Below are 223,459 nucleotides of genomic sequence, written 5' to 3'. Positions count from 1 at the left end.
ACAACGCTGAGGCCCGCAAAAGGCTGGACGATCTGGAAGGTGCGGGCGATGCCGGCCTGGGCCCGCAGATGCGCGGGCTGCGCCGTGATGTCCTGGCCTGCGAAGAGAATGCGGCCTTCGCTGGCCTTCTCGAAGCCGGCGATGACGGCAAACAGGGTGGTCTTGCCGGCGCCGTTGGGGCCGATCAGCCCGGTGATCGAGCCGGCAGCGACCTTGAGGCTTGCGGCATTGACCGCGACGAGCCCGCCGAAGCGCTTGGTAATGGTCTCGACGGCGAGCATCAGGCGGCTCCTTCCGTCTTGGTGACGGTCATCTTGGCGTCGGTCGTCTTGGACGCGGTCGTTTTGGGCGTGGACGTCTCGGGCGTGACCTGGCTGCGGCCCAATCGCTTCAGCAGCCCCATCATGCCGTCGGGCGCGAAGGCGATCGCGGCGACCAGCAGCGCGCCATAGATCACGAGATCGATGCCGGGGATGCCGCCGGCGAAGAGTTTCGTCAGTTCGCCCAGGCCATGCAGCGTCACCGCGCCGACGATCGGCCCCAGCGGCGTGCCGATGCCGCCGATGATCGGGGCGATCAGCGCCTCGACCGAGATCCAGGAGCCATAGGCGATGCTGGCGTCGAGATAGAGGTAATATTGCACATAAAGCGCGCCGGCCGCGCCGGTGATGCCGGCCGAGAGCGTGATCGCCTTGAGCTTCACGGCAAGCGTGTCGACGCCGAGGGCGCGCGCCGCGTCCTCGTTCTCGCGCACGGCCGCAAACCAGGCGCCGAGGCGCGAGCGGGTGATTGCCGTCGTCAGCAGCAAGGTAAAGCCGACGAGCGCGAGCGCGATCCAGACGAAGGCGGCGCGGCTGGCGAACTGGAAGTTCTCGGGCCGGATATCGAGCTTGATCAGCGTGCCGGCCGCCCCGCCGGTGAAGGCCGAGGCATTGGCGAGGATGCGGAAGACCTCGGCGAAGGCGAGCGTCACCAGGGCGAAATAGGAGCCGCGCAGCCCCGAGCGGAAGCTGAGATAGCCGATGATCCAGCCGACCAGCGCCGCGATCGCGATGGCGGCGGTGAAGGCTGCCCAGGCATTGACGCCATAGCGCGCCTGCAGGAGTGCGGCCGCATAGGCGCCGCTGCCGAAGAAGGCGGCGTGGCCGAAGGAGAATTGGCCGCAGAGCCCGCCGAGCAGATTCCAGCCCTGGGCCGCCAGCGCGATGATCAGCGTGAAGACGATGAAGTTCAGCACCGTGTTGGCGGTGACGAAGACCGGGATCAGCGCTGCCAGCAGGAGCAGGACGAGCGCGGGGGCGAAGGCGCGCGAACTGCTCATGCGCGCGCTCCGAACAGGCCGGTGGGCCGCACCAGCAGCACCAGGATGAAGATCAGGAAGATGCCGATCTGGCCCAGGCTCTCGCCGAAGAACAAGCCGCACAGGCTCTCGACCACGCCGATGAAGAGGGCGCCCAGGAGCGCACCGGGGATCGAGCCCATGCCGCCGAGCACGACGATGGTGAAGGCGACCAGCACGAAGGCGTTTCCCGCGCGAGGCGTGACATAGAAGGTCGGCATCAAGAGGCAGGCGGCGATCGCCACGCAGGCCGCGCCCAGGCCGAAGGTGACGGCGTAGATATGGGCGACGTCGATGCCGGCCAAAGCCGCCCCGGTCTTCTCGCGGGCAACGGCGCGAATCGCCTTGCCGGTATCGGTGCGGGTGAGCAGCAGGCCGAGCAGCAGCGCGACCAGCAATGCCACGCCGAAGGCGAGCACGCGTGGCAGCGCCAGGAAGGTGAAGCCGAGATCGATCGAGGAGAAGGCGTAGGGCACGTCGATCGAGCGCGTATCGGAGCGGAAGATCGCGAGCATGGCGTTCTCGATCAGGATCGAGAGGCCCAGCGTCACCAGCAAGATGTTGCGGTCTTCGCCATGGCTTGCCGGGCCGATGATGAAGCGCTGCACGCCGTAGCCCAGCCCGAAGAACAGCGGCGTGACGATGAAGAGCGCGATGTAGGGATCGAGCCTGAAGACGGTGTGCGCGACATAGACGGCGAACATAGCCGCCGTCAGCGTCGCGCCATGGGCGAAATTGATGATGTGCAGCACGCCATAGACCAGCGTCAGGCCCAGCGCGATCAGCGCATAGACCGAGCCGGTCATCAGGCCGTTCAGCACGGCTGCGAGGATGATGTCTGGTGCGAACATGCTGCGCTCTTCCTTCTCCCCTTGGGGGAGAAGGTGTCGCCAAAGGCGACGGATGAGGGAAGGAATGACGAAGGTGAGATTCGGTAGCGTTCAGGCGCTGCCCTTCCCTCATCCGTCTCCGCTACGCGGAGTCACCTTCTCCCCATCAAAGTCGGCTGTTGCCGACTTTGACACTTTGGGTTGCCCATCTCGGGCAAGCCCGAGATGGGAGGGGAGAAGGATAGCCGCGTATGTCACGCCGGCACGGGGAAGATCGGCTTCGCGTCGGCGAAATCTGTCGGGAAGATCACCTTGATGTCGGCGCCCTGGACCTGGGTGTTCACCGGCGCGCCACCCTCGTTCTGGCCGTTGACGAACTTGGTCGGGCCATAGGGCATGATGTGACCGGCGAAGGTCGAGGCCATGAGCGCCTCGGTCAGCTTGGCCTTGTCGCCGGAGCCCGCCCTCTCCAGCGCGTCGGCGAGGAGCTGGACGCAGGAATAGTTGAGCGGGATGTTGTAGGTCCAGAACTTGCCGGAGGCTTCGACCTGCTTGCGCAGCGCCTCGGCGACAGGCTTGCGCGGATCGTGCCAGTGGTTGCAGTCCATCACGAACTGGGCGGCGTCCTGGAATTCCTTGACGAAGCGGAAATTCGAGGCCGCGCCGTTGAGCACGGCGTAGATGCCCTTCGGCTTGATGCGCTGCTGCTGCATGGTGCGGGCGAGCAGGGCGAATTCACCGTAATAGCTCGAGGGAATGACGAGATCGGGGTTCTTGGCGCGGATCTGGAGCGCGACGTTCGACATATCGCGCGACGGCGTCGGATGGGCGATCGTGTCCAGCACCTCGAAGCCGCGCTTGGGCAGTTCGGCCTGCATCAGCTTGGCCATGCCCGAGCCGAAGAGCCCGTCCTCATGCACCAGCACGACGGTCTTCGCCGGCTTGCCGGCGGCGTCGTTGAGCTTGGAGAGATTGTCGAGCGCGGTCTTGGTCACCGTGCCGAAGCCGGGGCCGAAGCGGAAGGTGTTCTTCAGGCCCCGCGTGACGATCGAATCGGCGACGCCGACATCGACGATATAGGGCAGGTCGTAGCGCGCGGCGGCCTGGGAGGCGGCAAGGCAGATCGGCGAGGCGAAGCCGCCGACGATCGCGACCACGCCCTCGGCCTGCATGCGTTCGACTTCGGCCGTGCCGCCTTCAGGCGTCGAGCGGGCGTCGCCGAAGACCATCTGGAGTTTCGCGCCGCCCATCGACTTGATGCCGCCGGCCTCATTGATCGCCTTGATCGCGGCCTCCGCGCCGATCTGGCCCTGCTGGCCGTCATAAGCGAGCGCGCCGGTGACGGGCTGCAGGATGCCGACCTTGATGGCGGGGGCCTGTGCGCGCAGCAGCCCGGGCATGGCGATGGTCGCCGCTCCGCCGATCGCCGCCGTCGTCAAAAGCGTGCGGCGGGAAAGCTCGGTTGTCCTGGTCATCTCACGTTCTCCTCTGTTTTGTTTGCGGTGCGTCTGGCCCGGTCTCGCGCCGGGCTTGTCTCGAGCGATCAACCGGCCTGGGCCGGCACTGGCGACCAGCGCCTCTCGCCAGCCTCGCCGGCGCGGTGGAGTTCCATCTGGAAGGAGTAGCGGTCGGGCCGATAGAGCGCGTGCAGATACTCGACGCCGCTGCCGTCCGGCCCGAGGACGACGCGCGTCAGGGACAGGAGCGGCGAGCCGATCTCGAGGCCGAGCGCCTCGGCGACATCAGGGCCGGCCAGGGTCGCACTGATTGCCTGGCTGGCGCGCTCGACCAATGCGCCCGAGCGCTCGAGCAGCGTCAGCAGCGGCACGGTCGCGAGGTCCGCTTCCGAATAGGTCAGGCCGATGCGCTCGGGCACATGCGTCGTCAGATAGGAGAAGGGCTGGCCGTCGATCAGGCGGACGCGGACCGAGCGCTGGGTGCGCTCGCCCGGGCCAAGCGCGAGCGCCTGGGCTACCGCCTCGGGCGGCTGGACATAGGAGAAGGCGAGCAGGCGCACGCCGGTGCGGCGGCCCATCTCGACCAGATGGGTCAGCATGTTCGAGAAATCCGCGACGATCGGCCGGGGCGCCTCGGGCTCGCGCACGAAGGTGCCGGCGCCGACGCGGCGGTCGATCAGGCCGTCCGTCGCGAGGCTGTCGAGCGCGCGGCGAATGGTGACGCGTGAGACGCCATGCTGCAGCGCCAGGGCCGGCTCGCTCGCCAGGCGGGTGCCGGGCGAAATCTCGCCGCTGGCGATGCGTTCACGCAGCAGCAGATAGATGCGTCGCGCCTTGAGAGGTTCGAGCGAAGCGTCCACGCGGGGCCTTTCGATGACGAATGATCTGACTGTCTATCAGAACAACTACCTGTATAGCGTATAGGACAACTCGCTTGCGTCAAGCGTCGTGTGGTCTCTATGATCAGCTGGGAAAGGGTAGGCCCGATGACAGCCGCAACCATGACCGCCGGAACGCCTGGGAGCGGAAGCAAGTCCGGGGCCGGACCGCGCACGCTGTTCGACAAGCTCTGGGACGCACATGTCGTCGTCGAGCGGCCGTCAGGCGATGCGCTGATCTGGATCGACCGGCATTTCGTGCATGAGGGTTCGTTTCACGCCTTTGCGCAAGTCGCGGGCCGCGATGGGATCGTCGTCGAGCCCGGTCTGACCTTCGGCATCGCCGACCATTACGTGCCGACGCGTGGCCGCGACCACATCGCCAACTCCGAGATCGCCCGGATGATCGACGATCTGGCGGCGAATACAGCGCGCCATGGCGTTGAGCTCTTCGGGCTGAACGATCCGCGCCAGGGCATCGTCCATGTCGTCGGGCCCGAGCAAGGGCTGACCTTGCCGGGGCTGACCATGGTCTGCGGCGACAGTCATACCTCGACCCATGGCGCCTTCGGGGCCTATGCCTTCGGCATCGGCGCCTCGGAGGTCGCGCATGTGCTGATGACGCAGACGCTCTGGCAGAAGAAGCCCAGGCGCATGCGCATCAGCATCGACGGCACGCCCGCTCCGGGCGTGGGGGCGAAGGACTTCATCCTCAGCATCATCGCGAAGATCGGCGCGGACGGGGCGCGGGGCTATGCCATCGAATATGGCGGCGAGGCGGTGCGGGCGCTCTCGATGGCGGGCCGCATGACCATGTGCAACATGTCGATCGAGGCGGGCGCACGCTGCGGGCTGATCGCGCCCGACGAGACGACCTTCCGCTGGATCGCCGGCAGGCCCTATGCGCCCAAGGGAGCGGCGCTGGAGGCAGCCATCGCCGCGTGGCGTCAACTGCCGAGCGATGCGGGTGCCGTCTTCGATCGCGAGATCACGATCGATGCGGGTGCGATCGCACCCATCGTCACCTGGGGGACGAGCCCGGAGGATGCGCTTCCGATTGGCGCCAGCGTGCCCGATCCGGCCGCGCTCGCCGATGAGGGCCGCGCCGCCGCCATGCGCGATGCGCTCGCCTATATGGGGTTGCGGCCGGGGCAGAAGCTGAGCGAGATCGTGGTCGACCGCGTCTTCATCGGTTCCTGCACCAATGCCCGCATCGAGGATCTGCGCGCGGCGGCAAGCGTGCTTGCGGGCCGCAAGGCGCGCGTGCCGGGGTTGGTCTCGCCGGGCTCGAGCCAGGTGAAGCGGCAGGCCGAGGAGGAGGGGCTCGACCGCATCTTCATCGCGGCCGGGCTCGAATGGGTCGAATCCGGCTGCTCGATGTGCGTCGGCATGAACGGCGACAGCGTGTCCTCCGGCGAGCGTTGCGCCTCGACGACGAACCGCAATTTCCGCGGCCGGCAAGGGCCGGGCGCCCGTACCCATCTGATGTCGCCGGCCATGGTCGCCGCTGCGGCGGTGACCGGGCATCTCACCGATGTCCGGCCGATGCTGGAGGGGCGGTCGTGAAGCCGTTGACCCATGTCGCCGGGCCTGCTTGCCCGCTCGGCCTCGCCGGCGTCGATACCGACCAATTGATCCCGGCCCGCTTCATGAAGCGCCCGCGTTCGGAGGGCTATGGCGGCTTTCTGCTGCATGATCTGCGCCGCGACGATGCCGGGGTCGAGAAGCCCGATTTTCCGCTGAACCGTCCGGTTTGGCGCGGGGCTGAGATCATGGTGGCGCGGCGTAATTTCGGCTCGGGCTCGTCGCGAGAGGCGGCGGTCTATGCGCTGGCCGATCATGGCGTCCGCGTCGTGCTGGCGCCGACCTTCGGCGACATCTTCGCGTCCAACGCGGTCAAGAACGGGCTTTTGCCGGCGGTGCTCGACGAGGCCGACATCGAGGATCTGCTGGCGGCCCTGACCGCGACGCCGGATCTGCCGGTCAGCGTCGATCTGGCGGAGCAGACGGTTGCCTGGGGCAATCGCGCGGTCACGTTCGCGATTGACCCGGTCTGGCGCGAGCAGTTGCTCAATGGCTGGGACGATATCGACGTGACGCGGTCTTGTGCCGGCGAGATCGCGCGGTTCCGTGCGGCTGACGACGACCGCAGGCCGTGGGCGCGGCCGGCTGGAGCCTGACGCGAGTTTGCCTGCCCCAATCAGGCCGCCGAAAGTGTACGTTCTCTCAAGACGGCGACGGGCGGAAAGCTCACGCAGTCAGCGGTGTCGAAAACGACCTCGAACGGGGAGATCGGGCGGCTGACAAATGCGAGTGCCTCATCCCGGAGTTCGGTTTTCACCTGGGTGGCAAGCGTGCAATGCGGCACCCAGGCATCCGGCCGTTAGTGCGGCCGGCACAGAGTTGAAATGATTCGCTGCGGTTCGATATTGTCATAGATCGCCAAGGTGATATGCGGCGGATAGGACAGGCTGCGCATCGAAGGCGGGTCCTCGAAACGCGCTGCCTGTTCCCACGAAGCCTCTATCCTGGCCGCTGTGTCATTTGCGGCTTTGACACTGATCGCGATCGGCATCAGGCCCTGACTTCATCGAAATTGAGCCAGCATCCTAGCCGACCGCGCCATCAGAACAACGCGGTAGGCGCGAATTGCGCGACGGCCATCAGGGCGACGCCGAGCAGTCCAAGTCCCACTCCGGTAAAGGCCAGCAGGGTGAGGCCGGTGATGATCGCCGCCGACGAGACGACGATGGCGATCTGGAACAGCCCCGAGACCACGTCGTATTTGTCGTCGCGGGCCGAGGAGATGTCGCGCTGGGCTTCTGCCGCCTTGGCGCGCGCCATGAGCTCCTTGCGGCCGTCATTGGTTTCGGGCTCGGATTCATAGCGGGCGACGGTCGCCTTCCAGGATTCGATGCGCTTGCCCATGCGGTCGCGCGCGGCGGGGTCGGTGACCCCGGCCAGCTCGACCTCCATCGCCTCGGCAGCCGTGCGCAAGGTCGTGCCCCGGATCGTCTTGGCCTGGAAGAAGGCCCAGAGATTGGACGCCTCGACATTCTTCGCGAGCGCGTCCTGTTCGGCGTTCTTGCCGCCGATCTCGGAGAAGGCGAGCAGCAGGGCGAGAATGGCGATCAGCAAGCCGATGCGCTTGTTGCCGCTGTCGGTGAAGTCGGGCGCTGCTGACATGGACTGATTCTCTCCCCTAGAAATTGCAGGGCGGGAATGACCGTGTTGCATGACGAATTCAAGTCGGGAATTTGCGAGCGTCGCTTGCTCAGCGCCCGGCGCGGGGATGGGCGGCGTCATAGGCCGCCATCAATCGCGTCGAGTCGATGCGAGTGTAGATCTGCGTCGTCGAGAGCGAGGCGTGGCCGAGCAGCTCCTGGATGGCGCGCAGATCGCCGCCGCGACCCAGCAGATGGGTCGCGAAGGAGTGTCGCAGGGAATGCGGCGTCGCCGAGGACGGCAGACCGAGTGCGCCGCGCAAGCCCTCGACCGCAAGCTGGATGATGCGGGGCGAGAGTGGGCCGCCTTTGACGCCGAGGAAGAGCGGACCATCCGGCGGCAAGCGCCAGGGGCAAAGCGCGATATATTCGGCGATGGCCGTCACCACGGCTGGCAGAACAGGGACCATGCGGGTCTTTTGGCCCTTGCCGATCACTGTCAGGGTGTCACCGGCACTCGTCGGCGCCTGGGCGCGGGTCAGCGACAGGGCCTCCGAAATGCGCAGGCCGCAGCCATAGAGCAGCGCCAGCACGGCGGCATCTCGCGCCAGCACCCAGGCCTCGCGCTCCTCGCCGGCGCGGATGTCGACCTGGGTCACGGCCTTGGCGGCGCGGGCGTCGAGCGGGCGCGGCAGCGATTTGCCGATGCGCGGCCCGCGCGTCGCGGCGAAGGCTGCGGCTTTCAGCTTGCCGGTGCGCTCGCCGAAACGGGCGAAGGAGCGCAGGCTCGCGAGCTGGCGCATCAATGTGCGGTTGCCGACATTCTCGCGCCGACGCTGGCCGAGGAAGGCGCGCAGGTCGAAGGGTTTCAGCGCCGCGATATCGGCCAGCGAGGCCGGACCGCCGAGATGGCCTTCCAGAAAGGCGGAGAACTGGCCGAGATCGCGGCCATAGGCTTCGAGCGTCTTGGGCGAGAGCCGGCGCTCATTTGCCAGATGGGCGAGCCAATCGCGGCGCAGGGTGTCGAAATCGGTCAAGGCTCGGGACTCCCGTCATGGTCGGGCTTGTCCCGACCATCCACGTCTTTGAACCGCGCCTTTTCCGTCGAGGGAGGCAAGACGTGGATGCTCGCCACAAGGGCGAGCATGACGCAGTGGTTCGGCTGAGCATGACGCCCCTGCCTTAACAGGTCGCGAATCGATGCTAGACACGCGGCCATGAATGATGAGCCAGAGAGTGGGGAAGGCGGCGGCACGGTCGACGTGCTGATCCCGCTCGGGCTCGACCAGGCCTATAGCTATGCGGTGCCGAACGGGCTCGTGCTCAAGCCCGGCGATGTCGTGCATGTCCCACTCGGCCCGCGCGAGACCGTGGGCGTGGTCTGGAGCCAGGGCTCAGGCCGCGGCGGCAATCTCAAGCGGGTGACGGGGCGGGTCGACATGCCGCCGCTCGATCCCGCCCTGATGAAGCTGGTCGACTGGGTCGCCTGGTACACGCTCGCCCCCAAGGGCTCGGTGCTGGCGCTGGTGCTGCGCCGGCAGCCCGACGATACGCCGGAGCGGCCCAAGCTCGGCGTCAGACTTGTCGGCGCGCCGCCCGCCCGCATGACGCCGGCCCGCGCCCGCGCCATCGCCGCCGCCGAGGGCGGTCTGCTGACGGGCAAGTCGGCGCTGGCGGAGGCAGCCTCTGTCAGCATGGCGGTGATCGACTCATTGGTCGATGCCGGCACCTTCAGCGTCGAGGCGCTGCCGCGCGACGCGATCGCGGCGATGCCCGATCCCGATCACGCGCAACCGGTTCTGTCGGAGGGGCAGGCGGCGGCGGCCAAAGAGCTCGTGGCGTCGGTTCAGACTGCTGCTTTCGGCGTGACCCTACTCGAGGGGGTCACCGGCTCGGGCAAGACCGAGGTCTATTTCGAGGCGGTGGCGCAGGCGATCCGGCAGGGCCGCCAGAGCCTGATCCTGATGCCGGAGATCGCGCTGACGGCGCAGTTCATCGACCGTTTTGAGGCGCGCTTCGGGGTCAGGCCCGGGCTTTGGCATTCGGCCGTGACGGGCCGCAAGCGCGAGCGGTTGCAGGCGGCGATCGCGAGCGGCGAGGCCAGGGTGGTGGCAGGTGCGCGTTCAGCCCTGTTCCTGCCCTATCGCGATCTCGGCCTGATCGTCGTCGATGAGGAGCATGAGGCCGCCTATAAGCAAGAAGACGGCGTCAGCTATCATGCCCGCGACATGGCCGTGGTGCGCGGGCGCATCGAGAACGCGCCCGTCATCCTGACCTCGGCGACGCCCTCGCTCGAGACGCGCGTCAATGCCGAGCGCGGGCGCTACACGCATCTCAAGCTGCCCGAGCGCTTCGGCGGACGCGAATTGCCGACGCTGGGGCTGGTCGATCTGCGCCAGGACAAGCCCGAGCGCGGGCGCTGGATCTCGGGTGCTTTGATCAAGGCGATCAGCGACAATCTGGAGGCCAAGGAGCAGTCGCTGCTCTTCCTCAACCGGCGCGGCTATGCCCCGCTGACGCTGTGCCGCGATTGCGGCCACCGCTTCCAATGCCCGAACTGCTCAGCCTGGCTGGTCGACCATCGCTTCCGGCGGGCGCTGGTCTGCCATCATTGTGGCCATGTCGAGCGCCGGCCGCATGAATGCCCGGCCTGCCATGCGGCTGAGAGCCTCTCGGCCTGCGGGCCGGGCGTCGAGCGCTTGGCCGAGGAGGTCGCGACGCTGTTCCCGCAGGCGCGGGGGATCGTGCTGTCCAGCGATTTTCCAGGGGGCACCGAGCGCTTGAAACAGGAGCTGATGGCGGTCGCGTCGGGCGAATTCGACATCGTCATCGGCACGCAGCTCGTCGCCAAGGGCCACAATTTTCCGGGCATGACCCTGGTCGGCGTGGTCGATGCCGATCTCGGCCTGACCTCGGGCGATCCGCGCGCGGCCGAGCGGACCTTCCAGGTGCTGCGGCAGGTGACCGGCCGAGCGGGGCGCGGCGAAAGGCCTGGGCGCGCCCTGCTGCAGACGCATGATCCCGGGCACCCCGTGCTGAAGGCGCTGATCTCGGGCGATCCGGAGCGGTTCTACGCCGCCGAGACGGCGTCACGCGAGGCGGCCGGCCTGCCGCCTTTCGGGCGGCTCGCCGGGCTGATCGTATCGGCGAACACCGCCGCCGAGGCGGAGGGGCATGCACGTGCGCTGGCGCGTTGCGCCGATGCGCCCGACGGTGTCTCGGTGCTGGGGCCGGCGGAGGCGCCGCTCGCGGTGCTGCGCGGGCGCCATCGCGTGCGATTGATCGTCAAGACGACGCGCGAGGTCAATCTGCAGGACTATCTGCGCGCCTGGCTCAAGCGCGGGCCGAAGCCGAAAGGCTCGGTCAGGGTTGCGGTCGATGTCGATCCGCAGAGCTTTTTGTGAGGCGCAACAGCAATGCTCTCGGCTTTTAGAAACGAATGCGACGTGATCTCAGGGCGGCAGCCTCACCGCAACGGCGCGATGTTGAGGATGAGGTCGCCGAAGTTGGGCACACCGCCTGTCACCGTGCGCAGATAGAGCTTGTCGCCGATCTTGAAGAAAACCCAGGCGCGCGAGGAGGCGTCCTCCATCGTCACATAGAGGGTGTTGCCGTAGCGGACCTCCCATTTGCCCCGCGTCGGCTTCTTGCCGCCCGATTCGTAGAAGCCGACATGGAGCGGGCCGGAGATGGTGTAGTCGTGGTTCTTGTGGAGCGAGATCACGGTCTTGTCGCGGAAGGTCAGCCGCCTGCCGCCGACCGTCTCGTCATTCAATTGCATGTAGCGGATCTCCGCTCCACCCTGGGCGAAGGCCGCTGGCGGCGCGAGCAGCCAGGCTGCGGCAAATGCGCCGACCAGGATATGAAGGCCCGTGACGAGCCCGAGACCGATCCTGTTCCGCGCCATCTCGATCTCCGTATCCCGGCTTGTGCCGATGCTTCGGCCGGCAGCGGGCGAGCGGGATCGATCCAGCCCGTGTCGGGGTCCGATGTATTCGATCGTCCGACGAAGTTAGAGCATGGCGTCGAAAAGTGGAAACCGGTTCTCGGTGGGCGGCGGGCTCCAACTCAGCGGCGAGAGCCGATGGATGGTTGATCGCGGGGAGGCGAAAGCCCGCCCGGCGCCATCCCCAGATTGAGACCGAACTGTGGCGTTCTTCGGGTTGCGCACCCCCGGATCGCATGCTAGTGCACCGCCGCATTCTCGGTGTTAAGTGCGCTTGCCAGCGCGCATTTCGCCTGATCGATACATCGCAGCGCCAGGACGATGCACTCCGCCCTCGCAGGGGGTCGCCGGTGTGGTCCTTTGAACGAGAGACGTGACGCGTGGCTGAAGGCGGATCGCAGGATCGAGTACTGGTTTCGGGCGTCGCCGGGCGCTACGCCACGGCGCTCTTCGAGCTGGCGAGCGAGGCCAATGCCATCGACGCCGTTTCCGCCGACCTTTCCAGCTTCAGCGCGATGCTGGCCGAGAGCGCCGATCTGCGCCGGCTGGTCGAGAGCCCGGCCTTCTCGGCCGAGGATCAGGTCGCCGCGATCAAGGCTATCCTCGCCAAGGCAGGCATCTCCGGCATCGCCGGGAACTTCATCGGGCTGGTCGCCAGCAAGCGCCGCCTGTTCACGCTGCCGGGCATGATCCAGGGCTATCGCAACCTCGTCGCCGAGGCCAAGGGCATCGTCAGCGCCGAGGTCACGCTCGCTGAACAGCCCACGGCCAAGCGTGTCGAAGAAATCCGGTCCGCCCTCAAGGGCGTCGCCGGCAAGGATGTCGATGTCGCGATCAAGATCGATCCGACGCTGATCGGCGGGCTCATCGTCAAGATGGATTCCCGCATGGTCGACGCCTCGCTGAAAACCAAACTCAATTCAATTCGTCTTGCCATGAAAGAGGTCGGCTGATGGAAATCCGCCCCGCTGAAATCTCCGCGATCCTGAAGGCCCAGATTTCTAACTTTGGGTCCGAAGCCTCCGTCACCGAGGTCGGCCAGGTTCTCTCCGTCGGCGACGGCATCGCCCGCGTCTACGGCCTCGACAAGGTCCAGGCCGGTGAGATGGTCGAGTTCGAGAGCGGCGTGCGCGGCATGGCGCTCAACCTCGAGAGCGACAATGTCGGCGTCGTGATCTTCGGTTCCGACCGCGAGATCAAGGAAGGCCAGACGGTCAAGCGCACCGGCGCGATCGTGGACGTGCCGGTCGGCAAGGAGCTGCTCGGCCGCGTCGTCGACGCGCTCGGCAACCCGATCGACGGCAAGGGCCCGATCAAGGCCAAGGCCCGCGCCCGCGTCGACGTCAAGGCGCCCGGCATCATCCCGCGCAAGTCGGTGCATGAGCCGATGGCGACCGGCCTCAAGGCGATCGACGCCCTGATCCCGATCGGCCGCGGCCAGCGCGAACTGATCATCGGCGACCGCCAGACCGGCAAGACCGCCGTGGCGCTCGACACGATCCTGAACCAGAAGGCCAACAACGAAGGCACGGATGAGAGCCAGAAGCTCTACTGCGTCTATGTCGCCATCGGCCAGAAGCGCTCCACCGTCGCCCAGTTCGTGAAGGTGCTCGAAGAGCGCGGCGCGCTGGAATATTCGATCGTCGTCGCCGCGACCGCGTCCGACGCTGCCCCGATGCAGTTCCTGGCGCCCTTCGCCGGCTGCGCCATGGGCGAGTATTTCCGCGACAACGGCATGCATGCCGTCATCATCTATGACGATCTGTCGAAGCAGGCCGTCGCCTACCGCCAGATGTCGCTCTTGCTGCGCCGCCCGCCGGGCCGCGAAGCCTATCCCGGCGACGTGTTCTATCTCCACTCCCGCCTGCTCGAGCGCGCCGCCAAGATGGGCGATGCTGCCGGCAATGGTTCGCTGACGGCGCTGCCGGTTATCGAGACGCAGGCCAACGACGTCTCGGCCTATATCCCGACCAATGTGATCTCGATCACCGACGGCCAGATCTTCCTCGAGACCGACCTGTTCTACCAGGGCATCCGCCCGGCCGTGAACGTCGGCCTTTCGGTGTCGCGCGTCGGTTCGGCCGCGCAGACCAAGGCGACCAAGAAGGTTGCCGGCAAGATCAAGGGCGAGCTCGCGCAGTATCGCGAGATGGCCGCCTTCGCGCAGTTCGGTTCCGATCTCGACGCGGTCACCCAGCGCCTGCTCAACCGCGGCGCCCGCCTGACCGAGCTCCTGAAGCAGGCACAGTTTTCGCCGCTGAAGATGGAAGAGCAGACGGTCGTGATCTATGCCGGCGTCAACGGCTATCTCGACCCGCTTCCGGTCAACAAGGTCCGTGCCTTCGAGGACGGGCTGCTGGCGCTGGTGCGCGGCAAGCATGCCGACCTGCTGACTGAGATCGGCAAGACCAAGGATCTTTCGGACGCGAATGCCGCGAAGCTGAAGGATCTCGTCACGGACTACGCCAAGTCGTTCGCCTGAGGCCGCGCGGGGCGCTCAGCGCTCCGCCAATATGAGGATCGTCGATGCCTTCCTTGAAGGATCTACGAAACCGCATCGCCTCAGTGAAGGCGACGCAGAAGATCACCAAGGCCATGCAGATGGTCGCGGCTGCGAAGCTGCGCCGGGCGCAGGCTGCGGCGGAAGCAGCGCGTCCCTATGCCGAGCGCATGGAGACGGTGCTGGCCAATCTGGCCTCGGGCATCTCGGGTTCGAGCGCGCCGAAGCTGATCGCCGGCACGGGCGCCGACAAGGTGCATCTGCTGGTGGTCTGCACGGCCGAGCGCGGATTGTGCGGCGCGTTCAACTCCTCGATCGCGCGTCTGGCGCGCGACAAGGCGAATGCGCTCAAGGCCGAAGGCAAGACGGTCAAGATCATCTGCGTCGGCAAGAAGGGCCATGACGTCCTGAAGCGCCAGTTCGAGAAGGACATCATCGAGCTGATCGACCTGCGCGCCTTCAAGCAGGTCGGCTTCGTCAATGCCGAGGCTATCGCCCAGAACATCCTGGCGCGTTTCGCCGAGGGCGAGTTCGACGTCGCGACGCTGTTCTTCTCGAAGTTCAAATCGGTGATCTCGCAGATCCCGACGGCGCAGCGCATCATTCCCGCTGAAATTCCGGCCGGCACGAAGACGACCGAGGCCGTCTACGACTACGAGCCCGATGAGGCTGAGATCCTGGAGACGCTGTTGCCGCGCAACCTCACGGTGCAGGTGCTGCGCGCGATCCTGGAGAACGCGGCCTCCGAGCAGGGCGCGCGCATGTCGGCGATGGATTCCGCCACGCGCAATGCCGGCGAAATGATCAAGAAGCAGACGCAGCTCTACAACCGCTCGCGTCAGGCGATGATCACCAAGGAACTGATCGAAATCATCTCCGGCGCGGAAGCGCTCTAAACGTCTAGCAATTAGGCTGGCATGCCGGCCACCTGACACGCTGTACCCGAGGTTCGAAACCATGGCCAAAGCCGCTACCAAGAAGACCGTCGCCGCAGAGAAGCCTGCCAACACCGGCACCGGACGCATCGTGCAGGTCATCGGCGCCGTCGTCGACGTGCAGTTCGACGGTGAGTTGCCGGAGATCCTGAACGCGCTCGAGACCGACAATCTCGGCAACCGCCTCGTGCTCGAAGTCGCCCAGCATCTCGGCGAGAACACGGTCCGCACCATCGCGATGGACTCCTCCGAAGGTCTGGTTCGCGGCCAGTCGGTCACGGACACCGGCTCCCCGATCATGGTTCCGGTCGGCGACGAGTGCCTCGGCCGCATCATGAACGTCATCGGCGAGCCGGTCGACGAGGCTGGCCCGATCAAGACCAGCAGCCGGCGCGGCATCCACCAGCCGGCCCCAAGCTATGCCGAGCAGGCGACCGACGCGCAGATCCTCGTCACCGGCATCAAGGTCGTCGACCTCTTGGCGCCTTACGCCAAGGGCGGCAAGATCGGCCTGTTCGGCGGCGCCGGCGTCGGCAAGACCGTGCTGATCATGGAGCTGATCAACAATGTCGCGAAGGCCCATGGCGGCTACTCTGTGTTCGCCGGCGTCGGCGAGCGCACCCGCGAGGGTAACGATCTCTATCACGAGATGATCGAGTCCGGCGTGAACAAGAAGGGCGGCGGCGAGGGCTCGAAGTGCGCGCTCGTCTACGGCCAGATGAACGAGCCCCCGGGTGCGCGCATGCGCGTCGCCCTGTCGGGCCTGACCGTTGCGGAAGATTTCCGCGACAAGGGCCAGGACGTGCTCTTCTTCGTCGATAACATCTTCCGCTTCACGCAGGCGGGCTCGGAAGTGTCGGCGCTGCTCGGCCGCATCCCGTCAGCAGTGGGTTACCAGCCGACTCTCGCGACCGACATGGGCAACCTGCAGGAGCGCATCACCACCACCAATAAGGGCTCGATCACCTCGGTGCAGGCGATCTACGTCCCGGCCGACGACTTGACCGACCCGGCGCCCGCGGCCTCCTTCGCTCACCTTGACGCCACGACCGTGCTGTCGCGTTCGATCGCGGAAAAGGGCATCTATCCGGCGGTCGACCCGCTCGACTCGACCTCGCGCATGCTCTCGGCCGCGATCGTCGGCGAAGAGCATTACGCCATCGCCCGCCAGGTCCAGCAGATCCTCCAGCGCTACAAGGCGCTGCAGGACATCATCGCGATCCTGGGCATGGACGAACTCTCGGAAGAGGACAAGATCTCGGTCGCCCGCGCCCGCAAGATCGAGCGCTTCCTGTCGCAGCCCTTCTTCGTCGCCGAAATTTTCACCGGCTCGCCGGGTAAGCTGGTTGCGCTCGAGGACACGATCAAGGGCTTCAAGGGCCTGGTCGAGGGCAAGTACGACCACCTGCCGGAGGCGGCCTTCTACATGGTCGGCTCGATCGACGAAGCCATCGAGAAGGCGCAGCGCCTGGCCGCCGAAGCGGCGTAAGGGGCGAATGGCGAATAGGGAGTAGCGAATGGAAATCGGCGGAAAGGCTCTGTAGCTGAAAGCTACTCGCCATTCGCCATTCGCCATTCGCGAGGAAAAACATGGCACAGACCTTCAAGTTCGAACTCGTCTCGCCTGAGCGCATCCTGTTCTCGGGCGATGTCGTCAGCGTCATCATCCCGTCCGTCGAGGGTGAAATCACCGTGCTCGCAGGCCATGCGCCGCTGGTTGCCACGCTGAAGGCGGGCATCGTCTTCACCCAGACCGATGGCAGCAACGGCAAGGAATTCTTCGTCAATGGCGGCCTCGTCGAGGTCAACCATGCCGCGACGACGATCCTGGCCGAGCAGGCGAACTTCATCGAGGACGTCGATACCGCCGTTCTCGACAAGGAGATCCTGACCGCTGAGACCAAGCTCGCCGGCACGCATGACGAAGACGAGCGCAAGCGCCTCCACGACGTTCTGGTGCAGCTGCGCGAGTTCAAGCACGTCTTCGAGGGCCGCAAGGCGGCGTAGGCACCAGCCTTTACATCAGAGACTGTCAAAAGGCCGCGCGAGCGGCCTTTTTCATGCGTAGCTGATGAACTCCAGCAGCGAGCCGTCAGGATCGCGGAAATAGACGCTGGTTCCCGGGCCGCCGCGGCCGAAGCGCGGAACCGGGCCGAGCTCGATCGCGACCGTCCGCGTCTCCAGATGCGCGATCGCGTCGGCGATCGGCCCCGCCCAGGTGAAGCAGAGATCGCTGCCGCCAGGCGGCACCGGCAGGCGCGCGACCGGGACCGGGTTCAGGCCCGGTCCATGGCAGTTCAATTGCGCTGCGCCGACGCGATAGACGAAGCCTGCGCCGTTGGGGAGGATCTCGGCTCCGATCACGTCGCGGTAGAAGGCATTCGAGCGCTCCCAGTCGGAGACGTGAATGACGCAATGGTCGAAGCTGATCAGGCTCATCGCAGTCTCCTGGGCAGTCAGGGTGATGTCGAGACACTAGGCGCGGCAAAATGATGGGGCGCGGCGACGTGCGAGAAGGCTTGCACGACACGCTCATAGACCGGGCGCTTGAACGGCACGATGCGCGCCGGCATCTCAGCAAGCGGTATCCAGGCCCACTCGCTGAACTCGGCCGGCTCGTCGCCATTGGGGCGGGTGATGTCGATCTCGCTGTCTTGCCCTTTGAGGCGGAAGGCGACCCAGCGCTGTCGCTGGCCCTTGAAGGCGCAGAGCTTATGCGCCGGGCCGTCATAGGGCGGGAAGTCGTAAGTCCACCAATCCTGCGTCACCGCAAGGACCGTGGCGCTCGTCACGCCTGTTTCCTCAGTGAGCTCGCGGCGCGCTGCCGCGACGATGTCCTCGTCGGGATCGATGCCGCCTTGCGGCATCTGCCAGTCGAAACCAGGCTGCACGATCTCCGGGCCGGCGCTGTGCGAGCGGCCGGCGAAGACGAGGCCGTCGGCATTGAACAGGGCGATGCCGACATTGGAGCGATAAGGGAGGTCCATCCGGCGAGCTTAAGACACCGCGTCGAGGAGTGAAACGGGCCTCCTGGTTCGGCCGGGTGAGCGAGAATCTCAGTCGGCGCGGGCCGAGAGAACACAGGAAAGCAGCCCTGGGAAACGGCGCTCGATGTCCTCCCGACGCAATGCGTTCATCCGTGTCGCGCCCTCGTTACGCGTCCGGATCAGCCCGGCTTCGCGCAGGACGCGGAAATGATGGGAGACGCTGGATTTCGGACGATCGCCTTCGAGCGCCTGGCAGCTCGCTTCGCCTTCGGCTGCCAGTCTGCAGACGATCTCCAGCCGAAACGGATCGCTCAACGCGTGAAAGACGTCCTCGATCGCGATCTCTTCCGAAGCAGGCAGGCGGGCATGTCGCATGATCATGAGCCTATCACAGGGTTTTGATGTTGCCAAATTTCGAAAAATATCGAACTATCGAATAATCAAACCCCCTTAGCGCGGAGCCGCTCAATGCCCGGTCTTTTCGACCCCTTCAGCCTGAAGAACGTCACCCTTCGCAACCGCATCGTGACCTCGCCGATGTGCCAGTATTCGGCGCAGGACGGCGTCGCCAATGAATGGCACCGCGCCCATCTCGCCGGGCTGGCGCGAGGCGGTGCCGGCCTCGTCGTCATCGAAGCCACCGGTGTCTCGCCGGAGGGGCGGATCACGCCTGCCTGTCTTGGGCTGTGGAACGACACGCAGGCCGAAGCGCTGGCGCCGATCGTCGCCGAGATGCGCAAGGCCGGTGCGGTCGCCGGCATCCAGATCGGCCATGCCGGCCGCAAGGCCAGCGCCAACCTTCCCTGGGAAGGCGACGACCATATCCCGGCAGGCGACCCAAGCGGCTGGGAGACGATCGCGCCGTCCGCCGTCGCTCAGGGCGGCGGCCTCGGGCGTGTGCCGCGGGCAATGACGCTGGCTGATATCGAGCGCGTGCGCGGCGATTTCGTCGCGGCGGCGGAGCGGGCCCGCGATATCGGCATCCAGTGGCTGAAGCTGCATTTCGCCCATGGCTATCTGGCGCAGAGCTTCCTGTCGCGCCACGCCAACAAGCGCGACGACGCCTATGGCGGCAGCTTCGAGAACCGCGCCCGCTTCCTGATCGAGACGCTTGTGGCGGTCCGCAAGGTCTGGCCGGAGGATCGCCCGCTCTCGGCCCGGCTCGGCGTGATCGAGTATGACGGGCAGGACGAGGAGACGCTGGTCGAGGCCATTGAACTGGTGAAGCGCCTCAAGGCCGAGGGGCTCGACTTCATCGATGTCAGCATCGGCTTCTCGACCAACGAGGCCAAGATTCCGTGGGGGCCGGCCTTCCTGGCGCCCGTTGCCGAGCGTGTGCGGCGCGAGAGCGGCCTTCCGGCCTCGACGAGCTGGTACATCAGCCAGCCCGAGCAGGCCGATGCGCTGGTGCGCGAGGGCAAGGTCGATCTCGTCACGCTCGGCCGGCCGCTGCTGGCCGACCCGCACTGGCCCTATGCGGCGGCAAAGGCGCTGGGCATCGAGGATGCAGCCTGGAAGACGCTGCCGGCGCCCTACGCCCACTGGCTGTCGCGCTACCGCGCGGCGTGATGCAAGGAAGTGATGCAAGAGGGGCCTATGGCCCCTCCTGTCACTCCCCCATGGCGATCAGGCTGGCATTGCCGCCGGCGGCGGCCGTGTTCACCGTCACGGTCTGCTCGGTGGCAAAGCGCATCAGGTAGTTCGGCCCGCCGGCCTTGGGGCCGGTGCCCGAGAGGCCATGACCGCCGAAGGGTTGCGCGCCGACGACCGCGCCGATGATGTTGCGGTTGACGTAGATGTTGCCGGTCGAGAGGCGGCTGACGACCTCCTCGACGGTGGTTTCGATGCGTGAATGCACGCCCAGCGTCAGGCCGTAGCCGGTCGCCTCGATCGCTTCGATGACCTTGTCGAGCTGACCCGATTTCCAGCGCACGACATGCAGGATTGGGCCGAAATGCTCGCGATCGAGCTCCGCGATGCTGTTCAGCGCGACGACATGGGGGGCGACGAAAGTGCCGCCCAGCGCGGGCGCGTCGCCGGCCCAGACGATGCGGCCGAGCTTGCGCATCGCCTCGACATGGCTATCGAGCCGCTGCTTGGCAGCGGCGTCGATGACCGGGCCGATATGGGTCTCGATCCGGCGCGGATCGCCGAGCTTCAATTCGCCGCCGGCGCCGGTGATCATCTCGACCATCTTGTCGGCGACGTCCTCCTGCACCACGAGCAGGCGCAGGGCCGAGCAGCGCTGGCCGGCAGAACGGAAGGCCGACATCACGACGTCGTCGGCAACCTGCTCGGCCAGTGCCGTCGCATCGACGATCATGGCGTTGAGCCCACCGGTCTCGGCGATGAGCGGGACGATCGGCCCGTCCTTGGCGGCAAGCGCGCGGTTGATGGCGCGGGCGGTGGCGGTCGAGCCGGTGAAGGCGACACCGGCCACCGCGGGATGCGCGACCAGCGCCGCGCCGAGCGCGCCGTCGCCAGGGGTCAGGTGCAAAGCCGAAACAGGCACGCCGGCCTCGTGCAGCAGGCGCACGGTCACAGTGGCGATCAGGGGTGTCTGCGGGGCGGGCTTGGCGACGACGCTGTTGCCGGCGACGAGCGCGGCGGCGACTTGCCCGGCGAAGATGGCGAGCGGGAAGTTCCACGGCGCGATGCACAGGAACGGGCCGCGCCCGCGCAGGATCAGGCGGTTCTCCTCGCCGGTCGGGCCGGGGAGGGCGGTCGGCATGGCGAATTTGGCCTCGGCCTCGGCGGCATAATAGCGGCAGAAATCGACCGCCTCGCGAACCTCGGAGATGGCGTCGTCCAGCGTCTTGCCGGCCTCGGCCTGGAGCAAGGCGAGCAGCAGGCCGCGCTTTGCCTCCATCAGGTCGGCGGCCTTGCGCAAAGCTGCGGCGCGTGTGCGGGCGGGCGTGCGGTTCCAGTCATCGAAGCCGGCCTTGGCGGCGAGCATGGCGCGGCCGGCCAAGGCGGCGTCGGCTTCCGCGACGGTGCCGATTGCCTTGCCGTCAATGGGGGAGAGAACCGGGCGGGGTGTACCGCCCACAGCCTTGCCGTCGATGATCGGGCTGGCGTCCGGGAAGGGCTTGGCGGTGGCTGCCGCGATCTCGGCGAGCAGGGCGTCCAGGCTCTCGGCATGGCCGAGCTCCACGCCGGCCGAGTTCTTCCGCGACGGGCCGTAGAGGTCGGCCGGCAATGGGATGCGGCGATGCCGGGCGGCGCCCGCATTGCCGATCAGGTCGGCGGGCGGCACCAGCAATTGCGCGACAGGCACGTCAGGGTCGCCGGAGACGCTGACGAAGGAGGAGTTGGCGCCGTTCTCGAGCAGGCGGCGCACGAGATAAGCGAGCAGATCCTGATGGCCGCCGACCGGGGCGTAGGTGCGGCAGGCATAGCCCGCCTTGTCCGCCAGCAGCTTCTCATAAAGCGCCTCGCCCATGCCGTGCAGGCGCTGGAACTCAAAATTCTCGGCGTCACCTGCCATCTCGGCGACGCTCGCGACCGTCAGCGCGTTATGCGTCGCGAATTGCGGGATGATGCGCGGCCGCAGGCGCAGCAACTGCGCGGCGCAGGCTTCGTAATTCAGGTCGGTCATCGCCTTGCGGGTGAAGACGGGATAGTCGGCGAGACCGCGCTCCTGGGCGCGCTTCAACTCGGTGTCCCAATAGGCGCCCTTGACGAGGCGCACCATCATGCGACGGCCATGGGCCTCGGCCAGCGCCGCGATATGGTCGATCACGGCCGAGGCACGCTTCTGATAGGCCTGGATGGCGAGGCCGAAGCCGTCCCAGCCGGCGAGCGAGGCATCGGCCACCACGGCGTCGATGACGTCGAGCGAGAGTTCGAGCCGGTCGGCCTCCTCGGCATCGATGGTGAAGTTGAGATCGTAGGATTTGGCCTGCTGCGCGAGCTTGATCACCTTGGGCGTCAGCTCGGCCAGCACGCGCTCGTGATTGGTCGCGTCATAGCGCGGATGCAGCGCCGAGAGCTTGACCGAGATGCCCGGCCGGTTCGGCAGCGGCTCATTGCCGGCGGAGCGGCCGATGGCGTCGATCGCGGCGCTGTAGGAGGCGAGGTAACGGTCGGCGTCGGCTTGCGTGCGTGCGCCTTCGCCCAGCATGTCGAAGGAATAGCGATAGAGCTTGCCGGTCTTGGAACCGGCGCGCTTCAGCGCCTCCTCGATGGTCTGGCCGAGCACGAAATGGTTGCCCATCACACGCATGGCCTGACGCGTCGCGGTGCGCACCGTCGGCACGCCGAGGCGCTTGGCGAGGCTGCCGATAATACCCGTCGGCGTTTCGCCGGGCTGGATGACGCGCGCGGTGATACCGAGCGCCCAGGCCGAAGCCGAGACCAGGAAGGCGTCCGATTTCGACTCGTGATTGGCGAAGTCGCCCTGGCCGAGCTTGTCCTCGATCAGCCGGTCGGCGGTCGCCGCGTCGGGCACACGCAGCAGCGCCTCTGCCAGCACCATCAGGGCCAGCCCCTCCTTGGTCGAAAGCGAATATTCGCGCAGCAACTCCTCGATGCCGCCCAATCCGACCTTGCGGGTGCGGATCGCCTCGATCAGTTCGGTGGCGCGAGCGTCGATGCGTGCCTTGGCGGCAGGCTCGCGCCGGGCCCCAGTCAGCAGCGTCGCGGCGGTCGCGCCATCGTCTTCCGCATAGGGAACGCGGAAAGCGGACAGGGCTGGCGCTTCGACGAAACGCGGGGCGGCGGTGGCCATGAAACGGCTCCAGATGAGCGAGGCGGGATGATCTGAAGGATCGGGCCTCTTGGGCCGCATATCAATTGGCTATTTTCCGGTATTATCCGTATTAATATTGGCTCATAGCTTCTGTTATAGAGAATAATCCCGTGCTGGATCGCACCGACCGTCGTATCCTCTCCCTCCTGCAATCCGATGGCCGCATTGCCGGCGTCGAGCTGGCCGAAAAGGTCGGCCTCTCGCCGACGGCGGTGGGCGAACGGCTCAAGCGCCTGTCGCGCGAGGGCTACATCACCGGTTATCGCGCGACGCTCGATCCGCTGAAGCTCGGGCTCAACCTGCTGGTCTTCGTCGAGGTCTATCTCGACAAGACGACGCCCGATGCGTTTGAGCGCTTCGCAGCCGCCGTGAAGCGTGCACCCGAGGTGCTGGAGTGCCACATGGTCGCGGGCGGCTTCGACTATCTGGTCAAGACGCGCGTCGCCGACATGAATGCCTATCGCCGCTTTCTCGGCGAGGTTCTGCTGGCGCTGCCGGCGGTACGCGAGACGCGCACCTATGCGGTGATGGAAGAGGTCAAGACCGATGGGGCGCTGCCCTTGTGAGATCATTGCGCCGGCGGCGTACGGATGGCTCTTTATTGGTACAATGTGCCTGCCGAGATGACGCTTAGCGCTTGACCTGCCGCACTGCTCCTCCAGTCTGAAACAATTGCGACCGGCACGGCCCTTGCTGGACGGTCCTGAAATCAAGACTTCAATCTCGCCCCTTCGGAGATCACGATGTTCAAGGTTCTGCACGCTGCCGCCGGATCGCTGCCGCTGCGGCGGTTCGCCCGCCTGGCGGCTGCCGGCGCGCTCGTCACGACAGCCTTCCTTGCCGGGTTGCATGGCGCGAATGCCCAGACGGCGGTGCGCTTCACGCTGGACTGGCGTTTTGAGGGGCCGGCGGCGCTGTTCCTGATGGCGCAGGAGAAGGGTTATTTCAAAGCCGAGGGGCTCGACGTCACGATCGACACCGGCAATGGCTCACGCGAGGCAATCCCGCGCGTGGCGTCCGGCACCTATGATGCTGGGTTTGGCGATGTGAACTCGCTGATCCGTTTCCGCGACGAGAATCCATCGGTCGATCTCAAAGCCGTCATGATGGTCTATGACAGGCCGCCCTTCTCGATCGTCGGCCGCAAGAGCCGCGGCGTCACGGCCGATGTGAAGAGCCTGGAGGGCAAGAAGTTCGGCGCTCCGGCGGCCGACGCCGCCTTCGCGCAATGGCCGATCTTCAAGACCGTCAACAAGCTCGACGACAGCAAGATGCGGCTGGAGAATGTCGGCTTCCCCGTGCGCGAGCCGATGCTGGCCTCGGGCGAGGTCGACGCCGTGTTCGGCTTCGCCAACTCCTCCTATATCAACCTGAAATCGCGCGGCGTGCCGGTCGACGACATCGTCGTCATGCTGATGGCCGATTACGGCGTCGAGCTCTATGGCAATGCCATCATGGTCTCGCCCAAGTTCATGGCCGAGAAGCCGGAAGCCGTGCGCGGTCTGCTGCGGGCCATCACTAGGAGCGTCAAGGAGACGCTCGCCAATCCCGATCTCGGGGCGCAACTGGTGATCAAGCGCAACGACGTCGCCAAGGTCGAGGTCGAGCTCGAGCGTCTCAAGATGACGCTGGAGCAGAATGTGGTGACGCCTTGGGTCAAGGCGAATGGGTTTGGCGGCATCGACAAGGCCCGCTGGGAGCGCGCCGTCGAGCAGATCGGCCTGACTTTCACCTTCAAGGACAAGGCGAAGGCGGGCGATGCCTTCGTGGACAGCTTCCTGCCAGCTTCGGTGGAGCGTGTGTTCTGAGCGCTTTCGTCGAGCTCCACGATGTCACCCATGTCTATGGCGGCGGCGTGGGCGCACCCGCCGTCGAAGGGCTGTCGCTCAGGGTCAGGGAAGGCGAGTTCGCCGCGATCGTGGGACCATCGGGTTGCGGCAAGTCGACGCTGATGAAGCTCGCCACCGGCTTGCAGCGGCCGAAATCCGGCGCGGTGATCGTCGCCGGCAAGGAGGTTGTCGAGCCGATCAAGATCACCGGCATGGCCTTCCAGAACCCGGTGATGCTGCCCTGGCGCACGACGCTGGAGAACCTGCTGCTGCCGCTTGAGATCGTCCAGCCGCACCGCTCTCGTCTGCGCGCCAACAAGGCCGAATACGTCGCTCGCGCCGAGATGCTGCTGGAGACGGTCGGCCTCAAGGGCATGGGCTCCAAATTCCCCTGGCAGCTCTCGGGCGGCATGCAGCAGCGCGCCTCGCTCTGCCGCTCGCTGATCCATGAGCCGAAGCTCTTGATGCTGGACGAGCCGTTCGGGGCGCTCGACGCCTTCACCCGCGAGGAGCTCTGGTGCGTGATCCGCGATCTGCACGCGCAGCGCGGCGTCACGGTGATCCTGGTCACGCATGACCTGCGCGAGGCGGTGTTCCTGGCCGACAGGGTGTTCTGCATGTCGGCGCGGCCGGGCCGGATCATCGCCGAGCGCGAGATCGGCTTTGCCCGCCCGCGCGACCTCGACATCACCTACACGCCGGACTTCGCCGGGATCGTGCAGGAACTGCGCGGCCATATCCGCGAGGCGAGGGCAGCGGCGTGACTGGTCAAGCCATTCCGTCATTGCGAGCGAAGCGAAGCAATCCAGAAGGGCTTGCTCGACGTCCCCCTGGATTGCTTCGCTGCGCTCGCAATGACGGGGAAGCATCTGCATGACCCGCTCGACCTGGCTCAGGCTCGCGCCCTATCTGTTCACGCTGGCCTTCTTCGCGATCTGGGAGATTGCCTGCCGCGTCTTCGCCATCTCGGCTTTCATCCTGCCGCCACCCTCGTCGGTCTGGGCGGCGCTCGTCCAGTACCAGAAGCCGCTCTACACCAACGCCTTCCACACGCTCTGGATGACGTCGCTGGGCTTTGCCCTGTCGATCGTGTTCGGGCTGGCGCTGGGGCTTCTCGTCGGCTCGTCGAAGCTGATCTATGCCGGGCTGAACCCGCTTCTGGTCGGCTTCAACTCGATCCCGAAGGTCGCGGTCGTGCCGATCCTGGTGATCTGGTTCGGCGTCGGCTGGCTGCCGCCGGTGCTGACCGCCTTCGTGATCTCGTTCTTCCCGATCGTGGTCAATGTCGCGACGGGGCTCGCCACGATCGAGCCCGAGACCGAGGATGTGCTGAAGGCGCTCGGCGCGAGCCGGCTCGACATCATGACCAAGGTCGGCATCCCGCGCTCGCTGCCCTATCTGTTCGGGGCGCTGAAGGTCTCGATCACGCTCGCCTATGTCGGCTCGGTGATCGGCGAGCAGAACGCTTCGAATCTCGGCCTCGGCAATCTGATCACGCGCGCCTCGGCCGATTTCAATGTGCCGCTGATCTTCGCCGCGCTGATCGTGCTCGCGGTGCTCGGCGTGTTCCTGGTCGCTATCGTCGATGTGGTCGAGAGCCGCATGACCGGCTGGGCCAAGCGCTCGCAGATGGGCAATGGCTGAGCGGTTGCTGACCGACCCCTCGTTATTGCGAGCACCCGGGTCTTGCCTTCGGCAAGCCCGAGTACAGGCTCCGCGAAGCAATCCAGGGGGCATCGAGCGGGTGGCCTGGATTTGCTTCGCTGCGCTCGCATTGACGGTTAGGTGACAGGCGCGATCGTGCTGCCTATCGTGCCGCGCTTTTTCAACTGGACCTCCAATTTTGATCCTACCCGATCTGCGCGATTATGACGGCTTGCGTGCGGCCTTCCGCTGGCGCATCCCCGCCCGTTACAACATCGCCGTCGACATCTGCGACCGCTGGGCGGAGGCCGAGCCGCAGCGCACGGCGATCATCGAGGTCTCGCAGGATTGGCGCGTGAGCCCGGTCAGCTTCGGGCATCTGCGCGAGCAGTCGAACCGGCTCGCCAATGCGCTAAGGTCGCGCGGTGTCGAGCGGGGCGACCGGATCGCGATCCTGCTGCCGCAGGGGCGCAGCGTGCTGATCGCGCATCTCGCCGCCTACAAACTCGGCGCCATCGCGGTGCCGCTGGCAGCCTTGTTCGGGGTCGATGCGCTGGCCTACCGGCTGGGCGATGCTGCCGCCAAGGTCCTGATCACGGATGCGGCCGGGCTCACCAAGGTCGGGCAGATCGCCGAGCCGCTGCCCGAACTCGGCCTGGTGATCTCGACCGACGGCGCGCGGGGCGCGGCGCAGGATTGGGGAAACCTGCTGGCGCAGGCGAGCCCGGATTTCACAGCCGTCGATACCGGTCCAGACGACCCGGCCCTGATGATCTACACCTCCGGCACCACCGGCAATCCCAAGGGCGCGCTGCATGGCCATCGGGTTCTGCCGGGCCATCTGCCGGGTGTGCAGATGCCGCATGAGTTCCTGCCCCAACCGGGCGACCTTGCCTGGACCCCGGCCGATTGGGCCTGGGCCGGCGGCTTGCTCAACATGCTGCTGCCCAGCTTGCATTTCGGCGTCGCCGTCGTGGCGCGGCCGGTAACGCGCTTCGAGCCGGAGGAGGCTTATCGCCTGATCGCCGATCTCGGCATTCGCAACGCCTTCGTGCCGCCGACCGCGCTCAGGATGCTGCGCAGCGTCGACAGGCCGCGCGAGCGCTTCGCGCTCAAGCTGCGCACGATCGCTTCGGCCGGGGAGGCGCTGGGCGCCGAGACCCTGGCCTGGGGGCGCGAGGCGCTGGGGCTGACCGTCAACGAGGCCTATGGCCAGACCGAGTGCAATCTCGTGCTCGCCTCCTGCGCTGCGATCGGCGTCAGCCGGCCGGGCAGCATCGGCAAGGCGGTGCCGGGCCATAAGGTCGCCATCATCCGTCCCGACGGCTCCATCTGCGCGGCTGATGAGGAGGGCCAGATCGCCGTGCGTCGGCCTGATCCAGTGATGTTCCTGGGTTATTGGCGCAGGCCCGAGGCGACGGCGCAAAAATTCATCGGCGACTGGATGACGACCGGCGATCAGGGCGTTCAGGATGCGCAAGGCTATGTCCGCTTCATCGGCCGCGACGACGACGTCATCACCTCGTCGGGCTATCGCATCGGGCCGGGCGAGATCGAGGATTGCCTGCTGAAGCATGAGGCGGTGTCGCTTGCGGCCGTCGTCGGCAAGCCTGACGCGCTCAGGACCGAGATCGTCAAGGCCTTCATCGTGTTGAAAGCCGGCCGCGAGCCGTCCGAGGCGCTCGCCGCCGAGCTTCAGGCCTTCGTGCGCAAGCGGCTCTCCGCGCATGAATATCCGCGCGAGATCGCGTTTCGCGATGAGTTGCCGCTCACCACCACCGGCAAGATCATCCGGCGGCTCTTGCGGGCGGAAGCCTGAGGCCGCGCCGCAGCGCCGCGCGCGCCCGGCCGGCGAGATCGCGCGGCTTGCCTGTGGCCCGGGGCGAGAGCCGTATTTCGCCAAAACCGACGGCGTCCGGCCCGCTGGCTGGCGGCACCGGCTGCAGGATCGTCCGGTCCGGCGCCGCCTGCCGCATCAATGCGAGCAGGACTTGCCCGGGGAAGAAGGGCGCTTCGCCCTCGTCTCGCGCGGCCATGTAGAGCCAACCGTCTTTTGCCCGCCCGATGACCAGCGCACCGGCGATCGGCCGCCCGTCCAGCGTCAGCAGGGCGACACGGGATTGCCGGCAACGGGCAAGCGCCCGCGTCATGGCGCGCAGGAAGCCGACCTCGCGAGTGTCTTGCAAGACCGCCTTGCCGGCGCGGCCTTTCGGGCCGGAAGCCTCCATCGCCAGCAGGATCTCGATCGCGTCACGCAGTTCCGTGCGCGATCTGGCCTCGACCAGTTCGAGTTTGCCGCGCCGCGCCAGGGCGTGCTGCATCGCCTCGATGTCGTTGGGCGTCGGCACGCCGTATCGTGGCCGGATCGGCGGGTTCGCAGGGCTCAGGGTCGTGTTCAGCCTGAGCGCTTCGGCCGCGCGCCGGATCGGCGCGATCAGGGGGCTTGCCATGTCGATCTGGCGCAGGACGAGCCCGCGCCCCTCCAGCACCCAGCCCCGGCGCAGGCTTAGCATGGCCGCGAGGACGGCTTGCGCCTGCGCGGCGTCGAGCAATGGCGCGCCGTTGAAGATGCGCGGGTCGGAGAACCCGATCAGCTCGTCGGGCACGAATAACCGGTTGCGCGGAAAGCAGGGGATCAGGCCAAGAAGGCGTCGCTGCGGGGTGCCGGCTGCGCCCTGCCAGGCGAGCAGCACCGCGACGTTGCGGAAGGCGATGAGGTGTTGCGCTGCCGCGAGCGCGAAATCCGGTTCGAAGAACAGATTGGGCTCGATCGCGCGCGCGGCGAGCTCCGTCCAGGCCTGCCGGATCTCGCCGCAGGCGGAGAGCAGGCGGATCTCGGTCGTGATGGCTGCGATTTGCGGGCGGCTCGGCGCGGGTGCGGCATGGGCTGTGAGGCCGCCCGGAACAATGCCCTTCAAAGCGATGATCTGATTCATCCGATCCTGCCCGCCGCTGTGCTGGATCGTCCTGGCGCGGGCTTGTGCCGGATCGGCACGGCGCGGCGTTGGGAGCAATCCCCGGTCGGGAGGACTTCAAGAATGGGGCCGTAAGGCTCCTGCCTCAGGCCGTGACATTATGGCCGGGGGCTGCAGCTCTGGCGCGGGATGTCTGCCCGAGAAAGGCGGCCCAGAGCCGCTCCACCACGCTGGGGTCGATATCCCTGACGATGAGCACAAGTCGGGAGCGGTGGTCGGCGTCCGGCCAGGCCTCGAGCAGGAGCGGCGGGTGCAGGATCTGCTGGACGGCATGGACCAGCAGGGGCTGCCCGGGCTGCTCGGCGAGGTTCACCAGCCCCTTCAATCGCAGCAGCTTGGGGCCATGCGTCGAGCGCAGCAGGGTCCAGAACAGATCGAAGGTCGCCTGTGCGATCGGCGTATCGGCTGTGAGCGCGAAGGCGCGGATGCTGGCATCGTGCCGGTTCACGTCGTGATGCTCATGCCCGTGATGATGGTCGTGGCCGTGTCCGTGATGGTCGTCATGAGCATGGCCGTCATGAGCATGGTCCTGGCCATGATGGTGATCGGCCTTGCCGAGAGCCTCATCGGCGAGCCATTGCCGTAGCATCTGCGGGCGTTCGGCGAGGTCGTAGAGCCCGGAACCGACGAGAGCTTGCGCCGCTGCATCCGGCTTCAGCAAGGTGATGCCCGGGTTGAGCGCGGCCAGCCTGTCGCGCAGTGGAGCGAGTTCGGCCTCATTGGGGGCGAGGTCGGCCTTGGTCAGGATGAGGCGGTCGGCCGCGACGACCTGCTTCACCGCTTCCTCATGGGCGTCGAGCGTCGCCATACCATTGACGGCGTCGACCAGCGTCACCACGCCGTCGAGCTTGAAGCGCATGGCGAGATAGGGGTGGTTGATCAGCACGTTCAGGATCGGCGCGGGGTCGGCGAGGCCTGTCGTCTCGATCACCACACGCTGGAACGGCGCGATCCGGCCATTGTCCCGGCGGCGCAGCAGATCCTCCAGCGTGACGATGAGATCGTCGCGGATCGTGCAGCAGAGGCAGCCGGAGGCGAGCAGGATCATGTTCTCCTCGACGCCCTCGATCATCAGGTGATCGAGGGCGACCTCGCCGAATTCATTGACGATGACGACGGTCTCGGCGAGCGCTGGGTCCTTGAGCAGGCGGTTCAGCAGCGTCGTCTTGCCGGCGCCGAGGAAGCCGGTCAGCAGGGTCAGCGGGATCGGGGCGGGTCTGGTCTCGGGGCCGGTCATGCGTCTGGGCTTCTGGCTTCAGGCCGGCGCCAGGAGGCGTCGATTTTGTTCTAGTATTACATTAGCCATGATCGCGGCCACGACAAGGGCGCCGCCGGCATATTGCAAGGCGCCGAGGCGTTCGCCGAGCATGAGGGCTGCGACCGCGACGGCAAAGACCGGCTCGGCGCAGAAGGCGAGGCCGGCATTCCCGGGAGCGACGCGCATCAGGGCCAGGACCTGGAGCAGGAAGCCGATCAGGTAGCCGCCCATCGTCACCGCGACCGCGCCGGGCGCGAGCGCCAGCGCGCCGGGCGGCAGGAATCCGCCCGTCAGGACAAGGATGCCGGCGGCGATCGGCATGATCATCAGATGTGACCAGAACAGGCGGGGTAGCAGTGGGGTCGTGGGGCTGGCATTGGCAGCGAAGAACTGCGTCGCGGCGAGCACGCTTGCCGCCAGCGCGAGCATGAGCCCGCGCGGGTCGAGGCCGTGGAGGTCCGGCCCGAGCACCATCGCAACCCCGGCAAAGGCGAGCACCGCCACCGCCAGTCGGTCCGGGCTGAAGCGGGCCGGGGTGAGCAGGGGCTCGGCCAGGATGATCAGGATCGGGAAGGTGTAGAAGACGACGGCGGCGACGCTGACCGGCACGAAGGCGACCGAGGAGAGATAGGCGCAGCCGACCCCCGCGCTGGCGAAGCCGAACAAGGCCAGGGCCCGGCGCTCGCCGCGTGGCACGGCGAGCGAGGCGCGCCAGAGCAGGGCGGCCAAGCTTGCGAGCGCCAGCATCAGGAAGACGCGGTAGAATACCAGCAGCGGCCCGCTGAGGCCGGCTTGTCCTGCGATCTGGGCGCTGACGATATTGGTGCCGTACGCGGCCGCCGAGCCGAGGGCGAAGAGGAACCCGTGCTGCCTGGCGGCGCGGTCGCGATCGGCGGTCAAGGCCTGTGGCTCAGGCGTCGTCGTTCGGCTTGGGCTTGGGCGCAGGCGTAGCCTTGGTCTTCGCCGGCGGCTTGGCGGGCTGGAGCTTGGCTGCGGCCGCGCTGGGCTTGGCCTTCTCCGTCTCGCTCTTGGGCTCCGTCTTGGGATCGGTCTTGCTGTCGGCCTTGGATTTGGCGAGCAGGGGCTTGGCCGGCGGGCGGGCTGCGGGCTTGATGCCGGAAGCTGCACCGGGGCGCAGGCTCGAGGCCGTTGCCTTGCCCGGCTGCACGGCGCCCTGGAGCTTCAGAGGTCCGGCCTGGAAGGCATCGGCCGGCGGTTGCGCCGCGCCACCTGTCGGCGCGAAGGCGGTGGTCGCTCCCGGGATGCCGCCATTGCTGGAGGCTGTGCGGGGCCGTGAGTCGCTGAACAGGCCCGGCGTGCCGCCGCCGAACAGGCTGGCGGCGACAGGCTTGTCGGGTGCGATCACCGGTGCCGCGCCGCGCGCGAACTGGCTGTCGGGCCGGCCCGTGGCATTGGCCGCCAGCGGGGCGGAAGCCGAGCCCGCCGTGCGGCCGAAGGCGACGGGAACGGGCGTGGTCTCGGCGCGCGGACCCAGCACGATGCGGCCCGACGGCGCGCGCGACAGCATGGCGCCGGTCGCGCGCGGCTGCGGGCTCATGGCCAGGAAACGGTCGCCGGCGCCATCGGCGTTGCCGCCGACCCCGCCCGCCATCGTCAGAGCGGAGATCGGCCCGGAAACGTCGACATCGTCGGCGAGCGCAGCTCCGCCGCCCTTGCGGCGGACATCGTCACAGATATTGGGGGCACGGGTTCCGCTGGCGGGAAGGGAGGCAACGTCGTAGCCGAGGCCGCCCCATTTGCCGAAACCTTCATCCAGCAGCTGCGCGGCCTTCACGGTGCGCTCGGCGCCCGAGAGTGCGCCCAGCACGACTGCGATCAAGGTGCGGCCGCCACGTGTCGCGGTCGCGACCACATTGAAGCCCGAGGCGCAGACGAAGCCGGTCTTCATGCCGTTGATACCGGAATAGCGGCCGACGAGCCCGTTGGTGTTGTTCAGCACCTGCTTGCCGAGCTGGACCGAGGGCGTGTTCCAGTAGTCTGAGTAATCCGGGAATTCGCGCATCAGCGCCATGGCGAGGATTGCGAGATCACGCGCGCTGACCTGCTGCTCGGGGCTGTGCCAGCCATTGGGATTGGTGAAACGGGTGTCGCGCATGCCCAGCCGCGCGGCTTCCGCATTCATCATGCCGACAAAGGTCTCGACATTGCCGCCGACGCCCTCGGCAATGACATAGGCGATGTCGTTGGCCGATTTGACCAGCATGATGCGCAAGGCGTTGTCGAGCGTGATCTCCTGCCCGGCCTTGATATAGACTTTGACGCGCGGCTGGCCGGCGGCAAGCTTCGAGACCGGGATCGCGGTCTCCAGGCTGAGCCGCCGCTCGCGCACCGCCTTCAGGGCGAGATAGGTCGTCATCATCTTCGTCGTCGAAGCCGGGTGCCAGGCCTGGCTCGGATTCTCGGCGGAGAGAACCGCGCCGCTGGAGGCGTCGATCACGAGGCTGGTGCCGGCCGCTGCGGGGCCGGCGAGAAGGCCAAAGGCGAGGACGGCGGCAAAGCGGGATGAGATCATCGTGCGGTCTTGAACCTGTGGGGACGCGGAGACGGAGACTGGCGGGTTCAACGCGACGCGTGCGGCATTTTCGAGACGGCGGAGGTTTTCGTCCGTCCGCAGACGCATACCTACCCGGAGCGGAGCGATTTGCCTAGTCGCGGCCTGGGGTCCAAAAGGCCTGCAACCTCGTGATGGATTACGCCGCGTGAGCCTCGCCCTTCTCTGGATTCCCGCGACGATCGCGGCCTCGCTCCTGCAGACCGCGCGCAATCTGACGCAGCGTTCCCTGACCGACATCATCGGCGTCGTGGGTGCAACGCAGGTGCGCTTCCTGTTCGGCCTGCCCTTTGCGCTGCTGTTTCTGGTCCTGGTCTGCCTCGTCGCGGCCCGGCTGCCGCCGGGGATCGACGGCAAGGTGCTTGCCTTCGCGCTCGGCGGCGCGCTGGCGCAGATCGCCGCGACCGCGCTGATGCTGGCGGCAATGCGCACGCATTCCTTCGCCGTGACGACCGCCTACACCAAGACTGAGCCCGTGCAGGTGGCGATCTTCGGGGCGCTGCTGCTGGGCGATCCGCTCGGCTGGGGAAAATTCGCGGCGATCATTGTCGCGACGATCGGCGTCATCGTCGTATCCTGGAAGCCCGGCCAGAAGCTGACCGCGGCGGGCATGCGCCCGGCTGTGCTCGGCATCGGGTCGGGAGCCTTCTTCGCACTCTCGGCCATCGGCTTTCGTGGCGCGATCCAGGCTTTGCCGGAGGGCGGCTTCTTCATCCGCGCCACGACGATCCTGGCGCTTGGCCTGACGCTCCAGACCGTGCTGCTGACGCTCTACATGCTGGTCGCGAACCGCCCGGCCCTGGTTCTGAGCCTGCGCAACTGGCGCCGCTCGCTCTCGGCCGGCTTTCTGGGCGCTGCCGCCTCGCAATGCTGGTTCATCGGCTTCTCGCTGACCAGCGCCGCCAATGTGCGCACGCTTGCGCTGATCGAGGTGCCGCTGGCGCAGATCGCCTCGCGCCGCATCTTCGCGGAAGGCACGAGCCGGCGCGAGCTGGTGGGAATGGCGCTGATCGTTCTCGGCGTTGGCGCGTTGCTGCTGCTGGCGATCTCCTGACGTCTTCGTTCCGATTTCGATCGGCAAAGAGACGGAAAGACCCATCTCAAGGTCCGCATCGTGGCCCCTCTTTCCGCGCACGGTAGAAATGCGCTTCTGCCGGCTTGCAGGGTGCGCTTGCGAAGCGCACTTAGACTGAAAAGCTGGTCTTTAAGGAGAGAACGTCATGAGCGCTGCGATCGTCGGCTGGGCCCACACGCCGTTCGGCAAGCAGGATGCCGAGACCATTGAAAGCCTGATCGTGCGGGTCGCCACCGACGCGCTGGTCGATGCCGGGATCACGGCCGACCAGGTCGATGAGATCGTGCTCGGGCACTACAATGCCGGGTTCTCGGCGCAGGATTTCACCGCCTCGCTCGTGCTGCAGGCGGATCCGGCGCTGCGCTTCAAGCCGACCACCCGCGTCGAGAACGCCTGCGCCACCGGTTCGGCCGCGGTGCATCAGGGCGTGCGCGCGATCAAGGCGGGTGATGCCAAGATCGTGCTCGTCGTCGGTGTCGAGCAAATGACCAAGACGCCCTCCGCCGATATCGGCAGGTTCCTGCTCAAGGCCTCCTATCTCAAGGAGGAGGGCGAGACGACCGGCGGTTTTGCCGGCGTCTTCGGCCAGATCGCGGCCGCCTATTTCCAGCGCCATGGCGACCAGTCGGACGCGCTGGCGATGATCGCGGCCAAGAACCACAAGAACGGCGTCGACAACCCCTATGCGCAGATGCGCAAGGATCTGGGCTACGCCTTCTGTCGCGAGGAAAGCGAGAAGAACCCTTACGTCGCCGGTCCCCTGAAGCGCACGGACTGTTCGCTGGTCTCTGACGGCGCGGCAGCGATCGTGCTGGCCGACGAGGAGACTGCGATGGGCATGCGCCGCGCCGTCGGTTTCCGCGGCATGGCCCATGTCCAGGACTTCCTGCCGCTGTCGCGGCGCGACATCCTGAAGTTCGACGGCTGTACCGTGGCCTGGAAGCAGGCGCTGGCGCAGGCCGGCGTCACGCTCGACGATCTCTCCTTCGTCGAGACGCATGACTGCTTCACCATTGCCGAACTCATCGAATACGAAGCGATGGGCCTGACCCGGCAAGGCGACGGCGCGCGCGCGATCAAGGAAGGCTGGACCCAGAAGGACGGCAAGCTGCCGGTCAATGTCTCCGGCGGTCTCAAGGCCAAGGGCCATCCGATCGGCGCGACCGGCGTCTCGATGCATGTGCTGAGCTCGATGCAGCTCGTCGGCGAGGCGCCGGAGGGCATGCAGGTGCATGACGCCAAGCTCGGCGGCATCTTCAACATGGGCGGGGCGGCGGTCGCCAACTACGTCTCGGTGCTCGAGCGGATCAAGTGACGCGGCCGAGACACTTGTTCGAGCCGTGACCGTCTTCCTCGCGCTGCTGCCGGCCTATTTCCTCTCGATCTTTTACCGGTCGTTCCTGAGCGTCATCGCCAACCCGGTGATGGCGGATCTGGGGATAGGGCCGCGCGAACTCGGCTTTCTCGGCGCGGCCTGGTTCATCGCCTTCGCCGTCTCGCAATTCCCCATCGGCTGGGCGCTCGACCGGCTTGGACCGCGGCGAACGGTCTCGGTCGCGATGGCGGTTGGCTCGGTCGGCGCGGTGCTCTTTGCCATGGCGAGCAATGCCCTGGCGGGGACGTTCGCCATGGCGCTGATCGGCATCGGCTGCGCGCCGATCTTCATGGCCTCGCTGTTCCTGTTCGCACGGACGGCGGAGCCGGCGCGCTTCGCCTTCCTGACTTCGGTGCTGATCGGCCTCGGCTCGCTCGGCAATATCCTCGCGGCCGGGCCGCTGGCGCTGGCTTCGGCGCATTATGGCTGGCGGACGGCGATGCTGGTGATGGCGGCATGCTTCCTGGTTGCGACGCTGCTGGCCGCCATGCTGCTGCGCGATCCGCCACGGGCGGAAAGCGCTTCCGGCAAGGCTGAGGGCCTGGTCGAGGGGCTCGCCAGTATCCTGCGATTGCGGCCGCTCTGGCTGCTCGCGCCGATCACCCTGATCGGCTACGCCATCGTGGCGACAGCGCGGGGCTTGTGGATCGCTCCCTTCATGGGCGACGTCCATGGCTTCGACGCCATCACCGCCGGCAATGCCGCGACCGCGATGGCGCTCGCGATGGTCGGCGGCGCCTTCCTTTATGGCGGGCTCGAAAAATTTGTCGGGCGGGTCAAGCCGCTGGTGCTCTGGGGCACGGTCGCGACGGCGGTCGCCTTCGCCTTGCTGGCGCTGACAGGGGGCTCCTCGGCTGCGCTGGCCGTGGTGCTGTTCTCGGCGATCGGAGCTGTCGGCTTCACCTATGCTGTCCTGATGGCGCATGCGCGCATCTTCTTCCCGGCTCACCTGCTCGGGCGCGGCATGACGGCGGTGAATTTCCTGTTCATCTCGGGCGCGGCGTTGCTCCAGTCCGGCTCGGGCTGGTTCATCGCGACCCAGCGCGCCTCAGGCTTCGACGCGGCCACGACCTTCGCCAACCTGCATTGGGGGTTTGCGGCGCTGCTGCTGGGAGCGGCGGTGGTCTATGCGTTCACCCCGGAGCGGGCGGAGAGCTGAGAGCTCCCAAGCCGGCGCGGGTTTGTGTGAGAGATGGCGAGGTATTACCTTCCGGATGGTTAGTAATACAGAGGCTGCCATGGCAACGACTGTCACAAGCAAGGGCCAGGTCACGATCCCGAAGCCGGTGCGCGATCGGCTCGGTATCGTTCCGGGAAGCGCTGTCGATTTCCGGATGGAGACTGACGGCAAAATCACGCTTCGGAAGGTCGACGGAGCGGAGCCGAAGAGCCGGTTCGAAGCTCTTCGTGGGATAGCCGGGCCTGGTCCCAGCACCGACGAACTCATGGCGATGTTGCGTGGCGACGACTGAGTGACGCTCGTCGACAGCAATATCCTGTTCGATCCCTTCACCGACGACCCGCGATGGGCGGGCTGGTCAGCTAATCAACTCGACCGTTTGGCGCTTGCTGGAGGGCTCGCCATCAACGATGTCATCTATTCGGAGCTGTCGGTCCGTTTTGAGACGGTCGATGCGGTTGACGAGGCGTTGAGTTACGCTCGGGTGGAGTTGCTGCAGATGCCGCGCGGCGCCTTGTTTCTCGCGGGGAAGGCCTATCGCCGCTACCGTTCCTCAGGTGGAACACGCACTGGCGTTCTGTCTGATTTTTTCATCGGTGCGCACGCTGCTGCAGCGCAACTACCGCTCCTCACCCGCGACCCGACGCGCTATCGAAGCTATTTTCCGTCGATCAGGCTGATCACGCCCTGAAAGCGCGGCCAGAGGGCGGTGTCACGCCTCGCCGGGACCGCGAGCCACGATCGCCAACGCATGCACGCCATCCGCCAGCTCCTGCGCCAGCGCGGCGTTGACTAGGCGGTGACGCTCCAACCGGCTCTTGCCGGAAAAGGCTTCCGACACGATATCAACCCTGAAATGCGTCTCGCCGCCTTCGCGCCAACCACCATGGCCCTGATGCTGGTGCGATTCATCGATCACCTTCAAGCGCTGCGGCGACAAGGCGCTTTCCAGCTTCTTGGTAATCCGTTCAGCCATTGCGGTCATGATCGCGACATTCTTCCGGTCGTCATAGGAGGGATCGGCTGGTGCATGTTGCGCCGCACTTGCCGGTTCCGATTGCGCGTCTCATAACCATTCGAGCATGAACTTCAACTCACGCCTTTTCGACCGTATCAGGATCGGCCCTTCCGAGGCGGAAGCGGTCGAGGAATCCGATGCGCCCCGCTGCGACCACGCCGGCTGTTCCCGGGTGGGCGAATTCCGCGCGCCCCAAGGGCGTGGCCGCGAGGGCAAGTTCTTCCTGTTCTGCATGGAGCATGTGAAGGCCTACAACGCGACCTATAATTATTTCGCCGGCATGGATGACGAGGCGCTGGCCGCCTACGCGAAGCAGGAGGAGATCGGCCATCGGCCGACCTGGAAGCTCGGCGTCAACTCCAAGGCGGCGCGGATGGCGCAGCGCGGGCGCGTGGCCGGTGGTGGCGAGGCCGATGTACAGGACGGCTTCAACATCTTCGGCTCCCGGCGCGCCCAGGAGGCGGCCAATCCGGAGCCGCGCGTCGGAGTTGTCGCCAGGAAGGCGCTCGAGGCTCTCAATCTCGACATCACGGCCGATTCCGCCGCGATCAAGGCGCGCTACAAGGAACTGGTGAAGCGCTTCCACCCCGACGCCAATGGCGGCGACCGTTCGCGCGAAGGCACGCTCCAGGAGATCCTGAAGGCATATCAGCAGCTGAAGACGGTGGGGATGGTGTGACCTGTCATTCCGGGGCGGCCCGAAGGGCCGAACCCGGAACCCACGACCGGGCGCGCCCTTTGCTCCAGCGTCATTCTCGCCCTTGTGGCGAGAATCCACGTCTTTTGAACACAGAATTCGCCGAGGGAAGGCGTGGATGGTCGGCACAAGGCCGACCATGACGGGTTTTCCGTCTCGCCCGGTCGTGGGTTCCGGGTTCGTGCCTTTGGCACGCCCCGGAATGACAAGCGGGCTACCGCCCCTTCGCCGCCAGCCCCGCCACATCCGCGATGATGCCGTCCAGGGCGAAATCCTTCGGCGTGTAGACCGCAGCCACCCCCATATTGCGCAGGGCGTTCTCGTCATCGGGCGGGATGATGCCGCCGACCACGACGGGAGTGGTCATGCCCGCGACGCGCAGGCGCGCCGTGACGTCACGCACCAACGGCAGATGCGAGCCCGAGAGGATCGACAGGCCGATGATGTCGGCGTCGGTTTCCTGGGCCTGCGCCACGATCTCCTCGGGCGTCTGGCGGATGCCGCCATAGCTCACCGCCATGCCAGCATCCCGGGCCCGCACGGAGATCTGCTCGGCGCCGTTGGAATGGCCGTCGAGCCCCGGCTTGCCGACGAGGAAGCGCGGCGGGCGGCCGAGCTTTTCAGTGGCGCGGGCGACCGCTGCCTTGACCGTGGCCAGGCCCGCATCGTCGCCGAGCTTGGTCGTGTCCACCCCTGTCGGGGCGCGGTACTCGCCAAAGATCTCGCGCAGGGTCTGGGCCCATTCACCGGTGGTGACGCCGGCCTTGGCGCAGGCGATCGAGGCCGGCATGACATTACGCGTTTCCTTCGCCGCGGAGGCCAGTTCCGCCAACGCGGTTTCCGCAGCCTTCGCATCGCGGGCCGAGCGCCAGGCCTTGAGCCGGCCGACCGCCTCCAATTCAACCGAATCCGGCACGGTCACGACATTGCCTTCGCCGGCCGAGAGCGGAGAGGGCTCGCTATTGGTGAATTTGTTGACGCCGATGACGATCTGCTCGCCACGCTCGATCGCCTCGATCCGGCGGGCGCCGTTCTCGACCAGCGCCTGCTTCATATAGCCGGTCTCGATCGCCGCCAGCGCGCCGCCCATATCGGCGATCTTGGCCAGCTCCTCGAGGGCTGCAGCCTTGAGATCGGCGACCTTGGCGTCGATCACCGTGGAGCCGTCGAAGATGTCGCCGAATTCGAGCAGATCGGTCTCATAGGCCAGCACCTGCTGCATGCGCAACGACCATTGCTGGTCGAAGGGGCGCGGCAATCCCAACGCCTCGTTCCAGGCCGGGAGCTGAACGGCCCGGGCGCGCGCCTTCTTGGAGAGCGTCACAGCCAGCATCTCGATCAGGATGCGATAGACATTGTTTTCGGGCTGGGGCTCGGTCAGGCCCAGCGAGTTGACCTGCACGCCATAGCGGAAGCGACGCATCGCCTCATCCGCGACGCCATAGCGGCCAAGCGTGATCTCGTCCCAGAGTTCGACGAAAGCCCGCATCTTGCAGAGTTCGGTGACGAAGCGCATGCCGGCATTGACGAAGAAGGAGATGCGCCCGACGACCTCGGGGAACTCCTCGGCCGAGACCTCGGGCCGCGCCCGGATCGAATCCAGCAGCGCGATCGCGGTCGCCAGCGCAAAGGAGAGCTCCTGCACCGGCGAGGCGCCGGCCTCCTGCAAATGATAGGAGCAGACATTGGTCGGGTTCCATTTCGGCAATTCGCGGGCCGTGAACACGACGATGTCGGTGGTGAGCGCCATCGAGGGGCGCGGCGGGAAGACATAGGTGCCGCGCGAGAGGTATTCCTTGACGAGGTCGTTCTGGGTCGTGCCCTGCAGCGCGTTGCGGGCTGCGCCCTGCTCGTCGGCCACCGCGATATAGAGCGAGAGCAGCCAGGCCGCCGTCGCATTGATCGTCATCGAGGTGTTCATCTGGGCGAGCGGGATATCGGCGAAGAGCGCCCGCATGTCGCCGAGATGGCTGATCGGCACGCCGACCTTGCCGACCTCGCCGCGCGCCAGCACATGGTCGGGGTCGTAGCCGGTCTGCGTCGGCAGGTCGAAGGCGACGGAGAGGCCGGTCTGCCCCTTGGCGAGGTTGTTGCGATAGAGCCTGTTGGATTCCGATGCGTCGGAATGGCCCGCATAGGTGCGGAAGATCCAGGGCTTGTCGCGCGGCGTGGGCTTGTCGCGCGGGGTGGGCTTGTCGCGCTGTGCCGTCTGCCGGCCGTCGGGCTTCGTCGCGGTCATGGCGTTTCCCCGTATTGCAGAGCAATCTGAATGTTGCACTGCGGCGAAGATAGCGCCAGAGCCGCGGCGATGTCCCCCTCGACGTTAGGCTGACGAAAACACGGTGCGAGCGCGTCCGGTTTTCATGGAAACGCGCAATCTCCCGGTGTCCTGCCCAAAATCCGCGCCGGCCAGAGGTCGAGCGCTCATCGCGGCGAAAGACCGCCCTTGATCTCGGAGGATGATGGCAGAAGCGCCGCCAGGCGCCGGTCGACCTTGGGAGGAGCGGCGAAGGCGCGCTTGAGCTTGGGCAGATCGAGATCGAGCGGCCGGTCCGGCGGCAGCCGCACATTCTTGACCAGCATCACCGCGGGGGTATCGAGCGCGAGTGTTTTGGGCGCTGGTGTCTCGAACGCAGGCGTCTTGGGCGCCAATGTTTTGGGCGCGAAGGCAAGCGGTGCGGATGCGAAGGAGGTGGAGGTGACGGGCGAAGCCGTTGCAACAGGCGCGGGCACGGAGGCCTCCGCCACCTGGAACGCTGGCTCCTCGATGCGCCGGCGCTCGGGCCGCTCGCCCTTCACATAGAAGGCGTTGCCGCCGGCGACCGTCATGTAGTGCATATTGGTGTAGCCGAAGCGCAGCCCGGCCGTGTGGAAATGCTTGGCCGGTCCGATCGTCTCATTGCGGCGGCCGTTGAGGATGTCCTCGGCGATGGCCTCGATCTTCGGCAGGTTTTTTTCCGTCATCGGGCGCGTCAGGACGCCGGAGGCGAACTGGCGCGGAGCTCCGACCACGCCGCAGATCGTCTCAGGGTATTTGGGCGCCTCGACCCGGTTCATCACGACCGTACCGACGCCGAGCAGGCCCGCCTCGCTCGACCGGTTCGATTCGAAATACATCGCACGAACCAGACAGTCCTTTTCCCGAGGGTCGGCCTTCGCCAGGGCGACGGCGCGCTTGCGCGCGGCGGCGGGTTCCTTCGTTGCCGGTGCGGAGACCGCGGCCGTCTGGACGGGCGAGACGCTGCAGGCGCCCAGAGCCGGCGCTAGCAGCGAAATCAGAAGCGGGATCGATCTACTGCCGCGGCGGGCAACTCCGTGGGAACGGAGACCATGTGCAGCGATCACGATCCGCTTCATGCGGCAACTCCTGGGTTCGGGATCCTGAATTGCCGTGGGCGGCGCACCGAGATCACGGGCAAGGAAACCCATAACCCTTAACAGAAAGTTAATCCGGAAAGGAAGGGCAGAGGCGGTAAAGCGAGCTCCGGGCGCGCTCTCTTCCAGCGAAGATCTTGCTAAGATATTAGTATCAAACGAAAAATTTTAACGCTCGAAGCGACGGGATTTCGTCCGTGGCGTCGCGAATTCCGCGCTGGAAAGGCGAGACATTCCGGCCGGAGCCAAGCGCAGAGCCGGCTTCCATGGAGCGCTTCATCGGAAACGCTTAGAGCCTTGCGCGAAAAACGGGGCACCGGTTTTCCGTGGGAGCAATGCTCTTGGGGGGTGATTTTAGCCTGAACCACACCGTCATTGCGAGCGCAGCGAAGCAATCCAGGGCGGCAGAGCTCTACGTCGCCTGGATTGCTTCGCTGCGCTCGCAAGGACGGCCCGGATGTATCGAAACCCAGCTCGGCATCGATCGCAGATCGAGGCCTGGATAACGGCATGGCTCTTCTGACAACCGGCCGGTCCCCCGAGTGCTTCTCAACCCCCGAGCGCTTTTCGACCAGAGCCGATCGCCGTTGCGGGCCGGTCGCGCGCGCTCCCTGCAATGACGAGCGCTTCAATTCCCTGCGCGGGGCAGGCGGGGCAGGGGCATGAAGGCGACGCCCTCCTCCTGCAGCATCCTGGCGTCGTCGGGTGTCGCCTCGCCATAGATGGCGCGGCCGTCGCTCTCGCCGTGATGGATCTTGATCGCCTCCTCGGCGAAGCGCTTGCCGACATTCTCGGCGTTCTCGGCAACATGCTTGTGCAGGGCCACAAGCATCTCCCGGAAGGCGATCTCCTTCTCGCCCATCAGGGCGACCGGAGCCGGCGCGGCGGGGGCCTCAGTCGTGGCTGCATCCGGTCCGGTCTCGGCCGGAGCGGCCCGCTCGCGATCGGTACGCGCGACATTGGGCGCCATGATCGCGCGCTCGACCTTCGGGCTGCCGCAGAAGGGGCAGGTCACCAGCCCGCGCCGAGCCTGATCCTCGAAGCTCGCCGAGGTCGAGAACCAGCTCTCGAATTCGTGGGCGTTGTCGCAGATGAGGGCGTAGCGGATCATGTCAGTGCGAGGGACCGGTGCTGAATTGCACCCTCAGCAGGTAATCCCTTACGAGCCCTTTGCAAGCAGCCTCTCTTGGCGAGCAGCCTCTCCTGGTAAGCGGCCCTGCTGTGCCTCACGCCGCCAGCAGCTTGTCGAGCTCGCCGCGCGCATCGAGCGCATACAGATCATCGCAGCCGCCGACATGGCTGGCGCCGATGAAGATCTGCGGCACCGAGGTGCGCCCGCGCGCCTTGACCGTCATCGCCTGGCGCAGCTCCGGCTTGCCGTCGACATCGATTTCCTCGAAGGCGACGCCCTTCTTGCTCAGCAGCGCTTTCGCCTCCTGGCAATAGGGGCACCAGGAGGTGGTGTAGATCGTGACGGGCGGCATGGAATGACCTTCGTGGATAGTGCGCTGCACCCTATTTAGTGCATCGGCCCGAAAAGTGGAGTCCGGTGGGAAGAAGCCGATGCAAAATCAAAGAGCTACAGCATCGGACCGAATACGATATTCGGTCCGATGCTGTAGTGGCGCTCACGCGTCCGTCACCACCCGGGCGAAGGTCAGTACATCGACCTGGGCCGCGCCGGCGCGCAGCAGGGCGCGGGCCGAGGCGTTGACAGTCGAGCCCGTGGTCAAGACATCGTCGATCAGCAGGATGCGGCGGCCTTCGAGCCGCGGCCGCGCGGCGAGAGGGACCTTGAATGCGCCCTGCAGATTATCAGTGCGCTGTGCCCGCGTCAGCCCGACCTGCTGCCTTGTGCGCTTGACCCGCGCCAGCAGGCCAGGCGCGAGCGGGACCCGGCTCTGCCCCGCGACGACACGAGCCAGCGCCGCGGCCTGGTTGAAGCGGCGGCTCCAGAGTCGGGTGCGATGCAGCGGCACCGGCACGATCATCTCGGCCTCCCCCAGCAATTCGCGCCCGGCCTGCGTCATCATCCGGCCCAGGGTCAGCGCCAGTTCGAGCCGGTCGTCATATTTCAGCCTGTGCACCAGTTCGCGCGCGGCGCCGTCGAAACGGCAGACCGCGCGCGCTCTACGGAAGACCGGCGGATCGGCGATCGCGGCCGGCGAGAGCAGGCCCTCGCCGAGATCGACCGCGAAGGGCGTGCCGAGGCGCTCGCAGAAGGGGCGCTCGATGAAGCCGATGCCGGCCCAGCAGGCGGGGCAGAGCGCTTGCGCCTCGCCCGTCGCGGCATGGCAGGCGATGCAGCTCGGCGGGTAGACGATGCCCAGCGCGGCGTTGAGCCCGGCGCGCAGCGCATGGCGGCCTCCGACAAGAAGGCGGGCGCGCAATCCCGGTCTCCCCGGCGAGGGCTGGGTGGCGTCGATCGTCTCCAAACAGACCTCCGCGGAGGAAATCCTATCAGTGATGGCGGAGGCGCTTCCCACGCCCCTGCCATTCCACTGTGTCATGCCTATCTGAGCCTTGTCGAATGCCGATGCCGCCGGGCGCGGGCGCGCTGTGGCATGCTCGACAGCTCTTTGTCTGAACGCGTTTTCTTCACGCGAACCGGTGTCCACTTCGCTCGAAAACGCTCTTGTCAATCATGCGGCGCCAGCCGCGATCCGAAGGATCACTCCGATGAGCCAATCCAGCTCTGCCGAATCTGCCTCGTTGAAGCCTGCTCTATTCACGCCGCTTCGCCTCGGCGACATCGAACTCAGGAACCGCGTCGTCATGGCGCCGTTGACGCGCAATCGCGCGACGCGCGGCAATGACGCCCCCAATGATCTGAATGTCGAATATTACCGCCAGCGCGCCGGCGCCGGGCTGATCATCACCGAGGGCACGCAGGTTTCGCAGCAGGGCCAGGGCTATGTCTGGACGCCTGGCCTCTACAGCGACGCGCAGATCGCCGGCTGGAAGGCCGTGACCGACGCCGTCCACGCTGAAGGCGGTAAGATCATCGCCCAGCTCTGGCATGTCGGCCGGGTCAGCCATGTCTCGCTGCAGCCGGGCGGCCAGGCTCCGGTCAGCCCGTCGCCGATCCAGGCCAAGACCAAGACCTATATCGAAAGCGGCTTCACCGAGGTCTCGACCCCGCGCGAACTGGCGCCGGCGGAGATCCCCGCGATCATCGGCGAGTTCGTCACGGCCGCCGAGAACGCCAAGGCCGCCGGCTTCGACGGCGTCGAACTGCACGGCGCCCATGGCTATCTGATCGACCAGTTCCTGCGCGACGATTCCAACAAGCGCAGCGATGCCTATGGCGGCTCGATCGAGAACCGCGTGCGCTTCGCGCTCGAGGCTGTCGCCGCCGTGTCGAAGGTGTTCGGCAAGGGCCGCGTCGGCATCCGCATCTCGCCGGTGAGCCCGGCCAATGACGCGCGCGATTCCGATCCGCAGGCGCTGTTCACCTATCTGGTGACGAAGCTCAGCGAACAGGGCATCGCTTTCATCCATGTCGTCGAGGGCGCGACACGCGAGGCGCGCGACTATCTGCCCCTCGACTATGGCGCGCTGCGGCGTGCCTTCAAGGGCGGCTATATCGCCAATAACGGCTTCAACCGCGAGCTCGCCATCGAGACGGTCGAAAAGGGCGAGGCCGACGCCATCGCCTTCGGCCGGCTCTTCATCGCCAATCCCGATCTGGTCGCGCGATTGGAGCGCAACGCCCAGCTGAACGAACCCGATCTCGCAACCTTCTATGGCGGCGATGCGAAGGGCTATACCGACTATCCCGCCTTGGCCGACAAGGCGGCCTGAGCCGCGGGGCGCGATCTCAATTGGCTCCGCGGCGACGGTCATGAGCCGTCGCCGCGAATTCCTTGCGGGCTTTGCGCAAAAAGCAGTTGCAGAGCGGCCGCAGCCCGATTACACAGCAGCCCTTGCCGCGCTGCTCCCATCGTCTAGCGGTTAGGACGTCGCCCTCTCACGGCGAAAACTGGGGTTCGATTCCCCATGGGAGCGCCATCGGCGCCAAAATCACCTGTTTTAAAAGGCTTTTCTCTTCATCTTGCCTCACCGGCAATTTGGGCGGGACAATCCTGGTGGCTTTCTGAAGCTTTGCCATGGCGGTGTGCGCCATTTGTGGCTTACGCGCGGCCCTAGCCATGTCGCGGTGCTATACCAACGTTCCGCAGCCCCGCGATCGCGGATGGTAGGGCGCTGGTGGCCGTGCTACCGCGCCCCCTCAGCGATGGGGGACGTGAATGAGTTTGATAAAAGCATTTCAGATCGAAGTGACCTCGGCGACTCAGACCTTGAAGCAGGTCTTCTTTGTCGAAGCGGACTCGGAAGAAGCTGCAGTCCTGGCCCTGACTGCCCATTCGGGCTTGCTGCCAAATCCGGTCTTCAAGTTGCAGCGGCGCCTGAGCGATTCAGAACTTGATCTGCACCAGATCGGCCCTGGCACAATCAGTCAGTGGATTTAGGCTAGAGCATTTCCGCGTTTCTCCGAATCGCGGAAATTCTCTATCCCCTTGTTTTATCGCATTTTCTTCACGCGAACCGGTGTCCACTTCGCTCGAAAATGCTCTAGCTGCGGTGTGGGGGATCGAGCTTGCCGCCGGCCAGAGCCGGCCGCGGCCTGTAGTGCCGGGCCAACAGCACCGCTGACGCAGCCTCTGGCGCAGCCGACCCGTTGCCACCATCTACCGTCCGAGGGCGCCAGCGCGTCCGTAGGCGGGTGTGTGCGATGTGTGAGGGACTCTCCGATTCTGAACTGCAACGGCTCGGGCAGTTGATCTATCTTGAGATGGCCAAGCAGCTCGGTCGCGATGCGCGCAGCATGATCGACGCTGATCACGATCTCCGCGCAGTTGTTGTCGACGGGTCTGTCGACCTGGTTAAGGTCGCGGCCGTGGTGGCCAAGCGCTGCTGTGTGAGTTTGCCGGACGTTGAGATTGTCACGGACGTGGCGCCGGTCGCGAGCCCGTGTGACGGTCGCTCAAGAGCAGCGTGAGCCGCGCGAACACCGGCGTCATAGCCGGATCGATCCCGGCGCTGTGCACCATGTCGCTGAGCCGCTCGTCCCGCCTGAGCCATCCGATCCCACGTCTCTCGGGGGGAAGCGCCCTATTCTCCTTTTCCAGATTGCTGGCCCTGTTCTCGAAGCCGGCAGACGGCGTGTGCGGAGCATTGGCCGCGATGTCCGAGATCTGCGCGATTTGCGCGTCGGGCAGCGTGAGCGACGTTGAGCTCGTCGCATCTGGCGTTTTCGAGCGAAGTGGACTCCGGTTCGCGTGAAGAAAACGCGTTGAAACAAGGAGCTAGGGCTATTGAACGATCCAATTGGATCGGAAACGGCTCTTGATCTGGAATCAGAGAGCCTCGCCAGTGACGGCGGGCCGGACCGGCTTCAAGGCCGGTGTGCTCTTGCTGGCTTCTCCGTAGCCGCGGCCGTAATATGCCTCCAGCCTGACCTGCACGAGATTCCACAAGCTCGTCAGCGCGAGATAATAGACCGCGGCCACCAGATAGAGTTCCAGCACCTCGAACTTCTGCTGCATCAGCATCTGGCTGCGCCGCATCAGCTCCTCCATCGAGATGATCGAGGCCAGTGAGGTTGCCTTGAGCAGGCCGTTCAGCGAATTACCCAGGGGCGGGATGATCAGGCGCAGCACCTGCGGCAGCAGCACGAGGCGCAATGTGTGCCAGCGCGACAGGCCGAGCGCCTTGGCCGCCTCCCTTTGCCCCCTGGCGATGCCGTTGAAGCCGCCGCGGATCGTTTCCGAGAGATAGGCCGCCTCATTGAGGCTGAGCGAGAGTAGGGCCGACATCAGGACACCGAAACGGATGCCGATCTGCGGCAGCGCGGTGTAGATGATGACGAGCTGCACCAGGAGCGGCGTGCCCCGGAAGACCCAGACATAAAACGCCGCCGGCGCCGAGAAGATGCGGCGCGGCGACATGCGCGCCAGCGCGACCACGAGGCCGAGCACGAGCCCGATGATCATGGTGGTGACGGTCAGGCCGATCGTCACCAGGACGCCTTCGAGCAGATAGGCGTTGGTGAGGTAGGACAGGAAAGCGTGGACGTCGAACATCTTCCCGCCCCTCTCCGGTTCAGTTGGTCGGGCCGTCGCCGCGGATGGCGAAGCTCGCCGCGGCAAGCTTGGTCATGCCGAACTTCTCGAACAGCTTGTCGTAGGCGCCCTCGGTGCGGATCGCGGTGAGCGCCTCAGCGACTGCCTGCGCCACCTTCTTGTCGCGGAAGGCGAAGGTGATGTCGGTGCCGGCGACATCCTTCAGCCAGATCTTGGCGATGCCGCGCTGCACGAGGGCGTTGGCGGTCTCGTTGATGTTGATCGCGGCCTCGAGCTGCCCGGCGCGGAGCGCGGCCGAGGTCTCGGTGACGGTCGAGAATGTCCGGAAATCGATCGGCTTCAGACCCTTGGCGACCATCTCGGCATTGAACTCGCGCGACTTGCGCTCCTGGTAGGTCGCCGTCTCCACACCGACGACGCGCCCGGCGAGATCCTCGAACTTCTCGAGCTTCAGGCTCGATTTGGGGTCGGTGTAGATGCTGAGCGCCTGCTGGGCGTAAGGCACCATGAACAGGATCTTCGAGCGCTCCTCGGTCCAGAACAGGCCGGTGTTGATCGTGTCGAAGCGGCTGGCGCGCAGGCCCGGGATCATCGGCGGGAAATCCATCCGGACGAAGACCGGCTCAAGGCAGATGCGCTTGGCGATCTCCTTGGCGAGCTCGACGTTCAGGCCCTGCAATTCGCCCTTCTCGTCGACGAATTGCTGCGGCGGCAAGGTCGGGTTGATCGCCATCTGCCATTTGCCGGCCTCGATCAGGCTGGCGGCCGGCACCTTGGACGTGCAGCTCTGGGCGTCGGCGCCGCCCGCCAGGCAGACGAAGACGGCGAGGGCGGAAAGGGTCTTGAAAAGGCGCATCGCGTGGTCTCCCGTGCAGAAGAATGAGTGGCTGAGCAGGCGTTTCCCCGGTCTTTTCTTGGTTCGGTCGTCATGGGCCAGCGTCTGTCATTGGCCTCGTCAGTCTTGGGCCCGCGTCGGCGGATCAGTCCTCCGCCTGCCGCGTCAGGATCAGCGAGACGTGGCGGGCTTCCGTCACCACCTCGTCGCGCTGGTTGATCAGGTCGAGCGCCTCGACGACGATGCCGCGGCCGGGATTGTGGGTCGGGCGTTTCTCGACGAAGCGGAAGCGCACGCGCAGGCTGTCGCCGGCGACGACCGGCGCCTTGAAGCGGACCGCGTCCCAGCCGAGCGAGGCGACGGAGGTTTCCTCATAGAGCCTGAGCTCCGACTTCAGCCCCTCCATCAGCGACAGGCCGTAGAGCCCATGCGCGATCACGGCAGGGAAGCCGCGCGAGCGGGCATAGCCCTCATCCAGATGCAGCGGATGATGATCGTGCGTGACGTCGGCGAAGGCGGCGATGTCGGCGGGCGTGACGCTGTGCGTCGCACTCTCGAACTGCGCGCCCAGTTCGATATCCTCGTAGTAGAGATTGGTCGTCGCGGTCGCGCTCATCGCATCCCCTTCAGGCGACCTTGCGCGTGCGCGCCGGCAGTTCGAGGAAGCTGCGGCCAATCCCCATCGGGCCCGGCCGGAAGATGCGCGCATCCATTTCGCGAAGATCCGGGCTGATCCTGGGTCGGAAGCCCATATGCGCCAGCACGTCCTCATCGAGCCGGGCGCCAGGCGCGATCTCGGTCAGCGTCACCGCGCCCTGTTCGAGCTGGAACACCGCCCGCTCGGTGACATAGGAGACCTGCTGCCCGCGCTCGGCGGCGAGCGCCGCGCTGAAGCTGATCTGCCCGACCTGCGGCACGAATTTGCGGAAGGCGCCGTCGCGGCGGATCGAAAGGCGGTTGTTCTCGACGCCGATATCGAGCTTGCCGCCGGTCATGGTGCCGTTGAAAACCAGCCGCTTCGCGTTCTGGGTGATGTCGATGAAGCCGCCGGAGCCGTCGCGGCGGTCGCCGAAGCGCGTGACGTTGACGTTGCCGGCCTCGTCCACCTCGGCGAAGGAGAGAAAAGCGCAGGTCAGCCCGCCGCCATCGTAGAAATCGAACTGATAGGCCTGGTCGAGGATGGCGCGCGGATTGATCGCCGTGCCGAACTCACGCGCATGGCCCGGCACGCCGCCGACGACGCCAGACTCCACCGTCAGCGTGATCAGATCCTCGATGCCTTCCTCGGCCGCGACGTTCGGGATCATCGCCGAGATGCCGACGCCGAGATTGACGACGTCGCGCGGGCGCAATTCGAAGGCGGCGCGGCGGGCGACCACACGCCGCTCGGTGAGCGGATCGGGCGCGATCATGGCGACGGGCACCCGCGTTTCGCCGCAGCGGGCGGGATCGTATTGCGTGCCATAGGTCTGCATCTGCTCGGGCTCGAGCACGACATGATCGACGAGGAAGCCCGGGATCTTGACCATTTGCGGATGGAGCGAGCCGCGCTTCACGATGCGCTTGACCTGGCAGATCACCGTGCCGCCGGCATTGTGCACGGCCTGCGCGATGGACAGGTCCTCGCGCGTCGTGCCCTCGTGCTCCATGCTGACATAGCCGTCCTCATCCGCCGAGGTGCCGCGAATGATGGCGAAGCTCGGCGGGCCGGGCACGCGGTAGAGCAGCCATTCCTGCCCCTGCAGTTCCAGCAGCTCGACCAGCGGCAGGGTGGTGCGCGCATTCATGCGCCCGCCATCCTGGCGCGGGTCCATATAGGTCTTGAGGCCGACATGGGTGAGGACGCCGGGATGCTTGGCCGCCATGGCGCGGCAGAGCTGGCTCATCACGCCCTGGGGGAAGTTGTAGGCGTCGATCAGCTCGTCGCGCACCAGGCGCATGAACGGAACCTGCAGCCCGAAATTGCCGCCGATGACGCGCGCGATCATGCCCTCATGCGCGAGATGGCAGAGGCCCTTCTCGGTGACGGCGCCGACGCCGGTGATATTGATCAGCGTCAGCCCATGGGGACCCGCGCCATCAAGGAAGCGCGCTTCGAGCGCGGCAAGGATCGCCTCTGCCGCGCCGGTGCCGCCATTGCCGCCGACGATCAGCGTGTCGGCATCGCGGACGAGGCCCGCCGCCTGCTCGGCCGTGATGATGCTCAGCGTCATGCAGCCTCCTTCTCGACCTGCCGGGCGATGATGAGGCGCTGGATCTGGTTGGTGCCCTCATAGATCTGGGCGAGGCGGACGTCGCGGAACAGCCGCTCGATGCGGTATTCGCGCGAATAGCCGTTGCCGCCATGGATCTGGAGCGCGTTTGAGACGTGCTTCATCGCCATGTCGGTGGTGAAGAGCTTGGCCTGCGCCGCTTCCTTGGCGATCGGCTGGCCGACATCATGCAGGCGCGCGGCATGGTGGATCAGCAGGCGCGCCGCGGCGATGTCGGTAGCCATGTCGGCGAGCATGAACTGCACCGCCTGGAAGCCGATGATCGCCTGCCCGAACTGCCGGCGGGATTTGGCATAGGCGGTGGCGTCCTCGAAGGCGGCCTGCGCCATGCCGAGCGCCATCGAGGCCATCATCAATCGGCTGAAGTTGAAGTTGCTCATCGCCATCTTGAAGGCCTGGTTCTCCGGCCCCATCAGGCTGTCGGCCGGCAGGCGCACATCGGCGAAGGCGATCTGGCAGTCTTCCAGGCCGTGCATGCCCAGAAGCTCTTCGTTCCTGCCGCGCGCGATCCCCGGCAACGCGCCGTCGACGAGCAGGCAGGAGATCGCCTTGTGCCCGGTCTCGGAGCCGGTTCGTGCGAAGACCATGATCCGGTCGGCGACCCCGCCCAGCGTCACCCAGGCCTTGGTGCCGTTGAGCAGCCAGCCATTACCGTCGCGGCTGGCGGTCGTCTTGATGCCGGCGACATCGGAGCCATGGTCGGGCTCGGTGACGGCGGTGGCGGGGATGATCTCGCCGCTGAGGATCTGCGGGATCAGCGCCTTATGCGCCTCCGTGCCGTGCTGGTCGAAGAACAGCACCGCCTCGACGGGGATCGCGAAGGCGTTTGCGACGGCGCCGGAACAGCGCGCCAGCTCCTCCATGGCGATGCAGGCCGCGATGGAGTCCAGCCCCGCCCCGCCGGCGCCCTCGCGCAGGCAGATGCCGAACAGGCCGAGATCGGCCATGCCCTTGTAGAGCGCGCGATCGAAGCGGTCGTCGCGGTCGATCGCGGCGGCGCGCGGCAGAATCTCGGCTTCCGCGAAGCGGCGCGCCGTCTCGCGCAGGGCCTTCTGGTCGTCCGTGTAGAAGCGGTCCATCGCTACGCGTCCTTCGTATCGCTGGCGAGCCTGGAATCGTGGGCGACCTCGTCCTTCTCGCGGTCGAGGAAGTAGACGGCGACATCCGCGCCCGGCACGCCATAAGCGGCGCAGACACCCTGCGTCAGCGCCACGGCGGCGGCTCGGCGCTGCGCTTCGCTGCGGCGATAGGCGTGGACCTTGAGCAGGATGCGCTGACTGGTTTGTGCCGAGCCCATCTCGCCGGCATGGGCATAGTCACCGGGGGCAACCGGTAGGAAGAACAGCGTGATCGTCTCAGGCCCGACACCGAAGGCCGAGATCAACCCTTCGGTCACCGATTTCGCCAGCGCCGCCTTGCCGGTGGGCGATACGGGCGGAGCGAGGACTTCGATATAGGGCATCGGTCAGGCCTCGCTGGCTTGAGGAGCGAGAGATCGGCAGGAATCGCGCTTCACCAACCGGGCGCCGACGCGGTATTCGCGCGCGCCCTCTGCGTTGTGACCATTGCCGGCGTTGTGACCATTGCGGGCCTCGATGCGATGCAGCAGCCGGTCGACCGCGAGGTTGGCGAGGTCGCGCGCGCCGTTGTCGACGACGCTGATCGCGGGACGGTGCCACTCGAACCAGGGCGTATCCTCGTAGCAGAGCAGCGACAGATCGTCGGGAATCGAGAGGCGGCGCTCGGCCGTCACACGCAGCACCCCCAGTGCCGATTCATGGTTTGCGACGAACAGCGCGGTCGGCGGCGTGGCGAGGTCGAGGAGCTTGCGGCAAGCCACTGCCCCGGTCTCAGGCTCATAGCGCCCGGCATGGATCAGGGCTTCGTCCACGGCAATATCGGCCTCGCGCAGCGCCCGGATATAGCCCGACAGGCGTTCGCGGCCGGAGGTCGTGTCTTGCCGTCCGACGATGAGGCCGATGCGTCGGTGCCCGAGGCCGATCAGGTAGCGCGTGCCGGCATAGGCGCCCTGCGGGTCATCCGCGAGCACGGTCTCCAGTTCCGCCTCGTCGTCGCGGCGCACCACGCAGACGACCGGGATATCGCCAGCCTCCAGCTGTGCGAGGCGAGCGCCGTTGCGGCCGGTCGGCACCACGATCAGCCCGTCGACGCGATGGTCGGCGAGCGTGCCCAGCATGTCGCTCTCCTGCTGTGGATCGTCTCCGGCGATGCAGAGCAGCATCTGGTAGCCCAGCGCCTTCAGCCGCGCTTGCACCACTTCCGCCATGACCTGGAACGAGGCGTTGGCGAGATTGTGGATCAGCAGGCCGACGAGACGCGACTGCCCGGTCTTCAGGCCGCGCGCGATCGTGTTCGGCCGGTAGCCGAGCTCCCCGGCGATGCGCAGCAGGCGCTGTTGCGTGCGCTCGCTCGCCAGCCCGCCGCCGCCCAGCGCCCGGGACGCGGTGCTGACCGAAACGCGGGCCGCCTCTGCCACATCTTTGAGCGTGACGCTCATGAGCCCTGCCGTTAAATTGGAAACGATTGCAGAACGCTATTGCCGCGATATGCGCTGTGCAAGCCCAAATAATGGATTGTTGGCGCCTATTGCGGCATCACACTCCGCAAACGTTTCCAGTCTTCCTTGCGAGAGGAGCACCGCATGGACCTCAAAGGCATCGGGGGCATCTGGCCCGCTTCCTTGACGCCCTTCGACAGGGCCGGCACGATCGATGACGCCGCCCTGCACGCCCATGTCGCGGAGCTTGCCGGCACGAACGGCGTCCGCGCCGTCGTGGTCAACGGCCACGCGGGCGAGACCGCCTCGCTGACGCGCGCGGAACGTGCTCATGTCATCGGCGCGGCGAAGACTGCGACAGGCGGCAAGGCCGGGGTCGTGGCCGGCATCGTCGCCGATGATACGCGGGGCGCCGTTGCGCTGGCGCGCGACGCGGCACAAGCGGGCGCCGATGCGCTGTTGCTGTTTCCCCCAGCCCTGTTCGCCCAGGGCGCCAATGCCCGCCCCGAGATGGCCTCGCGTTTCGTGGCGGAGGTCGCTCAAGCGGCCGGTTTGCCGATCGTGCTGTTCCAGCTTTCGCTGACCTCGGGCCTCGGCTTCTCGCATGAGGTCCTGCTGCGCCTCTGCCGCGAGAACGAGAGCATCATCGCGATCAAGGAGGGCAGCGACACGCCCCAGGCCTATGAGGACAATCTGGCGGCGCTGCGCGCGCTCGACCGCCAGGTCACGGTGCTGACGACCAATAATAGCTGGCTGATGGCCTCGCTGGCCTATGGCGGCGACGGCATCCTCTCGGGCATCGGCAGTGTCGCCTCGCCGATCCTCGCCGAGATCTTCGAGGCGATGGCGCGCGGCGATCTCGATGCGGCGCGCCGCGCCAATGCTCGCCTGCGGCCGCTGTGCCGCGCCTTCTACCGCGCGCCCCATCTCGACGCCCACAACCGGATGAAGACCGCGCTGCACCTGCTCGGCAAGTTGCCGAACCCCGATCCGCGCACGCCGCTTCTGCCGATCGAGGCGGAGGAGCGCACTGCGATTGCCCAGGCGCTCGCCGGCGCCGGCCTGATGCCCGGCCGCGCAGCCGCCGCCTGAACCAGACCAGTCACATCGAAGGCCTCTCCATGAAAACCTTTCGCGGCACCTACACCGTCATGATCACGCCCTTCACGCCGTCGGGCGATGTCGATGTCGAGGCCTTGCGCGCCTTCGTCGACTGGCAGATCGAACAGGGCATCCACGGGCTGATCCCGCTCGGCTCGACCGGCGAGTTCCTCTCGCTCGACGATGACGAGAAGGTGCTGGTGGCTGAGACCGTGATCGGCCAGGCGGCCGGCCGCGTGCCGGTTTTGATCGGCACGGGCGCGGAGGACACTCGCGAGGTGGTGCGCCTCAGCCGTCGTGCTGAAAAAATGGGCGCTGACGGCGTGATGATCATCCCGCCCTTCTATTCGACGCCGACCGAGGACGAACTCGTCCAGCACTACCGGACAGTGGGAGATGCGATCGGGCTGCCGATCATGGTCTACAACAACCCCGCCACGGCCAATGTCGACCTCAGGCCCGCCTTGGTCGCTCGCATCGCCGAGATCGACAACTGCCTCTACATCAAGGAATCGACGCTGGAGGTGACGCGCGTTCGCGACATCATCCGGCTCTGCGGCGAGCGGATGACCGTGTTCGGCGGCATTCTCGGCTTCGAATCTTTTGTCGAAGGTGCGCAGGGCTGGGTGGCCGTGGCCTCGAATGTCGCGCCGGCGGCGATGGCGCGGATCTTCGAGCTGGTGGCCGATGACGATGCGGTCAAAGCGGCGCGCGCCCTTTACCTGGAGCAACTGCCGCTGATCGAGTTCGTCGGCGGACAAGCCTATGTCGCTGGCACCAAGGCGCTGCTCAACCATATGGGCTTTTCGGCCGGTGCGCCGCGCCCGCCGCGTCTGCCCCTTCCGGCACTGCAGGATGCGGTGGCGCGCGACCTCGTCGCGCACTTCGGCCTCAGCTTTCAGCCAGAGGCTCAGCGAAAGGCGGGCTGACCAGCCTTTTTCGAAGCGCCGGCCAATTGTGCTTCGACAAGGTTGCGGTTGCTCCAGGCCGTTCCGTCAGCCCGATAGCCGGCGGTATCGAGTGCCGCTGCGAGCGGGCGCAATGCGTCCGTCCGGCGCATCGCATCTAGACCGCGATGAGCCGCAGCAGTTGCTCGCGATCCGGTTGGGACTCGGCCTCGCCGCTGAAGACAACCTGACCGCGCTCGATGACGTGGAAACGGTCGGCGACAGACAGCGCTTCATGCACGTTCTGCTCGACCAGCAGGATGATCGCGCCCTGGTCGCGCAGTTCGCGCACGATCGCGAAGATCTCGGCGACGATCATCGGGGCGAGGCCCTCGCTCGGCTCGTCGATCAGGACGAGGCGCGGCTTGCCGACCATCACCCGGGCCATCGCCAGCATCTGCTGCTCGCCGCCCGACAGGGTCGTGCCGAGCTGGTGGCGACGTTCGCCCAGCCGGTGAAAGCGGTCATAGATGCCCTCGATCGTCCGCTTCTCATCCCTGGAGGAGCGGCCCTTGACCTGGAGAAGGCCAAGAGAGAGGTTTTCCTCCACGGTCAGCCCGGGAAAGATGCGCCGGTCTTCCGGCACGAAGCCGACGCCGGCATGGCAGATGCGGTCGGGCGTCAGGCCGGTCAGCGTCTCGCCGTCGAGCGTGATCGCGCCTTCGCTGGGGCGGACCCAGCCCGCGATGGTCTTGAGCAGCGTCGTCTTGCCGACGCCGTTGCGGCCGAAGATGCCGATGACCTCGCGCGGGCCTGCCGTGATATCGACGCCCTGGATGATGTGGCTACGGCCGTAATGGCTGTGCAGTCCGCTGATGGCGAGCATGGCCGGGTCCTTACGCATGTCCGAAATAGGCGGCCTGGACGGCGGGATCGGCCCGCACCAGATCGGGCGGGCCCTCGGCCAGCTTGCGGCCCTGATGCATGACCACGACATGATCCGACAGGTCCATGACGAGGCCGATATCGTGCTCGATCAGGAGTATGGTGACGTCGTCGGTCAGGCTGCGCACGAGTCTCGCCGTCTCGGCCGTGTCGCCATGGCTCATTCCCTGCGTCGGCTCGTCGAGCAGCAGAATCTTCGGTTCCGAGGCAAGGCAGACCGCGATCTCGAGCCGGCGCTGGTCGCCATGAGAGAGATTTCCGGCCAGATCGTCGCGCTTATGGGCGAGCTGGAAGCGCTCCAGCATCTGGCCGGTCTTGGCCAGCGCCCGCGTCGAGCGGCCGACAGGCAAAAAGGCGCGCCCGGTCGGCTCCAGCACCTGCGCCGCCAGCCTGAGGTTCTCTGCGACGGTGAGTTCCGGAAACAGGCTGGTGATCTGGAAGGAGCGCGAAAGCCCGGCTGCCTTGGTGCGCTCGGGCGCAGCACCTGTCATGTCGACGCCGTCGATCAGGACCTGACCATGATGGGGTTTGAGCGCCCCGCTGATCAGGTTGAACAGTGTCGATTTGCCGGCGCCGTTGGGCCCGATCACGGTCGTGATCTTGTGGCGCTGCGCCTGGAAGCTGACCTGATCGACGGCCTTGAGGCCGCCGAAGGCGATGCCGAGATCGCGAATGTCGAGAACGGGCTTCATCGGGAGGTCCTCGCGGTTTCGGCGACGATCGCGGGCAGACTCGCAGGGGCTGCCTTTGGAACGGGGGCAAGGCGCCGGCGCGAGAGCCAGGTTTCGATGGCGGGACGCACAACGCCCACCAGCCCCTTGGGCAGGAACATCACGCACAGCATGAAGAGCAGGCCGATGACGATGAGATGGTGCTCGGTCCAGCTGCCGATGATCGATTTGAGGATGACGAGCAGGACCGAGCCGTAGATCGCCCCGATCAGTGTGCCGACGCCGCCGAGCACCACCGAGATCACCGCATTGCCGGAGGTCGCGAAGAACATCAGCTCCGGCGAAACGAAGCCGCGCAGCATCGGATACAGCGCCCCCGAAAGCCCCGCGATTACGCCGGCCAGGACATAGGCCGCCATGCGCGCGCGCCAGACCGAGTAACCGAGGAACGGCACGCGCTTCTCGTTTGCCTTCAGCGCGGTGAGGACGCGGCCGAAGGGCGTATCGAGCAGATAGGCGGTCAGCGCATAGAGCCCCATGATCACGGCAAGCACGATCATGAAAAACCCGACGGGACTGCCCGCCGAGACCGTGAACGGCCCGAACCCGATCTCGATCACCGGGATGCCGATCATGCCGTCGGAGGCGCCGAGTTCGCGGGTGTTGTAGACGACCTTGGCCATGACCTGCGCCAGGCCGAAGGTGATCAGCGCGAAATAGACGCCGCGCACCCGGTTGGCGATCAAACCGCCGATGACGGAGGCGATCAGCGTCGCCAGGAAAGCCGCCCCCATGGCGAGCCAGAAGGACGGCAGCTTCATCAGCGTCAGCGCCGAGACATAGGCGCCGATGCCGAAATAGAGGGCCTGGCCGAGCGAAAGCGCACCGGAATAGCCGAGCAGCAGATCGACGGAAAGGGCGAGTCCGGCGAAGATCAGCGCTTCCGTGCCGAGCCGCAGGTAGAAGGTGTCGCCAGTCGCAGCGCCTAGGGCTGCAAGGCCAAGCGCGGCGAGGACGAAGAGCAGCGCCAGCAGATGGCTCGCGCGCATGGATTGCGTCAGCCGGTCATGCATGGCCGAGCCTCCCGAACAGGCCCTGCGGGCGGAAAACCAGAAAGGCGACCATGGTCCCGAACACGATCGGATCGGTCCAGACCGGCGAGATCACGAGGCTCGCCAGCGCCTGGACCTGCGTCAGCAGGAGGCCTGCGACGACCGCGCCCCAGATCGAGCCCATGCCGCCAACGATGACGACCGTGAAGGCGAGCAGGATGAAGTCGCGCCCCATGGTCGGAAACACCGAATAGATCGGCGCCAGCAGCACGCCGGCGAGCCCGGCAAGGCTGACGCCGAAGGCAAAGGTGCCGGCATAGACAAGTGAGACCGGAACCCCGAGCGAAGCCGCCATGTTGCGGTCGAAGGCGGCGGCGCGGACCATCGCGCCCAGCCGCGTCTTGTAGACGACAAAGGCCACGCCCAGCACGATCGCAGCGCCGACCAGAATGAGGAAGAGCCGGTAGTTCGGCAGGATGATGCCGAGGATCTCGGTCGCGCCGGGGATGGGGGTCGGCGGGCGCTGGGTGTTGGCGCCGAAGACGATCTTCAGCACGTCCTCGACGATGAGGCCAAGGCCGAAGGTCACGAGCAGCGTGGTGACGTGACGGTCCTTGGTGTCGAAGACCGGGCGGATCAGCAGCCGCTCGGCCGCCATGCCGAGCGGGATCATCAGGACCGGTACCAGCACCAGCAGGAACCAGAAGCCGATGCCGGCGGCGCCGAGTGCCAACGCCGCATAGGCGCCGATCGCGTAGAACTCGCCATGGCTCATATTGATGACGTCGAGCATGCCGAAGATGATGGTCAGCCCCAGCGCCACCAGCACGACCGCGACCCCGAGCGCGAGCCCGTTCACGACCTGCGGGGCAAGGACGAATTGGAGATAATCGATGGGGGTCATGGCGGGCCTCGATGAAGGGCTCGGCGCTGCAGCCCCTCCCCATGACGGGGAAGGGTCGTGCCGTGGCGGCTCAGAACCGCGTGCAGGCGTCGGGGCCGATGGCGCTTTCCGAGGAGACGTTGTCGATGATGTCGAACTTGCCCTTGGTCACGCGCACCACATACATCGGCTGCATGGCCTGGTGATCGCCGGCGCGGATCGTCTTGGTGCCCTGCGGGGTCTGCCAGCTCAGGCCGCGCAAAGCCTCGCGCACCTTGTCGGTCTCGGTCGAGCCCGCCTTCTCGACGGCCGCCTTGTAGGCGAAGAGCAGGCCGTAGCTGTCGGCCCCGTAGAGATCGGGATCGGTCTTGTTGGCCGCGCGGAAGGCGTCGACGAAGGTCTTGTTCGCGGGGCTATCGATCTGCGGGGAATAGCCGACGCCGGTGGCGAAGCCTTCAGCGGCGGCGCCGATCGCGGTGATGTTCTGCGAGGTCACGGTGCCGGACGCACCGACGACCATCAGGCCGGACAGCAGGCCGAAATCCTGCAGCTGCGTCAGCAGCCGCACCGTGTCGTTGCCGGCGACGGAGGTGTAGACGACCTGCGGACGCGAGGCGCGAATCTGGCCGAAATACTGGGTGTAATCCTTCGAATCGAGCGGGGCGAAGACCTCGCCGCCGCTCTGCGCTCCGCCCTTCTCGGCGCTCGACTTGAAGGCGGCGACGGTGGAGCGGCCCATCTCATAGTCGGGCCCGAGATAGAAGACCTTGGCCTTGGGCTTCTCCTTGGCCAGCCAGGCCGCGAGCGCCACCGACTGCTGCTCGGCCCGCGCATTCACCCGGAACATGTTGGGCGAGCATTTGTCGGTGGTGATCGAGTCGGCGAAGGAGACCGTCGTTGCCGCGAGCTTGGCATTGCGCTCTGCGAGCTGGGCGACGGCGAGCGTCGAGCCGGAATTGACGGTGCCGGTCAGGAAGTCGACTTTTTCGACCTGGAACAGCTTCTCGGCCTTCTGCACGGCGACGGATGGATTTGCCTCCTCGTCCTCGAACAGCAGATTGACCTGGCGCCCGGCGATGCCGCCGGCCGCATTGATTTCCTTCGCTGCGAGTTCGAGCCCCCAGCGGACCTGCTGGCCGATCGGCGTATAGGTTCCCGACAATGGCGTGACGACGCCGATCTTGATCGGACCCGACTGGGCGAATGCGCCGCCGCTCAGGGCTGTCGCGGCAAGCAGGCCGGTGGCGAATGTCGTAATGGCTGCGGTCTTCATGGTCGTTTCCCTCTTGCTTGGCTTGTTATGGTTGGACAGCGTCAGGCGACCGCGCGGCGTGTCCTTCGCCGCGCGGATGGGCTCAACGCCCGCTGAATTTCGGGGCGCGCTTGGCGTGGAAGGCCTCGACGCCCTCGCGGAAGTCGTCGGACTGGCGCAGGCGGCTGTAGCAATGCCCCTCCAGTTCGATCGCGATGGCGAGCGTCGAATCCTCGGTGTCGTTGAGCAGCTTCTTGGCGGTGCGCTGGGCAATCGGCGAGAAGCCGCGCAATTCATCGACCAGCCGGTCGGTCGCCGCTTCCAGCTCGGCGTCGGCTACGCATTCGGTGGCGACGCCCCAGTCATAGGCCTGCTGCCCGGAGATGCGCTTCGAGCGCATCACGATGTCCTTGGTCCGGGTGATGCCGACCATCTTCTGGAGCCGGGCGGAGCCGCCGGATCCCGGAATCTGGCCGAGCTTCTGCTCGGGCAATGCGTATTGGCAGGTCTCCGAGACGATGCGGAAATCGCAGGCGAGCGAGATCTCGAAGCCGACGCCGAAGGCATAGCCGCGATTGGCGACGATCACCGGCTTGGTGCAGCGCGCGGGGGCGGCGATGTTCCAGGCGAGCTTGGAGACATGCTCGGGCGAGGCTTCGAGAAAGCCCTTGATGTAGCCGCCGGAAGAGAAGTTCTCGCCGATGGCGCGCAGCACGATGACGCGGACGCGGTCGTCCTCGTCCAGCGCCTCGAACACTTTCCGCAACTGGTCGCGCTGCGGCATCGAGATGACGTTCATCGGCGGGCGGCCGAGGATGATGTCGGCGCGCTCGCGGGCGGCGTCAATCTCGACGCTGAAGCCGTCCAGATCGGCCAATGCGGGATGAAGCGGGGTCGGGGCGTTCATAGGGTCGGTCTTTCGCTCGTTGTGAAGGGAGACGGTCATCCGGCGGTGGCGGGCTGTTCGCGTTCGTACGCGCCGGCTACCAGTTCGCGGCGCAGCAGCTTGCCGACGGGCGATTTCGGGATCGCCTTGACGAATTCGAAGCGTCGCGGGCGCTTGAAGTTGGCGAGCCCGGCTGCCTTGCAATGCTGGTCGAGTTCATCGGCGCTGACCGGGCCGGCGCGCTGGACGAAGGCGACGACGATCTTGCCCCAGCGTTCGTCGGGCAGGCCGACGACGGCGACCTCGGATACGCCCGGATGCAGCGAGAGGCAGCTTTCGATCTCGACCGGGGAGACGTTCTCGCCGCCGGTGATGATCATGTCATCGACGCGGCCTGAGACGTAGAGGTCGCCATCGCCGTCGAAATAGCCGGTGTCGCCGGTGAAGTACCAACCGTCGCGCAGGGACTTGGCGTCTGCTTCGGGGCGCTTCCAGTACCCCTCGAAGGCCTCGTCGCTCGCCGCCAGCGCAACGATCTCGCCCTCTTCGCCGGCGACGGCAAGCTCATGCGCCGAAGCCGCGCCGAGCTTCACCACGCGGATGAGCTGGTTCAGGCCGGCCTTGCCGGCACAGCCGGGTTTGCGCGCGGCTTTCTGGTTGATCGTGAAGGTGTAGATTTCGGACGAGCCGTAGTGATTGACGAAGAGCTCCGGCGAAAACGCCTCGGTGAGCTTGCGGAGCAGTCCGTCGGTCATCGGCGCACCCGCGAAGCCGAGCTTGCGCACGCTGGTCACATCCGTCCGTGCGAAAAGCGGGTGGTGGACGACGTCATGATAGAGCGTCGGCACGAGATAGAGATTGGTGATCGCCTCGGCCTCGATCAGCGCCAGCGCCTGGCCCACATCGAAGCGCGGCTGGCAGACGAAGACGCCGCCGATCAGCGACATGGCGATGAGCGAGCGCACGCCCATGGTGTGATAGAGCGGCATGACGCCGAGTGTGCGCTCGCCGTTTGCATAAAGATTCTGGGCGACATGGGCGAGGCCCGCCATGCGCTCGGCTCGGTGCCGGCGTGGCACGCCTTTGGGCTTGGCTGTGGTCCCGGAGGTATAGAGCATCAGCGACCAGGCATCGGCGGCAACGCGCGGAACGGCTGTGGCAGCAGGCTCCGCCACCATCTCGGTGAAGCTCAGCTCGGCCTGGCCCGCATCGGCACCCACAGTGATGCGCGGGATCGATGAGGCGAGCCGGCTCTCGCGGATTGCCGGCCCGGCGACCGCCTCGAACGCGATCGCACGGGCGCCGCAATTCTCGATGACGAAATCGATCTCGTCGGCTTTGGCGCGCCAGTTGATCGGTACGATGGTCAGCCCCGCGAACTGGCAGGCCCAGTGTAGGGTCGCAGCCTCCCAGCGGTTCTGCAGCACGGTCACGAGATGCTCGCCGGCCTTCAGGCTCATGCCGTCGAAGGCTGCGACCAGCGACGAGATCCGCGCAAGCCATTGCGCATAGCTCAACCGGACATCGGCATCGACGATCGCGAGCGCATCGGGGTCGCGCGCGACGCTGGCCATGAAGCTGGTGCCGAGATCAAACATGGGCAGGTTCCGGGAGGGATGGCGCATCGCGCAACTGGGCGGCTGCATCGAGCGCGGCCCGGATGATCGGCGTGTAGCCGGTGCAGCGGCAGAGATGTCCGCCAACGACCTCGCGCAGCTGCTCCTCGGTCGGGTGACGCTGCTCGCGCAGGAAAGCGTCGAGCGAGATCAGGATGCCGGCCGTGCAGAAGCCGCATTGCAAAGCGTGGTGGCGGCGGAAGGCCGCCTGCATCACCGACAGCCTGTCGGCAGCGGGGCTCAAGCCTTCCACCGTCCTGACATCGCGGCCTTCGAGCTGCACCGCCAGCGTCAGACAGGCACGCGCGGGTGCGCCGTCGATCTGGATGGTGCAGGCCCCGCAGACGCCGTGCTCGCAGCCGACATGGGTCCCGGTGGCGCCAAGGCCATGACGCAGCGCATCGGTTGCCAGCAGCCGCGGCTCGGCCTCCAGCGAAACCGGCCTGCCGTTCAGCGTGAAGGCGACGCGATTGCGCGCCGTGGCGCTCAGGCGCGACATGACAGCGCCTCCGCGATCGTCTCGCGGCCGAGCGAGCGTACGAGGTCGCGGCGCAGCCGCGCGGTCGCATGGACATCGTCGCGTGCGTCGAGATCCCAGGCGAAGGCGTTGAGCGCGTCCGACAGGGCGGACCCGTCCAGCAGCGGAAAGCTGCGGCGCTCCGGCTTGTCGGCGACGCCTGCGACGGCGAGGTGAATCGCATCCGCCGTCACCAGCGCGGCACAGCCGACGATGGCGAAATCGCCGTGGCGGCGCGCGACCTCCCTGAAGGCATAGCCGGTTCCGGGGCGGGCGGCCGGGAAGACGACCGCTTCGATCAGCTCGTCGTCGCCCTTGTCGGTCACCATCATGCCGGCAAAGAAGTCGCCCGCTTTCACGGTTCGGCTCTTCCTTGGCGAGCGCAGCCTGATCTCGCCGTCGAGCGCCACGAGGCAGAGCGGGATCTCGGCGCTGGGATCGGCATGAGCGGCCGAACCGCAGACGGTGCCGCGCGCGCGTGTCTGGTAATGGCCGAGCCAGGGCAATGCGGCCGCCAGCAGCGGCTGTTCGGCGGCGAGGTTCGGCCGGCGCATCAGTGCGGCTTGCCGCACGCCGGCGGGCACGACGATGGCATCGCCCTCGCGCCGAACCTTGTCGAGCCCAGGGATGCCCATCACGTCGATCAGCACGGCAGGCTTCGCCAGCCGCATATTGAGCATCGGCAGAAGCGATTGGCCGCCGGCGATGATACGGGCATCCGAGCCATGCCGGGCGAGCGCGTCCAGGGCCTCGGACAGGTCGCCGGCACGGATATAGTCGAAAGCCGCGGGCTTCATCCGCGCCTCCCCAACAAGCGGGCGAAGAAGCCGGTCTTGGTGCTTGCAGGGGTGGCTTTGCGCGCAAGCGCCGCGAAGAACTGCCCGATGATGGCCTTGGCCGCGCCGTCGAGCAGGCGCCCGCCGATGGCCGCGACCTTGCCGCCCACAGCAGCCTCGTAGCTATAGGAGATGACGGTCAGCCCGCCTTCGCCAGCCGACAGGATCACGCGGCCAGAGCCGCCGCCGGTGCCGAGCGCGCCGGAGACCGAGCCGGTCAGCGTCGCGGCCTTTGGCTCATCAAGGTCCGAGAGCCTGATCTCGGCCTTGTAGCGGCCCTTCACCGGGCCGACGCCGAGCGTCACATCGGCCTTGAAATGAGTCTCCGACAGCTTCCTGACGCCATGGCAGCCGGGGATGATCGAGGCCAATTGGTCGGCGTCGAGCAGCATCGCCCAGATCGCTTCGGGGGAGGCCGCGACCTTGACCTGTCCTTCTCCACGCAGCGTGCGGTCGCCCGGCTTGGCTGCGCCCAGCTCCGCCGCCCGGCCACGATCCGATACCAGCCTGGCCGGCTCGGGGGCGGCGACGAGCGCGGCGACCCGCGCCGGCGTCAGCGGCAAATTGAGTTCCGCGACCCCAAGGGCGTCGGCCACGGCATTGGCGAGGCAGACCGGCGTCGACATGCAGTTGCCTTCGCCGACGCCCTTGGCGCCGAGCGGCGTGAAGGGCGACGGCGTCTCGATATGCAGGATCGCGATATCGGGCGTCTCGGTCGCGGTCGGCAGCAGGTAGTCGGCGAAGGTGCCGGTCAGGAAAGCGCCATCATCGGCATAGGCGAGTTCTTCGTAGAAGGTCGCGCCGAGGGCCTGCGCGAAGCCGCCCCTGATCTGCCCCTCGACCATGCCGGGATGCAGCACGCGCCCGCAATCATGCATGGTGACATAGCGGTCGATGCGAACCTTTCCGGTATCGACATCGACCTCGACGCCCGCCATGTCGAAGATGAAGCCGTGGCAGAGCGAGGAGTTGACCTGGTCATCCTGCGTGGGCGCGGAGAGTTCCGGCGGCGTCCAGAAGGCGGTCTCTCGGATCGCCTGATCGATGCCGTCGGGCAGCAGCGCCGGCGACCAGTGCGAGAGAGCGGCGATGCGGCCGAAGGGCAGTGTCTTGGTCGCGTCGCCCGTCGCGAAGACGGCGCCGCCCGCAAACCCGATCTGCGCGGGTGCGACTCCGAGCTGGCTCGCGGCGATCGCAGCCAGTTTGTCGCGCAGGCGGGTGGCAGCCAGATGCGCCGTGCCGGCGACCGCAGCCGCAAAGCGGCTCGAATAATTGCCTGATGCGATCGACCAGGCGTCCTTGCCGGTATCGAGATCGACGACGACGCTGATCGCCTCGCGCGGCAGGCCGAAGACATCGGCCACGACCTGCGCCAGTACCGTGCGATGGCCCTGTCCCTGCGGCACGGAGGCGACATGGACGCTGACCGAGCCGACGGGATCGAGCGATACGGTCGCCGTCGCCTGCGCGCCGTTCTTAGGACCAGCCTTCTGCCGCTCGGCTGCGGTGAGAACCGTGGTGATGTAGCCCATATTGGAGACGCTGGGCTCGACGGTGGCCGCAAAGCCGATGCCGTAGCGCCTGCCGGCGGCGCGGGCTTCGTCGCGCCGGCTCTCCAGCTCGGCGAGCCGGCCGTCTGCCACGGCGAGGTCGATTGCCCTCACATAGTCGCCGGAATCGTAAAGCGCGCCCGAGGCCGTGCGGTAGGGAAACTGCCTGCGCTGAATGAGGTTGGCGCGGATCACGGCCAGCGGATCGAGCCCGAGCTCCACGGCGATGCGCTGCATCAATCGCTCCAGCGCATAATAGACCTGCGGGCCGCCGAAGCCGCGCACGAGGCCGGTTGGGGCCTTGTTGGTCAGCACGACGCGGTTGCGGATGGCGAGATTGGCGATGTCGTAGGCGCCGGTCATGTTGCCGTGCATGCGGTAGAGCGTGGCGGGCTCGGGTGCGCGCGGATAGGCGCCGCAATCCTCGATCTGGTCCCAGTCCAGCGCGGTGATGCGGCCCTCGCTGGTGACGGCGGCTTTCAGCGTCGTGACGCGGTTCGTCGCCGCCACGGCGGCACTCAGATGCTCGAGCCGGTCCTCGATCCATTTGACTGGGGCCCCAGTCATCCGCGCGGCCACGCCGATCAGCACCGCATAGGGCGCGACGCCCTGCTTGACGCCGAAGCTGCCGCCGGAATCCGGTGGCATGCGCAGGCGCAGCCGGTTGCCGGGGACCTTCAGGCAGCGCGCCATCACCGCATGGATGCTGAACGGCCCCTGGAAATTGGCCAGGATCTCGTAGGCGTCCTCATGGGGATCGTAGTCGGCGACCACGCCGAAGGTCTCCATCGGCGAACCGGTATTGCGCGGATAGGCGATGGAGACTTCGACGTGGTGGGCGGCCTCCGCGAAGGCGGCCTCCGGCTCGCCATAGCGAAAGCAACGGTCGCTGACGAGGTTGGCCCCGGCCTTGTCGTGGAGGACCGGCGCATCGGCCCCGAGGCTCGCCAGCGGATCGATGACGCAGGCGCGGGGCGCGTAGTCGATCTCGATCGCGTCCAGCGCGTCCTCGGCGAGATACCGGTCCTGCGCGACGACGATCGCGATTGGCTCGCCGACATAGCGCACGCGCTCGACGGCCATCGGCCAGTTCTCGACTGCGACCTTGAGGCCGGCGACCATCGGCGTCGTCAGCCGCGCGAGGTCACGGCCCGTGACGATCGCGGCGACGCCCGGCATCGCGGCGGCGGCGGCGCTGTCGATGGAAAGGATATCGGCATGGGCATGGGGCGCGCGCAGGATGGCGGCATGGAGCGTGCCGGGCCTGATGCCGAGATCATCGATGAAACGGCCACGTCCGGTCAGCAGGGCTGCGTCCTCGACGCGCTCCACCGATTGTCCCGTCCATGAGATGGTCTCTGGCCGCACCGACGCCTGCTCCCGATGACGCGCTCTGATGGGCGTCTGGGGCAGGAGGCTCGGCGATCAGCGGTCGTGGCGCGATCCCGCAGGGTCTCGCGACTTACCGAAAAGTCTCAAAATGAAGCGGCGGCGGAAGGCTTCCTACCGACCCAGCCGCGCCACCTGCCGGAAGGCGCTCGGCGCGACGCTGCAGTGATCGCGGAAGAAGCGGGTGAAATGGGCGGGCACGCTGAAGCCGAGCCGGTCCGAAATCGCCGAGAAGGTCTCCTCGCCCTCGACGATCGCACCGACCGCCATCTCGACCTTGACGACGTTCAGGAAGACATGCGGCGTCACGCCGGTCGAATCCTCGAAGATGCGAAAGAAATGCGCCCGCGAAAGACCTGCCTCCTTCGCCAGCCTGTCGATGCTCAAAGGAGCGGCCGGATCGGTCCGCATCAGCGAAATCGCCTTGCCGACGCGCCAGTCGATCGCATTGGCGCGCGCGATTTCGCGCAGCGAGGCTCCAACCGTGCGCCAGGGCGTGAAACGCTCGATCACCGCGATCATCAGCTCCGAGAGCAGGGCCTCCTGCTGGCGCGAGGCGCCAGGCTCGTGAACCATCTCGGCGGCAAGGTCGAGCGCGGTCTGGCGGATATGCGCCGTGACCTCGCCGGCCGAATGCTCGAAGAACCCCGGAGCGCCGCTTGCCGCCCAGTTTGGCCTGAAGCTGCGCAGCCAGTCCGGCTCGATATACAGCGCCAGGATCAGCGCGTTCTTGCGGCGCGAGTCGTGAATATAGGCGTGGCTCTCCCAGGCATTGACCAGCACCGCGAGATCATCGGTCAGGGGCGCGACATGGTCGCCGACGAGGAACTGGGTATCGTCGCCATCGACCTTGAGCAGGACATGACAATGGGGATGCGCGTGCCGGACCAGACTTCGGTCCATGTCGAGCAACGCCACCCGCCCGAAGGCTCCATGCGCAATGCGCAAGGCATCCGACATGCCGTTTCCTCACTCCGGCTGATTTCCAGCTCTTGATCCCCGCCCCTATACAGTAGCGGTTGCCTTACCGGCGCTGCAAGCATCGTTCCTGCGTCGGTCTTCGTTTCCTGATCATGCCGTGGCCGCAGTCATAAAGCGTCGCTCGGTTGGCTCATCCGGATGGCCCGGCTCCCCAGTGCTGCTTCTGTGATGGCGTCCACGCCCATGGGTTGAATCTCGTAGCCGGCGATTTGGAGTGCCGCCGCGAGCGTGCGCAATTCGTCCGCCGTCACGGAGGGCTGCGGCGGGCGCAACACATCGTTCGGGAGGCGTCCCAGCAGCTTCAGGCAGGCTTTGAGGCGCGCGGTCGCGCGTCCGCCCGGCGCATCGCGATAGACGGCGACGGAGAGCGGATAGAGCTTTTCATGTACCGCCCGCGCCCGCGTCCAATCGCCGGCCTCGGCCGCGTTCCAGAGCGCAACCACGAGTTCCGGCACCACCGCTGCAAGGCTGACCTGGCTGCCGGCGCTGCCGATGATGTAGCTCGTCAGCAGATGCTCGTCGCCCGAGCCCAGCACGCTGAAATCGGGGCGAAGCTTCTGGATCAGCCGCAGATTCTCCTCATAGGCTGCTACTTCCCAGCTTCCCTCCTTGATGGCCAGGAAGCGCGGATCTGCCACCAGGTGCCCCAGCACGGCCGGCGAATAGGCCATGGCACCTGCGCCCACCGGCGCACCGTAAAGCATCAGCGGCGCGCTCGTGGCGTCGCGCACGCGCTCATGATGCTCGATCACGCAGGCATCGGCATGCCCGAGCGCCCAGCTATTGGGAGGAAACACCAGCAGCCCGTCGGCTCCTGCCTCCTCCAGCACGGCCGCTTCGCGCGCAGCCTCCAGGCTGGATTCGTGGTTCACGCCGGAGACGATGAGGCACTCACGCGGGCCATGTTCGCGTGCGATCTCGACGACACGCCGCTTCTCGGCCAGCGACAGCACGAAATTCTCGCCGGCATGGCCGTTGACCAGCAGCCCATTGATGCCGGGAACGGCGGTGACGGACGCAACATGCTGCGCCAAGGCCGCCTCGTCGATCGAGAAGTCCGGCTTCATCGGCACGATCGTCGCCGCATGGATGCCGCGCAGGCGTTCGGAAAAGGACCTGGTTTCGGAATAGGATTTGGTCATGCATGGCCTCGCGGGGCGCCGCCCGGCGAAAGCAGGCGATCGATCGGAAAGAGCGGAAGCTCGGGTTCGCGCCCGAGCAGATGGTCGGCAAGCAGGCGCGCGATATAGGGGCCGCTCGTATAGCCGGAATGGACGCTGCCGCAGACATAGGCGCCGTCAACGCCGGGAACGGGGCCAACGGCCGGCAGCGCATCTTTCGTCTCGGCCTCGAGCCCGGCCCAGGCACGCGCCAGCCTTGCGCTCCGCAGCGCCGGAATGGCGTGGCAGGCCAGGCGCACATTGCCGATGAGCCGGTCGGGCAGAAGCTCGACGCCGCCTCGGTCGCGATCACCCAGGCCCTGCCAACCACCGCCGATCACGACGGTGCCGTGCGGGTATTGCTTCAACGAAAGCAGGCCGTTGGCGATGCCGACGACGGTGCGCATGACAGGGGCGACACGCTCGCTGACCGCGAGCTGGTTCACCAGTGTCTTGATCGGCAGATGCACACCAAGCCAGGCCAGCATGGGTTCGAGCCAGACACCGCCGGCAAGGACGATGCGACGCGCGTGCACTAATCCGGTTGGCGTCTGCAGGGCGAAGCTGCCCGCCTCGCGCTCGACATTGGTGAGGGGCGTGTATTCGCGCAGAGCGACGCCTTCGTCGAGAAGCGCGCGGCGATAGGCGAGCCCGGTCAGATAGGCGTTGGCGAAGCCGTCGACACGGCAGTAGCCGGCCAGCCGCACCTTGTCGGAGATGCCGGGCTCGACCGCGCTGGCCTGTGCGCCCGTGATCAGCTCGATCGGCGCTCCCGCCTCGCGCCGCTTGCCGGCGCGATAGGTCAGAAGCTCCTCCTCCCGCTCGGTGAAGGCAAGCGAGAGCCCATCGCAGATGACGACCCCGACCTCATGCCCGAGCCATTGCCGCGTCGAGGCCCACATCGCATGGGCGCGGAGCGCATAGGGAATCAGCGCGACCCGCGTCATCTGCATCGTCAGCGTGCCGGCATTGACGCCGGACGCCTCGCGGCAGAGGGCGCCGCGCTCGAGCAGGGTCACATCCATGCCGCCGCGCGCCGCGAACAACGCGACGGTCGCACCATGCACTCCTCCCCCGACAACGGCGAGATCGTGGATCACAGGGGAGCGGGCTCCGGAATGGGGATGTCGGAATAGTCGAACGCTCCCATCAGGGCGTCGAACGGCACGGGGCGCAGCGGCGGTCGTCCGGTCCAGTAGCCGGCCCGCTCGCGCGAGCCGACCTTGCTCGCCAGCAATTCGGCGGCGACGTCGCCGCACATGCGGCCCTGGCACGGGCCCATGCCGCAGCGCGTGAAATGCTTGAGCTGATTCAGGTCATGCGCGCCGGCCTCATGCGCCGCATCGATCTCGCCGCGCGTCACATCCTCGCAACGGCAGATCACCGTTTCCGGCGCGATCGCCGCGACCTGCGCCGGACGAAGCGCCATGATGCCGGCCATCGCGTCCGAGAAGCGGCGGGCACGCGAGATCGCGGCCAGGATCGGATCTGCGATCTGCGCAAACCGGTCGGCAGGCACAGCGCCGGCATCATGGGCGGCAGTGAGACCCGCCAAACGCCCGGCCTGCTCGGCGATGATGGCGCCGCGCAGGCCAGCGCCGTCGCCACAAGCAAAAAGGCGCTCGACCGTGGTCCGGCCATAGGCATCGAGCATCGGGACGAAACCACCACGCAGGCGATCGAAGCGATGTTCGGCGCGCAGGAGCTTGGTGACCTCCGCGCCCGGAACGAGCCCGTGGCCGATGCAGAGCGCGTCGGTTTCGAGCGTGATCTCCGATCCGCTCGCATAAGCCCCGTCACGACCGACGGGTGCAATCACGATGCGCTCCAGCACATGCCGCCCCTGCGCCTGCCTGATGGCGTGGCTGAAATAGACTGGAACGCGCGCGGCGCCGATCTTCAGCGCCCAGCCAAGGCCGCGTCCGAGCAATTCTGGTTGCGTCGCCAATGACGGCAGGGCCGCGAGCCAATCGCGGCGGCCGGCGAGATCGACGATTCCCGCCACCTCACCGCCGAGCTTGAGGATACCGGCCGCAACAGTGACGAGAAGCGGCCCGCAACCGGCGACGACGACCTTCCGCCCCGGTGTCACGCCCTGCGATTTGATCAGCACGGTCGCGGCGGCAAGGCCGATGACACCCGGCAAGGTCCAGCCCGGAAATGGCACGACGCGCTCATGCGCGCCAGTCGCAGCGATCAGGCTTGGCGCCTCGACGGTCTCGTTGCCCTGTGGACCGAGTGCATCGACCCGAAAGCTTCCACCGACCGACCAGATGCGGCGACTGAGGCGCAGATCCACCTTCGAGGCAGAGATCTTGGCCCTCAGGGCGTCGCCGCTCCGCGCCTCCGCTGAGACCGGCAGGCCCGTGAGGCCAGGCAGTGGCTGGCGCCAAACCTGTCCGCCGGCACCGTCCTGCTCGTCCAGCAGCGCCACCTTCAGCCCCGCCTGCGATGCCACTATCGCGGCATTGGCGCCGGCCGGTCCGGCTCCAAGCACGATCAGGTCATGCGTCACGGCACGCCCCTCAGCTCGACCGCCATGCCGGCGCGCACGGGCGTCAGGCAGGCTTGCCGCAGGGCGCCATCGACGTGGAGCACGCATTCCTGGCAGACGCCCATATGGCAGAAAGCACCTCGCGGAGCCCCGGTGGGGCTTGCGCGCAAGCGCAGGCGCCCGGCCAGGGCGAGCGCCGTCGCGAGCGGATCCCCTGCGCGCGCCGAGATGCTGTCGCCATCGACCATGATCGCGACGAGCGGCCGCTCGTCCTGCACCAGACGCTTCATCACCGCGCGAACCCATCCTCGCCTGCCTGCGGATCGAGCAGGTTGTGACGCCATTTGCTGCTTTACAGATCGCATGAATGTATACAAACTGTCTACCGTTCATGCAATGGCGGCGGCGCTAAATCCTGCCATCGCGCAACGGCTCTTCGGGAGAATGCAAGCATGTTGAAGAAGTTGCTCGCCGCCGGCGCTGTCGCCATCGGCTTGACGGGCCTGACCGTTCCGACTTCGGTCGAGGCACGGACGCTGGATGAGATCATCAAATCGGGCACGATCCGCGTCGGCGTGAACCCGACCTTGCCGCCGCTCGGCAAGTTCGACGACAAGAACGAGATCGTCGGCTTCGACGTCGATTTCGCCAGCGAGATCGCCAAGACGCTCGGCGTCAAGCTGGAGGTGGTTCAGACCGGCTCGCCGGATCGCATCCCCTTCGTGGTGTCCGGCAAGATCGACTTCGTGATGGGCGCGATGACGCGCAATCCCGAGCGCGCGAAGGTCATCGACTTCACCGTTCCGGTTCACACCGAGGTGCTCGGCGTCCTGACCACCAAGGACAAGCCCTTCACCGACTGGAAGCAGTTCAACGATCCGAGCATCACCTTCGTGCAGGTGCGCGGTTCGACGCCGGTCAAGTTCATCGAGGACAACCTCAAGAACGCCAAGGTCACCCTGCTCGACAACTACCCTGACGCGGTGCGCGCGCTGGCGCAGGGCCGCGGCACGGCCATGATCGACGTGATCGATTTCATGGGCGAGCACATGGCCAAGCACAAGGTCGAGTGGAAGGTCGTCGAAACGCCGATCGACATCTATTATTGCGGACTTGGCGTCTCCAAGGCTTCGACCGGCCTGAAGGACTGGCTCAACGTGGCGATCTTCGAATTGCACCGTCGCGGCAAGACCGACGAGATCTGGAAGAAGTGGTTCGGCATGGACATGCTCAAGCCCGTCGGCGTCACGCCCTATTTCTGATTGCGGACAAGGCCTGTCCGGCCGGGATCCTGCGTCCCGGCCGGATCAGCCATTCGGAGCGCAATGAGCTACACGCTGCAATACGGCCAGATCTGGCCTTACCTTCCGCGCCTCTTCGACGGGGCGTGGATCGCGTTGCAGATCGCGGTCCTCGCCTTCTGCGGCGGGCTCGCGATCGGGACGGCCTGCGCGGCGGTGAAATCCTTCGGGCCGCGATGGCTCACCCGCATCGTCAACGTCTATGTCGTGTTCTTCACCAACACCCCGCAGCTCGTGCAGATCTACTTCCTCTATTTCGCGCTGCCTGACACGGGCGTGCTGCTGTCCTCCTTCGCAGCCGTGCTCATCGGCATGACGCTGAATGCCGGAGCCTATCTCACCGAAATCCAGCGTGCGGGCTTCGAGAGCCGGCGCGTCTCCGAGATGGAGGCGGCCGAGGTGCTCGGTTTCTCCAGGCTCCAGCAAATTCGCTATGTGATCCTGCCGCATATGGCGCGCGTCTTGTTTCCGCCGCTGTCGAACCACTTCATCATCATGACGCTGGGCACCTCGATGGCAGCCGTCTTCGGCGTCGAGGAATTGACCGGCCAGGCCTTCAACATCAATTCGCTGACTTTCCGGTCGATCGAGATCTTCTCGGTCACGGCGCTGTTTTATGTCGCGCTGACGCTTGCAGCTTCCGTGCTGCTTGCCGCCATCGGCCGTTATGTCTTCCGGGCTCGCACGGGGCTGATCTGATGCTGTCGCAGATCATCGAGGAGTGGCCGCGCTTCGCGACCTATTACAACCTCGTCTTCATCGCCAAGGCGGCCCTGACGACGCTTGCCCTCTCAGTGCTCGGCTGTGTCGTCGGCTCGCTGCTCGGGCTCGCTTTGGCGGTGACGCGCCTGACCCATGGCCCGGCTCTGCTGCCGCTGCGCCTGCTTGCCATCGGCTTCACCGAGCTGTTCCGACGCGTGCCCTTCCTGGTCACGCTGATGCTGTGCTTCTTTGCCTTCCAGGCGACCGGAGCCGATGTGCCGCTCTTCGTCGTCGCGGCAGTGACCGTGACATTGATCGCCGGCGCCTTCCTGGGCGAGATCGTTCGCGGCGGCTTGAATGCGGTCCATCGCAATCAATGGGAGGCGGCGGCGGCGATGAATTTCAGCCTGACCGAAACCATCCGCTATGTGGCGCTGCCGCAGGCCTGGCGCCTCATCCTGCCGCCCGCCTTCGGCTTCTTCGTGATGTTCATCAAGGACACGGCGCTGGCCTCGCAGATCGGCGTGGTGGAGCTCACCTTCGTCGGCAAGGTCCTCAACAACAAAGGCTTTTCGGCCGCGCTCAGCTTCGGCGCGATCCTCATCGTCTATTTCGCAATTTCCTATCCGCTGGCACGGTTCGGCGCCAGGCTGGAGGCCAGACTTGCATCACCTCGACATCGCGGGGCTTGACGCCCATTACGGCAAATTGCCCGTGCTCTCCGGCATCGATCTCACGGTCGGCCGGGGCGACATCATCGGGCTGATCGGGCCGTCAGGCTCCGGCAAGAGCACGATCCTGCGCGTGCTGATGGGGCTGTTGCCGCCGTCGGGTGGCACCGTCAAGCTCGACGACGAGCCTGTGAACCACGCCGATCAGGCGGCGCTGCGCCGCCTCCGCGACCGCATCGCCATCGTGTTCCAGCAATACAACCTCTTCCAGAACATGACGGTTCTGGAAAACGTCACCATCGCACCGGTGAAGATCAAGAAGCGGCCGCGCGCCGAGGTCGAGGCGGAGGCCAGGGCATTGCTGACCAAGGTCGGCCTGGGCGACAAGCTCGCGCGCTATCCCGACGAATTGTCGGGCGGCCAGCAGCAGCGTGTCGCCATCGCCCGCGCGCTGGCGCTGAAACCGGAGATCCTGCTGCTCGACGAGGTGACGGCGGCACTCGATCCGGAGCTGGTCTCGGAAGTCCTGGACACGATCCGGGTGCTGGCGCGGGAGGGCATGACCATGCTGATCGTCTCCCATGAAATGGCCTTCATCCGCGAAGTCGCCTCGAAGGTCGTCTTCATGGCCGATGGCCGCGTCGTCGAGACCGGCTCGCCTGCGCAGATATTCGACGCGCCGCAACATCAGCGCACGCGCGATTTCGTCTCGAAGATCCTGCGTCACTAGGCCACCGGCCGCACCCTTACCCGCGTTCGGCGCGGGCGCAGACTCAGCGGACGTTGTTGAGCGCCGACTTGCCGAGGCTGCGGATATGGTTCTGCACCGCACGGCGCGAGGCCTTGGAATCCTCGCGCTCCAGCGCCTCGACGATCTCCAGGTGTTCGGCCGAATCCGGTTCGAGCCGATCGGCCAGGCGCGCGATCTCGAACAGCCGCGTCGTGACCCGTAGCTTCCGGATCAGCTCGGCGAGCACGTCATTGCCGCAGTGGCGGGCAAACAGCTCGTGCAGATTATCATCGGACGCCCAATGCGCATCGGTATGATAGGGCACCGTCGTCCGGAGCTGATTGATCTCCAGCTTGACCTTGACCATCTCGCCCGCCGGAATCCGGCCGGCCGCCAGCGACGCCGCCTCCGGCTCGAGAAACTCCCGGCATTTCAGGCTCTGCAGATATTCGCCGAGATCGACATTGCGCACCAGATAGGAACGCCCGGTTCCCTTGATGACGAGCCCTTCGCCTTCCAGCCGCTGCAAAGCCTCGCGCAAGGGGGTGCGCGAGATGCCGAGGCTGTCGGCTAGGCGCGCCTCGACGATCATCTCGCCGCCGCGCAGATGGCGTCGGCGGATCATCTCCGAAATCGCGTTATAGGCGAGGTTCGACAAATTGAAGCCGCCGGCCCGGACGATTTCCGTCTCCCCGGCCTCCGCTTGATCGACGTCATTCATGGTTGGGCCCGGCCCTCGAAACCACGCTTCGCATAGGGTGAGCGTGCGCGTGACAGGTGAATGCCATGCCCCTTCCGGCCGATGAGAGCGCCGTCCTCGACCACGACGCGGCCACGGACCATGGTGAGAACCGGCCAGCCGATGATCTCGCGTCCTTCATAGGGCGTATAATCGGCGCCATCCTGGATCAGGTCATGGGTCAGCGTGACGCGCTTCCCGGGATCCCAGATCGCGATATCGGCATCGGCGCCGACCGCAATCGTGCCCTTGCGGGGATAGAGCCCATAGGTCTTTGCAGGATTGGCCGCCGTGACCGCGACAAAGGTCTCGAGATCGATCCGCCCCTTCGAGACACCTTCTGAAAACAGGATCGGCAACCGCGCGCCGACGCCCGGAATGCCGTTCGGCACCCAGCGGAAGCTCGTCTTGCCCTTGGGCGTGAGCTTGCCTTGCGGATCGTCATAGCGGAACGGGCAGTGATCGGAGGAGAAGATCGTGAAGGCGCCGTTGCGCAGGCCCTCCCAGCACGCGTCCTGGCTGGCGGTATCGCGCGGTGGCGGCGAGCAGACATATTTCGCGCCCTCCATGCCGAGCCCGTCGAGATCCTTCTCGGTGAGGACGAGATACTGCGTGCAGGTCTCGCCGAGCACGGTCAGGCCCTTGTCCTTGGCCCAGCGGATCTGCTCCATCGCCTCGCGGTTCGAGACATGCACGATCATCACCGGCACGTCGACGAGTTCGGCAAGCGAGATCGCGCGATGCGTCGCCTCGCGCTCGACCGCGATGGGGCGCGACGTCGCGTGGTACTTCGGCGCAATCCGCCCGCCACGCTCGAGCTGTTCGGTCATGAAGCGAATGGCGTCGTAATTCTCGGCATGGACCATGACGAGCGCGCCGGTCTCGCGTGCGACCGACATGACGTCGAGAATCTGGCGATCGTTCAGGGCAAGCCCTTCATAGGTCATGAAGATCTTGAACGAGGTGTAGCCATCCTCGACCAGCGCCGGCAGCTCCTGGCCGAGAAGCTGCTCGCTCGGATCGGAGATGATCATGTGGAAGCTGACATCGACATGGCATTCGCCATCGGCCTTGGCATGATAGGCCTTCAGCGTCTCGCGCATGGAGCAGCCCTTCTCCTGCAAGGCGAAGGGCATGATGGTGGTGGTGCCGCCCAGCGCCGCGGAGCGCGTGCCGCTCTCGAAATCATCGGCCATCACGATGCCTTCGCCGGAGGGTTGCGCGATATGGACATGCGCATCGATCCCGCCCGGCAGCACGAGCTTGCCTGTGGCGTCGATCACCTGCCTGGCCTCGCCAAGGCTCTCGCCCAACGCCACGACCCGTCCGTCCCGAATGCCGACATCGCACATGATGCGGTCCGCCGCCGTGATCACCGTGCCGCCGCGGATGATGGTGTCGTAACTTGCCATGCTCGTTTCATTCCCACTTGCCGAGAGTGGAATTGTATACAAACTGCACGCAAAAGGAAGGTTGCATTCTGCCCTCTGCCGCCTTTTGACAAGGCCGGAAGGCGTCATCGCAAGCGGCCACATGGGCTGCAATGAATGATCTGCTCGCCTGGTCTTGTTTTCTGTAGGCTTCGCCGGCCGGTGCTTGTGTTCGCAGCTTTGCCCTGATTGGCACGTCATTCGGCGCAGCGCTGCGACCCGTCTAGTTCTGGCCGATACCGCCCTGGTCTAGCCGGCGCCGCGCCTGTCTTCAGGCGGCCTGATCCGCGACCCAGCTCGTCAGCAGGGCGCAGGCGTCGAGGAAATCGTCGATCTCCATCTCCTCATGCGGGTTGTGGCTGCCGTTTTCGTTGCGCACGAAAATCATGCCGACGGGGACGCCTGCTGCCGCGAAAGCCGCCGCATCGTGAGAGGCGGGGCTTCCCATCATCGTGCCGGGCAGGCCGAGGCTCTGCGCCGCCGCCTGGAGCTGGGCTGCGATTGCGGGGTCGACCATGCCGACGCTGGCGGAGGCGCGCGGGCCCAGGGCGAAGCTCACATGACGCCGGGCCTCGATCTCGCTGATGATCGCCAGCATGCGCGCCTCGAGCAGCGACAGCACGGCCGGGTCATAGGCGCGCACATCGAGGCTGAAATCGAAGGCGCCGGGCACCGTGGTCAAACCATGCATGGCGGGGTCGGTGTGGAAGCGGCCGAAGGTGATGGCGAGCGGGATGCCGGCGGCGTCCTGTTCCGCCCAGAGCCGGTCCAGCGCCATCGCCAGTTCCGCGCCGGCCATGGCGGCGTCGCGGCGGAAGCGGCGCGGCGTGCCGACATGGTCGTGGCGTCCATCGATGCGCGCGTTGGGATAGCGGAAATTGCCGGGAATACCGCTGCAGATGGCGAGCGGCAGGCCGGCCTCGACCAGGCTTGGAGCCTGCTCGATATGGACTTCGAGGAAGGCGCGGATCGTTGCGGGATCGAGCTCCCGGCGGCCTTGCCGGAGCGCCTCGACATCGCCGCCGCATGCGGCGATGTGGCTGGCGAGATCGCGCCCGGTGTCGATCCGCTTCGCCTCGAGGGCGCCATTGGGCAGCGTGCCCAGCGCCGAGCGGCTGCCGATATAGGAGACCTCGAACCAGACGCTCTCCTCGGCGCGCACGCCCATCACGGTGATGTCGCAACGCGGGCGCAGCCCCAGCGCCTTCAAGGCGGCGATGACCGTCAGCCCCGCCACGACACCGGCCGCGCCGTCGAAATTGCCGCCATGGGGCACGCTGTCGAGATGCGAGCCGAGCAGGATGCACGGCGCGCCCTGCTCGCTGCCCGGCCAGGTCAGATAGGTGTTGGCGGCAGCGTCACGATGGATCTGCAGCCCTTCATTCGCGCCATGCTTGGCGATGAGCTCATGGGCGAAATTCTCGCCCGCGCCATAGGTGTCGCGCATGATGCCGGGCTCAGCCCGGCTGCCTTCGGCCAAGCGGTCGAACAGGCTTTCGACGACCGGGCGCTGGGCCGCGATCGCTGTCCTGATGGCTTCGGGAGAGATGGGCTTCATGGGCATTGTCCGGCTTGGGCCTGGTCGTGTTTGGGCCTGATCGTGTTTGGCGGTGAGGGATGTCGCTCACGCGTCGAGCCAGCGCAATTCGCCTTGCGGTGGCGCGATGTCGGGATTGTTGGCGATCATCCGCTCCCAGACGCGCTGGGTGACGGCCTGGGCTTCGTCGAGCAAGGCCTGTTCGTCGATCGTCAGCACCTTGCGGTCGCGCATCACGAATTCGCCGTCGACGATGACGGAGTGGACGATGCCGGGATGGCCGTAATGCACGAGATTGGAGACCAGGCGGATCAGGGGACGCATCACCGGCTGGTTGAGGTCGATGATGGTGAGATCGGCCTTCTTGCCGGCTTCCAGCGAACCGATCTGGTCCTGTGCGCCGACCGAGCGGGCGCCGTTGCGCGTGATCATGTCGAGCATGTCCTGCGGCTGGGGATCGAGGCCGCCTTCGGTGTCGCGGCCGCGCCCGCCGCGATGCAGGATCAGGCCGATCTTGAGGGCGTGGAACAGGTCCTCGGTCATGTTGTCGGTGCCGAGCGCGATGTTGACGCCGGCGTCGCGGATCAGGCCGATGGCGACGGTGTGCGGGCCCTTGCGCGAGGAGTTGGCCGGGTTGTGGGCCATCTGCACGCCGCGCTCGGCGAGCAGCGCGATGTCGGCGGGCGTGCAATAGGTCCAGTGGGCGCAGGTCAGGTCCGGGCCGAGGAAGCCCTCGCGGTCGAGATAGCCGGCAGGCGTCAGGCCATGGGCGGCCCTGACGGCTGCGATCTCGCCCGGGCTCTGCGCCAGATGGCAGGTGCGCGTGAGGCCGTGCTGCTCGGCCAGGTCCTTGAGCTTGCGCAGCATGGCGGGCGAGCAGTTGTCGGGGGCATGGGCCGCGACCTGGCAGTTGATGCGGCCGTTGCGGGCGCCGTTCCAGTCCTCGATCAGCATCTGCGTGCGGTCGAGGAAGCCCTGCCCGAAGGCCTCGTCGACGCCGTATTCGCCGAAGCGGATTTTTCGCGTGTCGATATCGGCGCAGCTTTCCGACAGCCAGAGCCTCAAGCCGGTATCGGCCATCGCACCGGCATAGGAGGGAACATGCCGGAACGGATCGACCAGGGTCGTCGCTCCGCTGCGGATCGCCTCCAGGCAGCCGAGCGAGGCCATCACCGCCCGCTCATGGTCGCTCATCGTATAGGAGACCGGCGACATGTAGCGGTAGATGATCTCGCCATCCCAATCCTCGACCGTGCCGCGCAGCGCGGTCAGGACGGTGTGGGTATGGGCGTTGATGAAGCCCGGCAGCACGGCAAGCCCACGCCCGGAGATGCGCTCGCAATCCGGATAGACCTGCTCCAGTGCGGCAGTCTCGCCGATCGCGGCGATGTGGCCGCCGATGATGGCGATCGCGCCGCGCTCGATGATGCGCCGTTCCTCGTCGCAGGCGACGATGGTCGTGTCCGTGATCAGCAGGTTCATCGCGCACACCCCATCAGGCCGGCCTCTTAGCTCCGCTTCACATTCCAGAACACGGCGGTGCCGTTCATGATGCCGCTGAGGTCGGTGCGGAAGAGGGTTGGCTGCTTGTACTGGCCGATCGGGTAATAGGGCACCTCGTCGAAGGCGGTCTTCTGGATTTCGTCGCAGATGCGCTTCTGCCCGGCATCGTCGCCGGTCGAAAGCCATCGCGTGCGCAGCGCTTCGATCTTCGGACTGGAGACCCAGCCGGGGAAGGCGCCGTCGCCGCGCAAGGTCGAGTGGACCAGCGGGTTGAGCCAGTCCATGCCTTGCCAGTTGCCCACGAAAGCGTTCCACCCGCCCTGATCGGCCGGGCCCTTGTTGACGCGGCGCTTGAGCACCGAGCCGAAATCGAGCGCGGTGTATTCGACATTCATGCCGGCCTGTTTCATCACATCGGCCGCGATGTCGCCGAGCGGCTTCTGCGCCAGCGAATCGGCCGGCACCAGCAGAACGACCTTCTCCCCGGCATAGCCCGCCGTCTTGAGGTCGCGCTTGACCTTGTCGTAGTCGCGTGGCCCGCGGAAGACATCGAGCCCGGCCTCGCTGCCCATCGGCGTGCCCGGCGTGAAATAGCCGAGCGGGCTGTGGCGGAAGGCGGGATCGTCGCCCGCGACCGCGATCATGAAGGCCTCCTGGTCGATCGCGCCGAGCAGAGCGCGGCGGATCGCCGGATTGTCGAAGGGCGGCTGCAGGTGGTTGACCCGCATCTGGCAGGTGAAGCCGAGCGGATCGAGCACGGCGGTGCGGACGGATTTGCTGCCGGCGACGATGGGCAGCAGGTCGTGCGGCATCGCCTCCTGCCAGTCCTGCTCGCCGGCCTGCACGGCCGAGGTGCCGGTGGCGGCATCTGGCATGGTCGTCCATTCCACGCGGTCGAAATTCACGATCTTGGGGCCCGAGGTCCAGTCCGGCGTGCCGCCCTCGCGCGGCTTGTAGCCGGCGAACCGCTCATAGACGTTGCGGGCGCCGGGCACCCGCTCATCGGCCTTGTAGCGGAAGGGGCCCGAGCCGATCACCTCGGGAATGAGCTTGAACGGATCGGTGTTGGCGAGCCGCTCCGGCATCATGAAGCAGACCGGCGCAGAAACCTTGCCGAGCGCATAGGGCAGATAGGGGAAGGGTGCCTTGAGGCGGAAGCGGATCGTCCTGTCGTCGGGAGCGGAGAGTTCGTCCGTCGCCTGCATCAGGGCGTCGCCGGCAGCATCCCGCTTGGCCCAGCGCTTGATGCTGGCGACGCAATCGCGCGCCGTGACCTTTTCGCCGTCATGCCAGGCGAGGCCGTCGCGCAGGGTCAGGTTCCAGAGCTTGCCGTCATTCTCGACCGTATGCCCCTCGACCATCTGCGGCGAGATCTCGAGCCTGGTGTTCATGCCGTAGAGCGTGTCGAACACCATGAAGCCATGGGTGCGGGAGACCTGGGCGGTCGCGTAGATCGGGTCGGTGAAGGCGAGGTCGATCACCGGGATGAATTTCAGTGTCGTCGCTGACGCTGCCCGCACCAGGGCAGGGCGCGTGACGAGGCCCGTTGCGGCCGTGCCTGCGAGGAATTGGCGACGATTCAGCATTATGGGTCTCTCGATGATGGCGGTATGGCGCAGCCATGCCTGCGCGAACGCGGTGATGCGGATCGCCGGGGGCCGACGCGGCAGGGACTGTGGAACGCCCGGCGCTGCCGGGATGATGTGCGCATCGAGACTCTGGTGCAGGCGCCCTGGCCGGGCAATGCCCGCGCCTATGCTTTATTCGGGGCCGCCATTTGCCGGACGAATACCGTCAGGCGAGCTTGCCCGCGACCTCTCCGACAACGACACGCACTTCGCGCAGGAAGGCTTCGGCGGCGCGCGACAAGGGCCGCTTGCGCGAGCTCACCACGGAGGCTGAAACCTGCACGGCGGGCTCGAAGGCGCGGATGGCGAGGTTGTAATGGCCGCTGAACAGCGGCGACAGCGGATCGACCACCGCGACGCCGACGCCATTCTCGGCGAGCACGCAGGCCGTGTTGCAGTAGCGGACCTCAACGGCGAAATTGAAAGGCTCACCCGCTTCGGTGAAGGCCTGTCGCACGATGGTGCCCATCCTGCTGCCGCGCTCGAGCGCGATGAAGGGCACGCTCCTGAGATCGCTGGGATAGATCGTGTTCTTCTCGGCGAGCGGGTGGTCGGGCCGCATCACGCAGACCATCCGCTCCGAGAAGAACACCTCGGCGTTGAGCGCGCGGTTTTCGTTCAGCCCCATGACGAAGCCCAATTCGGCAACGCCGTTCTCGACGCTGTCGATGACATTCTCGAAGCGGCGGACATCGAAGAACACCCGCATCTTCGGCCGCTTGGCGAGGAAGCTGCCGAGCGCGCGGGGAATGACGCTGTAGCCCAGCGGCGGCGTCGCGATGAGCCGGACATGCCCGGCCCGGTTCTCCTTCAGATCCTGGACCCTGGCTTCCAGGGCGGCGTGCATCTGGAAGATCGGATCGGAATCCTGGTAGATCGCCCGCGCCTCGGCGGTCGGGAACAGCCGGTTGTTGACCCGCTCGAACAGCGGGAAGCCGATCTGGCCTTCCAGATGCTTGATCGCGTTGCTGACGGCGGGTTGGGACAGGCCCAATTCCTGGGCGGCCCTCACCGTCGTCTCGCATCGCATGACGGCGCGCAACAGCTCGATCTGACGCAGGTTCATATTCTTGCTCTGAATAGTGTCGGGGTGACCCTATTTCAGGAGCAAATCATATGCCAGCTTGGTCGTGGGGCCGCGAGGGGACGCCGTTCACGTCCAGCGCAGGCTGGGCGGCGAAAGTTCATCGACCGAACGGCCGGCCCAATCCAGCGAGGAGGCTTTCGCCAGCGCGCGTCGCTGAGCCTCTTCCAGGCCGGCCGAGGCCGCCTGGTAGTCCATGGTCATGACCTTGCCATCCTGCACAACTTGCCGGCCGGCGACGAAGACATGGGCGACCGCGCGTTCGGCGGCGGCGTTGATCAGGCTCTTCAGCGGGTCGCGCGTCGGCCGCATCATCGGATGCGTCAGGTCGACCATGACGAGATCGGCCTGAGCGCCTGTCGCGAGACGGCCGATATCGCTGCGTCCGAGCAGTTTTGCGCCGCCCAGCGTCGCGGCGCGGAAGACCTGGCCGGTGGTGACGACGGCATGGCTTTCGCCGGTGATGCGGGCATAGACACCGGCGTGGCGCAGTTCTTCCAGCATGTTGTGGGGGAAGGTGTCGGTGCCGATGCCGATATTGACGCCGGCGGACAGATAGCGGCCGAGATCGCGCAGCGTGAAACCGCGCCGACCGAAGACGGTCGGACAATGCGCGACCGAGGTGTCGGTTTCAGCGAGGCGCGCCAGGTCGGTGCGGGTCGGCCAGCGCACCCAGGGATGTTCGTCGAGGAAGATGGCATGGGCGATCGAGGCGTTCGGGCCGAGAAAGCCGACGCTGTCGAGCCACTGGATCGGCGAGAGCCCGCTGCGGCGGACCATCTCCTGGAATTCGCTGATCGACTGCCCCGCATGGGTCTGGATCGGAATGTTGCGCTCGGCCGCTCCGGCGATCGAGGCGCGGAACAGCTCCTCCGTGCAGGTGTCGATCTGGGCTGGGCAGGCGAGGCCCGACAGCCGCCCGGATTCATGGGCGAGCGCCGTGTCGATGATCCGGAAGGCCTCCTCCATCGCCTTGCGCCCGGCGGCATCGTCGAGCTCGTATTCGACGGTGTAGCCATTGCGGGTGAACCAGCGGCCATTGCGGTACATCGGCGCCATGACCATGCGCAGGCCCGAGGCCGCCGCGCGGTCGAGCCAGCCATCGCTGGGGAAGGAGAGGTCGACCAGCGTGGTGACGCCCGACATCAGTAATTCCGACCAGGCGACATGGTTGAGATGCGGGATGCCCTCAGTATCGGCGCGGAACAGCCAAAGGAATTCGTAGAGCGAGGAATTGTAGAGTTTCGGGCTGCCGACCTCGTCGGTCATGCCCTTGTTGCCGGGCTCGCTCGAGGGGTGCGAATGGATGTCGACAAGCCCCGGCATGACCATGAAGCCGCGCCCGTCGATCTCGCGGTCGACCGGCCCGTCCCAACCCTCGCCGAGATGCAGGATGCCGCTCTCGTCGAAGACGACGTCGCAGTCGCGGCGATAGACGTGGTCGTCGGCCTCGGCGTCATAGGCGATGACGACATCGGCGCGGGAGATGCGGGTGGTCATGGTCGGTCTCGTTTCCGTGTCGGACGCCAGCCGGTTCTGCTCCGTCATTCCGGGGCTTCGCGAAGCGAAGAGCCCGGAACCCAGAACCGATGAGGATTCAGCCAGAAAGCGGCTCTCTAACACCAGAGCTTTTGCGACAAGGCGCATCGGGTCTGGGTTCCGGGCTCGGCCCTGCGGGCCGCCCCGGAATGACGGTGGTGTTTCTGCTCAGAGACCCGCCGCCCTTTCCTGCTCGATATAGTGGGCGGCGATCTCCTGGCCGGTGGCGATCCAGACATCCCCGTAGCTTCTGGCCCGGGTGATGAAGTCGCGCAGGATGCCAAGCCGCATCGGCCGGCCGGTGACCTGGGGATGCATGACCATGGAGACGAGCCCGCCCCATTCACGGGTCTGCTCCAGCTCGCCGTTCCAGATCGACAGCACATGCTCCTTGGGGAACATCGGGCGCGGGCTGAAGCGCTGGCTCAGCCCGTAGAGCCAATCGTCGAAGGAGACGTTGACGGGCAATTCGACGGGACCGCGCGAGCCGTCGCGCAGCTTGTGGCGGTAGGGGCGGATGTCGTCGCGGAAGGACGAGGAATACAGGATGCCGCGATCGCGCAGATAGCCCAGCAGCTCGTGATAGTTCTCGCCCGAGGGCGCCCGGTAGCCCACCGGCGTGACGCCGAGTACGCGCTTGAGGGAGTCGAGCGCCTTGTCGATCTCCTCCTTGTCCTCGGCGAAGTCGGCGGGGTCAGGCCGCTTGTGCAGATAGCCGTGATGGCCGACCTCATGCCCGCCCTTGACGATGCTCTCGCACATCTTCGGATGGGCATCGACGACCCAGCCCGGGATGTAGAAGGTCGCCTTGATCTCTTCGGCGCGCAGATAATCGAGGATCTTGGGAATGCCGACGCGCTCCTCATAGGCGCCGAAGGACATCGTCACGAGGCGGTCGACGTTCTTGAAATCGTATTGCAGCCAGGCCGTCTCGGCATCGACGTCGAAAGCCGGAAAGACGGCGCAGCTTGCGCCATTGGGCCAGGGGAACTCGGGAGCGGGATCCGAGAGATTGGCTGAGATGGTCGGGATGTCGGGGATCATAGGGCTTCCTTTGCTTGGCGTTGGACACGGCTGCGGCGCGCGACCTCGACGAGGAGGAGCGCGGCGATCGAGACGATGATCAGGATGGTGGACACCGCCGTCAGCGACGGGTCGAGTTCGAACTTGACCGATTCCCAGATCTTTTTCGGCAGCGTCGCGGTCCGCGGGCCCCCGAGAAACAGGGTCAGCACCACCTCGTCGAACGAGGTCAGGAAGGCGAAGGCTCCGGCCGAGATCAAAGCGGGGCGAATAGCGGGCAGCACGATATGCCAGAAGGCGCGCGGGAACGAGGCTCCGCAGGAGCGCGCCGCCAGTTCGATGGAGCCGTCGAGCCTGCGGAAAGCCGCGCCGACGATGACGATCACCACCGGCAAGGCAAGCAGCGTATGGGCGAGGAAGAGGCTGGTGGGCGTACCGATCAGCCCGAGCTTCGAGAACAGCATGTAGAGCCCGAGCGCCAGCACGATGACCGGCACCACCATCGGCGAGATCAGCAGCGCTTCGGCGAGGCGGCGACCGGGAAAGCGGCCTTTCGCCAGCCCATAGGCCGCCGGCACGCCGATCAGCAGCGAGGCCAGTGCGACCAGGCTCGCGAGCCAGAGCGAGAACCAGCCGGCTTCACGCCAGGCGCGGCTCTCCCACAGCGCATGATACCAGCGCAGCGACCAGCGCGTGGGCGGGAAGCTGAACAGCGTCGTGTCGTTGAAGGAGACGACGATGATGACGGCGATCGGCGCCAGCAGGAACCGCACGGTCAGGCCCGCAAGGAGCCATAAGGCGGAGCGCCCGGCATTGATGCGCGGCTGCGGCGATGCGGAGGACAGGCTCATCGCCCCTCAATCCCAGCGATGCGGCCGGCCCCTGCGAAGGCCGCGCCGCAGGCGAAGACCAGCGCGACGAGCCCGAGCAGCGCCAGGCTCAGCATGGCGCCGAACGGCCAGTCCAGCAGATCGCGCACCACCATCTCGATCAGCGAGGCGATGGTGAGGTCGTTGGGGCCGCCGAGCAAAGCGGGCGTGATGTAGAAGCCGATGGCGAACATGAAGACGAGCGTCGCGCCGGCGGCGAGGCCGGGCAGCGACAATGGCAAGGTGACATGGATGAAGGCCGCTGCCGGCGAGGCGCCCAGCGAACGGGCCGCACGCGGCAAGCCAGGATCGAGGCGCGACAGGATCGACCAGATCGGCAGCACCATGAAGGGCAGCAGGACATGGACCATGCCGATCTGCACGCCGATGCTGTTGAACAGCAGGGCGGCCGGCCGCTCCAGCAGGCCAAGCCCCGTCAGCCATTCGTTGACCACGCCCTTGCGCCCGAGCAGGATCATCCAGGCGAGGCTGCGGGCCAGCACGCTGGTCCAGAACGGAATCATCACGGCGGCCGTCAGCAGCATCGCCAGGCGTGGCCCCGTCGTCGCCATCAGATAGGCGTAGGGGTATCCGATCAGCGCGCAGATCAGGGTGGTGATCGCCGCGATCTCGAAGGTGGTGAAGAAGGCATAGTGATAGGTGTCGTCGCCGATCAATCGCGAGAGTTGGGCGAGGCTCGCTCCGGAGCCGGTGGGCCCCTGGAAGGCCCAGCCGAACAGCGACAGCATCGGGAGGAGATAGACGATCGCGCAGAAGGCCAGGGCCCCGGCGATCATCAATCCCGGCCGCGCACGCCAGGCGCGCGCGGCCTTCACCGAGGGAACGGCGCTCGCAGCGACCAGCGTCATCCGCGCTTGACCATCCAGCGGGCGTAACGCTCGATCTGGTTCTCGTTGTTGGTCTTGCCGTTCTCGGCGGTCTTCCCCCACCAGTCGATATCGGTCCAGAACTGCTTGGCGAGATTGTCGGGCGAGGTGTTGAGCTGTTTGGCTTCGGCCTCGCTCAGATGCGCGAAGGCGTCCTGCGAAGACGGGCCGTAGGGGATGCGCTTGGCGAGCTCGGCCTGGACCTTGCCGTCAATGACGAAGTTCAGGAACTGGTAGACGGCGTCGGCATTGCGCGCGCCTTTGACGATCGCCCAGTTGTCGGGGGCGAGCTTGCCACCGGCGAATTCGACATCGATCGGCGCGCCGTCCTTCTTCGCCACCAATCCGCGCGGGCCGATGGTGCAGCAGATGTCGATCTCGCCGCTGGAGAGCAGCTGGATCGCCTCGGCGTGGTTGGCGTACCACTTCGTCACCAACGGCCTGAGCTTGTCATGCGAGGCCCAGGCGCGCTCGATGTCGAGCGGATAGACCTTGTCGGCCGGCACGCCATCGGCAATCGCGGCGAATTCGAGCTGCGGCGAGAGCCCGCCGCGGAAGGGGAAGGAGCGGGCGCCCTTGAACTTCACCCCGTCCCAGACATCGGCCCAGGTCTTGGGCTGCGTCCCGTTCGGGAAAGCCTTGGTGTTGTAGACGATGTTGAACGAGTAGATCAGGTGCCCGAGCCCGTAGGGGTGGTGCAGCACGGGCGGGATCTTGCCGAGTCTCGCCTTGTCGAGCTTGGAATAGTCGATCGGCTCGAGCAGCTTGGCGTTGACCATGGCCAGGATCGCCGGGATGTCGGTGTCGAGGATGTCCCAGGTGATGTTGCCGCTGTCGACCATCGCCTTGACCTTGGCGGCTTCCGGCGGTCCGTCATCGCGCACGCGGATGCCGGTCGCCTTTTCGAAGGGCGTGAACATCACCTCGCGCATCGCCGTGGTGCGCGAGCCGCCCCAGCCCGCGACGACGATCTCGCCCTTGTCGGCGCGAGCCGGCGTGACATGGACGAAGGGGCTGGCGATGGTGAGCGAAGCGCCGGCGCCGCCGAGAAGGATGGAGCGTCGGGATAGGCCTGAGCGATCGGTCATGATGGTCTCCCCTTGTTATGAAGCCATGCCTTGTTGTGAATCCATGGCGTTTCAGGCGGCAAGCAGCACGGCGTCGTCAGGGGCCCAGCCGATCTTCACGGCCTCCCCGATCTTCGCCTGATAGGCATCGGCCCGGTTGGGCTGCTTGACCGTGAGCTCCGGCCCGCCATCGAGCCGCAAGGTGAGCCGGGAGATCTCGCCGACATAGACGATGTCCTGAACCGTTGCGCGCAGGCCGCTGCCGGAAGCGTCGGCTGCCGACAGGCTGGCCTTCTCCGGCCGCAGCAGGAAGGTCGCCGCATCGCCTTCGCGCAGCGCGCCTGGCCGCGCCGGCAGAGGTGGGCCGCCGGCTGCCGGCAACAGGGCCTGGCCGGCCTCGCCGTCGCGCACGACCTTGCCGCCGATCATCGTGCTCTCGCCGATGAACCCGGCGACGAAAGCGTTGGCGGGACGCTCATAGAGGTCGGTCGCACTGCCTATCTGGACGATCCTGCCGCGATCCATCAGCGCGATCCGGTCCGACAGCGTCAGCGCCTCCTCCTGATCATGCGTGACATAGACGATGGTGATGCCGAGCTGGCGGTGCAGCCGCCTGATCTCCGTCTTCATCGTCTCGCGCAGGGAACGGTCCAGCGCCCCCAGCGGCTCGTCCATCAGCAGCAGCCCGGGCTCGTAGACCAGGGCGCGGGCAAGCGCGACGCGCTGCTGCTGCCCGCCCGAAAGCTGCGCCGGCAGGCGCTCGCCGAGCCCGGCCAGTCCAACTCGCGCCAGCGCTTCCGCGACGCGCCCCGCGGTTTCCGCGGCGGAAACGCGGCGCATCTTCAAGGGGAAGCCGACATTGCGCGCGACATTCATATGCGGGAACAGCGCGTAGTTCTGGAACACCACGCCGATGCCGCGCCGCTCCGGCGGCAGATGCGTGATCGGCTGGCCGTCGAGCACGATCTCGCCGGTATCGGGCGGGGTGAAGCCCGCGATCATCATCAGCGTCGTGGTCTTGCCGGAGCCGGAGGCGCCAAGCAGGCTGACGAACTCGCCGGCGGCGATATCGAGCGAGACGGAGGCGACGGCCTGCGACGGGCCGTAGCTCTTGCCCAGGCTGTTGATCTGCAAGCTCGCGCCCATTGCCGCCCCCCGTCAGCCTAAGGGGTCCAAAGCGTCATCACGCCGGGCCGGGCCAATCTGCCTGGAGCATAACAAACAACCGGCCCGCGACGAGCCGGCCGCGATTTGCCGAGCTATCATTTATCGCGCTGGCCTATTCGCGCGCTTTATAAGCTCGCGCGGAGCTTGCGGCAGGTTCGCACCGAACCGGGAGGGATGCCGGTTCCGCTGCGAGGGACGATGCTTCCCCGCCTGGAGCAGTTTCCGATCCAATTGGATCGTTCGACCGTTCCAGCTCTGTGTTCGACGCGTTTCTTGGCGAGCCGGTGTCCGCTACGCTCGAAACGCTCGAGACAACAGGCTTCGGAGCGGAGTGGCGCTATGGCTCGCCGGTGCCGAATTCGCGGCCTGGCGCAGCGTCGATCAGGGCGCGCGTATAGGCGTGAGCGGGGTCCGAAAACACCTGGGCGGTCGCGCCCTGCTCAACGATGAGGCCCTTCTCCATCACGACGATGCGGTCGCAGATCTGGGCTGCGACGCGCAGGTCGTGCGTGATGAACAGGATGGCGAGGTTGAAGCGCTCCTGCACGTCGGCCAGCAGCGCCAGCACCTGTTTCTGCACGGAGACATCGAGCGCCGAGACGGCCTCGTCCGCGATCAGGATCTCGGGCTCCATGGCGAGCGCGCGAGCGATCGCGACGCGCTGGCGCTGGCCGCCGGAGAACTGATGCGGGTAGCGGTCGAGCGCGCTCGGCTGCAGGCCGACCAGCGCCATCAGGTCGCGGGCGCGCGCGATCGCATCAGCCGGCTTCAGGCCGAAATTGCACGGCCCCTCGATGATGGAATCGCCGACCGTGCGGCGTGGATTCAGCGAGCGGTAGGGATCCTGGAATACGACCTGGATCTTGCGGCGGTAAGCCCGCAGGCGTCGCTCCGGCAGCATCGCAATGTCGATGTCGGGGACGAGGATCGCGCCGCGCGTCGGCGGCATCAATCGGGCGATGCAGCGCGCCACCGTGGTCTTGCCCGAGCCGGATTCGCCGACGATCCCGACCGTCTCGCCGCGATGGATCTTGATGTCGACATCACGTGCGGCGTGAACGACCTGCTCCTTCTTGAACAGGCTCTTGGAGCTGTAGGTCTTGCCGAGCCCGACGGCTTCGAGCGCGATCGGCCCCGTCACGGCCTTGCGTCTGGCAGGCTTCAGGCTCGGCACTGCGCCGATCAGCATGCGGGTATAGGGATGCTGCGGGTTGGTCAGCACTTGCGCGGCCTGGCCCTGCTCGACGACAAAACCCTTCTCCATCACCACGACCTTGTCGGCGATCTCGGCGACGACGCCGAAATCATGGGTGATGAACAGCACGCCCGTGCCGCGCCGGCCCTGGAGTTCCTTGATCAGGCGCAGGATCTGGGCCTGGGTGGTCACGTCGAGCGCGGTCGTCGGCTCGTCGGCGATGAGGAGCGCCGGATCGAGCACGAGGGCTGCGGCGATCATCACGCGCTGGCGCTGCCCGCCGGAGATCTGGTGCGGATAGGAGGCGTGGATGCGCTCCGGATCGGGCAGGCGCATCGCTGCCATGATGCCGAGCACTTTTGCGCGCCGCTCGGCCGCATCGAGCTCGGTGTGGATGCGCAGCACCTCCTCGATCTGGTCGCCGATCGTCAGGACCGGGTTCAGCGCCGTCATCGGCTCCTGGAAGACCATGCCCATGCGGTCGCCACGCAAAGCGCGCAGGCGCTGCGGCGTGGCAGCGAGCACATCCTCGCCCTCGAGCAGGATCTGGCCCGCGACGGGCTTCAGCAGCTTCGGCAGCAGCCCCATCACCGAGAAGGCGGTGACGGATTTGCCGGAGCCGGACTCGCCGACGACGCAGGTGATCTCGCCCGCGCCGACATCAAAGGAGACGTTCTCGACGGCATGCGCCCGGTCGCCGCCGCCGGGCAGGCGGATGCTCAGGCCCTTGATCTGCAGGACGGGCATGGGGACGACGGGCACGGGGGCGTCGGTCATCGGTGCGTCGCTCATCGGCCGGCCATCTTGGGATCGAGCGTGTCGCGCAGGCCATCGCCGAGCATGTTCACCGCCAGCACCGTGATGCCGAGGAAGATGCCGGGATAGAGGATGTTGTGCGGGAAGACGCGGAAGACATTGCGGCCCTCGGCCATGATGTTGCCCCAGGTCGGCGTCTCCGGCGGAATGCCGATGCCGAGGAAGGACAGGATCGCCTCGACCAGGATGGCCGAGGCCGCGATGAAGGTGCCCTGGACGATCAGCGGGGCGATGGTGTTGGGCAGGATGTGGCGCACCATCAGCAGTGGCAGCCTTGTGCCCTGCATGATCGCGGCTTCGACATAGGGCTCCTCGCGCACCGAGAGTACGATCGAGCGCACGAGACGCACGACGCGCGGGATTTCGGGCACGATGATCGCCACGATGACTGCCGTGAGCCCGGCCCGGAACAGCGAGACCACGGCGATGGCGAGCAGGATTGCCGGAATCGCCATCAGCCCGTCCATGAAGCGCATGATCACGGCGTCGAGCGGCCGGATATAGCCGGCGATCAAACCGAGGATGAGGCCGATCGAGATGCTCACAGTGGCGACCGAGACCGAGATCATCAGCGAGACCCGCGCGCCGTAGACGACGCGGCTATAGACGTCGCGGCCAAGCGAATCCGTGCCCATCCGGTGCTTGAAGACCGTGGTCGAGCCATCATCGGCGCGGATGGTGCGCTCGACGCCGGGCACCCGGTTGCGCGCGCTCGGGTTGATGGCGGCGGGGTCGATCGTGCCCAGGAACGGCGCGAGCAGGCCCATCAGCGCCATGACGAGCAGCACAGTGCCGCCGATCAGCACGGCCGGATTGCGGACGAGCCGGCGCAGGGCGTTGGCGTTGGGACGACCCGCATCGGGCAGGGCGGGAGCGATCAGGCTGGGTTCGGCGCTCAATATTTGATCCTCGGATCGAAGAGGCAGTAGGCCAGGTCGATGCCGAGATTGATCGCGACATAAACGACGGAGAACAGCAGGATCACGGCCTGGATCGTGGGGTAATCGCGCGCGAGCACCGCATCGACGGTGAGGCGCCCGAGGCCCGGTATCGCGAACACGCTCTCGGTGACGACCACGCCGCCGATCAGGAGCGCGATGCCGATGCCGACCACGGTGACGATCGGCACGGCGGCGTTCTTGAGTGCGTGCCGGAACAGGATCTTGCGCTCGACCTGGCCCTTGGCGCGGGCGGTGCGGATATAATCCTCGCTCAGCACTTCGAGCACGCTGGCGCGCGTCATCCGGGCGATGAGGGCGATATAGATCACCGACAGCGTCACTGCCGGCAGGATCAGGCGCTGGATGAAGCCGCCAAAGCCGCCCGAGATCGGCTGATAGCCCTGGACGGGAAGCCAGCCCAGCGTGATCGCGAAAACGTAGATCAGGAGGTAGCCGATGACGAAGACCGGCACCGAGAAGCCGAGCACCGAGAAGCCCATCACGATCCGGTCGATCCAGGAGCCGTGCTTGTAGGCGGCGAGCACGCCGAGCGGAATCGCGACGCAGACCGCGATCAGCATGGTGGCGATGGCGAGCGAAAGCGTCGGCTCGATGCGCCCCAGGATCAATTCGCCGATGCTCTTCTTGAAGAAGAAGCTCTCGCCGAGATTGCCGTGCAGCAGATTGCCGGCCCAGATGCCGAACTGGGTGATGATCGGCTGGTCGAGACCGAGCTTGGCGCGGATCGCCTCGATCTGCGCAGTGGTCGCGTTATCCCCGGCGATGACCGCGGCGGGGTCGCCTGGCGTGAGGCGCAGCATCAGGAAGACCAGCACGGCGACGATCCCCAGAACGGGAATCGTCGCGAGCAGGCGGCGCAGGATGTAGCCGAGCATGGCGTTTTCTGATCGTGCCGGCGGTTACTTCTTCTCCACGTTCCAGAACACCGGCGCGGCGGCGCTCAGGATGCCACTGATGTTCCCGCGCGTCGCGATCGGCACATAGTACTGGCCGAGATGGACATGGGTGACGGTCTCGCGCCAGCGCGCCTGCACGGCTTCGGCGATGAGCTTCTGCTTGGCAATATCGGGTTCGCGCGCGAAGTCGTCGCGCAGTTTTTCCATCTCGGCGTCGCAGGGCCAGCCGAAGCCGGCCTTGTCGCAGCTCGCATTGAGGAAGCCCGCCATGACCGGGTTCATGATGTCGGCCGAGACCCAGGAGGTCAGCATCGCGTTCCAGCCGCCATCGGTGACGGGCGTCTTGCGGACGCGGCGGGCGACCACCGTCTGCCAGTCGGAGGATTGCATGTCGACCTTGAAGCCACCCTTCTCCATCAATTGCTTGGCGACGGGGGCAAGGTTGGTCAGCGACTGCAGGTCGGTCGATTGCAGGAGGACGACCGGCGTGCCGTCATAGCCGGCTTCCTTGAGGAGCTCCTGCGACTTCTTGAAGTTCGACTCGAGCAGGCCGTCCATGCCCTTTTCGCTGGAGAGCGTGCTGCCGCAGGGGAAAAGCGCCTTGCAGACCTTGTAATAGTCGGGATTGCCGATGACCGCGTCGAGGAAGTCCTTCTGGTTCAGCGCATAGGTCAGCGCCTGGCGGACCTTCGGGTTATCGAAGGGTTTCAGCGTGTGGTTGGGGCGCAAGGTGTATTGCAGGCCGAGCGGATTATAGTCGATCAGCTTGATCGACTTGTCGCTCTTGAGCAGCGGGATCAGGTCGAAGGAGGGCTGCTCGATCATATCGATCTCGCCGGCGAGCAGGGCGTTGACCGCCTGCTGCTGGTCGGAGATCGCCAGCCACTCGATCCGGTCGAGCTTGGCGACCTTGCCGCCGGCGAGGCCCGAGGCCGGTTCGGCGCGTGGCTTGTAGTCCTTGAACTTGGTGTAGACGATCTTGTCGCCGGGCTTCCATTCATCGGTCTTGAGGACGAAGGGGCCCGAGCCGATGAATTCGGAGATCTGCGTGTTCGCGTCGGTGTCCGCCACGCGCTTGGGCATCATGAAGGGCACGTTGGAAGAGGGCTTGCCGAGGCCCGAGAGCAGCAGACCGGTCGGCGATTTCAGCTTCACGGTGAAGCTCTTGGCGTCGTCGGCCGTCATCGTGTCGATGAAGGTCGCGAGCTTCTGGCCGATCGAATCGCGCGCCGACCAGCGCTTGATCGAGGCGATGCAGTCCTCGGCGGTGACGGGCTTGCCGTCATGCCAGAGCAGGCCGTCGCGCAGCGTGAATTTGTAGGTCAGCTTGTCCGGCGACTCCGTGAAGCTGTCGACCATCTGCGGCTTCACATCCCCCTTCTCGTCGAGCGCGAAGAGGGTGTCGTAGATCATGTAGCCGTGGTTGCGGACGATGTAAGCCGTGGTCCAGATCGGATCGACGATCTTCACGTCGGAGTGCATGACGACTTTCAGCGTCTGCGCCTGGGCCGAGAGGCCCCCGGAGAGAACACTGCTTCCGGCCAGCAGCGCGGCGGCTGCCGTGACGATCTTCCAACGCGACATCATGCACTGATCTCCCCTTATGACCCATTCGGGCGGTTATTTCGATAATCGTGATCTGGCTGGTCGTGACTTGATGCGTTCGTGTTCTTGTGCGTCCCGATCCGTCGGCCTGCATATGCAGGGGCCATGCCATGGGTAGGCCGGGAAGCTCCCGCGAAACGGGAGCCTCTGTCAATCGCGCTCAGGCCGAAAGCCGCGTCAGCAGCCCGGCCATCAGGCGGGTGCGCTGGGCCAGGCTGTCGACCTCGATATGCTCCTCCAGCGTGTGATAGCCGGCACCGAGCAGGCCGAGCCCGTCCAGCGAGGGAATGCCGGCCGCCCCGGTGAAATTCGCATCCGAGCCGCCACCGGCCGAGCCGTGCTCGAGTTCCCAGCCAAGTTCGCCGGCGATGCCGCGCGCAAGCTCATAGAGCCTGAGCGTTCCGGCATCCGGCTCCCAGACCGGTCGGGTGACGCCGCGCGTGACGGTGAAGCGCGTGCCGTCGGGGTTCTCGGAAGAGAGCGCCAGCATGCGCTCGACGCCACGGTCGAGATCCGCCTGCCTTTTGGCCATGCTGAGCGCCTCGGCCCGGCAGGTCGTCGGCACGCAATTGACCCATTGCCCGCCCGAGATCACGCCGACGCTGAAAGTGCAGTCGTCGCCCGTCATCTCCTCGATGGCGATGAGCTGGCGCGCCATCATGTTGATGGCGGAGCGGCCGTCCTTCAGGCGCGAGCCGGCATGGCTCGGCCGCCCCTCGGCGAGCAGGTTGAACCTGGCGATGGCGTAGCGGCCGGTGACGACGCCATTGCCGGGGCGACCGGGCTCGGGAACCAGGATGTAGCGATGCTGGCCTGCATGCTGCATGATCAGCTCGCGCGTGCCGGGGCTGCCGATCTCCTCGTCGCTGGTATAGAGCACGCTGACCGGCAGCGGCGTCTCGATGCCGGCCTTGGCCAGCGCCACGATCGCCTGCAGGCCGGCATAGGCGCCGCCCTTCATGTCGAGGATGCCCGGCCCGTAGCAGCGCGTGCCTTCGCGCCGGAAGGGCAGGGCCTTCAGCGTTCCGACCGGATGCACGGTGTCGAGATGCGACATCACCAGGATGCCGGGTTCGCCGCGCCTGGGATGGGGGAAATCGCCGCGCACGCAATCGCCCAGGCTCGGCGGGCCGGGAATGCGGGTCACGGTCGCGCCGACGGCTGCGAGGTCGGCGGCGACGAGATCCATCATCCGGTTGACGGCCGCGACATCAAAAGTCGGGCTCTCGCACTCGATCCAGCGCTTCAGGCCGGCGAGCATCGCGTCGGTGTCGAAGGTCAGCGTGTCGAAGGACATGATCAGGCGGCCAGTCGCGTTTCGACGAGGCGCGCGAGCAGGCTCGCGCCCACCGGCAGGATGCCGTCGTCGAGGATGAAGGAGGGGTTGTGCACTGGCACGGAGCCGGCATGGCCGACCCAGCAATAGGCGCCGGGCACCGCGCGCAGCATGTCGGCGAAATCCTCGCTGCCCATGATCGGCTTGACCTCGGTCAGCACATTCTCGGCGCCGACGATCTCGGCGGCGACCTTGGCTGCGGCTTCGGCCTGCGGGCCGTGATTGACCAGCACGTCGAAGATGTCGCGAATATCGACATCGATCTGGACGCCGAAGGTCAGCGCCATGCCCGCCGCGATCTCGCGCATGCGCTCGCGGATCAGCTTGGCAATGTCGGGCGAGAAGGTGCGGATGGTGCCTGCTAGGGCCGCTTCCTCGGGGATGACGTTATAGGCGGAGCCGGCATGGATCTGCGTGATCGAGAGCACGGCGGCCTCGCGCGGGTCGGCGTTGCGGCTGACGATGGTCTGTAGCGCTGCCGCCAGCGAGATGGCGACGATGACGGGGTCGCGCCCGACATGGGGCATGGCGCCATGGCTGCCCCGGCCGGTGATCTTGATGTCGAAGAAATCCGCGCCGGCCATGGCCGGGCCGGGGAAGACGGCGATCTGGCCGGGATCGAGATTGGGGGCATTGTGCAGCCCGTAGATCTCGTCGCAGGGGAAGCGCTCGAACAGCTTGTCGGCGAGCATGGCGCGAGCGCCGCCCAGCCCCTCCTCGGCCGGCTGGAACACGAACACCGCGGTGCCGGTGAAGTCGCGATTCTCCGAGAGATAACGCGCCGCGCCGAGCAGCATCGTGGTGTGGCCGTCATGGCCGCAGCCATGAAAGCGCCCGGGGATGGTCGAGCGGAAGGGCAGGTTGGTGGTCTCGTCCATCGGCAGGGCGTCCATATCGGCGCGCAGGCCGATGCGCCTGCCCGGCCCGCCCTTGCCCTGGAGGATGCCGACCACGCCGGTCTTGCCGACGCCGGGATGCACCTCGATGCCCCAGGATGCGAGCTTCCCGGCGACGATGGCGGAGGTGCGGACCTCCTCGAAGCCGATCTCGGGATGGGCGTGGATATCGTGGCGGATCGCGACGAGGTCGTCCTTGAAGGCTTCGATCTGGGGCAGGGTGGGCATGAACTAACTCCGAAGGACGAGGATCAGCCGAAGACGGGGCCGAGCGGCGCGGTGCGGATGCCGGGGCGCAGATGCTTCCACGGCAGGACTGAGGGATCGACGGGCATCGGGCCGGGCGCGGCGCAGACCAGGATCGTCTGCGCGATCGGCTCGAAATCGGCGCGGAAATGCACCGAGCTCTTATTGACCAGGATCGCCTGTTCGGTCGGCTCGATGCCGACCTGCCGGTACATCGCCTGGTCTGCCATCTGCGCCTTGCGCGAGCCGACGACGATGCGCACGCCGCCGATGCGCAGGGCCGCGCAGGGGCCGAGATTGATGCGCGAGCCGCCATAGAACGGGCCCGGCGCGACGAAGCGCCCTTCGGATAACTGCTCGACCACGAACTCGCCCTCGAGCGGGACATCGCCGGGGATGCCGGACTTGGCGCCGAGCGAGAGCGTGATCGTGGCGCCGACGCCGGCCTTGTGCGCTGCGGCTGCCGCCGCCGGATCGACGATCACGCCGATCGCGGCGCGCTGCGCGCCATTGCGCACCAGCGCGCGCGCCATCCCCATCGTGTCGGAATCGCCGCCGGCGCCGGGATTGTCCTGCGTGTCGGCAATGACGATCGGTTTCGAGGCTCCCTCAGCCAGCCGCATCGCCTCCAGTACGCCCTCATCAGGCTGGAAAACCCGGCCCTTGAAGGCGGCTTCGCTCGCCATCACCCGGGCGAAGACTGCATCGGCCGCGCGGTCGGCCTCGGCTTGCGTCGCGCCATAGGCCAGCACGGTCGCGCCGCAATCGGCGAAATCGGCGGCGGGGAAGCCGGGCAGGAAGGAGAGCGTCGGCACGCTCTCGCCTTCGAGCGCCGCGAGCTCGGCATAGATTGTCTTGCAGGGCTCCATCGCCGTCGCCTGCCAGGCGATCGGGATCAGATAGGGCACCTGACGGAAGGCCTTGGCATGGCGCGTCCTAGTGCCGATCAGCTTTGCCAGATAGGTCGTGGCGCGGCTGCCGGTCTCAGCCATGTCGATATGCGGATAGGTGCGGTAGGCGACGAGCCCGTCGGCTGAATCCATCATCAGCTGCGTGATGTTGCCATGCAGGTCGAGGCTGGCGACGAGCGGGATGTCGGGGCCGATCGCGGTGCGCACCCGGCGCAGGGTTTCGCCCTCGCCATCGGGATAGGTCTCGCTGACCATGGCGCCGTGCAAGTCGAGATAGACCCCGTCGAGAGGCAATGCGGCGCTGATGCGTTCGACCAGTTCGTTCAGCAGGGCCTCGAAGGCGTCTGCCGTGACATGGGCCGAGGGGCTGGCCGCGCACCACAGCGTCGGCACGATCTCCCAACCGAGCGCCTTGGCCTTCTCGACGAAGCCCGCCGCGCCGACATTGACGTTGTGCACGGCGGCGAAGATGTCGTCGCCGCGCGCAAGCGAGGGCCAGCCGCCGCCCTGGATGAAATGCTCGATCGAGGCCTTGCTCGGCGCGAAGGTGTTGGTCTCGTGCAGGAAACCGCCAAAGGCGATACGTGGCGACATGACGGTTCCTCGATCGTTGCAGCGAGGCGGCAGGTAAGCACGCAAGGCCCATGGGGGCCAAGGTTCAATTCTGGTCAGATGCCTGCGCGATTATGCATGGGGTCGCCGCTTTAGCAGGCAGGGTCTTTCCGCCATCGCGAGGAATGTCGCGACGAAACAATCCAGGGGCTGCGGTGCGAGCCTGCCTGGATTGCCTCGTTGTGCTCGCAATGGCGGAAGCAGCTTTGCTTCAGTTCAAGCTTGCGCGCTTCACGAAAGCGCCGCCCTTCATGATCAACGGCATGTGCTTGCCCTGGCGCGTCAGCAGCGAGAGATCCTTGAGCGGGTCGCCATCGACGACGATCAGATCGGCATGGGCGCCTGCCGCCACCGTGCCGATCTTGCCCTCGAGCTTGAGCAGCTTGGCGGCGATATGGGTCGCCGAGGCGATCACCTCATGGGCCGGCAAGGCGCGTCCGCGGATCACGAACTCCTCCGACTGGTAGCGATGCATCTCGCCGAGCAGGTCGCTGCCATAGGCCATGGCTAGGCCGGCCTTCTTCATGATCGCGAGCGATTCCATGCCGGCGGAGCGGACGATATCGACCTTGGCGACGGAATCGGGCGGGAAGCCGAGCTTGGGACCGTCGCTGACGAGCTTGTCATAGGTCACCAGCGTCGGCACTGCGACTGCGCCCTTCGAGGCGGCGAGCTTGGCGGTCTCTGCCTGGATCAGGTTGCAGTGTTCGAGTGAATGCACGCCGGCCTCGACGCAGCGGCGGATCGCCTCGTCGGTGTAGACATGGGCGGAGACGTAGGTTCCCGCCATCTTGGCCTCCTCGACGATCGCCTCGAGTTCGCTGACGGAGAAGCCGAGGAAATGGATCGGGTCGGTCGGCGAGGCGCAGCCGCCATTGGCCATGATCTTGATGAAGTCGGCCCCGCCTTTCATCTCCTCGCGCGCGGCGCGGCGGACCTGGTCGAGCCCGTCGCAGATGCGCCCGAGCGCGCCGAGCCTGTGGCGGTCAGTTACCGCCGCGCGGTCGTCATAGCGGCCGCGGAAATCGGCGTGGCCGCCGGTCTGGCTCAGCGCCTTGCCGGAGATGACGAGGCGCGGCGTCGGGAAATGGCCTTCCTCGGTTGCCTGCTTCAGACCGAAATCGGCGCCGCCGACATCGCGCACGGTGGTGAAGCCGCGCAGCAGCATCTCGCGCATGATCACGAAGGAGCGTGCGGTGACGAGCGAATCCGGCAGCAGGGCGTTCTTGCCGAGATCGGCGACGCCGGCGACGACATGGACATGGGCGTCGATCAGCCCGGGCATCAGGGTCTTGCCCTTGAGGTCGACAACCTTGGCCTTGGCCGAGGTCACGGATTTGCCGACCTCGCGGATCGTGCCGCCCTCGACGAGGACGCTGACGGGAGCGCCCGTTTCGGGCGCGGTACCGTCGACGATGCGGGCATTGGTGAAGAGGGTGGAAGCCACGGGTGTTCTCCGCTGGAGCAGGATTGGGTTCAGAGCGCGCGCGCGGCGGCGCGGGCGGCCAGGAAGCCGGGCACGATCATCGGCGCGAGACGCTCGATGGGAGCGACATGCTCCTCGCGGTAATGGCCCTCGGGCGCGAGCAGGTTGATCGTGCCGATGACCTTGCCGTCATAGATCGCAGGCACGTTGATGACCGAGCCCAGCCCCATGCTCTCGATCAATTCATGGTCGAAGAAAGCCCAGCGGATGCCGGCCTTGTCCCGGCCGAGATAGGGCTTCTGGCCCTCCATGACATGCTTGCCCCAGGGCGTCGGGCCCATCGGCTTGCGGCCGGAGACGGGGTATTCGGTCGGCCGGTTGGAATAGATGCGCGCGACCTCGGAGCCGTCGACATAGAGCAGCGTGAACAGTTCGTGGCCGACAAGGCGCTTGGCGATGGCGTCGAACGCCTTGAACAGGGTGTCGGGCTGGCCGGGCTCCTTGAGCAGGGCCGAGAGGGTGGCGAGATCGTCTGACATGATGGGCTCTTCGGCTTTCAGGCGGTGGGCGTGGGTTGGCGAGGCGCCTTGGGAATTCGCTCGGGCATGATGCCTTGCGGGCGTAGATGCAGCACCAGGATCAGCGCGACGCCGATCATCATCTCGCGCATGGCGGCGATCTGGACGGGCTGGAGACCTGGCAGCCATTCCGTGGCGAAGCGCGTCGCTTCCAGGAAGATCACGACAAGATAGGCGCCAAATACCGCTCCGCTGGGACGGCCGACGCCGCCGGCGGTGACGGCGAGGAAGATGTAGATCGTGATCAGCGGCTGGAAATGGTCCGGTGAGACATAGGACTGGAAATGCGCGTAGAGCGCGCCAGACAGCGCGGCGATCGCGGCCGAGAGCGCGAAGGCCTGGAGCTTGAAGCGCAGCACGGTCTTGCCGGCGAAGGCTGCGAGTTGCTGGTCCTCGCGGATCGCCTTCATGGCGCGCCCGTAAGGAGACAGGTCGATCCGCCGCAGCAGCGCCCAGACCACGAGCACGATCAGCGTGACGAGGCCGAGATAGAAGACGCTGAACCCCTGCAGGCCGAGCTCGGCCTTGAGCGGGGCCTTGATGCCGGAGATGCCGTCCGAGCCCTTGGTCAGCCAGCGTTCGTTCAGCGCGACGAGGCGGATGACCTCCGCAAAACCGAGCGTCACGATGGCGAGATAGTCGTCGCGCAGGCGCAAGGTTGCGAAGGTGACGACGAGGCCGACGACTGCGCCGACGATGAGCGCCGCCGCCCAGCCGATCAGCACGGGCGCACCGGCTCCCGTCGCGATCGCGGAGGCATAGGCTCCGACCGCGAAGAAGCCGGCGAGGCCGAGATTGACAAGGCCGACCCCGCCCCAGATCAGGTTGAGGCTGAGCGCAAGCAGGGCGTAGATGCCGCAGAGCGTCAGGGTGAAGATGACATAAGACAGCATCAGGTCGCCCTTTCGCCCAGGATGCCGCGCGGGCGGAAGGTCAGCATGATCAGGATCGCCACAAACCCGACGGCGGTGCGATAGGTCGCGGGCACCGCGATCAAAGCGAGCTCCTCGGCGATGCCGAGCGCGAGTGCACCCACCACCGCGCCGGGAATAGAGCCGAGCCCGCCGAGCACGGCGGCGGCGAAGACCGAGAGCAGGACGCGGTAGCCGGTGAGCGGGTCGATCGAGGTGTCGAGCCCGATCAGCACGCCGCCGACGCCGGACAGTCCGGCGCCGAGAAAGACCGTGACGATCGCGATCCTGGCCGGGTCGATGCCCTTCAGGCGAGCCAGGTCTGGGTTGTCGGCGACCGCGCGCATCGCCTTGCCGAAACGGGTGTAGCGCAGGAACAGGAACATCGCCGCCATGATCGCGACGGAGAGGGCGAGGCTCTGGAGCTGCTGCGGGCCGATGCGCAATTCGCCGAAGCGCAGGTCGCGCGCCAGCGGCAGGTCATAGCCCTTCATATCGTTGCCGAAGATGAAGCGGATGATGTTCTCCAGCACGAGGTTGAGCGCGATCGAGGCGATGGCCACGATCAGCGCGCCATTGTCGCGCAGGCGCTTCAGCGAGGTCTCCTCCGCCACGACGCCGACCACGCCCGTCACCGCAAAGGCGATGGCGAGCGCCGGCACGACGGGCAGCCCCGCCACCGCATTGGCCCACCAGGCGGCGAAGGCGCCGATGGTGGCGTAGGAGGCGATGGCGAAGTTCGGATAGCGCAGCACCGCGAAGATCGCGGAAAAGCCGATCGCTGGGACGGCGATCAGCGCCCCGGTCATCAGCCCATTGATGAGCGCCTGGAGGAGGAGGGTCACTGAGCCAGGTCCTGATCAGGCGATCTTGACCAGGGCGATCTTGCCGGACTGGACCTGCTCGTAGCGGAACTTCGAGTCGCTGATGTCGCCGATCTCGGTGAAATCGCAGGGGCCGCTGGCGCCGTCATAATCGACCGCCTGCTTGGCGGCGATCGCCTTCAGGCCGTCGAGGGCGCTGTCGATCTTGGCGCCGCCGGGAGCCTGGCTGATCTTGCGGATATTGTCCTTGATCGCGGTGCCCGAGGCGTCGCCCGCGATCGCGATCGCCATCAGCACGAGGTTGATGTGGTCGTAGATCTGGGTGGTGTAGGGATCGGGCGAGGCGACGCCGACGAGCTTCACCAGCTTCTCATAGGCCTTGGAGCCTTCGGCCGGCGAGGGCGAGATCATGAAGGTCTTGTCGACGACCTCGGCAGGGACGCTCTCGATCAGCTTCTGGTTGACCGAGTAGCCGAAGGCGATCTTCAGGCCCTTGAAATCGGCTCGGTAGAGGTCCTTCAGCATCACGGCGGTGTCGGGGGTGTAGCCGCCGAAGACGATGGCGTCGGGCTTGAAGCGCAGCACCTCGTCGATCTCGGTGCGGTAGGCCGGCTTCTTGTCGTCATAGATCAGGGAAGCGGTCTCGCCACCGGCCTTCTTCACGGCCTCGGTGATGTTGTCGAACTGGCTCTTGGCGAAGGGTGTCTGCGGCGAGAGGAAGAAGACGCGCTTGGCGCCTTGGGCGATCGCGAACTCGCCGAATTTGCGACCCTGCAGCGTCGTCGTCGGCTGGGTGCGGATCAGATAGCCCTGATGCGGCAGGGCGGTGATCGAATCCGCGCCGGAGGTGGTGCAGAGGAAGGTCTTCGATTCCCAGCAGAGCGGGGCGACGGCGGTGGTCACCGAAGAGGCCCAGGTGCCCAGGATCGCCGAGACCTTGTCGACGTCGATCAGCTTGCGCGCGGCGCGCACGCCGGCTTCCGGATTGGTCTGGTCGTCTTCCGAGACGAGCTCGACCTTGCGGCCCAGCACGCCGCCGGCGGCATTGACCTCGTCGACGACCGCCTTCACCGCCTTGACCATCATTGGGCCATAGGGGCCGCCCGAGCCGGTCAATGGCGTCAGCGTGCCGATCCTGATCGGCGCGCCCTGCGCCAAGGCGAGCTTCGGCAGGGCGGAGAGGCCGGCAAGCGCGGCAGCGCCGCCGAGCAGCGTGCGGCGGTCGGTGAGAAACTCGGTCATGATCATCCCCTGTTATGATTGCTGGTTCTTGGTCGGTCGGCTCGGATCAAGTCGGCTTGGATCAGGTCGGCATCGTGATCAGCCGCCGAGGAAGAGGCGGCGGATTTCGGGGTCGGCAGCGAGCGCAGGGCCCGAGCCCTCGCGGCTGTTGCGGCCGGAGACGAGGACATAGCCGCGCGTCGAGATCTCGAGCGCTTCCAGCGCATGCTGCTCGACCATCAGGATCGGCAGGCCGGCCTTGTTCAGGGCCACGATCGCCTCGAACAGCTCCTCCGCCGCCCTCGGCGAGAGGCCCGCCGTCGGCTCGTCGAGCAGGAGCAGGGCGGGCGCATTCATCAGGCCCATCGCCATGGCGAGGATCTGGCGCTGGCCGCCCGAAAGCGTGCGAGCGAGCGCGCGGCGCTTGCTCGCCAGCATCGGGTAGCGGGCATAGAGTTCCTCGCTGCGCTCGCGCACCTTGCCGGGGTCCTGGAAGCCGCTGATCTCGAGGTTCTCGGCAACCGTCATCGCCCCGAAGACGTTGCGCTCCTGCGGCACGAAGCCGATGCCGTGCTTGGCGCGGCCGAGCGCGCCCTGGCCGGTCACATCGGCTCCGTTCAAGATGATCGCGCCCTCGCGTGCGGACACCAGCCCGGCGATCGTCTTGAGCAAGGTCGACTTGCCGGCGCCATTGGGGCCGATAATCGAGACGATCTCGCCGGCTTCGATCCGCAGCGAGCATCCCTTCAGGATCTGTTCGGCCGCGCCATAGCCGGCGACGACGCCATCGACGGCAAGCAGGCCACCATTCGCCAGGCCTCCATTCGCCATGCTCAATGCCGCCTCCCGAGATAGGCTTCCTGCACGCGGATGTCGGAGGCGACCTCGTCGAAGCTGCCTTGCGTCAGGGTCTTGCCCTCGGCCATGACGATGACCGGGGCGCAGAGCCGCTTGATCAGCGCCATGTCGTGCTCGATCAGGCAGATCGTCAGCCCGTCCTGGTTCAGCGCGATGAGGTGGTCGGCAATCTGTTCGGTGAGGCTCGGGGTGACGCCGGCCATCGGCTCGTCGAGCAGCAGGATCTTGGGGTCGGCCATCAAGGCGCGCCCGATCTCGACCAGCTTCTTCTGCCCACCCGAGAGCGCCGTCACCGGGTTGTCCAGCACATGGTCGAGCTTGAGCCGTCGGGCGATGCCGAAGGCGCGCTCGCTGAGCTCCTCCTCACGCCGCCGCGCCGCTGCCGAGCGCAGCATCGCCGCCAGTAGGTTCTCGCCCGGCTGCCCGGCGCCATAGAGCATCAGGTGCTGGAAGACGCTGAGCTTGGGAAAGCCGCGCGCGAGCTGGAATGAGCGCACCAACCCCGCCGCCACGAGCTTTTCGGGGGCTAAGCCGGTGGTCTCGACCGAGCCCAGCCGGACCGAGCCGGCCTTGGGGCGGTAGAGCCCGGAGACCGCGTTGAACAGGGTCGATTTGCCGGCGCCATTGGGGCCGATCAGCCCGGTGAAGGAGCCGGCGGGAACGGCGAAATCGACGCCACGCAGCACATGCACGCCGTAGAAATCGAGCTTCAGCCCTGCGATGGTGAGGGCAGCCGTCATCGCGCACTTGCCTTATGTCTGGAATCCTGCGCGGAGGCGGTCTCGATTGGGAATTGCTGGCGGACCTGCTGTTTCCAGAAGGCCAGCATCTCCCGATAATAGGCGGGGTCGTTGGGGCGCAGCACCGTCTGGCTGATCATGCCGCGCACGAGGCACATCGTCGCGTTCATGACGATGCGGGTATGATCGGGTTCGACGCCGGCCCGCGTAGCGAGCGCGGTCCAGATCGCGTCGAGACCGGCGTGGAAATCACGCACGGTGGGGATGAGCTCGGCTCTGAAGTCGGGATTGTGCCGGGCTTCGGGCAGATACTCCATCGTGACGTAGAACAGCCGGTCATCCATCATCTGCCAGATGTAGTCGACGATCTCGTCGCTGGAGCCGCCGCGGGCAATGAAATCCTCGGCGAAGCGGTGCAGGTCGCGGGTGGTCTTGCTGAGCATGTCCGCGACGGAGGCGCTGATGATCGCCTCGCGGGTGGTGAAATGATGCGTCAGCGCGCCGCGAGAAACACCGGCCTGGCGGGCGATCTCCGGGGTGGTGGTGCGGGCAAGGCCACGATCGTGCAGCAGGTCGATCGTTGCATTCATCAGCCGCGTCGAGGTCTCCGCGCTGCGTTCCTTTTGGGATCGTCTTTTACCGGTTCCGCTCACGCCAAGCCTCAACCCCACGGGATGCGCGAAAGCTGCGACTCGTTTTGCAAACAGTCAAGCATGTTTCTTATGCGCCCAATGCTCGGATCGGAGGCGTGTGCGGAGAGGTCGTGGGATCAGGTGTTCCGGATCGTCAGAGGCTGAAAGTCCGGCCCCAGCTTGCGACTGTCCGGCTCGTGTCGATGCCGGCTGCCCTGAGCGCGGCCCAGACACCGGCTGCCGCCGAATCGATGACGGGTAGGCCCGTCTCCGCCTCGAGCATGGCTGCGACGGGGGCGCCGTTGAAATTGGTGCAGAAGATGACGATCGCCTCGGCCGAACCCTCCGCCGCGGCCGCTCGCGCCATCGCGGCGATCTCGCCTGGCGGCACAGCGCCATAAGAGAGATTGTCGCTCAGGCCGGCATGGCGCTCGGCGGTGACGGCAAAGCCCTTGCCGGTGAAATTGGCGATGCTCCGAGCCTGAGCGGCTGTGGTGTAGGGTGTGATCAGCGCGATGCGGCGAGCCGCCAGCCGTCGCAGTGCATCGAGCGTCGCCAAGGCCGAGGTCACGGCGGGGAGCCCAGTCCGTGCGGTGATGTCGGCGCAAAGCCGTTCGTCGATGTCGAAGCCGTAATCGCCGCCTTTCGAGCCGTTCCAGCAGATCGCAGCGGGCTCGGCATGGCCGAGCAGTTCCGCCGCCTGCAGCATCGCCGGCCAATCATAGGGGTTGGCCGCGGCCTGGTCGGGGCTGGTGTTGCCGAAGACGGGGATGCGCGTGAACAGGGGTGTCACGCCCGGCAGCGTGGCGCAGATAGCTTGCGTCACGCGCTCGACGGTGCGGTTACCCGAGGGCGTGATCGTGCCGATGGCGATGTCGGTTTGTATGGCTCCAGAGCATTGCGCGAAAAAGTGGGTACCGGTTTTTCGCATGAGCAATGCTCTAAACTCCAGGAATCGATCACGTTGCATTCGGACGGAACCGTCCGAATGCAACGTGATCTAAGGCAGCAAGATGCAGGCCAGCCGCCCGAGACGATGTTCAGCCCAGCGGGGCGACTGCGCAGCTCTGGCCGCCATCGACCGGCAGGCAGACGCCGGTGATGAACTGGGCTTCGTCGGAGGCGAGGAAGACGGCCGCGTTGGCGACATCCCAGGCGGTGCCCATCTTGCCGAGCGGTACGGCGGCGTTGCGGGCCGCGACCATCTCCTCGACCGAGGCGTATTGGCTGGAGATCTGCTTGTAGATCAATGGTGTGTCGATCATGCCGGGCATGATGCAATTGGCGCGGATGCCTTGCCTTGCATATTGCATGGCGAGGCCGAGCGTCGCCTGGTTCACTGCGGCCTTGGTCGCGTAATAGGCGAAATACGGGTAGCCGGTCCAGCGGATCGCTGCGAGCGAGGAGATGTTGACGATCGCGCCGCCGCCGGCCTTCAGCATATGCGGGATCACCGCCTTGGAGCAGCGGAAGACCGGGCCGAGATTGAGGTCGACCGCCGCCTTGAACTGCTCTTCGCTGAGTTCGACCGGGCCGCCCATATGGGTGACGCCGACATTGTTGTGCAGGATGTCGATGCGGCCGAAGCGGGTCATGGTCGCGGCGACGGCTGCGTCGATCGAGCCCTGCTGCGTCACATCGGCGGCCAGCGCGATGGCGACACCGCCTTCGCCCGCGATGATGCCGGCGGTCTCGTCGGCGGCGGCCTGGCTGATGTCGATGCAGGCGACGCGGGCGCCTTCGCGGGCGAAGGCGACGGCCGCGGCCTTGCCGTTGCCCCAGCCCGGCCCCGACGAGCCGGCGCCGAAGACGATGGCGATCTTGCTCTTCAGACGATCGGCCATGGTGACAACTCTCTGAGACGTCGTTGAAAGGCGGCGTCATCCCGGGCGGAGCGAAGCGGAGATCCGGGATCCATGCCGGAACGGTTCAGGCATGGATCCCTGATCAGCGCGGCTTCGCGGCTTGTCCGGGATGACGGTGCGGTTGTTGGGAAGGCCTCAGCTCAGCGAGCCGCCGACGGCCTTCTCGAGGATGGCCCAGGCCTCGTCGCCATATTTCTTCTTCCACTCCGTGTAGAAGCCGGCCTTGCGCAGGGCCTCGCGGAAGGGCTCGGCCTTGGTGTCGTTGAAGACCATGCCCTTGCCGGTGAGTTCCTCGCGCAAGCCCGCATTGAGCTTGGCGACGTCGGCGCGCTCCAGCTCGGCGGCGGCGTTGAGGTTCTTGGCGACGATGGCGCGCAGATCCTCCGGCAGGCGCTCCCAGGCGCGCTTGTTGCCGAGGAACCAGAAGCCGTCCCACATATGGTTGGTGACGGAGAGATATTTCTGCACCTCGAACAGCTTGGCGGTCGAGATGATCGCGAGCGGGTTCTCCTGGCCGTCGACGATCTTGGTCTGCAATGCCGTGTAGACCTCGGCGAAGTTGATGCTTGCGGGCGCCGACTGGAAGGCTGTGAACATCGAGGTCCAGAGCGGCGAGACCGGCACGCGGATTTTGAAGCCCTTGAGATCGTCGGGGGTGTTGATCGGGCCCTTCGAGCTCGTCATCTGGCGGAAGCCGTTGTCCCAGATCTTGTCCATGACGACGAGATTGGCCTTGCCGATCTGGCCACGGACATAAGCCCCCAGTTCGCCATCCATCGCCTTCCAGACGGCGTCGTAGTTCGGGAAGGCGAAGCCGATGCCCGAGACCGAGGCGTTGGGCACCAGCGTCGAGAGGATCAGCGGCGAGAGCGTGAAGAATTCGACGCCGCCCGAGCGCACCTGACTCAGCATGTCGGTGTCGGAGCCAAGCTGGTTGTTCGGGAAGATCTGGATCGCGACGCGGCCCTTGGTCTCGGCCTTGATCTTCTCGACCGCCTCGTTGGCGCGCATGTTCATCGGGTGCGCGAGGGGCAGGTTGTTGGCGTATTTGTAAGAGAATTCGGGGGTCTGCGCGGAGGCGCTGCCGATGTGGAAGGTGCCGATCGCGGAGGCGGCGGCTGTGCCCTGCAGCAGGGTGCGGCGTGAGATGGTCATGGTTGTTTCTCCCTAGGTGGTTTGTTTTTGGTCGTATTGAGGCCGTTTGGTCTTCAGATGAATGCCGTCCCCTCAGCCCTCATCCTGAGGAACTGCGAATCAGCGTCTCGAAGGATGCTCGAGATGGTTCAGGAGCCTCCTGGACCATCCTTCGAGACGTGAGCGCTGCGGGGCTCGCTCCTCAGGATGAGGGCTGAGGAGATGGCGAGCGACATGTGGCGCGTCCTCCTCACAGCACCCAGGTCGAGATGCCCGGCACGACCGCGATGATGACGAGGCCGGCGAGCAATGCGATCAGATAGGGCCAGACCGCGCCCATCGCCTCGTCGGGCGAGACGTTGCCGATTTTGCAGGCGATGTAGAAGCCGATGCCGATCGGCGGCGTCATCAGGCCGATGTTCATCGCCGTGACCACCACCATCGAATAGTGCACGTCGTTGATGCCGAGATTCTTGGCGATCGGGAACATCAGCGGCGCCATCAGCACGATGGCGGGCAGGCCCTCCAGCACGCAGCCGAGGATCATGAAGACGACGATCGTCACCGCCATGAAGGAGAGCCATCCGCCGGGCAGGCCGATCATGAAATTGGCGAGGTCGCGGGCGAAGCCGGTCTGGGTCAGGGCCCAGGCCATGGCGAGCGCGGTGCCGAGGATCATCAGGATCGCGCCGGACAAGGCGGCGGTCTCGACAAACATCGCATAGAACTTCCACCGGCTGATGCCGCCATAGAGGATCATGCCGATGATTAGCGCGTAGAGCACCGCGATGGTCGAGACCTCGGTCGCGGTGGCGACACCGCCGCCGACCGCGCCGCGGATGATGAAGGGCAGCACCAGCGCCGGGCCTGCGATCAGCGCGGTCTTGCCGATGACGGCGAGCGAGACGCGGCGAACGCCGTGCATGTCTTCGTTGCGCGCCTTCCAGCGGGCCAGAACGGCGAGCGCCAGCAGCAGCACCATGGCGATGGCGAAGCCGGAGTTGAACAGGCCGGCGATCGAGACGCCGGCGACCGAGCCAAGTACGATCAGCACGATGGAAGGCGGCACTGTGTCGGCCATCGCGGCGCCGGTGGCTAGCAGCGCGATCAGCTCCTTGGGCTGATAGCCGCGCCGCTTCATCTCGGGGAAGAGGGCCGGCGCCACCGTCGCCATGTCGGAGACCTTCGAGCCTGAAATGCCCGAGACTAGGAAGAGCGAGCCGAGCAGCACATAGGACATGCCGGCACGGACATGGCCGAGCATCGAGGCGAGGAAATCGACGATCGCCTTGCCCATGCCGGTGGCATCGAGCACGCAGCCGAGCAGCACGAAGATCGGCACCGAGAGCAGGATGATGCTCGACATGCCCTCATCCATGCGGCCGACCATGACGATCATCGGCACGCTGGTGGAAAAGGCGAGGAAGCAGAGCGTGCCCATGCCGAAGCAGAAGGCGATCGGCACGCCGGCGACCAGGCAGAGCGCGACGACGCCGAGCAGGAAGATCAGGATGTTGCCGTAGCCGAGCCCCTTGAAGGTGGGCGTCAGCAGCCAGAAGGCCGCGGCGATGGCGAGGATCAGCGCGGTGGCGAGGACGAGATCACGCACGGTCGAGGTCCGGACCGCGTGGCGCAGCGCCAGCAGCGTCATCAGGATGATGCCGGTGGCGATGGCCGAGACGCGCCAGCTATTTGGGATGTTCAGCGCGGCCGAGGTGACGAAGCTCTCCTCGATCGAATAGTCGATCGCCGGATAGACCATCGCCAGCAGGAAGGCGGCGATGACCAGTAGCGCGAAGGTGTTGGCGAAGCCGCGCAGGCGCTCCGGCATCATGCCGACGAAGAGCGTTAGCCGCAGATGTTCGTTGCGGTCGATCGCGATGGCCGAGCCCAGCATGGCGAGCCAGAGGAAGGAGATCGAGGCGACCTCGTCGATCCAGATCACCGGCAGCGAAAAGACATAGCGCGAGGTTACTCCGAGCAGCAGCACGCCGATGATCAGCGCGACGAGGGCTGCTGCGACGAACTCGACCGGGCGCATGAAGGGGGAGCCGGGACGGACATCGTCCAGTTCCGAAATGGCCTCGGGCAGGGCGATTCTGTCGGCGATATCGACCATGATGCCGGCTCAGCCGCGAGCGATGGCGCGGGGCATGGCGACGTTTCCGTCAGCCTGCGGCACAATGGTGGCGGGCACGGAGCCGGCGCCCTTACGGGTTGCCTGCAGCGACATCGGTTCTTCCTCCCATGCGCGTCGATCTTGTTGGCTTGTCTGGCAGCCGTCGACGCGGTCCATACTGTGACCGAAATCACATCAGGTTGGCGCGGAGATTACACGACAGGCACCGCATTGCAATCCGGAATGGGGCGATCTAGGCTCCAGAAACAAGAACAAGGTCCATATCATGGATCGGCTTGAGGAAGCCAAGGTGGAACCAATCAACCAGGTGCACGCCGGAATGTCCGGTTCGCAGAGCGTCGATCGCGCCCTGCGGCTGCTCGCGTTGATCGGCCGGGAGCCGGCCGGCGGCTTGCCGCTCGCCGAAATCGTGACGGGCAGCGGGCTCAACAAGCCGACGGCGCGCCGGCTGCTGCTGGCGCTGATGCGGGCCGGGCTGGTCGAGCAGGAGCCGCAATCGCGGCATTACTGCCTCGGCGAGGAGGCTTTCGTGCTCGGCGTGCTTGCGGCGCGGCGGCATGGGCTGCTCGAACTCGCGATGGAGAGTCTGCGGCGCCTGTCTGCGGTGACGATGGATACGAGCTTCCTGTCGATCAGGCGGGAGAATTACGCGGTCTGCCTGCATCGGGAGGAGGGCACCTATCCGGTGCGGACCCATGCGCTGCAGGCCGGGCTGCAGCATCCGCTCGGCGTCGGCGCTGGCTCGCTCGCCATGCTGGCGGCGCTGCCTGACGATGATGCGGACCGGATCATCGAGGCCAACGCGCCGGTCCTGCTGACGCATTATCCGGGCTTCGCGCCGGAACTGATCCGGGGCGATCTCAAGCTGGCGCGGCAGCGCGGCTTCTCGGTCAATCCCGGCCGGCTGGTCGCCAGCTCCTGGGGCATCGGTGCGGCCTTCCGCTATCCCGACGGGCGTGTTGCCGGAGCGCTGAGCCTGGCCGCGATCGACAGCCGCATGCAGCCGACGCGGCAGGAGGAACTAGCCGGCCACCTCGCGCTGGAGGTTGCCCGGATGGAGCGCCTGCTGGCTGAGATGTTCGTGTCCGGGCGCAAGACGACGGGCCGGGTCGGCCGACCTGCGGCTGCGCCGGCCGAGGTGAGACGCGCCTGAGATGGGCCCGACATCCTATCGACATGGGAGTATCTGACGTGACCGTAGCCTCTTCCTCAGTGGCCCCCGCCGGCGGCGTTGCCCCGATGACACGCCGGGTGATGAATCTCGGCCATATTGCCGCGCAGAATGCACGGCGGCTTGCCGATCACCCAGCCTTCATCTGGGGCGAGTTGACGCTGAGCTGGTCGCAGCTTGACGCGCAGGTCTCGGCGCTCGCCGCCGGCTTGCGCCAGCGCGGCATCGGCAAGGGCGACCGCATCCTGGTCCACTCCAAGAATTGCGACGCGATGTTCGTCTCGATGTTCGCCGCCTTCCGTCTGGGCGCGGTCTGGGTCCCGACGAATTTCCGGCTGCTGCCCGACGAGGTTGGCTATCTCGGCACCTGCTCGGGCGCCAAGGCCTTCATCTGCCATGGCGATTTTCCAGCCCATGCGGCGGCTGTTGCCGCCTCGGAGCCTGCGCCGGAGTTCATCTGGCGGATCGGGCCGGGCGAGTTCGGCGAGGCCGAGGTCGGCGAGGTGATCGCACGCCGTCTTGGCGAGCAGGTCGCCAATGTCGCGGTCGAGCATGACGATCCGTGCTGGTTCTTCTTCACCTCCGGCACGACCGGGCGCTCGAAGGCCGCCGTACTGACCCATGGCCAGATGGGCTTCGTGGTGACGAACCATCTCGCCGATCTGGTGCCGGGCTCGACCGAGGCGGACGCCTCGCTCGTCGTCGCCCCGCTCTCGCATGGGGCGGGCGTGCACCAGCTCGTGCTGTCATCGCGCGGCGCCGCGACAATCCTGCTGCCGACCGAGCGCTTCGACATCGACGAGGCCTATCGCCTGATCGAGCGGTACAAGATCACCAACATCTTCACCGTGCCGACCATCCTGAAGATGCTGGTCGAGCATCCGGCCGTCGACCAGCACGACCATTCCAGCCTGCGTCACATCATCTATGCGGGCGCGCCGATGTATCGCGAGGATCAGAAGGCCGCGCTCGCCAAGCTCGGCAAGGTGCTGGTGCAGTATTTTGGGCTGGGCGAGGTCACCGGCAACATCACGGTGCTGCCGCCGGCCCTGCACGAGGCGCAGGACGGTCCCGATGCGCGCATCGGCACCTGCGGCTTCGAGCGCAGCGGCATGGAGGTGCAGATCCAGGACGATGCCGGCCACGCAGTTGCGCCGGGCGTGCAGGGCGAGATCTGCGTGATCGGGCCCGCCGTCTTTGCCGGCTATTACGACAACCCTGAAGCCAATGCGAAATCCTTCCGCGACGGCTGGTTCCGTACCGGCGATCTCGGCCATATGGACGAGCAGGGCTTCGTCTACATCACCGGCCGCGCCTCGGACATGTACATCTCCGGCGGCTCGAACATCTATCCGCGCGAGATCGAGGAGAAGATCCTGACCCATCCGGCGATCGCGGAGGTCGCGGTGCTCGGCGTGCCTGATCCGGTCTGGGGCGAGATCGGCGTCGCGGTCTGCGTGACGCGCCCGGGTGCAAGCGCGACAGAGGCCGAAATGGCGGAGTATCTTGCGGCGAAGATCGCTCGCTACAAGATGCCCAAGCGCTTCTTCTTCTGGGAGGCCTTGCCGAAATCCGGCTATGGCAAGGTACCCAAGCGCCTGGTCAAGGACGAACTCGAGGCGCGCGGCGAATTGGACTGGCTGCGCTCGTGACGGCTGCCGCGATGAATGGCTTCAACCGGCGGATAGGCCCCATGACGACCGGAACAAGGTCGCCATGGAGCCCGGGAATGCACTGGCGCCGATCAGCGGCGGTAGTAGCGGCGGTGACGGCGGTAATGCCGACGGTAATGCCGGCGATGATGGCGATAACGATGGCGGCTGAACGCTGCGTCGACATCATCGAGCGACTGGGTGGCCCTCGGCTCGGCAGGCGCGGCGCCCACGGGCTCCGGAGCGAGCGTCACCGGCGCGGCCTGCGCCATCGCGACAGCGCCGACGCTGGCGGCAGCCGCCCCGCCAATCAGGCTCAGGATAAAAGAGCGCCTATCCATCAGGTTATCCTCTCTTGATCGTTGATGGCCCTTCCAGGTCGAACTGGCCCGGAACGGACTGAGCGAAAACATCTGGCGGGGCCGTTGGTTCCGCCGCCACGCCGAAACGAGGTTGCCATTGTCCTGCCAGTACGCGCCGGTTTTGCCGCTCAGTTCGGTGTTCCATCCGCATGACCGCTTTTTACCCGGCCGCGATCTCGCCATGATGCGTCAGGCCTTTCCATGGAGGATGACGTCATGAGACGCATCGAGCAGCCCGGTCCCGCGACGCCCGAGCGGGTCGAATGGGCGGAAAGCCATGGTTTGCGTTTCGAGATGACGCTGCAGCCCGGTCTGACCCTGCTGGAGGCCGTGCGGCGCAGCTTTGCCGCGGCGGGCTTCACCTCGGGCGTTGCGCGGATCGACGGCGCGGCCCTGTCCTCCTTCAGCTATGTCATGCCGGCCTTGTCACAGACGTCGGAGCATGCGGCTTTCTACAGCGAGATCTTTCGACCGCCCGGCATCGCCCGCATCGAGACCGGCGCGCTGACCTTCGGCCTGCGTGACGGCGCGCCCTTCTTCCATTGCCATGCGCTCTGGCAGGAGGCGGGCGGCAAGCGCAGCGGCGGCCATATCCTGCCCGACGAGACGTTGGTGGCCGAGGCGATCACGCTCCCGGCCGTCGGCATCGATGGCGCGGGGTTCGCCGCTTACGTCGATGCCGAGACCAATTTCAAGCTGTTCGGCCCCGCGACGGTCCCCTTGCTGGGCGCGACGCGGGAGGGGCGCTTCTTCGCCCTGCGCGTGCGCCCGAACATAGACCTTGCCGGCGCGCTGGAGCAGTTCTGCGCCGAGCATGGCGTCAGGCGTGCGACGATCCATGGCGGCGTCGGCTCGACGATCGGTGCACGCTTCGAGGACGGTCGGATGGTCGACAACTTCGCCACCGAGATCGCGATCAAATCCGGCCGGATTTGGAGCGAGGGGCAGCGCATGACCTCGGAAATCGACGTGGCTCTGGTCGACTACACCGGGGCGATGGCGCAGGGCCGCCTGACGCGCGGCGACAACCCGGTGCTGATGACCTTCGAGCTGGTGCTGGAGGCGGGGTAAGGGGCAGCGGCTTATGCGCCGTCATTCCGGGCGGAGCGCAGCGAAGACCCGGAATCCATCGGAGGGCTCCGGAACTCTACGATGGATTCCGGATCGGCGCCGCTTCGCGGCTTGTCCGGAATGACGGGGAATATATAGCCCGTTAAGCGCCCTTCTTCCGCGCCACCTCCAGGTCGCGCAGATCCTTGCGCCGGATCTTGCCGGTCGCGGTCATCGGCAACTCGGTGACGAACTCGATCTCTCGGGGATATTGATAGGCGGCGAGCCGCTCCCTGACGAAGGCCTGGATCTCGGCGGCAAGGGCGTCCGAGGGGGCAAAGCCCGGTTTCGGCAGCACGAAGGCCTTCACCACCTCGGTGCGCAGCGGGTCGGGACTGCCGACGACGGCGACCATCAGCACGGCCGGATGGCGGATGACGCAGTCCTCGATGTCGCCGGGGCCGATGCGGTAGGCGCCGCTGGAAATGATGTCGTCGTCGCGACCCTGGAACCAGAAATTGCCCTCGGCGTCGCAGGCGCCGGTGTCTCCGGTGACGAGCCAGTCGCCGACGAATTTGGCCGCCGTCGCCTCGGGCTGGCGCCAATATTCCAGCATCATCACCGGGTCGGGCCGCGCGACCGCGATCAGCCCCTGCTCGCCGGCCGGCATCGCCTCGCCCTCGGGCGAGACCACCGCGACGCGGTGGCCAGGCACGGCGCGGCCCATCGAACCGGGCACGATCGGAAACAGGCTGGCGCAGTTCGAGACGATCAGGTTCGCCTCGGTCTGGCCGTAGAACTCGTTGACCGGAAAGCCGAAGGTCTCCTCGCTCCAGGCCAGCATGTCGGCGCCCAGCGTCTCGCCGCCGGTGCCGATCGAGCGCATCGCATAGTCGAAGCGCTGGCGCGGCCTCTCGACCTGCCGCATCAGTTTCAGCGCCGTCGGCGGCAGGAAGGCATTGCGGACCTTGTGCCGGGCCAGCAGCGCGAAGGCGGCTTCCGGATCGAATTTGCGGGCGCGCGAGGCCAGCACCGGCACGCCGAAATAGAGGCTCGGCAGCAGCACGTCGAGCAGGCCGCCGGCCCAGGCCCAGTCGGCCGGCGTCCAGAACAGGTCGCCGGCTTGCGGGAAGAACTCCTGCGGCAGTTGCACGCCGGGCAGGTGGCCGAGCAGGACGCGATGCGCATGCAGCGCGCCCTTGGGCTTTCCCGTCGTGCCAGAGGTGTAGATGATCAGAGCTGGATCATCGGCCCGCGTATCGATGGATGCAAAACGGTCGGAGGCCTTCGCCAGCTCCGCGGCGAAGTCGAGATGGGTCCCGGTCGTTTCCCTATCGCCGATGACGAAGATGCGCTTGAGTTTGGGCAGGGTGGCGCGGATCGTCTCGATCTTGCCGATGTTCTCGGTATCGGTGATCAGCGCCGCCGCGCCGCTGTGCTGTAAGCGATGTTCGAGCGCATCCGGCCCGAACTGAGTGAAGAGCGGCAGCGCGATCGCGCCCATCTTGTAGATGGCGAGATGGGCCATCGCCGTCTCCGGCCGCTGCGGCAGCAGGATGCCGACGCGGTCGCCCGGTCCGATGCCATGACCGCGCAGCATATTGGCGAGGCGGCTGGAGCTCCGTTTCAGGTCGTCGAAGCTGAGGGTTGCGACGCCCGCCGCTTCATCCTCATAGATCAGCGCCGGCTTGCCGCTGCCGTCGGCATGGCGGTCGCAACAGGCGACGCCGATGTTGAAGCGCTCCGGGATATCCCAGCGGAAAGCCTCGGAGGTTTCCCGGTAGCTTGCCGCCCGCATCAGCATCAGCCTTGCTCCGGCCGGCGCTTCATCAAAAGCTTGAGGTGGCCCGTCTGAACCTGCTCGCCGCGCTGGTTGAAGACATCGAGCCTGAGGGTGACGACACCGCGATCGGGCTTGCGCGAGGGCTTGCGATCCACGGTCGTGACCACGGCATGGACGGTGTCGCCGATCCTGACCGGCCCGGCGAAGCTCCAATGCAGGTCGAGCAGGCCCATGGTGGTGGCGTCGACCAGGTTCTGCTGCGACACCAGGCCGATCGCCATGGCAAGCGTCAGCGGGCCATGGGCGATGCGCTCCCCGAACGGGGTCGTGGCGCAATACTCGCTGTCGATATGGAGCGGGTTGAAATCGCCGGAGAGCCCGGAAAACAGCGTGATGTCGCCTTCGCCGACAGTGCGGCCGCGCGTGACAACGCGCAGGTCCTCGCCGAATTCCTCGAAATAGAGCCCCATCGTTTCCGTTCCCGATCGTCGTTTTGGCGATTAGGCGCGCGAAGGGGGCAGGCTGACAAGGCCGGGCGTTGCCGCTTTTGCTCACGGCAGGATTGCGGAGATGGCGCAGGCTCGGGGGCAAGGCGAGGGGTTTGGCGATGATGCATCGACGGGGGCGCTGAAACCGGAGGCCAGGCCGATGCTGACAATGTATGTCCGGTACGTTATACGTTTCGTATAACGAGCGTAAGGTCGACTGTCATGAACAAGCCGAGTCAGACCAGCACGGGGGAACCGCTCGACAGCGCTAACGTGCTGCAAGTTAGAAAGATCGGCAACTCGCTCGGGTTGATTCTGCCTCGGGAGATGCTGGCTCGACTGAAGCTCAAGGAGGGCGACGCACTGCATGTGGTCGAACAACCCAACGGGGCCTTCAGACTCGTCAAGCAGAAGCCTGATTTCGACAAGGCGATGGCCGCGGCGCGCCGGGGCATGAAAATCTATCACAATGCCTTGGCCGAGCTCGCGAAGTGACCGAGCCGAGCTGGCTGTCCGAAGACGTCGTCCTGGCCATTCATGATGAGCAGCTAACGATTCATGGTGGGGGCGCCGGTTTGCGCGATGCGGGCATGCTCGCATCCGCGTTGGAGCGCCCTGTCAACAAATGGGCCGATGAGGCGGCAGAGCTGCCGGAACTGGCGGCAAGCTACGCATTCGGATTGGCGAAGAACCATCCGTTCATCGATGGCAACAAGCGGACGGCTCTGCTGGCGCCCTACACATTCTTGTTCATCAACGATGTCGATTTCATCGTGCCCGAGGCTGAAGCGGCTGTCGCCATCCTGGCTCTCGCGGCTGGCGAGATCGACGAAGACGGGCTCTCCCGCTGGATCCGCGACAACTGGCCGAAGGACATGCCGGCATGACCACCCCCATCTGGATCGAGGCCGCGATCAACGGGCCCTGGGGCAAGGAGCGCCAGCCCGGCATTCCGATCGCCATTCCCGACATCGTTGCTGACGGCATCGCGGCGGTCGAGGCGGGGGCGGCGATCGTGCATCTGCATGTCTATGATGTCGAAACCGGCCGCCAGCGCGACGATTGGCAGCTTTATGCCCGGGCGATCGAGGGCATCCGCGCCAAGGTCGACGCCATCGTCTATCCGACCATTCCGATCCTGGGCTCGGGCTATGCCGGCGACATGATCGGCTCCGGCCGCTACACCCATCTGGAGGAGCTCGCCAAGCGCGGCCTCGTCGAATGGGGCGTGCTCGATCCCGGCTCCTGCAACTGGACGACCTTTGCCGGGATTCCCGGCGGTGAGCCCGGCTTCATCTACCAGAACCCGGGCGAGCATATCCGCGAGGGCATGGCGGTGGCCCATGCCAACAGGATCCATCCGAGCTATGCGATCTATGAGCCCGGCTTCACGCGGTTGGGCGCGGCGCTGGCCAAGGCCTATCCGGGGCTGCCGACGCCGATCTATCGCCTGATGTTCTCCGATGCCTTCGCCTGGGGCTTTCCGCCGAAGGCCTATGCGCTCGAGGCCCATCTCGCCTTGCTCGCCGAGGATGCGCCCGGCGCGCCGGTGATGATCGCGGGGCTCGGCGTCGATCTTTCCGGATTGATCGGGCCGGCGGTGGCACGCGGCGTCCATGTCCGGGCCGGGCTGGAGGATGCGCATTTCGGCTGTACAAAGACGAATGCCGCCTTGGTCTCGGAAACGGTGAAGCTGGTCGAGGCGGCTGGCGGGCGGGCCGCGAGCGTTGTCGAGATCAGGGCTGATCTCGCGGCGCGGCGTTAACGCCACGGACAGACCAGCAGTTTTTGCCGGGCCAAGGTAATTCCTGCCCGGGCGGCCTGACGGCATATTCATAGTTATCAAGACCTTAAAGCTGGCACAATCCCTGCTCCGGAGCGTCGAACGCCACGTCCGGAGAGCCGCGATGTCCACGACCATCGGCGCCAGTGCCTCCCTGCTCCTGAACTACACCCGCAGCGGGCAGGCGGTGCTCGATGCGCAGCCCTCGCTTGCGCAGCTGCTCAGCGAGGATGCGACAACGGGCTCGCAACTCCCCGCATCGGCGACCGTTGCCCTGTCTGACGAAGCCAAGGCCTATCTCGCGCGGACCTCCGCAGCGACCGCGGCCGATTCCGGCATGACGCTCGCCACCCGCGCGGCGAATGCGCGGCAGTGGTTCGACCAGCAATATCAAGCGCTCGGCATTTCCTCGGCGCTGATCGACGGCAAGGTCGCGGTCGATCTGAGCGGGCAGGGCCGCGCGACATTGTCGGCGGTGGCCTCGAACGCGCAGGGGCTGTTCTCTAGGGATGAGAGCGCCGCAGCGGCGACGGCTCTGCAATCCCGCTTCGACACCGCGATCTCGCCGCATGTCGTCATTGCCCGCCATACCGGGAATTACGCCGCGCTCTACGACGCCGCGCTGAAATATGCCGACGAGGCCGGGAGCGACGAGCGGGCGACCGTGGCCTGGCAGGATCAGAAGCAGGCTCTGCTTGATGGCGCTGCCGCCGCGAGAAAGACGCCTGGCAAGGCGCCCGACACCGGCAGCGCCAATGATCCCGTCAAAGCCCTGCTCGGCAAAACCACGCCCAGCGGGTCGCTGACGCCCCAGATGACGATCGCGGCGGTTGCCGCCAATGCGCGCTTGCTGCTGGACGACCAGGCCAACAGCGCGCAGGACAAGGGCACCGAGCTTGTGTTCGATGCGTCGCGCAAGGACGGCCAGCAGGTGGATTTCGCCAAGTTCGACAACCGCTCCTTGGCGGCGGTCGCGCTGAATCAAGGCGCGGCCTTCTCGCCGGGCGAGGTCCGCGCCGCCAAGGCGGAACTCGACCAGCGCAATCGCGCGAGCGTGCTCGATACGCTGAAGGCGACATCCGGTAGCAGCGACGGCACGAGCGCGAGCCTTGCCCTCGTCAACCGATACGCCGCCATGAGTACCGAGGAAAAAGCCGCGCTCGGGATCAGCGACGACTTCACCAAACAACTGGTCCAGACCTATCAGAGCATCCAGGCGACCCAGGGGCGGTTGGGCGGCAATTCCTCGCTGGGGCTGGTCGGCTACCTCTGACCGGAAGGAGCGCCAGAATCTCAACCTCTCGCGGCTGAGGCGATCGGCTGCACTGGTGTTCTTGGCGGCGCGGCCTACATCGTGACGACGCAACCGCAAGAGGCGCGCCGAGCCCATGTCCGACCACGACAGCGAAGCCAACCGCTTTTCCGCCCGCGCCGCGCGCTATGCCCGCGTGGGGGCCAATGTCGGCGGGGTCGCGGCGCGCATCGCCGGTACGCGCCTGTTCGGGCTGGATGGCCGCACTGCCAGCAATGCCGAGGCGCTGGCCAAGGCGCTGGGCGGGCTGAAGGGCCCGATCATGAAGGTGGCGCAGCTCGTCGCCACGATTCCCGATGTGGTGCCGCCGGAATACGCCGCCGAATTGCAGAAGCTGCAATCGCAGGCGCCGCCAATGGGGGCCGCCTTCGTCAAGCGCCGGATGCTGGCCGAGCTCGGGCCGCAATGGCGCGAGCGCTTCGCCGAGTTCGATCTGAAGCCGGCCGCCGCGGCCTCGCTGGGGCAAGTGCATCGCGCCACGACGCTGGAGGGCGTGCCGCTTGCCTGCAAGCTGCAATATCCCGACATGGAATCGGCCGTGGAGGCCGACATCTCCCAGCTCGACATCCTGTTCGCCTTGCACCGGCGCATGGACCCGGTGATCGACACGACCGAGATCGCCAAGGAAATCGGCGCCAGGGTGCGCGAGGAGCTCGATTACATTCGCGAAGCGAAGCATATCGCGCTTTATCACGAGATCCTGGCCGATACGCCGGAGGTGCGGGTGCCCCGGCTCGAAGCCTCATTGTCGACGCGCAGGCTCCTGAGCATGCATTGGCTCGAGGGCAGCCCGATCCTGTCCCATAAGTCGGACGGCCAGGAGGCGCGCGACCGGATCTCGACGGCGATGTTCAAGGCCTGGTGGCGGCCCTTCAGCCATCACGGCGTCATCCATGGCGATCCGCATCTGGGTAACTACACGGTCTTCTCAGAGGGTGACACGCCGGCGGGCATCAACCTGCTCGACTATGGCTGCATCCGCATCTTCCCGCCCAGTTTCGTCGGCGGCGTGGTCGATCTCTATCGCGGCCTGCTGGAGGGCGACGCCGCCCGCGTCGTGCACGCCTATGAGACCTGGGGCTTCAGGGGGTTGACCAAGGATCTCGTCGACACGCTGAACATCTGGGCGCGTTTCATCTACGGGCCGCTGCTGGAGGACCGGACGCGCCGCATCGCCGAGGATGTCAGCCCGGCTGAGTATGGCCGCAAGCAGGCCTTCCAGGTGCATCAGGCCCTGAAGCAGCGCGGGCCGGTGACGGTGCCGCGCGAATTCGTCTTCATGGACCGCGCCGCGATCGGGCTCGGCGGCGTCTTCCTGCATCTCGACGCCGAGCTGAATTTCCATCGCCTGTTCGAGGCGGAGATCGAGGGGTTTTCGACGGGAGGGATCGCCACGACCCAAGGTAAGGCTTTGGCCCGCGCTAAGCTCATTGCGTCGTCAGTTTGACTGCCGTTGTGGTCTTTCAATCGATTAGACTCGACTGTTCTCGCAATTTTATGTCGTGAAGTCCGGAAATCCGCCTAATAAACAGGCTCATTTCCGGTGACGATGCGTTGCCGACCCATCGCGGGTGCGCTACAGGGCAAGAGGATTTTCTTCAATCTCGGGAACCACCCATGGCCGATCACGGGCATCACGCCACCGACATTCCGCAGATGGACTACGCCGAGCATGAGCGGACCTATCAGGGCTTCATGCATTTCGCCGAGGTCGGCACCGTCGCCTGCCTCGCCATCGTCGCGGCGCTGGCGGTGGGCGGCACCAAGCATGCCTGGGGCGTCGCCCTCATCGGTACGCTGCTGACGCTGGTCGGCACGGTTGTCGGGATCGCATCGAAGTCGATTGCCTGGAAGGCTCCGGCCGTTCCCTTCGCGCTGATGATGGTCGCGCTCGTTCTCCTGTAAGATCCGCCTCCGCCAAGCCTGAAAGGCCTCGCCCTGCCATGCGCATTGCTGTGCCAGCCGAAACGCAAGGGGCGGAAACCCGCGTCGCCGTGACGCCGGAGACCGTCCGCAAGTTCATCGGCCTCGGGGCCGAAATCGTGGTCGAGAAGGGCGCCGGGCTCGCTTCCGGCATCAATGACGCCGATTACGAGGCGGCGGGCGCGAGCATCGCCAAGAACGCCAAGGATGCGCTCAAGGGCGCGGCGATCGTGCTCAAGGTGCGCCGCCCGGCCGAATCCGAGATCGCCGGCCTGCCGTCCGGCGCGCTCGTCGTCGGCATCATGGACCCTTATGGCAATGAGGCTGCGGTCGAGGCCCTGGCCAAGGCCAAGGTCGCGGCCTTCGCGATGGAGTTCATGCCGCGCATCACCCGCGCGCAGGTCATGGATGTGCTCTCCTCGCAGGCGAATCTCGCCGGCTATCGCGCGGTGATCGACGGCGCGGCCGAATATGGCCGGGCGTTGCCGATGATGATGACGGCGGCCGGCACTGTCCCTGCTGCGCGCATCTTCATCATGGGTGTCGGCGTCGCCGGCCTGCAGGCGATCGCGACGGCGCGGCGTCTCGGCGCGATCGTGACCGCGACCGATGTGCGCCCCGCCACCAAGGAGCAGGTCGAATCGCTCGGCGCGAAGTTCCTGGCCGTCGAGGACGACGAGTTCAAGCAGGCGCAGACTGCCGGCGGCTACGCCAAGGAAATGTCCAAGGAATACCAGGCCAAGCAAGCCGAGCTGACGGCGAGCCACATCGCCAAGCAGGATATCGTCATCACCACCGCGTTGATCCCGGGGCGTCCCGCGCCGAAGCTGATCTCCAAGGCGATGGTCGAGAGCATGAAGGCCGGTTCCGTGATCATCGATCTCGCGGTCGAGCGCGGTGGCAATTGCGAACTCGCCAAGCCCGGCGAAATCGCGGTTACCCCCAATGGCGTCAAGATCGTCGGCCATCTCAACGTGCCCGGCCGTTTGGCCGCGACCTCGTCGCAGCTCTACGCCAAGAACCTCTTCGCCTTCGTCGAGACGCTGATCGACAAGAGCGCGAAGACGCTCGCCGTGAACTGGGACGACGAATTGGTGAAGGCGACCGCCCTGACCAAGAACGGCGCGGTGATCCATCCGAATTTCGCGCCGAAGCCCGCGCCTGTCGTCGAGGGGAGCGTCTAACATGGCCAATCCGACACCCGAACAGGCACTCGAACAGGCCCGCTCCGCCGCCGCGCTGGCGAAGCAGGCGGCCGAGCTCGCCGAGAAATACGCCGAGCAGGCCGCTGCGGCGGCAAGCGTCGCGACAGGTGTCGATCCGACGGTGTTTCGCCTCGCGATCTTCGTGCTCGCGGTCTTCGTCGGCTATTACGTGGTCTGGTCGGTGACGCCGGCGCTGCACACGCCGCTGATGTCGGTCACCAATGCGATCTCCTCGGTCATCGTCGTCGGCGCGCTGCTTGCGGTCGGCGTCCAGGCTGCTCCGGCGCTGGGCGACGGTCCGGTCTGGGCCAAGCTCTTCGGCTTCGTGGCGCTGATCCTGGCTTCGGTGAACATCTTCGGCGGCTTCCTCGTCACCGAGCGCATGCTTTCGATGTACAAGAAGAAGGGCTGAGCGCCGATGGCCGCCAATCTCTCCGCCCTGCTTTACGTCGTCTCCGGCGTCCTGTTCATCATGGCCTTGCGGGGCCTGTCGCACCCGACCACGTCCCGTCAGGGCAATTTCTACGGCATGGTCGGGATGGGCATCGCCATCCTGACGACCGTGGTGTTCTTCCCGCCATCGGGCTTCTCCGGCTGGTTCCTGGTCGTGCTGGGCATCGCCATCGGCGGCGGCATCGGCGCCTATATGGCCCGGCGCGTGCAGATGACGCAGATGCCGCAGCTCGTCGCCTTCTTCCACTCGCTGGTGGGTCTGGCGGCGGTGCTGGTCGCTGCGGCTGCGCTCTATGCGCCGGGCGCCTTCGGCATCGGCGAGGTCGGCCATATCCATGGCGGCAGCCTGTTCGAGATGGGGCTCGGCGTCGCCATCGGCGCGATCACCTTCACCGGCTCGATCATCGCCTTCCTCAAGCTCGACGGGCGCATGAGCGGCAAGCCGATCATGCTGCCGCAGCGCCATGGCATCAATATCGGGCTCGGCGTCGCGCTCGTCGTGCTGCTGCTGGTCCTCATCAAGACCGAGAGCCATGTCGTATTCTGGCTGATCGTGCTGGTCTCGTTCGCGCTCGGCGTACTCCTGATCATCCCGATCGGCGGCGCGGACATGCCCGTCGTCGTCTCGATGCTGAATTCCTATTCCGGCTGGGCTGCGGCAGGCATCGGCTTCACGCTCGGCAACATGGCGCTGATCATCACCGGCGCGCTGGTCGGCTCGTCGGGCGCGATCCTCTCCTACATCATGTGCAAGGCGATGAACCGGAGCTTCATCTCCGTCATCCTCGGCGGTTTCGGTGGCGACGATGCTGCGGCCGGCGCGGCCGGGGCGGTCGAGGCGCGGCCGGTCAAGCAGGGTTCTGCCGACGACGCCGCCTACATCATGAAGAACGCCGCCAAAGTCATCATCGTGCCGGGCTATGGCATGGCGGTGGCGCAGGCCCAGCATACGCTGCGCGAGATGGCCGATCTGCTGAAGAAGGAGGGCGTCGAGGTGAAGTACGCCATCCATCCGGTGGCGGGCCGCATGCCTGGCCATATGAACGTGCTGCTGGCCGAAGCCAACGTGCCCTATGACGAGGTCTTCGAGCTTGAGGACATCAACTCGGAATTCGGCCAGGCCGACGTCGCCTTCGTCATCGGCGCGAATGACGTGACCAACCCCGCCGCCAAGACCGACAAGGCCTCGCCGATCTACGGCATGCCGATCCTCGACGTCGAGAAGGCCAAGACCGTGCTCTTCATCAAGCGCGGCATGGCGGCTGGCTATGCCGGTGTCGAAAATGAGCTGTTCTTCAGGCCCAACACGATGATGCTGTTCGGCGATGCCAAGAAGGTCACCGACGACATCGTCAAGGCGATGGCGCATTAGGCGCGGCCGTCATTCCTTTGTCGCGAAAGGCCGGCTTCGTGCCGGCCTTTTTCGTTTGGAGCCCAAGTCTTATTTGGAGCCCATGTCTTGTTTGAAGCCCATGTTTCATTTGGAGGCCATGCCGTGACGCTCTCCATCCGCCCGATGCTGGCAGGCGACCGACCCGCCGTGTTGGCGCTGCTGCTCGAACTGACGGCCCATGAGGCGACCTTGAGCGCGGAACGCGCGACCGGGCCCGCTGCCGCCGCAGCCTGCCTCGCCGACGATGCGGAAAAGGCCGCCGAGCATGGCGGCGCCCAGATCGTCGCTCAGCAGGGCGATGAGGTCGTCGGTTATCTGGCGCTGCGGCTCGGGCGCATCGGCCCCTTCGTGCACGAGCATTTGCGCGACCACGTCTATATCGAGAACATCGTGGTCGCGGCCGCTTGCCGGGGAACCGGGATCGGGCAGCTCCTGCTGGCGGAGGCCGAACGCTTCGCCCGCGGGGCCGGCTGCAAGGTGCTCCATCTGAGCGTCATGGAGGGCAACGACATGGCGCTGACCGCCTATCGCCGTGCCGGTTTCGGCAGTTTCGCGCTGGAAATGGCCAAGGTTCTCGACTAGGGGCGTGGTTCGGAGCCAATGCGGGGCTCCAGACCGTCGCGAGACCGCCATGGTGGCGGGGGAGAGTGATCGGCATGAAACTGCTCGGCCGCCTCCTGCTCGTCGCCTGCGCCCTCTATCTCGCCGGGCTGGCCGTTCTCTTCGTCAGGCAGCGCGACCTGATGTATCCGCGCAATCCGGTGCGTGCCGATATCGCTTCGGCGAACCTGCCGGGTGCAATGGAGGTTCCGCTGACGGCGGCTGATGGCGAGCGGCTGGTGGCCTGGCTCGTGCCGCCACGCGCGGGCAAACCCGTGCTGCTGTTCTTCCACGGCAATGCCGGCAATTTCGGTAGATCCATCCGCCAGGCCCGTTTCCGGGCTCTGACGGAGGATGGCACCGGCCTCTTCGCCGTCAATTATCGCGGCTATGGCGGTTCCACCGGCAGCCCGACGGAGGAGGGCATCCATCTCGATGCGCGTGCCGCCTATGGCGAGGCGGCGGAGCGCTTCGGGGCTGCGCGGCTGGTCGGCTATGGCGAATCGCTCGGCACCGGCGTCGTGCTGCAACTGGCGGCGGAGGTGCCGCTCTCGGCGGTCATCCTGGAAGCACCCTATCTCTCGACGGCGGCGGTGGCGCAGGGGGTCTATCCCTACGTGCCGATCCGGCTCGTCATGCTGGATCAGTTCCGCTCGGAGGCCGTGATCGGGCGGGTGCGTGCGCCGCTGCTTGTGCTGCATGGCGAGCGCGACGGCGTGATCCCGTTCAGGCAGGGGCAGGCGCTTTACGAGATGGCGAACCCGCCCAAGCGCTTCATCCGCTTTCCGGCGGGCCACCATGAGGATCTACCGGCCCAAGGCTCGGTTCCGGAGGTCAGGCGCTTCCTCGCGGATGCGGCGAGCGGTGGTGTGGCGGGCGCTGAGAGCCGCACGGTCGAATAGGGAGCAGCTCAGCTCCGGAACAGGCCGCCGCCCAGCCCGCCGCCGCCGAGGCGCGACTGGCCGGCGCGGGCGGTTGTGTTGTTGCCGTCGAGGCTCAGTGCGCGCTGATAGCTTTCGCTCGCCTCCGCCTTCTTGCCGAGCTTCTCATAGGCGAGCCCACGCCCGGCCCAGGCCTCGGCGTTACGGTTGTCGACATTGAGCGAGGCGGTGAAGTCCTCGAGCGCGGCGTCATATTTGCCGACAGCGATCAGGCTCTGGCCGCGCGCCGTGTAGGGCGGGGCGTTGTAGGGGTTACGGTCGATCACCGAATCGAAATCGGAGATCGCGTGCTGATGCTGGCCTTCCTTCTGGTAGACCAGCCCGCGTGCGTGGAAGGCCTCGGCGGATTCAGGGTTCAGGCGGATAGCGGTGTTGAGATCGGCCAACGCCTGCTGGCTGTTGCCTTGCTGGCGCAGCAGATTGGCGCGCCCGACATAGGCCGGCCCGTAATTCGGATTGGCGGTGGTGGCGCGGTTGAAATCGGCAAGGGCGGCATCGTTGCGCCCGCTCTGGCGCAGGGCCAGCGCGCGATTGGTGTAGGCCGAGGCGAGATTCGGGTCGATCTGCACCGCCTTGGTGAAGTCGGAGATCGCGTCCGAGAAGCGGCCGACCCGGGCATAAGCCGCGCCGCGCGTGTTGTAGGCGTTGGGGTCGTTCGGATTGCGGGAGACGACCTCGCTCAGCGAGCCGATGTTCACGCTCGCGTCGGCGGAGGAGTTGGTGTCGATTTCCGCCACTGCCGGCTGGGAACCGAGGCTGGAGACGGTATCGCAGCCTGCCAACGCCAAGGTGATGCTCGCTGCGGCCAGCCAGTTCCTGCCGCGATCCATGCTTTGCTTCATCGGTCCTGGTTTCCGTGCCTTGCCTGTCGCACGCGGCGGTTTGCCGTTCGCGACCTGATTGCGCCCCCCAACCGACAGTGCGCTGCGAAAGAAACAACGCCTGCATTGTGCCAAGACTTGGTTAACGGCGCTCGAAAAGCAACAGCGCCCGGAGCGGGCTCCAGGCGCGGTTTGGGTCTTGTCAATCTTTCCTGCGTGCGGCGGCCGCTGCCGCCGCACGCAGGAAAATCAGGGGCGCTTGGGCTTCACCGGCGCGGGCAGGAGGCCTTCGCGCTGCAGCTTCTTGCGCATCAGCTTGCGGGCGCGACGCACGGCTTCCGCCTTTTCGCGCGCCTTCTTCTCGGAAGGCTTCTCGTAATGGCCGCGAAGCTTCATCTCGCGGAAAACGCCTTCGCGCTGAAGCTTCTTCTTGAGAGCGCGGAGAGCCTGATCGACATTGTTGTCGCGAACGAGAACCTGCACGTGAGTGTCCGTCTTTAGCGGGTTGGTCTAAAAAGTCGGGCGAACGGGCCTGCCAGGCAGGTCGCTCGAAGGATCGTGCGGATAACAGAAATCAATCCGGCTGTCCACGCCGCGATGCAGCGAAAATGCGCGAAAAATCGAGCTTCGCGCGCCTTTGTGCTCCGGAGCCGGATGATTTCAGCTGGGATCACAGAGTGATCCCAGCTGAAATCTGAATCCGTCTCTCATCTAAGAGTGAGAGCAGGATCAATGCGAAAAACCGGTGCCCACTTTTTCGCATCCTGCTCTGGCTCAGGCTTTTTCGGGCGTGACCCGCGTGACATGGCCCATCTTGCGGCCCGGACGGGCGTCGCGCTTGCCGTAGAGGTGCAGATGCGCGCCGGGCTCGGCCAGCAGATCGCGCCAGCGCAAGGCGGCGACGCCGATCAGATTCTCCATCTCGACACGGCCGCGCCGCGCCGCCGAGCCGAGCGGGAAGCCGCAGACGGCGCGGACATGCTGGTGGAACTGCGAGGTCTCAGCACCTTCGCTGGTCCAATGCCCGGAATTATGCACACGCGGCGCGATCTCGTTGACGATCACGCGCTCGGCCGCGCCCTCGCCGACCACGAACATCTCGACCGCGAACACGCCGATATAGTCGAGTGCGTCGGCGATCCGCCGCGCGGCCGCAATGGCGGCCTCGCCTGTCTTCGGCGACAGCTGCGCCGGCACGCGGGTGAAGGCGAGGATATGGTCGCGATGCTCGTTCTCGCAGACGTCGAAGGCGGCGAATGCACCGTCGGCACCGCGCGCCGCGACGACCGAAACCTCGCGCGTGAAGGGCACGAAGCCTTCCAGGATCGCGGAGAAATGGCCGATCGCCTCATAGGCTTCGGCGAGGTCGCTGCCGGCGGCGATCTTGACCTGGCCCTTGCCGTCATAGCCGAAGCGCCGCGTCTTCAGGATGCTGGGGCGGCCGAGATCGGCGACGGCGGCCTCGAGATCAGCCAGCGAATCGACGGCGCGGAATGGGGCCACGGCCAAGCCCAGCCCGGCGACGAAGCTTTTCTCGCTGAGCCGATCCTGCGTCACCGCGAGCGCGCGCGCTCCGGGGTGCAGCGGTGTGCGCGCCGCCAGGAAGGCGGCGGTTGCGGCCGGCACGTTCTCGAATTCATAGGTCACGACGTCGACCGCATCGGCGAAGCGCGCCAACGCCGCTTCATCCTCATAGTCGCCGACGGTATGGCGGGCCGCCACGTCGAAGGCCGGGCTGTCGGGCTCCGGCGCGAAGATATGGGCGCGGATGCCGAGATCGGCGGCGGCGAGCGCGAGCATGCGGGCGAGCTGGCCGCCGCCCAGGATGCCGAGCATGGCACCGGGAGCGAGGCCGCTGGAATCGGGCGTGCTCATTTTTCGTCCTTCGCGGGGCGCGTCTCGTCCTTCACCGGATGTTCGGCGATCGCCGCGCTCTGGCGGGCGCGGTAGGCGTCGAGGCGCTTGGCGAGCGCCTCGTCGCTCAGCGCAAGCACGGCTGCAGCGAGGAGAGCGGCGTTGACCGCGCCGGCGCGGCCGATGGCGAGCGTGCCGACCGGGATGCCGGCCGGCATCTGCACGATCGAGAGCAGGCTGTCCTGACCCGAAAGCGCCTTCGATTCGACCGGCACGCCGAAGACGGGCAGAGGGGTCAAGGAGGCGGTCATGCCTGGCAGGTGAGCTGCGCCGCCGGCGCCTGCGATCACCACCTTGAAGCCTTCGGCCTTGGCGCCGCGGGCGAAGGTGAACATCCGGTCGGGCGTGCGATGGGCGGAGACGATGCGCGCATCATAGCCGATGGCGAGCGCGTCCAGCGTCTCGGCGGCATGGCGCATCGTCGCCCAGTCGGACTGGCTGCCCATGATGATGGCGACGGCGGGGCTGGTCTGGGCCATGAAACGGATCGCTTCCGGAGCTTCGCGGCAGAAAGAGCCTGATGTTACCCGAAAACCAGGATCCGCTTTTCGCTAGGGCGGACCTTTGGCTCGGCATCCTGCTCCGAGGACAAGGAAGCGCGCGATCTAGACCACGCAACGCTGCGGAAGCAAGCGGCGAATCGCCGTTATCCTTGCTCAGGCGATGATATCTGGGGTCAAAGCGTCCTCGATCTGGGCGATGCGATCCTTCAGATAGAGCTTGCGCTTCTTCAGGCGCTGCACCTGGATCTGGTTGACTGCACCGACCCGCTCCAGCGCGTCGATGGCGCTGTCGAGGTCGCGATGCTCCTCGCGCAGTCGCGCCAGTTCCGTCGTGAATGCCTCGACCTCGTCAGGGCTGAGCTCGAATCCCATGAATCCATCTCGTGATCGCCGCAATCGGGCGCGACTATGCTGAGACGCCGCACGCGCCGCAAGAGCGCGGAGCCTGTGGCGGAGGCAGGAGCGCATCATATTCGCGCCTTCCGAGACATAGGCGGTTCACGATCACAGAATCTCATGGTGCGGCGCGAGATTGCCCCGCAGACGTGAAGCCGGCTCTGTGTCAGACTATCTCGTCAATCGGTCATCAGGAGGATCCAGATGTCGCTGCAGACCCATCTCGTCGAGCTCCAACGGAAGCATCGTCAACTCGAAGAAGCCATTGCGCAGGCCGTATCGAGCCCGTCCTCGGACGATCTCAGTGTGGTCGAGTTGAAGCGCAAGAAGCTGATGCTGAAGGAAGAGATCGAGCGGGTACGGCAGACGATGCCGGACCGAACTCTGCATTGAGGGCCTAAGGCGGGCCATTAGCGACCCGTTCTGGAGATTCTATTTCATCAGATCAGGCCGGCCCCGAAAGGGGCCGGTTTTTCATTGGCGAAGCCCGGCGGAAGCGGGCCGTCCCCAGATGGCGTCGAAATCCCCGCCGGCGGAGTGCGGGAGGGCCGGAACTTCTTTCTGCGTCGGATGTTGAGGGGGCGTGCGGAAGCGAGGGAGGCTGTCTTGGGTATCGTCTGGACCATCATCGTCGGTTTCATCGCCGGCATCGTCGCGAAGTTCATCATGCCGGGCCCGAACGAGCCTTCAGGCTTCGTGCTGACGACGATCCTCGGAATCATAGGGGCTTTCGTCGCGACTTATCTCGGCCAGTCGCTCGGCTGGTACGCGCCGGGCCAGGGAGCGGGGCTGATCGGCGCCATTGTCGGCGCGATCGTCGTGCTTCTGGTCTGGGGCATGATCAGCGGCCGCAACCGCGCTGTCTGATCGGCGCGATTTCATCCCGAAACAGGAGTTAGTGCCGTGAGTGATGACAACAGCAGCGGCGGCTTTCCGTCGATGACCGCCCTTCTCGGACTTCTTGCCGTCGCCGGCTACCAGAACCGCGACAAGATCGCCGAATGGCTCGGCGGGCGAGGTCAGCCTGATGCCGGGCAGGTCGCCGGGCAAGTCCCTGCGCCGCAGCAGGGGCAGGCTGGAGCCGCGCCCCAGGGGAGTGGCGGCCTTCTCGGCAGTCTCGGCGGCCTGCTGGGTGCCGGCGGGGCCGGGGCTATGCTCAATAGCGGGCTCGGCGAACTCGTCGACCGCTTCAAACAGGCAGGGCAGGGCGACAAGGCCGATTCCTGGGTGCAGCCGGGTCCCAACAAGGCGGTCGCGCCGGGCGATCTGGAGCAGGTTCTCGGGCCCGAGGCTCTCGACGCGATCGCGCGTCAGACCGGGCTGTCGCGCGCGGAGCTGCTGGAACGGCTTGCGCGCGTGCTTCCGGAGGCGGTCGATCGCTACACACCCGACGGCAGCCTCAGCCGCGCCCCGGCTTAAAGCGCCATCGATCGAGGTGGGCGCCGCTTGGCGGCAGGGTTTCGCCGCCCATCGCTCCGGCGCCGTTTTGCCCCGTTCGGCCACTCCGGCCGAACGGTGGGAGTTCTGCTGTAGCCTTGCCGATAGAGGCAGCGCAGGGTTCAGAGCGCGCGCGCCATCTCCCGCAACCTGAACTTCTGGATCTTGCCCGTCGAGGTCTTGGGCACCTCGACGAAGACCACGGTGCGCGGGCATTTGAACGAGGCGAGCAGGCCCTTGCACCAGGTGATGATCTCGGCCTCGGTCACGCTCTGTCCCGGCTTGAGCTCGACGAACGCGCAAGGGGTCTCGCCCCATTTCTCATCGGGCCTGGCCACCACGGCTGCCGTCTGCACGGCCGGGTGCTTGTAGAGCGCGTCCTCGACCTCGATAGAGGAGATATTCTCGCCGCCCGAGATGATGATGTCCTTGGAGCGGTCCTTGAGCTGGATATAGCCGTCGGCATAGCGCACGCCGAGATCGCCAGTGTGGAACCAGCCGCCTTCGAAGGCCGCCTTGGTCGCCGTCGGGTTCTTGAGATAGCCCTTCATCACGACATTGCCGCGCATCATCACCTCGCCGAGCGTCGTGCCGTCATGCGGCGCCGGCTCCATCGTCTCGGGATCGCGCACGTCGAGGCCTTCCAGTGCCGGGTAACGGACGCCCTGACGCGCCTTCAGCGTCGCCTGATCGGAGGCCGGCAATGCGTCCCAGTCCCGGTTCCATTCGTTGACGACCGCCGGGCCGTAGCATTCGGTCAAACCGTAGAGATGGGTGACCTCGAAACCGGCTTGCTTCATCGCGCCGAGCACGGCTTCCGGCGGCGGGGCCGCGGCGGTGAAGAAGGCGACCTTTTGCGAGAAGTTGCGCTGCTCCTCCGGCCGGGCATTGAGCAGCGTCGACATCACGATCGGCGCGCCGCAAAGATGGGTGACGTGGTGGTCGGCGAGCGCGTCATACATCGCCTTGGCGCGGACCTGGCGCAGGCAGACATGGGTACCGGCCAGGATCGAGATCGTCCAGGGAAAGCACCAGCCGTTGCAGTGGAACATCGGCAGCGTCCAGAGATAGACCGGGTGCCTGCCCATGCTGCCGGTGATGACATTCGAGGTGGCGAGCAGGCTCGCGCCGCGATGATGGTAGACCACGCCCTTGGGGTCGCCGGTGGTGCCGGAGGTGTAGTTCAGCGCGATCGCGTCCCATTCGTCCGATGGCATCGTCCAGGCGAAATCGGCGTCGCCGGTTGCAAGGAAGTCCTCGTATTCGATCGCGCCGACGCGCTCGCCGGGCCCGTCATAAACCGGGTCGTCATAATCGATGACGAGCGGCTTCACCGTGCACAGCGCCAGCGCCTCTTTGATCGTCCTGGAGAATTCGCGGTCGGCGATCACGACCTTGGCCTCACCATGGTCGAGCGAGAAGGCGATGATCGCGGCGTCGAGCCTCGTGTTCAACGTGTTGAGCACGGCGCCGCACATCGGCACGCCGTAATGGCATTCGAGCATGGCAGGCGTGTTGGGCAGCATCGCTGCGACGGTGTCGTTCTTGCCGATGCCGTGCTTCGCAAGTGCCGAGGCGAGGCGGCGCGCGCGGGCGTAGAACTCGGCATAGCTGCGGCGCAGCGGGCCGTGGATGATCGCGGCCTGCGCGGGGAAGACGCTCGCGGCGCGCTCCAGGAAGGTCACAGGCGTCAGCGGCTGGAAATTCGCCGGGTTGCGGTCGAGGTCGGTGTCATAGGCGCTGGTGGTCATGGTGGCGTCGTCTCCCTCGGCCGTGCCGCAGCCTTAGCCCCTGCTAGCCTAGAGCCGGATGATTTCAGCTGGGATCACCAAGTGATCCCAGCTGAAATCTGAATCCGTCTCTCATCTAAGAGCGAGAGCAGGATCAATGCGAAAAACCGGTGCCCACTTTTTCGCATCCTGCTCTTGCGGGTAATCCATCCCTTTTTCCCAGAGGGCGCAATCAGCGCGGGCTTCAACCCAAGAGATGCAGCCCGCGCACGCCGTCGAAGACGAGCTTGCCCCCGACTGCGAGCAGCAGCCAGTAGATGATCGTGTAGAAGCGCTCGGCCGGCACGCGGCGCACCAGCCAGACGCCAGCGATGGTCGAGACGATCGCGACCGGAAACAGCGCAGCCGAGGCGGTGAGGTTCGCCGTGGTGAACTGCCCGAGCGCGAGATAGGGGCCGAGCTTGATCAGGTTGAGCATGGCGAAGAAGATCGCGCCCGTGCCGACGAAGACGGCAGGGGCCAGGCGCTGCGGCATGACATAGATCTGGAAGGGCGGGCCGCCGGCATGGGCGATCATGCTGGCGAAACCGCAGAGCGCGCCCCAGAACGAGCCGGCGAGGTAGCTCGCCTGCGTCACCGGCGCTGCCGCTTTGCCGTCGCTCAGCATGCGGCGCAGTGCGAAACCCATCGAGATCAGCCCGATCGCGAGCCCCACGGCCGCGTCCGAGACTTTTGCCGCCAGCAGATAGCCGGCGAGGATGCCCAGCAGCGCGCCGGGCAGCAGCGTTGCGAGATTGCGGCGGTCGAATTCGCGGCGATAGGACCAGACCGTCACCACATCCTGCGAGATCAGCAGCGGCAGCATGATCGCCGCCGCCTGGACCGGCGAGACGACGAGCGCCATCAAGGGCAGGGACAACAGGCCGAGCCCCGAGAAGCCGCCTTTCGACAGGCCCATCAGGATGACGGCGGGCACCATCGCGGCGAAGAAGGCAGGATCGAGGATCATCAGCCCGCAGTGCTCGCCGCGGCGCGGCGCAAGGACGGCACGGGGGATTCATTGCTGGGCGAAAGTCTGACGGCCAGACGCTTGCGCCAGAGGGGGCGAATGCTCACGATCCCGCCCAAAATAAGCCTCCTGCCGCTGCCGGTTGATCTGCGGGGTGTAGGCCAGAACAGGGCGAAGAGGATACGCGTTCCATGAATGCCCCACATGCAAGCGGCTATGCCGAGACCTATGCCCGCTGGCAGGCCGATCCGGAGGGATTCTGGGCGCAGGCCGCCCAGGCCGTCGAATGGATCAAGCCGCCCAAGGCGATTTTTGACGCGACGCAGGGAGCCTATGGCCGCTGGTTCCCCGATGCGAGCTGCAACACCTGCTTCAACGCGCTCGACCGGCATGTCCGCGACGGCCGGGGCGCACAGCCGGCCTTGATCCATGACAGCCCGCTCACGGGGACCAAGGCCGCCTTCAGCTATGCCGAGATGCTCGACGAGGTCGCGACGCTGGCAGCCGTCCTGCAGGATCTCGGCGTCGGCAGGGGCGACCGCGTCATCCTCTACATGCCGATGATCCCGGAGGCAGCCTTCGCCATGCTCGCCTGCGCGCGGATCGGGGCGGTGCATTCGGTGGTGTTCGGCGGCTTCGCGGCCAAGGAGCTGGCGACGCGCATCGATGACGCGACGCCCAAGCTCATCCTGACGGCGACCTGCGGCATCGAGCCGAGCCGCGTTGTCGAATACAAGCCGCTGCTCGACGCCGCGATCGACCTGGCGCAGCACAAGCCGCAGCATTGCCTCGTGCTGCAACGGCCGCAGGCCGACGCCTCGATGCATGTCACCCGCGACAGGAACTGGCGCACGCTGACGGCCGCCGCCAAGGCCGCCGGCCGCAAGGCTGAGTGCGTCGAGGTCGCCGCGACCGACCCGCTCTATGTGCTCTACACCTCCGGCACGACCGGCCGTCCCAAGGGCGTGGTGCGCGACAATGGCGGCCATATGGTCGCGTTGAAATGGACGATGGACAATCTCTACGATGTGAAGCCCGGCGAGGTGATGTTCACCGCATCCGATGTCGGCTGGGTCGTCGGTCACAGCTATATCGTCTACGGGCCGCTGCTGCAGGGCGCGACGACTGTTCTCTACGAGGGCAAGCCGGTCGGTACGCCCGATCCCGGTGCGTTCTGGCGGGTCATCGCCGAGCACAAGGCGGTCGCGCTCTTTACCGCGCCGACTGCCTTCCGGGCGATCCGCAAGGAGGATCCGCAGGCGAAACATCTTGCCGGTCACGATCTGTCGCATTTCCGGGCGTTGTTCCTGGCCGGCGAGCGGGCCGATCCCGATACGCTGAAATGGGCGGAGGAGGTGCTGAAGGTTCCGGTGATCGACCATTGGTGGCAGACCGAGACCGGCTCCTGCATCGTCGGCAATCCGATCGGGCTCGAACTGCTGCCGGTCAAGCCTGGCTCGCCGACCGTGCCGCTGCCGGGTTACGACGTGCAGTGTCTGGATGAGGGCGGCCGGCCGGCCCCAGCCGGGACAATGGGGGCGATCGTGGTCAAGCTGCCGCTGCCGCCCTGCGCCCTGCCGACGCTCTGGCAGGACGAGGCGCGTTTCCGGGAGAGCTATCTCACAGCCTTCCCCGGCTACTACAACACCTCGGATGCCGGCTTCATCGACGCCGACGGCTATGTCTTCATCATGGGCCGCACCGATGACATCATCAATGTCGCCGGCCACCGGCTCTCGACCGGCGGCATGGAGGAGGTGCTGGCCTCGCATCCGGCCGTGGCGGAATGCGCCGTGGTCGGCATCAAGGACGCGCTCAAGGGTGAGCAGCCCTGCGGCTTTGTCGTGCTGAAATCCGGCGTGACCCAGAGCCCGGCCGAGATTGAGCGGGAGCTGGTGGCGTTGGTGCGCGACAGGATTGGACCGGTGGCGGCTTTCAAGCTGGCCTTGACGGTGAACCGGTTGCCGAAGACGCGCTCGGGCAAGATCCTGCGCGCCACGATGAAGAAGATCGCCGATGGTGAGGATTATGCAATGCCGGCGACGATCGAGGATCCCGCCGTGCTGGGCGAGATCGGTCTCGCCTTGAAGGGCAGGGGGCTGGGGTAGGGGCGTGTCATTCCGGGTTCGCGCCTTCGGCGCGCCCCGGAATGACGGTCACAACCCGATCGTCGCGCCATTCCAGTTCAGCAGCCGCTCCGGCCACTCCAGCCGCATCAGGTCCTCGCCGACGACCAGCGGGCCGGCATAGCCTGCCTGCCTGACCTCGCGGGCGAGCGCGGCGGTGTCGGCGGCGGGTGGCACGAGATGGGTCAGCGCCAGCGCTTTTGCGCCCGAGCGCAGCGCCAGTCCCGCCACCACCTCCGGTGTCATGTGATAGCTCTGGACCGAGGCGACGGTCTCGGCGGAACGGACACCCGCGACGACCGGCATCTGGCTCGAGATGAAGACCTCGCAGACGAGCAGGTCGCAGCCCTGCGCCGCCCGTTCCAGCGAGGGTGTCAGCCGCGTGTCGCCGGAGAAGACGATGCGGCTGCCGCCATGCGCGGCGGAGAGGCCGAAGGCCGGTTCGACCGGTTTGTGATCGACGAGAAAAGCATGGATGGCGAGGTCACCGAGGCCTGCGACGGCGCCTTCATGTAGCTCCTCGAAGATGACCTCCAGCCCCGTGGCGTCCGGTCGCTTCTCGAAGGCGATGCGAAGTGAGCGCTCGCGTGCGAAGGCCTCGTATTGCGCGCGCATATTGGCGAGCGCCGGGGCCGGGGCCATGACGCGCCAGGGCTTGCTGCGGCCCTGATGCCAGGACGAGACGACGAGCTGGTAGAAGTCGACGAGATGGTCGGAGTGCTCATGGGTGACGATCAGCAAGTCGATATCGGCGCCGCGATGTCCCGCCGCGACGAGCCGCTGGCTGACGCCCGAGCCGCAATCGACCAGGACCTTGCACCCCGCCGCCTCGACCAGGTGCGAGGGGCCGGCGCGGCGCAGGCTGACTGGCGGCGCGCCGGTGCCGAGGAAGGTGAAGGCTAGGCTGTTGTCCATCATGGCGCGAGGCTGTCAGGCCGCGCGCGTCTCCGCAAGCCGGACGACGCGGAGGCCTCCCGTTTCAGTCTGCATTTCATGCAACTTTACGTTGAATTTACGGGTAGATGGCAAGGTCTCCGGGCGCTGGATTGCGCCGTGGGGCTCTTCGTGATGGTCGCCAGGCATATCGTCAGACCGCTCCTGCCTGCGCTCGTCGCCGTGCTGGCGCCGCTTGCCCTGTTCCTGGCCCCGCGCGACCGGGCCACGGTCATCGTCCTGGCGGCGAGCGCGAGCGATGCGGCAGAAGCTGTGGCGCTGGCCGATGGCGCGATCCTGTCGCGTTTCGGCGCCTTCGGCCTGATCGCACGCTCCGAGCAGCCAGGCTTCAGCGCCCGCCTCTACAGCGCCGGCGCCATGCTCGTTCTCGATGGCGGCGGCCGTGGCGGCTGCCTCGCACAATCCACGCGCTCTTGATACCCTTGCACGAAGGACGACGCCGGTGAGCCGCAGTCTCGACGCCATTCGCCGGACCTTCACGACGCCCTTGATGCTGGGGCAATGGGCGCTGGTCCCGCTGACGACGCTGGCGGCCTGGTTCGCCGGACACCCCGCATGGCTCGCGATCGCGGCCGTGTCCGCCTTGCTCGCCGGCATAAGCGCGCTGGCCTGGTTCCAGGACCGGACCGGCCTCTCGACCCGCATCACCTCGACGGTTTCGCTCTGCGGCCAGGTCGCGCTGCTGGTCTTCTCCTGCGAGGGCACGCGCTACCAGATCGACATGCATATGGCTTTCTTCGCGGCGCTCGCCGTCACCACGGCCTGGTGCTGCTGGCGCGTCATCTTGACCGCGACAATGGTGGTGGCGCTGCACCATCTCCTCCTCAACATGGTCTACCCGCTGGCCGTCTTCCCCGATGGGGCCGAGTTCGCGCGGGTGGTTGTGCATGCGGTGATCCTGCTTGCCGAGGCCGGGGCCCTGGTCTGGCTGGCGCTGCGCCTGGAATCGGCGCTGAAGATTGCGGATTCGGCCAGCGACGAGGCGGTCGCCAATCAGATGCGGGAAAGCCAGGTTCGCCGCGAAGCCGCTCTTGCCGACGAGCAACGCGCCGTGGTGGAGGAGCAGTTGCTGGTGGCGGTCGGCGCGGTCGTCGAGGCGGCCAAGCGCGGCGATTTCTCGGTCCGCACCGCGCAGAATTCCGAATTGGGGCGGCTGGGCTCGCTGGTCCAGGGCGTCGATGAATTGACCGGCGCCTGCGAGAGCTTTCTCGATGAGACGGACCGCGCGCTTGCGGCGCTTGCGACCGGGGACCTGACGGTGCGCATGGCGGAGCGCTTCGAGGGCCGGCTTGCCGCCGTCGCGGGTAATTTCAACCGCTCGACCGAGGCGCTCGGGACGGCGCTGACGGCGGTGACGCGCAGCGCCTCCGCCACGCATCGGGCGGCCGATGAGATTCTGGCGGCAACGCGCGATCTTTCCGGGCGCGGCGAGAGCCAGGCGGCCTCGCTGGAGGAAACCTCCGCGGTGGTCGAGCAGATGGCTTCAACGATTCGCCTCACTGACGAGATGATGCTCGCCGCCCGGGAGAAGGCGCGCAAGGCTGCCGACAATGCCGGCGCGGGCGTCGCGGTGGCCGGCCGCGCCATCGAGGCGATCGACCGGATCGACGAGCAGGCGAAGCGGATCGTCGATATCGTCGGTGTCATGGACGGTCTTGCTTTCCAGACCAATCTCCTGGCGCTGAACGCCTCCGTCGAGGCGGCGCGTGCCGGCGAGGGCGGCCGGGGCTTCGCGGTCGTCGCGACCGAGGTCCGGCGTCTCGCGCAGCAATCGGCGGATGCCGCGCGCGACGTCCGCACGCTGATCAGCGAGACCAAGGCGCATGTCGACGAAGGCGTGAAGCTCGTGCGCGAGGCCGGCTCCAATCTGGACGTGGTCTCCAGCGATGCCGGTTCCGTGGCGGAGGCCTTCGAAGAGATCAGCCAGGCGACGCGCGAGCAGGCGCAGGGCGTCGGCGAGATCGAGCGCGCGGTGCGGCAGATGGATGTCCTGACGCAGGACAACGCCCAGGCGGCGAGCCGGACTGCTACTGCCGCCGGCGACATGGTCGAGACCGCGCAGGCGCTGGCGCGCCTGACCTCCCGCTTCAAAATGGAAAGCGGGCCAATCCCCGTTGCAAGGGGAATGGCCCGCCAGGTTGCTTGAACCTAGAGCATTTTCGAGCGAAGTGGACACCGGTTCGCGTGAAGAAAATGCGTCAAAACAATGAGCTAGAGCATTTTCGCGATTCGAAGAAACGCGGAAATGCTCTAGGACAGGCTTGAACCTAGGAAACGCTCGATTCCAGGAGATGGCTGCCGGTTTTCACCGGTGCGGGCGTCTCCTGAACCCGCCGCCGCTTGGTGCGGGGCAGGAGAGGTCTCAGTCTTCCTCGTCTTCCTCGGCCGGGCGCTTGAGCTGCTTCAGCTTGGAGAAGACCGAATCGACGTCGATGGCCTCTTCTTCCTGGCGCTTCGGCTTGCCCATATCGGCGAAGGTCTGGTTGAGCGCGGGCGCCGGCGCGGTCGTCTCCTCTGCGGGGAGCAGGGTCGAGCCGATCTCGGCGATCGCGGCGGGACGGTCCTTGGCGGCGCGTCCGACCTCGAAATCGAGATCGATCTGCGAGCACAGGCCGAGGCTGACAGGATCGATCGGTGACAGGGTCTGGGCGTTCCAGTGGGTCCGGTCGCGAATCTGGGCGATGGTCGACTTGGTCGTGCCGATCAGGCGGATGATCTGCGCGTCCTTGAGTTCGGGGTGGTTGCGCAGCAGCCAGAGGATCGCATTGGGGCGGTCCTGGCGCTTGGAGACCGGCGTGTAGCGCGGCCCCTTGGACTTCTTCATCTCCGGCACCTTCACCCTGCGCTCGGCGAGCTTGAGGTGGTGGCTCGGGTTCTTGGCGGCGCGCTCGAGTTCCTCGCGGGTGAGCTGGCCCGAGGTGATCGGGTCGAGGCCCTTGATGCCGGCGGCGACTTCGCCATCGGCGATGCCGCGCACTTCGAGGGGATGGAGTTTGCAGAACTCGGCGATCTGCTCGAAGGTCAGGGACGTGTTCTCGACCAGCCAGACCGCGGTGGCCTTCGGCATCAGCGGGGGATTCGACACGGGACGTCTCCTGAATCTCGAAAGCCGGTCTCAGACCGGGTCAGCGTCGCGGACAATAGCTCTCATGCGCAGACCGGCCTCCTCGGCCGGCCATCCAAATCATCGACGATGAACAGGATGGCGCGGCTTATAGGCAAAGCCGGGGCAGGTGTCCATGAAAAGCGTGAGCCGACCCGTCATTGCTTTGCTGTGCTCGCACTGACGATGGGCCTCACACCGTCAGCACGATCTTGCCGATATGGGCGTTGCTTTCCATCAGCGCGTGACCAGCGGCGGCTTCCGCGAGCGGGAAGGTCGCGTGGATCACCGGCTTGCAGCGCCCGGCCTCGATCAGCGGCCAGACCTTGGCCGCGAGCTCGGCTGCGATCCCGGCCTTTTCCGCGATGGTGCGCGGTCGCAGCGTCGAGCCGGTATGGGTCAGGCGCTTCATCATCAGCCTGCGGTAGTCGACCTCCGCCTTGGGACCGTTGAGGAAGGCGATCTGGACGATGCGGCCGCTCTCGGCCGCGGCGTCGTAATTGCGGTTGATGTAGTCGCCGCCGACCATGTCGAGGATGAGATCGACGCCGCGTCCTTTAGTTGCCTCTTTCGAGGCTGTGACGAAATCCTGCTCGCGGTAGTTGATCGCATGGTCGGCGCCGAGATCGCGGCAGGCCTGGCATTTCTCCATGGAGCCTGCGGTCGCCAGCACCGTTGCGCCAAAGGCCTTGGCGAGCTGGATCGCCGTGGTGCCGATGCCCGATGTGCCGCCATGGACCATGAAGCTCTCGCCGGCCTGCAGGCGGCCGCGCTGGAAGACGTTGGTCCAGACGGTGAAATAGGTCTCAGGGATGGCAGCCGCCTCGATCAGCGAAAGTCCGGCCGGCACGGACAGCGCGTTGCTTTCGTGGACCACGGCATACTCGGCATAGCCGCCGCCGGCGACGAGCCCGCAGACCTTGTCGCCGAGCTTGAAGCGGCTGGCGCCCTCGCCGAGCGCAACGACCGTGCCGGCGATCTCAAGGCCGGGAATATCCGAGGCGCCGGGCGGTGGTGCGTATCCGCCCAATCGCTGAAGCACATCGGGACGGTTGATGCCGGCGGCCGCGACCGCGACCAATACCTCGCCGCGCCCTGGCTGCGGCACGGGCCGCTTCCGGGCCTGGAGAACCTCGGGGCCTCCCGGAGCCTCGAAGCCGATTGCGGTCATCGTCTGGGGCAAGGCAGTCATCGGGTTCCGGTCCTGTACGAAAGGGCTGAAGCGAGGGGCTGTGCGGGACGTGTCGGCCCGCGCATCGGGCGAGAGTGGCGTTGCGGGCGCGTAGTGCTTTGATCTTGCATAGGCTTGTTCCGAAAACCGGTTCCCACTTTTCGTAGCCGATGCTCTACTCTGCGCTGCCGTCGAGTTGTCGAATGTGAGGCCACCATGTCGATCTTTCCAGAGGATGACCGTCCGAAGCCAAAATCCGTGCATGAAATCGGGCAGGATCTTTCGATGCTGTCGCTGGCCGAGATCGACCAGCGCGTCGAGGCGCTGAAGGCCGAGATCGAGCGCCTGGCCGAGGCCCGGGCCAAGAAGGATGCTTCGCGCTCGGCGGCCGACGCCTTCTTCCGCAAACCGGATTGAGCCAGCCTTCTGCCCTTGCGTCATTAAGGGTCTCTTAACGATTCCAAAGTATGAATCGCATTGTCCAGTTTGTCTGGATGTCGAGTGGCTCCTGCCCACTCTGTTTGACGCCTCCCTGTTGACCTTCGAGCCGCCTGAGGGCGGCTCTTTTTTGGGCTGCATTAGCCCGTTAAGGTTAACCCAATCTTACCGCAGCCCTGATCGCGCTTCGGCGCTATCCTTGCGGTGTTGTCGGCCTGAAGCGTTGCCGCGTCCCTGACGCAAACGCTGTTGTGCCGAAGGGGGACACCGCGATGAACGATGTGCTGATGCTGGAGCCGCAGGTTGACGATGGCGCGATCTCCTTTGCGCGCGGGTTCGTCAAATCCGACGCCTTCATGCTGCTGTTTCGCGAGGGCATGGGTCTGGTCGAGCAGACGGCATCCTATCTCGACGGCGACGGGCGCGCCGAGTCGGCGGCCTTGCCGCGTGATGTCGCGCTGACCTACGCCACCGAGAGCATGCGCCTGACGACGCGATTGATGCAGATCGCCTCCTGGCTCCTGGTCCAGCGTGCCGTGGCCGAGGGCGAGATGACGGCCGAGCAGGCCCGTGCCGAGAACAACAAGGTCAGGATGTCCGACGCTGCGGGGCAGCCGGCCCATGACGAGGTGGCTCGCTTGCCGCAGGCGCTACGCGACCTGATGGCGCATTCGGTCCGCCTGCAGGAGCGCATCCGCCATCTCGAAGGCCAGATGTCGGGCGCCGGCCTGGCCCGGGAGCAGGCCAATCCGGTGCAGGACCAGCTTGCCAACCTGAAGGCGCGGCTGGGGCTTGGCCGCTAGAGCAATTTTCGATCCAATTGGATCGTTCAATTGCTCTAGGTCTTTGTTTTGACGCGTTTTCTTCACGCGAACAGATGTCCACTTCGCTCGAAAACGCTCTTGCGCAGGATGCGAAAAACTGGGCACCGGTTTTTCGCATTGATCCTGCTCTCGCTCTTAGATGAGAGACGGATTCAGATTTCAGGCGGGATCACTTGGTGATCCCGCCTGAAATCATCCGGCTCTTGGCCGTCTCGCAGGCGCGACCAATCGCCGCCGAAACGCAAAAAGGCCCGGCCGATTTGGCCGGGCCTTTTTGATTGAAATCAGGGGCGATCGGAACCGATCGCCGCCAAATCACTTCTTGCCGAGAGCGCCAAACGCGCCAAAACGCGAGTTGAAGCGCGAAACGCGGCCGCCGCGGTCGAGCATGTGCTGCGTGCCGCCGGTCCAGGCCGGGTGCGTCGTCGGATCGATGTCGAGATTGAGGGTGTCCCCCTCCTTGCCGAGCGTCGAACGGGTGAAGTATTCCGTGCCATTGGTCATGACGACCTTGATGGTGTGGTAGTCGGGATGGATGCCGGTCTTCATGGCGAAATCCTCAATCGATAGAAACGGGCCTGCCTCGATCAGCGGGCATGGATAGTCGGCCCGTCGAATAATTTCGTATGAGCCTGTCTGTGAAGTCGCCAGCGCCATAGCGCAGGCGGGCCGGCAGTGCAAGCATGACAGGACAAAGACGCGTGGCCGAAGCCAATAAAGACGATACCAAACCGAGGCCTGATTTCCGCTCTCTCTCCTCGTTCTGGCCTTATGCGCTGGCCCAGAAGGGCCGGATCGGGCTCGCTTTGCTGGCGTTGGTGGTGGCTTCAGCCGCGACGCTGATTCTGCCGCTGGCCGTGCGTCGTGTCATCGATGTCGGCTTTTCCGGCGGCGAGCAGCGAATGGCCAACAGCTATTTCCTTGTCCTCGTCGGCATCGTCGCGGTCCTGGCGCTGGCGAGCTCGGCGCGCTTCTACCTCGTCATGACGGTGGGCGAGCGCATCGTCGCCGATCTGCGCTCGGACGTCTTCGCGCATCTGACCAAGCTCGAGCCCGCCTTCTTCGATTCGAGCCGGGCGGGCGATCTCGTCTCGCGGCTCACCGCCGATACGACGCAGATCAAGTCGACCTTCGGCTCCACGGCCTCGATTGCGCTGCGCAATGGAATCATGGTCATCGGCGCGCTCGGCCTGATGATCTTCACCAGCCCGCAGCTCTCGGCCATCGTCATCGCCGCGATCCCGGTCATCGTCCTGCCGCTGGTGTTGTCGGGCCGCTCGGTGCGCCGGCGCGCGCGGGCGGCGCAGGACCGGCTCGCCGACGCCTCGGCCTTCGCCTCGGAAGCGGTCGGTGCGATCCGCACCATGCAATCCTTCGGGGCGTCGCAGCAGACGGCGGCGCGTTTCGCGGTGGCCTCGGACGATGCCTTTGGCGCCTCGCGCTCGGCCACCGCCTCGCGCGCGCTGCTCTCGGGCGTCGCGATCTTCCTGATCAGCGCCAGCGTGGTCTGGGTCTTGTGGACCGGCGCGACCGAGGTTTTCGAGGGCCGCATGACCGGCGGGCGGCTGTCGCAGTTCATCCTCTATGCGGTGATGGCGGCAAGCTCGCTCGGCCAGCTCTCGGAGGTCTATGGCGAGATCTCGGCTGCTGCCGGCGCCGCCGGGCGCCTCGGCGAAATCCTGGCGATGAAGCCCGCCATTGCCGCCCCGCCGAATCCGCGGCCGATGCCGCAGCCTTCGCGTGGCGAGCTCTCCTTCGAGCAGGTCTCCTTTGCCTATCCCGGCCGCAGCCTGTCCGCGTTGCATGCGCTCAGCTTCAAGGTCCGGCCCGGTGAGCGCGTCGCGCTGGTGGGGCCTTCAGGGGCGGGCAAGAGCACGGTGCTGCAATTGGCGCTGCGCTTCTACGATCCCGCCAGCGGCAGCGTCGTCGTCGATGGCGTCACCGGGCCGGAGGCCGATCCCGAGGATTGGCGCCAGCGCTTCGCCCTGGTGCCGCAGGAGCCGACGGTGTTCGGCGTCTCCGTTGCCGACAACATCGCCTATGGCCGGCCCGAAGCGAGCCGCGCCGAGGTTGAGAACGCAGCCCGGCTCGCCGCTGCGGACGGCTTCATCCGCAGCCTGCCGCAGGGCTACGACACCATCGTCGGCGAGCGCGGCGTCACGCTTTCGGGAGGCCAGCGCCAGCGCCTGGCGATCGCGCGCGCGGTGCTGAAGGACGCGCCGATCCTGCTGCTCGACGAGGCGACGAGCGCACTCGATTCCGAGAGCGAGCGGGCAGTGCAGGATGCGCTCGACCGATTGATGCAGGGCCGCACCACCCTGGTCGTCGCCCATCGCCTCGCCACCATCCTCTCGGCCGACCGCATCCTGGTGATGGATGAGGGGCGCGTCGTGGAGGATGGGACGCATGCCGAGCTCAAGGCGCGCGGCGGGCTCTATGCGCGGCTTGCGGCGCTGCAGTTCGGGCTGGAGGCGGCGTAGCGGCGCTCGCTCCCGTCATTGCGAGCGAAGCGAAGCAATCCAGTGTCGTAGAGCGCTACACCCCTGGATTGCTTCCTTGGCTTCGCCTCCTCGCAATGACGGAAAGAGCCTCAACCCTTCTCGCCATGGCTGCGCGGATAGGCGTTGCGCTCCGGCGGCGTCCAGCCGGTGAGCAGCGCGGATTCGGTCGCGAAGATCTCGACCTTGAGCGGGTAGCAGGCAGCCTCGTCGCTCGAATGGCTCGCGCTGCAATCGCCGCCGGGGCAGGCCGAGAGCGCGCCGATGAGGTCGATCTCGGCGAAGAACTCGATGTAGTCACCCGGGCGGACCGGGCTCGCCTTCATGAAATACTGGTGCGTGTCGCGGGTGAAGCCGGTGCACATGAAGACGTTGAGCACATCGTGGACATGCTGCTCGACCTCGCGTGCCGGGACGCCCTTGGCGGCGCCAAGCGCGCGGGCGAGGTTCGAATGGCAGCAATGATGATAGTCGCCGCCGCTCAGGAGCCGGTTGGTGTAGGGGTCGCAGCGCGTGCCGATGACGTCGTGGATGCCGCCGCCATCTTCGTCCCAGCCATACCAGCCGAGCGTATCATGCGTGATCGTCGCCATCGGCCGCAATGAGGGCAGGGTGCTCCAGAGCCGGTCGCCCGTGTTGAGATGGGTCGCGTGCAGGGCCCGCGTCTTGCCGCTGAAGAAGCGCTCGGAGAGATCGTCGGCGTTCCAGAGATTGAGGTCGCCGACCTGCGGGCCCTCGATGCTGGTGATGCGGAAGAAATGGCCCTTGGGCACGTGGAAGGCGCGCCCGTCGCGGGGCGGAACGATGACCTCGTCGAGCTTGGTCAGGCTTTGCCGCGCCGCCTGCAGCATCGCCATGTCGACGCTTGGCAAGGTCGCATTGGGATAGACCACCACGGCGGGCTTGCTGCGCCGCTCGGCGGCATCGGCCGGGGCTGCTGTCGTCTTTGCGTCCTGCATGGTCCCAATCCGTGAAGATGGCATGTTTCGTTCCCACCCGCGTCAAGCTGTTTCGGCGAAGGCCCTGATCGTCATGGCGGCCGCGCCGACCGCCTTGATCGGAATGGCGAAGAAGCGAAAGCCTGATGCCGGTAAGCGATCGAGATGGCGCAGATTCTCGACGATGAGGATATCCTGGCCGAGCAGGATCGAGTGGGCCGGCCGCGCTGGATCGTGACGGGTGTCGACATTGGTTGTGTCGACCCCGAGCAGGCGCGCGCCGCGGGCGCGAAGCGCTTCGATCACATCCGCGTCGATGAAGGGATAGTCGTCATAGGCCGGCTTTCCCCAATGGGCGTCCCAGCCGAAGCGGATCAGCACGGCGAGGCCCGAGAGGTCGGCGGGCAGGTCGATGCGGCTAAGTCCGATGCGCTCGCCAGGGCGTGCTGCGGCGACGCTGACGCACAGCCCCGGCAGCACGAGCTCGTCAAGGCTCAAGGCCGCAATGTCGCGGCGCTCCTTCCAGCGGTGCCGCGGCGCGTCGAGATAGGTGCCGATCGAGGTCTGGAAAAACACCTCGGTGATCTCGAAGCTGGCCTTGCCGTCATAGAACGGTGCGGAGGCCTCATGCGTCACGAAGGGCCTGATCGCGGCGGTGAACTGCTTGACCTCGCCGTCGCGCCGCAGCGAGAAGCCGGGCATGCCGTCGGCAAAGTCATGGCTGAGGTCGACCAGAGGCATCGCGGCGAGGTTCCGGATTCAGGGAAGGCCAAGTAAGGCTAACTGGAACACCAGAGCAATCTTCGTTTTTCTTGTGCTAAGGGCAAGTCAGGCTTAGTCTAAACGGCATGAGATATCCTCCCCTTGGCGGCTTGCGCGCCTTCGAGGCGGCTGCCCGCCATGAAAGCTTCGCGGCGGCCGCGGCCGAGCTGAACCTGACGGCGGCTGCCGTCAGCCAGCATGTGCGTGCGCTCGAGCTGTGGCTGGGCGTCCCACTGTTCCTGCGTCATCCGCGCGGCGTGGCGCTGACAGCTGCCGGGCGGGATTTCGGCGCCGCCGTCTCGCATGGGCTGATGCATATCGCGCTCGCGGCAGGGCAGATCGCCGCGAAGACGCGCCGGACCCTGGTCAGCCTGGCCTGCCTGCCCTCGGTCACGACACGCTGGCTGATTCCGCGGCTGCCGCTGTTCCGGGCAGCTTATCCGGATATCCAGCTCAATCTGGTCTATGCGCTCGATGCGCGCAGTCCGGCCCAGGCCGGCGTCGATCTGCTGATCCAGCACGGCGTCAGGCCTGACGCTGCGGCGATTGCGATCCTCAGCGCGGCCACGCGCCCGACCTGCTCGCCCGAATTCCTGGCCCGGCACGGCCCTTTTGCGGCTGCGCGCGACCTGCTGGCCACCGAGCTGCTCCATGACGAGACCCAGTCCGCCTGGGGGCGCTGGTTCGCCGCCGCCGGGCTGAACGCACCGATCGGGGGCGGGCCGATCTTTGCTGACTTCAACCTCCTGGTCGCCTCGGTCATCGCCGGGCAGGGCATCGGGTTGTGCCCGACCTCGCTCATCGCCGATGAGCTCCAGCGCGGCAGCCTGACGACGCTGTTCGAGCAGCCCTCGGACGAGGACAAGCAGTACTGGCTGCTGGAGGCGGGCGGCCTGTCGCCTGAGGCCGCGATCCTGCGCGATTGGCTCGTTGCCATGAGCCGAGGCTGAGTGACCCCGTTTCCTGAAGGCCGCGACACTTCTTCCCTTCTCCCGGATGGGGAAGGTGGCGCGGAGCGCCGGATGAGGGTGTGCCGCCCAATCAGAGAGCACAGCGGCTCCGCCGAACCCCAACAATCAGCGGCACACCCTCATCCCTGCCCTTCTCCCATCCGGGAGAAGGGTTCCCTGCGCCCTTTCGCTGCAGCCGAGCCACATTCTCCCGCCACGGGAGAAGGGCGCGCGCCCCTTTCTGAAAAGTGCAGGAGCCGTGCCGGAGAACTCTCTCCAGCAAGGAGAGAGGCCAGAACTAGGGGAACAAGGCATATCGGCGGCGAGGAGGAAGGTCTCAGCGCTCGGTGATCTTGAACTCGATGCGCCGGTTGCGGCGCCAGGCCTCGTCGTTGTTGGCAACGTCAAGCGGCTGGAATTCGCCGAAGCCGGTCGCGGCGATGCGGTCGTTGGGAAGGCCGCGCGTGATCAGGTACTCGACCACCGCCACCGCGCGCGCGGTCGAGAGGCTCCAGTTCGATGGGAATTGCGGCGATCGGATCGGACGGTTGTCGGTATGGCCGTCGACGCGCAGGATCCAGGGAATATCCGGGGGCATCTCGCGGCCGAGATCGACCAGGATCGCGGCGAGCTTGTCGAGTTCGCCGCGACCTTCCGGCTTGAGCACGGCCTGGCCGGCGTCGAAGAAGACCTCGGACTGGAAGACGAAGCGGTCGCCGACGACGCGGATGTCGGGCCGCGTGCCGAGCACCTGACGCAGGCGGCCGAAGAAGTCGGAGCGGTAGCGCGCCAGTTCCTGCACGCGCTGGGCCAGCGCCACGTTCAGCCTGGAGCCGAGCTCGGAGATGCGCGCCTGCGATTCCTTGTCCTTGGTCTCGGAGGCGTTGAGCGCCTGCTCCAGCGCCGCGAGCTGGCGGCGCATCGCCAGAATCTGCTGGTTGACCAGATCGACCGTCGCCTGGGCGCGGGCCGAGAGCTGTTTCTCGCTCTCGAGCGCCTTCTGGGTTTCGGAGAGCTGGGCCGGCGCGTCGCTGGCTTGCGCATTGAGCAGGCCCTGGACACGGCTGCGTTCGCCCTGCTCGCGCGTGAGCGTCGACTGCAACAGGCTCAGGTTTTCCTGCGCCTGCCGGTTCGAGGAGCGCTCCAGCGCGAGCAGATCGGTCAGTTCCGAGATCTGGCGGTTGAGGCGGTCGAGCGCGGTGTCCTTGCCGGTCAGCTCCTGCGACAGGAAGAACTGGCCAAGTACGAAGACCGAGAGCAGGAAGACGATGCCGATCAGCATCGTCGAGAGCGCATCGACGAAGCCGGGCCAGAAATTGATGTCGTCGCGGCGGTGGGAGCGGGAAAGGGCCATGCTTAGCGGCTCCTGCGGATCAGGGCGTTGTTCCGAGCGTATCGTGTCGGCGCGCTCATGGCTCCGTGACGTGGTCGGCGGTCAATCTCTCGATCAGGCGCTTCATGTCCTTCTCGCGCGAGGCCTGCGCCTCGACCCAGTCGCGAATGAGCTGCTGCTCCGCGCGCATATGCTGGACGAGACCCTGGATGCCCTCGGCGAGGTTGGAGAGCGCCTGGGTCGCGGCGCGGTTGTTGGCTCCGCTCTCGGCCATGGCCGCGCTGAGCTTGTCGAAGCGGTCGTTCAGCGCGTCGCCGGCGAAGGGCTGGGAGGTGGTGATCGACGTGGCGCTGGCGGTGCGTGTGCCGAGCCAGCTCTCGATCTCGTTGCGGAAGCGGCGCTGGGCCTGGGCGACCTGCAATTCCAGGAAGCCGAGGATCAGCGAGCCGGCGATGCCGAAGAGCGATGAGGAGAAGGACAGGCCCATGCCGGCGAGCGGGGCGGCGAGGCCGGCCTTGAGCTCGTCGAAGAGCACGCCGGCTTCCGCGCCGGTGCGCAGCGACTTGATGACGGAGCCGACGGAGGAGACCGTGTCGAGCAGGCCCCAGAAGGTGCCGAGCAGGCCGAGGAAGACGAGCAGCCCGGCGAGATAGCGCAGGACCTCGCGGCCGTCATCGAGCCTGACCGCGATCGATTCCAGAACGGTCGAGGCTTGGGCGGGGGCGAGGCTGCCGCGATCGAGCTGAGGCAGCACGCCGCTGAGCGGGGCGATGACCTGATGACGCCGGACCTCCGCCTGCAGCGGAGCGGCGGCGAGGCGGGTGGCGGCGCGGGCCTCGCTGTAAAGCCGCCAGAGCTCGCGCAGCGCGATCAGCACACCGACGAAGAGCGAGCCGAGGATCAGGCCGTTCAGGCCGGGATTGGTCATGAAGGCGGTGGTGAGACCGCCTTGCAGGATGTAGCCGAGGAAGCCGATCAGCGCGAGAAACAGGAGCGCGCGGACGACATAGCGCAACGGACGCGAAAAGCGGGTCTCCTCCCGCATCGTTGCGACCGTGATCTGCTCGGCCGCTATGCCCTCATCCGCCATGCTTCGTCTTCCGTTCAGGTCTTGCCGCCTGCGGGACTGTCGCCTCCAGCGCCGCCGGGATCAAGCGTGAAAGAGCAAAGATATATGTCAGCCTGCCGACTTGAGCGCGGCGCGCAGTGACTGTTCGCCGACTTCATTGCCGCAGATGATGTCTTTGGCGCTGGTCGGCTGCTTGCCGTCGAGCGTGCCGAAGGTGCCGCCGGCTTCGCGGATCATCACGGCTCCGGCCGCGAAATCCCAGGTGTTGAGGCCTCGTTCCCAATAGGCGTCCATGCGGCCTGCCGCGACATAGGCGATGTCGAGCGCGGCCGAGCCCATGCGCCGGACATTGGCGAAGCGCGTCATCACCGCGCCCAGCTCGTGCAGGAAGAGCGGGTGCCCGCCCTTGCCGATATGGGGCACGCCCATGCCGATCAGCATCTCGGCGGGCTCGCGGCGGCCCGAGACGCGCATGCGGCGGTTGTTGACATAGGCGCCCTTGCCCTTCTCGGCGATGAAGAGCTCGTCCTTGGCGGCGTCATAGACCACGCCGGCGATGAACTGGTTGTCGCGCTCGAGTGCGACCGAGATGTTCCAGTGCGGGATGCCGCGCAGGAAGTTGTGGGTGCCGTCGAGCGGGTCGATGTGCCAGCGGTTGCTCTCGTCGGTGCCCTGGACGACGCCGCTCTCCTCCATGACGAAGCCGTAGCCGGGGCGGGCCTTCTCCAGCGCGGCGCGGATGATCTCCTCGGCCTTGGTGTCAGCCTTGGAGACGAAATCGCCGGGGCCCTTGGCGAGCACCTGCAAATTCTCGATTTCGCCGAAATCGCGCTTCAGCGAGCGGGACGCCTTCATCACGGCGTCCGTCATCACGGTCATCAGGGGGGAGCGGATCATCGATACCTCAGGGTGCAGCAGTCGAACGGCGGCGTCGCGGCGCCGGTCAAGATGTAAAAGAGCCGGCTGGAACGTCCCGAGCCCTCATCCCGAGGAGCAGCATAGCGGCTCCTCGGGATGAGGGCTGAAGATGTCAGCCTCGAAGTTCAGCCGGTCACTTGCTCGTCTGGCCGGGCGACGTCAAGGCCGCGCCTTCGATCCGGGTCGCGGCGAGCGCCGCGGCGCGGCCCTGCTGCTCGTGACTGAGGCGGTCGAAAAGCTGGTCGAGACCGGCATCGTCCAGCCCCCGGGCGCGGGCGGCGAGGTGCCAGGCTGCGGCCTCGATCGAGTCGGGCGCAATGCCGCGGCCGGACTGGTAAAGCCGCGCCAGCCGGTTCTGGGCGATCGGGTTGCCCTGGTTCGCGGCGCGCAGGAAGAGCTTGGCGGCGGCGGTCTCGTCCTTGGCGACGCCGGTGCCGTTGAACAGCATGATCGCGTATTCGACCTCGCCGGGCACATTGCCGGCCTGGGATGCCTTGGCCATCCATTCGGCGGCCTTGGCCTCGCTCTGGGGCAGGCCGCGGCCCTGCTTGGCGAGGATGCCGAGCGCCATGAGCGCGTCGCCGATACCGGCATTCGCTGCAATCTCCAGGCAAGAGACGGCGCGCTTGTCGTCCTCCTCCTTGCCCGTCGCGAGCAAGGCGAGGGCGAGGTTGTAATTGGCGGCCGGGTGGCCGGCGGCGGCGGCCTTGCGCAGCAGCGTGCCGGCGCGTTCGGGATCGCGCTTGCCGCTGCGCTCGTCGAGGAGGGCGGATGCGAGTGCATAAGCCGCGTTGATGTCGCCGCGCGCGGCTGCGCGGTCATACCATTCGGTTGCGATCCTCTGGCTTTCGGGCACGCCGAGTCCCAGGCGATAGATCTCGCCGAGCAGGGTCATGGCGGCGGCGTCGTTATTGTCGGCCTCGACGCGTTTCAGCGCCTCGTCCAGGGCGCGGCGGTAATGGCCGGCCTGATAGGCGCCGTAAGCCAGATCGGGCTCGGCGGCGCCGGCTGCGGCCGTCGTTCCCAGGAGCAAGCCGGCGAGCACGAGGCCGCGGCAGGTCCGGTTCATCGCGCGGCCTTTCGGGCGGCGTGGGCCGCGATGGCGACATTGGCCTGCGTCACCAGCGCGCGAATGTCGCAGGCTTCGTCGAAGGCCCAGGCGCCGAGCGCGACGAATTCCGCTCCGGTCTCGACCAGGGCTGCAATCGATTCGGCGTCCGGCGCATAGGCGACACAGGGCGTCTCGAAGATCTCGGCCCACCAGGAGGCGCGCTCGATCACCGCGGCCAAGAGCGGCAATGAGCCGTCCGGGCGCGGCTCGCCAAACATCACATAGTCGACGCCCGCCTCGCCGATATCCATGGCGTCGTGGCGCGCGCGCAACGACCCGGCGCCGATGATGCGCTCGTTCTTCAGGCTGGAGCGCGCCTCGGCGACGGCTTCCGGCCCGTTGGTGAGGTGGACACCGTCGGCGCCGCCGCGCGTGGCGACAAGCGCCGGGGCCTCGACGATGAGCGCGACATTGGCCGACTGGACGGGGCCGACGAGGCGTTTGACGCGCTCGATCTTGCTGCGTTCGTCGCCCTCGGACAGGCGCAGCAGCACGGCCGCGACGTCGCCGCCGGCGAAGGCCTGCATCAGGCGGAAGGCCATCGCCTCGGCATCCGCGACAAGCGGGGTGACGAGCATCAGGCGGGTGGGTGTGGGTGCGTTGCTCATGATCGTGCGCGCAAACGGCCCATGAGTGCGTCCAATGTCAAGACGCCAAGCCCGATAACGAGACTCCAGAAGGCCGAACCGACGCCGAACAGCGAGAGGCTCGAGGCCGCGACAGCGAAGGCGAGGACGGCGGCGAAGCGCTCTTTCTCGGAGGACATGGCCTGTCCGAGCGCGCCGGTGAGCGAGCCGGCGAGGCCCAGCCCCGCGACGGTCACGATCAGCGCCTTGGGCATGGCGATGATGAGGGCAAGCAGCAGGCCGGCGCAGGCCGCGATCGCCAGCCAGAGGAAACCGTAGACGACGCCGGCCTTCCAGCGCTGGGCCGGGTCGGGATGAGTGTCGGGGCCGGTGCAGATCGAGGCGCTGATCGCAGCCATGTTGACCATATGGGCGCCGAACGGGGCGGTGAGGAAGGAGGCCAGGCCGGTGACGAAGAGGCTCGCCGTCGTCGGCGGCTGATAGCCTGCCGCGCGCAGGACGGCGAAGCCGGGCAGGTTCTGAGCCGCCATGGTGACGAGATAGAGCGGGACGCCGACGCCGAGCATGGCGGCAATATCGAAGCGCGGCGTGACGAATTCGAGGCCGCTCAGCGACAAAGGCCCGGCGGGCCAGCTGGCAAGGCCGCCCAGGAAGCTCAGGATGAGCCCGGCGCCCAGCGCCGCGATGACGCCGAGGAACGGGTTGATCAACCGCGCCAGCAGGAAGATCGCCAGCAAGGGCAATACGAGCGCGGGGCTCAGCCGCATCTCGTCGAACACCGCGACGACGAAGCGGAAGATCACGCCGGCGAGCATGGCCGCCGCGATCGGCATCGGAATGCGCTCGATCAGCGCGCCGAGCGGGCGGAACGCCGCGGTCAGCATCATCAAGAGGGCCGCGAGCAGGAAGGCGCCGACGGCGGTCGGGAGGTCGAGCCCGCTCGTCGCCGCGATCAGGGCCGCGCCCGGCGTCGACCAGGCGCAGATGATCGGGAGCTTGTGGCGCCAGGACAGCCAGATGCTGGCGAGGCCCTTGGCGATGGCGAGGCCGGCGATCCAGGACACGGTCTGGGCCGGCGTCGCGCCCACGGCCTGGGCTGCCGCAAGCACCACGGCGACGGCCGCCGCGAAACCGACGAAGGCCGCGACCAGCGCGGAGAAGACGATCGACATGGGCGCTCTTGCGACGCTTTCGCGAAAGGGCGACGACGCGCCCGGGCGTTCCCTTCAATCAGAAAAGGGGGAGCGTCGGAAGCCTCGCGGCATCCTGCGGCCATGAAGTGCGCGCGGACCGGGGCCTTTCCGGCGCGTGGCTCCTCAAAGCCTGGCCTGAAATGAACCGAGCGATATCAAGGGCCCCCGATTACTCGCCATCACCCGCGCCGTCATTCCGGACAAGCCGCGATAGCGGCGCAGATCCGGAATCCATCGGAGGCCACCGAACTCTACGATGGATTCCGGACCTCCGCTTCGCTGCGTCCGGAATGACGGCGCGTAGATGATCAAGGCAGAGCCATTGAAATCCTCGGCTTCGTTTCAGGCCTGGCTATCAGGATGAGGCCCGATCAAATTCCTGCTGATGCTCAAGCGTCCTGGCTCATCACCAGATGGTACACGCGGCCCTGGAACAGCGGCATGATCGTGCCGAGTTGCTGCCGCACCTCCTGCCGGATCTCGCTCGCCAGCGCCTGATGCATCGCCTCCAGGCTGTCGAAATGGAGGTCGAAGACGACATAGACCGGCGGCGCGCCGGCCTCCTGCTCGGCCGCCCAGCGCAGCTTGACGTCGCGGATGCCGGGATAGCGTCGGATAGCTGGCAGCACGGTTTCGCGCATCTGACGGTCGAAATGGGCGCGGTCGGCCTCGGGCACCTCGCCCTCGAGAACGGCTGAGCGGATAATCATCGGGACTTCTCCTCGGAGGTGTCCAGGCCGATCTGCAACAGGCGCACGACGCTGGTCTGGGTGGCGTGGAGATGGGCGTCGAGCAGGGTGCAGGCGCGCTCCACCTCTCGCGCCAGCACGGCTTCCATGATGGCGGCGTGCTCGCTGTTGACGTCGCGGACCTCGGCCGGGGCTTCCCGGTGGTGCAACAGGCGGATCTTGCGATAGCGCTCGGAATGGTCGGCGAGCGTGCCCCAGAAGCGCAGCAGCCAGTCCGAACCGCAGGCGGTGACCAGGGCGGCATGGAAGCGCCGGTGACGGTCCTCCCACAAGGTCGCCGCCTCGCGGTCGTCCTGCGAGGCAGGCAGGGGGGTGCGCGAGAGCATGTGCATGGCCGCGACGATCTCGGCCTCCCAGGCGGCGTCGCCGAGCGCGATCGCCTTGGTCAGGCAGAGCCGCTCGATCTCGCGGCGCGTCGCCATCAGATCGGTGAAGGCGCCAAGCGAGGTCTCGGTGACGCGCGCGCCGCGATGCGTCTCGGCCGCGACGAGCCCCTCGGTCGAGAGCCGCATCAGAGCCTCGCGGATCGGCGTCAGGCCGAGCTGGAAGCGGTCCTGCAGGTCGTTGGCGCGCAGGCGCTCGCCCGGCATGAGGTCGCCATGCAGGATCTCGCCGCGCAGGCGCTGATAGGCTCGCTCGGCTTGAGAGCGACTTTCCGTCAGGGTGTCCATCGCCACCGCACATTTCATGTTGACTCGCAGATTTTATAAAATCATCCTGATCTCATAGCAAGGCGGCTTTGAGTGGAGATGACGGCGATGGCGCATGCCGGGTGGGCTCTGACGACGGTCGAGATGGCGAGTGGGCCTGTTGCCTGCCTCGAGGTGGAGGGCAAGCTCTATGCTCTGGAGCCATCGCTGGCGCGGGTCGGGTTTCTCGGGCAGGCCAGCGTCATCGGCCTGTTCGCGGATTGGGGGCGTGCCGAAGGGGCTCTTGCGATAGCCGCCGCCGAGGTCGATCCGGCCGATCTGGTCACGGCCTCGCGCCGTCTCGCGCCGCTGCTCTACCCCGGTAAGATCCTCTGCGCCGGCGCGAATTATTTCGACCATCTCGCCGAGATGGGCATGCCCGGCGCCAAGAAGGAGGAACAGCGGCTGTTCTTCTTCATGAAGCCGCCGCGCAACGCGGTCGTCGGCGAGGGTGCGACGGTGCGCGTGCCGATCGGTACCGAGAAATTCGACTGGGAGATCGAGCTCGCAGCCGTGATCGGCAAGACGGCGCGCAATGTCTCCGTCGAGATCGCGCTGTCGCATGTCGCGGGCTATACGGTCGCGATCGACTTCTCCGCCCGCGACCACAATCGCGCGCCGGAAACCTTCTACAAGCTCGACTGGGTGGCGGGTAAGGCCAACGACACCTGCTGCCCGCTCGGCCCGCGCTTCGTGCCGGCCTCCGCCATCGCCGATCCGCAGAATCTCGGCCTGAAGCTCGCGGTTAATGGCGAGGTGAAGCAGGATGGCCGCTCCAGCGACATGATCTTCTCGCTCGCCGAACAGATCGCGACCGCATCGCGGATCATGACGCTCGACCCCGGCGACCTGATCCTGACCGGGACGCCCGCCGGCGTCGGCGTGCCCAAGGGCACCTTCCTCTCTGTCGGCGACACGGTCGATGCCGAGATCGAGGGTATCGGCAAGCTCAGCGTCGTCATCCAGGCGACGGCCTGAGATGGCGGTCGCGCCCGTCGCCTTCGTGACAGGCGGCGCGTCCGGCATCGGGCGCGCGACCTTGTTCGTGGATGGCGGCAAATCCCTGGGCGGCCTGAGCCTGTGAACCTAAGCCTGTGAGCGAGACGTCCTGATCACAACGCATAATGAGGGGAAAACAGCGATGACGACGCGGCGTGGGATCATGAAAGGCGCACTGGCCGGTGCGCTCATCGGCTATGCGGGACGGGGCGCAGCGCAGGCGCCCGTGCAGATCCGCATCTCAACAGCGGCCCCGCCGAGCGATTTCCTGGCCAAGGCGCTCGACGCGCTGAAGGCTGAGATCGACGGCAGTTCGGCCGGGCTGAACGTCAGCGTCCACACCGCCTCGACCCTGTTCAAGCAGGGTACCGAGGTGCAGGCGCTGCAGCGCGGCAACCTCGAAATGAGCACGATGACCACCTTCGAGGTGGCCCAGCAGGTGCCCGAACTCGGCTTCTTCAACCGCGGCTATCTGTTCAAGGACCATGCCCATCTGCGCCGTGTCTTCGACGGGCGGATGGGCGAGGAGTACCGCAAGACCGTGTCCGAGAAGATGGGCATCGAGATCCTCGCGACGCATTATCTTGGCACGCGGCAGGTCTCCCTGCGCGCGAAGCGCAATGTGAAGGGGCCGGCGGACCTCGCTGGGACCAAGCTGCGCATGCCGGCGGGGCCGGAATGGCTGCTGCTCGGCCGGACGCTGGGGGTGAGCCCGCTGCCGCTCGGCATGCCCGAGGTCTATCTCGCGCTCAAGACCGGTACGGTCGACGGCCAGGAGAACCCGCTCTCGATCTTCAACGCCGCAAAACTCTACGAGGTGAGCGAGCAGGTCGTGCTGACCTCGCATATGCTGCAGCCGGTGTTCTTCGCCATTGCCAAACCGGTTTGGGCCAAGCTCTCGGCGGCGCAGCAGGCGTCCCTGCAGGCAGCGGCGCGCAAGGCCGCCAAGGCGGGCGATGATGGCCGCCTCGCCGACGAGGCCAGCATCATCGATGCGCTCAAGGGCAGGGGCCTGAGCGTCGACGCGATCGATCTCGCGCCGTTCCGCGAGGGGGCCGACAAGGCCTATTCCGGGGCCGATGCGACCAAGGCCTGGGACATGGCCTGGCTCAAGCGCGTCACCGAGGCCTGAGGCGCCATGCAGACGGTTGCGGCGGTGGAGACGCAAGGCGAGAGCGCAACCGGCTGGGGCGCGCGGCTGCGCCGCTTCGCGACCGCCGTCCCGGCGCTGATGTTTGCGCTCGTCTTCCTGATCTTCAACTACAAGATCATCACCCGCTATCTCGAACATGACGAGGCAGCCTGGGCCGACGAGGTCTCGGTGATCCTGTTCATCTGGATCATCTTCTGGGCCAATGCCTTCGTCGTGCGCGACAGGGAGCAGATCACCTTCGATCTGGTCTATCGCCCGCTGCCGGAGCGCTGGAAACGCGTCATGGCGCTGGCGCGGCTCGTCTTCGTCGGCGGCATTTTCGTCTGGGCGCTGCCGGGATCGCTCGACTACATCGCCTTCCTCTGGCGCGAGCGCACGCCGGTGCTGAACCTGCGGCTCGACCTGATCTATTCCTGCTTCGGCCTCTTCCTCATCGCCGTGGTGGCGCGCTCGGCCTGGCAGATCGTCAAGCTGCTCGGGCCGCGCTGGCGTTCGCATATCTGACGGGAAACGGGACGCATGTCCGACGGGTTGTGGGTTTTGATGGGCGTCTTCACGGCCGCCGCGGTGCTCGGCGCGCCGCTCGGCCTGTCCATGCTGGCGGCGGGCTTCGCCTATATGATCTCGACGCATCAGGATGTCGGGCTCGTCGTCGACCAGACGATGAACGGGCTCTACAATTCCTATCTGCTGATCGCGGTGCCGCTGTTCATCTTCGTCGCCAATGTGATGAATGCGAGCGGGGTGATCGAGCGCCTGCTGCGCTTCGGCTCGGCGATGGTCGGGCATCTGCCGGGCGGGCTCGCGCAGGTGAATGTCGTCTCAAACCTGATCTTTTCCGGCATGAGCGGCTCAGCCGTCGCCGACGCCTCGGGGCCGGGCCTGATCGTGGCGCGGATGATGACCAAAAACGGCCGCTACCCCCGCGGCTTCGCTGCGGCGACATCGGTCGTCTCGGCGACGCTGGGGCCGCTGATGCCAACCTCGATCCCGATGATCTTCTATGCGCTGATCGCCAATGCCTCGGTCGGCGCGATGTTCCTGGGCGGGCTCGTGCCGGCCGGGATGATGGCGCTGGCGCTGATGGGCGTGATCGCAATCATTTCCCGCCGCCGCAATTTCCCGCGCGAGGAGAAGGTGTCCTGGGGCGCGATGCCGGCGGTCTTCGGCCGGGCGCTGGCGCCGCTCGCACTGCCCGGCATCCTGCTCGGACTGATCTATTCCGGCGTCACCACGCCAACGGAAGCGGCTGCGATCGCGGCGAGCTATGCGCTGATCCTGGCCTTCGTCGTCTATCGCACGCTGAAGCCAGCGCAGTTGCTGGTCGTGATGGGCGACACGGTGAAGGCGACCGCGATGATCGCGCTGATCATGGCCGGCGCCTTCGTCTTCAACTATGCGGTCGCCAATGAGGGCGTGCCGAAGCTGATCCAGTCGACCCTGCTTGCCTGGAACCTCTCGGCGACGCAGTTCCTGCTGATCGTCGACCTGCTGATGCTGCTGCTCGCGATCGTGCTCGACGAGGTCACGATCCTGCTCGTCATCGTGCCGTTGATCGTGCCGGTGGCGCAGGGCCTAGGCATCGATCTCGTGCATTTCGGCATCGTCGTGGTGCTCAACATGATGGTCGGGCTGACACTGCCGCCGCATGGGCTGCTGCTCTTCGTCATGGCTGGGCTCACCGGCACGCCGCTCTCGGAGATCTTCCGGGAGGTCCCGCCCTTCATCGTCGCGATGCTGGCGATCGTGCTCGCGGTGACGTTCTTTCCGGAGATCGCGCTGTGGCTGCCCAGGACGGCCGGGCTGATCAAGTCGTAGAGGATCGATCCGCCGGACCAATGCAATGGCCGGTCTGTGCAGGAAACGCTGAAGCAGCGCCCCAATTCTGGACGTCTCACGGCAGGTGACGGGAGACTTTGCTTTCCAGCAGCCGGACAAGGGCCGGATCCATGAAAGCGTAGTTGTCCGGGATATCGAGGCAAATGAGGCGGGCCGATTTCATATGCCTGCCGAAGCGCTGCCGCAGCTTGGTGCCGTGAACGCGCTCCATGACGAAGATCACGTCGGCCCAGGCGGCCAGCTCAGCCGTCACGGGCACATCTGCATCGTGGTTCGTCCCAGCCGACGCGACTTCAATGTCGCGTCGCGTCGAGAAGACCTGCTCGGCCGTCGGGCTGCGCAGGCGATTCCGACTGCAGACGAAAAGGACCTTCTTCACGAGAAGGTCCGGAGACAGCCGATCAGGGCGGAGCGACGCTCCGCCCTGTGGTCCAGGACGTTCACGCCGCCTTCGGCTTGCCGAAGGTCGGGTCGAGCTCGCCCTTGGCGTAGCGCTTGGCCATTTCGGCGGTGGTCGCGATGCGCTTGATCTTGCTTGCCTGGCCGGCGGTGTTGAACTCCTTCAGCCGCAGCGTGCAGAGCTTGGTCATCGCCTCCATGGCGGGCTTCAGGTATTTGCGCGGGTCGAACTCGCCGGGATTCTCGGACAGGATCTTCCGGATCTGGCCGGTCATCGCCATGCGGTTGTCGGTGTCGATGTTGATCTTGCGCACGCCGTGCTTGATGCCGCGCTGGATCTCCTCGACCGGCACGCCCCAGGTCTGGGGCATCTTGCCGCCATACTGGTTGATGATGTCCTGGAGGTCCTGCGGAACGCTGGACGAGCCATGCATGACGAGATGCATGTTCGGCAGCTTCTTGTGGATCTCCTCGATGACATGCATCGCCAGGATCGCGCCGTCGGGCTTGCGGGTGAACTTGTAGGCGCCGTGCGAGGTGCCCATGGCGATGGCGAGCGCATCGACCTTGGTCTCGGCGACGAATTTCACCGCTTCCTCGGGGTTGGTCAGGAGCTGGTCATGGCTGAGCTTGCCCTCGAAGCCGTGACCGTCCTCCTTCTCGCCTTCGCCCGATTCCAGCGAGCCGAGCACGCCGAGCTCACCCTCGACCGAGATGCCGCCGAGATGGGCCATTTCGGTCACGGTCTTGGTCACGCCGACATTGTAGTCCCAGTCGCCGGGCGTCTTGCCGTCGGCCTTGAGCGAGCCGTCCATCATCACCGAGGTGAAGCCGGCCTGGATCGCGGTCATGCAGGTCGCCGGCTCATTGCCGTGGTCGAGATGCACGCAGACCGGGATATGCGGATAGATCTCGGTTACGGCATCCATCATGTGCTTGAGCATGATGTCGTTGGCGTAGGAGCGGGCGCCGCGCGAGGCCTGGATGATGACGGGGGCGTCGGTGGCATCCGCCGCCGCCATGATGGCCAGGGCCTGCTCCATGTTGTTGATGTTGAAGGCGGGCACGCCGTAATCATGTTCGGCGGCGTGATCGAGCAACTGGCGGAGCGTAATACGGGCCACGGAGGTCCTCCCGGTGCGGTTTCAAGGGCTGGGGAGGATTTAGAGCGGATAGGCGGCGGACGCAAAGCGAAAGCGGCGCGTAGCGTGAATGTGGGCCAGCACCTGCGCTTCCAGCACGGTTACGTACTCCTCCGAGATTCGCCTGCTTCATACTTGCGACCTGAGCGCGCTTATCGCCGAGCCATGTCGATCCAGGACCGCGCTATTCTTCGCTTACGCCGTTCCCGATGCACCAAGCCGTTCTTGATGGTGAAAATGCGCTCTATCTCATAAAGGCCGAAGGCAAACCCGCTCGGATACCTCTCTCCGAGACCAATGATAAAGTCACCAGTGAACCAATTAGCAAAAACGGGAAATTTGCTGGAGCCGGACAACGCGAGAACCTCGGCTTTCAACTCTTTCGGAGCGTCAATCCATTGAAGCCCTGATGGAACTCTCAGCTTCCATAGCAGAAGTTCTCCGTCCACGATTCTCCATGATGCAATATACCCTCGCCAACAACTGGTCATCCAAGTATCGCAGAAATCGCGAGCGTCGATTAAATGTGCATCTAATAAAGGATCTAAAGCAGGTGTTATGACAGGGTAGACTTTTTGACCTTCATTAAATCGATCATTGGCCTGAATTGTCACGACATCTCCCCGCTTGCCGTCTGATGAGGTCAACAAGATTTATCAGATTCAAGGTGAAATCGCTATGCAGCCTGCGCCTGCCCTCAAGTCGATTGTTTGATTCCAGGTTTCGGCAATGCACCTTTCTCGCACGAGGGGGAGGCGCCACGGCGCAGATTCCTCCACGGCGCGTGGTCAGGCGTGCTGGTGCTTCAGCGCGTTCACCCGCTCCTAAAGCTTGACGATCCGATTGATTTCGAGCTGGTTGAGCCGATCTTCATAGGCGCCTGCGGTGCCGCGCATCATCGCCAGCATGGCGGCGCTGATGCGCCGTTCCTGCTTCTGGATCGTCTCGATGCGATCCAGCCGATCCGCCATCTCCCGCCTGAAAGAGGCGAGGTCTTCCTGAATTTTCATCAGGATCTGCGGCATCGCATCCTTGATGTTCTCGCTCATGACGAGAACATAGCATAAACACCGGCTGCCGCAAGGGCAGTCGGTAGGTGTCGCTCACGTCGTCCGCAGGGCTTCGACGCCTGGCAAGTCCTTGCCTTCCATCCACTCCAGGAAGGCGCCGCCCGCTGTCGAGATGTAGGTCAAATCGTCGGCGACGCCGGCATGGTTCATGGCCGCGACGGTGTCGCCGCCGCCGGCGACGGCGACGAGCTGGCCGGCCTTGACGCGCTTGGCGGCGGCCTTGGCGACGGTGACGGTGGCGGTGTCGAAGGGCGGCAGTTCGAAGGCGCCAAAAGGCCCGTTCCAGACCAGCGTCTTGACCTGGTCGAGCTTGAGCACGACCTCGGCGACGCTCAAGGGGCCGGCGTCCAAAATCATCTCGTCGGGCTCGACCTCGCCGATCTGGATGACGCGATGGCCGGGATGGGCCTTGAATTCGCGCGCGACCAGCGCATCGACTGGCAGCATGATCTCGCAGCCGGCGGCCTTGGCCTTGGCCTCGATCTCGCGGGCGGTGGCGACGAGGTCATGCTCGCAGAGCGACTTGCCGACATTGATGCCGCGTGCGGCGAGGAAGGTGTTGGCCATGCCGCCGCCGATGACGAGCACCTCGACCTTCTTGACCAGGTTGCCGAGCAGATCGAGCTTGGTCGAGACTTTCGCACCGCCGACGATGGCCATTACCGGGCGGGCAGGATTGTCGAGCCCGGAAGAGAGAGCCTCGAGCTCGGCCTGCATGGAGCGGCCGGCGAAGGCTGGCAGGACATGGGCGAGGCCCTCGGTCGAGGCATGGGCGCGGTGCGCCGCCGAAAAGGCGTCGTTGACGAAGAGGTCGCCATTGGCAGCGAGCGCCTGGACGAAGGCGGGGTCGTTCTTCTCGTCGCCGGCGTGGAAGCGGGTGTTCTCCAGCAACAGGACCTCGCCGTTCTTCGCCGCCGAGACGGCCTTGGCGACGTCCTCGCCGATGCAATCCTCGACGAAGGTGACGGGCTGGCCCAGCGCATGGGCGAGCGCCACAGCGACAGGCTTCAGGCTGTCCTTGGCGTCACGGCCCTTGGGGCGGCCGAAATGGGCGAGCAGGATGACCTTGCCGCCCTTGCCGGAGATCTCGCGGATCGTTGGCAGTACGCGCTCGATGCGCGTCGCGTCCGTGATCTTGCCGTTCTCCATCGGCACGTTGAGATCGACGCGAACAAGCGCGCGCTTGCCGGCGAGATCGGCATGATTGAGGGTGCGGAAGGCAGTCATCGCGCTCTCTTCAAAGACGTTGGAACAGGGTGGGATAATCCATGACGAGGCCATCCTCGTCGACGGGCAGATCGGCTGTGAAACTGCGGTCGGCTGCTTTGTAGCGAAACAGACGCGGGTCAAGGCAGGTATAGATCTGAGCATCTACCGAGGGCTCGAATGTGTCGAAGGACACATACAGCATCGTGAAGCTGCGCTCGGTTCCCATTTGCCAGGCCGTGCGGCGGATTGGCAGCGTATTCGTGAAGGGCGTTCCAGCCAGGTCTATGTCGATACAGCCGTCGAAGTCAGGTAGATGGCCGCGCCGGCTGTCGTACCAAGCGCCATCACGCCGTGTCATCTCGAGGCCGCGGCCATCGGTCGTGGAGACCGCGAAGGATCGCACTGAGAAATCGAGATCGCAGGCGATCCGGTAAGTCACCCCGTAAGGCGTACCGCCGCGCGCGCCGATCACGACCGCTTCGGCATAAACGGCCTCAGCTGTCGCGGAAACCGTCAGATGTTCCAGCCCTTCCTCGCCCAGCCCCTGCCAGCGGACGCTGCGTCGCGCTTGGAGGCATTGGACGGGCCGAAAGCTCATCGCGACAGCAAGCCTCCAAACAGGCCCGGCACGCCGAATTTGAGCACGAGCACGGTGAGCAGCACCGTCAGCACCGCGGTGGCGAGGCCGGTGACGAACAGCGCACCGAAGCGCGGCGTCGCATCGACGCGCTGGCGCAGGGCAGCGACCTCGTCGCGGATGCTGGCGAAATCCAGGGTCGCGGCGGCGCTGTCGACCTTATGGGCGCTGCGCTCCAGCGAGGCTTCGGCGCGGGTCAGTACGGCCTCGTAGCGGGCGAACTTCTCCTCGATGCGCGCTGCCTTCTCCTCGATCCGGGAGAGCTGGTCGAGCCCGCGCGGCTCGCTTGCGGGCGTCTCCGCGACCGGCATCGCGCTACCGACGACGTAAGGCGTGCCAAGGGACGGCGCCGGCGCGAGGATGGTCGGCTGGGCGGCGCTGGCCGGTGCTGCGACGGTCGGCTCGATCTTGGCCATGGGGGGTCCGTTCATGCGAGGAAAACAGGCGAGGAAAACAGGGAAGGCCGCGCCCAGATGGGCGCGGCATCGCTCGGGTTGGATCAGAGCAGCTTGGCCATGGCGACGGCGGTGTCGCTCATGCGGTTCGAGAAGCCCCATTCATTGTCGTACCAGGACATCACGCTGACGAACTTGTCGTCCATGACCTTGGTCTGGTCGAGCGCGAAGGTCGACGAGGCCGGATCGTGGTTGAAGTCGATCGAGACATTGGGCTGGTCGGTGACGGCCAGGATGCCCTTGAGCGGCCCGCGTTTGCTGGCCTTCAGGATCGCCTCGTTGATCTTCTCGACCGTGGTCTTGCGCTTCGAGATGAACTTGAAGTCGACCATCGAGACGTTCGGGCAGGGAACGCGCACCGACACGCCATCGAGCCGGCCCTTGAGCTCGGGGATAACGAGGCCGATCGCCTTGGCGGCGCCGGTCGAGGTCGGGATCATCGACATGGCGGCGGCGCGGCCGCGATAGAGATCCTTGTGCATCGTATCCAGCGTCGGCTGGTCGCCGGTATAGGCATGGATCGTGGTCATGAAGCCCTTGTCGATGCCGACAGCGTCATGCAGCACGCGCACCAGCGGAGCCAGGCAGTTCGTGGTGCAGGACGCGTTCGAGACGATGATGTGGTCCTTGGTCAGCTCATGATGGTTCACGCCGTAGACCACGGTCAGATCGGCGCCGTCGCACGGCGCCGAGACCAGCACGCGCTTGGCGCCGGCGGCGAGATGCGCCGAAGCCTTGTCCTTCGTCGTGAAGATGCCGGTGCATTCGAAGGCGATGTCGACGCCGAGCGCTTTGTGCGGCAGGTCCTTGGGATCGCGGATCGCGGTGACCTTGATCGGCCCGCGGCCGACATCGATCGTGTCGCCCGAGACGGTCACGGTGCCGGGGAAGCGGCCATGGACCGAGTCGAAGCGGAAGAGATGGGCGTTGGTCTCGACAGGGCCGAGATCGTTGATCGCCACGACCTCGATATCCTTGCGCTTCGACTCGATGATCGCGCGCAGGACGTTGCGTCCGATGCGGCCGAAGCCGTTGATCGCCACCTTGACCGTCATCTCAATCCTCTCCTTCGCCGGGTTTCGGCGCCTTGGGCCGTCATACACGCGGGCAAATCGGCCAAACGATGACCGAACGCAAGGCCCATTGCGGGAATATCTGCCCTGTTTCGCAAGCGTCAGGCGTTATGACGCTTCATCGCGGCTTCGACCACTGCGTCGGGCGTAATGCCGAAATGCTTGTAGACGTCCTTATAGGGGCCGCTCGCCCCAAAGGAGTGCATGCCGATGAAGCCGCCATCATGGCCGATCACGGCATCCCAGCCGAAACGGACGCCGGCCTCGATCGCGATCTTGATCGGCGCGGAGCCGATGATGGCGCTCTGCGTCGCCTCGTCCTGAGCCAGCAGCAGCTCGAGCGAGGGCACCGAGACGACGCGGGCGCGCACGCCCTTCTCGGCAAGGAGCTTGCGCGCCGCGACCGCGATCTCGAGTTCGGAGCCTGAAGCGAAGAGCGAGACCTGAGCCTTGCCGCCCTCGGCCGCGAGCAGTTCGTAGCCGCCCTTGGCCGAGCGGTTGGTCGCGGTCGCATCGGTGCGCAATTGGGCGAGGTTCTGGCGCGAGAGGGCGAGCACAGTCGGCCCCTTGCTGTTCTCCAGCGCGAACTGCCAGGCTTCGGCGGTCTCGATCGCATCGGCCGGGCGGAAGACATGCATGTTCGGCATGCAACGCAGCGAGGCGATCTGCTCGACCGGCTGATGGGTCGGGCCGTCCTCGCCCAGGCCGATCGAGTCATGGGTCATGACATAGACGACCGGCAGGCCCATCAGCGCGGCGAGCCGCATCGAGGGGCGGGCATAGTCGGCGAAGACCAGGAAGGTGCCGCCGCCGGTACGGAAGCCGCCATGCAGCGTGATGCCGTTCATCGCAGCGGCCATTGCGTGCTCGCGGATGCCATAGCGGACATAGCGGCCCTTAGGCGTCTTCGGCGTGAAATCCTCGGCGCCCTTGGCCCTGGTATTGTTGGAGGGGGTCAGGTCGGCCGAGCCCATGACCAGTTCGGGCATCACCGGCTCGATGACGTCGAGCGCGAGCTCCGAGGCCTTGCGCGTCGCGATGGTGACGGGGCTGGCGATCAGCGCCTTCTTATGGGCGAGGATCACCTTGTCGAGCTTGGCCGGGAGCTTATGGGCGAGACGGCGCTCGAACTCGGTGCGCTTGCGCTCGGAGAGCGCGGCGAAGCGCTCCTTCCATTCCTTGTGGGCGGCCACGCCGGCAGCGCCGAAGCCGCGCCAGGCCTTGAGCACATCGGCTGCGACCTCGAAGGGGCCGCCGGTGATGCCGAGCGCCTTCTTGGCAGCGGCAAGCTCTTCCGCGCCGAGCGGTTCGCCATGCGCCTTGGAGGTGCCGGCCTTCTTGGGCGCGCCGAAGCCGATCACGGTCTTGCAGGCGATCATGGTCGGCTTGTTCGATTTCTGGGCGCGGCGGATCGCGGCCTCGATCGCCTCGGGGTCGTGTCCGTCGACGCGCTCGGAGCGCCAGCCGCAGGCCTTGAAGCGTGCAACCTGGTCGACCGAGTCGGAGATCGTCAGCGGGCCGTCGATCGAGATGCCGTTATCGTCCCACATCACGATCAGCTTGTTCAGCTTCTGATGGCCGGCGAGCGCGATGGCCTCGTGGCTGATGCCCTCCATCAGGTCGCCGTCGGAGGCGAGCACATAGGTGTGGTGGTCGACGACCTTCTTGCCGAACTCGGCGGCGAGCATGCGCTCGGCCATAGCCATGCCGACGGCGGTGGCGAGACCCTGGCCGAGCGGGCCGGTGGTGGTCTCGATGCCGGCGGTCATGAAGTTCTCGGGATGGCCCGGGGTCTTCGACTCGAGCTGGCGGAATTTCTTCAGATCGTCGAGCTCCATGCCCGGCACGCCGGTGAGATAGAGCAGGGCGTAGAGCAGCATCGAGCCATGGCCGGCCGAGAGCACGAAGCGGTCGCGGTCGGGCCAGCGCGGATCGGCGGCGTCGTAATTCATGACGCGGGTGAACAAGACGGTCGCGACATCGGCGGCGCCCATCGGCAGGCCGGGATGACCCGATTTCGCCTGCTCGACGCCATCCATGGCGAGGGAGCGAATGGCGTTGGCGAGCTTGTCGTGCTGGCTCCGGTCGATCGATGTCATGGTATTTCAGGCTCCCGCCGGCGAATGGGGCAAGGCCGCGGCCGGCTCCCGTTCCAGGACGGGGCGACGGCGGTCGCGATGTATAATCTCGGCCGATTGCCGACCGGGCTCGATTAGGCTGCCGGGTCGACCTGAGTCAATTCGCTCCTCAGGCGTTTCGGCCATGCGAGGGGCAAGGCCGGGCCCGAGACGGCGGCTGAGCAACTGCGCGCAAGCCCTTGGGATCGGGCGGCTCCTGGCTGGACCTGCGATTCACGTTTCGCCCGCAGATGCGCTAGTGTCGCGAATCGAGTGAGCCGGCTTCGTTCTGAAGGAGGAAAGACGGTGGCGAGCCTGATGCTGGAGAATGCGCTCGCGCGCCTCGACGGCGCGTTGGGACAGCTTGAAGCCGCCGCCCGCCGCCGCATCGAGGCGGAACGCGGGCGCGCCAATCTCGAGACGGAACTGACCCTGATGCAGGACGACCGCGCCCGGCTCGCTGCCGAGCTTGACGGCGCCGTCTCTCGGCTCGGCGAGGTCGAGAGTGCTGCCACCGACGTCGATCAGCGGCTGGAGCGGGCGATGAACGTCATCGGCGCGGTGATCACGCGTGCGCAGGCCGAGATGCCTCATCTGGATCATTGAGCGGGGGCGACCATGCCGCAAGTCAACGTCACCATCGCCGGGAAGGCCTATCGCATGGCCTGCGGAGAGGGCGAGGAGCCGCATCTGGAGGGGCTGGCCCGGCTCTATGACGGCAAGATCGACGAGATGCGCCAGGCTTTCGGCGAGATCGGCGACATGCGCCTGCATGTGATGGCGGCGCTGATGGTCGCCGACGAGGTCTCCGAGCTTAGGCAACGCGTCGCCGCCATGGAGAGGCAGTTGACGGCGGTGCAGGGCGATGCCGGCGCGGCCGATCACCGCCTGAACGAGGTCGAGGATCGCGCGGCCGAGGCGCTGATGGCGGCGGCCGAGCGCATCGAGGGCGTTGCGCGCAGCCTGGTCCCAGCGCCTGTCGGCTGATATTGCCGGGCTTTCGCTCACGTTTCCGCGGCTGCCCGCGAAGCCGCCGGGAGTTCCTCAATGCCGGCTGACATGAACCGCTCGGTGAGCTTCACCCTGACGGCGGATGACTACGCGGCAGCGAACAAGCTGCATGTGCTGAATTTCTACCGGGACCTCTTCCGGCTCGCCATGATCGCCGCGGGGGTGCTGCTCTACGCGCTGTTCATCGTCTCCGACTATGCCAGCGGCTGGTCGTTCGGGACTTACGCCGCCATCGTTCACTTCTTCGCGTTCTGGCTGCTGCTGATGCCGTTCCTGAGCTATTTCCTGTTCGCGCCGGACATTGCGCGGAAGACTTTCCGAAAGCAGAAATCGCTCCAGCAGCCACTCACCTGGTCATGGTCGGAAGCGGGGCTGAAGGTGACGAGCGATGGCGGCGAGTGGCTGACGCCCTGGGATCACTATCTCAAGCGGGCGGAGAATGCCGAAATGTTGCTGTTCTATCAGGCGCCGCGCCTGTTCCAGATGGTGCCGAAACGCGTTCTGACGCCGGAGCAACTGGCCGAGCTGCGGGAGTGCGCCGATCGGGTGGCCGGATAGGGGCGGGGCCGGGGAAGCGGCTTCGCGCTTCCGGTCGCGGCGCGGGTCTATTTCGAGACGGAGTAACGCTAGAGCAGGATGCGAAAAAGTGGGAACCGGTTTTTCGCATCTTGCTCTAACTCTTCGATGAAAGACGGATTCAGATTTCAGACGGAGTTACATTGTGACTCCGTCTGAAATCATCCGGCTCTAGCGGAGCGCCATCCTCCGTGCGCTTCTCCCGACTGTGGACATCCGAACTGAAACGCGCTTCGGCAAAGATGCCCACTGGCGCTTTGCCGGCGCGCATCTTACATTGCTGATGCGGGGCTGCCTGGTGCGTGCGAGAACTGTATTCCCGGGCCCATACGACTCCCTAGGGAGCTGTCCCTGACCGGGTCCCTGGACCCGGACACACGGCGCCCACCTACTTTAGTAGGTGTCCCGGGATCGAAATCTCCACGGCCAAGGTGGCTCCGTACTTCCGATCATGACCAACGCACTCTCCGACAGCGCCGCCCACAGGAAAGCCGCCCTGCGCGAGGCCGCGCTGGCGCGCCGCGACGCGCTGGAGATCGACGACCGGCTGGAATGGGACCCAGTGATTGCCGAGCGGGTGCTGGCGCTGTCGGCCCTGTCGGGAGATGGCCCGGTCTCGGCCTATTGGCCGATGCGCTCGGAGGCTGATCCGCGACCGATCCTGGAGTCGCTGCACGCGCACGGCATGCCGCTCTGCCTGCCTGCCATCGTCTCGGGCGCGATGCTGTTCCGGCGCTGGGCGCCGTGGGAGCCGATTGTGCCGGGCGGATTCGGGACGCTTGTTCCCGAGCCTGGTCAAGCCGAGGTCAAGCCGAGGATTCTGCTGGTTCCGCTTGCCGCCTTCGATCGACGCGGCTTCCGCATCGGCTATGGCAAGGGTTATTTCGACCGGGCGCTGACCGAACTCGGTCCGGTCACGAGCATCGGCATCTCCTATGCCGTACAGGAGATCGAGGCGGTGCCAGACGAGCCGCATGATCGCAGGCTCGACTGGGTGGTGACCGAACGGGAAGCGATACGCTGCGGTTGATTCTGACGCGCATTCGCGCGACGGAGGACGCGTCGCAGCCATCCGAGTTCTCATCCCATGCGTTTTCTCTTCCTCGGCGATGTCGTCGGCCGCCCCGGGCGGGTCGCGGTGCAGGAGCGTCTGCCGGCCCTGCGCCAGCGCTGGAGCCTCGACTGCGTCGTGATCAACGGCGAGAACGCGGCGGGCGGCTTCGGCATCACCGAGGCGATCTGCGACGAACTGCTCGCGGCGGGTGCGGATGCGGTCACGCTGGGCAATCACTCCTGGGATCAGCGCGAGGCGCTCGTCTTCATCGAGCGCCAGGACCGGCTGGTGCGTCCCGCGAACTACCCGACGGGTACGCCGGGGCGCGGCGCGACCGTGATCGAAGCCGCCAATGGCGCGCGGGTGCTCGTCGTCAATGCGATGGGGCGCATCTTCATGGATGCTCTCGACGATCCCTTCGCCGCTGTGGCGCGGGAACTTTCGGCCTGCCCGCTGGGCGAGGTCGCGGATGCGGTGATCGTCGACTTCCATGCGGAGGCGACGAGCGAGAAGCAGGCGATGGGCTATTTCCTCGATGGCCGTGCGAGCCTCGTCGTCGGCACCCACACCCATGCGCCGACCGCCGATACGCGCGTGCTGCCTGGCGGCACCGCCTTCCAGTCCGATGCCGGCATGTGCGGCGACTATGATTCGGTGCTCGGCATGCACAAGGATGAGCCGGTCCGGCGTTTCCTGCAGAAGACGCCGGGCGCGCGGCTCGAACCCGCCAGCGGCGAGGGCACGCTGTCTGGAGTCGCCGTCGAAATCGACGATGCGACGGGGCTGGCGAAGGCGGTCTGGCCGGTCCGGCTGGGCCCGCATCTGAGCGAAGCGGTGCCTGTCGGCTGGGAGCGCGCCTGATCGGCGCTAGAGCATCGGCCCGAAAAGTGGGAACCGGTTTTCGGGACAAGCCGATGCAAGATCAAAGCTCTACAGTAGCAGACCGAAGACGATATTCGGTCTGATGCTGTAAGCTGTTTCAGGCGGCGCGATTGCGCTGCATCAGGTGATCGAAGGCGTCGGCAAGCGACGCGGCCTTGGCGGCCAATGTGCCGGCGAGGTTGAGCACGTCGCCGACGCTGCTGCCGGCCTCTTGCGCCATCAGGCTGACGCCGCTGACGCTTTGCGCCACCTCTTCGGTGCTCTGGGCAGCGAGATTGACGCTGCGGGCGATCTCCTGCGTCGCGGCTCGCTGTTCCTCGATGCCGCTGGCGACTGTGGCCGTGGTCTGGTCCATCTGCCGGACGAAGGAGACGATGCGCTCGATCGCGGCGACGGCTTCATGGGTCGCCAGCTGCATCGAGGGCACCTGGGCGGCGATCTCGTCGGTCGCCTGCGCGGTGCGGGCGGAGAGCTGCTTCACCTCGGTTGCGACGACCGCGAAGCCGCGCCCGGCCTCACCGGCGCGGGCGGCCTCGATCGTGGCGTTCAGCGCCAGCATGTTGGTTTGGGCGGCGATGGTGCGGATCATCTCGACGATGGAGCCGATGGTCTGCGCCGAATGCGCCAGGCTCTTGACGATGATGTCGGTCTCGAGCGCGGCGGCGTTGGCGTCATGGGCCATGGTGGCGGCGCGCGACACCTCGATCGCGACCTGATCGAGCGAGATCGACAATTCCTCGGCCGCGCCCGCGACGCTATGGACATTGGTCGAGGCGGCGTCGGAGGCCTGCGAGGCGACGATCGCCTGGGTGCCGGTGTCCTGGACCACGCCGTTCATGGTTTTGGCCATGGCCTCGACGGTGCCGGCGCCGGAATTCACCGCGCTGACGACCTCGCGCACGGTGATCCCGAAGGCGGCGAATTCGGCACTGACGCGCTCGCTGCTCTGGCGCTGCACCTCGGCATAGGTTTCCAGGAGCAGTTCGAGGTCGAGCTGGGCGGCCTTGTTGAGCGCGGCGCGCAGCGCGATGCGGCGGCGGAATTCCTTGCGGCGCCAGAAGCCGTTCATCGCCCGCAGCGCGTCGCGGTCGAGGCCCAGTTCGGCTCCGATCCGGTTCGAGACGATGGCGTGGCAGATGACGACCGCATAGGCAGGGACGCCGTGGTCATGGAAGGCGGCGGCGAGACGATGCGCCGATTCCATGAAGCCGTCGTCGAGTTCGCCCGAGGCCAGCTTGATCCAGTGGGCGAGGCGCAGGGCATGCACCTCGGGCAGGCGCAGCGCCCGCGCGGTTTCGGGCCAGGGCTCGAACTGGGGATGCAGCTCCTCCAGCAGCATGGGCAGCCGCGTCCTGGCGAATTGCGACTGCTGGCGCAGCAGTTTGAGGTCGAACGGCTCGATCTGGAAAGCGCGGAAACGCGTCTCCTGTTGGGCGATCGGGTTGCTGGAAAGAGTCGTCATGAAGTCCGGTTCTTCGCGCGCCTGATGTCGGCGCGCGAACGACTCTGCAAGCTCATGGCAAATATTGACTTAACAGAACCCCCAAGCGGGACGATCATGCGCAATTGCGGCTCGCCGGGGCCGTTGCGGCGGCTCTTGTCCCGGTGGCTTGCCTGTCGCCGAAGCCGGCGCTTATAAGGCCGGTCTCCCGCCACGGCCGCGAAAGACGGGCCAGGCGATGTGCGCAGACGTGACAGCAGAGGCTGAATTGCCATGGCCGGCCATTCCCAGTTCAAGAACATCATGCACCGCAAGGGCAAGCAGGACGCCGTGCGCGCCAAGCTGTTCTCGAAACTGGGCCGCGAAATCACGGTCGCCGCCAAGATGGGCATGCCCGATCCGAACATGAACCCGCGCCTGCGCATGGCCGTGCTGGCCGCGCGCGCCGAGAACATGCCCAAGGACAATATCCAGCGCGCCATCAACAAGGCGGCCGGCGGCGAGGGCGATAATTATGACGAAGTCCGCTACGAGGGCTACGGGCCGGGTGGCGCTGCCGTCATCGTCGAGGCGCTGACCGACAACCGCAACCGCACCGCATCCGCCGTTCGCTCCTATTTCACCAAGTCGGGTGGGGTGATGGGCGAGAGCAACTCCGTCTCGTTCATGTTCAACCGCGTCGGCGAGATCAGCTATCCGCTGGAAGCGGGCGATGCCGACAAGCTCATGGAAGCGGCGATCGAGGCCGGGGCCGACGATGTCATCAGCGACGAGAGCGGCCACACCATCCTATGCGCGTTTGACGCGCTGAACGAGGTCTCGAAGGCGCTGGAAGCGGCGCTAGGCGCGCCGGCATCAGTCAAGCCGGTCTGGCGGCCGACGACGACGGCTCCGCTCGACGAGGAAAAGGCCGCCTCGATGATGCGTTTGATGGAAGCACTCGACAATGACGATGACGTCCAGAACGTCTTCGCCAATTTCGAGATCGCCGACGAGGTGATGGCCAAGCTCGGCGCAGCCTGACGAACGGCTCGTCATTCTCGGGCTTGACCAGAGAATCTCAGGCAGAAAGAGGCTCATCCGGCAAGAGATGCTCGGGTCAAGCCCGAGCATGACGGTGTGGCTCAGCGCCCGATCAGCCCGTCCCATACCGGCAAGCTGACCAGCGCGCTCAGGAAAATGACGAGATAGGCGATGCGACGGAAGGCGGCGTCCGACGCCAGCCTGAAGCCATGCGTGCCGGCCCAAAGACCCACGCCATAGACGGCGCAGAGCGGCAGCGCCATCAGCGCGGCCCCGCTCGTGAGGATGCCGTTCAGCCACAGGATCGTGCCGCTGATCAGTGTCGATATGCCGAAGAAGGTTTGCAGATTGGCGCGTGTCTTGTGCTTGTCATTGCGCTGCGCGCCCAACCAGAACACTGCGAGCGGCATGCCGCCGATGCTCGCCATGCCGTTGAACAACCCCGACAGCACACCGACGCCGAGCGAAAGCGGGATGCCCGGCCGGCCGTGATAGCGCCAGCCCGAGGCCATCAGCGCGACGGCGGTGAGCACGAGCCCGGCCAGGATCCAGCGCATGGTCTCGCGATCGAGCCAGATCAGGAGCCAGATGCCGGCCGGCAGCGCCAGTGTCGCGGTGGCAAGCAGCGGCAACACCTCGCGCCATTCGGCGTTCTTGGCGCTGCGCGCCGCCAGCGGCAGCGCATAGGGCAGGTCGATGAACCAGATCAGCCCCAACGCCGCGACCGGCCCGAGCACGATGCTCGCCAGCGGCATGAAGACCATGGCGAAGCCGAAGCCGGTGAAGCCGCGCACGATTCCGCCGAGCGCTGTCGCTGCCAGCAGGATCGCCAGCCCGGAAGCCGAAATGCCGGGAAGGAGCGCGTTCAGGAGATCGTTCATCTGCAGAGGGCGAGAGAAGAAGAAAGTTCTCTTCGCACCAACATGTATCTCCGGCTGCGGGCAACCCTTTCCTTGTGATGCGATCGATGCGCGCTGATCATCGATCGTTAGGGCAGAGATGGAACAAAGGGTGTCCACGGTCTAGGCTCATCCTCACATGGCATCTCCGATTCGCATTCTTGGTCTCGATCCCGGTCTTCGGAAGACCGGCTGGGGCGTCGTCGTCTCGGAAGGCAGCAAGCTCAGCTTCATCGCCTGCGGCTGCGTTGAGAGCGACGGCACGCTTTCACTGGGCGAAAGGCTGCGGCAATTGCATGAAGGCATCGGCCGTGTGATCGCGACCTGGACGCCCGATGAGGTCGCGGTCGAGGAGACCTTCGTCAACCGCGACCCGCAATCGGCGCTGAAGCTCGGCCAGGCGCGCGGCATCGCCCTCGTTGTGCCGGCGCTGGCGGGATTGGCGGTTGCGGAATATGCGGCGAACCTCGTCAAGAAGACGGTGGTTGGCGTCGGTCATGCCGACAAGAAGCAGGTCCAGATGATGATCCGCGTGTTGCTGCCCAAGGCGGAGACAAAGTCTGCCGATGCGGCCGATGCGCTGGCGGTCGCGATTTGTCATGCCCAGCATCGCGGCATGCGAACCCTGGTCGCGCAGATGCGGGCCTCCGCGTGAGGCGCTACAGTTTGTATCCTGCTCTAAGCGGCGAGGCCTTCGATGATCGGTAAGCTCAAGGGCCTGATCGATTCTTATGGCGAGGATTTCGTCATCCTCGACGTGCAGGGCGTCGGCTATGTCGTGCAATGCTCGTCGCGGACCCTGCAGCGCCTGCCCAAGCCAGGTGAGGCGGCAGCGCTCTCGATCGAGACGCATGTGCGCGAGGATGCGATCCGGCTCTACGGTTTCCTGTCCGACAATGAGCGCGACTGGTTCCGGTTGATGCAGATGGTGCAGGGCGTCGGCGCCAAGGTCGCGCTCGCGATCCTATCGATCCTGGAGCCAGGCGCGCTGGCGACCGCGATCGCCACCAACGACAAGGCGGCTGTGGCACGCGCTTCCGGCGTCGGGCCCAAGCTCGCCCAGCGCATCTGCGCCGAGCTCAAGGACAAGGCCCCGGCCTTCGGCCATATCGATCCCGGTGTGGCGCAGCTCGCCGGCGCGCTGGAGGACAGGAAACTGCCGCAGCCGGTGGCGGATGCCGTCTCGGCGCTGTCCAACCTCGGCTACCCGCAGGCGCAGGCCGTGGCGGCCGTTGCGGCGGCGTCGCGGGCGGCGGGCGAGGGGGCCGGCACGGCGCAGCTCATCAAGCTCGGGCTGAAGGAATTGGCGAAATGAGCGCGCCCAGCGCCGGCATCATCCGCGACGTCGCGGACAAGAGCGCGTTCCTGGCGCTGATGATGGCGAGCTGGGGCTCGCACAGCATGATGATCGGCCTGCATGTCTATGACTGTGCCGAGCTCGATCTGCTCGGTGTCTTCGCGCCGGATGGCGAGGCGATGGCCTATGCGAGCTGGACCATGCGCGGCGATGTCGCGCTGCTCTGTGCGCTGCATTCCGTCGCTCAGGGGCAAGGCGCGGCCATTCAGCTTCTCGACGCGGTCAAGACTGCGGCCAAGGCCAGGGGCGCGGTCAAGCTGCGCGCCATGCTGACGAACGACAACCTGCCCGGCCTGGTTTTCTACCAGAAATGCGGCTTCCACTTCTCGGGGCTTTATGTCGAGGCGATCGACCACTATCGCTCGGTGGTCCCGACGATCATCAAGACGGGCTATCAGGACCTGCCCGTGCGCGACGCGCTCGAATTGGAGATTGAGTTGTGAGCGATGCGCCGCGCCGCCCCGGCCTGATGACCGCCGACCGTCGCGACGACGACAGCGAGAGCTCGCTGCGGCCGCTCTCGCTCGCCGATTTCACCGGCCAGGCGGCGGCGCGGGCCAATCTCCAGGTCTTCATCAACGCCGCCAAATCGCGCGGCGATGCGCTCGACCACGTCCTCTTCGTCGGCCCGCCAGGGCTGGGCAAGACCACGCTGGCGCAGATCGTGGCGCGCGAGCTCGGCGTCAATTTTCGCTCGACCTCGGGGCCCGTCATCGCCAAGGCCGGCGATCTCGCGGCGCAGCTCACCAATCTCGAGGAGCGCGACGTGCTCTTCATCGACGAGATCCACCGGCTCAGCCCGGCGGTGGAGGAAATCCTCTATCCGGCGATGGAGGATTACCAGCTCGATCTGATCATCGGCGAGGGGCCGGCGGCGCGTTCGGTCAAGATCGACCTGCCGAAATTCACCCTGGTCGGCGCCACCACCCGGGCCGGCCTGCTGACGACGCCGTTGCGCGACCGCTTCGGTATCCCGATACGGCTCCAGTTCTACACGGTCGAGGAGCTGCAGGGCATCGTCGCGCGCGGCGCCCGCGTGCTTGGCGTGCCGATGTCAGACGACGGCGCCAACGAGATCGCCAAGCGCTCCCGTGGAACGCCGCGCATCGCCGGGCGCCTGCTCAGGCGTGTGCGCGACTTCGCCATCGTCGATGGCGACGCCATCGTCACGCGCTCGGTCGCCGACAAGGCGCTGCATCTGCTCGATGTCGATGCGATCGGCCTCGACCAGATGGACAGGCGCTACCTCACCATGGTCGCGATCAATTTTGGCGGCGGCCCGGTCGGGATCGAGACGATCGCCGCCTCGCTCTCGGAGCCGCGCGATGCGATCGAGGAGATCATCGAGCCCTTCCTGCTGCAGCAGGGCTTCATCCAGCGCACCCCGCGCGGCCGGCTTCTGACGCCGCATGCATTCCGCCATCTCGGCATGCCGGAGCCGAACCGCGAGGCGGCGCAGTTCGGGCTGTTTGGAGATGGGGAAGAGGAGTGATGGCGCATCGACTTAGCCTGCATTATTCTTGCGGCAGGAGGAGATGATCAATGGCCGTCAGACTGCCCCCGGACATCGAGGCGCTGGTTACCGCGCGCGTCAGCAGCGGCGAGTTCTCCAGCCCGGAAGACGTGGTGCGCTCCGCCATGGCGCCCTGGATCGAGCGTGAGCGCCTGCGGGAAGCTGCTCTTGTGCAGGTTCGCGCGAAGATTGCCGAAGGGGACGCAGACGAGACCGACCTGACATCGTCCGCCGTCCGCAAGCATCTCGACGAGGTCGCCGCGGCTCTGCTGAGACACGATCCGGATGCCGCTTGAGCTTGTCTATTCAGGCAAGGCGCTGGCCGATCTCGAGAGCATTCTGCGCTATATCGCCGGTGACAGTCCCCGCGCCGCGAGACGGTGGGTCGCTGCCGTCGAAGCAAGGTGCGAGAGCTTGCGATCGTTTCCGGAACTGGGTGTCGAGCGGCCCGATATCGCTGCAGGTTTGCGCATTTTCCCGTTTCGCCGCTCTGTCATCGCCTATCGCGTCTTGCCGGGCCGGATCAGGATCGTGCGCGTGCTCCATGGCGGTCAGGACTACGCGGCGCTGATGGGGGACTGAGCGTGACGCTTATTTCGAAACTGGTTGGGGCCGGCGTCGTCGTGGCATTGGTTGCCTGCGCGATGCCTGGTGCGAGCCATGCGCAGGTCGCCTCGTCCACCCCCGAAGCCACGGTCCGCGAGGCCTATGCGATCACGATCCGCGAGCTTGCCGACATCGAGGCCGGCAAGCCCGCCAAGCCGCCTTTCCGGCCACCGCACCGGCAGCGATTGATGACCAAGGAGTTCTCGGCGCTGTTCGCGCGCGACGAGCAATTCATGAAAGAGAGCGGCGAGCAGGGCAATATCGGCTCTGATCCCTTCATCAGCGGGCAGGATGGCGAGGTCAAGCAACTGCGGGTCACGGTCGCTGAGCGCTCAGTCGCGAACGCTACGGTCTTCGCCGACTTCATCAGCTTCGGCCCGGTGCGCGTCACCTTCCGGATGAAGCTGGAAGATGGGCGCTGGCGCATCGACGACATCGTCAACCGGATGGAGGGCAAGGACTACACGGTTCGCAGCCAGCTTTCGCAGCCCTATGATTGCGGCTCCTTCATGAAAAAGCCCTGCAAGCGGTAGCGCTAGAACCGACCCGTCAATTTATCCGCCTAGAGCCTGCGCAGGCTCCGGGCAGATATAAAGCCGTAGGCCTGCTTCCTTGGGATCAGGGGCGTCGGTAGGTTTGCCTGCTCAGTTGGGCTTGCGCCAGGGCTCCCAAGACGCCCGCTGTCGCGGTGGCCAGGCGAGTGCGAAATCGTCGGCGGTATTGTCGAAATTGGGGCTGTAGAACGGATCATTCAGCAATTCGCCGCGCCAGGATGCCTGCATGAAGCGGCATTCGCGGCGGAAGCGGTCTCGCGTGTCCGGCCTGTCGTCGGAGGGGCGCGAGGCCGATTCGAGATGGTAGAGCACGGCATTGGGCGTCCAGACGACACGCAGGCCATGCTGGCGGACCTTCATGCACAGGTCGACGTCGTTGAAGGCGACCTTGAGCCTGGTATCGTCCAAGCCTCCGACAGCCTCGTAGACGTCGCGGCGGATCGCCAGGCAGGCTCCGGTGACGGCGCCGACGTCTCGGGTCAGGCCGAGATGGCCGAAATAGCCGGGATCCGTAGCGCTGCGGAACAGGCCGATATGGCCGGCGATACCGGGGCCGCCGTCGAAGGAGCCGGCGCCGAGCCTGACCCCGGCATGCTGGATCTTTCCGCTGCCGTAGAGGAGCTTTGCACCGACAGCGCCGATATCGCACCGAACCGCGAGGCTGACCAACTCGTTGAGCCAGTCGTCGGCGATGACCTCGATGTCGTTGTTGAGCAGGAGCAGGATATCGCCCCGCGCCTGTCGGGCGGCGACATTGTTAAGGGCGGAGTAGTTGAACTCTCCGTCGATGCGCAAGATGCGCACGCGCTCGTCGCGTTCGAGGGTGTCCAGCAGAGCCAGGGCATCGTCCTCGACGCTGCCATTGTCGACGACGATGATCTCGAGCGCGGGATAGGCCGTCTGTCGCAGCAGCCCGTCCATGCAACTGCGCAGAAGTGCGGCGCGATCGCGCGTCGGCACGATGACCGTGACGAGAGGCGCCGGATCGGGGACCGGCCATGCGACGCGGTTCCATATCCTGGCGAGCGGTGCTTCCGAGACCTTGGCGGCGCTGTGCCCCATGCGGTCGAGATGCCGCCTCACGGCCATGCGGGCATTGCGCAGGCAGGCTTCCAGGCGCCGCTGCGAGAAAGAACCGCCGCCGGATTCCTGTCGCCAGTGATACAGAACGAACGGAATATGCCTGATGCGGCTCGGATCGATCACCTCGATCGCGCGCAAGGCGAGATCGTAATCCTGGCTGCCGTCCAGCGATGGGTCGAGGCCGCCGACCCGCTCGAGCAAGGCCCTGCGGTAGACCGCGAGATGGTTGATCAGGTTCTGGCCCAGCAACAGATCGTAACTATATTCCGGCTTGAAATAGGGCTCGCTGCGCCGGCCGACCTCATCGATCTTGTCCTCGTCGGAAAACAGCAGATCGGTCCCGGGATGCCGCTCAAGCTCGGCGGCGATTTCATAGAGCGCCCGCTCGGCCAGGAGATCGTCATGGTCGAGCAAGGCGACGAATTCGCCCGTTGCGAGCGCGAGCGCGCTATTGGTCGCTTCCGCGATGCCGCCATTTGTCTCGCGGCGAATCCAGCAAATGCGCGAGTCCAGCGCGGCCTGTTCGCGCAGGATGTCGGTGACATGGCTGGAGGGCGATGCGTCGTCGGCGATGCAGAGTTCCCAATGCGGGTAGACTTGGCCGCGCACCGACTCGATCGTTTCGCGCAGGATGCGCGCAGGCGTCTGATAGGCCGGCACCACCACCGAAATCAGCGGGCGGCGGGGCATTGCCGCGATATGGCGGCGGATCGCGGACCGGTTGGCGGCGTTCAATGTGTCGTAGGACGAAATCCATTTGCTGTAGGAAAATCCGGCCCGGGGCCGCATGGCCGGAGGCGCGAAGGGGGCTGCGAGCAGGTCTCCGACGGCCGGCCAGCCGCCGCTCGAGTAGCGCTGCCTGGCCAGCTCCAGGCGGCGGGACATCCGCTGAGGGGTCGCCAGCCAGTAGCACAACCGTGTCGCGGCGCGAGCATAGGAGCCCTTTCGCTGCCACCATGTGCTGTCGGCTATCTTGTAGACTGTTTGATGCAGGACCATCCGCGCCTCGTGCTGCGTCCGGACGGAATTGCCCGGCAACCGTTGTGGCTGCGGATGCCGCTGCCGCGGCGTGGCGCTTCTTGGGCAGTTGATCGACGGAAATGTCGCCCGGCGTTGCCGGATTGTTTCAGGCTCACGGCTGCGCCCGATCGTGCTAGAGCGCCGGTGGACCCATCGCCGAGGCCCTGCATGTCCGCATGCGGCGCCTTCGCTCAGCAGAGTTTCGATCGTGACCGTCCACCGGCTTTCCATCCGCGTCTATTACGAGGACACCGATTTTTCCGGCGTCGTCTACCACGCCTCCTATCTGCGCTTCATGGAGCGCGGGCGCACCGAATTGATCCGGTCGCTGGGCATCGAGCAGCGCGAATTGTTCGATGGCGGCACCGCGCTCGGCTTCGCCGTGCGCAAGATGGCGATCGAGTTTATCCGGCCGGCGGTGATGGACGATCTTTTGACGGTGGAGACACGCTCGGTCGCGGCGCGCGGGGCGACCATGGATGTCGAGCAGCGGGTGCTGCGCGGCGAGGAGGTCCTGGTCACGGCCCAGGTCCTGGTCGCCTGCGTCGGCGGTGGGCGGGCGCGGCGGATTCCGGACGGACTCAGACGCAAGCTTGAGGGCGGGACGGACGACGCGTAATGCGTGGTCGACGCTGGCCTGGCGCCATGTTAGCGCTCGATACATGAGTTGGAAGCGCAACACCCCCGATCCGCCACGCGGCTATCATCACGGCAATCTCAAGGAAGAGCTCGTGCGCGCCGCGCTCGGGCTGATCGGGGAGAAGGGGCCCAATGGCTTCACCTTCGCCGAGGCCGCGCGGCTCGCCGGCGTCAGCCCGGCCGCGCCCTACCGGCATTACCGCGACAAGGACGCGCTGCTGGCCGATGTCGCGGCGCGCGGCTTCCTGGTGTTCGAGGCCGCGCTGTCGCGCGCCTGGGACCAGGGCAGGCCAGATCCGGAGACGGCGTTCCACCGGCTCGGGCGCGCCTATCTCGCCTTCGCTCATGACGAGCCGGCCTATTACTCGGCGATGTTCGAGGCCGGAGTGCCGCTCGATGCGAGCCCGGAACTGCGCAGCGCGGCGGACCGCGCTTTCCAGGGCCTGCGCGCCGCCTCCGAGGCCTTGATCGTGTTGCTGCCGGTGGGCAAACGGCCGCCGGCGCTGATGATGGCGCTGCATGTCTGGTCGATGTCGCATGGCGTCGCGGCGCTGTTCGGCCGCGCCGATGGCGGCCGGCGGCCCTTGCCTATGTCGGCGGCCGAGCTGCTCGAAGCCGGCATGCTGATTTATCTGCAGGGGCTGGGGTTTAATCCCGTCAAGGATTCGAGCCCATGAGCGATGCGTGGCTGCAAGTCCTAGAGTAATTCCCGATCCAATCGGATCGTTAAATTGCTCTATCTCTTTGTTTTAACGCGTTTTATTCACGAAGAGCCGCCAACGCGCAACCCTAGTGGCAGACGATCTTGATTTTGCCGTTCCGCGTCTTCTCGCTTTCACAGAGCCCTTGATCGGTTGCTTCTCTCCGATGCGTAGCGCAGCCGGACAGGATCAGCAGGCCGAGAAGGGCGACAAGCATGCGGGTCATGGCGCCATTGTACCGGAGCGGGCGTCTGCCCGCCATGAGCGGATAAACGCGTGGCCAGACGCCCCCTCACCCTGTTGCAAACGGGCTTTCGCGCGGTTCTTGACAAATCGCCGGCCCGCATCCATTTATGTAAATGTGATTTACATTCACGTCTTTCACGGTGAGGAAACAATGCCGATCGTCGCGAAGCTGGACGAGTTTGGGAGAGGGGCCTGGATCGCCTTCACGGTCCTGGGCTTCATGGTTTGGTGGCCTCTGGGTCTGGCGACCCTGGCCTTTACGATAGGGAGTGGTCGCATGGGATGCGGATATGCCGGGGCCGGCCGTCAGGAATATCGGATGAGCCGTCTTCAGGAGAAGATGGACCGTCTGCGTAGCCGCATGGGCGGCGAGGGCGGTCGTTTCGGTGGCGGCGGCTGGCATCGTGGCCCGTCGAGCGGCAACCGCGCCTTCGACGAGTATCGCCAGGAGACGCTGCGTCGTCTCGAGGACGAGCAGCGCGAGTTCCACGACTTCCTGGGACGGCTGCGCATGGCCCGGGACAAGGCCGAGTTCGACCAGTTTATGGCCGACCGGCGCGGCGGAGAGGCCACTCCGCCCCCCGCTGGCTGACGCTCAAGACGCACGGCAACCTGTCGTTGCAGCCTCGCCCGCCCCGGACAACCGGGGCGGGCGTTTTCGTTTGCGGTTCCTGGCAAGAGCAGTTTCCGATCCAATTGGATCGTTCAACGGCTCTAGCTCCTTGTTTTAACGCGTTTTCTTCACGCGAACCGGCATCCACTTCGCTCGAAAACGCTCCAGGCCTGCGTTGGCGGCATGGCGCGTATACCGGGCATTAACCTTGCTGGAGGCTTAACTCGATCCCGAGCATGCGTTTCGCAGGAAACCCCGTTTCGGCCCATCTTTCGCCGGATTTTCAAGCGATTGACGGCACCGGCAGTTCCCCGGATCGCGGATCGGGCGGCGGCGTGGGGTCTCTCGCGACGCGTGCGGCGGGGTTGCGTCGGGGAATCCGGCGCACTCGCTGATGCAGAAGGATGACAGGATGAACCCCGCCGATGTCGCGCAAGCCGCGCCGCAGATCGACATGTCGTTCTGGACGCTGTTCTGGCACGCTCATATCGTCGTCAAGCTGGTGATGTGCGGATTGATCGGCGCCTCGATCTGGTGCTGGTCGATCATTATCGACAAATCGCTGCTCTATCGCCGCACGCGCCGGGACATGGACGCCTTCGAGGAGGGGTTCTGGTCAGGCCGTTCGCTCGAGGAGCTCTATCGCGACCTCTCCAGCAAGCCGGCCAATGACATGGCTGCCGTCTTCGTCGCAGCGATGCGGGAGTGGAAGCGCTCCTTCGAGAATGGCGGGCGCTCGGTCGCCAGCCTGTCGCAGCGCATCGACAAGGTGCTCGACGTCACCATCCAGCGCGAGACCGAGCGGCTCGAATCGAAGCTGCTCGTGCTCTCGACCATCGCCTCCTCGGCACCCTTCATCGGCCTGTTCGGCACGGTCTGGGGCATCATGCACTCCTTCACCGCCATCGCCGTCTCGAAGAATTCGTCGCTTGCCGTGGTGGCGCCCGGCATCGCCGAGGCGCTGTTTGCCACCGCGATCGGCCTGTTCGCCGCGATTCCGGCACTGATGGCCTATAACAAGCTCCAAGCCGAGGTCGCCAAGGCGCAGAATCGGCTGGAGGCCTTCGCCGACGAATTCTCCGCGATCCTGTCGCGGCAGATCGACGAGCGGCTGGCGGCGTAGGGGCAAGCGAAATGGGTATGTCAGCAGCATCCGGCGCGAAGGCCGGGGGGCGACGCGGCCGGCGGGGCCGGCGCCATGGCGCCATTGCCGAGATCAACATGACGCCGTTCATCGACGTCATGCTGGTGTTGCTGATCATCTTCATGGTCGCGGCGCCCCTGATCGCGACCGGTGTACCGCTCGATCTGCCGCAGACCGGCGCCAAGCCGATCAATGTCGACCAGAAGCCGGTCACCATCGCCATCGATAGCAAGGGCCAGATCTTTCTGCAGGACCAGCCGACGCTGGAGCCCGATCTGGTGATGAAGCTGCAGGGCCTCGCCAAGCAGGGCTTCGATGAACGCATCTATGTCCGCGGTGATCGCATGGTCGATTACGGCCGCGTCGCCTCGGTGATGTCGACCATCACCTCGGCGGGTTTCAAGCGGGTCGCGCTGGTCACCGAACCGGCGCGGTGAAGACGAGTGCAGTGAGGGTGTTCCAGGCGTGAAGCTTACGACCTCCGAACCGGGCATGATGGTGTCGGCGCTGGGCCACGCGACGTTTCTCGTCGCGGGGCTGCTGGCGTTCGCCTCGCCGGTGCCGCTGCCGGAGAACGAGGAGGCGATCGCTGTCGAGGTGGTTGATCCCAGCGCGCTGAACCAGGTCACGCGCGGCGAACGCAAGGCCGAGAAGGTCCAGGAGCAGCCGATCCAGCGCGCCGAGCGCCAGTCCGAGATCGTCGAGCGCAAGGAGGCGGGCGAGGCCAAGCTGGACACGCCCGCGCCGCCGAGCCGGCCGGTTGAGCTCAAGCTCGCCGACGACAACGCGGCGGCACCGCTGCCGCCCTCGCGCGCTGCGCTGCTGCCGAAGGCCGAGCCGAAGGTCACGCCGCCGGAGCCGGTGAAGCAGCCGCCGCAGAAGGCTGAGCCCAAGGCGGAGCCGAAGCCCGATATCAAGCGCGAGGAATTGGCGAAGCTCGCCGAGGACGCCGAACTCGAATCCAAGGCGAAGCAGGCCGAGGAAGAGGCCAAGGCCGCCGCCAAGGCGAAGTCCGAAGCCGAGGCTCAGGCCAAGCAAGAGGCGGCCGCCAAGGCCAAGGCCGACGCGCAGGCCAAGGCGGAAGCCGCCGAGGCCGCGAAGCAGAAGGCCGAAGCCATCGCCAAGGCAAAGGCTGAAGCCGAGGCCAAGGCGAAGATCGTCGCTGCCGCAAAGGCGAAGCAGGAGGCCGAGGCCAAGGCCAAGCGCGAGGCTGAGATCGCCAAGAACTTCAACCCCACCGATATCGCCAAGCTGCTGCAGTCGAAGGAGCAGGCGCAATCCTCGGGATCGGCTGCGCCGCAGGTCAACCGTACGGCTTCGTTGGGCACCGAGCGCGGCGCGGCGCAGAAGCTCAGCCCTTCGCTCCGGGCTCAGCTCATCGGCATCATCCAGGACCAGTTGCTGAAGTGCTGGAACGTGCCGATCGCGCTCGCCAACGCCAAGGGCTCGGTGGTGCCTTCCGTGCGGATGAAGCTGAACACTGACGGCTCGCTGGTGGGGCAGCCTGGCGTCGTCAACTCTTCGTCAGATCCGCTGTTCAGGGTGGCAGCCGATTCAGCCCTCACTGCAACCCGCCGCTGCGCGCCATTGCGCATTCCGGCTCAATTCGCTTCCTATTATGACGACTGGCGCGACGTCGTCGTCAATTTCGACGCAAGGGACGTACTGTGACCCTCATCAACCGCAAAATCCTTTCGCCGGTTGCCAACGGACTGACGCGTCGCGGCGCGCTTGCCCTGGGCGGCGCGGCGTTGCTCGCCCCAGCCGTGGCGAAGGCCGAACTCGTCATCGATCTGCGTGGCGGCTCGTTCCAGCCGCTGCCGATCGCCGTTGCCGATTTTGCCGGCGATGGCGGCGTTCTGGTCTCGGGCGTGATCACCAATAATCTCAAGCGCTCCGGCTATTTCACGCCGATCGACAAGAGCCGCCATCCCGACAGGAACCCGCCCTTCGATTCCGTCCCGCAATTCGAGGCCTGGAAGGCGGCCGGCGTCCAGGCGCTGGTGACCGGCCGTGTCTCGCGCGACGGTTCGGGCCGCATCAAGGCCGAATTCCGACTCTGGGACGTGACCACCGGCACGCAGACCGACGGCCAGCAATATTTCACCGACCCGAGCAACAACCGCCGCGTCGGCCACATCATTTCCGATGCGATCTTCACCAAGGTCACCGGCGTCGGCGGCTTCTTCGACACGCGCGTCGTCTTCGTCGACGAATCCGGGCCGAAGGAGAACCGGCGCAAGCGCCTCGCCATCATGGACCAGGACGGCGCCAATGTGCGCTATCTGACCAATGGCGACGTCTCCGTGGTGACGCCGCGCTACTCGCCGGTGGCCCAGGAGGTCACTTATATGTCGCAGCGCATGGGCGAGCAGCCGCGCGTGCATGTGCTCAACATCGAGACCGGCCAGCGCCAGGTCGTCGGCAATTTCCCCGACATGACCTCGAGCCCGCGCTTTTCGCCCAATGGTGCGCGCATCGCGCTCTCCCTCCAGCAGGGCGGCAACGCCAATCTTTACGCCATGGATATCGGCTCGCGCACCACGACGCGGCTGACCTCGACGGGCGCGATCGACACCTCGCCGTCCTATTCGCCTGATGGCACGCAGATCGTCTTCGAGAGCGACCGCGGCGGTTCGCAGCAGCTCTATCTGATGCCTGCCGGGGGCGGGGAGGGCAAGCGCCTCTCCTTCGGCGCAGGCTCCTATTCGCAGCCCTCATGGTCGCCGCGCGGCGATCTGATCGCCTTCACCCGGCGTGGCTCGGGTGGTTTCGCAATCGGCGTGATGCGTGCGGACGGTTCGGGCGAGCGAGTCCTGACCGAGGGGTTCCACAATGAAGCGCCGAACTGGGCGCCCAATGGCCAGTACATCATGTTCTTCCGCGACCCCGGCGGGCAGTCGGGTGGAAAACTCTATATGGTCGACATCACCGGGCGCGTCGAAGTGCCGGTGCCGACGCCGGCCTTCGCCTCGGACCCGACCTGGTCGCCGCTGCTGACGGCGGGCAGGTGATGCGGCTCCTGTCCTGAGCCCTCATCCTGAGGAGCGGGCGCCAGCCCGCGTCTCGAAGGATGTTTAGCTGTCTTGGGAGCCACCTGAAGCATCCTTCGAGACGCCGCTTTGCGGTTCCTCAGGATGAGGGCTGTGCAGGATCGAGGGACAAGAGGCGATGTATTCGCGCCACACAGCCTGGAAAGCCGCATTTCTCAGCGTTTGGTTAACCATATGCCGCAATGCCGCCACTTCGCCTTGTTTTGGCAAGGTCTCGTTTAGGTTGACGCTTCATTGATGGGCTCCTGTGCAACGCCGTCCGTGAGCCGCGCCCCGCAGATTCGATTGCCCCGGAGTCAAACCATGCTTGCCACTCTTCTTGCCGGCGGCCGCGCCGTCCGCTTCGCCGCCGCGATCGCGGCCTCGCTCGCGCTCGGCGCCTGCGCCAACAACAACCAGAATGCCGACGGCTTCGGCGCCGGCGGCGCCGCCACGCCCGGCAGCGCCCAGGATTTCGTCGTCAATATCGGTGACCGCGTCTTCTTCGAAACCGACTCGACCGATCTGACGTCGACCGCGACCGCCACGCTCGACAAGCAGTCGGCCTGGCTGCAACGTTATCCGCGTTACACCTTCGTGGTCGAAGGTCATGCCGACGAGCGCGGCACGCGCGAATACAACTTCTCGCTCTCGGCCCGCCGGGCCCAGACCGTGCGCGACTACCTCGCTTCGCGCGGCATCCAGGGCAACCGGATGCGCATCGTCTCCTATGGCAAGGAGCGCCCGGTCGCGGTCTGCAACGACATCTCGTGCTGGTCGCAGAACCGCCGCTCGGTGACGGTGCTCGACGGGGCCGGCGGCGTCTGATCGCTGTCCAGCCTCCCGATCAAGCTCGGGCCGGCGCCTTCCGAAGAGGAAGCCGCCGGCCCTTTCATATTTTGGCCGTGGTGAGGGCGTGTTATAGCGCCGAAACCAAGTGCAACCGGTTGTCGACAATGCTCAGAGACGTCGCTCTTCACCGCAAGGCCCATTCCCTGCTGGTCGTTCTGGCCGCAGGCTGGATGGCGTTGGCCATGGCGGCTCCGGCGCGAGCCCAGGACGCGGCCGAACTCACCGTGCGCACCGCGCGGCTCGAGAACCAGCTGCGTCAGCTCTCCGGGCAGATCGAGCAGCTCCAGTTCGAGAACAAGCGTCTCTCCGAGCAATTGCGCAAGTTTCAGGAAGATGTCGATTTCCGCCTGAACGAGCGTGGCGGCGGCCGCGCCGGCGGCGCCGCGCCTGCAACGGCGCCGAGCAGCGCACCTGCTGGCGGCCAGCAGCGCCAGCGGCGCGGCGATGCCTTCGATCCCACGACGCAGCAAGGGGCAGCCGGTGCGCCGCGCTCGCTCGGAGGCGGCGTGGAGGGTATCATCGAGGAGGATTTCGCGGGAACGCCGGGCCAAGGTCCGCTCGACATCCAGGGCGTCGGGCGCCCGGTGCCGCAAGGCGCCTTGCCCCCGTCGGTTCCGCGGGGGCCGAGCGTGGCCGCGACCGGCGGCGCGAGCTCGGCCAAGGAAGCCTATGACATCGCCTACGCCTCGGTGCTGCGCAAGGAATACGAGCAGGCCGAGATGGGCTTCCGCCAGTTCCTGCAGAGCTATCCGCGCGACCGGCTCGCCGCCGACGCGACCTACTGGCTGGGCGAGAGCTATTTCCAGCGCCAGCGCTATCGCGAGGCGGCCGAGCAGTTCCTGAAGATTTCGCGCGAGAACCCGCGTTCGAACAAAGCGCCCGACAGCCTGCTCAGGCTCGGCATGGCCCTGAACGGGTTGGGCGCGCGCGATCAGGCCTGCGCCACCTATGCCAAGGTCGGCGTCGACTATCCCGCTGCCTCCAACGCCGTGCGTCAGGGTGTCGAGCGCGAGCGCCGCCGCTCCGGTTGCGCTTGAGCGCGCAGCCGGCCCTGGTCGCGGAGCACGAGCCGGTCCTCGCCGGCGAGGCGGAGGCGCTTTTCGCCGATCTCGCCAATGAACCCAGATTGCTCGTCGCGGTCTCGGGCGGGCCGGATTCGGTCGCGCTGTTGGCTTTGCTTGCTGAATGGGCGGGCCGTCCCGGACGGCCCGAGATCGTCGCCGCGACGATCGATCATGGTCTACGCGACGGTTCCGCTGCCGAGGCGCAGGCCGTGGCCCGGCTTTGCGACGGGCTCGGCGTTCCCCACGCGCTCCTGCCCTGGCTCGGCCCAAAGCCCGTGACCGGCTTGCAAAACCGGGCGCGAACAGCCCGCTACCATCTGCTCGCCCGCGAGGCCGAGCGGCGCGGCGGCGCGGCGGTCGTCACAGCCCATACGCTGGACGATCAGGCCGAGACCCTGCTGATGCGCATGGCGCACGGCTCGGGACCAGCCGGGCTTGTCGGCATGCGGACACGCAGCCGCCGGGACGGCATCGCGCTGGCGCGGCCGCTGCTGAGCGTCGCCAAGGCGCGGCTCGTTGCGACCGCCCGGGCACGCGGCCTGTGGTTCGCGGCCGATCCGAGCAATCTCGACCCGCGCTTCGAGCGCGTGCGCTGGCGCATGCTGATGCCGGTGCTGTCGGAGGCCGGGCTCGACGCCGATCGCCTGGGGACACTGGCGACGCGGCTGGCGCGCATGGAGAGGGCGCTGGCTAGCCAGGCCGAGGCGCTCTGGCCGGCGATGGTCATGCCCTGCGACGAGGCCGGTGCGGTCAAGCTTGGCTTCGCCGCCCTGCTCGCGCACCCTGAGGAGATGGTGTTGCGTCTGCTGGCGCGGGCCGTCGATAGCGTCGCGGCCGATGAAGACGCGGTGACGCGGCTGGAGAGGCTCGAAAGCTGCGGTTTTGCGTTGATTGAGGCGGCGCGGGCGCGGTTTGCCTTGACACGGACATTGTCGGGGTGCGTGCTGACGCTTGGTCGCGATGGTGTCCTTTGCGTGCGGCGCGAGCCTGTCCGCAAGCGGGGTGTTCACCCTGCGGCGTCATAAGGTCTGGTCGATCGGCCCGTTTCCCTTGGCAAGGGCGTGTGCCGCACCTAGATTAGCCTAGCAAACCCTTGGCCTCCTCCGGCATTCCGGCAGGCCCGATCGGACTGGTGATGAATCCGAACTTCCGTAACTTCGCCCTTTGGGTGGTGATCTTCCTGCTGGTTCTGGCGCTCGTCACGCTCTTCCAGAGCCCAAGCCAGCGTGCCAGCACCAATGAAATTCCCTACAGCCAGCTGATCAACGAGTCTGAGGCCGGGCGCATCGCTAATGTCGTGGTCGCCGGCCAGGAGATTTCCGGCACCTTCTCGGATGGCCGCAGCTTCGTGACCTATGCGCCTTATGGCGACCCGGCACTGCTCAAGACCTTGGCCCAGAAGGGCGTTCAGGTCTCGGCGCGGGCGCCGTCCGAGGGCACGCCCTGGTTCATGGCGCTGCTGGTGAACTCGCTGCCCTTCGTCATCTTCATCGGCCTGTGGATCTTCATGTCCCGCCAGATGCAGAACGGCGCCGGCAGGGCCATGGGCTTCGGCAAATCCAAGGCGAAGCTCCTGACCGAGGCGCATGGCCGCGTCACCTTCGAGGATGTCGCCGGCATCGACGAGGCCAAGGAAGATCTTCAGGAGATCGTCGAATTCCTGCGCGATCCGCAGAAGTTCCAGCGGCTGGGCGGGCGCATCCCGCGCGGCGTATTGCTGGTTGGCCCTCCCGGTACCGGCAAGACCTTGACCGCGCGCGCCGTCGCCGGCGAGGCGAACGTGCCGTTCTTCACGATCTCGGGTTCCGACTTCGTCGAGATGTTCGTCGGCGTCGGCGCGAGCCGTGTGCGCGATATGTTCGAGCAGGCCAAGAAGAACTCGCCCTGCATCATCTTCATCGACGAGATCGACGCGGTCGGCCGCCATCGCGGCGCCGGCCTCGGCGGCGGCAATGACGAGCGCGAGCAGACGCTCAATCAGCTCCTCGTCGAAATGGACGGCTTCGAGGCGAATGAGGGCGTCATCATCATCGCCGCCACCAACCGCCCTGACGTGCTCGACCCCGCGCTGCTGCGTCCGGGCCGTTTCGACCGCCAGATCGTCGTGCCGAACCCCGATGTCGCCGGTCGCGAGAAGATCCTGCGCGTCCATGTCCGCAAGGTGCCGATGGCGCCGGACGTCGACCTCAGGATTCTGGCCCGCGGCACGCCGGGTTTCTCGGGCGCCGACCTGATGAACCTCGTCAACGAGGCGGCGCTGCTCGCAGCCCGTCGCGGCAAGCGCATGGTCACCCATGGCGAATTCGAGGACGCCAAGGACAAGGTCATGATGGGCGCCGAGCGCAAATCCATGGCGATGTCCGAGGAAGAGAAGAAGCTGACCGCCTATCACGAGGCGGGCCACGCCATCGTCGGTCTTTATGTTCCCGCCGGCATCCCGGTCCATAAGGCGACGATCATCCCGCGCGGTCGTGCGCTCGGCATGGTCAAGTTCCTGCCGGAGGGCGACCGCTATTCCATGAAATTCAAGGAGTTCACCTCGCAGCTTGCGGTCGCCATGGGCGGGCGCGTGGCGGAAGAGATGACCTTCGGCATGGAGAACGTCACCTCGGGCGCGACCGGCGACATCCAGCAGGCGACCAAGATGGCCAAGGCCATGGTCACCCAGATGGGCTATTCCCAAGAGCTCGGCCTGGTCGCTTATGGCGACAACCAGGAGGAGGTTTTCCTCGGCATGTCGATGGGCCGGACCCAGAACTTGTCGGAGGCGACCGCGCAGAAGATCGATAGCGAGGTCCGCAAGCTCGTCCACCAAGGCTATCTCGACGCCAAGGCGATCCTGACCGAGCACCATGAACAGTTCGTCGAGGTGGCCGAGGCGCTGCTCGAATTCGAGACGTTGACCGGCGACGAGATCCGCGACCTGATCGCCGGCAAGCGCCCGGTGCGCGAGACCGACGACACCCCACATGCGCCGCGCGGTTCGGCGGTTCCCAGCGCCGGCCGCGGCCGCAAGCGCGGCGAACCCGACGCCGGGCTGGAGCCGCAGCCGCAGATCTGAGGCTAAGTCCTCTCCCGATTGGAAAAGGCGGCCGATACGGCCGCCTTTTTTCTTGTGGGCCGTAATCTTCTCCTGGAATGACGCAGTAGCTTCGAGTGTCGCGGCCCGATCGCAGTCAATGGCAGCGCCTTGCGCCGCTCGGCCCCGTGGTCGGATAGGATTCGTCACAAATCGTGAGAAGGCGGAAACCAATTCCGGCTATAGAAGGAAGCCGGATCGAGCCTGAGGGCTCGTGTGGACAGAGCAAACATGACACGCAAATATTTCGGAACCGACGGCATTCGCGGGCGCGCCAACGGCGTCATCACGCCCGACCTCGCCTTGAAGGTCGGTCAGGCGACCGGCATTGCCTTTCATCGCGGCGAGCATCGCCACCGCGTCGTCATCGGCAAGGATACGCGGCTCTCGGGCTATATGATCGAATACGCCATGGTCGCGGGCTTCACCTCCGTTGGCATGGACGTGATGCTGCTCGGCCCGATGCCGACGCCGGCCGTGGCGATGCTGACGCGCTCGATGCGCGCCGATCTCGGCGTCATGATCTCGGCTTCGCACAACCCCTATGAAGATAATGGCATCAAGCTGTTCGGCCCCGACGGTCACAAGCTGAATGACGAGGTCGAGGCCGAGATCTCGGCCCTGCTCGATTCCGACCTGTCGCCGCGGCTCTCGACCTCGCCGATGCTCGGTCGGGCCAAGCGCATCGAGAGCGCCCATGCCCGCTATATCGAATTCGCCAAACGCACGCTGCCGCGCAATATGAGCCTGGAGGGCCTGCGGATCGTGGTCGATTGCGCCAATGGCGCCGCCTACAAGGTCGCCCCCGAAGCGCTCTGGGAGCTTGGCGCAGAGGTCATCGCGATCGGTGTCGAACCGGACGGGCTGAACATCAACAAGGATGTCGGCTCGACCCATCCCGCCGCCTTGATCCAGAAGGTGCGGGAATTGCGCGCCGATGTCGGCATTGCGCTCGACGGCGACGCCGACCGCGTATTGATCGTCGATGAGCAGGGACAGGTCGTCGATGGCGACCAGCTCATGGCGGTGATCGCGCGCAGCTGGCAAGAGGATGGGCGGCTCTCGCAGCCCGGCATCGTCGCGACGGTGATGTCCAATCTTGGCCTGGAGCGCTATCTCGGCGGCCTCGGCCTGTCGTTGGCGCGGACCTCGGTCGGCGATCGCTATGTGCTCGAGCATATGCGCGCTCATGGCTTCAATGTCGGCGGTGAGCAGTCCGGCCACATCATCCTTTCCGATTATGGGACGACGGGCGATGGGCTGGTCGCTGCGCTGCAGCTTCTTGCTGTGGTGAAGCGCCAGGACAAGCCGGTCTCGGAGGTCTGCCACTGCTTCGAGCCGCTGCCGCAGATCCTCAAGAATGTCCGCTACAAGCAGGGCCATCCGCTCAAGGAGAAGCCCGTCGTCAGCGCCATCGAGGCGGCGACGCAATTGCTCGGCGCGGGCGGCCGGCTCGTCATCCGCCCGTCGGGCACCGAACCGGTGATCCGGGTGATGGCGGAGGGCGATGACGCCGACCTCGTCATGCGCGCGGTCGACGATGTCGTCGAGGCCGTGACGAAGGCTGCGGCGTAAAGGCCAACTGGCGCTGTTGCTTATCCTCGGAGCCGCTCCGTCATACTGGACGAGAGGCCCTCGGGTCCGGCCTTCGGCCGGCCCAAGGACGCAGCTCCGGGATGCATCATAGAGCCAGACTTGTCGAAGGATCGGCGCTCCGACGGATCCCGGGACTTCGCGGAGTTTATCCTTGGGCTGCTCGAAGATCGGAGCCGAGGGCGAAGCTCAGGATGACTGGCGGTTCCGGGCCAAGATGATCAACCTGGCCAGGGCCGCTGCGTCCCAGCGGATTGGCGGGCCGTTAACCCGAAACCCATCGCAGTTAGGAATTCGGTAAGTATTGGGGGGTGCTTCACTCTTTTTTCAGGTTAAGCGTTAGGGTTAAGTCTCATTTAAGAAATCCCTGTCAACGTCCTTCCTATCGGTAACTCGCGCGAGCTGCGTTCTTGGCGTCGCGCAAACTCGAAGGACACTGCCATGGGCAGCCTGAAAATCCTTGCGCTGGCAGGCGTCATGGCTGTCAGCGCCTCCGCGCTCGCAACCGCCGCCGATTACATGCCGGCTCCGCCGCCGCCCGAGCCGCTTGGCCTCAAGGGCTCGATCTCGAGCGGCATCTATCTGCGCGGCGATATCGGTGTCGGCTATCAGTCGGTCAGCAAGTACCATCAGGACGATGTCGCGGCTTTCGGCGGCAGCTTCTTCGGAGCGGCCGAGGGCAACCACGCGGTCTTCGGCGGGCTCGGCATCGGCTATCGCTTCAACAACTGGTTCCGGGTCGATGCGACCGGCGAATATCGCGGCGGCTCGACGATCGGCACCAACGACATCATCTACAACCCCTTCGCGGGGGTGAACCAGACGAACACTTACAAGGGCAACCTGTCCTCGATGGTGGCGCTGTTCAACGGCTATGTCGATCTGGGCACCTGGAACTGCCTGACGCCCTATATCGGCGCCGGTATCGGCTATGCCTCGAACAGGATCACGGGCCTGACCGATCAGGGCATCGTCGGCATCTCGCCGACGCTCGGCACGGCGGCCAGCGGCACCAAATCGGGCCTCGCCTGGGCGCTGATGGCCGGCGTCGGCTACGAGGTGAACAAGAACCTCACGCTCGAACTCGGCTATCGCTACCTCAATCTCGGCGATGCCCGCTCCGGCTCCATCAACAACGCCTTCCTCGCCGAGAGCTACGCGCCGCTCAAGGCCAAGGACATCGACAGCCACGATTTCAGGATCGGCATGCGCTGGAACTTCGGCGAGTCGGATTGCTGCGGCCCGGTCGAACGCCCGGTGGCCTATGCGCCGCCGACCGTGCGCAAATACTGAGAGCCGGCAAAATCTCGCATTCTGGCGGCGCGGACCTCGGGTCCGCGCCGTTTTCGTTGCGGGCGGCCGCTATCAGCGCAATAGCGAACGGCCGGTCATCTCGGCCGGCTGCGGCAGGCCGATCAGGGCAAGCAGCGTCGGGGCGATATCGGCGAGGCGGCCTTCAGCCAGGGCCATCGCGCCGCTGCCGACCAGCATGATCGGCACCGGGTTGGTGGTGTGGGCGGTATGCGGTGCCCCCGTCACCGGATCGACCATCAATTCGCAATTGCCATGGTCGGCGGTGACGATGAGCGAACCGCCTGCTGCCGTGATCGCGTCGGCGATGCGCCCGAGGCCGGCATCGACCGTCTCGACGGCCTTGATCGCGGCTGCGAGCACGCCGGTATGGCCGACCATGTCGGGGTTGGCGAAGTTCAGCACGAGGAGATCATAAGCGCCGGACTGGACCGCCTCGACCGCCCGCTGGGTCAGTTCGGGCGCCGACATCTCAGGCTGCAAATCATAGGTAGCGACCTTGGGGGAGGGCACCATGACGCGGTCCTCGCCCGGATAGGGCGTCTCCTCGCCGCCATTGAAGAAATAGGTGACGTGCGGGTATTTCTCGGTCTCGGCCATGCGGATTTGTGTCATCCCAACCTTGGCGACCGTCTCGCCGAGGCCGTTGGCGAGCGTCTGCGGGGCGAATAGCGCCGGCATCAGCGGGTCGAGCTCCGCGCTGTAGGAGGTCATGCTGACAGCCTTGGCGAGCACGGGTCGGCGCGGACGCGCGAAGCCGGCGAACTCAGGCTGAAGCACCGCACCGAGAATCTCGCGAATCCGGTCCGAGCGGAAATTGAAGCTGAGCAGCCCGTCGCCGTCCTGCATGCCGCTAAAGCCTGCGACCACGGCAGGCTTGATGAACTCGTCGGTCGTGCCTTGCGCATAGGCGCTGGCGATCGCGGCCTGCGTATCGGCGAAGGTCTGGCCTTCGCCCTCGACCATGGCGCGCCAGGCCTGCTCGACCCGTTCCCAGCGATTGTCGCGATCCATCGCGAAATAGCGGCCCGACAGCGTCGCGATCGCGGCCTGCGGCGGCAGCGCGGCGCTCAAGGCTGCGACATAGGCGGCGGCCGATTGCGGGGGCGTGTCGCGGCCGTCGGTGAAGATATGGATGCGGACCGGGATGCCATTCCGAACCAGGATTTGCGCCAGCGCAACCGCGTGATCCTGATGGGCATGGACGCCGCCAGGCGAGACCAGCCCAAGCAGATGGCAGGCGCCGCCGCTGGCCTTCAGCGCCGCGATCAGGCCTGTGCCCTCCAATGCGCGTGCGATCGAGCCGTCGGTGATCGCCTGGTTGATGCGCGGCAGATCTTGCATCACCACGCGGCCGGCGCCGAGATTGAGATGGCCCACCTCCGAATTGCCCATCTGGCCGCCCGGCAGGCCGACATCGAGGCCCGAGGTCTTGAGGGTGGCGTGCGGGGAGGCGGCCCAGAGCCTGTCGAAATTCGGCGTGTTGGCGAGGCGGACGGCGTTGTTCTCGCTCTCCTCGCGGCAGCCCCAGCCATCGAGGATCATCAGCATCACGGGGCGTTTGGGCATGGGCTGTCCTTTAGGCGCGGTTTCGGAGCAGGGGAGGCCGATAGCATGGCCTGATGTCGCGAGCGAGGCGGTCGCGCCTGCGCTTGACGCTCAAGCGGGTGCACGCATTCCTGATGGGCAAAGGGGCCGCCGGCCGCTTACGCTGCGCGCCGTCCCCGACTCCCGTTCAAGAACGGGCGCAGAGGGCGCCGAGCCAAGAGCAGGATGCGAAAAAGTGGGAACCGGTTTTTCGCATTGATCCTGCCCTCACTTTTAGATGAAATCATCCGACTCCAGGAGATGACGCGTGATCAAGTTCTATTATCACCCCTCACCGAACCCCGCGAAGATAGCCCTGTTCCTGGAAGAGGCCGGTCTGCCCTATGAACTCGTGCCGGTCGACACCCGCAAGGGCGAGCAGTTCAAGCCGGAATTCCTGACGATCAACCCCAACGCCAAGACGCCGGCATTGACCGATGGCGATGCCACGATTTTCGACAGCAATGCGATCCTGCTCTATCTCGCCGAGAAGACCGGCCAGTTCCTGCCGGAGAATACGCCGAAGGCGCGCGGCGAGATGTTGTCCTGGCTGATGTTCGTGGCGACGGGCATCGGCCCCTATTGCGGCCAGGCGGTGCATTTCAGCCGCTTCGCGCCGGAGAAGATCCCCTACGCGATCAACCGCTATGCCCGCGAGGCCGAGCGGCATTGGGGCATCATCGACGCGCAGCTCGGCAAGCAGCGCTACATGCTCGGCGAGGCCTACACCCTGATCGACATGTCGGTCTGGGGCTGGGCGACGCGGCTGTCCTTCGCGGTCGGCGACGAATGGGCCACGAAATTTCCCAATGTGAAGCGCCATCTCGACGAGATATCCGCGCGCCCCGCCGCGCAGCGAGCCGTCGCGCTGAAGGATGCATTCGCCTTCAAGGCGGATTTCGACGACGAGGCGCGGAAATTCCTGTTTCCGCAGAACGCGCATCTGGTGGCCTGAGCAAATTCGCGGCCCGGCGGGTCTTCCGCGTCAGGCTGAGATCACGAAATCGAAGCGGCCGAGCTTTCCGCCCTCGGCCGCGCGGATCTGTATCAGGAGCGATTTGTCGTAGATGCCGTCCCTGGCATTGCCCGGCTCGTCGGGAAAATAGAGTTGCGTCGTCAGCACGGGGCCGTTGCCGGCCCGCAGCTTGACGTGGAAATGCCGCGTCCGGCCCGGATAGAGCCCGGGGATGCGGGTGATGAACTGGTAGCGGCCCTGCTCGTCGGTCAATTGGTGGCCGCGAAAGCGGAAGCCGGAATTGTCGTAATCGCCACTGTCATTGGCGTGCCAGAGATCAACCAGGGCGCCAGTGACAGGGCGGCATTGCCGGGTCAGGACGAAGCCGGACAAGGCCAGGATGTCGCCGGAGCCGTCTCCGCGCAAATCGCGCTTCAAGGGCGATGACGGGACGAAATAAGGGCCCTCCGTCTGCCGCTTCGTCGTCGCGGCTGGGGCACCGCAGGCGGGCGTCAGCGGCAGTTCGGCCTCTTGCGCCACGGCAAGGCGCGGTAATGCCAAAGCGGCGAACCCGGCCGCGGAGAGGCTGGCTGCAACGAGGTCGCGTCTGCTGATCATGATGTCGGCTCCAGTTGGAGTTCGGCGTCTAGTCTATCAAGAGGGCTGAAAGCCGGCGCCTGCTTGTCTGCGTTTTTCTCAACTCTGCTCCGCTCGACAGCGCGCCTGATTTGCAGGAAAGCAGTGGCAGCACGGCCGGTTTCGCGGCAGTGTCGCAGCGCCGATTCCGCGCCCGCCGCTTCAGGCTCCGGCGCGCTCCCATGAGGATGGAATGCCGACCGATATCGAAATTGCGCGCGCGGCGACGCTGAAGCCGATCGCAGCCATCGCCGACAGAGCCGGCATTCCCCAGGAGGCCCTCAACCCTTACGGCAAGTTCATCGCCAAGGTCGATACATCGGCTATTCCCGATTTCGCGAGCAAGCCCGATGGCAAGCTGATCCTGGTCACGGCGATCAGCCCGACGCCGGCGGGCGAGGGCAAGACGACGACGACCGTGGGGCTGGGCGACGGGCTTTCGCGCATCGGCCGGAACACCATGATCGCGCTGCGTGAACCTTCGCTGGGGCCCTGCTTCGGCGTGAAAGGCGGCGCGGCTGGCGGCGGCTATGCCCAGGTCGTGCCGATGGAGCAGATCAACCTGCACTTCACCGGCGATTTCCACGCCATCACCAGCGCGCATAACCTGCTCGCGGCGATGATCGACAACCATGTCTATTGGGGCAACGCGCTCGCGCTCGACACCCGCTACATCGCCTGGCGGCGGGTGATGGATATGAACGACCGGGCCTTGCGCTCGACAGTCTCCTCGCTCGGCGGGGCCAGCAACGGCTTTCCGCGCGAGGACGGCTTCGACATCACCGTCGCCTCCGAGGTGATGGCGATCTTCTGCCTGGCGAAGGATCTGCCAGATCTGGAGGAGCGGCTTGGCCGGATCGTCATTGGCCGCACGCGCGACAAGCGCCCGGTCACGGCAGCAGAGCTCAAGGCGACAGGCGCGATGAGCGTGCTGCTCAAGGACGCCGTGATGCCCAATCTGGTGCAGACGCTGGAGGGCACGCCGGCCTTCGTCCATGGCGGCCCCTTTGCCAATATCGCCCATGGCTGCAATTCGGTGATCGCAACGCGGGCCGCGCTCAAGCTCGCCGATTATGTCGTGACGGAAGCCGGCTTCGGCGCTGATCTCGGGGCCGAGAAGTTCTTCGACATCAAATGCCGCAAGGCCGGCCTCAAGCCTGCGGCTGCCGTCGTCGTTGCCACCGTGCGCGCCCTGAAGATGCATGGCGGGCTGGCCAAGGATAGCCTGGTCAGGGAGGATCTCGCGGCGCTGGAGGCGGGGCTCGCCAATCTGGCACGGCATGTCGAGAACATCCGCAAATTCGGCGTGCCGCCGATCGTGGCGATCAATCATTTCACCAGCGATACGGCGGCCGAGCATGATTTGATCCGCAGCTTCTGCCGCAACCATCTCGGCGTTGAGGCGGTGATCTGCCGCCATTGGGCAGAGGGTGGAGCCGGCGCCGAGGAGCTGGCGAACAAGGTCGTGGCGCTGGCGGAAGGCGGCGAGGCCGATTTCGCGCCGCTCTATCCCGACGTCATGCCGCTCTGGGACAAGCTCGAGACCGTCGCGCGCGAGATTTATGGCGCCGCCGGGCTCGTCGCCGATGCCAAGGTGCGCGCGCGCTTTGCCGAGCTCGAGGGTGCCGGACATGGGGCACTGCCGGTCTGCGTGGCGAAGACGCAGTATTCCTTCTCCGCCGACCCGACGCTGCGCGGCGCGCCGTCAGGCCATATGGTGCCGGTGCGCGAGCTCAGGCTCTCGGCCGGAGCAGGCTTCGTCGTCGCGATCTGCGGAGACATCATGACGATGCCCGGCCTGCCGCGTGAGCCTGCGGCCGAGCGCATCCATATCGATGCGAACGGACAGATCGAGGGGTTGTTCTGAATCGGGCCGTCATGGGCGGCCTTGAGCCGACCATCTCGTGCCATCACTCCTCATTGTCATGAGATGCCTGGGTCAAGCCCGAGCATGACGCCGTCCACTACGACGCGAAAGCCAGCTGCACCTTCATCGCCTTCGACTTGTCGGCGGCGAGATCGAAAGCCTCGATCGCGCGCTCGACCGGGATCGATGCCGTCAGCAGCGGCGAGAGGTCGATGCTGCCTGAGCCGATCATCGCCACTGCCCAGTCGAACTCCTCATGGAAGCGGAAGGAGCCGCGCAGGTCGAACTCCTTGGCGACGAGCACATTCATCGGCAGGGTGAAATTGCCGCCGACGCCGATCTGCACGATGGTACCGCCCGAGCGCACCACATCGAAGGCGCCCGTCAGCGCGTGCTGATTGCCTGAGGCCTCGAACATCACGTCGAAGGAGCCCTTCTCAGCACCGTATTCCGCCTTCAACCGTTCCGGCTCGGCCATGACGTTGATCGCGGCGGTCGCACCCATCTTCAGCGCTGTCGGCAAGGGGCCATCGACCACATCGGTCGCGACGATCTCGGAGGCTCCAGCTGCCTTGGCCGCCACCACCGCCAGGACGCCGATCGGGCCTGAGCCCGTCACCAGCACGCGCTTGCCGAGCAGCGGGCCGGCGCGCTTGGCGGCATGCAGGCAGACCGAAAGCGGCTCGGCGAAGGCGGCCATTGCCGCGCTGACGCCGGCTGCGACCTTTACCGCCTGGCGCTCCTCGACGACGAGAATATCGCGGAAACCGCCCTGGACATGGGGAAAGCGCATCGCCGAGCCGTAGAACAGCATGTCGGTGCAGTGTTGCTGCTGGCCCATCTGGCAATAGCGGCAGCGCCCGCAGGCGCGGCTGGGATTGACCGCGACGCGGTCGCCGGGCTTGACGCGCGAAACCTCGCCGCCCACGGCCTGGACCGTGCCGGCGATCTCATGGCCGAGGATCATCGGCTCCTTGATGCGGATCGTGCCGAAGCCGCCATGCAGGTAATAATGCAGGTCGGAGCCGCAGATGCCGCCGGCCTCGATGCGCACGCGGACATCGAGCGGCCCGAGCTCAGGGGCGGTCGTCTCCTCGACGCGCAGATCCTTTTCGGCATGGATGACGACGGCGCGCATGGCGTTCTCCCGGTGCAAGAGTTGGCTATCTTGGCCCAGCTTGCGATTGTCTAATCGATTGAAAGATGCTTACCGAAATCGGACCCGCGCAGGCAAACGCAAACTGCGCGGGTCAGACGCGCCGTAACCGGAGATCCACCGATGTCGCTTTCTCTGTTCAGCCTCGCGGGCAAGATCGCCCTGATCACCGGCTCCGGCCAGGGCATCGGACTGGCGCTTGCCGAGGGTTTGTCGGAGGCCGGCGCACATGTCGTGCTCAATGGCCGCGACAAGGCCAAGCTGGAAGCGGCGGCGAAGACGATCTCGGCTGCCGGCCGCAAGGTCTCGGTCGCCCCCTTCGACGTCACGGATCAGGCGGCTGTCGAGGCCGGCGTCGCGACGATCGAGGCCGAGATCGGGCCGATCGACATCCTGATCAACAATGCCGGCATGCAGAAGCGCGCGCCCTTCACCGAGTTCCCGGTCGAGGGCTGGCACGAGGTCATGGCGACGAACCTGCATTCGGTATTCTATGTCACGCAAGCCGTGACCAAGCGCATGGTGCCGCGCAAGCGCGGCAAGGTCATCAGCATCGGCTCGGTGATGAGCGAGCTCGGCCGCGCCACGATCGTCCCCTACACCGCCTCCAAGGGCGCGGTGAAGATGATGACGCGGGGCCTGGCCGCCGAGCTCGGCAAGCACAACATCCAGGCCAACGCGATCGGGCCGGGCTATTTCACCACCGAGATCAACAAGGCGCTGATCGCCGACGAGGCGTTCTCGGCCTGGGTCAGCAGCCGCACGCCGGCCGGTCGCTGGGGGGAGACGAAGGAGCTGGTGGGCGCCGCGATCTTCCTGTCCTCGGCGGCATCGGACTATGTCAACGGCCATCTTTTGATGGTCGATGGCGGGCTGACCGCGGTGGTGTGAGGGCGTCTAGAGTTTAGAGCATTGCTCTTGCGAAAAACCGGTGCCCACTTTTCCGCTGGAGAAATGCTCTAGGGTCGACGCGCCTGCGGGTCCGGGTGTCCGTCGATGCGCATCTGGAAGAGGAAATAGGTTGGCGAACAGAAGCCGTAATCCTTGACCAGATCGGCCGCGCCGGGCACGTCGTCGGGCATCGCCTGGCACATGTAATCCTCACGGCAGAAGCTCGTGGCGCTGCAGGTGCCGCGATTGCCGCGCGTGACGGATTTGGCGAGGCAGGCGTCGAAATTATTGGTCGCGACGCAATCGTCGAAGGCCTTGCCACCAGCGAGGCCGCAAATCTCGTCGGGCGTCTTGCCGCCCGCAAAGCCGGCGAAATTCTTGTCGGCGGCGTTGCATTGGCGATAGGCCATGCCGCCGGGCACGCCGATCTTGGCCGGCCGGCAATTGAAGCTCTCTTGCGAGAAGTTCTTGGCGAAGGCGCCGAACTGCCCGGTCAGCTTGTAGGTGTCGAGATAGGGCTTGCCGATGACCGTCGTGATTGCGCCGGAGAGGCAGGGCTGGCCTGAAAAATTCCGGGCTTCCTCCAGCTTCAGGCATTGCCCGAGCTCGGTGCCGACGGAGGGGTTGGCGATGATCGCCTTGCAGCTCGAGCCGCTGCCGCAGGTCCAGTATTCGCCGAAGCTCGAGCGGGCTGCATCGGTGAGGCACGGCATCGTCAGCCCTGCAGCGCGATAGCTGAACGGCTTGCCGGGCTGCCAGCTGGCAGGCGGCGCGAAGGAGAGCGGGCGATAGCGGTCGGGTTCGCGGCCCGCCGCCATCGCCTCGATATAGGTCGCGCGGCGGATGGTCTCGGCGTGAAAATGCGGGGAGATTCCGGTCTTGATCCGGTTCAACGGCGATGTGCTGGCGTCGTCGAGCCCGAACATATGGAAGCCGGCCGTCGCATTGGCCTGATGGCAGCCCATGCAGGTGCCGTTGTCCAAGCGCTCGATGACGCCGCGCGCCGTGCGGACCAGGCGCGTCGCGCCCAGATCCAGGCCGGCCAGCGCGCCTGCCGGCAATATTTCCGTGAAGGGGTGGTTGGCGAAGCGGGCACTGCCGAAGGTCGAGTACGAGATCGCCTTCGTCGCCAGGAAGCGCGCCGGCAGCAGGTAGACGCCCTGGTCGATCGCCGGAACATGGTCGCGGACATAGTCGACAAGGTCCTTGCGCAGAGCTGCATCGGCCTTCAGGCGGGCAATGTCGGGCGTATTCTCCAGCGGCTTGGGCGAAAGCGTCGGCACCCCGTCCTGTTTCGAGGCCGCGAAGACCCGCAGCAGATAGGCGGCCTGCCCGCCGAACTGCGTTTCCATGCCGGAGGGAAAGCGCACGATCTGTGCGTTGATCTCGACCTGCTTCAGGCTCAATCGCGCCCGTGCAAGTGGCCCCTCGATGATCGCCTTGGCGCTGACGGCAGCCGCCGCGCTCGTCTGCTGGGACAGCCAGAGCGCGGCCGTATCGTTGCAGGTCTCGCCGGGTAAAGCCGCGGCTGTAAAGACGGCATTCAGCGTGAAAGGTAGGCGCGAGGCGAGCTGGCGCTTCAGCTTCGGATCCTGGAACGCGTAGGCGAGGCGATAGATCAGGCGAACCTCGCCGCAGCCGGTCTCGCCGTCCAGGCTGGCGAAATCGCGCCGGTCGAGCCGATTGACGATGGCGCTCAGCCGGAACTGCGCGATCGGCGAATTCAGCCAGCCGAGATCGATGATGCGGCCGACATTGCCATCGGTGACTTCGAACAGCTTGCGTCCATTGACGGCCATCTCGGCGCGCAGGCCCGAGACGTCGTCGCGGACATGGCTCGCGATGACACGGAAGGCTGCGCTGGCGCGCGTGAGATCGGCGGTCGAGGAGGCCTGCGCCTGTCCAAGGATCGCGCCGAGAGAAAAGCCCGCCGCCTCGATCTGCCGCAAGCTCGCGACGTCCTGGATGTCGGTCAGCACGGGCCGGCGATTGGGAGGCTGCTGCGCCGATAGTTCGATCGCCGCCATTGCCGGAATGAGCGAGGCGAGGGCGATCCTGAAGCCAGCTGACCAGCGCATCCGCTCTCTCCGCACTGAGGCGCCGTCTCGCTATGATGTGAGGATAGCGAGACGGCGGTGCTCTCGTCCAGAGCGTTTCCGATCCATTGGATCGTTCAACAGCTCGAGATCTAGCGTACGCCGAGCCGGCGGCAGAACCACAGGCTGATGATGCTCAGCATGATGATCGCCGTCAGATAAATGCCGGGGCTGGTGCGGTCGCCGGTCTGGGCGACGAGCGCGGCGGCGACCAGCGGCGTGACGCCGCCGAACAGAAGCTGGCCCAGCACATAGCTCAACGAAATGCCCGTCGTCCGCCGCCGGACCTGGAACAGGTCCGAGAGCAGGGCCGGCGCGGTCGCGAAATAGCCGGAATACATCACGAAGGCGAGCAGCGCCTGGATGGTGACGAGCTTGGCAAGCGTCGGCTCCTGAACCAGCCAGATGAACAGCGGGTAGGTCATCAGCAGGCCGATGACGGCGAAGACCAGCATCACCGGGATACGGCCGACCTTATCGGAGAGATGTCCGAACATCACCGGCATGACCGTGTTGATCAGGCCTGCGACCATCGTGCCGATCAGCGCCTGCTCCGTCGTGAGCTTCAGCGTGGTGATGGCGAAGGTCGGCATGTACTGGTTCATGAAGCTGCCGGCGGCTCCGGCCGCGACCACACCCGCGCCGATCAGCACGATGCGCTTGTCATGAGCGGCGATCTCTCGCAGCGGATTCTTGGCGTGCTCGGTCGTGGTGAAGAGCGGGCTCTCCTGCGCGCGCTTGCGGATGTACCAGGCGACCGGGCCGATCATCACGCCGAAGATGAACGGGATGCGCCAGCCCCAGGCCAGCACCTGCTCGGGCGTCAGAAGCGTGTTGACCGCATACGCCGAAAGTGAGGCCAGAAGCACCGAGAAGCCCGAACAAGCCCACTGGATCGAGGCATAGAAGCCGGCTCGCTTGGGGTCCTGCTCGGCCATCAGCGCGGTTACGCTGCCGAACTCGCCGCCAGCCGAGAAGCCCTGCACCATCCGCGCCAGGATCAGCAGAACCGGAGCGGCCAGGCCAATGGTGGCGTAGGTCGGGAGGATCGCGGTCACGCCCGTGCCGACCATCATCAGCAGGGCCGAGAGCACCATTGCGGGCTTGCGGCCCGCCTTGTCGGCATAGGCGCCGATGACCATGGCCCCGAGCGGGCGCACCAGCCAGGCCGAGGCGAAGGTGCCCAGCCCGAGCAGGATGCCCACCGTCGGGTCGGCAGTCGGGAAGAACAGCTTGGCGAAGACCGGCACGAACATCGCGTAGATGACGAGGTCGTACCATTCGAACACTGCCCCGATCGAGCCGGCGAGGACAGTGCGCCGGATCGCGCGGTCACGCTCGGTCTGGGTCAGCGCAACGGGAGGCGTGAGCGCGATATCGGTCATGACATTGGTCTTCCTGCTGGAGGGACACCGCGCTGCGGCTCGCGAGTAAAACAGCTGATGGAGAAGGCCTCGATCGGCGTTGGGCTTTCGCCGTCGCGGATGAGTTCGGCCAGGACCTCGCCGACGCCGGGCGCGATCTGGAAGCCCGCGCCGGCGAAGCCGAAAGCGTGGAACAAGCCAGGCGTCGTGCCGCTTGATCCGTGCGGGCGAGGCGATGGAGCAGCGGCATCTCCGCGCCCCTCACACCAATCCGGCGGGAAAGACGTCGAGGCCAAAGGCGACGCGTGCGTCACCATCGACAAGGCTCGGCGATGGCAGCGTCGGAAGACCCATCGACACCTCGAGCGGAAAGCACGCGATCGATCTCGGATCGACGCACCGGACTGCGGTGCAGCAAGGAGAGGGTCACCATCGGGATGGGTCAACGGTAAATTCCATATGACAAAATTTTTATTGTCATAATTTCGCTATATAGAATTTTATCGTGATCTCATGAGTGATGTTGACTATACTGCTGAAACTGCCGGACCCCAATCTAGCTTGCGTCGGGCCCTGGCCCTGCTCCGCGTCATCGCGGCGGGCGATGCCGCCGGCATGCGTCTGAAAGACATCGCCCTGACAACCGGCTGCGGCCAGCCGACGGCTCATCGCGCCTTGCGCGACCTGATGGCGGAGGGTTTCGTCGAGCAGGCCGCGGGCGGCAAGCGCTATCGGCTCGGGCTCGACTTCTTCGTGCTGGCGGCGCGGGCGGGCCAGGCCGGAGGCCTGCGCGATCTGGCGCGCCCGGCGTTGCTGCGCTTGTCGGCGACCTTGAGCGACACCGTCTTCCTGCTGGTGCGCAACGGCTATGACGCGATCTGCCTGGACCGGATCGAGGGACCCTTCCCGATCCGCACCTTCACCGGCGACATCGGCGGCAAGGTACCGCTCGGCCTCGGCCAGGGCAGCCTCGCCATGCTGGCGCATCTGCCCGAGGGTGAGCGCGAGGCGGTGATCCGCTTCAACATGCCCCGCCTGCTCGATCGCGGCTATCTCGATGAGGCGGCGCTGCGTAGCGCGCTCGACACGACCCGGGCACAGGGTTGGGTCAATCTCAACAGGGGCCTGATCCCAGGCATGGCGGGCGTCGCCGTGCCGATCCTCGATCCCGAGGGCCGCGCTGTCGCCGCGCTCAGCATCGGCACGCTGGCGGAACGGCTGCGCGAAGAGCGCCTGCCGAAGATCGTCGCCATGCTGCGCGTCGAAGCGGCAGCGCTTGCGGCCCGGCTCAACCCGTTCGACATGGCGCTGCGCTATCCCGCGCGCAGCCTCGGCACGATCGCCATGTGACAGTCTTGCCATGTGACAGTCTTGCCATCTGACAAGCTTGCCTCGCAGGCGCCAAGGGATGCTGCGGTGCAGCGAAACGGCTGCCCTGCATTTGACGGGCGCCAAGACTGCTTGGAAAAGACAAGACTGCTTGGAAAAGAGGCGAGCGAGGAAGGGTTGGCTGCCGATCTGCCACATCTAGACGGATTCAGGCCGGCTTGCCGTTACGGGCCTTGCTGGCGCGTAGCTCGAATTCCTGGCGGATCGCCTCGAGTTTCTCCTCGTCGAGCTCTTCCAGATCGAGCAGTTCCTCGCGCGCGCCCTCCAGCCGCACGATCAATTCGTCGAGCTTGATCTGCATGGCGGCGCTGTCGCGATTCTGGCTGTTCTGGATGATGAAGACCATCAGGAAGGTGACGATGGTCGTCGAGGTGTTGATCACCAATTGCCAGGTGTCGTTGAAGCCGAAGAAGGGTCCCGACAGGCCCCACAGGACGATCACCGCGACGGCGACGACGAAGGTCTGCGGCCTGCCCGCCCAGCGCGCCGTCGCCTGCGACAGGCGGGTGAACAGCGCGCGATCGGTCAGCAATGCGATAGGAGACGGCATGGCGATTTCCCCGGGCCGGATTTCGGCCTGGAGATTCAACGCATGCCGGGGCCGCCCGTTCCGCAGCCGGATGGCTCAGCCGGGCAGCAGACGGCGCGCATGCCAGCCGATATGCTGGGCCATGAAGGTCGAGACGAAGTTGTAGGAGTGGTCGTAGCCCTCGCGCATCGTCAGTTCGAGGGGGATCTCGGCCTGGACGCAGGCGAGCTCCAGGAGCCAGGGCCGCAACCCCTCCTGCAGGAAGCCGTCGGCGGTGCCCTGGTCGACCAGGAGGTCCTTGAGGCGGTGCCCGTCGGCGATCAATGCAGTGGAGTCATATGCGCGCCATGTCGTCTCGTCCGGCCCGAGATATGTCTCGAAGGCGGGCCGCGACCAGCCGGCGGTCGAAGGCTGGGTGATCGGCGCGAAGGCTGAGACGGAGGTGTAACGCATCGGATTCTTGAGCGCGAGCGTGATCGCGCCATGACCGCCCATCGAATGGCCGAAGATGCCCTGGCGGCCCATGTCGAGCGGAAAATGCTGGGAGACCAGCGCCGGCAATTCGTCGCGGATATAGCTCTCCATGCGATAGTTCTTCGCATAGGGCTCCTGCGTCGCATCGAGATAGAAGCCGGCACCGGAGCCGAATTGCCAGTTATCCGGCTCGTCGGGAATGCCCTCGCCGCGCGGTGAGGTGTCGGGGCAGATGATGGCGACGCCGTTGGCTGCTGCGGCGGCGCGGTACTCGCCCTTGTCCATGACGTTCTGGTGCGAGCAGGTCAGGCCCGAGAGATACCAGAGCACCGGCACCGGCCCGTCCTCGATCTGCTGCGGCAGGAAGATCGCGAAGGTCATCGGGCAGGCGCAGACCGCGCTGTCATGGCGATAGACGCGCTGCGAGCCGCCGAAGGCCTTTGAGGAGGAAATGAGTTCCATCGGGTGTCCTTTCGGTTCGGTGCTTTTCGCATCCTCGCCGTCATTCCGGGCTGGTCCGCGCAGGGCCGAGCCCGGAACCCATGAACATGATGGCCCCTTGCTCCCTGACCGTCATTGCGAGGAGCGCAGCGACGACGCAATCCAGGGGGGCATGGAGCGAGGCCTCCTGGATTGCTTCGCTTCGCTCGCAATGACGGGTCTGGATCGACCTCATATTCGTGGGTTCCGGGTTCAGCGTTGCGCGCTGCCCCGGAATGACGCGGTGGTTCAGTGCGTCATGGATGCGGCTAAAGAACGGCCGCTCAATACACCACGACCGACCTGATCGACTTGCCTTCATGCATCAGGTCGAAGCCGTGGTTGATCTCGTCCAGGCTGAGCTTGTGGGTGATCAGGTCGTCGATGTTGATCTTGCCCTCCATATACCAGTCGACGATCTTGGGTACATCGGTGCGGCCGCGTGCGCCGCCGAACGCCGTGCCCTTCCAGACACGGCCGGTGACGAGCTGGAACGGCCGCGTGGCGATCTCCTTGCCGGCCTCGGCGACGCCGATGACGATCGATTCACCCCAGCCGCGATGGCAGCATTCCAGTGCCTGCCGCATCACATTGGTGTTGCCGGTGGCGTCGAAGGAGAAATCCGCGCCGCCGCCGGTGAGATCGACGATCGCCTGCACGACCTTGTCGTTGCCGACCTCCTTGGGGTTGATGAAATCGGTCATGCCGAACTTGCGTGCCATCGCCTGCTTGGCCGGGTTGATGTCGACGCCGATGATCTTGTCGGCGCCGACCATGCGCGCGCCCTGGATGACGTTGAGGCCGATGCCGCCCAGCCCGAAGACCACGACATTCGCGCCCGGCCAGACCTTCGCCGTATAGATCACCGCGCCGATGCCGGTCGTTACGCCGCAGCCGATATAGCAGATCTTGTCGAAAGGCGCGTCCTCGCGGACCTTCGCCAGCGCGATCTCGGGCAGGACGGTGAAGTTCGCGAAGGTCGAGCAGCCCATGTAGTGGAAGACTTCGCCGCCATCGCAGGAGAAGCGGCTCGTGCCGTCCGGCATCACGCCCTGGCCCTGCGTCGAACGGATCGAGGTGCAGAGATTGGTCCGGCGCGACAGGCAGGACTTACAGCTGCGGCATTCCGGCGTGTAGAGCGGGATGACATGGTCACCGGGCTTCAGCGAGGTCACGCCCGCACCGATCTCGCGCACGATGCCTGCGCCCTCATGGCCCAGGATCGCCGGGAACTTACCCTCGGAATCCAGGCCCGACAGCGTGTAGGCATCGGTGTGGCAGATGCCCGTCGCCATGACCTCGACCAGCACTTCGCCGGCCTTGGGGCCGCCGATCTCGATGGTCTCGATGGTCAGCGGCTTGCCCGCTTCCCAGGCGACGGCGGCGCGTGTCTTCATCGGGTGTGTCCTTCTATTTGGGTTCTTGCTTTTCGCGGTTCTTGCTTCTGCGGTTCTTGCAGTTATTTCAGATAGGGACGGATGGCGCGCATGATCTGCGCGATCTCCGCCTCGCCGTCTTGCGGCGCGGTCTTTCCGCTCGTCCTTCCCAGCATGGTTTCGCGCAGATGGCTTTCGAGGACCTCGGCCATCAGCCCGGTCGCCGCGCCGCGCAGCGCCGAGAGCTGCTGAAGCAGCGCGCCGCACGCATCGCCGCGCTCGACCGCGAGGACGAGCGCATCGGCCTGCCCTCTGATCCGGCGCAACCGGGCGATGGCGCGCTTCTTCTCTTCTGGTGTATGCGGCATGCGACCGAGATACTGGGGTGGAGTATATGGTCGGACGCTAATATGGCCCGGGCGAGCGTGTCAATGCCGCTCCAGCGGACTTAAAATGAAAACGGCGGCCGCGTTGTCGCGGCCGCCGTTCAGGACGTGCATGGAAATGGCTCGATCGCTCAGAAGCTGTAGGCCGCTTTCACCTTGACCAGATGCTGGCTGAAATTGGTCAGGTCGAGATCACCGGGCTGGCCCTTGGCCTTGCCGGCGACCTGGATGTTGTAGGCGGCGGAAAGCGCGAGCTGCTTGGTCGCCTGCCAGTAGACGCCGGGGCCGGCGAAGGTGGCGTAGCCGGCTTCGGTGCCGAATCCGAGATCGCTGTAGCGGCGCTGATGGCGCACTTCGCCGCTGAGATAGATGCCGTCCACGGCCTGCCAGGCGAGCGAGGCGCCCAGCGTCAGCGTCGAGCTGCGGCCATAGGGGCTGGGGCCCGTCCAGGTCAGGTCGTGCGAGACGTTGAGCGCGGCGTAGAGCTTGCCTGGGATCAGCGCCTTGTCGGCAAAAATCCGGATGCCGGTGTTGTAGCCGGTGAAGCGGCTGATGCCGTCGATATCGGTGCGGTTGACGCTGGGATCGACCACCACGGTCAGGCCGATGCCGTGCAGGTCGCGGCCTAGCAGCTTGTATTTCATCTCGACGCCGGCGCCGTAGTTCGTTGCATCGGCGCTGACGCCGCCGAAGGATGCGTTGGCCACGCCGCCGAGCAGATAGGGGCCGACCTCGAGGCAGGGCAGCAGGCCGTAGGAGCCCTGCAGCTGCGCGCTGTGGCCGCTGAGCGAGCCGCCGCGGGCACCGAAACCGCCACCATAGGTCAGGCTCGGGCCGAAGGAGCCCTTATCCGCGACATCCGAGCCGGTGGTGAAGCCGAAGGCGTCGGTCGGGATGCCCTCGCTCTCGCTGCAGGCGGACAAGGTGGCCGGAATCGCCGGTGCACCCTTGCGCGAGGGCAAGTCGGCGGCGAGGGAGACGGTTGCGGCAGCGGCCGAGCCGAGCAAGGCGAGAGCGACGGATCTGAGCGACATGGACGGGTTCCGGTTGAGGTGAGAGACCCTTATGCAAATGCGAATGATTTGCAACACATGATCCGCAACTTTTCAGCAAAATCAGGATGCCTGAGCCGGAACGACTGTGCGAGAGCCGGCGATCGCCGGGTTGCGCAATGCGATGACATGTTGCGCTGCGGCAACATCGGTTTGCGTCAGCGTGGCGTCATAGCGACGAGCCGGGCATAGACCCGGGGTGCGATCGCAGCCAGCTCCGCCACCGGTTTCCAGGCTGCGGCGTGGACTTCCTCGATCTGGGCGACGAGCGCCAGCGCCGGGTCGGCGAGGAAGAGATATTGCAGGTCGTGATGGACATGGTCGGGCTCGCCGCGCGCAGGCTTGCCGGGCACGTCATGGCTGTCGATGGCGAAGGGCAGGTCGCCGCCCTGGTGCCAGGGATGCAGCGCCAACCCCTGGACGCCGGTCTCCTCGATCGCCTCGCGCACCGCCGAATGATGGAAGGCCTCGGCCGGCTCGTAATGGCCGCCGGGCTGGAGCCAGCGGCCGATCACGACATGGTCGATCAGCAGCACCTGGGCGTGGTCGGGCGAGAGCACGATCGCGCTGGTGGTCAAATGTCCGGGCAGGGTCGCGCGCTCGTCGAGCGCATCACCGCGCGCGATCTGCCAGCGCAGCAGCGCCAGATGCTCGCGCGGGGAGGCGACCTCGCTGCGATAGCGCGCGACAATCGATGACAGGCGGTCGAGGAAGGATAGAGCGGTCATGCGTCCGGTCTAGCCGATTCTCCAGATCGCGCCCTCGCATTCGGACGATCCCGCCGAACGCTTCGCTTAAAAGCGCTCTCATCGTCAGGGCGGGGGCAGGCGGTATTCCTCGAACTTGCCGTTCCGGGGGCCGTCATAGCCGATCAGGATGGTCAGTCCGGCGGCGCCCTCGCCGGTGATGACGAGTGCCTCGGCCTTGGCGCTGTCGCGGCTGCGCAGCCTGCCCAGCTCCCGCACCGCCTCGGGCCGCGTCGGATCGATGAGCATCACCGCATAGTCCAGATCCTGTTCCTGCGCCGGGCCGACCAGAGCAAGCAGCCGGCCATCCCCAAGGGCCGCGAGATCGCGAAAGCCGCGCTGGCCTCCGAGCGGGACGGCCACGAGCCTGGGCTCGCCGCGCGCCGGTCCGTGCCCCACGGCGAAGAGATCGGCGAGGCTCGCGCCGACGAGGAAGGCCTTGCCGCCGAGCGAGGGCGCGCGCAGGCCGGCCCAGAGCCGGTCTCCGGCAACGGCGATCGCCTCGACATTCATGCCGTTGGCGCTCTTCAGGTCCCGGCCGAAGAAGCCGCCAGCCGTACCTGCCCGGCGCAGCAGGTCGCTCAGGCGATAGGTCAATTCGGGCGCGCCTTCAGCTCGACCACTGGCGTCGACCTTGATGCGGGCGAGGTGGAAGGCCGAAAGCCGGAACTGACCGGAATGGCGCGAGCAGCCATGCGAGCCGGCGACATAGAAATAGGACGCGGCAAATGCGACGCTTTCGCCGTCGAGATCGCGGAACTTGCCCTGTTCGGGGCAGGCCACCGCGGGGGGAGCGCCGAGCGTCGCTGGCGATGGCCCGTCGCCAAGCAGCGGCACATTCTCGCCGGGCGTGAGGGCGCCGTCATTCAGCGTTGCGAATTGCGCGGCCGTGTTCTCGTCATTGATCAGCAGGCAGCGCTGCTTACCCTCGCGCGCCGGCATGCAGGCCATGCCGCTGACATCATGGGCGGCCTTGCCGGGCTTCTTGCCGGCGAAGTCGCTCGTGGCCTCGATGCGACGCAATGGCTGCAGCGCCTCGGCCAGAGCGGGCGAGGTCGCGAACAGGGCGCCCGCGAGCAGGGCGCAGTGCCGCAGATGCTGCATGATCCGTTTCCCCTCGGGGTTCATAGCAGCCTCTCTCCCCTCCCGGAGCCTGATCCTGGTTTCGGTCAGAGTAGGAGGGGGAGGCGGGGGCGACAAGCGGAGCTGGGTGCTTGTCGATCACCAATGCGAGATCGAGAGGGCGTTTGGGACGCACGACGGTTTTCTTCCCTTCTCCCCTCGGGGGAGAAGGTGCCCCGGCAGGGGCGGATGAGGGCTCTGCGACTGGGTGAGCCATCCTTCCCTCATCCGTCAGCGCTACGCGCTTGTCCAGCGGATAGGTTGGTTACAATTTAGCCTGGGTAGATTGGTGACAGTTTCTGGCCTTGGTGGTCGATGAGGCCGATGGGTTGTTTGTAGAACCAGACGCACCAGCCGTGCTCTGTCGCTTCGAGGGCTACGGGCTCACCTTTGAGGGCGGAGCAGATCTGTACGAGGCGGCCCTCGATCTTGATCTCGCCGTTGCTACGCACCCTGCGGATGGTTCGATCGGACGGGTAGTCGGGTTGGGGAAGTTTGTCGGGCATGGACCGGGGCGAAGGATTGTAGAAGCTGGCGGGGGGCTTCTGGCCAAGGGCCTGATGGGGCCGTTCGTGGTTGTAGTCGCGTCGGAAGGCTTCCAGGCGCTGAGCCTGGGCGGCGCGGTTGAGTGAAGCGGGCCGCATGGCTTCCAGCAGGGTGAGATGGAAGCGTTCGAGGCGGCCATTTTCCTGAGGAGAACCGGGCCGGGTGCGCTCGGGCTGGATGCCCAGCTTGATCCACCAGGCCGACAGGGCGCTGAGCCCGGAGGCGCTGGTGGAGGCGAAGGGCGGGCCGTTGTCGGAACGGATGACCTCGGGCAGGCCATAGACCTGGAAGGCGCGTTGCATGACCGGCTTGGCCTGGGCGGTGTGGACGCCGTCGCCCGCCGAGACCGCCAGGACGAAGCGGCTGTAGCTGTCGGCCAGGGTCAGCGGCTCGCAGCGCTCGCCGTCGCCCAGGGTGACCCAACCCTTGTGGTCCACAGCCCAGACGTGGTTCGGCCGCTCGGGTGTGGTCAGCGCGCCCAGCCGGGGCGGGGGACGGCGTCGGAGGCGGCGGCCCGATATCAGGCCCTGGCGCTTGAGGATCTCGTGCGCCGTCGAATGCGATGGCCAGGACAAGTCCGGATGCAGCTGCTCAAGCTTAGCCACGATCTTGCGCGGACCCCAGCTCGGCCGCGCCCGTCGCAGGTCCAGGATCTTCTCCACCAACGGCGCAGGCGTCGCCAGCCCGTGCGCAAGCGGCGCCGATGACCGGTTCGCAAGCCCCGACGCGCCCTCAGCCTCATAGCGCGCCCGCCACTTGTACCCAGCTTTGCGACTGATCCCGTAAACCTCGCAAAGCTCGGTCATCGACACGTCGCCCGCCAGCCAGTCGGCTATGAAACGCACCCGTTCGTCCATGGCACAGCTCTCTCGCCACGGCATGGTCCAGCCCTCCCAACTATCCAGGGAAAAACTGTCACCCTTCTATCCGGGCTCGTCTGTCACCAATCTATCCAGGCAGGACACGCTGCCACCTTCTCCCCCGAGGGGAGAAGGGACGCGCGCCAAAACCCCGCCGGCGTTTCCGCCGCGGTTGGTGAGGGGCTGGCGGAGCGCCGCGAGGAGTGTTGGTTTAGCAGTCCGCACCCCGCGGCACTCCGCCTTCGGCGTTCTTCCTTAAGGCCCCGACCATCGCCGTGCCGAGGAGGCACTGGTTTCAAAGATGCCGGCGGCGAGCCCGAGCTTGACGCGGCCATCACGGCACGTGCGCCCCCGGTTGACTCATCCATAACTCTCCGGTTATTGATCTAAACAATAACCAGAGAGTTATGGATTTGATGCCGGACAGCCACGACTTGCTCTTCAGGACGCTCGCCGACCCGACCCGGCGGGCCATCTTCGAGCGGCTGTGCCGTGACGGCGAGCAGACGGTCGGGGCGCTGACGGCCCAGGCCGGCGTCTCGCAGCCGGCGGTGTCGAAGCATCTCGGCTTGCTGAAGCTGGCCGGGCTGGTGCGTGACCGCCATCAAGGTCGCCAGACGCATTATTGCGCGCAGCCCGGCGCCCTGACCCCGCTGATCGATTGGACAAGCCAGATGGCCGGGTTCTGGGAAGACCGTTTCGACGATCTCGAAGACTTACTGAAGAGGATGGACCAATGACCGAAACATTGACCGAGATCCGCTCCGTCGTTGTCGAACGGGAGCTCTCTCATCCGCCGGAAAAGATCTGGCGAGCGCTCACACAGCCGCAACTGATCGCGGAGTGGCTGATGAAGAACGATTTCAAGCCGGTCATGGACCACCGTTTCAGCCTTCGCGCCGATTGGGGCGCTGTCGACTGTCAGGTCCTGGCTCTCGAACCGAACAGGGCGCTGTCCTATAGCTGGGGCGCTTACGGCCTCGAGAGTGTCGTCACCTGGACGCTGACGCCGACGCCCGGCGGAACTCATCTGCGCATGGAGCAGTCAGGCTTCAGGCCCGATCAGGTGCAGGCCTACCAGGGCGCCAAGGCCGGGTGGCCGCGTTTCCTCCTGGAGCTGGAGCAGCTCCTGGCCCGGATGGACTGAAGTCAGTCGGAACGGGGCAAGGCGAAGGACGAGCCTATCGGGCAGGGCCGATGGTAGGCACCTGAATGATCAATCGAAGCGCCGCTTCGCAGCGGCGCTTCGATCTCTTGGCGGCGGTTCTCACAGCTTCCCATAAGCCGGGACGGTCAGGAATTCCTCGAATTCCGGCGCGAGCGAGAGCTGCGAGAACAGCGCGATCGCCTCGGGGAAGCGGCCCTTGTCGTAGGCGTCGGCTCCCAGCTCGCCCTTGACGCGCTCCATCTCCTGCGTGAGGCAGCGCTTGAACAGATCGGCGGTGACTTTCGTGCCGCCATCGACCTCGACGCCGTATTGCACGAACTGCCAGATCTGGGCGCGGCTGATCTCGGCGGTCGCGGCGTCTTCCATCATGTTGTAGATCGGCACCGCGCCGCGGCCGCGCAGCCAGGCTTCGAGATATTGCACGCCGACGCGGATGTTCTCGCGGAAGCCCTCTTCCGAGCGCGTGCCCTGATGGACTTCCAGCAGGTTCTCGCGGCCGACCTGAACGTCCTCGCGCAGCTTGTCGAGCTGGTTGGCCTGCGGCATCAGCCGGTCGAACACCTCCATGGCGACGGGGACCAGGTCGGGATGGGCGACCCAGGTGCCGTCATGGCCGTCGCCGGCCTCGCGCTCCTTGTCGGCCTTGACCTTGGCGAAGGCTGCGGCATTGGCCTCAGGATTGTTCTTGACCGGGATCTGGGCTGCCATGCCGCCCATGGCGAAGGCGCCGCGGCGATGGCAGGTCTTGATCAGGAGCAGCGAATAGGCGCGCAGAAAGGCCTTGGTCATCACGACCTGAGAACGGTCGGGCAGGACATAGGCCGCGTTGCGGGCGAGCTTCTTGATGAAGGAGAAGATGTAGTCCCAGCGGCCGCAGTTCAGGCCCGCCATATGGTCCCTCAGCTCGAACAGGATCTCGTCCATCTCGAAGGCCGCCGGCAGGGTCTCGATCAGGACGGTCGCCTTGATCGTTCCGACCTTCAGGCCAAGCGCGTTCTGGGCCGCGACGAAAACATCGTTCCAGAGGCGGGCCTCGAGATGGCTCTCGAGCTTGGGCAGGTAGAAGTAGGGGCCCGAGCCGGCAGCGAGCGCGGCCTTGGCGTTGTGGAAGACATAGAGGCCGAAATCGACCAGCGAACCTGACGCCGTCTCGCCGTCGATCTCGATATGCGCTTCCGGCAGATGCCAGCCGCGCGGGCGGATGATCAGGACGGCCGGCTTGTCCTTGAGCTTGTAGGCCTTGCCGGTGGTCTTATCGGTGAAGTCGATCTGGCCGGCCCAGCGATCCCTCAGATTGAGCTGGCCCTCGATCATATTGGCCCAGACCGGCGAGGAGGCGTCCTCGAAATCGGCCATGAAGACCTTCGCGCCGGAATTGAGCGCGTTGATGATCATCTTGCGGTCGACCGGACCGGTGATCTCGACGCGGCGGTCCTGCAGATCGGCGGGGATGGGCGCGACCTGCCAGTCGCCCTCGCGGATATGGCGGGTCTCGGCCAGGAAGTCGGGCGTCTCGCCGGCGTCGAAGCGCTTCTGGCGCTCGGCGCGCAGGCTGAGCAGGCGCTTGCGCGTCTCGTTGAAGCGGCGCTGCAGATCGGCGACGAAGGCGAGCGCGTCGGGCGTGAGGATCTCATCGAAGCGCGGGCCGAGCGCGCCCTTGATGACGACGCCCTTGGGCAGGCTGAGGCCGTTGGCTTGAGCTGGCGACATGATCTTCTCCCTGCGGCGCGAATGCTGCCAGCATCATGTCTCAGCGTTGTCTTTCTCGAAATCCGGAAAAGAGACGGATCACCTTTCTCGATTTGGAAATAATGACTCCGGCCGTGCGTCGGTTCAGGCACATGTGCGATAGAGGTCAGTTGGTTGTGTAATTCTATATATTCTCGCATAAGTTGTGCTACGCAACGTTATTCACAGCAACTGCGAGATAGAGCCGAGTTCCTATGATCAATTTTAGCGATTCGTAAGGTCCTGGACGCCATCGCTCTTCCGGCCGAAAGCGGCGCAAGGTTGAGAGGTGGCTGGCGATGGAGCGGATCAAGGTCGGGGTGACGCGATTCATCTCACTTTGGGCGGGTTTTGCTAAAGACCGCTCCGGCAATGTCATGATGCTGTTCGGTCTCGCCATGATCCCGGTCCTCGGGCTGGTCGGCGCGGCGGTCGACTATTCCCGCGCCACCACGATGCGCACGATGCTGAACGCGGCGGTCGATTCCGCCGCGCTGATGGCGGCGCGCGACGCGGCGAAGCTGAGCGACGCGCAATTGCGCGAACGGATCAATAGCTGGATCCGCGCGAACCTGCATGGCGACGCCGCGAAGGGTTTCAACGCCGCCACCATCGCTATCGACCGCACCGGCCGCACGGTCAACATCAGCGCCAAGGCGAGCCTGACGGCGAGCCTGACGCAATTGATCGGCCAGGACGCCATCCAGGTCAGCAGCAACAGCCAGTCGTCATGGGGAACCAACACGATCGAGCTCGCTCTGGTGCTCGACAATACCGGCTCGATGGCATCATCGGGCAAGATCGAGGCGCTGAGGACCGCTTCGCTCGATCTCCTGAAGATCATGAAGGACGCGACCTCCGAGACGGATCAGATCAGGATTTCGATTGTGCCGTTCTCGACGCGGGTCATTCTCGACACGAGCTACAAGAACGCGACCTGGCTGCGTTGGGACCAGACGCAGGACAGCTGCAATTGGGGCTGGTGCACCACGACCAAGATCAGCAAGGGGAGTTGGCAAGGCTGCGTCGCCGACCGCGACAAGAGCTATGACGTGCAGGACGGCGATGGCGGCGGCACCAATGAGAGCGCCTATCCGGCCGATTTCTGCGACGAGTATTCCCCGTCGACCCAGGCGAAAATCATGCCGTTGACGAGCAATTGGGACGCCTTGACGCAGCGCATCAATGCGATGACGCCGGTTGGCGCGACCAATGTGACGATCGGCGCCGCCTGGGGCATGGCGACCCTGAGTCCGGGCGCGCCCTTCACGGAAGCAAAACCGCTTACCACGCCGCGCCTGAAGAAGTTCATGCTCCTGCTGACCGATGGCGACAACACCAAGAATCGCTCCGAGGGGGATGGCAGGAACTCGAATCCGAGTGTCGATGCACGCACCAAGCTCGCCTGCGCCAATGCCCAGGCTGCGGGAATCGTCGTCTATACGGTTCGCGTCATGGATGGGAACCGGGACCTGCTCAAGGCCTGCGCGTCCGACGCCGGCAAGTATTTCGAAGTGACCGATGCCGCGCAGCTCAGCCCGATCTTCAAGCAGATCGCCAGCGAGATCAGCGCGGTGCGCCTGACGATGTGATCGCGGGTTGACGGCGGGGCGCTGCTCAGGATGAGGGCCGTGTCTCCGAAAGTTCTCGATCTATTTCGATTGTATAACTCCAAAAATACTCTTTATAGTTGTATATCCAACGATTTCTTCACTGCATTTCCGAGATAGGGGCCAGTTCCGGTAGTCGATTTTATGAATTCGTAAGTTCCAGACCCCATCGCTTTCTGGGCCGAATGCGGCTTTTGGGTTATGGGATGCCAAGTCGATGATGCGGATCGGGGCCTTGCGTCGGGCTGTGCGATCGTTTCGGTCCGACCGAAGCGGCAATGTGCTTATGCTGTTTGCGTTCGCGCTCGTGCCGATCCTCGCGCTGGCGGGCGGGGTGATCGACTACACCCAGGCGGCGAACGTCAGGATCCAGCTCAATGCGGCGGCCGACTCGGCTGCGCTCGCGGCCGTCTCGCAAGCGGCGATGCTGAAATCGATCGCCGATTCCAAGGCCGATGCGGAGAAGATCTTCGACGCCAATGCCGTCAGCTACAAGAGCATGCTGGCGAGCCGGACGGTCGAGATCACCAATGTCGGGCTGAGCCGTTCGGCCAAGGTCGTCTACAGCGCGAATTACCCGACCCATTTCGCCAGCTTCGTCGGCCAGGCCAAGGTCGTGGTCTCGGGTACATCGAGCGCCGCAGGAGCACGCGCGCCCTTCATCGATTTCTTCCTGCTGCTCGACAATTCGCCCTCGATGGGCGTCGCGGCGACGGATGACGATATCAAAGTGATGGTGGCCAAGACCTCGGACAAATGCGCCTTCGCCTGCCATCAGATGGATAAGGCGACCAGCGACTACTACACGCTCGCCAAGTCACTCGGCGTCCAGATGCGCATCGACGTGGTGCGTACGGCCTCGCAGCAATTGATGGACACGGCCAAATCGACCGCGACGCTGACCGGTCAGTACCGCATGGCGGCCTACACCATGGGGGCCTCCTGCAATGGCAAGACGCTGACGACGATCCAGTCGATCACCTCCGATCTCACCGCCGCCAAGAGCGCGGCATCCGCCATCGATCTGATGACGATCCCCTATGCGAATTTCGATAGCGACCAGTGCACCGATTTCAACACGACGCTGACGAGCATGAACGCGGTGATCAGCAATCCGGGCGACGGATCGAGCGCGTCCCTGCCGCAGAAGGTGCTCTATTTCGTCTCCGATGGCGTCGCCGATTATGCCAATTCCAGTTCTGCCAGTTCCACCAAATGCTCCCAGAAAAAATCTGGCACGACACGCTGCCAGGAGCCGATCAACACCAGCTTCTGCAAGACGATCAAGGATCGCGGCATCAAGATCGCGGTGCTCTACACGACCTACCTGCCTCTGCCGACGAACGATTGGTACAATGATTGGATCAAACCGTTCTCGGCCAAGATCCCGACCAATATGCAGGCTTGCGCTTCGCCCGGCCTCTATTTCGAGGTCAGCCCGAGCCAGGGCATCGCGGAGGCGATGAACGCCTTGTTCCAGCGCATCGTGACCAAGGCCTATCTCTCGATGTGAATGGGGTCAGGCGCCGGAGAGCTCCGCAAAGCGCGCGAGGAAGCGGGCCTGGGCGGTTTCGGTGTCGAGCGGGTCGAGCCAGGCCATGACCGCGCGCGGCAGCGCCTGGGGCCGGCCGAAGAAGCGTAGCGCCTCCTCCCGCGCGAAACCGGCAAGCTCCGTCGCCTCGAAGAAGGCGGCGACCATATCGGCCTCCTTGGTCTTGCGCTTGAGCACGGCCGGCGTCGTACCCGGCAAGGCGAAGCGCAGATGGATCGCGGTCAGCAACCGCAGTTCCACGCTCTTATAGGCGTCGCCCATCACCACCTTGAAGGGCGAGATCATGTCGCCGATGACGTATTCCGGCGCGTCGTGCAGCAAGGCCATCAAGCGCCAGGCGTCTGACCAGTCGGGGTTGAGATGGCTGGCGATCGCCTCGACCAGCAGGCTGTGCTGCGCCACCGAGAAGGAATGGGCGCCGTGCGTCTGGCCGTTCCAGCGGGCGACGCGGGCGAGGCCGTGAGCGATGTCCTCGATCTCGATGTCGAGCGGGGAAGGGTCGAGCAGATCGAGCCGGCGACCCGACAGCATGCGCTGCCAGGCGCGCGGCGGAGCGGGGGGCTTGGCCATGCTCAGGCCACTGGGCGAGCGTCGCGCGCCAGCACGGCGCATTCCTGCCAGCGAAAGCAGCCGGTGAGATGGTCGTTGACCAGCCCGCAAGCCTCCATGAAGGCGTAGACGATGGTCGGGCCGCAGAAGGTGAAGCCGGCGGCCTTGAGCTCCTTGCCCATCGCAACGGACACAGCCGTCTGCGTCGGCACCTCCTCATGGGTGCGGAAGGCGTTCTGCGTTACCCGGCCGTCGAGATGCTTCCAGAGGAAATCGGCGAAGGGCTCACGCTCGCTGATGGCGAGATAGGCGCGCGCGCTCTTGATTGCGCCCTCGATCTTGCCGCGATGGCGGATGATGCCGGGGTCGGCGAGCAGGCGCAGCACATCGGCCTCGGTGAAGCGGGCGATCGCCTCCGGTTCGAAATTGGCGAAGCCGGCGCGGAAGGCGTCGCGCTTGCGCAGGATGGTGATCCAGGCGAGCCCGGCCTGGAAGCCGTCGAGGATCAGCTTCTCGAACAGGGCGCGGGAATCATATTCCGGCACGCCCCATTCGGTGTCGTGATAGGCGAGGTAGAGCGGGTCGGTTCCCGGCCAGACGCAGCGGAATTTCCCGTCCGGCCCCTTGATGGCGGCGCGCCCGCTCATGCAGCTGCTCCGAAGTCCGGTTCGCCGGGGAAGGGGAAGTGGATGAAATCGGGTTTGGCCAGAACGAAGGCGAGGCCGCCGCCATTGAGCGTGAGGCCCTCGGAGAGCGCATCCGCGACGCGGTCGAGCCGGAGCATGGCAAGCCCGCGCCCCTTCGCGCCCGAGCCGATGCGCCCGAGCGTCTTGGTTCCGGCCGTCGCCTCGGCCCCGGTTTCGCAGACGATCCCTTCGGTGAAGACCACCGGCACGATGCGGGTGCGCGCCGTGCCGCGATGCTGCATGCGCGAGACGACCTCCTGGCCGATATAGCAGCCCTTCTTGAACGAGACGCCGCCGAGCTGGTCGAGCAGCGCTTCATGCGGGAAGGCGTCGCCATAGGCGAAGTCCCTGCCGCCATCGGGCACGCCCAAGGCGATCCGCCTGGCATGATAGGTCTCGGTATCGTCGGCTGCGATCTCCTCGACACCGGCGCGGTCGGTGATGGCGCGCTGGCCGAGTGCGGGCAGGCGCGGATCGGCATAGACGAGGCCCGAATCCTCCGGCAGGGGCGAGCCGTCGGTCGAGGCGATGA

The 223,459-nt window shown here is 66.1% G+C and carries 219 protein-coding genes, 1 tRNA gene, 1 other RNA gene and 1 pseudogene (2 of these 222 only partly in view); 93 read left to right on the top strand and 129 right to left on the bottom strand.

Features of this window, described 5'->3' with window-relative positions:
* The 5 genes from BHK69_RS28875 to BHK69_RS28855 all read right to left on the bottom strand — a co-directional run.
* Positions 1–281: the start of an ABC transporter ATP-binding protein gene (locus BHK69_RS28875; protein WP_069693119.1), read on the bottom strand. 475 nt of this gene lie to the left of the window's left edge; the window shows 281 of its 756 coding nt (coding positions 1–281); it begins with the start codon at positions 279–281; its stop codon lies beyond the left edge, outside the window.
* Entirely contained in the window at positions 281–1,321 is a 1,041-nt protein-coding gene (locus BHK69_RS28870) for a branched-chain amino acid ABC transporter permease (protein WP_069693118.1), read from the bottom strand. Before BHK69_RS28870 ends, BHK69_RS28875 begins: the two co-directional genes overlap by 1 nt.
* A complete protein-coding gene (locus tag BHK69_RS28865; RefSeq protein ID WP_069693117.1) occupies positions 1,318–2,190 on the bottom strand; it encodes a branched-chain amino acid ABC transporter permease in 873 nt (290 codons plus the stop codon). The genes BHK69_RS28870 and BHK69_RS28865 overlap by 4 nt, the downstream gene beginning before the upstream one ends.
* Positions 2,191–2,423: 233 nt before the next feature.
* The gene (locus BHK69_RS28860) at positions 2,424–3,644 is read right to left on the bottom strand and encodes an ABC transporter substrate-binding protein (RefSeq protein ID WP_069693116.1); all 1,221 of its coding nucleotides are present in this window, start codon (positions 3,642–3,644) and stop codon (positions 2,424–2,426) included.
* Positions 3,645–3,712: 68 nt separating this feature from the next.
* Positions 3,713–4,486 (bottom strand): GntR family transcriptional regulator, encoded by a 774-nt coding sequence (locus tag BHK69_RS28855; protein ID WP_069693115.1) that lies wholly within the window; start codon positions 4,484–4,486, stop codon positions 3,713–3,715.
* A gap of 126 nt (positions 4,487–4,612) precedes the next feature.
* Between BHK69_RS28855 and leuC the strand changes: the two genes are divergently transcribed.
* Together leuC and leuD are read left to right on the top strand one after the other, a co-directional pair.
* On the top strand, positions 4,613–6,070 hold the full coding sequence (gene leuC / locus BHK69_RS28850; RefSeq protein ID WP_244548353.1) for a 3-isopropylmalate dehydratase large subunit: 1,458 nt from the start codon (positions 4,613–4,615) through the stop codon (positions 6,068–6,070).
* Complete coding sequence (gene leuD / locus BHK69_RS28845) at positions 6,067–6,684, top strand: 3-isopropylmalate dehydratase small subunit (protein ID WP_069693114.1); 618 nt, start codon at positions 6,067–6,069, stop codon at positions 6,682–6,684. Before leuC ends, leuD begins: the two co-directional genes overlap by 4 nt.
* Before the next feature lie 203 nt (positions 6,685–6,887).
* Here leuD and BHK69_RS33300 read toward each other — a convergent pair whose 3' ends face one another.
* From BHK69_RS33300 to BHK69_RS28830, 3 genes are all read right to left on the bottom strand, one after another.
* Positions 6,888–7,079 carry a hypothetical protein gene (locus tag BHK69_RS33300; RefSeq protein WP_069693113.1) on the bottom strand — a complete coding sequence of 64 codons (192 nt, stop codon included), beginning with the start codon at positions 7,077–7,079 and terminating at the stop codon, positions 6,888–6,890.
* A 50-nt stretch (positions 7,080–7,129) separates the two neighbouring features.
* Positions 7,130–7,690, bottom strand: a complete 561-nt coding sequence (locus BHK69_RS28835) for a DUF4337 domain-containing protein (RefSeq protein WP_069693112.1) — start codon at positions 7,688–7,690, stop codon at positions 7,130–7,132.
* Positions 7,691–7,778: 88 nt separating this feature from the next.
* Entirely contained in the window at positions 7,779–8,705 is a 927-nt protein-coding gene (locus BHK69_RS28830) for a tyrosine recombinase XerC (RefSeq protein ID WP_069693111.1), read from the bottom strand.
* 180 nt (positions 8,706–8,885) lie between these two features.
* On the opposite strand from BHK69_RS28830, the gene BHK69_RS28825 reads away from it, so the two are divergent.
* Positions 8,886–11,072 carry a primosomal protein N' gene (locus tag BHK69_RS28825; RefSeq protein WP_069693110.1) on the top strand — a complete coding sequence of 729 codons (2,187 nt, stop codon included), beginning with the start codon at positions 8,886–8,888 and terminating at the stop codon, positions 11,070–11,072.
* A 62-nt stretch (positions 11,073–11,134) separates the two neighbouring features.
* Here the strand turns inward: BHK69_RS28825 and BHK69_RS28820 are convergent, their stop codons facing one another.
* The gene (locus tag BHK69_RS28820; protein ID WP_069693109.1) at positions 11,135–11,575 is read right to left on the bottom strand and encodes a hypothetical protein; all 441 of its coding nucleotides are present in this window, start codon (positions 11,573–11,575) and stop codon (positions 11,135–11,137) included.
* Positions 11,576–11,994: 419 nt separating this feature from the next.
* Between BHK69_RS28820 and BHK69_RS28815 the strand changes: the two genes are divergently transcribed.
* The 5 genes from BHK69_RS28815 to BHK69_RS28795 all read left to right on the top strand — a co-directional run bounded on the left by BHK69_RS28815 (position 11,995) and on the right by BHK69_RS28795 (position 17,056).
* A complete protein-coding gene (locus BHK69_RS28815; RefSeq protein ID WP_069693108.1) occupies positions 11,995–12,567 on the top strand; it encodes a F0F1 ATP synthase subunit delta in 573 nt (190 codons plus the stop codon).
* Positions 12,567–14,096 (top strand): F0F1 ATP synthase subunit alpha, encoded by a 1,530-nt coding sequence (gene atpA, locus BHK69_RS28810; RefSeq protein ID WP_069693107.1) that lies wholly within the window; start codon positions 12,567–12,569, stop codon positions 14,094–14,096. The genes BHK69_RS28815 and atpA overlap by 1 nt, the downstream gene beginning before the upstream one ends.
* A 44-nt stretch (positions 14,097–14,140) precedes the next feature.
* Positions 14,141–15,010 (top strand): F0F1 ATP synthase subunit gamma, encoded by an 870-nt coding sequence (locus tag BHK69_RS28805; RefSeq protein ID WP_069693106.1) that lies wholly within the window; start codon positions 14,141–14,143, stop codon positions 15,008–15,010.
* Positions 15,011–15,071: 61 nt separating this feature from the next.
* The gene (gene atpD, locus BHK69_RS28800; protein WP_069693105.1) at positions 15,072–16,538 is read left to right on the top strand and encodes a F0F1 ATP synthase subunit beta; all 1,467 of its coding nucleotides are present in this window, start codon (positions 15,072–15,074) and stop codon (positions 16,536–16,538) included.
* A 101-nt stretch (positions 16,539–16,639) separates the two neighbouring features.
* Positions 16,640–17,056, top strand: a complete 417-nt coding sequence (locus BHK69_RS28795; protein ID WP_069693104.1) for a F0F1 ATP synthase subunit epsilon — start codon at positions 16,640–16,642, stop codon at positions 17,054–17,056.
* A 51-nt stretch (positions 17,057–17,107) separates the two neighbouring features.
* Here the strand turns inward: BHK69_RS28795 and BHK69_RS28790 are convergent, their stop codons facing one another.
* From BHK69_RS28790 to BHK69_RS28780, 3 genes are all read right to left on the bottom strand, one after another.
* A complete protein-coding gene (locus BHK69_RS28790; protein WP_069693103.1) occupies positions 17,108–17,488 on the bottom strand; it encodes a VOC family protein in 381 nt (126 codons plus the stop codon).
* A gap of 17 nt (positions 17,489–17,505) precedes the next feature.
* The gene (locus BHK69_RS28785; protein ID WP_069693102.1) at positions 17,506–18,036 is read right to left on the bottom strand and encodes an RNA pyrophosphohydrolase; all 531 of its coding nucleotides are present in this window, start codon (positions 18,034–18,036) and stop codon (positions 17,506–17,508) included.
* A 69-nt stretch (positions 18,037–18,105) separates the two neighbouring features.
* Positions 18,106–18,417 carry an ArsR/SmtB family transcription factor gene (locus BHK69_RS28780; protein ID WP_244548352.1) on the bottom strand — a complete coding sequence of 104 codons (312 nt, stop codon included), beginning with the start codon at positions 18,415–18,417 and terminating at the stop codon, positions 18,106–18,108.
* 87 nt (positions 18,418–18,504) lie between these two features.
* Between BHK69_RS28780 and BHK69_RS28775 the strand changes: the two genes are divergently transcribed.
* Positions 18,505–19,605: an NADH:flavin oxidoreductase/NADH oxidase gene (locus BHK69_RS28775; RefSeq protein ID WP_069693101.1), complete on the top strand. Its 1,101-nt coding sequence runs from the start codon at positions 18,505–18,507 to the stop codon at positions 19,603–19,605.
* 40 nt (positions 19,606–19,645) lie between these two features.
* Here BHK69_RS28775 and putA read toward each other — a convergent pair whose 3' ends face one another.
* Complete coding sequence (gene putA / locus BHK69_RS28770) at positions 19,646–22,765, bottom strand: bifunctional proline dehydrogenase/L-glutamate gamma-semialdehyde dehydrogenase PutA (RefSeq protein WP_069694045.1); 3,120 nt, start codon at positions 22,763–22,765, stop codon at positions 19,646–19,648.
* A 131-nt stretch (positions 22,766–22,896) separates the two neighbouring features.
* Here putA and BHK69_RS28765 point away from each other — a divergent pair, with 131 nt between their 5' ends.
* From BHK69_RS28765 to BHK69_RS28745, 5 genes are all read left to right on the top strand, one after another.
* On the top strand, positions 22,897–23,352 hold the full coding sequence (locus BHK69_RS28765; RefSeq protein WP_069693100.1) for an Lrp/AsnC ligand binding domain-containing protein: 456 nt from the start codon (positions 22,897–22,899) through the stop codon (positions 23,350–23,352).
* A 177-nt stretch (positions 23,353–23,529) separates the two neighbouring features.
* Positions 23,530–24,594, top strand: coding sequence for an ABC transporter substrate-binding protein (locus BHK69_RS28760; RefSeq protein WP_069693099.1), 1,065 nt, complete (start codon positions 23,530–23,532; stop codon positions 24,592–24,594).
* Positions 24,591–25,379: an ABC transporter ATP-binding protein gene (locus BHK69_RS28755; protein ID WP_069694044.1), complete on the top strand. Its 789-nt coding sequence runs from the start codon at positions 24,591–24,593 to the stop codon at positions 25,377–25,379. Before BHK69_RS28760 ends, BHK69_RS28755 begins: the two co-directional genes overlap by 4 nt.
* 109 nt (positions 25,380–25,488) lie before the next feature.
* Positions 25,489–26,259, top strand: a complete 771-nt coding sequence (locus BHK69_RS28750; RefSeq protein ID WP_069693098.1) for an ABC transporter permease — start codon at positions 25,489–25,491, stop codon at positions 26,257–26,259.
* Positions 26,260–26,461: 202 nt separating this feature from the next.
* Positions 26,462–28,078 (top strand): acyl-CoA synthetase, encoded by a 1,617-nt coding sequence (locus tag BHK69_RS28745; RefSeq protein ID WP_069694043.1) that lies wholly within the window; start codon positions 26,462–26,464, stop codon positions 28,076–28,078.
* Here BHK69_RS28745 and BHK69_RS28740 read toward each other — a convergent pair.
* From BHK69_RS28740 to BHK69_RS28725, 4 genes are all read right to left on the bottom strand, one after another.
* A complete protein-coding gene (locus BHK69_RS28740) occupies positions 28,047–29,195 on the bottom strand; it encodes a GNAT family N-acetyltransferase (protein WP_069693097.1) in 1,149 nt (382 codons plus the stop codon). The genes BHK69_RS28745 and BHK69_RS28740 overlap by 32 nt on opposite strands.
* Before the next feature lie 124 nt (positions 29,196–29,319).
* Complete coding sequence (locus tag BHK69_RS28735) at positions 29,320–30,471, bottom strand: CobW family GTP-binding protein (protein WP_069693096.1); 1,152 nt, start codon at positions 30,469–30,471, stop codon at positions 29,320–29,322.
* 18 nt (positions 30,472–30,489) lie between these two features.
* Positions 30,490–31,392: a DMT family transporter gene (locus BHK69_RS28730; RefSeq protein WP_069693095.1), complete on the bottom strand. Its 903-nt coding sequence runs from the start codon at positions 31,390–31,392 to the stop codon at positions 30,490–30,492.
* A 10-nt stretch (positions 31,393–31,402) separates the two neighbouring features.
* Positions 31,403–33,025 (bottom strand): D-alanyl-D-alanine carboxypeptidase family protein, encoded by a 1,623-nt coding sequence (locus BHK69_RS28725; RefSeq protein ID WP_069694042.1) that lies wholly within the window; start codon positions 33,023–33,025, stop codon positions 31,403–31,405.
* A 187-nt stretch (positions 33,026–33,212) separates the two neighbouring features.
* On the opposite strand from BHK69_RS28725, the gene BHK69_RS28720 reads away from it, so the two are divergent.
* The 5 genes from BHK69_RS28720 to BHK69_RS28700 all read left to right on the top strand — a co-directional run bounded on the left by BHK69_RS28720 (position 33,213) and on the right by BHK69_RS28700 (position 37,385).
* Positions 33,213–34,118, top strand: a complete 906-nt coding sequence (locus BHK69_RS28720; RefSeq protein WP_069693094.1) for an EamA family transporter — start codon at positions 33,213–33,215, stop codon at positions 34,116–34,118.
* A 166-nt stretch (positions 34,119–34,284) separates the two neighbouring features.
* On the top strand, positions 34,285–35,454 hold the full coding sequence (locus BHK69_RS28715) for an acetyl-CoA acetyltransferase (RefSeq protein WP_069693093.1): 1,170 nt from the start codon (positions 34,285–34,287) through the stop codon (positions 35,452–35,454).
* A 25-nt stretch (positions 35,455–35,479) separates the two neighbouring features.
* Positions 35,480–36,673 carry an MFS transporter gene (locus tag BHK69_RS28710; protein WP_069693092.1) on the top strand — a complete coding sequence of 398 codons (1,194 nt, stop codon included), beginning with the start codon at positions 35,480–35,482 and terminating at the stop codon, positions 36,671–36,673.
* 79 nt (positions 36,674–36,752) lie between these two features.
* The gene (locus tag BHK69_RS28705; protein WP_069694041.1) at positions 36,753–36,986 is read left to right on the top strand and encodes an AbrB/MazE/SpoVT family DNA-binding domain-containing protein; all 234 of its coding nucleotides are present in this window, start codon (positions 36,753–36,755) and stop codon (positions 36,984–36,986) included.
* Positions 36,987–37,385 carry a type II toxin-antitoxin system VapC family toxin gene (locus BHK69_RS28700; protein WP_069693091.1) on the top strand — a complete coding sequence of 133 codons (399 nt, stop codon included), beginning with the start codon at positions 36,987–36,989 and terminating at the stop codon, positions 37,383–37,385.
* A 21-nt stretch (positions 37,386–37,406) separates the two neighbouring features.
* Here the strand turns inward: BHK69_RS28700 and BHK69_RS28695 are convergent, their stop codons facing one another.
* Entirely contained in the window at positions 37,407–37,679 is a 273-nt protein-coding gene (locus tag BHK69_RS28695; protein ID WP_069693090.1) for a BolA family protein, read from the bottom strand.
* A 97-nt stretch (positions 37,680–37,776) separates the two neighbouring features.
* Between BHK69_RS28695 and BHK69_RS28690 the strand changes: the two genes are divergently transcribed.
* Complete coding sequence (locus BHK69_RS28690) at positions 37,777–38,391, top strand: J domain-containing protein (RefSeq protein WP_069693089.1); 615 nt, start codon at positions 37,777–37,779, stop codon at positions 38,389–38,391.
* A gap of 232 nt (positions 38,392–38,623) precedes the next feature.
* On the opposite strand, the gene BHK69_RS28685 is transcribed toward BHK69_RS28690, so the two are convergent.
* The 5 genes from BHK69_RS28685 to BHK69_RS28665 form a co-directional block, all read right to left on the bottom strand.
* Positions 38,624–40,648, bottom strand: coding sequence for an ethylmalonyl-CoA mutase (locus BHK69_RS28685; protein WP_083269737.1), 2,025 nt, complete (start codon positions 40,646–40,648; stop codon positions 38,624–38,626).
* A gap of 185 nt (positions 40,649–40,833) precedes the next feature.
* Entirely contained in the window at positions 40,834–41,766 is a 933-nt protein-coding gene (locus BHK69_RS28680) for a cell wall hydrolase (protein ID WP_069693088.1), read from the bottom strand.
* Between the two features lie 646 nt (positions 41,767–42,412).
* Entirely contained in the window at positions 42,413–42,895 is a 483-nt protein-coding gene (locus BHK69_RS28675) for a DUF1178 family protein (protein WP_069693087.1), read from the bottom strand.
* A gap of 115 nt (positions 42,896–43,010) precedes the next feature.
* Positions 43,011–43,268, bottom strand: a complete 258-nt coding sequence (gene grxC, locus BHK69_RS28670; protein ID WP_069693086.1) for a glutaredoxin 3 — start codon at positions 43,266–43,268, stop codon at positions 43,011–43,013.
* A gap of 144 nt (positions 43,269–43,412) precedes the next feature.
* Positions 43,413–44,174, bottom strand: coding sequence for a ComF family protein (locus BHK69_RS28665; RefSeq protein WP_069693085.1), 762 nt, complete (start codon positions 44,172–44,174; stop codon positions 43,413–43,415).
* A 289-nt stretch (positions 44,175–44,463) separates the two neighbouring features.
* Here BHK69_RS28665 and BHK69_RS28660 point away from each other — a divergent pair, with 289 nt between their 5' ends.
* The 4 genes from BHK69_RS28660 to BHK69_RS28645 all read left to right on the top strand — a co-directional run bounded on the left by BHK69_RS28660 (position 44,464) and on the right by BHK69_RS28645 (position 46,786).
* A complete protein-coding gene (locus BHK69_RS28660) occupies positions 44,464–45,588 on the top strand; it encodes an alkene reductase (RefSeq protein WP_069693084.1) in 1,125 nt (374 codons plus the stop codon).
* A gap of 132 nt (positions 45,589–45,720) precedes the next feature.
* Positions 45,721–45,795 (top strand) — tRNA-Glu (locus tag BHK69_RS28655).
* 239 nt (positions 45,796–46,034) lie between these two features.
* Entirely contained in the window at positions 46,035–46,256 is a 222-nt protein-coding gene (locus BHK69_RS28650; protein ID WP_069693083.1) for a hypothetical protein, read from the top strand.
* 263 nt (positions 46,257–46,519) lie between these two features.
* Positions 46,520–46,786 (top strand): hypothetical protein, encoded by a 267-nt coding sequence (locus tag BHK69_RS28645; protein ID WP_069693082.1) that lies wholly within the window; start codon positions 46,520–46,522, stop codon positions 46,784–46,786.
* Positions 46,787–47,144: 358 nt separating this feature from the next.
* On the opposite strand, the gene BHK69_RS28640 is transcribed toward BHK69_RS28645, so the two are convergent.
* The 7 genes from BHK69_RS28640 to BHK69_RS28610 all read right to left on the bottom strand — a co-directional run bounded on the left by BHK69_RS28640 (position 47,145) and on the right by BHK69_RS28610 (position 53,496).
* On the bottom strand, positions 47,145–47,870 hold the full coding sequence (locus tag BHK69_RS28640) for an amino acid ABC transporter permease (protein WP_069693081.1): 726 nt from the start codon (positions 47,868–47,870) through the stop codon (positions 47,145–47,147).
* 19 nt (positions 47,871–47,889) lie between these two features.
* A complete protein-coding gene (locus BHK69_RS28635; RefSeq protein WP_069693080.1) occupies positions 47,890–48,726 on the bottom strand; it encodes an ABC transporter substrate-binding protein in 837 nt (278 codons plus the stop codon).
* A 124-nt stretch (positions 48,727–48,850) separates the two neighbouring features.
* The gene (locus BHK69_RS28630; protein ID WP_069693079.1) at positions 48,851–49,321 is read right to left on the bottom strand and encodes a MaoC family dehydratase; all 471 of its coding nucleotides are present in this window, start codon (positions 49,319–49,321) and stop codon (positions 48,851–48,853) included.
* Between the two features lie 10 nt (positions 49,322–49,331).
* Entirely contained in the window at positions 49,332–50,918 is a 1,587-nt protein-coding gene (locus BHK69_RS28625) for an acyl CoA:acetate/3-ketoacid CoA transferase (protein ID WP_069693078.1), read from the bottom strand.
* On the bottom strand, positions 50,915–52,057 hold the full coding sequence (locus BHK69_RS28620) for an acyl-CoA dehydrogenase family protein (RefSeq protein WP_069693077.1): 1,143 nt from the start codon (positions 52,055–52,057) through the stop codon (positions 50,915–50,917). The genes BHK69_RS28625 and BHK69_RS28620 overlap by 4 nt, the downstream gene beginning before the upstream one ends.
* 2 nt (positions 52,058–52,059) lie before the next feature.
* Positions 52,060–52,440, bottom strand: a complete 381-nt coding sequence (locus tag BHK69_RS28615) for a tautomerase family protein (RefSeq protein ID WP_069693076.1) — start codon at positions 52,438–52,440, stop codon at positions 52,060–52,062.
* Positions 52,441–52,443: 3 nt separating this feature from the next.
* Complete coding sequence (locus BHK69_RS28610; protein WP_069693075.1) at positions 52,444–53,496, bottom strand: LacI family DNA-binding transcriptional regulator; 1,053 nt, start codon at positions 53,494–53,496, stop codon at positions 52,444–52,446.
* A gap of 144 nt (positions 53,497–53,640) precedes the next feature.
* Here BHK69_RS28610 and BHK69_RS28605 point away from each other — a divergent pair, with 144 nt between their 5' ends.
* Together BHK69_RS28605 and BHK69_RS28600 are read left to right on the top strand one after the other, a co-directional pair.
* Entirely contained in the window at positions 53,641–54,588 is a 948-nt protein-coding gene (locus BHK69_RS28605; protein WP_069693074.1) for a dihydrodipicolinate synthase family protein, read from the top strand.
* A gap of 29 nt (positions 54,589–54,617) precedes the next feature.
* The gene (locus tag BHK69_RS28600; RefSeq protein WP_069693073.1) at positions 54,618–55,526 is read left to right on the top strand and encodes a dihydrodipicolinate synthase family protein; all 909 of its coding nucleotides are present in this window, start codon (positions 54,618–54,620) and stop codon (positions 55,524–55,526) included.
* Between the two features lie 136 nt (positions 55,527–55,662).
* Here BHK69_RS28600 and BHK69_RS28595 read toward each other — a convergent pair whose 3' ends face one another.
* From BHK69_RS28595 to BHK69_RS28525, 15 genes are all read right to left on the bottom strand, one after another.
* Complete coding sequence (locus BHK69_RS28595; RefSeq protein WP_083269735.1) at positions 55,663–56,370, bottom strand: ABC transporter ATP-binding protein; 708 nt, start codon at positions 56,368–56,370, stop codon at positions 55,663–55,665.
* A 10-nt stretch (positions 56,371–56,380) separates the two neighbouring features.
* On the bottom strand, positions 56,381–57,121 hold the full coding sequence (locus BHK69_RS28590) for an ABC transporter ATP-binding protein (protein ID WP_069693071.1): 741 nt from the start codon (positions 57,119–57,121) through the stop codon (positions 56,381–56,383).
* Positions 57,118–58,173 carry a branched-chain amino acid ABC transporter permease gene (locus BHK69_RS28585; RefSeq protein ID WP_083269734.1) on the bottom strand — a complete coding sequence of 352 codons (1,056 nt, stop codon included), beginning with the start codon at positions 58,171–58,173 and terminating at the stop codon, positions 57,118–57,120. The genes BHK69_RS28590 and BHK69_RS28585 overlap by 4 nt, the downstream gene beginning before the upstream one ends.
* On the bottom strand, positions 58,166–59,056 hold the full coding sequence (locus BHK69_RS28580; RefSeq protein ID WP_069693070.1) for a branched-chain amino acid ABC transporter permease: 891 nt from the start codon (positions 59,054–59,056) through the stop codon (positions 58,166–58,168). The genes BHK69_RS28585 and BHK69_RS28580 overlap by 8 nt, the downstream gene beginning before the upstream one ends.
* 70 nt (positions 59,057–59,126) lie before the next feature.
* Positions 59,127–60,308 carry an ABC transporter substrate-binding protein gene (locus tag BHK69_RS28575; protein ID WP_069693069.1) on the bottom strand — a complete coding sequence of 394 codons (1,182 nt, stop codon included), beginning with the start codon at positions 60,306–60,308 and terminating at the stop codon, positions 59,127–59,129.
* A gap of 82 nt (positions 60,309–60,390) precedes the next feature.
* Complete coding sequence (locus tag BHK69_RS28570; RefSeq protein WP_069693068.1) at positions 60,391–61,194, bottom strand: enoyl-CoA hydratase/isomerase family protein; 804 nt, start codon at positions 61,192–61,194, stop codon at positions 60,391–60,393.
* A 35-nt stretch (positions 61,195–61,229) separates the two neighbouring features.
* Positions 61,230–62,771: an AMP-binding protein gene (locus BHK69_RS28565; protein WP_069693067.1), complete on the bottom strand. Its 1,542-nt coding sequence runs from the start codon at positions 62,769–62,771 to the stop codon at positions 61,230–61,232.
* Complete coding sequence (locus BHK69_RS28560; RefSeq protein ID WP_069693066.1) at positions 62,764–63,288, bottom strand: (2Fe-2S)-binding protein; 525 nt, start codon at positions 63,286–63,288, stop codon at positions 62,764–62,766. Before BHK69_RS28560 ends, BHK69_RS28565 begins: the two co-directional genes overlap by 8 nt.
* Entirely contained in the window at positions 63,276–64,103 is an 828-nt protein-coding gene (locus tag BHK69_RS28555; protein ID WP_069693065.1) for an FAD binding domain-containing protein, read from the bottom strand. The genes BHK69_RS28560 and BHK69_RS28555 overlap by 13 nt, the downstream gene beginning before the upstream one ends.
* Positions 64,100–67,060: a xanthine dehydrogenase family protein molybdopterin-binding subunit gene (locus BHK69_RS28550; RefSeq protein ID WP_069693064.1), complete on the bottom strand. Its 2,961-nt coding sequence runs from the start codon at positions 67,058–67,060 to the stop codon at positions 64,100–64,102. The genes BHK69_RS28555 and BHK69_RS28550 overlap by 4 nt, the downstream gene beginning before the upstream one ends.
* Before the next feature lie 135 nt (positions 67,061–67,195).
* Complete coding sequence (locus BHK69_RS28545) at positions 67,196–68,041, bottom strand: AraC family transcriptional regulator (RefSeq protein WP_069693063.1); 846 nt, start codon at positions 68,039–68,041, stop codon at positions 67,196–67,198.
* A gap of 128 nt (positions 68,042–68,169) precedes the next feature.
* A complete protein-coding gene (locus BHK69_RS28540; RefSeq protein ID WP_083269733.1) occupies positions 68,170–69,204 on the bottom strand; it encodes a dihydrodipicolinate synthase family protein in 1,035 nt (344 codons plus the stop codon).
* Positions 69,201–70,322 carry an NAD(P)/FAD-dependent oxidoreductase gene (locus BHK69_RS28535; RefSeq protein WP_069693062.1) on the bottom strand — a complete coding sequence of 374 codons (1,122 nt, stop codon included), beginning with the start codon at positions 70,320–70,322 and terminating at the stop codon, positions 69,201–69,203. Before BHK69_RS28535 ends, BHK69_RS28540 begins: the two co-directional genes overlap by 4 nt.
* Complete coding sequence (locus BHK69_RS28530) at positions 70,319–71,737, bottom strand: FAD/NAD(P)-dependent oxidoreductase (RefSeq protein ID WP_069693061.1); 1,419 nt, start codon at positions 71,735–71,737, stop codon at positions 70,319–70,321. Before BHK69_RS28530 ends, BHK69_RS28535 begins: the two co-directional genes overlap by 4 nt.
* Positions 71,734–72,006 (bottom strand): (2Fe-2S)-binding protein, encoded by a 273-nt coding sequence (locus tag BHK69_RS28525; protein WP_083269924.1) that lies wholly within the window; start codon positions 72,004–72,006, stop codon positions 71,734–71,736. The genes BHK69_RS28530 and BHK69_RS28525 overlap by 4 nt, the downstream gene beginning before the upstream one ends.
* Before the next feature lie 162 nt (positions 72,007–72,168).
* On the opposite strand from BHK69_RS28525, the gene BHK69_RS28520 reads away from it, so the two are divergent.
* From BHK69_RS28520 to BHK69_RS28505, 4 genes are all read left to right on the top strand, one after another.
* Positions 72,169–72,978 carry a transporter substrate-binding domain-containing protein gene (locus BHK69_RS28520; RefSeq protein ID WP_069693059.1) on the top strand — a complete coding sequence of 270 codons (810 nt, stop codon included), beginning with the start codon at positions 72,169–72,171 and terminating at the stop codon, positions 72,976–72,978.
* 63 nt (positions 72,979–73,041) lie between these two features.
* Positions 73,042–73,716 (top strand): amino acid ABC transporter permease, encoded by a 675-nt coding sequence (locus tag BHK69_RS28515; RefSeq protein WP_069693058.1) that lies wholly within the window; start codon positions 73,042–73,044, stop codon positions 73,714–73,716.
* Positions 73,716–74,411, top strand: coding sequence for an amino acid ABC transporter permease (locus tag BHK69_RS28510; RefSeq protein WP_069693057.1), 696 nt, complete (start codon positions 73,716–73,718; stop codon positions 74,409–74,411). The genes BHK69_RS28515 and BHK69_RS28510 overlap by 1 nt, the downstream gene beginning before the upstream one ends.
* Positions 74,383–75,120 carry an amino acid ABC transporter ATP-binding protein gene (locus BHK69_RS28505; protein WP_069693056.1) on the top strand — a complete coding sequence of 246 codons (738 nt, stop codon included), beginning with the start codon at positions 74,383–74,385 and terminating at the stop codon, positions 75,118–75,120. Before BHK69_RS28510 ends, BHK69_RS28505 begins: the two co-directional genes overlap by 29 nt.
* A 43-nt stretch (positions 75,121–75,163) precedes the next feature.
* Here the strand turns inward: BHK69_RS28505 and BHK69_RS28500 are convergent, their stop codons facing one another.
* From BHK69_RS28500 to BHK69_RS28350, 31 genes and pseudogenes are all read right to left on the bottom strand, one after another.
* Positions 75,164–75,841, bottom strand: coding sequence for a GntR family transcriptional regulator (locus BHK69_RS28500; protein WP_069693055.1), 678 nt, complete (start codon positions 75,839–75,841; stop codon positions 75,164–75,166).
* The gene (hydA, locus tag BHK69_RS28495) at positions 75,838–77,271 is read right to left on the bottom strand and encodes a dihydropyrimidinase (protein WP_069693054.1); all 1,434 of its coding nucleotides are present in this window, start codon (positions 77,269–77,271) and stop codon (positions 75,838–75,840) included. The genes BHK69_RS28500 and hydA overlap by 4 nt, the downstream gene beginning before the upstream one ends.
* 289 nt (positions 77,272–77,560) lie before the next feature.
* Positions 77,561–78,847 (bottom strand): hydantoinase/carbamoylase family amidase, encoded by a 1,287-nt coding sequence (locus BHK69_RS28490; protein WP_069693053.1) that lies wholly within the window; start codon positions 78,845–78,847, stop codon positions 77,561–77,563.
* Between the two features lie 66 nt (positions 78,848–78,913).
* Positions 78,914–80,308: an amidohydrolase family protein gene (locus BHK69_RS28485; RefSeq protein ID WP_069693052.1), complete on the bottom strand. Its 1,395-nt coding sequence runs from the start codon at positions 80,306–80,308 to the stop codon at positions 78,914–78,916.
* Between the two features lie 26 nt (positions 80,309–80,334).
* Complete coding sequence (locus BHK69_RS28480; protein WP_069693051.1) at positions 80,335–81,918, bottom strand: ABC transporter substrate-binding protein; 1,584 nt, start codon at positions 81,916–81,918, stop codon at positions 80,335–80,337.
* Positions 81,919–82,123: 205 nt separating this feature from the next.
* Positions 82,124–83,023 (bottom strand): LysR family transcriptional regulator, encoded by a 900-nt coding sequence (locus BHK69_RS28475; protein ID WP_069693050.1) that lies wholly within the window; start codon positions 83,021–83,023, stop codon positions 82,124–82,126.
* 87 nt (positions 83,024–83,110) lie between these two features.
* On the bottom strand, positions 83,111–84,541 hold the full coding sequence (locus tag BHK69_RS28470; RefSeq protein WP_069693049.1) for an amidohydrolase family protein: 1,431 nt from the start codon (positions 84,539–84,541) through the stop codon (positions 83,111–83,113).
* Between the two features lie 207 nt (positions 84,542–84,748).
* Positions 84,749–85,624: a polysaccharide deacetylase family protein gene (locus tag BHK69_RS28465; protein WP_069693048.1), complete on the bottom strand. Its 876-nt coding sequence runs from the start codon at positions 85,622–85,624 to the stop codon at positions 84,749–84,751.
* Positions 85,621–86,454: an ABC transporter permease gene (locus BHK69_RS28460; RefSeq protein ID WP_069693047.1), complete on the bottom strand. Its 834-nt coding sequence runs from the start codon at positions 86,452–86,454 to the stop codon at positions 85,621–85,623. Before BHK69_RS28460 ends, BHK69_RS28465 begins: the two co-directional genes overlap by 4 nt.
* The gene (locus BHK69_RS28455) at positions 86,451–87,341 is read right to left on the bottom strand and encodes an ABC transporter permease (RefSeq protein WP_069693046.1); all 891 of its coding nucleotides are present in this window, start codon (positions 87,339–87,341) and stop codon (positions 86,451–86,453) included. The genes BHK69_RS28460 and BHK69_RS28455 overlap by 4 nt, the downstream gene beginning before the upstream one ends.
* Positions 87,338–88,447 (bottom strand): ABC transporter substrate-binding protein, encoded by a 1,110-nt coding sequence (locus BHK69_RS28450; RefSeq protein ID WP_069693045.1) that lies wholly within the window; start codon positions 88,445–88,447, stop codon positions 87,338–87,340. The genes BHK69_RS28455 and BHK69_RS28450 overlap by 4 nt, the downstream gene beginning before the upstream one ends.
* A gap of 51 nt (positions 88,448–88,498) precedes the next feature.
* On the bottom strand, positions 88,499–89,572 hold the full coding sequence (locus tag BHK69_RS28445; protein ID WP_069693044.1) for an ABC transporter ATP-binding protein: 1,074 nt from the start codon (positions 89,570–89,572) through the stop codon (positions 88,499–88,501).
* A 358-nt stretch (positions 89,573–89,930) separates the two neighbouring features.
* Entirely contained in the window at positions 89,931–91,580 is a 1,650-nt protein-coding gene (locus BHK69_RS28440; protein WP_069693043.1) for an ABC transporter ATP-binding protein, read from the bottom strand.
* Complete coding sequence (locus BHK69_RS28435) at positions 91,577–92,503, bottom strand: ABC transporter permease (RefSeq protein WP_244548351.1); 927 nt, start codon at positions 92,501–92,503, stop codon at positions 91,577–91,579. The genes BHK69_RS28440 and BHK69_RS28435 overlap by 4 nt, the downstream gene beginning before the upstream one ends.
* A complete protein-coding gene (locus tag BHK69_RS28430; RefSeq protein WP_069693042.1) occupies positions 92,500–93,441 on the bottom strand; it encodes an ABC transporter permease in 942 nt (313 codons plus the stop codon). Before BHK69_RS28430 ends, BHK69_RS28435 begins: the two co-directional genes overlap by 4 nt.
* A gap of 24 nt (positions 93,442–93,465) precedes the next feature.
* On the bottom strand, positions 93,466–95,049 hold the full coding sequence (locus BHK69_RS28425) for an ABC transporter substrate-binding protein (RefSeq protein WP_069693041.1): 1,584 nt from the start codon (positions 95,047–95,049) through the stop codon (positions 93,466–93,468).
* A gap of 178 nt (positions 95,050–95,227) precedes the next feature.
* Complete coding sequence (locus BHK69_RS28420) at positions 95,228–96,364, bottom strand: M20/M25/M40 family metallo-hydrolase (protein ID WP_069693040.1); 1,137 nt, start codon at positions 96,362–96,364, stop codon at positions 95,228–95,230.
* 2 nt (positions 96,365–96,366) lie between these two features.
* Positions 96,367–97,527: a M20 aminoacylase family protein gene (locus BHK69_RS28415; protein WP_069693039.1), complete on the bottom strand. Its 1,161-nt coding sequence runs from the start codon at positions 97,525–97,527 to the stop codon at positions 96,367–96,369.
* 23 nt (positions 97,528–97,550) lie between these two features.
* Positions 97,551–99,050, bottom strand: a complete 1,500-nt coding sequence (locus BHK69_RS28410) for a M81 family metallopeptidase (protein WP_069693038.1) — start codon at positions 99,048–99,050, stop codon at positions 97,551–97,553.
* A gap of 229 nt (positions 99,051–99,279) precedes the next feature.
* Positions 99,280–100,515, bottom strand: coding sequence for a metal-dependent hydrolase family protein (locus tag BHK69_RS28405; protein ID WP_069693037.1), 1,236 nt, complete (start codon positions 100,513–100,515; stop codon positions 99,280–99,282).
* Positions 100,516–100,544: 29 nt separating this feature from the next.
* Complete coding sequence (locus tag BHK69_RS28400) at positions 100,545–101,033, bottom strand: GAF domain-containing protein (protein WP_069693036.1); 489 nt, start codon at positions 101,031–101,033, stop codon at positions 100,545–100,547.
* 17 nt (positions 101,034–101,050) lie between these two features.
* On the bottom strand, positions 101,051–101,965 hold the full coding sequence (locus BHK69_RS28395) for a branched-chain amino acid ABC transporter permease (protein WP_069693035.1): 915 nt from the start codon (positions 101,963–101,965) through the stop codon (positions 101,051–101,053).
* Complete coding sequence (locus BHK69_RS28390) at positions 101,965–102,828, bottom strand: branched-chain amino acid ABC transporter permease (RefSeq protein ID WP_244548350.1); 864 nt, start codon at positions 102,826–102,828, stop codon at positions 101,965–101,967. The genes BHK69_RS28395 and BHK69_RS28390 overlap by 1 nt, the downstream gene beginning before the upstream one ends.
* A 15-nt stretch (positions 102,829–102,843) precedes the next feature.
* Positions 102,844–104,049 (bottom strand): ABC transporter substrate-binding protein, encoded by a 1,206-nt coding sequence (locus tag BHK69_RS28385; protein ID WP_069694037.1) that lies wholly within the window; start codon positions 104,047–104,049, stop codon positions 102,844–102,846.
* Positions 104,050–104,313: 264 nt separating this feature from the next.
* Positions 104,314–104,859: pseudogene (locus tag BHK69_RS28380) on the bottom strand (ABC transporter ATP-binding protein); the annotation flags it as partial.
* 2 nt (positions 104,860–104,861) lie between these two features.
* Positions 104,862–105,626, bottom strand: coding sequence for an ABC transporter ATP-binding protein (locus BHK69_RS28375; RefSeq protein WP_069693033.1), 765 nt, complete (start codon positions 105,624–105,626; stop codon positions 104,862–104,864).
* On the bottom strand, positions 105,623–106,216 hold the full coding sequence (locus tag BHK69_RS28370; RefSeq protein ID WP_083269730.1) for a TetR/AcrR family transcriptional regulator: 594 nt from the start codon (positions 106,214–106,216) through the stop codon (positions 105,623–105,625). The genes BHK69_RS28375 and BHK69_RS28370 overlap by 4 nt, the downstream gene beginning before the upstream one ends.
* 196 nt (positions 106,217–106,412) lie before the next feature.
* Positions 106,413–107,189 (bottom strand): maleate cis-trans isomerase family protein, encoded by a 777-nt coding sequence (locus BHK69_RS28365; protein ID WP_158516292.1) that lies wholly within the window; start codon positions 107,187–107,189, stop codon positions 106,413–106,415.
* Positions 107,190–107,298: 109 nt separating this feature from the next.
* Positions 107,299–108,102: an SDR family NAD(P)-dependent oxidoreductase gene (locus BHK69_RS28360; RefSeq protein WP_069693031.1), complete on the bottom strand. Its 804-nt coding sequence runs from the start codon at positions 108,100–108,102 to the stop codon at positions 107,299–107,301.
* 156 nt (positions 108,103–108,258) lie between these two features.
* On the bottom strand, positions 108,259–109,278 hold the full coding sequence (locus BHK69_RS28355) for a TRAP transporter substrate-binding protein (RefSeq protein WP_069693030.1): 1,020 nt from the start codon (positions 109,276–109,278) through the stop codon (positions 108,259–108,261).
* 229 nt (positions 109,279–109,507) lie between these two features.
* Positions 109,508–111,376, bottom strand: coding sequence for a TRAP transporter large permease (locus BHK69_RS28350; RefSeq protein WP_069693029.1), 1,869 nt, complete (start codon positions 111,374–111,376; stop codon positions 109,508–109,510).
* Positions 111,377–111,716: 340 nt separating this feature from the next.
* Here BHK69_RS28350 and BHK69_RS28345 point away from each other — a divergent pair, with 340 nt between their 5' ends.
* Positions 111,717–112,550, top strand: coding sequence for an IclR family transcriptional regulator (locus tag BHK69_RS28345; RefSeq protein ID WP_069693028.1), 834 nt, complete (start codon positions 111,717–111,719; stop codon positions 112,548–112,550).
* Positions 112,551–112,636: 86 nt separating this feature from the next.
* A complete protein-coding gene (locus BHK69_RS28340; RefSeq protein WP_069693027.1) occupies positions 112,637–114,220 on the top strand; it encodes an acyl-CoA synthetase in 1,584 nt (527 codons plus the stop codon).
* 92 nt (positions 114,221–114,312) lie between these two features.
* Here BHK69_RS28340 and BHK69_RS28335 read toward each other — a convergent pair whose 3' ends face one another.
* Complete coding sequence (locus tag BHK69_RS28335; RefSeq protein WP_069693026.1) at positions 114,313–114,561, bottom strand: hypothetical protein; 249 nt, start codon at positions 114,559–114,561, stop codon at positions 114,313–114,315.
* 237 nt (positions 114,562–114,798) lie between these two features.
* Here BHK69_RS28335 and BHK69_RS28330 point away from each other — a divergent pair, with 237 nt between their 5' ends.
* Complete coding sequence (locus tag BHK69_RS28330) at positions 114,799–115,653, top strand: PCC domain-containing protein (protein WP_069694035.1); 855 nt, start codon at positions 114,799–114,801, stop codon at positions 115,651–115,653.
* A 142-nt stretch (positions 115,654–115,795) separates the two neighbouring features.
* On the opposite strand, the gene BHK69_RS28325 is transcribed toward BHK69_RS28330, so the two are convergent.
* Positions 115,796–117,436, bottom strand: a complete 1,641-nt coding sequence (locus tag BHK69_RS28325; RefSeq protein ID WP_069693025.1) for an acyl-CoA synthetase — start codon at positions 117,434–117,436, stop codon at positions 115,796–115,798.
* On the bottom strand, positions 117,436–117,885 hold the full coding sequence (locus tag BHK69_RS28320) for a MaoC/PaaZ C-terminal domain-containing protein (RefSeq protein WP_069693024.1): 450 nt from the start codon (positions 117,883–117,885) through the stop codon (positions 117,436–117,438). Before BHK69_RS28320 ends, BHK69_RS28325 begins: the two co-directional genes overlap by 1 nt.
* A gap of 240 nt (positions 117,886–118,125) precedes the next feature.
* Here BHK69_RS28320 and BHK69_RS28315 point away from each other — a divergent pair, with 240 nt between their 5' ends.
* The 11 genes from BHK69_RS28315 to BHK69_RS28265 all read left to right on the top strand — a co-directional run bounded on the left by BHK69_RS28315 (position 118,126) and on the right by BHK69_RS28265 (position 127,474).
* Entirely contained in the window at positions 118,126–118,398 is a 273-nt protein-coding gene (locus BHK69_RS28315; protein ID WP_069693023.1) for an AbrB/MazE/SpoVT family DNA-binding domain-containing protein, read from the top strand.
* A complete protein-coding gene (locus BHK69_RS28310) occupies positions 118,395–118,790 on the top strand; it encodes a type II toxin-antitoxin system death-on-curing family toxin (protein ID WP_069693022.1) in 396 nt (131 codons plus the stop codon). Before BHK69_RS28315 ends, BHK69_RS28310 begins: the two co-directional genes overlap by 4 nt.
* The gene (locus tag BHK69_RS28305) at positions 118,787–119,668 is read left to right on the top strand and encodes a beta-keto acid cleavage family enzyme (protein WP_069693021.1); all 882 of its coding nucleotides are present in this window, start codon (positions 118,787–118,789) and stop codon (positions 119,666–119,668) included. The genes BHK69_RS28310 and BHK69_RS28305 overlap by 4 nt, the downstream gene beginning before the upstream one ends.
* Positions 119,669–119,810: 142 nt before the next feature.
* Positions 119,811–120,959: a hypothetical protein gene (locus BHK69_RS28300; protein WP_069693020.1), complete on the top strand. Its 1,149-nt coding sequence runs from the start codon at positions 119,811–119,813 to the stop codon at positions 120,957–120,959.
* A 115-nt stretch (positions 120,960–121,074) separates the two neighbouring features.
* Entirely contained in the window at positions 121,075–122,445 is a 1,371-nt protein-coding gene (locus tag BHK69_RS28295; protein WP_069693019.1) for an ABC1 kinase family protein, read from the top strand.
* 170 nt (positions 122,446–122,615) lie between these two features.
* Complete coding sequence (locus BHK69_RS28290; RefSeq protein ID WP_069693018.1) at positions 122,616–122,903, top strand: aa3-type cytochrome c oxidase subunit IV; 288 nt, start codon at positions 122,616–122,618, stop codon at positions 122,901–122,903.
* A 38-nt stretch (positions 122,904–122,941) separates the two neighbouring features.
* Positions 122,942–124,105 (top strand): Re/Si-specific NAD(P)(+) transhydrogenase subunit alpha, encoded by a 1,164-nt coding sequence (locus BHK69_RS28285; protein ID WP_069693017.1) that lies wholly within the window; start codon positions 122,942–122,944, stop codon positions 124,103–124,105.
* A gap of 1 nt (position 124,106) precedes the next feature.
* On the top strand, positions 124,107–124,538 hold the full coding sequence (locus BHK69_RS28280; RefSeq protein WP_069693016.1) for an NAD(P) transhydrogenase subunit alpha part 2: 432 nt from the start codon (positions 124,107–124,109) through the stop codon (positions 124,536–124,538).
* A gap of 6 nt (positions 124,539–124,544) precedes the next feature.
* Positions 124,545–125,951 carry an NAD(P)(+) transhydrogenase (Re/Si-specific) subunit beta gene (locus BHK69_RS28275; protein WP_069693015.1) on the top strand — a complete coding sequence of 469 codons (1,407 nt, stop codon included), beginning with the start codon at positions 124,545–124,547 and terminating at the stop codon, positions 125,949–125,951.
* A gap of 123 nt (positions 125,952–126,074) precedes the next feature.
* The gene (locus BHK69_RS28270; protein WP_069693014.1) at positions 126,075–126,554 is read left to right on the top strand and encodes a GNAT family N-acetyltransferase; all 480 of its coding nucleotides are present in this window, start codon (positions 126,075–126,077) and stop codon (positions 126,552–126,554) included.
* 74 nt (positions 126,555–126,628) lie between these two features.
* Entirely contained in the window at positions 126,629–127,474 is an 846-nt protein-coding gene (locus tag BHK69_RS28265; protein ID WP_069693013.1) for an alpha/beta hydrolase, read from the top strand.
* 8 nt (positions 127,475–127,482) lie between these two features.
* Here the strand turns inward: BHK69_RS28265 and BHK69_RS28260 are convergent, their stop codons facing one another.
* The 5 genes from BHK69_RS28260 to BHK69_RS28240 all read right to left on the bottom strand — a co-directional run bounded on the left by BHK69_RS28260 (position 127,483) and on the right by BHK69_RS28240 (position 131,123).
* Positions 127,483–128,355: a tetratricopeptide repeat protein gene (locus BHK69_RS28260; RefSeq protein ID WP_069693012.1), complete on the bottom strand. Its 873-nt coding sequence runs from the start codon at positions 128,353–128,355 to the stop codon at positions 127,483–127,485.
* A 228-nt stretch (positions 128,356–128,583) separates the two neighbouring features.
* Positions 128,584–128,817 (bottom strand): 30S ribosomal protein S21, encoded by a 234-nt coding sequence (rpsU, locus tag BHK69_RS28255; protein WP_069693011.1) that lies wholly within the window; start codon positions 128,815–128,817, stop codon positions 128,584–128,586.
* A gap of 291 nt (positions 128,818–129,108) precedes the next feature.
* The gene (locus tag BHK69_RS28250) at positions 129,109–130,209 is read right to left on the bottom strand and encodes a 5-(carboxyamino)imidazole ribonucleotide synthase (RefSeq protein WP_069693010.1); all 1,101 of its coding nucleotides are present in this window, start codon (positions 130,207–130,209) and stop codon (positions 129,109–129,111) included.
* Positions 130,206–130,727 (bottom strand): 5-(carboxyamino)imidazole ribonucleotide mutase, encoded by a 522-nt coding sequence (purE, locus tag BHK69_RS28245; RefSeq protein WP_069693009.1) that lies wholly within the window; start codon positions 130,725–130,727, stop codon positions 130,206–130,208. The genes BHK69_RS28250 and purE overlap by 4 nt, the downstream gene beginning before the upstream one ends.
* 177 nt (positions 130,728–130,904) lie before the next feature.
* Positions 130,905–131,123: a YdcH family protein gene (locus BHK69_RS28240; protein WP_069693008.1), complete on the bottom strand. Its 219-nt coding sequence runs from the start codon at positions 131,121–131,123 to the stop codon at positions 130,905–130,907.
* A 228-nt stretch (positions 131,124–131,351) separates the two neighbouring features.
* Between BHK69_RS28240 and BHK69_RS28235 the strand changes: the two genes are divergently transcribed.
* From BHK69_RS28235 to BHK69_RS28225, 3 genes are all read left to right on the top strand, one after another.
* Positions 131,352–131,540 (top strand): YdcH family protein, encoded by a 189-nt coding sequence (locus tag BHK69_RS28235; protein WP_069693007.1) that lies wholly within the window; start codon positions 131,352–131,354, stop codon positions 131,538–131,540.
* A gap of 213 nt (positions 131,541–131,753) precedes the next feature.
* On the top strand, positions 131,754–132,014 hold the full coding sequence (locus BHK69_RS28230) for a GlsB/YeaQ/YmgE family stress response membrane protein (RefSeq protein ID WP_069693006.1): 261 nt from the start codon (positions 131,754–131,756) through the stop codon (positions 132,012–132,014).
* A 72-nt stretch (positions 132,015–132,086) separates the two neighbouring features.
* The gene (locus BHK69_RS28225; RefSeq protein ID WP_069694034.1) at positions 132,087–132,566 is read left to right on the top strand and encodes a YidB family protein; all 480 of its coding nucleotides are present in this window, start codon (positions 132,087–132,089) and stop codon (positions 132,564–132,566) included.
* A gap of 140 nt (positions 132,567–132,706) precedes the next feature.
* On the opposite strand, the gene BHK69_RS28220 is transcribed toward BHK69_RS28225, so the two are convergent.
* Both BHK69_RS28220 and BHK69_RS28215 read right to left on the bottom strand, forming a co-directional pair.
* Positions 132,707–134,335, bottom strand: coding sequence for an acyl-CoA synthetase (locus BHK69_RS28220; RefSeq protein WP_069693005.1), 1,629 nt, complete (start codon positions 134,333–134,335; stop codon positions 132,707–132,709).
* 223 nt (positions 134,336–134,558) lie between these two features.
* Positions 134,559–135,323 (bottom strand): sulfite exporter TauE/SafE family protein, encoded by a 765-nt coding sequence (locus BHK69_RS28215; RefSeq protein ID WP_069693004.1) that lies wholly within the window; start codon positions 135,321–135,323, stop codon positions 134,559–134,561.
* A gap of 191 nt (positions 135,324–135,514) precedes the next feature.
* Between BHK69_RS28215 and BHK69_RS28210 the strand changes: the two genes are divergently transcribed.
* A complete protein-coding gene (locus BHK69_RS28210) occupies positions 135,515–137,431 on the top strand; it encodes a propionyl-CoA synthetase (RefSeq protein WP_069693003.1) in 1,917 nt (638 codons plus the stop codon).
* Between the two features lie 48 nt (positions 137,432–137,479).
* Here BHK69_RS28210 and BHK69_RS28205 read toward each other — a convergent pair whose 3' ends face one another.
* Positions 137,480–138,367 carry an MBL fold metallo-hydrolase gene (locus tag BHK69_RS28205; RefSeq protein WP_199578999.1) on the bottom strand — a complete coding sequence of 296 codons (888 nt, stop codon included), beginning with the start codon at positions 138,365–138,367 and terminating at the stop codon, positions 137,480–137,482.
* Between the two features lie 135 nt (positions 138,368–138,502).
* Between BHK69_RS28205 and BHK69_RS28200 the strand changes: the two genes are divergently transcribed.
* A complete protein-coding gene (locus tag BHK69_RS28200; RefSeq protein ID WP_069693002.1) occupies positions 138,503–138,820 on the top strand; it encodes a hypothetical protein in 318 nt (105 codons plus the stop codon).
* A gap of 25 nt (positions 138,821–138,845) precedes the next feature.
* Positions 138,846–140,549 (top strand): methyl-accepting chemotaxis protein, encoded by a 1,704-nt coding sequence (locus BHK69_RS28195; RefSeq protein ID WP_069693001.1) that lies wholly within the window; start codon positions 138,846–138,848, stop codon positions 140,547–140,549.
* Positions 140,550–140,765: 216 nt separating this feature from the next.
* On the opposite strand, the gene BHK69_RS28190 is transcribed toward BHK69_RS28195, so the two are convergent.
* Complete coding sequence (locus BHK69_RS28190) at positions 140,766–141,488, bottom strand: DUF1013 domain-containing protein (RefSeq protein WP_069693000.1); 723 nt, start codon at positions 141,486–141,488, stop codon at positions 140,766–140,768.
* Between the two features lie 211 nt (positions 141,489–141,699).
* Positions 141,700–142,698 carry an NAD(P)H-quinone oxidoreductase gene (locus BHK69_RS28185; RefSeq protein ID WP_069692999.1) on the bottom strand — a complete coding sequence of 333 codons (999 nt, stop codon included), beginning with the start codon at positions 142,696–142,698 and terminating at the stop codon, positions 141,700–141,702.
* Positions 142,699–142,893: 195 nt separating this feature from the next.
* Here BHK69_RS28185 and BHK69_RS28180 point away from each other — a divergent pair, with 195 nt between their 5' ends.
* Together BHK69_RS28180 and rcdA are read left to right on the top strand one after the other, a co-directional pair.
* Complete coding sequence (locus tag BHK69_RS28180; RefSeq protein ID WP_069692998.1) at positions 142,894–143,094, top strand: DUF1192 domain-containing protein; 201 nt, start codon at positions 142,894–142,896, stop codon at positions 143,092–143,094.
* Between the two features lie 293 nt (positions 143,095–143,387).
* Positions 143,388–143,918 (top strand): protease adaptor protein RcdA, encoded by a 531-nt coding sequence (gene rcdA / locus BHK69_RS28175; protein WP_342029740.1) that lies wholly within the window; start codon positions 143,388–143,390, stop codon positions 143,916–143,918.
* Between the two features lie 336 nt (positions 143,919–144,254).
* On the opposite strand, the gene rpmE is transcribed toward rcdA, so the two are convergent.
* Positions 144,255–144,488, bottom strand: coding sequence for a 50S ribosomal protein L31 (gene rpmE / locus BHK69_RS28170; protein ID WP_069692997.1), 234 nt, complete (start codon positions 144,486–144,488; stop codon positions 144,255–144,257).
* A 134-nt stretch (positions 144,489–144,622) separates the two neighbouring features.
* Here rpmE and BHK69_RS28165 point away from each other — a divergent pair, with 134 nt between their 5' ends.
* Entirely contained in the window at positions 144,623–146,419 is a 1,797-nt protein-coding gene (locus BHK69_RS28165) for an ABC transporter transmembrane domain-containing protein (RefSeq protein WP_083269727.1), read from the top strand.
* A gap of 110 nt (positions 146,420–146,529) precedes the next feature.
* Here the strand turns inward: BHK69_RS28165 and BHK69_RS28160 are convergent, their stop codons facing one another.
* Entirely contained in the window at positions 146,530–147,396 is an 867-nt protein-coding gene (locus BHK69_RS28160) for an urea carboxylase-associated family protein (protein ID WP_069692996.1), read from the bottom strand.
* A 42-nt stretch (positions 147,397–147,438) separates the two neighbouring features.
* Entirely contained in the window at positions 147,439–148,116 is a 678-nt protein-coding gene (locus tag BHK69_RS28155; RefSeq protein WP_069692995.1) for a cyclase family protein, read from the bottom strand.
* 107 nt (positions 148,117–148,223) lie between these two features.
* Between BHK69_RS28155 and BHK69_RS28150 the strand changes: the two genes are divergently transcribed.
* Positions 148,224–149,087, top strand: coding sequence for a LysR substrate-binding domain-containing protein (locus BHK69_RS28150; RefSeq protein WP_069692994.1), 864 nt, complete (start codon positions 148,224–148,226; stop codon positions 149,085–149,087).
* Positions 149,088–149,424: 337 nt separating this feature from the next.
* On the opposite strand, the gene BHK69_RS28145 is transcribed toward BHK69_RS28150, so the two are convergent.
* The 8 genes from BHK69_RS28145 to BHK69_RS28110 all read right to left on the bottom strand — a co-directional run bounded on the left by BHK69_RS28145 (position 149,425) and on the right by BHK69_RS28110 (position 156,718).
* Positions 149,425–150,441: a peptidoglycan -binding protein gene (locus BHK69_RS28145; protein ID WP_069692993.1), complete on the bottom strand. Its 1,017-nt coding sequence runs from the start codon at positions 150,439–150,441 to the stop codon at positions 149,425–149,427.
* A gap of 55 nt (positions 150,442–150,496) precedes the next feature.
* The gene (locus tag BHK69_RS28140; protein WP_069694031.1) at positions 150,497–151,465 is read right to left on the bottom strand and encodes a flagellar motor protein MotA; all 969 of its coding nucleotides are present in this window, start codon (positions 151,463–151,465) and stop codon (positions 150,497–150,499) included.
* 132 nt (positions 151,466–151,597) lie between these two features.
* A complete protein-coding gene (locus tag BHK69_RS28135; protein WP_069692992.1) occupies positions 151,598–152,386 on the bottom strand; it encodes an inositol monophosphatase family protein in 789 nt (262 codons plus the stop codon).
* Positions 152,387–152,540: 154 nt separating this feature from the next.
* On the bottom strand, positions 152,541–153,476 hold the full coding sequence (locus tag BHK69_RS28130) for a tetratricopeptide repeat protein (protein WP_069692991.1): 936 nt from the start codon (positions 153,474–153,476) through the stop codon (positions 152,541–152,543).
* Positions 153,473–154,126, bottom strand: coding sequence for a thiamine phosphate synthase (locus tag BHK69_RS28125; RefSeq protein WP_069692990.1), 654 nt, complete (start codon positions 154,124–154,126; stop codon positions 153,473–153,475). Before BHK69_RS28125 ends, BHK69_RS28130 begins: the two co-directional genes overlap by 4 nt.
* Positions 154,123–155,277: a benzoate/H(+) symporter BenE family transporter gene (locus tag BHK69_RS28120; RefSeq protein ID WP_069692989.1), complete on the bottom strand. Its 1,155-nt coding sequence runs from the start codon at positions 155,275–155,277 to the stop codon at positions 154,123–154,125. Before BHK69_RS28120 ends, BHK69_RS28125 begins: the two co-directional genes overlap by 4 nt.
* 410 nt (positions 155,278–155,687) lie before the next feature.
* Positions 155,688–156,008, bottom strand: a complete 321-nt coding sequence (locus BHK69_RS28115) for an EthD family reductase (protein WP_069692988.1) — start codon at positions 156,006–156,008, stop codon at positions 155,688–155,690.
* Complete coding sequence (locus tag BHK69_RS28110; RefSeq protein WP_069692987.1) at positions 156,005–156,718, bottom strand: GntR family transcriptional regulator; 714 nt, start codon at positions 156,716–156,718, stop codon at positions 156,005–156,007. The genes BHK69_RS28115 and BHK69_RS28110 overlap by 4 nt, the downstream gene beginning before the upstream one ends.
* An 87-nt stretch (positions 156,719–156,805) precedes the next feature.
* Here BHK69_RS28110 and BHK69_RS28105 point away from each other — a divergent pair, with 87 nt between their 5' ends.
* From BHK69_RS28105 to BHK69_RS28090, 4 genes are all read left to right on the top strand, one after another.
* Positions 156,806–157,714, top strand: a complete 909-nt coding sequence (locus BHK69_RS28105; protein WP_069692986.1) for a fumarylacetoacetate hydrolase family protein — start codon at positions 156,806–156,808, stop codon at positions 157,712–157,714.
* A gap of 163 nt (positions 157,715–157,877) precedes the next feature.
* A complete protein-coding gene (dctP, locus tag BHK69_RS28100) occupies positions 157,878–158,867 on the top strand; it encodes a TRAP transporter substrate-binding protein DctP (protein ID WP_069692985.1) in 990 nt (329 codons plus the stop codon).
* A gap of 6 nt (positions 158,868–158,873) precedes the next feature.
* Entirely contained in the window at positions 158,874–159,392 is a 519-nt protein-coding gene (locus BHK69_RS28095) for a TRAP transporter small permease (RefSeq protein WP_069692984.1), read from the top strand.
* Positions 159,393–159,407: 15 nt separating this feature from the next.
* Positions 159,408–160,706 (top strand): TRAP transporter large permease, encoded by a 1,299-nt coding sequence (locus BHK69_RS28090; RefSeq protein WP_069692983.1) that lies wholly within the window; start codon positions 159,408–159,410, stop codon positions 160,704–160,706.
* Between the two features lie 76 nt (positions 160,707–160,782).
* On the opposite strand, the gene BHK69_RS28085 is transcribed toward BHK69_RS28090, so the two are convergent.
* From BHK69_RS28085 to tkt, 9 genes are all read right to left on the bottom strand, one after another.
* Complete coding sequence (locus BHK69_RS28085) at positions 160,783–161,106, bottom strand: low molecular weight protein tyrosine phosphatase family protein (RefSeq protein WP_069692982.1); 324 nt, start codon at positions 161,104–161,106, stop codon at positions 160,783–160,785.
* 61 nt (positions 161,107–161,167) lie between these two features.
* The gene (gene fba / locus BHK69_RS28080; protein WP_069692981.1) at positions 161,168–162,250 is read right to left on the bottom strand and encodes a class II fructose-bisphosphate aldolase; all 1,083 of its coding nucleotides are present in this window, start codon (positions 162,248–162,250) and stop codon (positions 161,168–161,170) included.
* A 170-nt stretch (positions 162,251–162,420) separates the two neighbouring features.
* Entirely contained in the window at positions 162,421–162,882 is a 462-nt protein-coding gene (locus tag BHK69_RS32410; protein ID WP_148663616.1) for a hypothetical protein, read from the bottom strand.
* A gap of 210 nt (positions 162,883–163,092) precedes the next feature.
* Entirely contained in the window at positions 163,093–163,293 is a 201-nt protein-coding gene (locus BHK69_RS28070; RefSeq protein ID WP_148663615.1) for a hypothetical protein, read from the bottom strand.
* A 78-nt stretch (positions 163,294–163,371) separates the two neighbouring features.
* Complete coding sequence (locus BHK69_RS28065; RefSeq protein ID WP_069692978.1) at positions 163,372–164,565, bottom strand: phosphoglycerate kinase; 1,194 nt, start codon at positions 164,563–164,565, stop codon at positions 163,372–163,374.
* 10 nt (positions 164,566–164,575) lie between these two features.
* Complete coding sequence (locus tag BHK69_RS28060; protein WP_069692977.1) at positions 164,576–165,145, bottom strand: putative glycolipid-binding domain-containing protein; 570 nt, start codon at positions 165,143–165,145, stop codon at positions 164,576–164,578.
* Complete coding sequence (locus BHK69_RS28055) at positions 165,142–165,600, bottom strand: hypothetical protein (RefSeq protein ID WP_069692976.1); 459 nt, start codon at positions 165,598–165,600, stop codon at positions 165,142–165,144. Before BHK69_RS28055 ends, BHK69_RS28060 begins: the two co-directional genes overlap by 4 nt.
* A gap of 83 nt (positions 165,601–165,683) precedes the next feature.
* Positions 165,684–166,694 carry a type I glyceraldehyde-3-phosphate dehydrogenase gene (gap, locus tag BHK69_RS28050; RefSeq protein ID WP_069692975.1) on the bottom strand — a complete coding sequence of 337 codons (1,011 nt, stop codon included), beginning with the start codon at positions 166,692–166,694 and terminating at the stop codon, positions 165,684–165,686.
* 119 nt (positions 166,695–166,813) lie between these two features.
* Complete coding sequence (gene tkt, locus BHK69_RS28045; RefSeq protein WP_069692974.1) at positions 166,814–168,811, bottom strand: transketolase; 1,998 nt, start codon at positions 168,809–168,811, stop codon at positions 166,814–166,816.
* 324 nt (positions 168,812–169,135) lie between these two features.
* Here tkt and BHK69_RS28040 point away from each other — a divergent pair, with 324 nt between their 5' ends.
* The 6 genes from BHK69_RS28040 (at position 169,136) to BHK69_RS28015 (ending at position 172,331) form a co-directional block, all read left to right on the top strand.
* The gene (locus BHK69_RS28040) at positions 169,136–169,435 is read left to right on the top strand and encodes a DUF4164 family protein (RefSeq protein WP_244546312.1); all 300 of its coding nucleotides are present in this window, start codon (positions 169,136–169,138) and stop codon (positions 169,433–169,435) included.
* A gap of 12 nt (positions 169,436–169,447) precedes the next feature.
* Positions 169,448–169,816 carry a cell division protein ZapA gene (locus BHK69_RS28035; RefSeq protein ID WP_069692972.1) on the top strand — a complete coding sequence of 123 codons (369 nt, stop codon included), beginning with the start codon at positions 169,448–169,450 and terminating at the stop codon, positions 169,814–169,816.
* Positions 169,817–169,876: 60 nt separating this feature from the next.
* Positions 169,877–170,398, top strand: a complete 522-nt coding sequence (locus BHK69_RS28030; RefSeq protein WP_083269725.1) for a YcxB family protein — start codon at positions 169,877–169,879, stop codon at positions 170,396–170,398.
* A 303-nt stretch (positions 170,399–170,701) separates the two neighbouring features.
* Positions 170,702–170,858, top strand: a non-coding RNA gene (ssrS, locus tag BHK69_RS28025) — 6S RNA.
* Positions 170,859–170,867: 9 nt separating this feature from the next.
* Complete coding sequence (locus tag BHK69_RS28020; RefSeq protein ID WP_069692971.1) at positions 170,868–171,446, top strand: 5-formyltetrahydrofolate cyclo-ligase; 579 nt, start codon at positions 170,868–170,870, stop codon at positions 171,444–171,446.
* Between the two features lie 57 nt (positions 171,447–171,503).
* The gene (locus BHK69_RS28015) at positions 171,504–172,331 is read left to right on the top strand and encodes a TIGR00282 family metallophosphoesterase (RefSeq protein ID WP_069692970.1); all 828 of its coding nucleotides are present in this window, start codon (positions 171,504–171,506) and stop codon (positions 172,329–172,331) included.
* A 118-nt stretch (positions 172,332–172,449) separates the two neighbouring features.
* On the opposite strand, the gene BHK69_RS28010 is transcribed toward BHK69_RS28015, so the two are convergent.
* A complete protein-coding gene (locus BHK69_RS28010) occupies positions 172,450–173,814 on the bottom strand; it encodes a globin-coupled sensor protein (RefSeq protein WP_069692969.1) in 1,365 nt (454 codons plus the stop codon).
* Between the two features lie 252 nt (positions 173,815–174,066).
* Here BHK69_RS28010 and BHK69_RS28005 point away from each other — a divergent pair, with 252 nt between their 5' ends.
* Entirely contained in the window at positions 174,067–174,816 is a 750-nt protein-coding gene (locus tag BHK69_RS28005; RefSeq protein WP_069692968.1) for a YebC/PmpR family DNA-binding transcriptional regulator, read from the top strand.
* 101 nt (positions 174,817–174,917) lie between these two features.
* Here BHK69_RS28005 and BHK69_RS28000 read toward each other — a convergent pair whose 3' ends face one another.
* Positions 174,918–175,697, bottom strand: a complete 780-nt coding sequence (locus BHK69_RS28000; RefSeq protein ID WP_069692967.1) for a sulfite exporter TauE/SafE family protein — start codon at positions 175,695–175,697, stop codon at positions 174,918–174,920.
* Positions 175,698–175,854: 157 nt separating this feature from the next.
* Between BHK69_RS28000 and ruvC the strand changes: the two genes are divergently transcribed.
* Genes ruvC through BHK69_RS27965 form a run of 7 tightly spaced genes read left to right on the top strand, consistent with a single transcriptional unit; the run spans position 175,855 to position 179,724 of the window.
* Positions 175,855–176,370 (top strand): crossover junction endodeoxyribonuclease RuvC, encoded by a 516-nt coding sequence (ruvC, locus tag BHK69_RS27995; protein WP_069692966.1) that lies wholly within the window; start codon positions 175,855–175,857, stop codon positions 176,368–176,370.
* Between the two features lie 42 nt (positions 176,371–176,412).
* Positions 176,413–177,030, top strand: a complete 618-nt coding sequence (gene ruvA, locus BHK69_RS27990; RefSeq protein ID WP_069692965.1) for a Holliday junction branch migration protein RuvA — start codon at positions 176,413–176,415, stop codon at positions 177,028–177,030.
* The gene (locus tag BHK69_RS27985) at positions 177,027–177,515 is read left to right on the top strand and encodes a GNAT family N-acetyltransferase (RefSeq protein ID WP_069692964.1); all 489 of its coding nucleotides are present in this window, start codon (positions 177,027–177,029) and stop codon (positions 177,513–177,515) included. Before ruvA ends, BHK69_RS27985 begins: the two co-directional genes overlap by 4 nt.
* A 26-nt stretch (positions 177,516–177,541) precedes the next feature.
* Positions 177,542–178,564, top strand: a complete 1,023-nt coding sequence (ruvB, locus tag BHK69_RS27980; protein WP_069694029.1) for a Holliday junction branch migration DNA helicase RuvB — start codon at positions 177,542–177,544, stop codon at positions 178,562–178,564.
* 50 nt (positions 178,565–178,614) lie between these two features.
* Positions 178,615–178,881, top strand: a complete 267-nt coding sequence (locus tag BHK69_RS27975; RefSeq protein ID WP_069692963.1) for a ribbon-helix-helix domain-containing protein — start codon at positions 178,615–178,617, stop codon at positions 178,879–178,881.
* Complete coding sequence (locus BHK69_RS27970; RefSeq protein ID WP_069692962.1) at positions 178,871–179,167, top strand: type II toxin-antitoxin system RelE/ParE family toxin; 297 nt, start codon at positions 178,871–178,873, stop codon at positions 179,165–179,167. The genes BHK69_RS27975 and BHK69_RS27970 overlap by 11 nt, the downstream gene beginning before the upstream one ends.
* Before the next feature lie 2 nt (positions 179,168–179,169).
* Positions 179,170–179,724 carry a DUF3828 domain-containing protein gene (locus BHK69_RS27965; RefSeq protein ID WP_148663614.1) on the top strand — a complete coding sequence of 185 codons (555 nt, stop codon included), beginning with the start codon at positions 179,170–179,172 and terminating at the stop codon, positions 179,722–179,724.
* Between the two features lie 111 nt (positions 179,725–179,835).
* On the opposite strand, the gene BHK69_RS27960 is transcribed toward BHK69_RS27965, so the two are convergent.
* The gene (locus BHK69_RS27960) at positions 179,836–181,827 is read right to left on the bottom strand and encodes a glycosyltransferase family 2 protein (protein ID WP_158516291.1); all 1,992 of its coding nucleotides are present in this window, start codon (positions 181,825–181,827) and stop codon (positions 179,836–179,838) included.
* Between the two features lie 229 nt (positions 181,828–182,056).
* Here BHK69_RS27960 and ybgC point away from each other — a divergent pair, with 229 nt between their 5' ends.
* From ybgC to BHK69_RS27895, 13 genes are all read left to right on the top strand, one after another.
* Positions 182,057–182,467 (top strand): tol-pal system-associated acyl-CoA thioesterase, encoded by a 411-nt coding sequence (gene ybgC / locus BHK69_RS27955; protein ID WP_069692959.1) that lies wholly within the window; start codon positions 182,057–182,059, stop codon positions 182,465–182,467.
* Positions 182,468–182,510: 43 nt separating this feature from the next.
* Positions 182,511–183,164: a TetR/AcrR family transcriptional regulator gene (locus BHK69_RS27950; RefSeq protein WP_069692958.1), complete on the top strand. Its 654-nt coding sequence runs from the start codon at positions 182,511–182,513 to the stop codon at positions 183,162–183,164.
* Positions 183,165–183,585: 421 nt separating this feature from the next.
* On the top strand, positions 183,586–184,026 hold the full coding sequence (locus tag BHK69_RS27945) for a DUF2852 domain-containing protein (RefSeq protein WP_069692957.1): 441 nt from the start codon (positions 183,586–183,588) through the stop codon (positions 184,024–184,026).
* A gap of 433 nt (positions 184,027–184,459) precedes the next feature.
* On the top strand, positions 184,460–185,170 hold the full coding sequence (gene tolQ, locus BHK69_RS27940; protein ID WP_069692956.1) for a protein TolQ: 711 nt from the start codon (positions 184,460–184,462) through the stop codon (positions 185,168–185,170).
* A gap of 11 nt (positions 185,171–185,181) precedes the next feature.
* Positions 185,182–185,628, top strand: a complete 447-nt coding sequence (locus tag BHK69_RS27935) for an ExbD/TolR family protein (protein ID WP_069692955.1) — start codon at positions 185,182–185,184, stop codon at positions 185,626–185,628.
* Between the two features lie 28 nt (positions 185,629–185,656).
* Complete coding sequence (tolA, locus tag BHK69_RS27930) at positions 185,657–186,862, top strand: cell envelope integrity protein TolA (protein WP_199578995.1); 1,206 nt, start codon at positions 185,657–185,659, stop codon at positions 186,860–186,862.
* Complete coding sequence (gene tolB, locus BHK69_RS27925) at positions 186,859–188,205, top strand: Tol-Pal system beta propeller repeat protein TolB (protein ID WP_199578993.1); 1,347 nt, start codon at positions 186,859–186,861, stop codon at positions 188,203–188,205. The genes tolA and tolB overlap by 4 nt, the downstream gene beginning before the upstream one ends.
* Before the next feature lie 342 nt (positions 188,206–188,547).
* Entirely contained in the window at positions 188,548–189,051 is a 504-nt protein-coding gene (pal, locus tag BHK69_RS27920; RefSeq protein WP_069692953.1) for a peptidoglycan-associated lipoprotein Pal, read from the top strand.
* 128 nt (positions 189,052–189,179) lie between these two features.
* Entirely contained in the window at positions 189,180–190,112 is a 933-nt protein-coding gene (ybgF, locus tag BHK69_RS27915) for a tol-pal system protein YbgF (protein WP_069692952.1), read from the top strand.
* On the top strand, positions 190,109–191,164 hold the full coding sequence (gene tilS / locus BHK69_RS27910) for a tRNA lysidine(34) synthetase TilS (protein WP_083269920.1): 1,056 nt from the start codon (positions 190,109–190,111) through the stop codon (positions 191,162–191,164). Before ybgF ends, tilS begins: the two co-directional genes overlap by 4 nt.
* Positions 191,165–191,274: 110 nt before the next feature.
* Positions 191,275–193,200 (top strand): ATP-dependent zinc metalloprotease FtsH, encoded by a 1,926-nt coding sequence (ftsH, locus tag BHK69_RS27905; RefSeq protein WP_069694026.1) that lies wholly within the window; start codon positions 191,275–191,277, stop codon positions 193,198–193,200.
* 249 nt (positions 193,201–193,449) lie between these two features.
* Positions 193,450–194,793 carry a phosphoglucosamine mutase gene (gene glmM / locus BHK69_RS27900; protein WP_069692951.1) on the top strand — a complete coding sequence of 448 codons (1,344 nt, stop codon included), beginning with the start codon at positions 193,450–193,452 and terminating at the stop codon, positions 194,791–194,793.
* Positions 194,794–195,252: 459 nt separating this feature from the next.
* The gene (locus BHK69_RS27895) at positions 195,253–196,104 is read left to right on the top strand and encodes an outer membrane protein (RefSeq protein ID WP_069692950.1); all 852 of its coding nucleotides are present in this window, start codon (positions 195,253–195,255) and stop codon (positions 196,102–196,104) included.
* A 72-nt stretch (positions 196,105–196,176) separates the two neighbouring features.
* Here BHK69_RS27895 and gpmI read toward each other — a convergent pair whose 3' ends face one another.
* On the bottom strand, positions 196,177–197,691 hold the full coding sequence (gene gpmI / locus BHK69_RS27890; protein ID WP_069692949.1) for a 2,3-bisphosphoglycerate-independent phosphoglycerate mutase: 1,515 nt from the start codon (positions 197,689–197,691) through the stop codon (positions 196,177–196,179).
* 286 nt (positions 197,692–197,977) lie between these two features.
* Here gpmI and BHK69_RS27885 point away from each other — a divergent pair, with 286 nt between their 5' ends.
* Entirely contained in the window at positions 197,978–198,664 is a 687-nt protein-coding gene (locus tag BHK69_RS27885; protein ID WP_069692948.1) for a glutathione S-transferase family protein, read from the top strand.
* Positions 198,665–198,694: 30 nt separating this feature from the next.
* On the opposite strand, the gene BHK69_RS27880 is transcribed toward BHK69_RS27885, so the two are convergent.
* The gene (locus BHK69_RS27880) at positions 198,695–199,282 is read right to left on the bottom strand and encodes a dioxygenase family protein (protein WP_069692947.1); all 588 of its coding nucleotides are present in this window, start codon (positions 199,280–199,282) and stop codon (positions 198,695–198,697) included.
* Between the two features lie 211 nt (positions 199,283–199,493).
* On the opposite strand from BHK69_RS27880, the gene BHK69_RS27875 reads away from it, so the two are divergent.
* Complete coding sequence (locus BHK69_RS27875; protein ID WP_069692946.1) at positions 199,494–201,167, top strand: formate--tetrahydrofolate ligase; 1,674 nt, start codon at positions 199,494–199,496, stop codon at positions 201,165–201,167.
* 97 nt (positions 201,168–201,264) lie between these two features.
* Here BHK69_RS27875 and BHK69_RS27870 read toward each other — a convergent pair whose 3' ends face one another.
* On the bottom strand, positions 201,265–202,305 hold the full coding sequence (locus BHK69_RS27870; protein WP_069692945.1) for an L-idonate 5-dehydrogenase: 1,041 nt from the start codon (positions 202,303–202,305) through the stop codon (positions 201,265–201,267).
* A gap of 141 nt (positions 202,306–202,446) precedes the next feature.
* On the opposite strand from BHK69_RS27870, the gene BHK69_RS27865 reads away from it, so the two are divergent.
* A complete protein-coding gene (locus tag BHK69_RS27865) occupies positions 202,447–203,214 on the top strand; it encodes an SDR family NAD(P)-dependent oxidoreductase (protein ID WP_069692944.1) in 768 nt (255 codons plus the stop codon).
* A 68-nt stretch (positions 203,215–203,282) separates the two neighbouring features.
* Here the strand turns inward: BHK69_RS27865 and BHK69_RS27860 are convergent, their stop codons facing one another.
* Both BHK69_RS27860 and BHK69_RS27855 read right to left on the bottom strand, forming a co-directional pair.
* Complete coding sequence (locus BHK69_RS27860) at positions 203,283–205,292, bottom strand: hypothetical protein (RefSeq protein WP_069692943.1); 2,010 nt, start codon at positions 205,290–205,292, stop codon at positions 203,283–203,285.
* Between the two features lie 110 nt (positions 205,293–205,402).
* Positions 205,403–206,695: an MFS transporter gene (locus BHK69_RS27855; RefSeq protein ID WP_069692942.1), complete on the bottom strand. Its 1,293-nt coding sequence runs from the start codon at positions 206,693–206,695 to the stop codon at positions 205,403–205,405.
* A gap of 492 nt (positions 206,696–207,187) precedes the next feature.
* Here BHK69_RS27855 and BHK69_RS27845 point away from each other — a divergent pair, with 492 nt between their 5' ends.
* Positions 207,188–208,024, top strand: a complete 837-nt coding sequence (locus tag BHK69_RS27845) for an IclR family transcriptional regulator (protein ID WP_069692940.1) — start codon at positions 207,188–207,190, stop codon at positions 208,022–208,024.
* 187 nt (positions 208,025–208,211) lie between these two features.
* Here the strand turns inward: BHK69_RS27845 and BHK69_RS27840 are convergent, their stop codons facing one another.
* The 8 genes from BHK69_RS27840 to BHK69_RS27805 form a co-directional block, all read right to left on the bottom strand.
* Complete coding sequence (locus BHK69_RS27840) at positions 208,212–208,613, bottom strand: low affinity iron permease family protein (RefSeq protein WP_069694025.1); 402 nt, start codon at positions 208,611–208,613, stop codon at positions 208,212–208,214.
* A gap of 75 nt (positions 208,614–208,688) precedes the next feature.
* On the bottom strand, positions 208,689–209,528 hold the full coding sequence (gene fghA / locus BHK69_RS27835; protein WP_069692939.1) for an S-formylglutathione hydrolase: 840 nt from the start codon (positions 209,526–209,528) through the stop codon (positions 208,689–208,691).
* 302 nt (positions 209,529–209,830) lie between these two features.
* Positions 209,831–210,943, bottom strand: coding sequence for an S-(hydroxymethyl)glutathione dehydrogenase/class III alcohol dehydrogenase (locus tag BHK69_RS27830; protein WP_069692938.1), 1,113 nt, complete (start codon positions 210,941–210,943; stop codon positions 209,831–209,833).
* A 62-nt stretch (positions 210,944–211,005) separates the two neighbouring features.
* Positions 211,006–211,290, bottom strand: a complete 285-nt coding sequence (locus BHK69_RS27825) for a metal-sensing transcriptional repressor (RefSeq protein WP_069692937.1) — start codon at positions 211,288–211,290, stop codon at positions 211,006–211,008.
* A 149-nt stretch (positions 211,291–211,439) separates the two neighbouring features.
* Positions 211,440–212,342: a DUF6662 family protein gene (locus tag BHK69_RS27820; protein WP_069692936.1), complete on the bottom strand. Its 903-nt coding sequence runs from the start codon at positions 212,340–212,342 to the stop codon at positions 211,440–211,442.
* A 176-nt stretch (positions 212,343–212,518) separates the two neighbouring features.
* Positions 212,519–213,088, bottom strand: coding sequence for an NUDIX hydrolase (locus BHK69_RS27815; RefSeq protein ID WP_069692935.1), 570 nt, complete (start codon positions 213,086–213,088; stop codon positions 212,519–212,521).
* An 84-nt stretch (positions 213,089–213,172) separates the two neighbouring features.
* The gene (locus BHK69_RS27810; protein WP_083269919.1) at positions 213,173–214,210 is read right to left on the bottom strand and encodes a DUF3616 domain-containing protein; all 1,038 of its coding nucleotides are present in this window, start codon (positions 214,208–214,210) and stop codon (positions 213,173–213,175) included.
* A gap of 290 nt (positions 214,211–214,500) precedes the next feature.
* A complete protein-coding gene (locus BHK69_RS27805) occupies positions 214,501–215,631 on the bottom strand; it encodes an IS481 family transposase (RefSeq protein WP_199578988.1) in 1,131 nt (376 codons plus the stop codon).
* A gap of 419 nt (positions 215,632–216,050) precedes the next feature.
* Between BHK69_RS27805 and BHK69_RS27800 the strand changes: the two genes are divergently transcribed.
* Together BHK69_RS27800 and BHK69_RS27795 are read left to right on the top strand one after the other, a co-directional pair.
* On the top strand, positions 216,051–216,374 hold the full coding sequence (locus tag BHK69_RS27800; protein WP_069694023.1) for an ArsR/SmtB family transcription factor: 324 nt from the start codon (positions 216,051–216,053) through the stop codon (positions 216,372–216,374).
* Positions 216,371–216,781: an SRPBCC family protein gene (locus BHK69_RS27795; RefSeq protein ID WP_069692934.1), complete on the top strand. Its 411-nt coding sequence runs from the start codon at positions 216,371–216,373 to the stop codon at positions 216,779–216,781. The genes BHK69_RS27800 and BHK69_RS27795 overlap by 4 nt, the downstream gene beginning before the upstream one ends.
* Before the next feature lie 120 nt (positions 216,782–216,901).
* Here BHK69_RS27795 and aceB read toward each other — a convergent pair whose 3' ends face one another.
* The gene (gene aceB, locus BHK69_RS27790) at positions 216,902–218,512 is read right to left on the bottom strand and encodes a malate synthase A (protein WP_069692933.1); all 1,611 of its coding nucleotides are present in this window, start codon (positions 218,510–218,512) and stop codon (positions 216,902–216,904) included.
* Positions 218,513–218,829: 317 nt separating this feature from the next.
* Between aceB and BHK69_RS27785 the strand changes: the two genes are divergently transcribed.
* Together BHK69_RS27785 and BHK69_RS27780 are read left to right on the top strand one after the other, a co-directional pair.
* The gene (locus tag BHK69_RS27785) at positions 218,830–220,122 is read left to right on the top strand and encodes a vWA domain-containing protein (RefSeq protein ID WP_069692932.1); all 1,293 of its coding nucleotides are present in this window, start codon (positions 218,830–218,832) and stop codon (positions 220,120–220,122) included.
* 304 nt (positions 220,123–220,426) lie between these two features.
* Positions 220,427–221,653: a pilus assembly protein TadG-related protein gene (locus BHK69_RS27780; RefSeq protein WP_244548347.1), complete on the top strand. Its 1,227-nt coding sequence runs from the start codon at positions 220,427–220,429 to the stop codon at positions 221,651–221,653.
* Between the two features lie 6 nt (positions 221,654–221,659).
* Here the strand turns inward: BHK69_RS27780 and BHK69_RS27775 are convergent, their stop codons facing one another.
* The 3 genes in view from BHK69_RS27775 to ygfZ are tightly spaced (at most 2 nt apart) and all read right to left on the bottom strand, a layout consistent with a single transcriptional unit that may run on beyond the window.
* The gene (locus BHK69_RS27775) at positions 221,660–222,262 is read right to left on the bottom strand and encodes a YfbR-like 5'-deoxynucleotidase (RefSeq protein ID WP_069692931.1); all 603 of its coding nucleotides are present in this window, start codon (positions 222,260–222,262) and stop codon (positions 221,660–221,662) included.
* 2 nt (positions 222,263–222,264) lie between these two features.
* Positions 222,265–222,888, bottom strand: a complete 624-nt coding sequence (locus BHK69_RS27770; RefSeq protein ID WP_069692930.1) for a DNA-3-methyladenine glycosylase I — start codon at positions 222,886–222,888, stop codon at positions 222,265–222,267.
* Positions 222,885–223,459, bottom strand: partial view of a CAF17-like 4Fe-4S cluster assembly/insertion protein YgfZ gene (gene ygfZ / locus BHK69_RS27765; protein ID WP_069692929.1) — the 3' portion only. It continues 310 nt past the right edge of the window; the window shows 575 of its 885 coding nt (coding positions 311–885); its start codon lies beyond the right edge, outside the window; it ends in the stop codon at positions 222,885–222,887. Before ygfZ ends, BHK69_RS27770 begins: the two co-directional genes overlap by 4 nt.

The sequence above is a fragment of the Bosea vaviloviae genome (genome assembly GCF_001741865.1).
GTDB lineage: Bacteria > Pseudomonadota > Alphaproteobacteria > Rhizobiales > Beijerinckiaceae > Allobosea > Allobosea vaviloviae.
This window is presented reverse-complemented; position numbering and strand designations above follow the sequence as displayed.

Bases quoted from the DNA above. Each gene is read 5' to 3' on its own strand.
- BHK69_RS28865 (WP_069693117.1), bottom strand. From the start codon at position 2,190: ATGTTCGCACCAGACATCATCCTCGCAGCCGTGCTGAACGGCCTGATG.
- BHK69_RS28630 (WP_069693079.1), bottom strand. From the start codon at position 49,321: ATGAGCGCGACCGCGACGACCAATCTCTACTACGAGGATATCGAACTG.
- BHK69_RS28130 (WP_069692991.1), bottom strand. From the start codon at position 153,476: ATGAACCGGACCTGCCGCGGCCTCGTGCTCGCCGGCTTGCTCCTGGGA.
- hydA (WP_069693054.1), bottom strand. From the start codon at position 77,271: ATGGCAAGTTACGACACCATCATCCGCGGCGGCACGGTGATCACGGCG.
- BHK69_RS28470 (WP_069693049.1), bottom strand. From the start codon at position 84,541: ATGACCACCCGCATCTCCCGCGCCGATGTCGTCATCGCCTATGACGCC.
- rcdA (WP_342029740.1), top strand. From the start codon at position 143,388: ATGAACGATGTGCTGATGCTGGAGCCGCAGGTTGACGATGGCGCGATC.
- BHK69_RS28020 (WP_069692971.1), top strand. From the start codon at position 170,868: ATGACCAACGCACTCTCCGACAGCGCCGCCCACAGGAAAGCCGCCCTG.
- BHK69_RS27875 (WP_069692946.1), top strand. From the start codon at position 199,494: ATGCCGACCGATATCGAAATTGCGCGCGCGGCGACGCTGAAGCCGATC.
- BHK69_RS28350 (WP_069693029.1), bottom strand. From the start codon at position 111,376: ATGGTCGATATCGCCGACAGAATCGCCCTGCCCGAGGCCATTTCGGAA.
- BHK69_RS28790 (WP_069693103.1), bottom strand. From the start codon at position 17,488: ATGAGCCTGATCAGCTTCGACCATTGCGTCATTCACGTCTCCGACTGG.
- aceB (WP_069692933.1), bottom strand. From the start codon at position 218,512: ATGTCGCCAGCTCAAGCCAACGGCCTCAGCCTGCCCAAGGGCGTCGTC.
- BHK69_RS28115 (WP_069692988.1), bottom strand. From the start codon at position 156,008: ATGATTATCCGCTCAGCCGTTCTCGAGGGCGAGGTGCCCGAGGCCGAC.
- BHK69_RS28775 (WP_069693101.1), top strand. From the start codon at position 18,505: ATGCCCGGTCTTTTCGACCCCTTCAGCCTGAAGAACGTCACCCTTCGC.
- tkt (WP_069692974.1), bottom strand. From the start codon at position 168,811: ATGACATCGATCGACCGGAGCCAGCACGACAAGCTCGCCAACGCCATT.
- BHK69_RS28335 (WP_069693026.1), bottom strand. From the start codon at position 114,561: ATGGATAGGCGCTCTTTTATCCTGAGCCTGATTGGCGGGGCGGCTGCC.
- BHK69_RS28340 (WP_069693027.1), top strand. From the start codon at position 112,637: ATGACACGCCGGGTGATGAATCTCGGCCATATTGCCGCGCAGAATGCA.
- BHK69_RS28635 (WP_069693080.1), bottom strand. From the start codon at position 48,726: ATGCGCCTTTTCAAGACCCTTTCCGCCCTCGCCGTCTTCGTCTGCCTG.
- fghA (WP_069692939.1), bottom strand. From the start codon at position 209,528: ATGGAACTCATTTCCTCCTCAAAGGCCTTCGGCGGCTCGCAGCGCGTC.
- BHK69_RS28575 (WP_069693069.1), bottom strand. From the start codon at position 60,308: ATGAAGACCGCAGCCATTACGACATTCGCCACCGGCCTGCTTGCCGCG.
- BHK69_RS28705 (WP_069694041.1), top strand. From the start codon at position 36,753: ATGGCAACGACTGTCACAAGCAAGGGCCAGGTCACGATCCCGAAGCCG.
- atpA (WP_069693107.1), top strand. From the start codon at position 12,567: ATGGAAATCCGCCCCGCTGAAATCTCCGCGATCCTGAAGGCCCAGATT.
- BHK69_RS27935 (WP_069692955.1), top strand. From the start codon at position 185,182: ATGGGTATGTCAGCAGCATCCGGCGCGAAGGCCGGGGGGCGACGCGGC.
- glmM (WP_069692951.1), top strand. From the start codon at position 193,450: ATGACACGCAAATATTTCGGAACCGACGGCATTCGCGGGCGCGCCAAC.
- BHK69_RS28520 (WP_069693059.1), top strand. From the start codon at position 72,169: ATGTTGAAGAAGTTGCTCGCCGCCGGCGCTGTCGCCATCGGCTTGACG.
- BHK69_RS28135 (WP_069692992.1), bottom strand. From the start codon at position 152,386: ATGATCCGCTCCCCCCTGATGACCGTGATGACGGACGCCGTGATGAAG.
- BHK69_RS28795 (WP_069693104.1), top strand. From the start codon at position 16,640: ATGGCACAGACCTTCAAGTTCGAACTCGTCTCGCCTGAGCGCATCCTG.
- pal (WP_069692953.1), top strand. From the start codon at position 188,548: ATGCTTGCCACTCTTCTTGCCGGCGGCCGCGCCGTCCGCTTCGCCGCC.
- leuC (WP_244548353.1), top strand. From the start codon at position 4,613: ATGACAGCCGCAACCATGACCGCCGGAACGCCTGGGAGCGGAAGCAAG.
- BHK69_RS28735 (WP_069693096.1), bottom strand. From the start codon at position 30,471: ATGACCGGCCCCGAGACCAGACCCGCCCCGATCCCGCTGACCCTGCTG.
- BHK69_RS28600 (WP_069693073.1), top strand. From the start codon at position 54,618: ATGAAAACCTTTCGCGGCACCTACACCGTCATGATCACGCCCTTCACG.
- BHK69_RS28105 (WP_069692986.1), top strand. From the start codon at position 156,806: ATGGCGCATGCCGGGTGGGCTCTGACGACGGTCGAGATGGCGAGTGGG.
- BHK69_RS28540 (WP_083269733.1), bottom strand. From the start codon at position 69,204: ATGACCAAATCCTATTCCGAAACCAGGTCCTTTTCCGAACGCCTGCGC.
- BHK69_RS28070 (WP_148663615.1), bottom strand. From the start codon at position 163,293: ATGCCGCAGATCCTGATGAAAATTCAGGAAGACCTCGCCTCTTTCAGG.
- BHK69_RS28780 (WP_244548352.1), bottom strand. From the start codon at position 18,417: ATGATCATGCGACATGCCCGCCTGCCTGCTTCGGAAGAGATCGCGATC.
- BHK69_RS27830 (WP_069692938.1), bottom strand. From the start codon at position 210,943: ATGAAGACACGCGCCGCCGTCGCCTGGGAAGCGGGCAAGCCGCTGACC.
- putA (WP_069694045.1), bottom strand. From the start codon at position 22,765: ATGGCCACCGCCGCCCCGCGTTTCGTCGAAGCGCCAGCCCTGTCCGCT.
- BHK69_RS28870 (WP_069693118.1), bottom strand. From the start codon at position 1,321: ATGAGCAGTTCGCGCGCCTTCGCCCCCGCGCTCGTCCTGCTCCTGCTG.
- BHK69_RS28580 (WP_069693070.1), bottom strand. From the start codon at position 59,056: ATGACCCCCATCGATTATCTCCAATTCGTCCTTGCCCCGCAGGTCGTG.
- BHK69_RS28005 (WP_069692968.1), top strand. From the start codon at position 174,067: ATGGCCGGCCATTCCCAGTTCAAGAACATCATGCACCGCAAGGGCAAG.
- BHK69_RS28565 (WP_069693067.1), bottom strand. From the start codon at position 62,771: ATGTTTGATCTCGGCACCAGCTTCATGGCCAGCGTCGCGCGCGACCCC.
- BHK69_RS28010 (WP_069692969.1), bottom strand. From the start codon at position 173,814: ATGACGACTCTTTCCAGCAACCCGATCGCCCAACAGGAGACGCGTTTC.
- BHK69_RS28695 (WP_069693090.1), bottom strand. From the start codon at position 37,679: ATGACCGCAATGGCTGAACGGATTACCAAGAAGCTGGAAAGCGCCTTG.
- BHK69_RS28095 (WP_069692984.1), top strand. From the start codon at position 158,874: ATGCAGACGGTTGCGGCGGTGGAGACGCAAGGCGAGAGCGCAACCGGC.
- BHK69_RS27975 (WP_069692963.1), top strand. From the start codon at position 178,615: ATGGCCGTCAGACTGCCCCCGGACATCGAGGCGCTGGTTACCGCGCGC.
- BHK69_RS28510 (WP_069693057.1), top strand. From the start codon at position 73,716: ATGCTGTCGCAGATCATCGAGGAGTGGCCGCGCTTCGCGACCTATTAC.
- BHK69_RS28805 (WP_069693106.1), top strand. From the start codon at position 14,141: ATGCCTTCCTTGAAGGATCTACGAAACCGCATCGCCTCAGTGAAGGCG.
- BHK69_RS28605 (WP_069693074.1), top strand. From the start codon at position 53,641: ATGGACCTCAAAGGCATCGGGGGCATCTGGCCCGCTTCCTTGACGCCC.
- BHK69_RS28250 (WP_069693010.1), bottom strand. From the start codon at position 130,209: ATGAGCACGCCCGATTCCAGCGGCCTCGCTCCCGGTGCCATGCTCGGC.
- BHK69_RS28315 (WP_069693023.1), top strand. From the start codon at position 118,126: ATGAACAAGCCGAGTCAGACCAGCACGGGGGAACCGCTCGACAGCGCT.
- BHK69_RS27870 (WP_069692945.1), bottom strand. From the start codon at position 202,305: ATGCGCGCCGTCGTCATCCATGCCGAAAAGGATCTGCGCGTCGAGGAG.
- BHK69_RS28490 (WP_069693053.1), bottom strand. From the start codon at position 78,847: ATGAAGCCCATCTCTCCCGAAGCCATCAGGACAGCGATCGCGGCCCAG.
- BHK69_RS28660 (WP_069693084.1), top strand. From the start codon at position 44,464: ATGAGCCAATCCAGCTCTGCCGAATCTGCCTCGTTGAAGCCTGCTCTA.
- BHK69_RS28285 (WP_069693017.1), top strand. From the start codon at position 122,942: ATGCGCATTGCTGTGCCAGCCGAAACGCAAGGGGCGGAAACCCGCGTC.
- BHK69_RS28410 (WP_069693038.1), bottom strand. From the start codon at position 99,050: ATGTCGCCACGTATCGCCTTTGGCGGTTTCCTGCACGAGACCAACACC.
- BHK69_RS28400 (WP_069693036.1), bottom strand. From the start codon at position 101,033: ATGTCAGACGATCTCGCCACCCTCTCGGCCCTGCTCAAGGAGCCCGGC.
- BHK69_RS27840 (WP_069694025.1), bottom strand. From the start codon at position 208,613: ATGCCGTCTCCTATCGCATTGCTGACCGATCGCGCGCTGTTCACCCGC.
- BHK69_RS28625 (WP_069693078.1), bottom strand. From the start codon at position 50,918: ATGACGCTGAGCATCATCACGGCCGAGCAGGCGGCGGGCCTCGTCCGC.
- BHK69_RS28375 (WP_069693033.1), bottom strand. From the start codon at position 105,626: ATGACGGCTGCCCTCACCATCGCAGGGCTGAAGCTCGATTTCTACGGC.
- BHK69_RS27775 (WP_069692931.1), bottom strand. From the start codon at position 222,262: ATGGCCAAGCCCCCCGCTCCGCCGCGCGCCTGGCAGCGCATGCTGTCG.
- BHK69_RS28220 (WP_069693005.1), bottom strand. From the start codon at position 134,335: ATGACCACCAGCGCCTATGACACCGACCTCGACCGCAACCCGGCGAAT.
- BHK69_RS28125 (WP_069692990.1), bottom strand. From the start codon at position 154,126: ATGAGCAACGCACCCACACCCACCCGCCTGATGCTCGTCACCCCGCTT.
- BHK69_RS27855 (WP_069692942.1), bottom strand. From the start codon at position 206,695: ATGACCGATATCGCGCTCACGCCTCCCGTTGCGCTGACCCAGACCGAG.
- BHK69_RS28675 (WP_069693087.1), bottom strand. From the start codon at position 42,895: ATGATCCGCTACGCCCTCATCTGCGACAACGCCCACGAATTCGAGAGC.
- BHK69_RS28110 (WP_069692987.1), bottom strand. From the start codon at position 156,718: ATGGACACCCTGACGGAAAGTCGCTCTCAAGCCGAGCGAGCCTATCAG.
- BHK69_RS28140 (WP_069694031.1), bottom strand. From the start codon at position 151,465: ATGCGGGAGGAGACCCGCTTTTCGCGTCCGTTGCGCTATGTCGTCCGC.
- BHK69_RS28610 (WP_069693075.1), bottom strand. From the start codon at position 53,496: ATGAGCGTCACGCTCAAAGATGTGGCAGAGGCGGCCCGCGTTTCGGTC.
- BHK69_RS27985 (WP_069692964.1), top strand. From the start codon at position 177,027: ATGAGCGCGCCCAGCGCCGGCATCATCCGCGACGTCGCGGACAAGAGC.
- BHK69_RS27795 (WP_069692934.1), top strand. From the start codon at position 216,371: ATGACCGAAACATTGACCGAGATCCGCTCCGTCGTTGTCGAACGGGAG.
- BHK69_RS27860 (WP_069692943.1), bottom strand. From the start codon at position 205,292: ATGCGCTGGTCAGCTGGCTTCAGGATCGCCCTCGCCTCGCTCATTCCG.
- BHK69_RS28145 (WP_069692993.1), bottom strand. From the start codon at position 150,441: ATGGCCCTTTCCCGCTCCCACCGCCGCGACGACATCAATTTCTGGCCC.
- BHK69_RS27820 (WP_069692936.1), bottom strand. From the start codon at position 212,342: ATGTCGCTCAGATCCGTCGCTCTCGCCTTGCTCGGCTCGGCCGCTGCC.
- BHK69_RS28860 (WP_069693116.1), bottom strand. From the start codon at position 3,644: ATGACCAGGACAACCGAGCTTTCCCGCCGCACGCTTTTGACGACGGCG.
- BHK69_RS28680 (WP_069693088.1), bottom strand. From the start codon at position 41,766: ATGAAGCGGATCGTGATCGCTGCACATGGTCTCCGTTCCCACGGAGTT.
- BHK69_RS28545 (WP_069693063.1), bottom strand. From the start codon at position 68,041: ATGTCGGATGCCTTGCGCATTGCGCATGGAGCCTTCGGGCGGGTGGCG.
- gap (WP_069692975.1), bottom strand. From the start codon at position 166,694: ATGACGGTCAAGGTGGCGATCAACGGCTTCGGCCGCATCGGACGCAAC.
- BHK69_RS28570 (WP_069693068.1), bottom strand. From the start codon at position 61,194: ATGAACGCCCCGACCCCGCTTCATCCCGCATTGGCCGATCTGGACGGC.
- BHK69_RS28465 (WP_069693048.1), bottom strand. From the start codon at position 85,624: ATGATCCCCGACATCCCGACCATCTCAGCCAATCTCTCGGATCCCGCT.
- BHK69_RS28690 (WP_069693089.1), top strand. From the start codon at position 37,777: ATGAACTTCAACTCACGCCTTTTCGACCGTATCAGGATCGGCCCTTCC.
- ftsH (WP_069694026.1), top strand. From the start codon at position 191,275: ATGAATCCGAACTTCCGTAACTTCGCCCTTTGGGTGGTGATCTTCCTG.
- BHK69_RS28525 (WP_083269924.1), bottom strand. From the start codon at position 72,006: ATGAAGCGTCTGGTGCAGGACGAGCGGCCGCTCGTCGCGATCATGGTC.
- BHK69_RS28360 (WP_069693031.1), bottom strand. From the start codon at position 108,102: ATGGCCGATCGTCTGAAGAGCAAGATCGCCATCGTCTTCGGCGCCGGC.
- BHK69_RS28485 (WP_069693052.1), bottom strand. From the start codon at position 80,308: ATGAACCTGCTGATCACGGACACGACCATCGTCGCCTGCGACGAGGAA.
- BHK69_RS28415 (WP_069693039.1), bottom strand. From the start codon at position 97,527: ATGCCCACCCTGCCCCAGATCGAAGCCTTCAAGGACGACCTCGTCGCG.
- BHK69_RS28430 (WP_069693042.1), bottom strand. From the start codon at position 93,441: ATGCTCGGCTACATCCTGCGCCGCCTGCTCGCGACGATTCCCGTTCTG.
- BHK69_RS27825 (WP_069692937.1), bottom strand. From the start codon at position 211,290: ATGCCGCATACACCAGAAGAGAAGAAGCGCGCCATCGCCCGGTTGCGC.
- BHK69_RS27780 (WP_244548347.1), top strand. From the start codon at position 220,427: ATGCTGTTTGCGTTCGCGCTCGTGCCGATCCTCGCGCTGGCGGGCGGG.
- BHK69_RS28515 (WP_069693058.1), top strand. From the start codon at position 73,042: ATGAGCTACACGCTGCAATACGGCCAGATCTGGCCTTACCTTCCGCGC.
- BHK69_RS28395 (WP_069693035.1), bottom strand. From the start codon at position 101,965: ATGCTGTCTTATGTCATCTTCACCCTGACGCTCTGCGGCATCTACGCC.
- BHK69_RS27800 (WP_069694023.1), top strand. From the start codon at position 216,051: ATGCCGGACAGCCACGACTTGCTCTTCAGGACGCTCGCCGACCCGACC.
- BHK69_RS28560 (WP_069693066.1), bottom strand. From the start codon at position 63,288: ATGTCGCGCCTGAGCGCCACGGCGCGCAATCGCGTCGCCTTCACGCTG.
- grxC (WP_069693086.1), bottom strand. From the start codon at position 43,268: ATGCCGCCCGTCACGATCTACACCACCTCCTGGTGCCCCTATTGCCAG.
- BHK69_RS28295 (WP_069693019.1), top strand. From the start codon at position 121,075: ATGTCCGACCACGACAGCGAAGCCAACCGCTTTTCCGCCCGCGCCGCG.
- ybgF (WP_069692952.1), top strand. From the start codon at position 189,180: ATGCTCAGAGACGTCGCTCTTCACCGCAAGGCCCATTCCCTGCTGGTC.
- BHK69_RS28065 (WP_069692978.1), bottom strand. From the start codon at position 164,565: ATGACTGCCTTCCGCACCCTCAATCATGCCGATCTCGCCGGCAAGCGC.
- BHK69_RS28440 (WP_069693043.1), bottom strand. From the start codon at position 91,580: ATGAGCGACGCACCGATGACCGACGCCCCCGTGCCCGTCGTCCCCATG.
- BHK69_RS28305 (WP_069693021.1), top strand. From the start codon at position 118,787: ATGACCACCCCCATCTGGATCGAGGCCGCGATCAACGGGCCCTGGGGC.
- BHK69_RS28300 (WP_069693020.1), top strand. From the start codon at position 119,811: ATGTCCACGACCATCGGCGCCAGTGCCTCCCTGCTCCTGAACTACACC.
- BHK69_RS28180 (WP_069692998.1), top strand. From the start codon at position 142,894: ATGTCGATCTTTCCAGAGGATGACCGTCCGAAGCCAAAATCCGTGCAT.
- purE (WP_069693009.1), bottom strand. From the start codon at position 130,727: ATGGCCCAGACCAGCCCCGCCGTCGCCATCATCATGGGCAGCCAGTCC.
- BHK69_RS28205 (WP_199578999.1), bottom strand. From the start codon at position 138,367: ATGATGGACAACAGCCTAGCCTTCACCTTCCTCGGCACCGGCGCGCCG.
- ruvA (WP_069692965.1), top strand. From the start codon at position 176,413: ATGATCGGTAAGCTCAAGGGCCTGATCGATTCTTATGGCGAGGATTTC.
- BHK69_RS27770 (WP_069692930.1), bottom strand. From the start codon at position 222,888: ATGAGCGGGCGCGCCGCCATCAAGGGGCCGGACGGGAAATTCCGCTGC.
- BHK69_RS28035 (WP_069692972.1), top strand. From the start codon at position 169,448: ATGCCGCAAGTCAACGTCACCATCGCCGGGAAGGCCTATCGCATGGCC.
- rpmE (WP_069692997.1), bottom strand. From the start codon at position 144,488: ATGAAGACCGGCATCCATCCCGACTACCACACCATCAAGGTCGTCATG.
- BHK69_RS28185 (WP_069692999.1), bottom strand. From the start codon at position 142,698: ATGACTGCCTTGCCCCAGACGATGACCGCAATCGGCTTCGAGGCTCCG.
- ruvB (WP_069694029.1), top strand. From the start codon at position 177,542: ATGACCGCCGACCGTCGCGACGACGACAGCGAGAGCTCGCTGCGGCCG.
- BHK69_RS28240 (WP_069693008.1), bottom strand. From the start codon at position 131,123: ATGGGATTCGAGCTCAGCCCTGACGAGGTCGAGGCATTCACGACGGAA.
- BHK69_RS28155 (WP_069692995.1), bottom strand. From the start codon at position 148,116: ATGCCTCTGGTCGACCTCAGCCATGACTTTGCCGACGGCATGCCCGGC.
- BHK69_RS28280 (WP_069693016.1), top strand. From the start codon at position 124,107: ATGGCCAATCCGACACCCGAACAGGCACTCGAACAGGCCCGCTCCGCC.
- BHK69_RS28455 (WP_069693046.1), bottom strand. From the start codon at position 87,341: ATGACGCTGGTCGCTGCGAGCGCCGTTCCCTCGGTGAAGGCCGCGCGC.
- ruvC (WP_069692966.1), top strand. From the start codon at position 175,855: ATGGCATCTCCGATTCGCATTCTTGGTCTCGATCCCGGTCTTCGGAAG.
- BHK69_RS28365 (WP_158516292.1), bottom strand. From the start codon at position 107,189: ATGCGAAAAACCGGTACCCACTTTTTCGCGCAATGCTCTGGAGCCATA.
- BHK69_RS28330 (WP_069694035.1), top strand. From the start codon at position 114,799: ATGAGACGCATCGAGCAGCCCGGTCCCGCGACGCCCGAGCGGGTCGAA.
- BHK69_RS27815 (WP_069692935.1), bottom strand. From the start codon at position 213,088: ATGACCGCTCTATCCTTCCTCGACCGCCTGTCATCGATTGTCGCGCGC.
- BHK69_RS28760 (WP_069693099.1), top strand. From the start codon at position 23,530: ATGTTCAAGGTTCTGCACGCTGCCGCCGGATCGCTGCCGCTGCGGCGG.
- BHK69_RS28615 (WP_069693076.1), bottom strand. From the start codon at position 52,440: ATGCCCTATATCGAAGTCCTCGCTCCGCCCGTATCGCCCACCGGCAAG.
- BHK69_RS27970 (WP_069692962.1), top strand. From the start codon at position 178,871: ATGCCGCTTGAGCTTGTCTATTCAGGCAAGGCGCTGGCCGATCTCGAG.
- BHK69_RS28325 (WP_069693025.1), bottom strand. From the start codon at position 117,436: ATGCTGATGCGGGCGGCAAGCTACCGGGAAACCTCCGAGGCTTTCCGC.
- BHK69_RS28825 (WP_069693110.1), top strand. From the start codon at position 8,886: ATGAATGATGAGCCAGAGAGTGGGGAAGGCGGCGGCACGGTCGACGTG.
- BHK69_RS28585 (WP_083269734.1), bottom strand. From the start codon at position 58,173: ATGCATGACCGGCTGACGCAATCCATGCGCGCGAGCCATCTGCTGGCG.
- BHK69_RS28645 (WP_069693082.1), top strand. From the start codon at position 46,520: ATGTGTGAGGGACTCTCCGATTCTGAACTGCAACGGCTCGGGCAGTTG.
- BHK69_RS27865 (WP_069692944.1), top strand. From the start codon at position 202,447: ATGTCGCTTTCTCTGTTCAGCCTCGCGGGCAAGATCGCCCTGATCACC.
- BHK69_RS28420 (WP_069693040.1), bottom strand. From the start codon at position 96,364: ATGTCCTTCGACACGCTGACCTTCGACACCGACGCGATGCTCGCCGGC.
- BHK69_RS28015 (WP_069692970.1), top strand. From the start codon at position 171,504: ATGCGTTTTCTCTTCCTCGGCGATGTCGTCGGCCGCCCCGGGCGGGTC.
- BHK69_RS27785 (WP_069692932.1), top strand. From the start codon at position 218,830: ATGGAGCGGATCAAGGTCGGGGTGACGCGATTCATCTCACTTTGGGCG.
- BHK69_RS28785 (WP_069693102.1), bottom strand. From the start codon at position 18,036: ATGGACCTCCCTTATCGCTCCAATGTCGGCATCGCCCTGTTCAATGCC.
- BHK69_RS28290 (WP_069693018.1), top strand. From the start codon at position 122,616: ATGGCCGATCACGGGCATCACGCCACCGACATTCCGCAGATGGACTAC.
- BHK69_RS27845 (WP_069692940.1), top strand. From the start codon at position 207,188: ATGAGTGATGTTGACTATACTGCTGAAACTGCCGGACCCCAATCTAGC.
- BHK69_RS27950 (WP_069692958.1), top strand. From the start codon at position 182,511: ATGAGTTGGAAGCGCAACACCCCCGATCCGCCACGCGGCTATCATCAC.
- BHK69_RS28055 (WP_069692976.1), bottom strand. From the start codon at position 165,600: ATGGCCAAGATCGAGCCGACCGTCGCAGCACCGGCCAGCGCCGCCCAG.
- BHK69_RS28820 (WP_069693109.1), bottom strand. From the start codon at position 11,575: ATGGCGCGGAACAGGATCGGTCTCGGGCTCGTCACGGGCCTTCATATC.
- BHK69_RS28160 (WP_069692996.1), bottom strand. From the start codon at position 147,396: ATGCAGGACGCAAAGACGACAGCAGCCCCGGCCGATGCCGCCGAGCGG.
- BHK69_RS28355 (WP_069693030.1), bottom strand. From the start codon at position 109,278: ATGACCATCTCACGCCGCACCCTGCTGCAGGGCACAGCCGCCGCCTCC.
- BHK69_RS27810 (WP_083269919.1), bottom strand. From the start codon at position 214,210: ATGCAGCATCTGCGGCACTGCGCCCTGCTCGCGGGCGCCCTGTTCGCG.
- BHK69_RS28150 (WP_069692994.1), top strand. From the start codon at position 148,224: ATGAGATATCCTCCCCTTGGCGGCTTGCGCGCCTTCGAGGCGGCTGCC.
- BHK69_RS27805 (WP_199578988.1), bottom strand. From the start codon at position 215,631: ATGGACGAACGGGTGCGTTTCATAGCCGACTGGCTGGCGGGCGACGTG.
- gpmI (WP_069692949.1), bottom strand. From the start codon at position 197,691: ATGCCCAAACGCCCCGTGATGCTGATGATCCTCGATGGCTGGGGCTGC.
- BHK69_RS28620 (WP_069693077.1), bottom strand. From the start codon at position 52,057: ATGGACCGCTTCTACACGGACGACCAGAAGGCCCTGCGCGAGACGGCG.
- dctP (WP_069692985.1), top strand. From the start codon at position 157,878: ATGACGACGCGGCGTGGGATCATGAAAGGCGCACTGGCCGGTGCGCTC.
- BHK69_RS28835 (WP_069693112.1), bottom strand. From the start codon at position 7,690: ATGTCAGCAGCGCCCGACTTCACCGACAGCGGCAACAAGCGCATCGGC.
- BHK69_RS28650 (WP_069693083.1), top strand. From the start codon at position 46,035: ATGAGTTTGATAAAAGCATTTCAGATCGAAGTGACCTCGGCGACTCAG.
- BHK69_RS28345 (WP_069693028.1), top strand. From the start codon at position 111,717: ATGTCCGGTTCGCAGAGCGTCGATCGCGCCCTGCGGCTGCTCGCGTTG.
- BHK69_RS28165 (WP_083269727.1), top strand. From the start codon at position 144,623: ATGACAGGACAAAGACGCGTGGCCGAAGCCAATAAAGACGATACCAAA.
- atpD (WP_069693105.1), top strand. From the start codon at position 15,072: ATGGCCAAAGCCGCTACCAAGAAGACCGTCGCCGCAGAGAAGCCTGCC.
- BHK69_RS28370 (WP_083269730.1), bottom strand. From the start codon at position 106,216: ATGAATGCAACGATCGACCTGCTGCACGATCGTGGCCTTGCCCGCACC.
- BHK69_RS28475 (WP_069693050.1), bottom strand. From the start codon at position 83,023: ATGAACCTGCGTCAGATCGAGCTGTTGCGCGCCGTCATGCGATGCGAG.
- BHK69_RS28685 (WP_083269737.1), bottom strand. From the start codon at position 40,648: ATGACCGCGACGAAGCCCGACGGCCGGCAGACGGCACAGCGCGACAAG.
- BHK69_RS27960 (WP_158516291.1), bottom strand. From the start codon at position 181,827: ATGGTCCTGCATCAAACAGTCTACAAGATAGCCGACAGCACATGGTGG.
- BHK69_RS28030 (WP_083269725.1), top strand. From the start codon at position 169,877: ATGCCGGCTGACATGAACCGCTCGGTGAGCTTCACCCTGACGGCGGAT.
- BHK69_RS28260 (WP_069693012.1), bottom strand. From the start codon at position 128,355: ATGAAGCAAAGCATGGATCGCGGCAGGAACTGGCTGGCCGCAGCGAGC.
- BHK69_RS28235 (WP_069693007.1), top strand. From the start codon at position 131,352: ATGTCGCTGCAGACCCATCTCGTCGAGCTCCAACGGAAGCATCGTCAA.
- BHK69_RS28210 (WP_069693003.1), top strand. From the start codon at position 135,515: ATGAATGCCCCACATGCAAGCGGCTATGCCGAGACCTATGCCCGCTGG.
- BHK69_RS28750 (WP_069693098.1), top strand. From the start codon at position 25,489: ATGACCCGCTCGACCTGGCTCAGGCTCGCGCCCTATCTGTTCACGCTG.
- BHK69_RS28060 (WP_069692977.1), bottom strand. From the start codon at position 165,145: ATGAGCTTTCGGCCCGTCCAATGCCTCCAAGCGCGACGCAGCGTCCGC.
- BHK69_RS28265 (WP_069693013.1), top strand. From the start codon at position 126,629: ATGAAACTGCTCGGCCGCCTCCTGCTCGTCGCCTGCGCCCTCTATCTC.
- BHK69_RS28445 (WP_069693044.1), bottom strand. From the start codon at position 89,572: ATGGGCGCGAGCTTGCAGATCAACAGCCTGGGCAAGAGCTACGGCCCG.
- BHK69_RS28385 (WP_069694037.1), bottom strand. From the start codon at position 104,049: ATGACCGAGTTTCTCACCGACCGCCGCACGCTGCTCGGCGGCGCTGCC.
- BHK69_RS28215 (WP_069693004.1), bottom strand. From the start codon at position 135,323: ATGATCCTCGATCCTGCCTTCTTCGCCGCGATGGTGCCCGCCGTCATC.
- BHK69_RS27880 (WP_069692947.1), bottom strand. From the start codon at position 199,282: ATGATCAGCAGACGCGACCTCGTTGCAGCCAGCCTCTCCGCGGCCGGG.
- BHK69_RS28460 (WP_069693047.1), bottom strand. From the start codon at position 86,454: ATGAGCCTGTCCTCCGCATCGCCGCAGCCGCGCATCAATGCCGGGCGC.
- BHK69_RS28590 (WP_069693071.1), bottom strand. From the start codon at position 57,121: ATGAAGCCCGTTCTCGACATTCGCGATCTCGGCATCGCCTTCGGCGGC.
- BHK69_RS27945 (WP_069692957.1), top strand. From the start codon at position 183,586: ATGCCGATCGTCGCGAAGCTGGACGAGTTTGGGAGAGGGGCCTGGATC.
- BHK69_RS28120 (WP_069692989.1), bottom strand. From the start codon at position 155,277: ATGTCGATCGTCTTCTCCGCGCTGGTCGCGGCCTTCGTCGGTTTCGCG.
- tolQ (WP_069692956.1), top strand. From the start codon at position 184,460: ATGAACCCCGCCGATGTCGCGCAAGCCGCGCCGCAGATCGACATGTCG.
- BHK69_RS28500 (WP_069693055.1), bottom strand. From the start codon at position 75,841: ATGAATGACGTCGATCAAGCGGAGGCCGGGGAGACGGAAATCGTCCGG.
- BHK69_RS28715 (WP_069693093.1), top strand. From the start codon at position 34,285: ATGAGCGCTGCGATCGTCGGCTGGGCCCACACGCCGTTCGGCAAGCAG.
- BHK69_RS28725 (WP_069694042.1), bottom strand. From the start codon at position 33,025: ATGATCTCATCCCGCTTTGCCGCCGTCCTCGCCTTTGGCCTTCTCGCC.
- BHK69_RS27895 (WP_069692950.1), top strand. From the start codon at position 195,253: ATGGGCAGCCTGAAAATCCTTGCGCTGGCAGGCGTCATGGCTGTCAGC.
- BHK69_RS28090 (WP_069692983.1), top strand. From the start codon at position 159,408: ATGTCCGACGGGTTGTGGGTTTTGATGGGCGTCTTCACGGCCGCCGCG.
- BHK69_RS28740 (WP_069693097.1), bottom strand. From the start codon at position 29,195: ATGAATCAGATCATCGCTTTGAAGGGCATTGTTCCGGGCGGCCTCACA.
- BHK69_RS28555 (WP_069693065.1), bottom strand. From the start codon at position 64,103: ATGAAGCCCGCGGCTTTCGACTATATCCGTGCCGGCGACCTGTCCGAG.
- BHK69_RS28225 (WP_069694034.1), top strand. From the start codon at position 132,087: ATGACCGCCCTTCTCGGACTTCTTGCCGTCGCCGGCTACCAGAACCGC.
- BHK69_RS28640 (WP_069693081.1), bottom strand. From the start codon at position 47,870: ATGTTCGACGTCCACGCTTTCCTGTCCTACCTCACCAACGCCTATCTG.
- BHK69_RS28000 (WP_069692967.1), bottom strand. From the start codon at position 175,697: ATGAACGATCTCCTGAACGCGCTCCTTCCCGGCATTTCGGCTTCCGGG.
- BHK69_RS33300 (WP_069693113.1), bottom strand. From the start codon at position 7,079: ATGCCGATCGCGATCAGTGTCAAAGCCGCAAATGACACAGCGGCCAGG.
- BHK69_RS28320 (WP_069693024.1), bottom strand. From the start codon at position 117,885: ATGGGGCTCTATTTCGAGGAATTCGGCGAGGACCTGCGCGTTGTCACG.
- BHK69_RS28595 (WP_083269735.1), bottom strand. From the start codon at position 56,370: ATGCTCGCCATCAGCGGACTGCACAGCCATTACGGCCGTAGCCACATC.
- BHK69_RS28425 (WP_069693041.1), bottom strand. From the start codon at position 95,049: ATGATGTCGCGTTGGAAGATCGTCACGGCAGCCGCCGCGCTGCTGGCC.
- BHK69_RS28450 (WP_069693045.1), bottom strand. From the start codon at position 88,447: ATGACCGATCGCTCAGGCCTATCCCGACGCTCCATCCTTCTCGGCGGC.
- BHK69_RS28275 (WP_069693015.1), top strand. From the start codon at position 124,545: ATGGCCGCCAATCTCTCCGCCCTGCTTTACGTCGTCTCCGGCGTCCTG.